Genomic DNA, 230,686 nt, shown 5'->3' with positions numbered 1-230,686 from the left:
ATATTCTTAATTATTAATCTAGCCAATTTACTTTGCACATTTTAAGTATTTGTCTACAATAAATTGTAGTTGAAAGGGTTATGTATGCAATTGATATTTTTGTAGGAAAATTCTTTATTGTGTAATTTTACATTTATAAGATTAAAATGCGTTCTGAATATATAACTCAATGAGATAATTATAAATAGAAAAGGTTTGGCTCCAGGGCTTTACGTATATAAATTCTAAAACTCAAAAGATAAAATTTGGAGTGGTAGATTATTGGTTAGATAATTGTTTTTTGTTTGTTAAAAAGCTGTGTACTCCACTAGGAAATACACAGCTTTTATTTTTCAACTACTATCTTATTTATGATTAACAACCCATTCTTTAGCGTTTTTAAAAGCTTCTAACCATGGCGAAACTTCATCGTTTCTATCCGTTGGATAATGAGCCCAGTTCCATGGGAATATAGAACGTTCAATGTGTGGCATTGTCACCAAATGACGACCAGTTTTATCACAAAGCATGGCAGTATTGAAATCACTTCCATTAGGGTTGGCAGGATAATCTTCAAAACCATATTTGGCAACAATTTCATAATTTTCTTCAGTTAAGGGGAGTTTGAATTTACCTTCTCCGTGAGAAATCCATACCCCAAGTTTACTTCCTTCTAAAGTTGAAAGCATAACTGAATTATTCTTTTGTATTTCTACAGATGTAAAGTTACTCTCGTGCTTGTGAGAATCGTTATAGGTCATTTTACCATGAGATTCGTGTTCAGGATTAATTAAGTCCAATTCCATAAACAATTGACATCCATTACAAATACCTACGGATAATGTATCTGGTCTAGCAAAGAAGTTTTTAATTACGGTATTTGCTTTCTCGTTGTATTTTATAGCTCCGGCCCATCCTTTTGCACTTCCTAGTACATCTGAATTGGAGAATCCACCAACAGCACCTAAAAATTGAATATCCTCTAAATTCTCGCGACCAGAAATTAAATCGGTCATATGCACATCTTTGACATCAAAACCGGCTAAGTACATGGCGTTTGCCATTTCACGTTCAGAGTTACTTCCTTTTTCACGAAGAATCGCTGCTTTTGGTCTTGCGCCATTATTACTAGAACGAACTGGAAGACTAATAGAATCAGAATTCAAGAAACGATATTGTAATGGCTGTACTTTATAATTGTCAAATCTATCTTTTGCTAAACCATTTGCAGTTTGCTTGTTGTCTAGTAAGTAAGAGGTTTTGAACCATGTGTCGCGTAAGGTCTCAATATTAAGTCCCATTTCCATACCATTGTTTCTAACAGTAAGCGTAGCCGCATTCGTAACGGTTCCTATTTTAGTGGCATCGATATTCTTTCCTTTTAGAATAGTTTCAATAGAATCCTCTTTTGCTTGGAAAACAATTCCGCTATTTTCAGAGAATAATACTTTGATGGTATCGGCTTCGCCTAAACCTGTAAGGTCAAGATTAGCACCCAAATTAGTGTCGGCAAAACACAACTCTAAAAGGGTAGTAATCAATCCGCCAGAAGCAATATCATGTCCTGCAACAATTTGTCCTTCTTTAATTAAATCCTGTATTGTATTGAAAACTGTTTTAAAATACGCTGAATCTTTAATAGTAGGTGTTTCATTCCCTATACTATTTCTAGTTTGTGCGAATGATGATCCACCTAGTTTAAAACTATCTTTTGATAAATTAATATAATAGATCGATCCGGCATTTTTTTGTAAGACCGGTTCAATTACTTTGGTAATATCGTTACAGTTACCTGCTGCTGAAATCACTACAGTGCCTGGAGAAATTACATCTCCATCACTATATTTTTGTTTCATGGAAAGTGAATCCTTTCCGGTCGGTACATTGATGCCTAGTTCAATAGCAAAATCAGAAACTGCTTGTACAGCTTTATATAAACGGGCATCTTCACCTTCATTTTTACAAGGCCACATCCAGTTAGCTGAAAGTGAAACTGATTTCATTCCTTCTTTTAATGGAGCCCAAACAAGATTGGTAAGCGATTCGGCAATACTATTTTTACTTCCTGCAGCTGGATCTATTAAGGCTGAGATAGGGGAGTGGCCAATACTTGTAGCGATTCCTTCCTTTCCTTTATAATCTAAGGCCATTACACCACAGTTATTTAATGGTAATTGCAATGGTCCAACACACTGCTGTTTGGCAACTTTACCACCCACACAACGGTCTACTTTATTGGTAAGCCAATCTTTACAGGCTACTGCTTCAAGTTGAAGAACGGCATCTAAATAATCATGAAAAAACTCTAATGAATATTCCGCATTTTTATAATTACGTTCAACGGTTTTATCTGTCATCACTGTTTTCGGAGAACTGCCAAACATATCTGATAGTGCTAAATCCATTGGCTTTGCACCGTTGGTTTTAGATTCGAACGTAAAACGGTCATCGCCCGTTACATCACCAACTTCATACATAGGTGAGCGTTCACGGTCTGCAATACGTTTTAAAAGGTCAATATCCTTTTTACCGATTACAAGACCCATACGTTCTTGAGATTCGTTACCGATTATCTCTTTGGCGGATAGGGTAGGGTCACCAACAGGTAATTTATCCAAGTCGATTTTACCACCGGTTTCTTCAACTAGTTCAGATAAACAATTAAGGTGACCACCGGCACCATGATCGTGAATAGAAACAATGGTGTTCTCATCACTCTCTACCATACCACGTATCGCATTGGCCGCTCTTTTTTGCATTTCAGGATTGGATCGTTGTACTGCGTTCAATTCTATAACTGAACTGAACTCTCCAGTATCGGCGCTTGAAACTGCTGCACCACCCATGCCTATACGGTAATTATCACCGCCAAGAATAACAATCTTATCACCGGTTTTTGGTTTATCCTTAATAGCCTGTTCTATTTTTCCATAGCCAATACCACCAGCTTGCATGATTACTTTATCATAGCCAAGTCTACGGTTATTGGTTGATGTTGTTTTGTTTTCTTCAGATGAGTCGAACGGAGTGGAAGCTTCATCATATTCAAACGTAAGAACAGAACCTGTAATTAATGGTTGACCGAATTTATTTCCAAAATCAGATGCACCGTTCGATGCTTTGATTAATATATCCATCGGAGTTTGGTACAACCAATCTCTTTCTTTCATTCCTTTTTCCCAAGGTCGCTCTTCTTCTAATCTTGAATATGCAGTCATGTAAACTGAAGTTCCCGCTAAAGGTAAAGAACCTTTACCACCAGCTAAACGATCACGAATTTCTCCACCAGCTCCTGTTGCTGCGCCATTGAAAGGTTCAACGGTAGTTGGGAAATTATGAGTTTCTGCTTTTATAGAAATTACTGAGTCAAACTCTTTTTCTTGATAGAAATCGGGCTTATCTGCAGTTTTGGGTGCAAATTGAACCACAGTCGGCCCTTTAACGAAAGCCACGTTGTCTTTGTAAGCCGAAACTATATCGTTAGGGAATTCCTGTGATGTTTTTTTAATGAGCTTAAAAAGCGAAGTAGGCATCTCTTGTCCGTCAATAACGAAAGTACCGTTGAATATCTTATGTCTGCAGTGTTCAGAGTTAACTTGACTAAATCCGAATACCTCTGAGTCGGTTAATTTTCTACCTATTTTTTCACTAAGATTTTTGAGGTAACCAACCTCTTCATCATTTAAAGCTAAACCTTCTTGTTTATTGAAGGCAGCTATATCTTCAATATTCAAAATTGGTTTTGGTTCAACCTGAATAGTGAACACTTCTTGATTCAGCAAAGTATATTTTTGCGAAATCATAGGATCAAAACCAACATGATTTTCCTCAACCGCATTAAATTCCTCAATCCGAATGATGCCATCAACACCCATGTTTTGAGTAATTTCAGTAGCATTGGTACTCCATGGCGTAATCATGGCAGCTCTAGGACCAACAAAAAAGGCGTCAAGAGACGCCGCATTTATTTTAGATTGGTTGCCGAACAACCATATAAGTTTACTTGTATCTTCTGATGAAAGTTCCTTAGCGGTCTGTACCGCAAAAACCTTTGTGCTAGGTTCCCCAAAAAAGTGAATCATTTAATGTGTCTGGTATTGATTTTTAAACTACAAAATTAAGGTTTTACCTGTTATTATTAACGGTAAATCGAAACACTTTTAAACAAGGATTGTTAATGAAATTAAAGTGATCCAAAGAATACTGCTTGGAATTTTTAAGTAGTCTGATATTCAGATTGTTATTTTAATTGCAATTAAAGTATGTATTTAATACTTAGTTAGATGTGGTGTTTTTAATATATTTGAATTTACCTTACAGATTTAAAAAAAGCAAAACGAATACTATGACGCAACAAAAAGCACAAACAAACGCATTATTGTATTGTATGGATTTAATAGGGGGGAAATGGAAACCCATTATACTGTTTAATATCTCAAAAGGGATTAATCGATTCAATAAATTGTTTAATGAAATAGAAGGTATTAATAGGCAAATGTTGAGCAAACAATTAAAGGAACTTGAGAAATCGGGGATTTTAGAACGCACCCTTTTTCCTGAAATTCCACCACGAGTAGAATATACGTTAACACCTTTAGGTAAATCACTTATGACCGTTGTGCAGGCAATGAATCGTTGGGGGCAAAAGCAACAAGTTAAGGTTCCAAAAAAGAAGGATACCCAACAGGTAACACTATTTGGGTAACGTTAAGTTTATCTTTTATGCTTCGTACTTTTTCGAAAAAGTAAAAATGTGACTTTAAAAGTCCCATAAATCTAAATTGTTGGGCTTAGGTTTTGAATTACGTAAAAATTAAAGAAGACCTCTTTTTTGCGACTGAATTTATGTATCTTTTACTAACTAATTCAAAACCAACATGAAACAAAAAACTACACTATTTACTATTGCATGCTTTCTGCTAACGCTAAACGGTATCTACTCGCAAAAGATAAAATCAAACAAACAAATTGAAGAACTAAAATCTGAGGTTGCGGCTATTGTCGAAGACAATAAAAAACAGTCACAGGTAATGGTTGATAAGATTTTCAGTTTTTCAGAACTTGGATTTCAAGAAATAGAATCTTCAAAATACCTAATAGGAATTTTGGCTGAAAACGGATTTGAAATTGAAAATTCAATTTCTGGGATTCCAACAGCATGGTTTGCAACTTGGAGCAATGGCGAAGGACCAATTATTGCTTTAGGCAGTGATGTGGACTGTATTCCAAAAGCATCACAGTATCCAGGGGTTGCCTATCACAAACCTATTGTAGAAGGTGCGCCAGGTCATGGTGAAGGTCACAATTCCGGTATTCCGATGAATATTTCTTCTGCATTGGCGGTAAAACAAATTATGGAGCGTGAGAATATTGGTGGTACGCTTATAATTTGGCCAGGTATTGCAGAGGAGTTGGTTGCAGCAAAAGCATGGTATGTTAGAGATGGACTTTTTGATGATATCGATATGTGCATTTTTACGCATGTTGGTAATAATCTGGGAGTTTCTTACGGACCAACAAGAGGTACAGGATTAATATCTGTTGAATATGCATTTGAAGGAGAAGCGGCACATTCGGCAGGATCACCTTGGCGAGGTAAGAGTGCATTGGATGCCGCTGAATTGATGAATATTGGATGGAATTATAAGAGAGAACATTTACACCCTTTAAAACGCTCGCATTCAATTTTTACTGATTCGGGTGACCAACCTAATGTGGTTCCATCAAAAGCGGCTATATGGTTTTATTTCAGGGATATTAAATATGAGGGAATCATGGAAATGTATGCTCTGGCAAACGATATGGCCAAAGGTGCAGCTTTGATGACAGGTACGACGATGACCTCTAAAGTATTGGGTACTGCTTGGCCACGACATTATAATAAGGTGATTGCCGAAACGATGTATTCTAATATTAAAGAAGTCGGGTTGCCTAAATGGTCAGATGCTGACCAAACTTTGGCTAAAGCCGTACAAACTGAAGTGAATTCAGAAAAAATAGAGGGTTTGCCAGTGAAATTAGATGATTTAGGACTTCCTGTAATCGATCCTATAAGTGGTGGATCAGATGATATAGGTGATATATCATGGAAAGTACCAACGGTTACTTTAAGATATCCTTCAAATATACCAGGGCTACAAGGGCATCATTGGAGTAATGCTATTGCTATGGCAACCCCAATTGCACATAAAGGTGTTGTGGCAGGGGCGAAGGTAGAAGCAATGACAATTATAGACTTTTTATTAAAACCAGAATTAATGAAAGGCGCGTGGAACTATTTCAACAATGAGCAACAAAAAGAAACCAAATATCAACCTATGATTTCTGAAAGTGATATGCCTCCAATTTATTTAAACAAGGATAAGCAAGATCAGTTTAGGCCATCATTAGAGAAATACTATTACGATGAAACTAAATATGATACATATTTAGAGCAGTTGGGTATAGAATATCCGACATTGAAAGAATAGGTTTTTTAAAAATCAATCACTAAAAAGCCTTTCAGTGCGTATGAACTGAAAGGCTTTTTATATAGCCAAAATTTATGATTTAAATACTCTTCTCTAATAATGCCATAAAAAAACCGTCATAGCCACTTTTTGAGGCGTATATCTTCTTATCACGCACTAATTTAAAATCTTTTCCTTCTTCAGAGCTCAAAAATGATTTCACCTGATCACTGTTTTCTTGGGGTAGAATAGAGCAAGTTGCATAAACCATTTTTCCGCCAGGCTTAACTATTTTACTGTAATTCCTAAGAATTTCCTGTTGCGTTTTTACAATTTTGTCAAGAAATTCCGGTTGCATTTTCCATTTAGAATCCGGATTTCTTCTTAAGACACCTAATCCTGTACAGGGTGCATCGATTAAAACTCTGTCTGCACTTCCATATAACTTTTTGTAAACCTTGGAAGAATCAATTTCACGTACTTCAATATTATGAGCTCCGTTACGTCTGGCGCGTCTTTTTAATTCTTTCAATTTACTTCCGTAAATATCCATAGAAATCAATTGCCCTTTATTTTCCATTAAGGCAGCCAAGTGCAATGATTTACCACCAGCACCTGCACAAGTATCAACTACCCTTTGCCCTGGTTCAACATCTAAAAATTCCGCAACCAATTGAGAAGATGCATCTTGTACCTCGAACATCCCTTTTTTAAAGGCTTCAGTTACAAAAACATTTGCTCTTTCCACAAGTTTTAAAGCAGAAGCGTAACCCCTTATAGGTTCTGCAACAATATTTTCATCTAATAATGCCTTACGTAATTCTTCTTTCGTAGTTCTTAAAGTATTGGTACGTAAGATGACTTCGGCTGGCTCATTAAGTTTAGCAATTTCTTCTGTCCATAACTTATCGCCTAATGCTTTTTCTCCTAATTCATCAATCCAATCAGGAATTGCTTCTCTGAACTTTCTTATTTGTGAAAGTTCATCGAATTTTCCTTTGATTCTTCTTTCAGGCGTTGGTTCAATTTGCTTCCAATCAGGTAAATTAATTCCTTTAAGTACAGCCCAAACAGCCCACATACGAAATAAATCCGGTCTGCTGAAAGGTGCTTTTACTTCTGCTATTTCGGCATATAATCTTTTATAACGAACCATTTCATAGGTCGTTTCTGCGATAAAACCACGATCACGTGCTCCCCATCGTTTGTCGAACCGAAGTACTTTTTGAACGACTTTATCGGCGTATTCATTTTCATTGAATATGAGGTTTAATGCGTCAATTACGGCAAACACCAGATTTCTGTGTAATTTCATTTGAAGTGATATTAATTTACTTGGCTAGAAGATTATTGCCATTACTCGATATACTATCTATTGTAAAATGGCGGTAGTCCTCAAAATTTGTGGCTGCAAAGGTATTGTTTTAGAAGTGATTCCATTTATTTTTGATGAACTTTATACCTTTCACTATGCGCTATGCCTTTCTAATTATTGTTTTAATGGTTTCATGTTCTAAGAATATAGAACCTATTAATTTCAGTTCTGTTGCTGTAAGTGATATTTATACTGATTCGTTAAGTATCAGAGCGATAGAGATTATGGGTAATAGCTTAGCCTTTGCAGCAAATAAAGGAACCTTTGGTACAGTAGATTTAAGTACGGGTAAAGTACGCGCAAATATAGAAAAGTATCATACCGTTATACCCGAATTTAGGGCGGTGGCACATACTTCATCAGATTTCTTTATGTTATCGGTCGGTACGCCGGCTTTGTTATACAAAACAGGAGAAAATGGGAGAATGGAGCTCGTCTATAAAGAAGAGGGAGAGGGAGTTTTTTATGATGCTTTGACCTTTTTGAATGATAAAGAAGGTATTGCAGTTGGAGATTCTGTAGATGGATGTTTAAGTGTTATCATAACTTCGGATGGTGGCATAACATGGTCTAAAATACCTTGTTTGCAATTGCCTACAGGTATAGAAGGCGAAGGTGCATTTGCTGCTAGTAACACCAATATAGCAACAATAGGAGATGAAATTTGGATAGCCACTACAATGGGCCGCATTTTGTATTCATCGGATATAGGAAAAAATTGGAAAGTATTTCAAACCCCAATTAAAAATAAAGAACCTACAGAAGGTATTTACTCTATTGCTTTTTACAATGAAAATATAGGGGTTGTGATAGGCGGTGATTATACAAATCCGGATAATGCCATCGCAAATAAAGCGATTACTAAAGATGGAGGAAAAACATGGCATTTATTAGCAGATGGAAATAAACCAGCATATAAAAGTTGTATTCAATTCGTTCCCCGTACCAATGGTCATGGAATTGTAGCCGTTGGATTTAACGGCATTTCGTATTCGTCCGATATGGGTGTCAACTGGAAAGAATTATCTAAAGAGTCATTTTATACTTTGCGATTTCAAAATGACTCGGTTGCCTATGCTGCTGGCAAAAATAGAATTTCAAAGCTAGTATTTAAATAAACTATTGACCACCTTTATTATGACGGTATTGCTTAATTAGGTCACGCTTAAAATCTTCCTCAGCTTTTAACAATAACAACGCTTTTTTGGCAGAAGTAACCTTACTGACCTTCATTAAAAATGCTTTGTCCAATTCTTCTTCATCTTCTTCGATAGAAATCTTAAGCGTCAACAATTTTTTCGCATCATCTTCAGATAAATCGTCACTATTTTCTAGCTTATCTTTTATTTGGTTATGTTCTTTACGCATTAATGCGTGTCTCTTTTCTTCATACTCATTATAGATAGGCCAGAATTCTTGTGCTTCTTTACTGTCAAGAGATAATTTCTCGGTAATATATGCCACTTTTAAGGACTTTATTTTTTCCCAATCTCTTTTATGTTGGCCAAACGATATTACGGTAAAAAGCATAAATAGCGATAGTATATACTTATTCATTGTCTTGTAAATTAAGTTCTTCAAAATCAATCGTATTGTCACTTAAATAATCTAAAATGTTATCATTCTCTATGGATGAATTTAACATGTTCGAAAATTCAGTATCCGTAAAGGGTAGTACTTCTGCGATTTCATAAGATGTTAAATCAAATTCATTGTTTTCGAAATAGGCTTCTATGTCGGTATTTGCTAAAGCACTAATACTTAGTTTTTCTGTACTATTCCAATTATAACCGAAAAAGATTATGGCAATAGCAGCAATAGATGCGACAAAGGCTATAATTTTCTTTACAGGATAAAGAGGTATTACCTTAGTCTCCTTAATAAGTTTGTTGGTCAACTTATCATTAAACGTATCAAAATAGTTTTCAGGAACTGTAAATCCTCTAGCCTTCGGCATAACTGATCCTTCAGTTGATAATTTATCCATTAATTTATCTTCAAAACTATTGAAATAGCCTTGAGGAGTTTTAAACGGATTTTTGGTGTTCTTTTTCATTATACTAATTTGACTTTCAAAGACATAAAAGGTTTAATCTGTTTTCAAATACTGTTCCACTTTTTTAACAGCTAAGTGATAAGAAGCTTTTAGACTACCAACCGAAGTGTCTAATATTTCTGAAATTTCTTCATATTTTAATTCTTGAAAATACTTCATATTAAATACGAGTTTCTGCCTCTCCGGTAAAGTAGTAATCGCTTGTTGAAGCTTTAATTGAATTTCATCACCTTCAAAATAAACATCTGCTTGTAAATTAGAGACTAATTTCTCTTGATAATCTTCATCGGTTATCCCTTGCATTTTTGCTCTGTGCTTAATAAAACTTAAAGCTTCGTTTGTTGCTATTCTATACATCCAAGAAAAAAGTTGACTGTCTCCCTTAAACCCATCGATGTTTTTGTAGACTTTTATAAATGTATTCTGTAGAACATCATCTGCATCGTCATGATTTAATACGATGCCACGAATTTGCCAATACAAACGTTCTTTGTACATGCTAACCAATACATTAAATGCTTGCGCTTGTGTGTTCTTGGTTTTTAAATCTTGTACTAGTGTTTCCTCTACAATCAATATGAATTGAGGTTTAATTGATGGTTAGACGGTAGAAATAGTTAAAGGTTTAATTTACAATTAAATTTTTGGATGAATTATGTGAAGAGCCTAAGCGGTAGTTGTTTTCTTGTAAAATTGAAAATTAAGCACTCAATGTCTGCATTTGAACTAGTTTCTTATAAGTTCCATTCAGGTCTAAAAGTTCTACGTGTGTACCTTGTTCTACAATTTCTCCTTTATGAAGCACAACAATGATATCGGCATTTTGTATGGTAGATAAGCGATGTGCTATAACGATAGATGTCCTGTTTTTCATCATTTTTTCTAATGCATCTTGTACTAGTCTTTCGCTTTCCGTATCTAATGCAGAAGTTGCTTCGTCTAGAATCATAATTGGAGGATTCTTTAAAACAGCCCTTGCAATAGATAGCCGCTGTTTTTGTCCGCCGCTTAATTTGTTACCGCTATCACCGATATTAGTTTCATAGCCTTTTGGTAAACTTACTATGAAATCGTGAGCATTGGCAATTTTAGCAGCTTCAATAATTTGTTCCTCGGTGGCATTTTCCTTACCTAAACCAATGTTGTTTTTTACAGTGTCATTAAACAAGATGGAATCTTGGGTAACGAGACCTAAAAGACCACGCAGTGACTTCTTACTAAGATTCTTAATATTGTTGCCGTCGATACTGATATCACCTTCATTAACATCGTAAAAACGTGTTACTAGATTAGCAATGGTACTTTTTCCACTCCCAGATTGTCCTACTAAAGCAACTGTATTTCCTTTCTTAACGGTTAAAGTAAAATCCTTTAAAACGTAATCATCTTGGTATTTAAAAGAAACATTTTTAAGTGTAACAGACTCGTTAAATGATTGTTGTTCAATAGGATTATCAATTTCAGAAATAGGGTTCTTTGTTTCTAAAATCTCTAATACACGTTCTGCTGCGGCATTACCTTTCTTAACTCCATATGATGCTTTGCTAATTGCTTTCGCAGGAGTCAAAATGTTATACGCCAGACCCATGTAAGCAATAAAGGAGGAGGCATCTAAAGTTCCGTCTACTAAAACCATTTTGCCGCCAAACCATAATAAAATACCAATGACTAAAATACCTAAAAATTCACCTGTTGGTGAAGCTAAGTTCTGTCGGTTAAGCAGTATGTTGCTGAAATTGAAAAAACGTTTTGTTGATTCAGAAAACGTTTTGTAGAATCGCGATTCTGAATTAAATGCTTTGATTACTCGAAGTCCGCCAAGAGTTTCCTCTATAATGGATAAAAACTCACCTTGCTCTCTTTGAACATCATCTGATTTCTTCTTTAGTGATTTGCCAATTCGGCTAATAATCATACCAGCAATTGGAATGAATATGAATACAAACAAAGTTAATTTGATGCTAATACCGAACATGATAATAATAGTGAAAAATATCGTTAAAGGCTCTCTTACAATCAGTTCTAATACAGATAGAAAAGAATGTTGGATTTCTAAAACATCTGAAGTAATTCTTGCAATAACATCTCCCTTTCGCTTTTCGGAGTAATATGAAATAGGTAGTTGAACAACTTTTTCGTAGAGCTTGTTTCTAATATCTTTTAATACGCCATTACGTAAAAATGTAATGAAATACATGGCTAGATAATTAAACAAATTCTTCAATAGAAATAAAACAAGTATTAGCCCAATAACCAACACCAAGCCTTTCATTTCATCACCCCCAGAATATGCGGTAACCCTAAAATTGATATATTCCTGTAAGTAATCTTTAAGGTGGCCAATACCTGTATATGTCGGTTCTTCAAAAACCTTTTTTGTTTTATCAAACAAAACATCTAGCATTGGAATCAGTGCAGCAAAAGAAAGCGCGCTAAACAATGCATAAAGAATATTAAAGAAAATATTTAAATAACCGTAATTACGATAAGGCCTCGCAAAGCGAAGAATCTTCTTGAAATAATTCATTAACCTAGTTTAAGCTCAGCTAATATGCTTTTTATTTTTGCATCAAGTTCAGCTGAAACTTTTTTATAATTCTCTGCTTTATCCAGTTTAGTATTGGTGCTAATATAAAATTTCACTTTAGGTTCAGTACCACTTGGTCTAGCTGCGATTCTTGTTCCATCTTCGGTTTCATAAATTAAAACGTTAGATTTTGGAATGTCAATAGTTTTTTCTTCACCTGTCAACACATTTTTGGCAATTGAGGTATTATAATCTTCTATCCATTTTACCTTAGAGCCAGCAACAGTTTCCACCGGATTCTCTTTAAAATCTTTCAGCATTTGCTTTATTTCTTCAGCACCGCTAATACCTTTTTTTGTGATAGATACTAAATACTCTTTGTAGAAACCATAATCAACGTAACATTTAATTAGGTCTTTATAAAAAGAACTTCCGTTAGCTTTTGCTTGGCTAGCAATTTCACATGCTAATAGGGTAGAGGTGACCGCATCTTTATCACGAACAAAATCACCTACCATATATCCAAAACTTTCCTCGCCACCACCAACAAATTTAGATTGTGGAAAATCTTTTATCATTTTACCGATCCATTTGAATCCGGTCAAGGCAGTTTTAAACTCAACACCATAAGCCTTCGCCATTTCTTCCATCATTGGGGTAGAGACAATTGTTGTGGCTATAAACTCATTACCTTTAAATCCTTTAGCTTTCTTTTTGTCCAAAAGAAATTTTGTCATAAGCACCATTGCCTGGTTACCATTAACAATTTCCATTTTACCGTCAAGATTACGAACCGCAATTCCTAAACGGTCACTATCGGGGTCAGTACCGACAACCATGTCTGCGCCAATTTCTTCGGCTTTTTTAACGGCCATTGACAATGCTTCAGGTTCTTCAGGATTTGGTGATTTCACCGTTGGAAAGTTACCGTCTGGTTTAGCCTGTTCTTCTATAATAGTTACATTTTTATATCCAGCTCGTTTAAGTACTTCTGGTATGGCTGTAATTGAAGTTCCATGAAGTGATGTAAAAACAATCTTAAAATCATCTTTTCCATCGGCGTTAAAGTTCCCATTTTGAACAGATTGTTCAATAAAGGCTTCATCTACTTCTTTATCAATAACTTGAATAAGATTTTCATTTGCTTTAAATTTAATATCTTCAAAATCAAGTGAATTGATATCAGCTATAATTGCACCATCTTGAGGTGGAACAATTTGTCCACCATCGGTCCAGTACACTTTGTATCCATTATATTCCGGTGGGTTATGCGATGCCGTTAATACAATACCGGCATGACATTTTAAGTATCTAACCGCAAATGAAAGCTCTGGTGTTGTACGCAAATCAGAGAAAAGGTATACTTTAATATTATTTGCAGAGAATACTTCTGCTACCGTTCGAGCAAGAGTATCGCTATTATGGCGACAATCGAAAGCAATTACAACTTTAATTTCCTCATCTTTATAAACTTTGTTAAGATAATTACTTAGACCTTGTGTGCTTTTTCCTAAAGTGTATTTGTTAATCCGGTTTGTGCCAACACCCATGATACCTCGCATACCACCAGTGCCGAATTCCATATTTTTGTAAAAACGGTCTTTAAGTTCTTCTTTATCGTTTGCAATAAGATATTCAACTTCTTTTTTAACTGTTGGGTCAAAAAAATCGGTTAGCCAGCTTTTGGCAGTATCGAGGATATTATCCATATGGTAGAGTTTTTATGCTATTAAGTTAATGAGAATTTTACTTTTCTGAAAGAGTGGTATTGATTTCTTCTGATACGATATACCTTTTTTCATCCTTTTTTGAACGGATTAATATTTCACCTAGAAAACCAGCTAAGAATAATTGCGTTCCTATTACCATGGCTATTAGTGATATAAAGAATTGTGGTCGGTCTGTAATCAGCCTCCCAAATGGATTAATGAATAATTTATCAATACCTAAATAGATTGCAAATCCGAATCCGATTAAAAACATTAATACACCCAATGCGCCGAAAAGGTGCATGGGGCGTTTACCGAATCTAGATACAAACCAAATGGTCAATAGATCTAGAAAGCCATTAATAAAACGCTCCATTCCGAATTTTGTTTTACCATACTTACGTGCCTGATGTTTAACAACTTTTTCTCCAATTTTTGAAAAACCAGCGTTTTTCGCCAGTACGGGTATGTATCTATGCATTTCACCAGAAACCTCAATGTTTTTGACAACATCTTTTGCGTATGCTTTTAGACCACAATTAAAATCATGTAAACGAACGCCTGAAGTTCTTCTTGCTGCCCAATTAAATAATTTTGAAGGCGTGTTCTTGAAAATGATAGAATCATATCTCTTCTTTTTCCATCCAGAAACCAATTCATAACCCTCTACGGCAATCATTTGGTACAGGTCTGGTATTTCTTCAGGATTATCTTGTAGATCAGCATCCATGGTAATGACTACATCACCGCTTACAGCTTTAAAACCGGCATGCAATGCTTGCGATTTACCGAAGTTGCGTAAAAAATGGATTCCTTTAACGGATGAATTGATTTTTGATAATTCAGTAATTATATCCCAAGAATGATCGGTACTACCATCATCTACAAACAATATTTCATAAGAAAAATGATTGGATTGCATTACGGATACAATCCAATCATGAAGTTCTTTGAGTGACTCTTCTTCGTTAAGTAATGGAATTACTATTGATAATTGCATGCGCTATTTCTGGTGTTGCTTCCAAAAATACTACAATTACTTAGGTATTAATAAGCGGCTTCTTCTTTTTTCAAAATTAAGCCAGTAATTAGGCCTACTATTAAGCCGATAACTACATTTATAATGAGTCCTATTGGATAATAAATCCATGTTAGACCCTTTTGCATCTCAATGCCTTGGTCAATCTGTTCTTCGGTGAGTTTAGGATTATCGTTCATTGCCTTTATTTTACCAATTTCAAACACCTTATCCATGTAATCCGGTTCTATCACATTTGAAAGTAGAAAGAAATAAATCAGTCCTATTATTGCTGCAATAAGAGCAACGCCAGCACCTACTTTTAATGCTTCGGAAATGGTTAAAAAACCGCCTGCTGCTTTTTTAAATTGTAAAATACCAATGACAATACCTCCTGCTAAGATTAAAGTATTGGTTACTTGTATGCCGACTGTTTGATCATAATGCATATTCATTGCGAATAGCATAATTCCGAAAATCACACCAATGACGCCAGTAAGCACTCCATAATTTAAAGCGAATTTTCCTGTTTTAGGTAGGTTTTCTTCCATAATATTTATTGATTAAAAGTTAAATGAAGGTTGATTTTCTTATTAGTATGTTATTATAGGATATTGTTACAAATGTGGCTAAATATTATTTTTATATTTTTTGTTGTTTCTAATAGTTCATTTGTAGATTTTTACTAAATTTGCACCCTTAAAATGAGTGCCCGTCGGAATGGGTGCGTAAAAGTTTTTAAAATGAGAAAAGATATACACCCAGAAAATTATAGGATAGTAGCCTTTAAGGACATGTCCAATGAAGAAGTATTTTTAACAAAATCAACAGCGGACACTAAAGAGACTTTAGAGGTTGAAGGTGTTGAGTATCCATTGGTAAAATTGGAGATTTCAAGAACATCTCACCCATTTTATACTGGTAAAGCTAAATTCTTGGATACTGCAGGTCGTATCGATAAATTTAAGAACAAGTACAAGAAATTTGTTAAGGAAGACAAAGTAGAAGAAGATAAAGAAGAAGAAAAATAGTATTTTAATTTCTATTCTTTCGTAGAATATAACGCCCTCGAAAATATTCGAGGGCGTTTCTTTTTTCATTCAACTTGATTTAGAGGATGCTTAGCCATAAAATATATGCGCTCTAGAGATATTTGTTAATTTTGATAAAAATTGTCTTGTATGAACTATATTCTTTTTGATGGTCCACGTAGGAATCATTTATTACCCTTCACTTTTACGAGGCCAGTTGCTGAAATTCGCGCAGGTATTATGACATTGCGAGAACGTTGGGACGCCTTTTTAAAAGTGTCCACTTCTTCATTTACCGAAGATTATTTAAGTATTAAATATCCAATTCGTTTAAAAGATGTAAACGTATTTATAGATGCATCGGTTTTACCGACCGATGAATTGGTGAAAGCGGTTAATTCATTGCGAAAAGGTGATAAGTTAATGTCAAACGAGCTTCTTATTGCATATTATAGCGATGAACCAAAAAGCTCAGAGCAAATAAATGAGTTTAACAAAATTGAATTTATTGGTGATTTTCTACAGATTAAGAATACATGGGATATTTTTGATAAAAATGCTGAAATTCTTCAGTCCGACTTTGATTTTATTACTAAAGGAAGAACTAGTCAGCCAATTTCTAATACAAATCATTTAATACATCCAGAGCGTATATTTCTTGAAGAAGGGGCAAAAGTTGAGTTCAGTATATTGAATGCTACCGACGGACCCATTTATTTAGGGAAAGACTCTGAAATTTGGGAAGGAAGCTTGATTAGAGGTGGTTTGGCACTTTGTGAACATGCGATTGTGAAAATGGGAGGTAAGCTTTATGGTGCAAATACAATAGGACCATATAGTAAAGTTTGCGGTGAGATTAGTAACTCGGTAATTTTCGGGTATTCTAGTAAAGGCCATGAAGGTTATTTGGGTAATGCGGTATTGGGTGAGTGGTGTAATATAGGTGCGGATTCAAATAATTCTAACCTTAAAAATAATTACGCTAAAGTCCGATTGTGGGACTATGCAACAGAACGATTTGAGCATACTGGTTTGCAATTTTGTGGGCTTATGATGGGTGATCATAGCAAGACTGCAATTAATACCATGTTTAATACAGGTACGGTAATAGGGGTAAATTCAAATATTTATGTGCCAGGGTTCCCTAGAAATTTTATTCCTAGTTTTAGTTGGGGTGGTGCATCTGGATTTACGGCTTATTTGCCAGAGAAGGCTTTTGAGGCAGCTAAGGTTATGATGGCAAGAAGAGGAGTAGAGTTTAATGAAGTTGAGGCGAACATACTTACCCATGTATTTGAGATAACTAAAAAATGGAGAAAGTATTAAAATTTTAAGACAGTAATTCAATTGGCTGGGTCTTTTTAGACCTAATGAAGTTTAAGTACTTTTGCGCTTTCAAAGAGAAGATTAGATGAAGAAAAAGGTGGCATTTTACACGTTAGGATGTAAGTTGAATTTTTCAGAAACATCAACCATAGCACGTAGCTTTGTTGATGAGGGATTTGACCGTGTTGATTTTTCAGAAAAGGCCGATATGTATGTTATCAATACTTGTTCGGTAACCGATAATGCAGATAAGAAATTCAAGACCATCGTAAAAAAAGCACAAAAAATAAATCCTGAAGCCTTTATTGCAGCCGTTGGTTGCTATGCACAATTGAAACCAGAAGAGCTAGCTGATGTTGATGGTGTAGATTTAGTACTAGGTGCTACTGAAAAATTTAAGATTACCGATTATATCAATGACCTCACTAAGAATGACTATGGTAGGGTACATTCTTGTGAAATTGGCGATGCCGATTTTTATGTTGGTAGTTATGCAATTGGCGATAGAACTAGGGCATTTTTAAAGGTACAAGATGGTTGTGATTATAAATGTACCTATTGTACAATTCCACTGGCTCGAGGTATCTCTAGAAGTGATACTTTGAATAATGTTTTGAAAAATGCTGCTGATATTTCTTCACAAGGCATAAAAGAAATCGTTTTAACGGGTGTTAATATTGGTGATTATGGTAAGGGTGAATTTGGAAATAAAAAGCACGAACATACCTTTTTAGATTTAGTAGAAGCTTTAGATGAGGTAGAAGGAATTCATCGCTTACGAATATCTTCGATAGAACCTAATCTTTTAAAGAATGAGACTATAGAATTCGTAGCACAAAGCAAAACTTTTGTTCCACATTTTCATATACCCTTGCAAAGCGGGAGTGATTCATTGCTAAAATTGATGAAGCGAAGGTATATGACCAATTTATACCAAGAACGTGTTTCGAAAATTAGAGAAGTAATGCCAAATTGCTGTATAGGTGTTGATGTCATTGTCGGGTTTCCTGGTGAGACCGAGGAACATTTTTTAGAGACCTATCATTTTCTGAATGATTTAGATATATCCTACTTACATGTTTTTACGTATTCAGAAAGGGATAATACGCCAGCTGCTACGATGGATGGGGTAGTACCGATTAAAGTTAGAAATAAAAGAAGTAAAATGTTACGCGGCCTGTCTGTGAAGAAACGAAGAGCTTTTTATGAGGGTCAATTAGGCAATGAGTTGACAGTGTTGTTTGAAAGTGAAAATAAAGAAGGTTATATTAATGGCTTTACAGAGAATTACGTAAAAGTTAAAACTCCTTGGAATCCTGAATTGGTGAATACGCTTCATATGGTGAAACTCAAAGAAATAGATAAAGATGGTTTGGTTAGATTTGACTTTTCAAAAGAGACAATAGAAGTATAAAAAAAGCCTTTCATTTGAAAGGCTTTTTATTTTTTTAGATTCGAATACCGATAGGTAACATTTCTTTGTACTGTAATCGATTTTTTCTTAAAAACCCAGCAATGTGTGGACTTGTTGGAACGACTCTAAGGTTTTTTTCTTGAATTGTACTTAGAACGGCTTTGATGAAATTTTCTCTAAAATTTTCATCTGTAATCTCTTCGGGAACTACTAGTTTTGTAAGGAACACTTTACGTTCTTGAGAAGAGTATTCTATTCTTGCTAAATGCCCATTTACTGTAGTTTCAAATTGGCGCAGAAAAGAATTGTCTTTAATAATAACATCGTTCATATAGATTATTTTAGTGTTGCTACTAGACAAAAAAATTACGATGTTCTCATATCGTAATTTGTCGTGATTGAAATGCTCTAAAGATTAATGCCTAATATCGCTAGGTGATTTTCGCATTCTTTTTCAAAAGTAGTTAAAAAATCCCTAATTTCCTAGCTTTTACTACGTTTCATAACTATGATTGATAATAGAATTCATGTGTATTGTATGCCTGGTATGGCAGCTAGTTCTGCTATTTTTGAGTATATTGATCTTCCACCGGAAAGATTTGAGCTGCATTTTTTGGAATGGACAGTACCTGTCGTTGGTATTTCCTTTACGGAATATGCAGAAAATATGTGCTCTAATATAATACATGAGAATGTTGTATTGTTGGGGGTTTCCTTGGGTGGACTTTTAGTTCAGGAAATGTCAAATTTTGTTCTTGTAAGAAAAGTGATAATAGTATCAAGCGTTAAAACTCGATATGAACTTCCAAAACGAATGTTATTTGCGCGTTACACTAAGGCGCATAAATTACTGCCAACCGGGTTGATAAGTAATGTAGAGTTGTTAGCTAAATATGCGTTTGGTGAAAGTGTTACCAAAAGACTATCATTATATGAACGATACTTATCAATTCGAGATAAAAGTTATATAGATTGGTGTATTGATCAATTAGTGAATTGGGATTGTGAAAAACCTTGCGACAATTTAGTGCATATACATGGTGAAAAAGACAACGTTTTTCCAATTTCTAATATTACCGATTATTTACCGGTGGTAAATGGAACACATACCATGATAATACATCGTGCTAAATGGTTTAACGAGAACTTATCAACAATTATTTTGGAATAAGAAAGTTGTATATATACCTTTGGTAGTAAGAATAAAGGAAGAGATAATTTAAAAAATATAAGTCATGAAAATCATTAAGAATATATTGATGCTGTTAGGAGTAGTATTTGTTGCGGGAACATTAATATTTGCAGTTCAGAGTACTGATGCTGTTTCTGTAAACAATAATACAGTTGTTAATGATAGTGTTCAGAAAAATGTGGCTAAATCCTATAAAATTTCGTCAATAGATATACCTGGGAATTTAAATTTTGCAGGCGAAGTTGTTCCTCAAGAGGATCCAGAAATTATGGAGCGTATTGATCGTGAGTTTTTGGTCAATACTTACTGGCAATCGAATGCTTTGTTGCTAATGAAAAGAGCACATAAATTTTTTCCGATTATTGAGCCTATTCTTGCTAAGAACGGAATTCCTGATGATTTTAAATATTTAGCGGTTGCTGAAAGTGGTTTAACAAACGTTGTTTCACCTGCAGGAGCTACAGGGTTTTGGCAAATTATGAGAGAAACTGGTAGAGAATATGGTCTTGAGGTAAATTCAAATGTCGATGAACGTTATCATTTAGAAAAGTCAACGGAAGTAGCTTGTAAGTATTTGAATAAATGGAAAGAAAAATATGGAAGTTGGGCTTTAACCGCTGCATCATATAATGCAGGGCCAGGAGCTATTAATAAATATATGGGTATTCAGCAAGTTGATAATTATTGGGATTTGTTGTTGGGTGATGAAACAGGTAGATATGTATTTAGAATAATGGCTATCAAAGAGATTTTAGCTAATCCTGAAAAGTATGGTTTTCATATCGAGAAAGAAGATATGTACGAAGCCGTACCTACCTTTACAGTTGAAATCGACAAGCCAGTTAGCGACTTTGCAGATTTCGCACAACAATATGAAATCAATTACAAGATTTTAAAACGCCACAATCCATGGTTGCGAGAACCACATTTAAACAATGGTTCTGGTAAAAAATACACAGTTGAAATTCCGAACAAAGGTTATTACAGAGAAACGAAATAGATTTAAATCTTTTTCATTTGTTGCTGCATCATCTTAATTTGATCGGTCAACATGTTATTCTTATCTAATTTTTTAGCTTCGTTCAATAACGTGGTAGCTTCTCTTTTGCGACGCTTTTGCATGGCGATACCGGCAAGGCTAAGTTTAGCCATGGCCACATCATAATCCATTGTAAGACCTAATTTCAATGCCTTTTTGAAATACTTCTCTGCTTGTGTTAAGTTGGTTTGAGAAAAAATGATGCCATGCAGGTAATTGTAATAACCTTGTTGTTTTACGGTTAAAGCTGCTTTTGGGCTCTTGATTTTATCTAACCAATTTTTTGTACCGGTTAAATCTTGCTTTCGCATTCTTAAAAATGCTAAAAGAATAATTTCATTTCTAAAATAAAGAAAAATAAAAATCGTGGATAAAAGTATAAGAGAAATTCCATTTCCAATGTTACCTTCTATAAATTGATAGATAGCAAAAGCTATTATTAGTCCTGCGATAACTAATTTTAAATTTTTATTGAACATATTATGTATATTTATATCTGATTGAAAAATGAAGTGAAATACTTAAGGTAATAGAAACTCTATTGAAATAAGCAACTATAGCGTTTAATTTTAATTCTGGCAAAATTAGTTAAAAGCTAGGTTTTCAGACGTACGGATTAATAAAAATTTTTTTTTTCATAACCCTTGCCAAAGAAAAAACTCTTTGTATATTTGCGCCCAGTTTCACAGAGGATTCTGTAAAATATCAAATATAATAGAAAAGGTTTAAGAGATGCCCGGACAAAAAAGAACATATCAGCCGTCAAAAAGAAAAAGAAAGAACAAACATGGTTTTCGTGAGCGTATGGCTTCCGTAAATGGTAGAAAAGTTCTTGCAAGAAGAAGAGCAAAAGGAAGAAAGAAATTGACTGTTTCCTCTGAAACAAGACATAAAAAATAATGATTGCATAGTTTTTAAAATATATAGGTGTTACTTTTCTGAAAGTAGCACCTTTTTTTTGACCAATTCCCAAAATACACAGTTCAAAAATGCCGAAAAGAAAAGATTTAAAATCAATTTTATTAATAGGATCTGGCCCAATAGTGATAGGTCAGGCATGTGAATTTGATTATGCAGGTAGTCAGTCATTACGCTCATTGCGCGAAGATGGTATAGAGACTATATTAATCAATAGTAATCCAGCAACAATAATGACGGATCCGACAATGGCGGATCATGTTTATTTAAAACCGTTGACTACTAAATCAATTGTAGAAATTTTAAAAGCTCATCCACAAATTGATGCTGTTTTACCTACGATGGGTGGTCAAACTGCATTGAACTTATGTATTGAAGCTGATAAAAAAGGAATTTGGGAAGATTTCGGAGTTGAATTGATCGGTGTAGATATCGATGCCATCAATATAACAGAAGATAGAGAACAGTTTAGGGAACTGATGCTAAAAATCGGCGTTGGAATGGCACCGCAAGCTACGGCTACTTCATTTTTACAAGGAAAAGAAATAGCACAAGAATTTGGGTTTCCATTAGTAATTAGAGCTTCATATACATTGGGTGGTGCGGGTGCATCTATTGTGTATAAACCAGAAGATTTTGATGAATTACTAAGTTATGGTTTAGAGATTTCTCCTATTCATGAGGTGATGATTGATAAGGCCCTAATGGGGTGGAAAGAATATGAACTTGAGCTTCTAAGGGATAAAAATGATAACGTAGTTATTATTTGTGCGATTGAGAATATGGACCCTATGGGCATTCATACAGGTGATTCTATAACAGTTGCACCAGCAATGACGCTATCGGATAGAACGTATCAGAAAATGCGCGATATGGCAATTCATATGATGCGCAGTATTGGAGATTTTGAAGGGGGATGTAATGTGCAATTTGCGGTTAGTCCAGATGAAAATGAGGATATTATTGCCATTGAGATAAATCCACGTGTTTCAAGGTCATCGGCCTTAGCCTCGAAGGCAACAGGATATCCTATTGCAAAAGTAGCGACCAAATTGGCAATTGGATATACTTTAGATGAGTTAGATAATCAGATTACGAAATCTACTTCAGCATTATTCGAACCGACTTTAGATTATGTAATTGTAAAAATTCCACGTTGGAACTTTGATAAATTTGAAGGGTCTGATCGTACCTTAGGGTTACAGATGAAATCTGTTGGCGAAGTAATGGGTATTGGACGTTCATTTCAAGAAGCATTACATAAAGCAACACAGTCATTAGAAATTAAACGTAATGGCTTGGGTGCAGATGGTAAAGGATATAAGAATTATGAACAAATAATTAGTAAACTAACTATTCCAAGTTGGGACCGTGTTTTTGTAATTTATGATGCTATTCAAATGGGAATTCCATTGAGCAGAATTCATGAAATCACTAAAATAGATATGTGGTTTCTTAAGCAATATGAGGAACTACATTTCTTAGAGAAAGAAATTTCAAAATATACCATTGCTACCTTATCCAAAGATTTGTTACTTGAAGCAAAACAAAAGGGATTTGCCGACAGACAAATAGCCCATATGTTAGATTGCTATGAAAGTGAAGTTTATAATAAGCGTACAGAGCTTAATATAAATAGGGTTTATAAATTAGTAGATACCTGTGCCGCTGAGTTTAAAGCGATGACACCTTATTATTATTCAACATTTGAGGCAGAAATAGAAAAACCTGATGGCACTCGATATGTTGAAAATGATAGTATCGTTACCGACAAGAAAAAGATTGTGGTATTAGGTTCAGGGCCAAATAGAATAGGACAAGGTATAGAGTTTGATTATTGTTGTGTTCATGGTGTTTTGGCAGCTGCGGAATGTGGCTATGAGACTATTATGATCAACTGTAATCCAGAAACGGTATCAACAGATTTTGATACAGCGGATAAACTTTATTTCGAACCGGTATTTTGGGAGCACATTTATGATATAATTCGTCATGAAAAGCCAGAAGGTGTAATTGTTCAGCTTGGTGGTCAAACCGCACTAAAGTTAGCTGAAAAGTTATCTAAGTATGGAATAAAAATAATAGGGACTAGTTTCGAGTCTTTAGATTTAGCAGAAGATAGAGGCAGTTTCTCAAAGCTTTTGCAAGAAAATGATATTCCATTCCCTCAATTTGGAGTAGCAGAAACCGCAGAGGAAGCATTGGCTCTTTCAGATGAGTTAGACTTCCCATTATTGGTAAGACCATCTTATGTCTTAGGTGGGCAAGGAATGAAGATTGTTATCAACAAAGAAGAGCTTGAGGAACATGTAGTGGATCTACTTCGTAAAATTCCTAATAATAAACTCTTACTTGATCATTACCTTGATGGAGCAATAGAGGCCGAAGCCGATGCTATTTGCGATGGTGAAGATGTCTATATCATTGGTATTATGGAGCATATTGAGCCTTGTGGTATTCATTCGGGAGATTCTAATGCAACTTTGCCACCATTTAATTTAGGAGAATTGGTGATGCAGCAAATTAAGGATCATACGAAGAAAATAGCATTGGCATTAAATACAGTGGGACTTATCAATATTCAATTTGCGATAAAAGATGAAGTGGTTTATATAATTGAAGCAAATCCAAGAGCATCACGTACGGTACCTTTTATTGCAAAAGCATATAAAGAGCCTTATGTAAATTATGCAACCAAAGTTATGTTGGGTGAGAAGAAAGTGAAAGATTTTACCTTTAATCCTCAACTTGAAGGCTTTGCCATCAAGCAGCCAGTCTTCTCATTTAATAAGTTTCCTAATGTGAATAAGAACTTAGGTCCAGAAATGAAAAGCACAGGAGAAAGTATTCTCTTTATAGATAGCTTGAAGGATGATGAATTTTACAACCTTTATGCAAGACGTAAAATGTATTTGAGTAAATAAGTCTAATTATTAGATTAATATTATATCTAGAAGGAAAACTTTGAACTTAATTAAGTTTTCCTTCTGCATATAGTCTTCTTATTTCTTTCTTATCAAATTTTCCAACACTGGTTTTCGGTACTAAATCTATGGTCACATAGTTATCAGGAATTTGATAGTTGGCAAAATCATATGATAAAAATTCTTTTAGTTCATCATCAGTAATCGGCTTAGAATTATCCGTCAAAACAATAGCCGCCAATGGTCGTTCTGACCATTTTTTATCAGGTATGGCTATTACTGCTGCTTCCTTAATTTTAGGGTGTGCCATTAAAGCTAATTCTAACGCAACACTTGAAATCCATTCGCCCCCACTTTTTATTAAATCTTTGGTCCGGTCTGTAATTTCCATATATCCATCGGCATCAATAGTGCTTACATCTCCTGTTCTAAACCAACCATCATCTGTAAAATTATCTCTATTATTGGTCTTAAAGTATGATTTTATGACCCAAGCACCCCTCACCTGTAATTCTCCCATGGTTTTACCATCACGAGGTGCGATCTTTCCATTGTCCCCGACAATTCGCATCTCGATTCCTGGAAATTCAATACCTTGTTTTGCACGTATTTTAATTTGTTCTTTATTAGATAAAGTTTTGTGTTTCTTTTGTAATCTACTAGCGGTTCCTAGAGGAGAGGTTTCTGTCATTCCCCATGCTTGAACACCCCTTATGCCAAAATCATTTTCAAAATTCTCAATTAAACTAGCTGGCAATGCTGAACCGCCAACTAAGTATTCTTCTAATGCTAATTTTTCTTTTGGAGGATTTTTTTTCATTTCCTCGTAAACTCCCATCCAAATAGAAGGCACACCATTGGCTTTAGTTATTTTTTCACTTTCAAGTATTCTTATAATCGCCTCTGGTTGTAAATGTAAAGAAGGCATTACCATGTCTGAACCTGTTAAAAGGCACATATATGGAAAACCCCATGCCATCACATGAAATTGGGGTACTATTAATAGGATAACATCGTCATTACTATAATTGCCTGCATTGGGTGATAAAATAGTCATAGCATGAAGGTAAGTTGACCTATGGGAATAAAGAACGCCCTTTGGCAATCCTGTGGTACCGCTTGTGTAACACATGCCACATGCATCATTTTCATTAAGAATAGGCCAATCTATAGTATCCAATTGATTTTCAATTAAATTTTCATAATGAATTGTATTTATAAGCGTTGTTCTAAAATTTTCTGGAGCATTTATAATAATATACTTTTCTACAGTTTCTAATTTTGAAGCAATTTTTTCTAGTAAAGGCACCAAAGTTGCGTCGACAAAAATTACTTTGTCTTCTGAGTGATTAATAATGAATTCGGTCTGTTGAGAAGACAATCGGACATTTATAGTATGGCATATGGCTCCGACTCCAGGTATTCCGTAGTATAGTTCAACATGTTGATAATGATTCCAAGCAAAAGTACCTACCATATCACCCTTGGTAATTCCTAATTTGTTTTTAAGTGCATTTGCCAATTGACACGAGCGTTTTTCAAGTTCATCATAGGTATATTCATGTCGGTCACCATTTGGTAGGTATGAGATTAACTTCTTATGAGGAAAAGCACTTTTAGCATACTTTAAAATAGTAGTTGTGGTAAGTGGATAATCCATTATTAATCCGTTCATATGAAGAGTATTTAAGTTGAGCAAACGCTTGTCCCTTAAATTTAGTCATTTAATGAAGAGGTTCAATTAAAATTTACTTTTAGCAATTAAGATAGCGCAAAGGCGATGATTTAATAAAGTTTGTCATTATTATAAAAACTATATAGCTAAAGTGTTTTGTGGTTATCAGATTAATAACCTTATTTATGTTAGATTCATTTATTCTAGCTAGGTTTAAGAAGTTTAATTGAACCAAACTGCATACCTTTTTCTTCTTAGCTCAATTGCTAATTGCTCTTCCATTTTTAAAGCTTCCGCTTTCGTGGATATAGGTCCGATATGATTGTATAGACTACCACGTAGGTATAAACCATATTTATGTACTATTGAAGAAGACAGGTTATGTCCTTTTTTGCTTAACGTACCTTTTTTATGTTGCTCAAATCGTTCTTTAGGGTCCTTACTCGTCATGCCTACATAAAGACATTCTAAAACCCCATTGAATTGCGGGTTAGCTTCCCTAAACTTTCTATTTTCAGAATACACCTTTTTTGATAATTCAATTACATAAATCGAATATTTGTAATTGGGCATAATCTATTTTTATTTGTGATTGAGATAAGGAAATAATATACTTTCTGTGTTTTTAATAAGGATGAAATTAGATTTCAAAATAGGTGTTTATACCTTTCTTCCCTTAAAATATTCCATCGTTTTATAAACACCCAAAACACTACCGGTAAACCAATCAAAAATTGAGAGTGGTAATACAGCTTGTGCAAATCGAGTAACTCTATAAATATATCCAGGTATTGAGACCATTTTTTTATTTTTCTCAATTGCCTTTATAATAGTTAAAGCAGTTGTTTCTGGATCGAGTATGGGAATTTTAGACTTTACCCCATCGAACATGCCGGTATTTATATAATAGGGCATTATTGTAGTAACCTTAATGTCTTTCTTTAACTGTTCCATTTCTAAGCGAAGACTATCTGAAAAGCCTATAAGAGACCATTTACTGGCTACATATACAGACATTTTTGGATTTGATAGCAATCCGCCAGAAGAGGCAATATTACAGATATGACCAGAGTTTTTCGATAACATGATATCAATAAAGGCATGGGTAATATATATCGGCGCATACGAATTTATATTCAAAGTATTCGTAATGTCAGCTTCTGAATGTTCATGAAAATAGTTGCCAACAATAATACCTGCGTTATTAATTAAAAGGTCTATACCGCCAAAATCATTGATAACTTCTTTGGCAGCGTTATTAATTTTAGAAATACTAGAAACATCAACTTTCATGACTGTAAGCTTTCCTAATGAGGAATATTTCAATCTTACCTTCTCTAAATTATCAGAATTAATATCCCAAATTATAATATGTGCACCGCGTTCTAAGAGTAATCGGCTCATGATTTCACCGATGCCCGATGCTCCACCAGTGACTAATACCATTTTGTCTTTTAATATTTTCATAATTTTAATAGCTGTTTTAAATCTCTTCCACAATAGATTTTCCCTGAGAACAATCTCCCGAGGTCCATTTCCATTCTTCGTGAAGTCTAATTTTACCATTAGAAAGTACCTCTGGTATAGATTCACATACTCCTGTCATGAGTTCTCCTTTAGTATTGACCTGGTGATAACGCATACTAATATGACCTTCAGAATCTACTATTCCTATTAAATGCCCTTTAAGGATTGTACCTCCTTGGTAATTAGCCGTTATAATGGAGCCAGATTGCTTGTAATGAAAAACAGTTTCATCGGTTGTTTCTCCGTTTATAGAGGTCTGAACTGGTTTGAAATATTTGTTGTTATAATTCATTAGAGATGGTTGAAATACGGTACTACAAAAAAATGAGGCAGTTCGGTTATTCTCGTTCTACCTCAATTCCATCTGTCGTAAAAGAGAACGCTTGCGCCCCTAAACCACCAACCATTACCGCATGAAATAATGGATTTAATTGTTTTTTAGAATACCAATCTATTAAAAAATTGGCGCCACTACCACCAGAATTATCTTGTTGTTCTATAACATAATCAATAGATTCCATTGGTTTAAGGTAGATAGGAGAATCTATATAGCTTCTCACTAAATCACCTTGGGTGTTATAATAATCAATTGTACTCACGAACAGACTATCACGAATACTGGTATTACGAATACTTAATGTAGCTGTTAGCATTGTTCTAGTATCTCTGGTCTGATTATAAATATCAGAATAGATGGGCACATATACCTGTCTTATCAGTGAATCTATTATAGCTGTATTTACTCGCCTGTCAAGCATATGCTCGTCGAGTATTTCTACAGGTATTTCTTCATTTTTTAAGTCCTTACAAGAACCAAGAAATGTTAAAAATATCACCGATAAACAAACACTGAATACTACAATTATTGATTTATTCAAACTTTAGTTTTTATGCTTCCCATTCAGTATGAAAAATGCCTTCTCTATCTAATCGCTCATAGGTATGTGAACCAAAATAATCACGTTGTGCCTGAATTAGATTTAAAGGTAATTTACTTGATGTATACGCATCAAAATACGTTAGCGAATTTGATAATCCTGGAAGTGGAATTCCGTTTTGTACTCCAAAAGCAACTAATTCCCTAGCAGCACCGACCGAATCTTTTACTTTGCTGACAAAGTTCGGTGAAAGTAATAGATTTGGTAATGTAGGTTCGGCTTTAAACGCTTCTGTAATATCGGCTAATAGGCCAGCACGAATAATACAACCTGCACGCCAAATTTTGGCAATTACCGAAATATCTAAATTATAGCCATATTCTTTAGATGCATCGGCTAATTGGTGCAGACCTTGAGAATATGTTATGATAAAAGAGAAATACAACGCTTTTTCAGAAAGTTCTTCCAATTTAGCCTTATCCATATATGCGATAATAGGTCTATCATATAGTGCATCTGCTTTAATTCTTTCCTCCTTTAAAGCAGAAAGTTCACGCATACTAACGGCAACATCTATTGATGGTACTGGTATGCCTAAATCCATTGCATTTTGACTAGTCCATTTTCCAGTACCTTTTTGTTTTGCTTTATCTAATATCTGATCCACTAAGCGACCTTTGGTCAGTTCATCTTCTTGTTCAAAAATTTCAGAAGTTATTTCGACTAAAAAGGATTGCAACCTTCCTGAATTCCATTTGGCAAAAGTGGAATGTAGCTCATCATTATTATAGTCACCTCCTTTTTTAAGGACGTCATATATTTCAGAGGTTAATTGCATTAATCCATATTCAATACCATTATGAACCATTTTCACATAGTTACCTGCAGATTTAGGTCCTAAATAAGCAACACACGGTTCGCCTTCATATTTAGCGGCAACAGCTTCAAAAATAGGCTTGATATGTTCATATGCTGATTTTGAACCACCAGGCATAATACTTGGACCTCTACGAGCACCTTTTGCACCACCTGAAACGCCAGCGCCAAAAAAGTTAATTGCTCTATGCTGTAATTCACTTTCTCTACGATCGGTATCGGTAAAGAAAGAATTTCCACCATCAATAATTATATCTCCCTTGTCAATATGTGGAAGTAATGATTCAATAACAGAATCAACAATTTTGCCAGCTGGTACCAGTAACATTATTTTACGTGGTTGCTTTAAATTTTTGACAAAGGTTTTAATATTTGTTGACGCATCAACTTTCTCTAAATCTCCACCTTCAGTTTTCAAAGAATTTACTTTTTCATCATCCAAATCATATCCATAAGCAGAAAATCCATTATCTGCTACATTAAGGATAAAATTACGTCCCATTACCCCAAGACCTACTAAACCAAAATCATACATAAATTCAATGTTTTAAAATTAAAATACATAAATGCCGCACCTTCATTTTATTAAATTTTGATGGACTTAATGCAAATCAAAAATAATTTAAAATATTGACTTTATTTCTAAATTCCATCTCAAAAGCAGGGTATAATGGCTTTCTTTTTTAGATATTTGAAGAATAAAGAATAGAAAGGGTTTATGAAGAATACAGGCAATCAAATGCTCATTATTTTTGGAGCATCTGGAGATTTAACAGCGAGAAAATTAATACCTGCAATATTTAATTTATATAAAGGAAATCATCTACCTGAAAATTTTGTCGTATTGGGAGTTAGTAGAAGTGATTTGGGTGATTTAAAATTCCGTAATAAAGTGGTTTTAGAAAGTCCATATTTTGAGGAAGACCGAAAGGAAAATGACAAAGAATATATTCAAAAGTTTGCTGATAAATTATTTTATGAAGATTTAGGGTCTGATTATGATACATCTTACGAACGTTTAGAAAAGCGTATTAGTGATCTTGATCAAAAATATGGTACAGATGGCAATCATATTTTTTACCTGTCTACACCACCTAGCTTATATGAGCCAATAGCAAAAAACTTGTCGGAGCAAGGATTAAATGATGAGGCTGTAGGTTGGAGAAGATTAATTGTTGAAAAACCATTTGGTTATAGTTTAGATTCTGCAAAGGAATTAAATGATGGTCTTCATACTTATTTTAAAGAAGGGCAAATATTTAGAATAGACCATTATTTAGGTAAAGAAACAGTACAAAATTTACTAGTTACACGTTTTGCCAATAGTATTTTTGAACCACTTTGGAATAGAAATTATATTCATCATGTAGAAATTACCAATGCAGAAAGTGTTGGTGTTGAGAAAAGAGGTGGGTATTACGATAAATCTGGCGCATTGAGAGATATGTTTCAAAGTCATCTATTGCAAATTGTAGCTCTAATCGTCATGGAGCCACCGTTAAGTGCAGATGCAGAGGAGATACGAAATGAAAAGCTTAAAGCATTGAAGTCTCTTAGAATAATGACTGATGAAAAAACACTTTACAATAATACCATTAGAGCACAATATGTAGCCTCTAAAATTGATGGCAAAGAAGTAAAAGGATATAGGGAAGAGGACGGAGTTGATAAAAATTCAAAAACGGAAACATTCGCCGCTATAAAGTTCTTTGTAGATAACTGGCGTTGGGCAGATGTGCCTTTTTATGTGAGAACAGCAAAACGTATGCCTACTAAAGTAACCGAAGTGGTAATTCATTTTAAAACACCACACCATCAGATTTTCAAGGAATCAGGAATGAGCAATAAGGATAACAAATTGATTATTCGTATTCAACCCGATGAAGGAATATTGATAAAATTCGGTGTTAAAGTACCAGGTCAAGGTTTTGAGGTTGAACGAGCAAATATGGACTTCTATTATTCAAGTTTAAGCGAAACCCGTGTAATGGAAGCCTACGAGCGTCTTTTACTTGATGCTATGCAGGGCGATGCGACGTTATATGCAAGAGCAGATGAGGTTGAAGCAGCATGGGCATTTGTTGACCCTATTCTAGATTACTGGGAAAATGGAAAAGATGTTAAAATGTACGGATATGCTTCGGGTGTATGGGGCCCTGAGAATGCAAATGATCTAATTGAAGGTGTCGCTGAATGGCGGAACCCAAGTGAGAATTTATCAGATGATCCTGGATTCTGTGTTATTTGTTAAGTTTTAAAAAGTAATCAATTTACATTCTAAAAAAAAAATGGAGGTAAAAGTATTTCAGAGTAAGGTTAAGGTTGCTGAGGAGTTTTCAAAATTTTTGATTGAAAAATCATCGAAGCAAAATGCATTTCATATTGCATTGTCGGGTGGAAGTACTCCTAAAATTGTATTTGATGTTTTAGCTGAAGAGTTTTCGAATGATATAAACTGGAGTGCTATTCATTTGTATTGGGGAGACGAACGTTGCGTTGCACCAGATGATATAGAAAGTAATTATAGAATGACGGTAGAACATCTTATTTCTAAGGTCGATATACCAGAAGAAAATATTCATCGCATAAAAGGGGAGAATGACCCTAAATTGGAAGCAAAGCGTTATGGAGAATTATTAGAGGCAGAATTACCAAAAGAATTAGGTTTACCTCAGTTTGATATGGTTATATTGGGTATGGGCGATGATGGGCACACAGCATCAATTTTTCCTCATGAATTGAATTTGTGGATATCGCCTGATAATTGCGAAGTGGCTATTCACCCAGAGTCAGGTCAACGAAGAGTTTCACTTACCGGCAGAATTATTAACAATGCCAAAACAGTTGCGTTCTTGGTTACAGGAGATAGCAAAGCTGAAAAGGTAAGAATCATATTGGATAGGGAAGAAGGATACTTGAAATATCCTGCAAGTCATGTATCACCTAAAACAAAAGATTTAATTTGGTTTTTAGATGCTGCCGCGGCAGAGCAAATTACTTCAAATCAATCTTAATATTTTCACTTTCTAATTCGATAATATAGTCATTAGAAATAAAAGTTTTAGATTCAAATTTAGTATCTCGTTCTTGAGCTTCTAATTTTCGGTACTTGCTACGTGCGAAACGTCGCACGCCTTGGTCATCTGTTAAAATTAGACCGGGTATTGGAACATTTTTACCGTCAGGACCTTTCGCAACCATAGTAAAGTAAGAAGAATTACAATGTTTTCTTGTGCCTGATGTGATATTCTCAGATTCTACACGGACACCAACAACCATAGAAGTACGCCCCGTATAGTTTATACTGGCTTTTAATGTAACTAACTCCCCAACTTCGATAGGGTTTAGAAAGTTTACTCGGTTTACTGAAGCGGTAACACAATATTGTTGCGAATGCTTAGAAGCACAGGCAAATGCAATTTGGTCCATAAGGCTTAAAATATGTCCGCCATGAACTTTGCCACCAAAATTAGAATGGGAGGGAAGCATTAACTCTGTTATTGAAACTCTTGATTCCCTTGCCCCTTTAAATTTTTTCATGTACTTATTCTTTAGACCGATTGAAAAATAATTCTGATTTTTGCTTAGTTTCTGAAATGAGGAGATTTTTCAGCTTCTACCGCGGTAATAAAATATTTGGTATCACCAAGCCAAAAAAATGTAGTGTATCGTTCAGTATAATTTACCTTAACATATTGCCCTTGATATTCTTTAAGTTTTTCAATGACATCTTTGTCTTTGTCCAATACTGAGAATGCAAATATTTGAGCACCAGAAATACCTTGGCTAATTTCACCTTCCCAAGTTTTAGCTATCACACCTTTATGTGTTAATTTAATTAACTCTCCAGAGCGTACACCCTCACTAAAAGGGACGAAGTAAATAAAAGCATAATAAATGCCACCTATAAGTACAAAGCCTAATAATAGTAATGATATAAACTTTTTCATAATTTAATTATTCTATGTTCTATTGTAAATGAATCATCAATTTTTAGATGGCGTCAATATATTGACGAATATTCATTTATACTAATAAACGTTTAAGATGTTATATGGTATTTATGAATGTATTTTTTAAAGTTTCAATTTAGGTTCTTCTTCATAATCATCATCTTCTATAGCTCGCTTCATTAAAGATTCTGGAATAGATTTTTTTGCTTTGGCCCCCATCTTTTTTAACTTCTCAATACTATTGACAATATTGCCGCGACCATCGACCAGCTTGTTCATGGCACCTCTATATTCTCCTTTCGCTTCATCCATTTTCTTGCCTACTTTCATAAGGTCGCTTACAAACCCTTCAAACTTATCATAAAGAGCACCAGCCTGTCTTGCAATTTCGATAGCATTTCGCTGTTGCTTTTCATTATTCCACATACTATCTATAGTTCGTAATGTGGCTAGTAAGGTAGAAGGAGTAACAATTATTATATTTTGCTCAAATGCCTTGTTGTACAATGAATTATCTTGATTTATGGCAATGGCAAAGGCAGGTTCAATAGGAACGAACATCAACACGAAATCGGGGCTTTCCATTTCATAAAGGTCCTCATATTTTTTTGCCGATAACTGGTCGACATGCCTACGTAACGAATTGATGTGGTCTTTTATGTATTTGTCTCTTAGCTCTTCATCAGAATTTACATAGCGTTCGTAATCCGTTAAGGATACTTTTGAATCCACTATCATTTTCTTTCCATCAGGGAGATTGATAATAACATCGGGAAGCACACGACTTCCATCAGCTCTAGTAAAGCTTTGTTGTACTGTGTATTCACGGTCTTTCTCCAATCCTGATTTTTCTAGAACACGTTCTAAAACCAATTCGCCCCAATTACCTTGCATTTTACTATCTCCTTTTAAGGCTTTGGTTAAATTTTCTGCTTCTTTGGTTATCTTAAGATTTTGGTACTGAAGGTTTAGAAGTTGCTCTCTAAGCGCAGAATGAATACTAATATTTTCTTTCTGACTAGCTTCTACCTTCTTTTCAAATAGTTGAATTTTATCGTTTAGTGGAGTTAGAATATCCTTAATGTTCTTTTCATTCCGCTCGGTAAACTTTAGGCTTTTCTCTTCTAGAATTTTATTGGCCAAGTTTTCAAACTCCTTTGTGAATTTTTCCTGGAGCTTTTCAACCTCTTCTTTCTGTTCTCGGTTCTTGTCGTGCAAATGCTCCATATCGGCTTGCGCTCGTACAATTCTATTACCAAGTTGTTCTTTTTCTGATTGAAGGACTTGTCTACTTTGCTCTGCCTCTTTTAACCGCTCTTTTAAAACAGATAAATTAGCATGCATTTGCTGTTCACGTTCCTCTAAGGCACTTTGGTTAGATTTGGTTTTTAGTAGCTGTATATAATTCCCAAGGAAATATCCTATGGCCAGGCATAGAATACCAATTAGGAAGTAAATATAAATTTCGTTCATGAGTATATACTGTGATAACGTAAAGATACTGGATCACCTTATAAATTTTAAAATGCCTTTCCAGTTTTAATAAACATAGAGATGATACTGATATATTGCAATCTAGGATAGCTTAGTTTTTAATTTTAAAAGAACCAGAGTTGGCATCAAATGAAATCATATCCGAAGGAAATAGAGATTCAAAGTTTTTATGTTCGATCAGTTTACAAGGTTCTTCAAAAGGATTAGATTGCCCGTCTAAAATCAACATTTTATCACATAATTGTATAGCCAATTCAATTTCATGACTGGTGAAAAGAATTGTTTTTTCAGTTTTATGCGCTATAGATTTCAAGAGTTTTAAAATTTGCACTTTATGGTACAAATCTAAGTGAGTGGTTGGCTCGTCTAAAAGTATAATACTGGTATCTTGAACCAAAGCTCTTGCAATCATAACGCGTTGTAATTGTCCGTCACTTAATTCATAACATTTCTTATCCAGAAATGGCTCTAGCTCCAATAGAGAGACACTCTTAGTAATGAATGAAATGTCACCGTTAGATAATTTTCCTATCCAATTGGTATACGGTTGCCTGCCTAAAGCCAGTAACTCTTTAACTGACATGTTTTTTGAAGCAATAGGTTCTGTAAGTACAACGCTAACCTTTGTGGCTAAATCTAAGGTGTCGATAGATGCTAATTCTTTTCCTTCAATTTGTATGGATCCGGAAATCTTGGTTTGAAATCCGCCTATAGTTCGTAGCAATGTAGATTTACCAATACCATTAATGCCAACAATAGCAACAAGTTCACCATTTTTTAAGTCAAATGAAATATTCTTGGCAATGACTTTCTTGTCATATCCAACGGATAAATCACTGATATTTAGAACGCTATTTTGTTTTTCGTATTTGATAACTTTATCTGGTTTGGATTAAAATATCATTTTCCTTTTGCGCACTAATAACCATATAACCACGGGTGCCCCAAAAATACTGGTTATGGCATTGATAGGAAGTACACTCATTGAGCCTGGCAGTTGTGCAATGGTATCGCAAACTAGCATTAAAACAGCTCCGCAGCAAAGTGAAGCGGGTATAAGAATCTTATGATCAGTAGTATGAAATAGTTGTCGGGTTACGTGGGGCACAGCTAATCCTATAAAAGCTATTGGGCCTGCAAATGCAGTGATACAACCGGCTAAAAGACCAGTCGCCATAATAATTATATAGCGCGATTTTTTCAAATGAATTCCTAAACTCTTGGCGTAATTTTCACCAAGTAAAAAGGCATTAAGTGACTTAATGGAGAGTATGCTTAATATAATTCCAATAAAAGTACATAAACATAGAATCGCTAATTGTGTCCAAGAAAGATTACCTAAACTTCCAAAGGACCAATACACATATTGTTGTAGTTTTTCTGCTTTTGTAAAATAAGAAAGTACACTCACAATAGCCGCGGTAATACTACCGAACATTAAACCTATAATTAAGAGTGCCATGGTATCCTTTACTCTCACCGCCACAGTTAAAACGATAAGTAATACTAGAAAACTCCCAACACTTGATGCAACGGCCAAGGCAATATCGTTAAAAGCGGAAAATGTCATAAACCCTGAAAATAAAGAAGAGCCCATTATTAAAAGCGCAGCACCTAAACTAGCTCCAGAACTAATGCCCAAAACATAAGGACCTGCTAACGGATTTCGAAACAATGTTTGCATTAAGAGTCCGCTTAAAGAGAGACCACTACCTACCAAGACAGCGGTTAAGGCTTTTGGTATTCTATAATTCCATATGATATAGGAATTTGAAGATTGACCGATATCAGAATCGAAAATAACTTTCAGCGTGTCAATAACCGATATGCTCACAGAACCAAGACTTATGTTTATTATAAAACATAAAATTAGTCCAAGGAGTAGCACCAAAAAATGAATTGCGTATGTGGGGTGTTTAAACAATTAGAGTAAGGGTTTAAAAAAGAACGGTTCATAGTTTGGTAATAAACCAGGATGCAAAATATGAATTAAATCTTTTAATACGAGATCGGGTCTTTGAGGTGCTAATTCGTAATATAGTGTGCCACCAGTATCACCCATGGTGTTGGCAGTTGTGAATATCTTTCTTCTTTTATAGGAATCGAACTGTAAATAATGTTTGCTTGATAATTCCATTTCCTGATAAGAATCGAATTGAGCAGGGCCAATCCAATATTCAGCATGTTTAGCTACGTCTAAAACACCTTCCCAACTTAAAGATAAACTTCCATTTTCATGGGTATCTTTCCAAAGATATTCTGCATTGGCATCATTTAGAAAATTAGCAGCCCAGCTCTTACCGCTTGGTAAATACCAAATATCTTTATACAGGGCACCACTAAGTACTGTTGGTTTTTTGGTTGAGGTAGCGGCTAGTTCCTTAGCATCGAGGTATGACTTTTCAATTTCCGCAAAAAAGGTATTTGCTTCCTCTACTTTGTCGAAAAAAGGAGCAAAGAACTTAATCCATTCCGCTTTACCTAAAGGTGTTTCTTCTACCCAATCGCCATTATAGACAACAGGTATGTTCGAACGTTGAATAGTCTCGTAAATTCTATTCTCTCCATTAACGGCAAAACCAAAAATAATACTAGGCTTCAATGCTAAAACGGCTTCGGTGTTTAGGCTTTCGTTGACTCCTAATTCTTTTATTTGTCTATTTTCAATACGTACTCTGGTAGCCTTTGATGAAATATATTTGGTATCTGGAAATCCAATAAGTTTATCTAATACACCTAATTCCTCTAAAGCGGGAATATGTGTTGTCGAAGTTACCACCACATTTTCTACTGGTACCGTAATAATAGCATCGAACTCATTTTTGTTTAAGGTTATAAGTGCTTGTTTCTCTTTGGGGATCAAGGCATAGGTGTAAGTTGCCTCTGCGTTCGGCCAAGGTGAAAAGACTTTAATTATGGTTACGCCTGATGCTTTATTTTCTATGGAAAACCCTTTCGCATAGGTTATCGAAGAACTATTGATGCGTGTTTGTAATAGTGATGAATCCTTTTTTTGTTCTTTGCATCCGCATAAAAAAAGTAGGAAACTTAAAAAGAGTAAGTGTTTAAACATCGTTGATTTACTTCTATTTTTCAAAAGTAGTATTATAAAAGTTTACTTAGAAAGATTAAACAAAATGTTTATTTTCGCCATGAATTTTGGTTTTCGCTGCTAATGGCGGTGAAATTAAAAGGGAATCCGGTGCAAATCTGGAACTGTTCCCGCAACTGTAAGTTTATGTCAACTACATCTATTGGCAAATAGATTTCAATTGGCACCTCTTTTAAGAGGATGTTATTTACTTCAAAGCCACTTTGTCAACTGAACCGGTTCAGAAAACATGGGAAGGCGAATTAACATAAAACGAGTCAGGAGACCTGCCTTATTCAAACAATATTGTTAAACTTTCGGGATAAAGGTTTGCGTATGGGTACAGACATGCTACGCTCCCGTTTATGAATTTAAACGAATGAAAAATTATTTTTTGTGGCCAACGGTCACAATATTACTATGCGCCAAAATTGGTGCGCAAGAGAAACAAGATTCCATTAATACATTACAGTTAGACGAGGTTGTCGTCAGCGATTCACGTTTTGAATTAAAGCGTGAAAACTCTGGAAAGACAGTTATTTCCATTTCTCAAAAAGAATTGGAACAGAACCAAGGTCGTTCTATTGCCGAAATAATCAATACTAAAAGTGGGATTGAAATAAACGGAACTAGAAGTTTTGCGGGTCAGAACTTATCTACTTACGTTAGAGGAGGTAACAATCGCCAAGTTTTAGTAATTATAGATGGTATTCAGGTTTCTGACCCATCTGGTACAAGTGCAGAGTATGATCTAAGACTATTGAATACTTCTCAAATAGAAAGCATTGAAATTTTAAAAGGAGCTGCAAGTACACTTTACGGTAATTCTGCGGCAACTGCGGTTTTAAATATTACAACCAAACAAGCCAATAAAGAAGGACTTTCTATGGAAGTGATTTCGAGTATGGGTACCAACCAATCTCAGGATGACCAAAATTATAATATATCTGATTTTTCAAATACTGTAAATTTTAATGCAAAACAAGGGAAGTTGATATTTTTGGCTTCAGGAGGTCATCAGTTTTCAGATGGATTATCTGCAGCTATAGGTACTGAATCAGATGCACTGTCACGAATAGATGGAAATATGAAAATTGGTTATCAAATCTCTAAGCGTTTTGGTATAACTGCGTCTGCATATTATAATAAGTTGAACGGTGATTATGATAATGGATATCCAATAGAGGATGCCGATTTTTCATTTACCAGTGAACAGTCACGATTCTCATTGACTTCTAAGTATAGTTATGAAAAGGGTAGTGTACATATCAATACAGCATTCAATCAAATAGATAGGTCTTTTATTTCTAGTTTTCCTGCTGCTTACAATTCCGGTTCTTATGTATTAGACGTTTTTAACAAATATACTTTTACAGAAAAAATTTACACGATAATTGGTTTAAATTATATTGATATTCAAACCTTGTTTTCAGAAGAGCAAAATTCGAACACGGTTGACCCCTATGTGAACATGGTATATGTTGGAGATGATGGGTTAAACTTAAATACAGGAGTACGTTTAAACAACCATAGTATTTATGGCTCTAATTTTATTTTTAATATTAATCCATCTTACAGGATTAATATAAACTCCGGGTATTTAAAGTTTATGGGCTCATACGCTACTTCGTATATAGCACCAAATTTATCGCAATTATATGGTCCATTTGGAGCCAATCAAGATTTGAATCCTGAAGCGGATACTACTATAGAGGGCGGTTTAGAATATAAATTGTCAGATAAGTTCATAATTAACGCTGTTTATTTTAATAGGGCTGAAGATGCTAGAATTGAATATGTAACTATTGACCCAAATACATTTGAAAGTCAATATCGTAATTCAGCAAGTACAGTTCATTTTAATGGAGTAGAGGTAGGCTTTAGTTCAAAACCTGCTAAAGACTTTATATTGAATGCCAACTATACGCTAACAAATTGTAAAGAAGGCTTGGCATTAAGGGTGCCAAAGAATAAAGCCAATGTGAGTTTCGGATACAGTATTGGGGTTAAAAGCTATGTAGGACTTACGTACCAATATGTATCTGACCGCACAGATACTGATTTTGCAACATTCTCAGAGGTTACTTTAGACAGTTTTAGTATAGCCAACCTACAATTAAAACATGATTTTTCGAATAGATTTGGAGCCTTTGTCGCCGTTGAAAATATCTTGAACGAAAAATATACAGAACTGGTAGATTATACTACTAAAGGAAGAAATGTACGGTTAGGATTTAAAATGAGCCTATAACTTAAAAAAAGGGACAGCTACTCAGCTGTCCCTTTTTTATCGTTTTGTATGGTCTAAAATTCTAAATCATAAACAGTATCATCAATCATTTTATCATTGATAGGATTGCCAATTTTAGAACTTATAAAAACTTCCATCGGATTTAAAACGGTAAAATCACGTTTACCAGTTTGTCCTGTAATGGCTTCTATGGCTCTGGCTAATAATGGTTCGTTCTGTTCTCCTAAAATACCTAAGTTACCATAATCTTCCTTCAAAATAATATCTGGCTGTAAACCGCTCGTAAAGTCAAAAAAACCATCAGCATTCTCGTTTCTACCAATTAATGGCTGAATGGCCCATTGATTATTTGGGTTGATTTTATTTACTCTAGACGGTGTGTATAAATAAGAGTTATCACGATCATCGACCAATGTAGTTGAAAACTCGTTTTTACCTCTCGTTACATCCCCAATTTGAATAACATCGATATAAGGTTCTAAGCTATTGATCAATAATTCACTAGCTGACGCAGAACTAGAAGAAGTAAGTACGTATAATTTAGAAAAGCCTAATGAATTGATTGTTTTTCCATTAACCTTATCAGCAAAATACACTTCTAATTGGCTATCGTTAAATTGATTTTGAAGTTTATCATTGTATCTTTTTCTTAAAAACACATCTGATGTATTTGTGCCATAAATCATACTAGCTAATAGGCGTGTAGTATTTACCGAACCACCAGGGTTATAGCGCAAGTCCATTACCAAATTCGTTATTCCTGCAGATTTTAAAGCTTCAATAGCGGCATAAAGGTCATCGTCATATTCATTTGTAAATTGGTTATACATAATGTAACCTATATTTTCACCACCAATTTCGAAGGACTTGGAAATTAAAACTGGGTTTTCTGCAAGAGCTTGTGCTTTGGTAAGTGATACCTCTTCTTCATTGGGAACAATAGTACCGTTCACAAAATCTGCCATATTTAGGGTATACGTATCGCTTCCTGTAAAAAGGAGTTCCTCATAATTTGACAATGTTAAAGTTTGCCCATCAACACCAGTAAACAAATCTCCTCGTAAAATATTTGCAGTAGCAGCATTTGAATTTGGAATTATGTATCGAACAACACCAAATAATTCTTCACTATCCTGAAAACGAACTAGTCCAAATTCGAGACCATTACTTTTAGATATACCGGCTAAAGAGTTAGTGAGTTCACGATAATCTTTATTATAAAAACTAAAACGATCTTCAATATACTGCAGTTTGTTTTCAAAAAAAGCTGCAGGGTTATCTTCTGAATCTAAGAAGGAAGTGTATTCAGCTCGACCTTCTGCAGTATTCACAAAACGCACATCGCTCAAATCATCAACGTTAGCTTGCCAGAAATACCAAAAGTTCATTGCTTTCCACATGAAATCTTGAACTTCTACATCAGCAGAACCATCTGGGTCAATGGTTTTGGTTAAGATCAAATCTTCGTCCTTAGAGCAAGAAAAAATAACAGCTATAACAAGTAATACTAAAATCTTCTTCATAAATAGGGAAACTGAAATCTTTTTATTTTATTTCTTTTGGTTAAGTGAAAATTTTGAGGTAGGTACGCTGTTGTTTAATAGTAATGTAGCATTTCTAGGATTATGTAGTTTAGAACTCGAAATAACATGAGCAGGAATCATCACATCGAAACTTCTTTTAGCTCCGATACCGGTAATTTCTTGAATTGCTCTAGCTAGTAGTGGTTCGTTAGCATCACCAAGAATACCTAAATTGGTAATATCCTCATCAAGTTCAATATCAGGAATTAATCCGTCAGCATAATCAGAAAAGCCTGCACTATTTTCCACTCTACTAATAATAGGTTGAAGACCCCATTGTACATTAGGGTTTATATTATTTACTCTAGTTTCATCATATACATTGCCACCTTCTGGATCATCAACAAATAATAGGGAACCTTGGTTTTTGCCAACTGTTGTAGAGCCGATATGAACTACATTGATATAAGGTTCTAAACCGACCATTACTAATTCACTTGCCGAAGCCGAACTTGAAGTAGCGATAATATATACTTGGCTTAGATTTAATGTATTTAAAGGTGCGTTCGAATTACCATCGAAAGTACCGGTAGTGCTCACAAAATAATTGTCGGTTGAACTACTGGCGATTTCTGCCTGTAATTTTGCATTATAAGTAGTTCTAAAAAGTAAATCTGAAGTACTAGTGCCTTTTATTAAACTAGCTAAAATGGTAGCAGTAGTACCTCTACCACCTAAATTGTATCGTAGATCTAAAACCAAATCGGTTACACCTTGAGACATAAAATCGGCAAAAACGGCATTCATGGCATCTTCTGAACCGGATACAAATTGGTTGTACATGAAATAACCAATTTTTTTATCTCCCGATGTAATAACTTCAGTTACAAAAATAGGGTCTTCTTGTAATCCTTCTTGTTTAGTTAAAGTAATCTCCTTATCAATTGGGCTAATAGTATTATCTACTATTTCTGCCATGTTTAAAGTATAAGTGTCGTTATCACCAAACAGAAGATTTATATAGTTTGTTCTATTTAAGCTTGTGCCATTTACCCCAATAAATACTTCGCCTCTTTTAATATCTTTATTAGATGCGTCAGAATCTTTAATAATATATTCAACATATCCGAAAACATCATCAGTGTTACCTATTAATGATAATCCGAATTGCAGACCATTACTTTTAGAAACACCTGCAGAATTATTTACTAAATCTGTATAATCATCACTATAAAACGTAAATCTATCTTCAGAAAAAAGCAGTTTATTCTCTAAAAAATCTACTGGTTCTGGGTTGGCAGTGAGAAATTCTTCATAACTGGCTTGAGTATCATAACGGTCATCTGCCAAATCTGGCACATCACCTTGCCAAAAATAATAGAGGTTTAAAGTTTGCCAAAAAAAGTTTTGAACTTCAATGTCAACTACAATTGGTACTTCCTCCTCAGGAACTTCGATTACTTCGTCTTCAAGTATAGGGTCATCATCATTTTTATTACAAGAAATAACAACGAAGCCTAAGCATAGGAGGGAAAAGAAAAAATTTTTCATAGTTTTTTTATTTTTAACAATAAACATTCCAATTTATAGAACACTCATATGAATGCTATAATATCTGTCTTTTTAAATACGGATATATTTGTCGTAAGGATGTTAAATTTAGGAACAAGCAATCAAATTAAAAATTAATTGTAACAAAAATCGTTCAACTTCGTCTTCTTTTTGTAAACCTGTTAGCAAGCTTACAAACAGCCAAACCAAAATGAAACAAACAGAGTTTTTAAATATTGTTTTACCGTTTAAGGACAAATTGTTCCGCATGGCCAAAAGGTTATTGGTTTCAACCGAGGAGGCTGAAGATGCCACGCAAGAGATTCTTATAAAGTTATGGGATAAGAAGAATAAAATGGAGACCTATAATAATGTAGAAGCATTTGCGATGACCATGACAAAAAATTTCTGTCTGGACAGATTGAAATCAAAACAAGCGGGTAATTTAAAATTAGTACATAGTAATTATACCGATTCTAGTACGTCTTTACAAGGTGAATTAGAAGCAAGGGACAGTATTAGTTGGGTTGAACGGATTATGGCCGAATTACCAGAACAACAAAAAATGGTATTACAATTGCGAGATGTAGAGCAATATGAATATGAAGAAATAGAAAAATTATTGGATATGAAACCTACAGCCATACGGGTAGCTTTGTCCAGAGCTCGAAAAACCGTACGGGAAAAATTAATGGAAAAGCACAATTATGGAATTGTATAAAATAGAAAAATTAATAGAGAAATATTTTGAGGCTACCACCACGGTTGCTGAAGAAGAAACACTAAGGGAGTATTTTTCAAAAGAGAGTGTTGCACCTCATTTAGAGCAACATGCGCCTTTGTTCAATTATTTCACCAAAGCAAAAGAAGAATCTTTTACCAAACAGGTCCCATTAAAACCTAGAATGAATTATTTGAAATGGGTTTCTGTAGCGGCAATAGCAGTCTTTATGTTCGGGTTGTATTTTTATCAACCAACACTTGCCCCAGTTACTTTAGCAGACGAGTATACACAAGAAGAGATTGAGTCTGCACAAGAGGCTTTTGCCTTATTGGCAATGAATTTTAATAAAGGTACTGAGCAACTGTATCATTTAGAAGAATTCGAAAAAACAACAAATAAATTTTTAACGAAAAAATAATTAAAATGAAAAAAATAGTACTATTAACAATGTTGGTTTTGGCTCCGATTATTTCAAGAGCTCAAGATATTTTCGATAAATACGAAGATAATGACAAGGTAACCTTTGTTGCCATGCAACCTAAGATGTTTCAAATGTTAGGTAAAATGAGCGTAAGCTCAGATGATCCAGAAGCAAAAGAGTTTTTTGAACTCGTAAATTCAATTACAAGTTTTAAGGTCATTACGACCGATGATGCGGCTATTTCTAAAGATGTAGATAGTTGGGTGACCAATCGCTTAAAAAGTTCATCATTTGAAGAATTGATGCGAGTTAGGGATGGTGGTTCAAATGTTAAATTTTATGTAAAGGAAGGTAAAGACAGTGATCATGTGAAAGAACTTTTAATGTTCGTAACCGGTATGAAAGATATGGATATAGACATTAATGGTAAAAAATTAGAAACGGTTTTACTTTCCTTGACTGGAGATATTAATTTGCGATCAGTTTCAAAATTGACCGATAAAATGGACCTACCTGGAGGTGACCAATTAGGGAAAGCATCTAAAAAGGGGAATTAAATAATAATCAATAAGCGTTAATCCCCAATTAAATTAACGCTTTTGATAAACATGTATTCATCAATTAATCAATCACCTTAATCCTAAAATAGGCTAGAGGTACTAAAAACAACAATCATGAAAAAAGTAGCAGTAGTATTTTTAATGGCAATTTTACCCGTATTGGGTTTCTCACAGTCAGTATTCGATAAGTATGAGGATATGGATAACGTAGGTTCAGTAATCGTGAACAAAGGTATGATAGACTTAGTCTCTAAATTAGGAGGAATGAGTGATGATGCCGAAGCGAAGGAATTTATGGACGTAGCTAGCGGACTTAAAAATATAAAAGTTTTTATGACCGAAGACGCATCGGTTTCGTCGGATATGTCTGCAACAGTTAAGAAATATCTTAAGTCTTCGAAATTAGAAGAATTAATGCGTGTAAAGGACAAAGATGTTAATGTTAAGTTCTATGTTAGAGATGGGGCAAAAAAGGACCATGTGACAGAATTATTAATGTTTGTGTCGGGATTGGATAATGTAGAAATAGGTGATCATGGTAGAAAATTGGAAACCGTTTTAGTTAGCTTAACTGGAGATATTGATTTGAATAAAATTGGATCGATTACCAACAAAATGAATTTACCGCAAGATTTGAATAAAGCTTCTGGTAAGTAAATTATTTTTAGAAAAGGACCTTTCGTAAAACCGGAAGGTTCTTTCCTTCAATTTTAAAAAATGTATTATGAAAAAAGTATATTGGATTATAGTTATGATAACAGGTTTTACCGTTTCATCCTGTTCTTCAGAACAAAGTTTGCAGCAGTATTTTATTGCTAGTGCCGAAAATCCAAATTTTATGTCTTTTGATTTACCTTCTAGTCTTTTGAATTTAGAAAAGGCAGAATTAAGTGAAGCTCAAAAAAAGGCGGCAAGTTCTCTTAAGAAGTTAAACATTCTAGCTTTTCAGAAAAAGGATAATAACACTGCTGATTATGAAGTGCAAAAGGCAGCCATTAAGACTATTTTAAAAAGTTCAGAATTTAGTGAATTAATGAAGATGAATACATCTTTTGGAAAAGCTACCATACAATTGAAAGGAGACGATGATACCATAGATGAAATTGTAATCTATGGAGATAATGACGAAAAAGGATTACTTCTAGTTCGTGTTTTGGGAGATGATATGAACCCAGCAAGTTTTGTACAATTGATACAGGCCATGGAAAAATCTGATTTTGACGGTAAAGGCCTTGAACAACTTGGTGATTTAATAAAAGGCTAATCCTTCATCATATTAGTTTTAAATACAACCTGTTACGAATATGTAATAGGTTTTTTTTGTTTTAAATTTATTTTTTATGTGACCTATCAAAAAATATTGTGTCATATAATTGAGGACAATTAAATAACAACCTAAACAAAAAACTATTTAGAATGGAAGATGCACAAGTATGGATTGAAAAAGGTATTGATTTTATAATGGTATTCGGACCAAAAATAATTGGTGCGATTCTTATTTATATTATAGGTTCTTGGGTTATAAAGAAGTTAGTTGGTGTTGCCAGAAAAGGTATGACCAAACAAGAATATGACGAATCACTTAAGAAGTTCTTATTAAGCTTAGTAAAATGGGCACTTACTATTTTTCTAATTATTACCGTTATTTCAACATTAGGTGTCGAGACTACAAGTTTTGCTGCCGTAATAGCCGCTGCTGGTTTGGCAATTGGTTTGGCCTTACAAGGATCACTTTCTAACTTTGCAGGCGGTGTTTTGCTTATTATTTTTAAACCTTATAAGATTGGAGATTTAGTTGAAGCACAAGGTGTTTTAGGTAATGTAAAAGAAATCGAAATCTTTACAACTAAATTGATTACCCCTCAAAACAAATTGGCTATTATTCCTAATGGTGCGATGGCAAATGGAAACATCATTAACTATACGGCAGAAGGTAAAATGAGAGTTGATACCACTGTTGGTGTTAGTTATGATTCTGACCTTCAAAAAACTAAAGATGCTTTACTGACAATGTTAGTGGCAAACCCTAAAGTGTTAAATGATCCAGCCCCATCGGTTAACGTTTCTGAATTAGCGGATAGTTCTGTGAACCTTGCAGTGCGCCCTTTCTGTAAGCCTGAAGATTATTGGGATGTATATTTTGCAACTATTGAAGGTACTAAGAAAGCGTTGGATAGCGCAGGTATTGAAATTCCTTATCCGCACGAAGTTCAAATTAATAAGTAATAATAGGAAGAAAAAAGACCACCGGGAGGTGGTCTTTTTATTTAAGCAAATTTTGAAATTAGTATTCTAACATCTTTATATACCCGTATAGTTACTAGGAGATATTTGTTTAAGCTCTTTTTTAATCGCATCAGAAACCTCTAAGGTATCAATGAAATTAGAAATAGAATCTTTATTGATTTTCTCATTTGTACGCGTAAGTCCTTTCAAAGCTTCGTATGGGTTCGGATAACTTTCACGTCTTAAAATAGTTTGAATGGCTTCGGCAACAACCGCCCAATTATTTTCTAAATCTTGCTCAAATTTATCTCTATTTAATAATAATTTGTTTAATCCTTTTAAAGTAGATTGAAAAGCGATCAAGGTATGGGCAAATGGCACACCTACATTACGCAGTACTGTACTATCGGTTAAATCGCGTTGTAATCTTGAAACTGGTAATTTTGCGGATAAATGTTCAAAAATAGCGTTAGCAATACCTAAGTTACCTTCTGAGTTTTCAAAATCGATAGGGTTTACTTTATGAGGCATTGCAGACGAACCTACTTCACCGGCCTTAATTTTCTGTTTAAAATAGTCCATTGATACATATGTCCAAAAATCACGGTCTAAATCTAAAACGATAGTATTAATACGTTTAAGACCATCGAAAAGTGCGGCCAAATGGTCGTAATGCTCAATCTGCGTTGTTGGAAAAGAATGTTGAAGGCCTAACTTTTCTTGAACGAAATTTTGACCAAATTCTCTCCAATCTATAGATGGGTAGGCAACCAGATGGGCATTAAAATTACCTGTAGCACCACCAAATTTAGCAGCACTTGGTATATCGTTCAATAAGTTAAATTGTTCTTTTAATCGAACTACATAAACCATAATTTCCTTTCCTAATCGGGTAGGAGATGCAGGTTGACCATGTGTTCTTGCTAGCATAGGAATATCTGCCCATTCTAATGTTAGAACATCTAGCTTTTCAAGTAATTCGAAATATTGAGGAACATAAACCTCATTCATCGCTTCTTTAATAGAAAGCGGAATGGCAGTGTTATTAATATCTTGTGATGTTAACCCGAAGTGGATAAATTCTTTAAATTTTGAAAGCCCTAAAGAATCAAAAGCCTTTTTTATAAAATACTCAACCGCCTTAACATCATGATTGGTTACTTTTTCTATCTCCTTAATTTCTTGAGCATCCGCTGTAGTAAACTCAGTATAGATTTTACGCAAATCTTCGAACTTAGAAGAATCAAAAGAAGATAACTGCTTTAAAGGAATCTCGCAAAGAGCAATAAAATATTCGATTTCTACTCTAACCCTATACTTAATCAAAGCTTCTTCAGAAAAATAAGGAGACAATGAATGAGTTTTTGAACTATAGCGGCCGTCGATTGGAGAAATGGCATTTAATGCATTAAGAGACATAATTAATTGGTTGAATTAATAAGCGGCAAATATACCTATTCATACCATAGATTAAAACACTATTCGCTTTAAGTTGTAGTCAAAAAGTGATTTTCAAATAAAGGAAAACGGAGCTGTAATTCTCTTAAGCTAGTTTTCTTCAAGTGCCTTTAAAGTCATTCTTGCTCTTGCTTTATAGGCAGCGCTCCCACTTTCATAATTCTGTTTTAAAATAAGTTGTAGTTCTGGATGAATCCAAGCTATGTTTTTACCAAGTAATAAAAGGGTTGTCATTGAATAGGCTTTAGGGGCAACTTTATGGTCGCCAATGAGCCAATCGAATGCTGCTTCAGCAATAGTATTTAAATGTTGTTTATTAAGTACTTTATTTGAAAGAGATGTTTTGTTTGAATACTGATTTTCAACTAAAAGCGAGCATATTTTTGAGGCTGGCCGAATTGAAGACTCTAGGGTCAACCTAGAAAGTGAATGCGTAAATGTATCGATATAAGGGAAAATAAATTCTAACTTTTTCTTTATAAGTGATTCTACCACCCAGCTTGCTTTACAAGATATGGGGTCTATGTCATCTTTAGAAATTTCTATTAAAATAGGAATGAGTTGGGGATTTTCTTCAATTTTAAATGCCATCTTACTTCGATTTTCTCGAGTTGCATTAACATAATTCAATGCATGGCAAAGCTCTTTCTTGGTCATAAAATTGTATCTTTATTCTATATTTCCCCCGAATATGAAATTACTAAAAAAAAAATTAGCCTAGGTGTGGTTTTGGTTTTGATAGCCATGCAATTTTACAGTCCTACAAAGAATATTTCCCCTGGTAACCATACCCAAATTTTTATTAAAGAGACCAATCCTTCTACAGATTTAAAGGCTTTATTTGAAACCTCTTGTTATGATTGTCATAGTAATAATACGGCCTACCCATGGTACAATAATGTAGCGCCAATTTCATATTGGATTGATAGTCATGTTAAAGAAGGAAAGCAGCATTTAAATTTTTCTGAGTGGGAAACCTATTCATTAGTCAAGAAAGATCATCTTTTAGAAGAGATTGAAGAAATGGTAGTTCAAGAAAATATGCCATTAACCGAGTATACCTATTTACACAGCAATTCTAAACTAACGGATAAGGAAGTGGGTGAAATTGTAGCGTGGGTGAAACAAACAAGAATTATTTACCAATTAGGGAAGCAACCAAAGTAGGAACACCTTTTACTGCGTTTTCTGAAATAACAGTTAAATTACTATTATGTACAGCTTTAATTGCTGGTTTTGGATCTATGAAGAATATAGGTGTATTTGCTTTAGCGAAATCTATTAGGCTTGCCGCCGGATAAACTTGCATTGAGGTTCCTATAATTATAAGATAATCGGCCTTTTCGGTAATATTCATGGCATCTTCTAATAAAGGTACAGCTTCACCGAACCAAACAATATGAGGTCTAATTTGATACCCTTTTTTGCATTTGTCTCCTAAGCGTATATCCTTATTACAAACAAACACATCATCAGTTGAAGCCATGCTTCTAGCTTTTAATAATTCGCCATGTAAATGAAGCACGTGAGAACTACCGGCACGTTCGTGTAAATCATCTACGTTCTGTGTCACAATATGCACATTGTAGTGTTTTTCCAGTTCAACCAAAGCTAAGTGTGCTTTATTTGGATGAACGCTTAATAGCTGTCTTCTACGTTGGTTATAAAATTCTAAAACCAATTGAGGGTTGTTATAAAAACCTTGCTGAGAGGCAACTTCCATAACATCATGACCTTCCCATAATCCATTGGCGTCCCTAAATGTTTTTAATCCGCTTTCAGCTGATATTCCTGCTCCGGTTAATACAACAATGTTCTTCATGGTTTTTTTAAATTCAGCCTAAAAATATACTTTTCTTATCTTGGAAGCATGATTGATGAGAAGCTTTTGGCATATTTAGAAGAATTTATTTCAGAAAAAAGAATTGAGCGGTTTAATGATATATTAAGTCATAGAACCAATTTTATAACCGTTGCTGTAGAAGATGTTTTTCAAATGCATAATACTAGTGCCGTAATACGTAGTTGTGAATCATTTGGCATACAGCAAGCACATTTAATAGAAGGTAAATATGGCCAACGTTTAGATGAGGAAATTGCTATGGGTGCCCAAAAATGGGTAGATGTAAAAAGATATAAAAATTCGAATGAGGCGGTTGATGTACTTAAGAATAAAGGGTATAAAATTGTTGCTACTAGCCCCCATGCCAATAGCTCATTATTGCAAGATTATGAATTAGATGGAAAAATGGCCTTATTCTTTGGTACTGAAAATAAGGGTTTAAGCGACTACGTGCTGGAAAATGCTGATGCTTATTTGAAAATACCGATGGTAGGTTTTACCGAAAGTTTGAATATTTCAGTTTCAGCAGCTATTATTCTACAACACTTAACTGCTAAATTAAAGTCTTCCAATTTTGATTGGAAGCTGACGCAAGCAGAAATGATGGAGAAACGATTAGATTGGACCAAAAAATCTATAAAAAGTATCGATGATATCTTGATTAGGTATGATTCTGATAATTAAATTTTACTTAACTTGTTGTCTAATAACTATTTGAGAAACAGATGTATTACGTTTTAATAATTTTAGGAGTTTTATTGGCTTTATTAATTATTCTGTCATTGATTGCTCCCAAAAGTTATCATGTTTCTAGGTCAATAGAATTAGACCATCCTACTGAAAAAGTTTGGGGACACCTTAAATATTTAAAGAAACAACAAGAGTGGTCACCGTGGGCAAGAAAAGACCCGAATATGGACCAGAAAATTACGGGTATAGATGGTGAAGTTGGTGCTTTAAGTTATTGGAACGGAAATAAAGAAGTAGGAGAGGGAGAGCAAGAAATAACTAAAATAGTTGAGGGTAAGCGAATAGAACAAGATTTAAGATTTTTAAAACCGTTTAAATCTCAATCTGATTGTTATATGGACTTGGAGGAACTAGATAATAATAGGAGTAAAGTGACTTGGGGGTTTACAGGAACCAATAAATTTCCTATGAGTATTATGATGCTATTTATGAGTATGGATAAAATGGTAGGAAAAGATTTTGAACAAGGATTACAGAATCTTAAACATAATTTAAGTAGTGAAATATGATAGCATGGTTTGAAATTCCGGTTGCAGATATGCAACGAGCTCGAAAGTTTTACGAAACTATCTTAGACATTACAATAACAGTCAATAATTTTGGGCAATTTGTAATGGGACTGTTTCCTGATAAGCCGAGTATAGGTCAGGCAAATGGTGCCTTGGTACAGCATGAACAATATGTGCCAAGTTTAACCGAAGGAGCTTTGCTATACTTTGCCTGTGAAGATGCAGCCACTGTATTGGACAAGGTGGAGAAAGCAGGCGGACAAGTATTACAACCAAAAACTGAAATTGGTGACGGTCATGGTTTTATGGGTCTTTTTAAAGATACGGAGGGAAATAGGATTGCCCTCCATTCTAATGCCTAGTATTCCTATTTTATTTCTTTAGTTCCAACAAAACGATATCAAAATCATTTTCAAGAACGACTTTACCATTGGTTACGGTACTTTCGGTTTCAGAATATTGATCATAAAGTTTTGTGCCATCTCCAAATACACCTTTTACCGATATTGTTTTTTTTCCTTTTGGTAAGTCAAGTGCAATAACAACTTTATCAACAAACTCATCTTTATTTAAATACCTGCTAAAAACATAGGGCACTTTAGCGATTACTTTATGAATTCCAGCGCCGATGGCAGGGTGGTCATTTCTAAAAGTACCAATTTGTTGCCAATGATTTAAAATTTCTTTTGTTTGTTCTAAACTATCAAGCTCATTCCAATTCATAAAAGACCTTAATGTGGCATCACCCTCAGTACCTTCAATCGTTAAGTCTCTTGCCGTTTCATCGCCATAGTAGATTTGTGAAGCTCCAGGAGTTAATAGAAGAACATTTGCGGCTCTTTTTGGGTTTGTACGTTCTTTGTCGAATGGCTGACCATCGTCGTGCGAAGTAAGGTAGTTTAAGACACTTTTGTCCTTTAAAGTAGTATGTAGTAGTTTGCTATATTTAGAAAAAATGGTTTCGTAGTCCTTTTCAGCGTCTGTCTTTAATTCAAAGTTTATTAGACTTTTGAAACCGTTGGCAAAATAATCTACTTTTTTATCCCCAAAATCATATTCTCGACCACCAGAAATTCCGTAATTATATACTTCACCAACCATATAGAAAGGGTTGTTGTCCAAAACCTTATCAGCGTTCTTCTTTTTCCATAAATCGAATGCCGCTGATGATTCTTTATAGAGTTCAGCCCAAGCATTTTCATTTGCATGTTTTACGGTATCGACCCTAAAACCATCAACACCATATTTATTAATGTAATCGGTAAGCCATTTCATGATATAAAACCTTGGAGTCCTAGGGTGTCCTGTTCTATCAAAAAATAAATCAAGTTCATCCAATTCCTCACTTAATCTGCCTTCAGTTTTCCATTTGGCAAGCAGTGCGTCAGGTAAATTTACTACCGTTTCCGATTCAGTTAATATGTCTGGTAAATTTGCCACTAAGGTGCAGTTGGTTGTATTCTCATAAGTAGTGAATTCGCAACTAGGAGAGGTGCGTACCCATTCTTTTGGCCATACAGGGTCTTTTTCAGTAACTGGGCCAGTGTGGTTCAAAACCACATCCAATAGAACGCGAATACCATTTTCATGAGCTGTTTTAACCAGAGTTTCCAAATCTTTTTCGGTTCCAAAATTAGGGTCTAATGCTGTCCAGTCTTTTGCCCAATAACCATGGTAGGCATATGTATTGCCTGTGCCTTCATCGGTGGCACCATGAACTTGCTCTACAACAGGAGTAAACCATATAGCGTTTACGCCAAGCTTGGTAAAATAACCATCTTTAATTTTTTGAGTTATACCTTGAATGTCACCACCCATAAAACCTCTAAGTTTTCCGGTTACCTCATCTCTATCAAAGTTTAAATCGTTTTCTGGATTACCGTTATTAAATCGGTCCGTTAGTAGGAAATATACTGTGGCGGCTTCCCACTGAAAATTAGGATTCTTTTTAGCTATTACAACGGTGTCGGTAACAGAAAGTGTGGTTTTGGTAGTATCCTTTGCGTTCGGTTGGCAAGATGCCAATACTATAGCAAAAAGTGCTAAAATGTATAAATTTTTCATTTCCAAAATATTTGCTCTAAAGCTATAACAAGGAAATCAATCTAAAAAATATTATTTTTTTCTATTTAGTACTTTGTATTCTTCGTAGCAACTGCTAATTGCATCAAGTATCTGAAGGTCATTAGCTGTAGTAATAAAAGATTTAGAGTAATTACAGTTGTTAAGAATATCCTGAATGTCAACTTTTTCTAACTGAAGAAATTCTGTTAGAGTTTCACGATCAAACTTAGAAGCCAATAAATTACGAATTTCATCATCTTCTCTCATTTGTCGTAGTTTACGCATTTGCGCAGGTTTCTTACCAAAGAGGTTTCGCAGTAAATCTGCTGGGTTAAGAATGGCGCCTAGAACCTTTGTGACAGCACTAGGGTTTTTGTTACCACCCTCATAACTAACACCTAGACCAGAAATACTATATTGATAAGCATTGTTGATAGGAAGGTTTTTCACGTCAATTTCTAAATAACCGGTAAGTTGATATGGTCTTACAATAACCTCCTCTAAAGCATATGCTAGTTCGGTTAAGGCTATTTCAGTATTCTCAAATTTGAACATGTCGTTGGTAACCCTTATTTTTTGAGACTTGAACCCAAGAAAAGAAAAATAAAGAGTGTCATTTACTGCAGCCGTAATCGAAAATCCTCCTTTTTCATTGGTAATGGTACCGAAAACTTGGTTTAAGTTAACCACATGAACACTTTCAAGCGGTTCTTCGGTTTGTGCATTAATAATAACTGCACTTAAGCGTTGATTTTCTTCTGTTTCTTGTGAAAGACCTATAAGGGAAATGAAGGTAAATAAGACTGATAATAAATATTTCATATTGTTGACGCCAAGTTTAGGGATGCAAACAAAATAAAAAAAATACGCCGAAGCGTATTTTTAATATACAATTAACTAAAAGAAATCTCCCTTTCTTTTAGTGGTACGTCTTTTTCCAGAGTTAGGACTGCTTGATTCACTTCGACCTCGACTTCTTCCTTTAGATTCACGATCGCCATCTTTTCTTCCTTTACCACCACGGTCATCATCTCTTCGGCCGCTTCTTTTTCCTTTAAATCCACCTCCGCCGCTGCTTCTGCGATTACCGCCACCGCCACCGCCAGGGTTTTTGGAAACTTCTACATTTACAAATCGTCCGTCGACTTTAAACTCGGTAAACTTGTCAAGAATTTGTTGGGTAGATTCTGATTCAGTATTAAAAAACGAAAAGCTTTCTTTTACATCAACTTTAAAAACATCTTCTTGCCCTAGGCCAACTGTATCTCTTATGAAATCTTTAAGTGACATCCAATCATAACCATCTTTTTCACCAACATTTATGAAATAGCGAACTGCACCACTAGTTGGTGTTTCGCCACCTCTTCGGCCATCACTTCTATCTCTATCGCCATCTCTATCTCTACCACCATCAGAAGAATTTAAATCTTTAGACTTATTGTAATAGTTAGAGAATCGCGTAAATTCTACCGATACAATTTTTTTAATCAGTTCTTCACGATCAATACCTTGTAGAACATCATTAATTGCGGGTAAATAATTTTCTACGTCTGCATTGATTTTTGTATCCTTTATTTTGTTTGCCAAGTGATACAATTGAATCTCACAGATTTCCATTCCCGTAGGAATTTGTTTAGCTATAAACTTCTGATTGATTTTGTTTTCTATAGCTTTAATCTTACGTTGTTCGCTACGTGTAATAATTACCATAGAGATACCTGACTTACCAGCTCTACCTGTTCTACCGCTACGGTGTGTATAGGTTTCGATTTCATCAGGTAATTGATAATTGATTACATGGGTAATATCATCAACATCAATACCACGTGCAGCAACATCAGTTGCAACAAGCATTTGAATCTGCCTTTTTCGAAAAGAATTCATCACCAAATCACGTTGGTTCTGACTTAAATCGCCATGTAAGGCTCCTGCGTTGTAACCATCTTCAATTAAATTTTCGGCAACTTTTTGGGTATCCCTTTTAGTTCTACAGAAAATAACTGAAAATATATCTGGGTTGGTATCTGCCAATCTTTTTAAAGCAGGATAACGATCTCTACCGCCAACAACATAATATTCATGTTGTACAGTTGATGCGCCTGAATTTTTTGCCCCTACTGTAATCTCTTGTGGAGAGTGCATGAATTTTTTCGCAATTATAGAAACTTCCTTAGGCATAGTTGCAGAGAACAACCAAGTAGATTTATCATTAGGGGTACCTGAAAGAATATCTTTAATGTCTTCCATGAAGCCCATGTTCAGCATTTCATCTGCCTCATCTAGAATACAGTAATCGATCTTGGAGATATCCACCAGACGTCTACTGATCATATCTTTCATTCGACCAGGAGTAGCTACAATAATTTGAGCCCCTTTTTTAATCTGTCTTGCTTGGTCCGTAATACTGGCGCCGCCATAAATGGCAACTACATTAATATTGCGTTCGTATTTTGAATACGCTTGCATTTCTTTGGTAATCTGTAAGCACAGCTCACGAGTTGGGGATAGTATTAAACCTTGTGTGGTTCTACTGTTACTATCAATTTTTTGAATTAATGGAAAACCGAATGCGGCAGTTTTACCTGTTCCGGTTTGCGCCAAGGCAACCAAATCGGTTTCACTTTCCAATAAAATAGGGATTGCTTTTTCCTGTACTTCTGAAGGGGTTTCAAAACCCAAATCAGCAACAGCATCTAATAAGGACTTCTGGAGTCCTAGTGCTTCAAACTTTGTCATAAATATGTTATACTAAATCGCAAATATGAATGTTGCATAGAGCGATTATCATATATAACCTAGTTAGACTCAGCGCAACACATGCTATACCAGCGGCGTTAATTAATTTGCAAAGATACTGCTAATAATTGGACTGGTATAATAAATTGGTAAGTAATGCTATGGGGCCAATAAATAGCCATATATTGATAGGATTGTGCCCGTAATTCCAAAAATAATCATAAATACGATAAGGCTTTTTTGTAAAATGGGGTTATCATATAAAATGATACAAACGGCCCCAAGAACTATGCAGATTTGAAAGAAAAGCATACCATAGTCAAATTTTTTAGTAGCATAATCGTAAGTTGCTGCTAATTGTTGCCATTCTTTGACACCGGTAATCACACCCATTTCTCCTTCTATGTCTTGTTTCCAATTTTCTTTCCCGACAAAAGCCGAACCATTTAGAATTTCGATTTTTTCAGCGCCATATTTTCCAATCTTATTTTTCACTACTGCCATTTTCTCTCGAATATCAGGAATATTTTCTTTGGTAACCATTCCGGTACTAATGAGTGCGCTTAAATATTCAAGTTCACTTTCTTTTAAACTTTCTTTGATGCTTTTGGATTGATACCAGCTAGAATAACTAACGACATTATTATGGGCAATCATCATTTCTTCCTCTAGCTCGCCATTGACCATTTGTGATATGGCCATGAGTGCAGCAAATAGCGCGATTAATACACCACCAACAGCTTCAGCTCTTTCTGATGCGACAGATACTTCTACCGTTTCTCTATTATTTTTATTCTGAAACATTAATGTTGTTTAAATATGCTATCAATTTTTGAACTGCTTGACCACGATGACTTATGCTGTTTTTTATAGATAATGGTAGTTCGGCAAATGTTTCTTTATAACCATTCGGCTTGAATATGGGGTCATAACCAAAACCATGATTACCTTTTTGGCTAGTTGTAATTTTCCCGATTACTTTACCCTCAAATATATGTGTTTCTCCGTTTATATTTAAAGCGATTACAGTTTTGAAATGTGCGGTTCTATCTTCTTTGTTTTTTAAGTTGTTTAATAATTTTTCCATATTGGCTTGAGAATCATTTTGTTCACCAGCATAACGCGCAGAATATACTCCGGGTTCTCCGTTCAATGAGTTTACTAAAAGGCCTGTATCATCCGCAAAACATGGAAGTCGATAGTTTTTCGTAATAAAATCAGCTTTTATTTTGGCATTGCCTTCTAAAGTTTTTGCTGTTTCAGGTATCTCCTCTGTGCATCCTAGAGTATTTAAGCTGACCAGTTCGATGGATTTGGGTAGTAGATGTTGTATCTCTTTTAATTTATTAGAATTGTGTGTTGCGAATACGAGCTTCATGTTCTTAATTTGGGAACTGGTTTATTGAATTTTGAATCTCAAAAGTAGTAATTTTATAAAATGGAATTAAAGTTACCGCCAGCTATTGTGTTTTTGCTCTTTGGATTTATCATGTATTTGTTATCAGAATTTTTGCCTTTTGGTTATTTTGACTTTTTTGGGAGGCTTTTACTTTCAAAAATTTTATTAGGACTTGCTATTTTAATAGGTATTATAGCTCTTATTCAATTTTTTAAGGCTAAAACTACTATAGATCCTACAGAACCTGTTAAGACTTCTATTTTGGTTAATAGCGGAGTTTATAAATTTACTCGTAACCCAATGTATCTAGCCCTATTAATTTCTTTATTAGCTTTAGGGGTTGTTTTAGGAAATGCCTTTAATACCTTAATAGCCGCCGCTTTTGTAGAGTACATGAATCGTTTTCAGATAATTCCCGAAGAGCGTATTCTCTTAAATAAATTTGGACGGTCCTATAAGGAATACTGTACCTTGACCAGACGTTGGTTTTAGAGATTTATTGTTGAATCTATATATTAACGATATAGATAATATTTTAAAATATTATTTAATTAGCTTATAATTTAATATATTAGTTTTTTAATTAATAATCATGATAGCAATAATTACCGGAGATATTATAAATTCTGAAAAACACCCTAGTTCTCAGTGGATAGATTTATTGAAGGGATACTTTAACCAGTTTGGTGCTTCGCCAATGAATTGGGAGATTTATCGTGGCGATGAATTTCAACTAAAGGTAACTGAGAAGAATGCCTTATTCTCTGCAATCCGTATTAAGTCAATGTTAAAAGCTATAAAAGGCTTAGATGTAAGAATGGGCATAGGTATAGGTTTAGAGACTTATGTTGGTGCAGGGGTTACCGAATCGAACGGGCCAGCATACCAGCGATCAGGGCGAAATTTTGAGTCGCTTAAAGAAAGTAAGATTAATCTTAGCATTGCAACAGGAATCGAAGAAAAAGACCGCACACTTAATTTGATTTTGCGATTGGCACTTGATTTTATGGATGATTGGAGTGTGGTGTCTGCTGAAATTGTCACTTTGGTTTTAGACCACCCTGCGTATTCACAAAAAGAAATTGCACAAAAATTAGGGATAAAACAATCTGCTGTAAGTCAAAGATTAAAAAGAGCTAGATTAGACTTGGTTTTAGATGTATTGTCTTATTATGAAGAAGTAATAACAGATAATTAATATGTTGATATTCATCAAACTAATTTTAGCTCATTTAATAGGTGATTTTATTCTTCAGCCCATTAAATGGGTGATACATAAACAATCACATAAGATTGCATCAAAATATTTGTATATACATGTAATACTGCATTTTGCACTTTATATGTTCTTCTTGTGGGATTTGTCTTCATGGAAAATAGCATTAATTATTACCATAGGTCATTACTTTATCGACTTACTAAAACTATATACCGATTTATTATTTAAAAATAAAAGTATTCCGTTTTTTATTGACCAGGCTTTACATATAGTAATTATTTATGGTTGTGTTTTTTATGACAATTTATATGAACACACCCTAACACTTTTTAGAAATTTAGATTGGTCATTGATAACGGCGATAGTTTTTGTGACTTATCCAGCGTCTATTATTATGGGTGTAATTCTCGAGGGTATGTCCAACCAGATAGAAACAGATCATAAATCTTTACCAAATGCAGGTAAATATATCGGCATAATAGAAAGGTTATTCGTGCTAATTTTTATAGTAATTGGTAGGTGGGAAGTTATCGGACTTTTAATAGCTGCAAAGTCTGTATTTAGATTTAATGACTTAAAGGAGCGAAATAACAGAAAGCTTACTGAATATATATTGATAGGTACGTTAGTTAGTTTCGGATTGGCGATTTTGGCCGGACTATTATACATTTCTTAATACATTTATCAATGGTACAAAAGAACTATTCATTTTGCATATTACTTTTATTTTTCACATCAATATGTTTTTCTCAATCCAAAAATTTTAAGTCTTTCGATGATGTGAAAATTGTTTTTTCAGATGAAGGAGAAGGTGAACCGGTATTATTGATTCACGGTTTCATAAATTCAAGAAAATCATGGGATAAAACACAATTGAAACAAGATTTACTTGATAAGGGATATCGAGTAATTGTCCCTGATTTACGGGGTAACGGGGATTCTGATAAACCCCAAGATGAAGTAGCATATGAAAATGACGCAGAAGTTAAAGATTTAAAATTGCTAATGAACAGTTTGAATATTCAACATTATAAGGCTGTAGGATATTCTAGAGGAAGTATTGTTTTGGCAAAACTGCTGACTACTGATAAGCGAATAGTAAAAGCGGTTTTAGGGGGTATGGGAATAGATTTCACGAATCCAGATTGGGATAGGAGAATTATGTTCACCAAAGCCTTTGATGGCGAGGTTAATGAAAATACCAAGGGAGCTGTAGACTATGCAAAATCTATATATGCAGATTTGCGTTCGCTGCATTTGCAGCAAAAATATCAACCGGTAACCTCAAAGAAGAAATTAGGGAAAATTAAGATTGACGTCATGGTAATTTGTGGAGATAAGGATTCAGATAATGGAAATGCCAAAGAGTTGAGTAATGCATTTGTTAATGGAATATTGGCAAGAGTGCCAGGAGATCATAATGGCACATATAAAACAGCAGATTTTTCTGACGAGGTGCTTCGGTTTTTGGACTAATTCAAATAGCATTTGATTGTTTTACATCATAACCGATCATTTTTGTTTTATTTACGAGATAACATTAATCAGGATAAATTAAATTTTTACTTTTGCTTCTTATTTTAATCGCAAGAATACAAAACAAAAGGTAGAAATGGTCGAATTGAGTAGAAAATACGTTTTTGATTTTGATAGTACGTTAACTAGGGTAGAAGCCTTAGATGTGCTTGCGGAAATGACTTTAAATGGAAAGTCGGACAAAGATGAGATTATAAAGGAAATTCAAAAAATCACGAATCTTGGTATTGATGGTGATATTTCTTTTACTGAATCTTTAGAACGCAGAATTAAACTTTTACATGCCAAAAAAGATGATTTAGAGGGTCTTGTAAAAGAACTTCGTAGTAAAATATCGAAGTCTATAGAATCTAATAAAGAATTCTTTGAAAAGTATGCAGATGATATTTATGTAATATCATGTGGTTTTAAAGAGTTCATTGATCCAATAGTTAAAGAATATAATATTCCGTCGGATCGCGTGTATGCAAATACATTTAAGTTCGACGAAGAAGGAAATATCATCGGTTTCGATGAGAATAATGTGCTGTCCCAACATAATGGCAAAATAGATTGCCTAAGACAAATGGACTTGGAAGGAGAAGTTCAAGTTATTGGGGATGGTTACAGCGATTATGTAATGCGCGAAGCAGGTATAGCCCATAAGTTTTTTGCTTATACTGAGAACGTGCATAGAGAAAAGGCCGCTAATAATGCGGATTATGTTACACCAAGTTTAGATGAATTTTTATTTGTGAACAAGTTGCCAAGAAATATCTCGTACCCAAAGAATAGGATTAAGGTCCTTCTATTAGAAAACGTGCACACAGCTGCATTTGAAAATCTTTCAGAAGATGGATTTTCAGTTGAATTAATTAAGAACAGCTTATCTGAAGATGAGTTAATTGAAAAAATAAAGGGCGTACACGTTTTAGGTATACGATCAAAAACACAAGTAACACAAAAAGTTTTAGATGCTGCCGACAAACTTTTGGTAGTAGGTGCATTCTGTATCGGTACAACACAGATAGATCTAGAGAACGCTAAGAAAAAAGGCGTTGTAGTTTTTAATGCGCCTTATAGCAATACTAGATCAGTTGTAGAATTGGCGATAGGTGAGATTATTATGCTTATGCGCAGTGTATTTGACCGCAGTAGAGAGATTCATGAGGGACAATGGCAAAAAACAGCTGCAGGGTCTCGAGAGGTGCGTGGTAAAAATTTAGGAATAGTTGGTTATGGTAATATAGGTAAACAATTATCTGTATTGGCTGAAGCTATGGGTATGCGTGTATATTATTATGATGTCGACGATAAATTAGCTCTAGGTAATGCAGTAAAATGTGGTACACTTGAAGATTTATTGAACGTTTCAGATGTTGTGACCTTGCATATCGATGATAATAAAGCTAATAAGAACTTCATTGGTGAGCGTGAAATAAAGCAAATGAAAAAAGGTGCAATGCTAATTAACCTTTCAAGGGGTTTTGTGGTAGATATTGATGCACTTGCTGAAGGTTTGAAAAGCGGGCATATTGGTGGTGCAGCTATTGACGTATATCCTGATGAGCCTGCTAGTAATGGCGAGTTTCATACTAAATTACAAGGTTTTGCTAATGTGATTTTGACACCGCATGTAGGTGGTAGCACAGAAGAAGCGCAACGTGATATTGCGGACTTTGTACCAAATAAGATTATGGATTATATCAACAGTGGTAATACAGTTGATGCTGTAAATTTCCCGAATATTCGTTTGCCGAAACAGAATAAAGCGCACCGCTTTCTTCATATTCATAAGAATGTTCCCGGTATTATGGCTAAAATCAATAAGGTCTTGGCAGAATACGAGCTAAATATTTCTAGTCAATATCTTTCTACTGATAATGAAGTTGGTTATGTGATAACAGATTTAGATAAAGAATATAATAAAGATGTTTTAAAAGCACTGAAAAAGGTAGAGAATACGATTAAATTTAGAGTATTGTACTAGTAGTGTTTTTTTTAGATATTCTCCAATCAAAATATTAGGTTTTATCAAACTTGAGAGTTTGTAACTAGACTAACAGTATTTGTGCGTACACCATGGTTTAAGTCGTAATTACAACATTAGTCTTTTTCCATCTATATATTATTGTATTTTCAAGTTTTGTAGGAAATATCTTTATTAATGGGAAAAAACCTTTTTAAAAAATTAAAACAGAGCAAAAGTTTTAATAACTATTATTTATTAGTATTTACAGTAATCGTATTGACTATTGCAATACAGTCAATAATTCAATTTTCTTTAGCGCGACAAAGACGTGATGCACTAAGAATTAATGTTGCAGGTAGACAGCGAATGTTATCTCAAATGATCGTAAAAAATGTGTACCAATGCAAGTATTCTACTTGTTCTTATGGCAAAATGCGATTGGCGGTCAATAAGTTGTCTTCCGCAAATGATGCATTGCAAAAAGGTAGTGTTACTATGGGTTTAGAGCCATTGAACAATGTAGGGATTCAAAATAATTTTGATAAATTACAGCCTCACTTAAATTATATTCTTGAGACTTTGGAAAACTTTAATCAGTTAGAGGAGGTTTCTATAGAAGATTTGTCGGCCGAGGTAGACCAATTTTTGTTTATAATGGATACAATTGTGACTCAGTTTCAAAAAGCATCCGAGAAAGATATCAAAGCCTTAATGATTATTGAATTAGAACTGGCTGTATTTTCTTTAGTAATACTTATTCTTGAGATATTCTTTTTCATAAATCCTTCCATAAAGAAAATAACTGTTCAGAATAAAAAGTTAAAAGAGATTTCATGGCATCAAACCCATGCTTTTAAATCTCATATGACCAATATTAAAAATTTTAACCATGTTTTAGGAATTGAGAAAAATATGGAACATAAAGAAGAGATAATATCATTTTTAATGGAGGAGCTTAAAGATTTAGAAGATGTTTCAAATAACATGGTCAAATCTTTAGAAAAGGAACAGTAGTATCAATAACAACCTATTTTTATGGCCATTTTTAATTATGATGATATGGTTCATTCTTTTGTATAGTAAAGGCTCTATAAAGTTGTTCGGTAATAAATAAACGAACCATTTGGTGGGAAAAAGTCATTTTTGAAAGACTTATTTTCCCCGATGCTTTAGCATAAACATCATTGCTGAAACCATAAGGCCCCCCAATTAAGAAGACTATTTGTTTTATCCCAGAATTCATTTTCTTCTGTAAATATTGTGAAAATTCAATTGAAGTAAAGTGTTTTCCATTTTCATCAAAAAGAATTAAAACATCGGTGGCTGCCAATTTTTTGAGAATTAATTGGCCTTCCTTTTCCTTTTGTTGTACTACAGATAAATTTTTAGTTTTCTTTAAATCAGGTATTAGCTCAATATCAAAATTGATATAATGTTGTAATCTTTTTTGATAAACTTCAATGAGCTCTTGTAGTTGAGAACTGTCAGTTTTGCCAATGGCTAAAAGTTTTATGGTCATATTTCAAAAGTAAATCAATTTCGCAAATGTCTTTGTAATTTAGCAAAGCATTAGATATTAAAAATATGATTTCAGAAGAACAGTTTAAAGAAGAGATTACATTGATCATAGCGAATGCCATTCGTGAAGATGTTGGCGATGGTGACCACAGCTCTATGGCTTGTATTCCAGAAACGGCTGTGGGTAAAGCAAAATTGTTGGTTAAGGATGACGGTATTATTGCTGGGGTAGATTTCGCCGAGTTGGTATTTTATTTTGTTGATCCTAAATTGAAAATTGATGTACGTATAAAAGATGGTTCACCCGTAAATTATGGAGATATTGTTTTTTATGTAGAAGGTAGTGCTCAAAGTATTTTGAAAGCTGAACGTTTGGTGCTAAATGCAATGCAACGAATGAGCGCAATTGCCACAAAGACCAATATGTTCGTTAATTTATTAGAAGGTACCGGAACAAAAATATTAGATACACGAAAAACAACACCGGGTATAAGAGCTCTTGAAAAGTGGGCGGTAAAAATCGGTGGAGGGGAAAACCACAGGTTTGCTCTTTATGATATGATAATGCTTAAGGATAATCACATAGACTTTGCCGGTGGTATTACAAAGGCAATTGACAAGACCAAAAGTTATTTAAAAGAAACGGGAAGAGACTTAAAAATAATAGTTGAAGCTCGAAATTTAGATGAGATACGGGAAATATTGGAATCTTCTGGTGTATACCGAATACTAATAGATAACTTTAATTATGAAGATACCCGAGAAGCTGTAAAATTAATAGGCGAGACCTGTTTAACAGAATCTTCTGGTGGAATTAATGAGAAAACCATTCGTAAATATGCGGAATGTGGTGTTGATTATATTTCTTCAGGTGCACTGACACATTCGGTCTACAATATGGATTTAAGTTTAAAAGCAGTTTAAATGTCTCTAGAGGTCGAGAAAAAACTAGATAAGATTCCTATTATAAATTGGGGTGTCAGGCTTTTGAAAAAAGTCAGATTACCCGGTTTGGAGGGTCTTTCAGTATATGATCTGTTAGAGATGTATGTTTTTGGTATTTTAAAAGGAACATTGTCTACACGGGCCAGTGCTATTGCATTTAGTTTATTTATGGCATTGTTTCCTTTATTGATTTTCATGGTAACCCTTGTGCCATTTTTAGTATCCTATATAAGTATTGAACATGGTGATTTTGACGTTCAATTTCAATTGTTCTTAGAGTCGTTTTTGCCAAGTGCAACAGGTGATTATTTCGGCGAAGTATTTCAACAAATAAAAGACCAAAAAAGTGGTGGATTGCTGTCATCGGCCTTTATACTTTCCATTTTTTTAATGGCAAATGGCGTACATTCTATTTTTGGGGGTTTTGAAACGTCTTATCATATTGAATTGACTCGTAATTTTTTCAAACAATATTTATACGCTTTAATGGTAGGACTCATTTTGGCGATATTGATAATTTTAGGGTTTGTAGCTTTTATATATTTTGAATTTTATGTGCTAGGTTATCTTTCGGAGTTTGCTGCCAGACAGGGCGGATATGTGTTGGGGGAAGAAGAATTGGTAGGAGTTCAGATTGCCAAAGTACTTTTTTTTATAATTCTTTCTTACTTTACGACCGCAATTTTATATTATTCAGGAACAAGGGAAGGAAAGCAAGCCAGTTTCTTTTCTATAGGTGCATTGATGACGACTATTTTATTTTTGATTACATCTTATCTTTTTGGAATTTATGTAGAAAAATTTGCTCGATATAATGAATTATATGGTGCCCTTGGAGGATTATTGATATTAATGGTTTACATCTGGTTAAATTCTAATATATTGCTGCTTGGGTTCGAGTTAAATGCATCCTTAAATACCTTAAGAAAAATCACTAAAAAAGAATGATAAATCAAACTGTTCAATTAAGTTTTCTATTTTTCCTTTTACTAGCTATGAATGTTTCGGCACAATCCGTTTTTGGAAAATGGAAAACTATTGACGACCGTACCGGTTTGCCTAAAGGCGTAATTGAGATTTATAAGAAAGATGGGTTGATGTATGGTAAGGTTGTTGAAATTTTAGAAGAAGGAATGGAAGATGTAACCTGTGTGAAATGTGATGGAGAATTAAAGGATAAGCCTGTTGAAGGCATGGAGATAATAACCGCTGGAAAGAAACATGAAGATGGAGAATGGAAAGGAAAAAGATTGTTTGATCCACAACAAGCGATGACGTTTAGGTTCAAAATATGGTTGAATCCTGATAATCACAATGAATTAAAAGTAAGAGGGTATTTAGCGTTCATCTTCAGAACCCAGACTTGGTTGCGAGTGGAAGGATAGTTATGGGAAATTTTATTAATGTAATATTACCTATTCCTCTTGAGCGAAGTTTTACGTACAGTATTACAGAAGAGGAAGCAACACTGTTGCAGGCAGGTATGCGTGTAGCAGTTCCTTTTGGCAAAACAAAAATATATACTGGCATTGTTCATAGTGTTCATCAAAATCCTCCTGAAGCCTATGAAGCAAAAGAAATACATCAGTTATTAGATGATTATCCGATTATAAATCCAATTCAGCTTAAACACTGGGAATGGATTGCTTCTTATTATATGTGCACATTGGGTGAGGTTGTACGAAGTGCATTACCAAGTGCTTTTTTACTAGAGAGTGAAACATTAGTTCTGAGAAATACGGAATATGAGGTTGATGAAAATGAGCTTTTAGACGATGAGTTTTTAGTGTTTGAGGCGCTACAGCACCAGTCAATACTTAAGGTTCAAGAGGTATCTGCCATTATAGAACGTAAAAATGTACTACCTATTCTACAAAGACTATTGGAGAAAAAAATCATTGTACTTAAAGAAGAGGTTTACGAGCAGTATAAACCTAAATTAGTGAGATATGTAAAGTTAGGTGTAGAATACGCCGCAGATGATAAATTAGAAGAACTTCTAAATTCATTGACAAGAGCTCCTAAACAAAGTCAGGTAGTACTGACACTTTTTCAACTTCAGGGTAGAAGTCAAAAACCTATAAAATTTTCAGAATTAGAGAAGGCAAGCAATACCTCAAAAGCCGTTATTAAGTCATTGGTAGATAAAGGAGTCTTAGAAGAATATTTCATCAAAACTGACCGTGTTAATTTTAGTGGAAGTTCTGATGACTCTGGAACTAAAGACTTAAATGAATATCAGACATCTGCTTTAATAGATATTAAAAAGGCTTTTAAAGAAAAGAAAGTAACATTATTAAAAGGAGTTACTTCATCAGGAAAGACCGAGGTATATGTAAAGTTGATTGAAGAATGTTTAGAAAAGGGTTTACAGGCTCTTTATTTACTTCCTGAAATTGCGTTGACCACACAATTGATAAGTCGGTTACTAGAATATTTTGGTGAGAAAATAGCAGTTTATCACTCTAAATATAATGTTCAAGAACGTATGGAGGTTTGGCATAATGTTTTGCAAGCTAAACCAAAGGCACAGTTAGTTATTGGGGCACGATCGGCAATGTATCTGCCTTTTAGCAAACTAGGTTTGGTTATTGTAGATGAGGAACATGAAAGCTCTTTCAAGCAATTTGACCCAGCTCCTAGATATCATGCAAGAGATGCCGCTATTGTTTTAGGTAATTTACATACCGCCAATGTATTATTAGGCTCGGCAACACCGAGTATAGAGACGTATTATAATGCTAAAACCGGTAAATATGGTTATACGGAAATTACTAGACGTTATGGTGATGTTTTGATGCCAGAGATGGAATTGGTAGATATTAAAGAGGCCACGCGTAAAAAACGAATGAAAGGTCATTTTTCTGAAGGGCTTCTTTTGGAAATGCAAGAAACACTTAAAGATGGCAATCAGATTATACTGTTTCAGAATAGAAGGGGATTTGCGCCTTTATTGGAATGTTTAACCTGTGGGTATACGCCTCAATGTCCAAATTGTGATGTTAGTCTTACCTATCATCAATTTAGAAATCAATTACGTTGTCATTATTGTGGTCACCATACGGCATTACCAGAAAGTTGTTTTGCCTGTGGTAGTCCCAATTTGGATACAAAAGGATTTGGTACTGAACAAATTGAAAAAGAAGTAATAGAATTGTTTCCAGACGCAAAAGTCGGTCGGATGGATTTGGACACAACACGTGGTAAGCATGGTTATGAAAAGATAATTACTGCTTTTGAGCAACAAGAACTTGATATTTTAGTAGGAACACAAATGTTGACCAAAGGCCTAGACTTTAGAAATGTAAATTTAGTTGGGGTCATGAATGCAGATTCTCTGTTGAATTTTCCCGATTATCGTGCTCATGAAAGAACATATCAGTTATTGACTCAAGTATCGGGTAGGGCAGGGCGTACTAAAAAAAGAGGGAAAGTAATTATACAGACCTATAATCCATATCATCAAATTTTAAAACAGGTTGCTACAAGTGATTATGAGGGTATGTATAAAGAACAGTTATATGAGCGAGAGCAATTTAAGTATCCGCCAGTAAACAGAATTATCAAAGTTACTTTCAAGCATAAAAATTATAATGTTTTAAATGAAGCGGCAGATTGGTTTTCAGGAGCATTACGTTCTAATTTCGGCGGCACTGTATTAGGTCCTGAATATCCACCGGTAGCTCGAATTCGAAATCAGTATTTAAAGCATATTGTGGTTAAGGTTCAAAAAGTGCAATCTTTGGCGCAAACAAAAGCCAACATTCGACGCATAGAGAAATCATTTAAAGCTGTAGCGATGTATAGAAGTGTTAGGGTAATATATAACGTAGACCATATATAATAAAAAAGACCGCTAGTTAGCGGTCTTTTTTGAAAGTAAAATTATATCATATATTATACGTTACTAAGCGCTTCGGCAAGTTCTGTCTTTTTATTTCTACTTAATGGTATAGATCTACCACTTACTTCAACATTTTTACTATTGAATTTCTCGACCTTCTCAAGGTTAATGATGTAAGATTTGTGTATTCTTAAAAACTTATCTTCTGGCAATTGCTTTTCAAAAGATTTCATTGTTGATAAGATTACAATATTAGCTTCATCTGTCACTAATTTTATATAGTCACCAAGTGCTTCAATCCACTTAATATCATTCAAAATAACCTTCCTTTTCTTAAGGTTGCTCTTTACGAATATATGCTCCTCATCTTCATTTACTCGGTGCAATTGTTCGTAATTGGCAACAGCTCTTTTAACAGATGCATCAAAACGTGCCATGGTAATCGGTTTGTGTAAATAATCCGTTACGTCATAGTCAAATGCTTTGAGTGCGTAATCTGGCTTCCCGGTAATCAAAATTACCTGAGGACTGTTTTCTAGTGACTCGAGTAGGTCGAATCCTGTGATAATTGGCATTTCAACATCAAGAAATATAAGATCTATCTCATGGTTCTTGATTCCATTTTTAGCTTCGATAGCATTACTGTATTCTGCTACCATAGTTAAATTAGGATGATTGTTTACCAACTTTGCAACGGCCATCCTTTGCATGGATGAATCGTCAACGATGATACTTCTTAACTTCATAAGGGCTGATTTGTGGGGTTAAATCATCGACAAATAACCGAAAAAACATGCTGAACTGCAACAAAAGATGTAAACAATGCACTGTTGATCGTGTATTTGGTAATGATGATATGATTAAGATTTGGTCTATTTTTCATGTTGTTACCATTCAATAACGAAGAATTTTCGTATTTCTTATAATTATTTTAAAATAATATCTATTTTTGCACTCCTTAAAACAAATATAATATGAACCATTACGAAACTGTTTTCATTTTGAATCCCGTTCTATCAGATGTACAGATAGAGGAAACAGTTAAGAAATTCGAGGATTTCTTAATTAACAATGGCGCCAAAATGGTAGCTAAAGAGAATTGGGGGCTAAAGAAATTGGCCTACCCGATACAAAACAAGAAGAGTGGATTTTACCACTTGTTCGAATTCACTAACACTGGTGAGGTAGTTACACCTTACGAACAGGAGTTTAGAAGAGATGAACGTGTTATGCGTTTCTTGACCGTTAAATTGGACAAGCACGCAATTGCATGGGCAGAAAAAAGAAGAACAAGAAACAAAACCGCTAAAGCTTAAGTATTATGGCAACATTACAACAACAGGCAAAAGGAAAAAAAGATGGAGAGATCAGGTATCTAACTCCATTGAACATTGAGACCAACACTAAAAAGAAGTATTGTCGTTTTAAAAAGTCCGGTATTAAATACGTGGATTATAAGGATGCAGATTTTTTATTGAAGTTGGTAAACGAGCAAGGTAAATTGTTACCACGACGACTTACAGGAACTTCATTGAAGTATCAAAGAAAAGTAGCCCAAGCGGTAAAAAGAGCTCGTCATTTGGCATTAATGCCATATGTTGCTGATTTATTAAAATAATAAGACAAAGAATCATGGAGCTTATATTAAAAGAAGACGTACAAAATTTAGGTTTTAAAGACGATGTAGTCAATGTTAAGAACGGATACGGAAGAAACTTCCTTATTCCTCAAGGCTTAGCTGCAATGGCTACTATATCTGCTAAAAAAGTTTTAGCTGAAAATCTAAAGCAAAGAGCACATAAAGAGAAAAAAGTTGTTGATGCCGCTAAGAAAACTGAAGAAGCATTAAAAGCTTTAGAATTGAAGATTATAGCTAAGACAGGTGCTGGCGATAAATTATTCGGTTCAGTTACTAACGGTGATTTGGCAGAGGCTTTGGCTAAAGAAGGTCATGCTATCGACAAAAAATTCATTAGTATTTTAGGTGGTGCGGTTAAGAGAACCGGCCCTTACAATGCACAAATCAGATTACACCGTGAGGTTATAGTTGATTTTGGATTTGAAGTTGTTGCAGAGCAAAAATAATTTTTCAAATTATTAAATATATTAGCCTTTCAGTTTACTGGAGGGCTTTTTTTTGATTTGTCATGAAATGGGTCTTTACACTATCAATATGAGATTGGTACGTTACATTTAATCATTATAAATAGAATATTAACCAATGAAGTACACAAGGCTAACAAAAGAACAATTAGAAGAATTGCACCAAGAGTTTATTAATTTTTTGGCTACCCAATCTATTACAGGTGATGAGTGGGAAGCAATTAAAAGAGATAAGCCTAAAGTAGCAGAGGAAGAATTAGACCTGTTTAGCGATTTGGTTTGGGAAGGCGTTCTGAATAAAGTTTCTTATTTAGAGAATATTTCAAGTAATCAAATGCATATGTTTCATTTAACTGAAAAAGAAATGAAGCTTATTTCTGTGAAAGTGATGAATCCAGATTTGGATTTAACTACTAAAATAGGATTTGAATGGTTTAAGAAGAATTGGCAATCAGACTTTGTAGAATATTTGACAGCTTCAAAAGCCTATACCGATGATAAAAATGTCGACAAGTTTTTACTGCTTCAACAAGGCGCAGTTATTACTAAAGGCGAATTATACCAGTGGTTCGAAAAGGTAATTGAAACCTCGTAGAGCACTTGGCTGTACATATTATTAATTCCTAATTGTAGTCTTACCTTTTGAAGGCTATATTTGTATTTCAATAAAAAATTAATGGCACAGAAACCATCTATTCCTAAAGGAACACGCGATTTTACTCCATCTGAAATAGCAAAGCGTACCTACATTTTTGATTCTATTAAAAGAAATTTTCAAACTTTTGGTTTTCAACCTATTGAAACTCCATCTTTTGAGAATTCAGAAACGTTGTTAGGTAAATATGGTGAAGAAGGTGACCGTTTAATTTTTAAAATTCTCAATTCAGGAGATTTTATCAGTAAGGTTGATGATGTAACCTACAGTTCTAAAAATTCTACTAGTATAGCCCCTAAAATCGCAGAGAAAGCGTTGCGATATGATTTAACGGTGCCTTTTGCCCGTTATGTTGTCATGCATCAGAATGAGCTAGATTTCCCGTTTAAACGGTATCAGATTCAACCCGTATGGCGAGCAGATAGACCGCAAAAGGGTCGTTTTAGAGAATTCTTTCAGTGTGATGCTGATGTGGTAGGTTCAGATTCATTGTTGCAAGAGGTAGAACTCATACAATTGTATGACGCGGTATTTTCTGATTTAAAATTAGAAGGTACTACAATTAAAATGAACAATAGAAAAATTTTGGCTGGTATAGCTGAAGTTATTGGGGCAAAGCATTTATTGATAGATTTTACGGTAGCCTTAGATAAGTTAGATAAAATAGGAGAGGAGGGCGTTAAAAAAGAAATGCTGGCCAAAGGTATTTCGGCCGATGCAATCGAAAAAGCAGCACCATTATTTGAACCTCAAGGTAGTAATGTAGATCAGTTAAATCGTTTAGATAGCTTATTGAAAGATTCTGTAGAAGGGCAAAAAGGTTTGGAAGAGCTTCGTTTTATTATGGAGACTATTTCAATTTTAGGTTTACAATCTGCTAAATTGGCAATAGATGTTACATTGGCTCGTGGACTCAATTATTATACAGGGGCAATTTTTGAAGTTTCAGCTCCGAAAGGTGTATCTATGGGGTCTATTGGTGGTGGTGGTCGTTATGATGATCTTACAGGTATCTTCGGATTAAAAGATGTGAGTGGGGTAGGAATTTCTTTTGGATTGGATAGAATATACCTGGTATTGGAAGAATTGAATTTATTCCCTGAGTCCGTCGATAAGTCTTTGGATGTTCTTTGCCTTAACTTTGGGGCTAAGGAAGCGCTAGTGTCCTTAAAATTGGTAACAGAACTTCGTAAGAGAGGTGTAATGTCAGATTTATATCCTTCGGATGTAAAAATCCAGAAACAATTTAAATATGCTAATAATAGAAAGGTGCCTTATGTGATTTTGTTAGGTGCTGAAGAATTAGAAAATAATAGTTTTGTGGTGAAATATATGGAGAGCGGTGACCAAATAATTTATACACTTTCTGAAGTAGACAAATTTGTTGCAACGTTAGAGTAATTGTCTAATTTTATTTAAAATATTAGTGTAATATTTAATGGAATGTGGCACATATTGTTTGGCTAACTCCTTATCATTTAATTCTTGCTCAAATTGAATATTCGAAATTAATTTTAGGTCATCAATTTCACTTTTTTGTTTGATAAGTTTTTCTAAGGGTATCTTTAGTTTAGACAAAAACGTATGATGAAACTCACAATCGATAAGTTGATCGGAATGTTTTTGGATGGATTTAAATACACCTATTTTCTTCAGTTCTTTACCCTTAATCGTTAAACCTATTTCTTCTTGCACTTCCCTAATTGCCGAATCTATAACTGATTCTCCGGCGCCAATATGTCCCGCAACCGAGATATCCCACAAACTAGGATGGGTATCTTTATCGGAAGCTCGTTTTTGTATAAGTAGTTTTCCGTCTTCTGTATAAAGCCATATATGAACCGTGGCATGAAAGAGTCCTTTTTTATGGGCTTCAGATTTCATTGTAGTTTTACCTAACGGTATTCCATCAGCATTTAAAATGTCAATAAGCTCGTCCATAGCGCTAAAAAAATAATCCCTCCAAAAAAATTGGAGGGACTGTTATAATTTAATCGAAATAACTGAAGGTTTCTCCTTCTTTGATAGTGAGGAGTGTCTCATAAATTAATCGAATAACATTCTCAACATCATCTTTATGAACCATTTCGACAGTAGTATGCATATAACGCAAAGGTAAAGAAATTAATGCCGATGCAACTCCGCCATTACTATAAGCGAAAGCATCGGTATCTGTACCAGTAGCTCTTGATGCAGCCATACGTTGAAAAGGAATTTTCTTTTCTTCAGCTGTTTCTAATATACGTTCACGTAATTTGTTTTGTACTGCAGGGGCATAAGAAATTACAGGTCCAGCTCCAATTTCAGTATGTCCTTGTATTTTTTTCTCAATCATTGGTGTTGTCGTATCATGACAAACATCAGTAATGATAGCAATATTTGGCTTAATGGTTTGGGTAATCATTTCAGCACCACGAAGACCAATTTCCTCTTGAACTGAATTGGTAATATAAAGTCCGAATGGTAATTTTATTTTATTCTCATGTAATAAACGTGCAACCTCTGCAATCATAAATCCGCCAGCGCGATTGTCTATAGCTCTACAAACGAATTTATCTTTATTTAAAACCTGAAATGTATCTGGGTAGGTGATAACACAACCAACATGAACTCCCATCTTTTCAACTTCAGCTTTGTCCTTAGCGCCTATATCAATACTAATATTATCTAATTTAGGGGCTAATTCTTCCTTTTCTCCTTTACGAGTATGAATTGCTGGCCAGCCAAATACTCCTTTTACGATTCCTTTTTTCGTGTGGATATTTACCCACTTCGAAGGCGCTATTTGATGGTCACTACCACCATTGCGAATCACATAAATTAATCCGTTGTCTGTTATATAGTTAACATACCATGAAATTTCATCAGAATGTCCCTCAATAACAACTTTGTATTTTGCATCAGGATTTATTACACCAACTGCAGTGCCATAAGTATCTGTAATAAAAGTGTCTACATATGGTTTTAGGTAGTCCATCCACAATTTTTGCCCTTCCAATTCATAACCGGTCGGAGCAGCATTATTCAAGTATTTCTCAAAAAAGTCCAAAGACTTTTTAGTAATAATTTTTTTATTAGCCATCAATGTAATTTTAAGATACAAACTTAACAATATTAGCGTTGTATAAATAAAAACCTTTTATAATTATCGTTAATTTTGGCAAGACATTTGCTTAACCTATATTAATGAAATTTAACTATTTACTCATTTTTTTGTTCTTGACCAGTTATTCTATTTGTGCTCAGATAGAAGAACAGGAATTGGATTCTGTATCGGAGAAAATGATAATTATTTCAGGTGATTCTTTAGTACAGAATTCTATTGCATTAGAAGAAGCTTATGTTTTTGGAAAGCTAAAGTTCTCTTCTTATGATGACAAACTGAGGTATTATATATTACGTAGAAAAACAGAAAAAGTATATCCGTACGCAAAATTGGCCGCAGAAAGGTTAGTAGAACTTAATGATAGTCTTGCCGACATCAAGAATACTAGAAAAAGAAAGAAGTACACAAAAAAGGTTCAAAAGTACATTGAGGAAGAATTTTCAGAAGAATTAAAAAAACTTACCCGAACTGAGGGACAGATTTTAGTAAAGTTAATCTACAGACAAACGGGTAATACTGCATTCGATTTGGTAAAGGACCTTCGTAATGGTTGGCGTGCCTTTTGGTATAATACTACAGCCAAATTATTTAAGATTAGTATTAAAGAAGAATTTCACCCAGATGTGATTGAAGAAGATTATTTAATTGAAGATATTCTTCAGCGTGCATTTTCTAATGGTAAATTAGAGCGGCAAGCTACTGTTTTAGATTATGATTATGACAAGTTGTATAATAAGTGGAAGAAAACTACAAAAATACCTAAAAACTAATTCGATTTAGTTTTAGCCCCGAATACAGAATTTACAATAGTTTTTATTCCCTTAAATCCCATGAAAACGGCATAAGAGGCTAATATTATTCCAAGAATGCATACTGGCCAAAATAGAAAATGCTCTTGATTTTTAAATGCTTGCCATAGTACTAATGGAGCTGTAAACATTAAAACTACAGTAATTCCCAAACGTTTTAGCCCTGTTACGAGCATATCTTTATCAGTTCTTCTCATTATCTATGACTATACTTTTTTTATATTCTTGAACTATTGCAAAATAGCCTAAGGCAAAATTATCGTTTCGCTCAACATTATCAAATATTTCAGAATTATCTATACCAGTTATATTGGTGATATTACCTCTAACTGTGGCAGCGGGTGTTTGAAAAGGCCCCTGGTCTCCACCAGATTGGACTATTATTTGATTCATATAATTATAGAACGATTCATCTGCGCCTATTAGACCTATCGTAATACTAGTGTTTGTATCCAAGGCTAAATCGGAATCGTAAAAATAGGAAAACACAAATGTTTGCCCTTGATAAAATTCATCTTCCGTGACTAAATACTCATTAAAATCAAAATCCAAAATATAATAATCGTCACGGTCGCCATTGTCCGTAAATGTGACGATAACTTCGGTTTCATCACCAGAAAATAAAGTTTGGTCCCCTTGAACTAACGAATCTATTGGCACTGATTTCACATAGGTAGTAGTTGCGAAATAGCGTTCTTCTCTTGTGGTTAGTATTAATTGAAAAACATCACCTTCGTTAATACTACTTACTCTAATTCTTTGATCACTATCAAATGTTGGGTCTGGCACCCATTTACCGCTACCGGGTTCAAGTTCTGTTAAATTTGAAATACCACCACCTTCTAATATTTCAGGAGCATCGGGATTGGGAGTGCCATAATAAATAACGGCACTCTCTATAGAAGCAATGGTGTTGCTTTCAAAAAAAGAACTACTTTCTGAAACAACAATTTCAATAGGTAAATACTCTTGTTTTTCATCTACCCTTATAACGCCATTTACTATGAGCCTTGTATCGCTTTCAGGTAATTCCAAATCAATTACATCTTCACAAGAAACAAGAAAGGAAATTGTCAATATGACCAATATAAAACGTTTCATCGATTAAAGTTTAAAGTTATAGGTTACAGCAGGTACAATACCAAAAATAGAAGTTCTAACCGCTTCATTAGCACCAGTATCATCATTGCGCCTAAAGCTAATAGAAGCAGCATTTCGTCTGTTGTATACGTTATATAAGCTAAATACCCATTCGCCTTTAATTTTTATATTGGCATTCTTTTTTGGAGTTAGAGTAGCTGATAGATCAAGTCGATTATAAGCAGGTAGTCTTTGTGTGTTACGTAATCCGTAATAAGGGACGGTTAAACCTTGAAATTCGAATTGACCAATTGGGTAATTGGTAGGTTGGCCAGTTTGGTAGGTGAAGTTACTGCTGAAATTCCATTTGTCATTTGAATCATAACTTAAGAATATGGAGATGTCATGGGTTTTATCATACGGGGTATTGTACCAGTTTCCGAAATTAATTCCAGATTCAATATTGCTACGGCCATTATCTAAAAATGGTGTTCTACCAGGTGTGCGTTGCTCTGATCTGGAAAGGGTATATGCAAGCCAGCCTTGAAGTTTACCTTCATTTTTTCGGAGTAAAAATTCTAATCCATATGCACGAGCTTCGCCGTTTAATATAACTTGCTCTATAGCATTATTTGCAATTAAGTTGGCACCGTCTATGTAATCAATTCTATTTTGAACATTTTTATAGAAAACCTCACTCTCAATAGAATAATCACCGTCTTTTATATTTTTAAAATATCCAAAGGCATATTGATCGAGCAGTTGTGGTTTTATAAACGGACCGCTCGGTGTCCAAACATCTAATGGGGTAGGGGAACTAGTATTAGATAAAAGATGAAGGTATTGAGCTAATCTCGTATAGCTTACTTTGATTGAACTAGATTCATTTAAGGTATACGATAAGGAGGCTCTAGGTTCAAAATTACTAAAAGTTGACAGTGTAGTTCCTCTACCTGGATTAATAGCATCAATTGGTTCTGCTTCTTGATAAATGAGTAGGAATGGGTCGAATTCAACGGGATTATTATTTGCATATACATTCAGTTCATCTTGACCTAAACGCATAAACTGACTAAAACGTAATCCGTAGCCAAGACTTAAATTCTCTGTTACTCTATGCTCAATATCAACGTAAGCAGCAAATTCATTAGCGTATTTTTGAATGAGTTGTTCTTCCAAAATTCCCGATTCAGCATTACTAGGTTCAATTTTACCAGGATTGAATTGATAGTAAACATTATTAAGTCCGTAATTTATTTGCAGCTTATCATTCATATAATGTTTAAGGTCATATTTTATATTGAAATTTCGAATACCTGAGTTCCAATTAAAACCAACAAAATCAAGCTTTAAACCATAGTAGTAATCTGAATAAATAAGTGATAGATTGGAGAATAGTTTATCTGAGAATAAATGGTTCCATCTAAAATTACCCACTGCATTTCCATAGGTGTTTACAAAACTGTCATTGATTCCAAAGACATCTCTACCAAAATAACCAGAAAGGAATATGTTGTTCTTATCATTTAATCTATAATTTAATTTAGTATTTAAATCGTAGAAATAAGCTGTATTGTCAACATCGAATAAGGGTAAAAAAAGATGTGCATAAGATGCTCTACCACCAATTAAGAAAGCTGCTTTATCTTTTTTAATCGGTCCTTCAACTAAAAGTCTACTGGCAACAGCACCAATGCCGCCATTCATTTTAAACTCTTTACTATTTCCTTCTTTTTGAAAAATATCTAAAACCGAGGAGACTCTGCCACCATATCGAGCAGGAATGCCACCTTTATATAGTTTAATGTCTTTAATGGCATCAGGATTAAACACAGAAAAGAATCCGAATAAATGAGATGAATTGAAAATTATTGCTTCATCTAAAAGGATAAGGTTTTGATCTGCGGCACCACCTCGAACATTAAAACCTGAAGCACCTTCACCAGCATTTGTAACACCGGGTAAAAGCAATATGGACTTAATTATGTCAGCCTCTCCAAGAATTACAGGTATTTTTTTGATAGTGCCTATAGAAAGGGTGTTTACGCTCATTTGTGGTTTTCGAATGTCCATCTTTTCCACATTTTCTGTAACCACGACTTCTTCTAATTGTTCAACCTCCTCTTCAAGTAAATAATCTATTTTTCTATTTTCATTTAGGTTAATTTCCTGTAGAACATCTTTAAAACCTAGGTAGGTAATTAAAACGGAATAAGTACCTTTTGGTAATGTGATGGAATAGAACCCATATTCGTTAGTTGTTACACCGGTTTTTAATTCTGGTATTGCTACAGTAACGCCAATAAGTGTCTCATTACTACTATTCTCAGATATGGTTCCACTTAAAGTAAACTTTTCTTGACTCCATGAATTTGAAGAGTAGCATAGTAAGGTGATAAGAATAAGTTGTAAATATCCTTTCATCAATTTTTTTAGTAAAAATAGTCAGAAAATCATGACACTCCTAAAAGTTAATTTTGTTCCAAAAAAAAATACCCTCGATAATTATCGAGGGTATTTTAATTTTAAATATTGTTATTAAATTGCTTTTAAAATTTCATTAAGTGTAGAACTCGGTCTCATTGCTTTTTCTACCAAAATAGCATCAGGCTTATAATAACCGCCTATATCTTGTTTTGAACCTTGAGCTCCAAGTAATTCAGTAAGAATTTCAGATTCTTTTTCGTTAATTTGGGTACTTACCTTCGAAAATATTGCTTTTAATTCTGCATTATTATCTTGTTGTGCTAGTGCTTCTGCCCAATATTTCGCTAGGAAAAAGTGACTTCCTCTCGTGTCAATTTCGTTTACTTTTCTAGAAGGGGATTTGTCGTTTAATAGAAATTTCTCAGTAGCACTGTCTAAAGTGTCGCCAAGAACCTTAGCCATTACATTTCCATTTTTTTCTCCGTAAAACTCCAAGGAAACCCCTAATGCTAAAAACTCACCTAAAGAATCCCATCTTAAATGTCCTTCCTCTAAAAATTGTTCCACATGCTTGGGGGCTGAACCACCGGCACCTGTTTCAAATAGACCACCACCATTCATCAAAGGAACGATAGAAAGCATTTTTGCACTAGTACCTACTTCTAGTATTGGAAAAAGGTCAGTTAAGTAATCACGTAAAACATTACCAGAAACGGAAATAGTATCCTTACCGGCTTTCATTCTGGTTAATGTGAATTCTGTAGCTGCAGTAGGGGCCATGATTTGAATATCCAATCCTTTTGTATCTTCTTTGGCTAAATAGGTGTTTACTTTTTTAATAAGTTCTGAATCATGGGCTCTTTTCTCATCTAACCAGAATATAGTAGGGTCATTGGTTGCCTTAGCTCTAGAAACCGCAAGTTTGACCCAATCTTGAATAGGAGCATCTTTAACTTGGCACATACGCCAAATATCTCCCTTACTCACCTTATGCTCGATTAAAATAGCACCAGTTTCCAAATCTATTACTTTTACTACCCCGTTTTCCTTTATTTCAAAAGTTTTGTCATGTGAACCATACTCCTCGGCCTTTTGGGCCATAAGACCAACATTTGGAACAGTACCCATTGTAGCCGGGTCAAATGCTCCGTGTTTCTTACAGAAATCGATTGTAGCAGAATAAATACCAGCATAACTACTATCAGGTATAACTGCTTTAGTATCTTGAGCTTTACCTTGAGCATTCCACATTTTACCTGAATTTCTAATCATTGCAGGCATAGATGCGTCAATAATTATATCACTTGGTACGTGAAGGTTGGTAATACCTTTGTCTGAATTAACCATGGCTAAATCTGGACCATTAGCCAGAGCAGCATCTAAATCTTTGGTAATAGCTTCTTTCTCTGTTTGAGGGAGCTTTTCAATTCTTTGATACAAACTGGCTAACCCGTCATTAGGGCTAATTCCTATGGTGTCAAAAGTATCTACGTATTTTACAAAAACAGGTTTTAATAAAGTTTCCACAACGTGACCAAAAATAATTGGATCGGAAACTTTCATCATAGTTGCCTTTAGGTGAACAGAGAAAAGAACTCCTTTTTCTTTTGCATCTTCAATTTCTTTTTTTAAGAATTCAATTAATGCTTCTTTGTTCAATACCGTGGCATCAATAATTTCACCTGCCTGCAAGTCTATTTTATCTTTAAGTATAGTTTCAGAAGATTCAGATACCAATTTAATCTGAATTGAGGTAGCATAGGTAAGGGTTAAGGATTTTTCATTAGCTTTAAAATCACCTTCTGCCATAGTGGCAACATGGGTTTTGGAATCTGAACTCCAAGCACCCATACTATGTGGATTCTGTTTTGCGTAATTTTTCACTGCTCGCGGAGCTCTACGGTCAGAGTTGCCTTCACGTAAAACCGGATTAACGGCACTACCTTTTATTTTATCGTATTTAGACCTTATTTCCTTTTCCTCATCATTTTTAGGCTCATCAGGATAACTAGGTAAATTATATCCCTTAGACTGTAATTCCTGTATAGCCTCTTTCAATTGAGGAATAGAGGCACTAATATTCGGTAATTTAATAATGTTTGCTTCTGGCTGTTTTGCCATATTGCCCAATTCATCCAAATCATTGGAAACCTGTTGTTCTTTAGTTAAAAACTCAGGAAAAGTAGCAGCAATTCTACCAGCTAGTGAGATATCCTTAGTCTCTATTTCAATTCCTGAAGATTTTGTGAAAGCTTTTACAATAGGTAAAAAAGACTCCGTTGCCAATGCAGGGGCTTCGTCTGTTTTGGTATAAAAAATTTTGGACATTTGCGGTTTGTTTTAATTTAAGCGGAACAAAGATACAATTTTCTATAGGCTAAAAAGACAGGAAATGCTCTAATATTTCAGGCATACGCGAAGATTTGTTAAATAACAAAAGCCATATCAATGTACGTATACAATGATATGGCTTTTTAGAAAAAGTTTACGGACAGTTTGTTTTAATTTTTCATTAAAACGGCAACCCTTGATTGCACCCGCTTCACTGATTCAACGTTTAAAATGTTTTTAGAATTTAAACAGGTGTCCAAACTTTAATCAACATTTCTTTTTTGTTATTTCATTAATCTCTAAAAACTAATATTCTAGAATTTAGATGTTCAATAAATTATTAAAAATTAAAGCGACAGCCTTTATTTTTAAAATTCACCCCTAAGGGTTCAATAACAATACAAAGAACGCAAGCTCTGTAATGACTTCTAAATAGATACTTCGCCGTTTCTGATTTATTAATCACACTTAAATTTACAAAAAAAAATCAATTGACAAAAGATTTTCGTAAATATTTATTAATCAACATGTTATGAACAACTGTTATTCACTTTTGTTCATAAAAAAAGCACCGTATCAATTTGAAACGGTGCTTTGTAAATTTATTGAGGGAAATTTATCCTCTTATTTCCTTAATTCTAGCTTTCTTACCAGTTAATTCACGGAAATAGTAAATTCTAGATCTACGTACTTTACCTCTCTTGTTCACTTCGATTTTTTGAAGTGCAGGCAAGTTAATTGGGAAGATACGTTCTACACCAACTGTTCCTGACATTTTACGAATAGTAAAAGTTTCTGTTGAACCAGTACCTCTTCGTTGTATAACAACACCTTTGAAAAACTGAGTTCTTGTTTTTTCGCCTTCTTTAATCTCGTAGTACACAGTTATTGTGTCACCAGATGAAAACTTTGGGAATTCTTTTTTAGTTACGAATTCGTCTTGTACAAATTTTATTAATGATTCCATTGAATAGTTAATTGGAATTAAATTAGAGTAACATTCACGATTATCGTCAGAGGTTATTCTAACAGGCTGCAAAATTAATCCTTAAATTAAAACATACAAGTATTTTAGAGACTTTTTTAACAGAAACGGACAAGCCTATTGTAATAAATCGGGTCGAAGCTTCTCTGTGCGCTCATAGGCCTTGCTTTCTCGCCATTCTTCAATTTTTCCGAAATTACCGCTTAGCAATATATCTGGCACATTCATTCCTTTATATTCCGCCGGTCTTGTGTATACTGGCGGAGCTAATAATCCGTCTTGAAATGTATCCGTTAGGGCAGAAGTTTCATCGTTTAAAACACCAGGAATCAATCTTATGATAGAATCGCAAAGTACTGCCGCACCCAATTCGCCGCCAGATAGCACATAATCGCCAATAGAAATTTCTTTTGTTATAAAAGCATCTCTAACACGTTGGTCGACACCTTTATAATGACCACAAAGAATAATCATATTGTCAATCATTGATAGTTGATTCGACATTTTCTGATTTAAGGTTTCCCCATCAGGTGTCATATATATGATTTCATCGTAATTGCGTTGAGCCTTCAGTTCAGAGATACATTTGTCTATAGGTTCGATCATCAAAACCATACCAGCGCCACCACCAAATTGGTAGTCGTCAACATTCCGATATTTGGTATCGGTATAATCTCTAAGATTATGAAAATGTACTTCAACCAAGCCTTTTTCTATAGCTCTCTTTAAAATAGAAGCTTCAAACGGACTCTTAAGTAATTCGGGTAATACGGTAATAATATCTATTCGCATCTTTTGATTTTGCATCATGGTTTAACCTGCCAAAAGTAATGAAAACAGTGGTAATCTTTCTCCCAGCCTAATTTCTCATAAAGTTTTTGTGCAGGGTTATCGATAGCTGTTTCTAAGGCAAGGCCTTTATACCCATGTTGATTACAAAATTGTTGGGCTTTTTCCAATAATTGTTGCCCTACCGATCGTTTGCGATATGCTTCATCTACGTAAAGATCATTTAGAATTAGTGACTTTTCTAAACTCACCGAAGAAAAGGTATAATATAATTGCACAAATCCAATGGCATTTTCACCATCATAGGCGGCAAATAAGACAGATTCTTCATTTAAGATTCTATCATTGAGAAATGCTTTGGCGGCTTCAATATTAGACTCCATTTTATAAAATACTCGGTAGCTATCGAAAAGGGGTGCGATTTCTTCTATTTGTGTTCGAGTAATTCTTTTTAAATTTTTCATATCAAAAAAAAGCTCCAAAACGGAGCTTTTAATTATTTAGTTTTCTTCTGTTTGTTGATTTCATCTTGTAGCTGCCTACTTATTTTCTGCTCACGTTCTAGTGCTCTTCTTCTATGGTCTTCATATTCAACCTCAAGTTCAGAAAGATTTTGTTTCGCTTCTTGGGTAAGTATATTGCTGTTTCTAAACCTAAAGATAAACAAACCTAATAAAAGAAATAAACCTCCAATAATTGTCCAAAGAATAAAATTGTATGTTCCTTTAGATACAGAAATACCAATAAATGACATACTATCTTTTTCTTCAGTTACTGAGCTAAGATTGGTAGTTGTCTCTTCTAATTTTTTATTTAAAGAAGTTATAGTGGTTTCATGTTCTGCTATGGTAGACTTTAACTCACTGGTCTTTTTATTCATGGCAGCAATAGAGTCCAATACATTCTTTCGTAACTTAAAAAGGTTGGTTTCTTTTACTACCTCATACCTAACACCATCAGCTCTATAATTACCTGAACGCTTTGCTATATAGTCAAATTGATTACTGATTGGCCCTTCATCTAACGATAACTTATCGTCTTCTCCGTCTGCCTCTTGTGCAAATTGATGGTTAGTGACGAAAAGGAACGCCACTATTACTAGTATTCTATAGAATTTCATGAAATAGATTCTTAGGTTAAAATAAATGATTTAGAGATGACTAAAGTACTTCATTAAAGTCAAATTATAAAAAAAAATGAAAAAACGTTATCACGCTTATTTAACTACGTTCGCTTTCATAAAATAGATGTTCTCCTTGAATAGTTTAGTAATATGTATAACGGCGAACTTTCGCAATATATTTTGCTAACCTAATGACCTGGTGTGAATAACCATATTCATTATCATACCATATATAAAGTATTATATTTTTACCAGTGGTAGAGACTATAGTAGCCATACTATCATAAATTGATGGTGCAGAGGTACCTATAATATCTGATGATACAAGTTCTTTATCTAGCGAATATTTTATTTGTTCTACCAAATCACCTTCAAGGGCGTATTTCTTGATCATAGAGTTTACACCATCTAACGAAGTTTTTTGATTTATTTCTAGATTTAGAATAGCCAATGATCCATTCGGTACGGGTACCCTTATGGCATTCGATGTCAACTTACCTTTTAAAGAGGGCAGCGCCTTTGTTACGGCTTCACCAGCACCTGTTTCGGTAATGACCATATTTAAGGCAGCTGCACGACCTCTTCGATATTTGCTATGCATATTATCGACAAGGTTTTGGTCATTAGTATATGCGTGAATGGTTTCTAGATGACCTTTTTCTATACCAAATGTCTCTTCTACCGCTTTTAAAATTGGAGTGATAGCATTTGTAGTGCAAGATGCGGCAGAAAATAATTCAGTATTATCAGGACTATATTCTAAATGATTTACACCATGAACAATGTTCGCAATCTCTTTACCAGGTGCTGTTAATAGTACTTTTTCGGCACCATTCGCTTTAAGATGTCTTTCTAATTGTTCCTTATCTCGAAAAGCACCGGTATTGTCAATTATTAAAGCATTTTTGATTCCGTATTCGGTGTAGTCAATTTCTTCGGGCATATTGGCATAGATAACATGTACCGTTGTGCCATTTATAATAAGTTTTTGGTTTTCATAATCAACCTTAATCGTACCACTGAAAATACCGTGAACAGAATCGGTTCTTAATAGGCTTGCTCTTTTTTCAAGGTTCTCAATGGTTGGTTTACCCCGAACAACGATTGCTCTAAGCCGTAATTGATTTCCTTTTCCTGTTTTAGACATTAATTCTCTAGCTACCAAGCGGCCAATTCTTCCAAAACCGTAAAGAACAACATCCTTTGGTTCAATGCTTATAAAATCTTGTGCGCTTTTAAGTTTATCTATTACAAACGACTTTACATTGCTTAAAATGTTTTTATCAGAATGGTATTCATAAGTTAATTTTCCAATATCAAGTTTAGAAGGAGGTAAAGGAATATCACTTATTGAACGTAAAATTTCTACCGAATCGAAAATTGAAATCGGCTTTTGCACAAATTCACCTGCGTATTCATGTAAATGTATAATGTCACTTACATTTTTATCAATAACTTGATTCTTGAAAAGAACAATTTCAATAGATTTATCGTACCAAAGATCACTTACAATTTTGATGAATTCGGTGGTAGCTTTTCTTCGATCTGCTTGAAATGCCAATTCTTTTTCAAATGTGGTTTGTGAAGCCATAATAATTTTTTGATTTTTAGAATTCGCACAAAACTAGAAAATTTAAACGCCTTAATTAAGTGATTTTCAAAAAAAAGCCTCCGTTATTACGAAGGCTGTATTTTTAATTGAATTTTTACTGAAAGATGAGTCGATCTTTTTCACCATTTGAACCTAACATAGTAATGACGGTCTTACTATATTTAGAGATAGCTCCGAAAGCATTATAAGCATCATCGATATTTCCAATCTCAATATCATCGATCTTAACAATTACTTTTTCAGATAATCCATAACCTCTATATCTTTCAGGAACTCCTATTATTTTTACCCCAGTTTTTGTCTTATACACCATTTTGTCATGCTCAGTAAGGTTTTTGACTTCCAAGCCCATTTCTGGTACTACTAAAGTTTGTCTTTCTTTTAAGGTTAGTGGTAAAATTATTAATTCTTCATGTCTGTCAATTACAAACTCTAAAGTATCCCCAGGCCTTTTGGTTGAAAGGTATCCTGTTAAATCAGGATATTTATGAACTTCTATTTTATCAACCTTTTTAATAATATCTCCAATTTCAATACCTGCTTCTTGCGCAGCAGATTCCTCTTCAATGAATTCTATATATACCCCATCTATATTATTGATACCTTTCTCTATTGCATCCCTTGTGTTTACAGGGGCTGGTCTGATTCCCATAAATCCTTTCTGAACATTTCCGTACTCCAAAATATCTTGAATAACCTTTTTCGCAATATTGCTAGGTACTGCGAAAGAATATCCTACATATGAACCGGTCTGTGATGATATTGCTGTATTGATACCTACTAAATCTCCATTTGTATTTACTAAAGCCCCACCCGAATTTCCTGGATTAACAGCGGCATCTGTTTGTATAAAAGACTGGTTTTTTCCAAGATTACGTGCTTTTGCACTTATAATACCTGCCGTTACTGTTGATGTAAGGTTAAAGGGATTGCCAACAGCTAAAACCCATTCGCCAATCTTTGTTTGGTCAGAATCACCAAATGCTAAATAAGGTAATTTTTCATCTGTATCTATTTTTATTAATGCAATATCTGAATTTGGGTCAGTCCCTATTAATTCGGCTTTGTAGGTTTTATTATTGTTTAAAGTTACTTGTAGTTGATTTGCTCTACTGATAACATGGTTATTTGTTACAATATACCCGTCAGAGGAAATAATTACTCCAGAGCCGGTTCCTACCTGAGGTACAGCGCTACCGCTTGAACCGTAAAAAAAATCAAATATACTAGTTGGACCTTTACTTATGGTAATATTCATGACATGAACAACCGCATTAACGGTATTTTCTGCGGCCGTGGTAAAATCTACCTCATTAATTCCAGAACCACTTGCAGAAGTAGGGGTATAGTTGGTGTTGAAAACACCATTGTCATTATCTTGTGAAATAATGGTGAAATTATCTTTTTCGAAAAAGAGTTTATAAGTGCCCAACGTGATTGCGCCTGCAAAAACAGATACAAATAGAAGACTTGCTAATCTTTTCATAATCTTTAATATTTTAACGTATTAGACGTAAAATTACTTGATTTTATGCTTTTTGATAAGCGTTTAACTACTTTTTAACTACTATTAAAATCTTAATTATACCCTATCTTTGTGTCTATAGGCAAACATGAAATATACTTTTTATAAATATCAAGGAACTGGAAATGATTTTGTGATGTTCGATAATCGCAAAAACGAATTTCCAAAAGACGATGTGAGTTTAGTCGCAAAAATCTGTAACCGTAGATTTGGAGTAGGGTCTGATGGATTGATTCTATTGGAAGATGATGAGAATACAGATTTTAAAATGGTGTATTTTAATGCAGATGGAAAAGAAGGAAGCATGTGTGGCAATGGAGGAAGATGCATTGTTGCGTTCGCCCATTTTCTAGGTGTAATTAAGAAGAAAACAGTTTTTATAGCTATAGATGGTTTGCACGAGGCTAATATTGAAGGCGATGTAGTGAGTTTGAAAATGCTAGATGTTAAGGAAATAAAAGAAAAGTCAAATGCAGTTTATTTAAATACAGGATCTCCGCATCATGTACAATTGGTTAATGAATTGAAATCTTTTAATGTTGCTAAAGAGGGTGCGCGTTTGCGGTATGGCGTTTATGGTGAAAAGGGTAGTAATATTAATTTTGTAGAGTTTAATAAATTAGGAGGGTTCAATATTCGCACCTATGAACGAGGTGTTGAAGATGAGACATTATCTTGTGGTACAGGTGTAACAGCTGTTGCTTTAGGTATGTATCATTTGGGGAAAACGAAGGAAAAGATTGTTACAGTAAAAGCAATAGGTGGCGATCTTGAAGTTTCTTTTGAGGAACAAAATGGTTTATATAGTAATATCTATTTAAAAGGAGAGGCGAAACAAGTTTATAAAGGTGAGTTAACGTGGTAAAATTAAAAGGAGATCGGATTTATCTAAGGGCCTTAGAGCAAGAGGACCTAGATTTTCTATATGAACTTGAGAATAATACAGATGTTTGGGAGGTTAGCGGTACAATTGCTCCGTACTCTAAAAGTGTGTTACAACTCTATTTAGATAATGCCCACCGAGATATTTTTGATGTAAAACAATTACGACTGGTAATTTGCGATTTGAAGCATAAAGCAATTGGATTGATAGATATATTTGATTTTGAACCAAATCATAAACGAGCAGGTATAGGTATAATTATTCTGGATACAGAACAAAGAAATAAAGGAATTGGGTCTGAGTCAATTACCTTATTATGTGATTACGCTTTTGACGTACTTGGGTTAAGACAGATTTATGCCAATATTTTAGAAGAGAACTCAGCTAGCATGCATTTGTTCAGAAAATTAGGTTTCGATGTAGTTGGTGTCAAGAAAGATTGGGTTCGGGTCAAGAATACCTTTAAGAATGAAGTTTTGTTACAAAAAATAAATAACTGATGAGTTTGAAACGTATTTTACTTGGTGTAGTTCTTGCAGTTTTAATTGGTGGCGGTATTTTCGCGTACATTGCCTATGGTATATTTTTTACGCCTAATACAAGTTTCAATGGTGATAATGAATTTGTTTTTCTTCCAACCGATGCTTCTGAGAATGATTTAGAAAAAGGTTTGTCACCATTACTTAAGAATTTTGATGCCTTCAGATCTGCGGCGGACAGAAAGGGGTACTTAAGTAATATTAAAGCAGGTAGATATAAGATTTCCAAGGGTATGAATAATAACGAGATTGTTAATTCATTGCGAAGCGGTAATTTACCGGTAAAAGTTTCTTTCAATAATCAAGAGAGTGTAAATGATTTAGCAGGAAGGGTTGCAAGTCAGATAGAGGCAGATAGTAGTTCTTTAGTTGCTGCTTTCAAGGACACGGATTTTTTAAAACTTAACGGATTTAATGAAGCTAATATGATATCACCTTATATACCTAATAGCTATGAGTTTTTCTGGAATACATCTGCGACAGCCTTTAGAGATAGAATGTTAAAAGAGTATAAACGATTTTGGAACGAAGGTAGAATTGAAAAAGCAAAAGTATTAGGTTTAAACCCTAATGAAGTAATCGCTTTAGCTTCAATAGTACACAAAGAAACTGCAAAGGTAGATGAGCGGCCAACAGTAGCTGGGGTATATCTTAATAGATTGAAAAAAGGAATGTTACTACAGGCAGATCCAACGGTTATTTATGCTATAAAAAAGGAGACGGGTAATTTCGATACCATTATTAAGCGAGTATTATATAAAGATTTAGAAATGGATTCTCCATATAATACATATAAGTATGCAGGTTTACCTCCTGGACCGATTGCTATGCCCGATATTACGGCTATAGATGCGGTATTGAATCCTAAAAAACATAATTATTATTATTTTGTGGCGAATGTAGAGAAATTCGGATATCACATGTTTGCAGAGAACTTAACGCAACACAACCGAAATAAAGAGCAATACATCCGATGGATAAATGCTCAAAAAATCAATAGATAGGTTTATTGTCCGAATTTTAGCACTTGTTAACTAAAACTGCATTCTTTTAACAGAACCTTCTTAAACTACTATAATTTCCCTTATACCTTTGTCAAAGAAATTTAAGCAGGCAAATAGTGTTCGCCATTAGTCTTAAGAAATAACAAGTATGAGAAGATGGATATTAATTTGTTGTCCTCTAATTATGATGTTTATTTTATCTGGTTTCGGTTTCAAACCCTTTAAGGTTGAAGTACCGGAGTTGCTTAAAGTAAAAGAACCTACTTTAGTTTCGTTTCCTCAAGACGATTCTTTTTTATCGAATTATCAAATCGCTCCCCCCTTTCTTGGTAATCAATTTATAGGCTTTAAAGAGGCATTGGCCTTCAAGGAGTCTCAAGGCAATTATTTTGTCACAAATAGTTATGGTTATTTAGGAAAATATCAATTTGGTCTAGGTACCCTAGAATTAGTTGGTGTTTACGATGGAAATCATTTTTTAAATGATCCAATTCTTCAAGAGAAAGTTTTTAATGTAAATATCTCTAGGAATAAATGGATTTTAAGAAAGGATATTAAACGTTATGTTGGGGTGTACATGCACGGAATAGAAATTACCGAATCAGGTATACTAGCAGCGGCACATCTTGCAGGTCCAGGCAACGTTAAATTATATTTGCGCTCGCAAGGCCGTATGGAAATTATGGATGGTTACGGAACTAGTATTTCCCACTATATGAAAAAGTTCTCGGGATATGATATTTCAATGATTTTGCCGAAGCGCAATCCAAGAATTTAAAAGTTTAAGTAGATATGAAAATGGGAAGCCTTGGCAATTAATTGCCAAGGCTTTTTTATGCATGAATAATAAAGATTGCCGGCCTTTTGTGAAGGTCAACATTTTCATTTTTCCAATTGATTGCAGTTTTGGTTTTTATGTATTCTGTCGGTAATGTAATATCTGCTGCAACACAAATTCGTGTGCTTGGCGCTAAGGTTTTTATTAGTTCTTCAAGCATTTTATTATTACGGTACGGAGTTTCAATGAATATTTGCGATTGGTTATCTTCTTTTGATTTTCGCTCTAAATTTTTGATATATTTTTTGCGATCATTACTATCTATAGGGAGATAGCCGTTAAAAGCAAAATTTTGTCCGTTCATTCCGCTAGCCATTAATGCTAATAAAATAGAGGAGGGGCCTACCAAGGGTATTACCTGAATATTTTTTTCATGAGCTATTTTAACTACGGCGGCACCAGGGTCAGCAATGCCAGGGCAGCCAGCTTCTGAAAGTATACCAACATCAAAACCTTCTAGACAAGGGTTTAAAAAGCTTGGTATTTCCTGTGGTTCAGTAAACTTGTTAAGTACAGATAACTTTAGGGAAGGTTGAGGTTTCCTCGGACTTATTTTTTTTATAAAATGACGAGCTGTTTTCTCATTTTCAACTATATAGTGATCTAATCGTTCTATAGTTTGCTTGATTGATATAGGTAGAACCTCCAGTGGAGCAATATCGCCCAATGTAGAAGGTATTAAATATAAATTTCCTGTTATCCCGTTTTGTGTGCTCATTTATCTATTTTCTAATCTAGCTGCTATTAAAGAGCAGGCTTTATCAATCATTATAAAAACATTTTCAAAACCATCATCAGAATCATGATAAGGATCGGGGACCTCCTCGTTCATCAAATTAATTTCGTTTAAAAGTAACTTCACCTTTTCTGCATCCACCTTATTTCTTGCTAATCCTATGATATTTCCATAATTGCTTTTGTCCATAGCATATATAACATCGAAAGAATCGAAATCTGAAACGGAGAACTTTCTGCAGCGTTGGGTGCTTATATCAATACCATGGTCGTTTGCCACTTTTATAGATCTTGGATCTGGAGCATTACCAACATGATACCCTGCAGTGCCGGCCGAATCTACAAATGTATATTTAGAATTGACTTTGTTTTTAAGAATAGCTTCGGCCAATGGAGACCTACAGATATTACCTAGGCAAACCATCAACACATTCATGGGGCATTTTGGGTATTAAGAAAATTTCTTGGTTAGGTCGTCGATATATTTACGGAACTGTTTATCGGTTTCTGCCAAATTATCGACTGTTTTACAGGCATGCAGAACTGTAGCGTGATCTCTTTTTCCAATTTGCGAACCTATACTGGCCAAAGATGCTTTGGTGAATTTTTTCGCAAAGAACATGGCTAATTGTCTTGCTTGTACAATGTGCCTTTTTCTAGTTTTGGACTGTAAAGTGGCTACATCCATTTCAAAATAGTCAGAAACTACTTTTTGTATATAATCAATAGAGACTTCCCTTTTGGTATTTTTTACGAACTTCTCAACAACCTGTTGTGCAAGCTCGATAGTTACTTCTCTTTTGTTTAAGGTAGACTGGGCGATCAAAGAAATGATAGCACCTTCTAATTCTCTAATATTAGTTTTAATATGTTTTGCAACGTACTCGATAATATCTTCAGGTATTTCAACACCGTCTCTATAAAGCTTGTTCTTTAAAATTGATATTCTTGTTTCGTAATCAGGACTTTGCAATTCTGCAGATAGTCCCCATTTAAAACGAGATAAAAGGCGCTGTTCAATATCCTGCATGTCTACAGGAGCTTTATCTGAAGTTAGTATTACTTGTTTGCCATTTTGATGCAAATGGTTGAAAATATGGAAGAATACGTCTTGAGTACCGGATTTTCCAGATAAAAACTGCACATCATCAATTATGAGAACATCTATTAACTGATAGAAATGAATGAAATCATTTCTAGTGTTCTTCTTTACTGATTCAATATACTGTTGTGTGAATTTCTCTGCAGATATGTAAAGTACAGTTCGTTCAGGATATTTATCCTTTATCTCCACACCAATGGCGTGAGCTAAATGTGTTTTTCCTAAACCGACACCACCAAATACCAATAAGGGGTTAAAAGAAGTTCCTCCTGGTTTGTTTGCAACAGCCATACCGGCGGAACGGGCCAAACGATTGGAATCACCTTCTAAGAAATTATCAAAATTATAATTAGGATTTAGCTGTGACTCTATCTTAATATTTCTAATACCTGGAATAACAAACGGGTTTCTTAATTCAGGATTTTTAGATTTGATGGGAACATCCATCTCTTGAGCGGCCATAGCACCCCTATTAGAACTAGGAATCTTTTCTGTAAAAGGCTCTTTATTTCCGTAGGTATTTTCCATACGAATAATATAGACGAGTTTTGCAGTTTCTCCTAATTCCTTAGTTAAGGCAACTTTGAGAAGTTTTACATAATGCTCTTCTAGCCATTCATAAAAAAACTTACTAGGTACTTGTATGCTTAAAGCGTTTTCAGATAATTTAACTGGCTTAATAGGTTCAAACCAGGTTTTGAATGCCTGCGGTTGGATATTATCCTTAATAAATACCAAACAGTTTTTCCAGACGGAATTTGCAGTAACACTCATAATCAATTCTAAACTTTTAGTGGTTAGCGTTCAGCTAAATTTAATCGAAAAACTTCAATTAGATCTGTTATTCAACTTGGGCAAATATGTGAACAAATTATTTAAAAAAAAAATCGATTAGTATTGAATTTACCCTTTTTTTTTCTCATGTTCGCTTGCCCATAGGTCAGCTTTTAAATATATACTTTTTACTTTTAATAAATGCGTACAAATGAAATTTCTTTTCGAATAAGATATAGTGAAACAGACCAAATGGGTGTAGTCTATCATGGTAATTATGCTCAATATCTAGAATTGGCAAGAGTCGAATGGTTAAGGTCGTTAGGAATTTCTTACAAAAGCATGGAAGAAGGTGGAATTATGCTTCCTGTAATAAGTTTATCGATCAATTATTTAAAGCCAGCTTTATATGATGATTTAATAACTGTCAAAGTAATATTGAAAAAAAAGCCTGCCGTTAGAATTGAATTTGATTATGAGATTACAAATGAAGCAGGAGATTTATTAGTTACCGCTAATACAGTTTTGGTATTTATGGATACGAAAAGAAAAAGGCCTACAAAATGTCCGCAAATTCTATTGGATAAATTAAACTACTAAGATAATTGCATAATTTATGATTATTCAATTTGTGTGATATCAAGTTTGTGATGCGCCTTCAAAAGTTTGAACATTTTCTTGAATTCACTTTTCGGAATTGAAAGAACGATTTTGCACTTAAGTTGTAATTCTTGTGAAATAACTTCAAGTTGATGTTTTTTAACTAAACGCATAACAATATCCATTTCTGAATATTCGAATGAAACACTTACTTGCTGTTGTAATACTTTCTTTATAATGGTGGCATTTTCTAAAGCTAATTTTGCAGTTTCCTTATAAGCACTTATTAATCCGCCAACACCTAATTTGGTTCCACCGAATATTCGAACCACAGCAACGAGAATATTGGTAACATCAAAAGATTGTAATTGACCATAGATTGGCATTCCGGCCGAATTATTTGGTTCTCCATCATCATTTGCACGGTACGACAAGTTTTCAATTCCCATTTGCCAAGCAAAACATACGTGGTTGGCCGTAGGGTATTCTTTTTTTAAGCTATCAATATATTTTTTCACTTCAACTTCATTGGTCACAGGAAAGCAGTATCCATAGAATTTACTTTTTCGTTCCTTATATAATATTGGTTCCGATGGTTTTGAAATAGTTCTATACGTGTCCATATTAAATAGTTTGCCAAGTTTATAGAAAATTCATTAACTGATGGCCAAGTGCAACCAAAATAATACTCATAATAGCAATACCGATACCAAACCAATTTTTAATCGTCAGCTTTTCTTTAAATAGTACAATGCCTAACAAAGTTGAAAACATAACAATGGCAACGTTATTAATGGTGAATACAGAAGCACTGTTCCAAGTAGGGTGTTGTAACGCTTTTAATAAAAAGTAAATAGAGAAATAGTTGGGAACACCTAGGCAAATACCTCCAATAACATTTTTTAAATTGACCTTAATAGGTTGGGTTCTTGATTTAAAACCTATAAATAAAACACCGAAGATTCCTGCAGAAGCAAATACACTAGCAGAGAATAGGGCATATTCTTCTTCTGGCATATGTACTTCTTGAAAATACTTAATACTAGTGTCTATAATTCCAGAACCTAAAAAAACAAGTACTGGTAATATGAAGGCCCATTTCTCAGTTTTTATTTTATGCTCTTTTAACGATGTAAAATATACAGCAAAAAGGGCCAGGATTATGCCTATAATTTCTATTGTACCAAGTGCCTCCTTATAAAAGAAAACTCCGAAAAGTACAGGTATTGTAAGAGACATTTTGGTGGCGACCGATGCTACAGATACTCCGAGCTTTTGGGAGGTTGCTGCCATTAGATTAAAAATCACGATAAACAATAAACCTAGGGCAATGCTACCCCAAAACCAGCTTTTCTGTGGAATTGTTGAAATGTCAAAGGGTTCATTATTATATAAAAACCCAACCGAACATGCGATAAAGTAGTTTAGAATTATTGCATAGATTGTTTGAATCTGATATTTTGCGAACAGTTTAAAAATCACAAAAATTAGGCTAGAAAATAGTATGCTAAGAACTAAATACATCACCTATAAATGGTTTAGGGTTTCAATAACATCTTCCTTGCCTACTAGTAAATTCCAACATTGTATACCTAATTCTGAAGCACTTACGGTATTCTCTTTAGTGTCATCAATGAATAAGGTTTCGTTTGCTACTAGTTTATTTTCAAGAAGAACGAACTCATAAATATTTGAATTTGGTTTACGCATCTTCATTTCTTGAGATAGGTAAAATTGTTCAAAGCAATTTTTAAATCTTTTAAAACGTTCTAAGCCCATCGAAATTTTAACTTGCTCTATGTGAAGGTCATTGGTATTACTCAGTAAAAACAATCGATACTTGTTTCCCTTTTTAAGTTGTTCAATGAAAGTTAGCCGTTCTTCTGGGAAATCTAAAATAATAGAATTCCATGCAGATATAATTTGTTCTCTACTTGCGTCACTGAAAATGGATTGTAAAACATCGATAAAATCATCAGACTCCATCAACCCCATTTCATAATCTTTAAAGATAATGTCAAGTTCTGTTGTCATTTGGGTGAGCCCAAATTTTGACATTTCAATTAAAGGAGCTTGCTTGTCTAGGTTGATGAAAATATCGCCAAAATCAAATATGATATTTTTAATCATGGTTTCAATATGGTTAATTGGTCAGTTGAAATTTGTATCTGTTCTTTAATAATGCCTTTTATTTCAGGTGCTTTAATGCCTTTCCTAAATGTTGTTGCTCCTTTAAAAATTCGAGCCTCATCCCATAAATTACTTTCAATAAAACTATCTAAGGTTTTACAGCCACCTTCGATTATAACACTTTGTATCTGTTCTTCGTAAAGCAATGAACATAATTGTTGGGGCAATGAAATTTTAAAATTTAAAATCTTGTAGGTAATATTATCTTCAAATTGACTGCAATCTTCGACTTCGGTACAAATAATTGTTTTTTGTTTTCCATCAAAAACATGAAAATTACTTGGTATTTTTAAAGTTCTATCTATAATTATTCTTGTGGGAGGCTTTCCTGTCCAATCTCTTAAGTTTAATTGAGGATTGTCGGCCATAACAGTGTTGGTTCCAGCTATAATACCAGGCTCCTCGCTACGCCATTTATGCACTAATTGTCTAGACCTTGAATTGGTAATCCAATAAGGTTTTTTCTTTTCACCTCTAAGTGTGGGTTCTGGCGCTATAAAGTTATCGGCGGTCTCTGCCCATTTTAAAATAATATAAGGACGTTTTTTAGTGTGAAAAGTAAGGAAACGTTTGTGGTGTTCTTCACATTCATTTTTAGAAATACCGACTTCCACAAGACATCCAGATTCTTCTAATCTTTTTATTCCATTACCTGCAACTTTTTCATGTGGATCTTTTAATCCTATTACAACTTTAGGTATGCCCATTTTTACAATAAAATCGGCACATGGGGGAGTTTTGCCAAAATGGGAGCAAGGCTCTAGGGTAACATATAAGGTTGCTGATTTTAACAATGAAATGTCCTTAACCGATTTAATGGCATTTACCTCAGCATGAGCACCACCATAGGCACTAGTGTAGCCTTCTCCTATTATTTGGTTGTTATATACTATAACGGCACCAACCATCGGATTAGGAGCGGTAGTCCCTAGTCCGTTTTTTGCAATTTGAATACAACGCAGCATAAATTTCTCATCCATAGAAAAAGAATCTAAATTTGTAGGTGCGGTATTATGGGAATCAAGATTATTATTGGACATCAAACTTTACCTTTATACGCATATCACGTATCTTCACACCTCAAAAATAGCACTTTAAAACCTATTGCATTATTGATATGGAAAATGTAGTAATTCGTGAAATTAGAAAGGAAGATAATCCTCAAGTGGCATCAGTTATAAGAAAGGTGTTAGTAGATTTAGGAGTGCCGAAAGTGGGTACTGCTTATGCCGATACTGCCTTAGATAGAATGTTCGAACATTACGATAAACCAAAGGCTACTTACTTTGTTGTCGAAGAAAATGGAGTTATTTTAGGCTGTGCAGGGATTGCTCAATTAGATAATTATGAAGGCAATATTTGTGAATTACAGAAAATGTATTTTCTTGAATCGGTTAGAGGTAAAGGTATCGGGAACAAAATGATAAATATTTGTTTAGAACGTGCCAAAGAATATGGTTTTGAAGGTTGTTATTTAGAAACCATGCCATATATGAAAGCTGCTCAAAAACTGTATAAGAGAATGGGTTTCGAATATATAGATGCCCCAATGGGTAATACGGGTCATTATTCTTGTCCGGTTTGGATGCTTAAAACATTATAACTGTGCTTTTAAGGGAAATTAAAAATATATTTCATTCAGAATTAGATGTGCTCTATGGAAAGGATGAAGTTTCTAGTTTTTTCTATATGTTAATTGAACACTATTTTAATTTAGAGCGCTTCGTATTAGCAATTCAACCAGAACTAGTTATAGATAAAGAACAAGAAACTGTTATTTTTAACGCCTTAGCTGAATTGAAGTTAGAACATCCTATTCAACATATTATTGGGTCAAGTCATTTTATGGATATGGATTTTAAGGTTAATCCACACGTATTAATTCCGAGGCCTGAAACAGAAGAATTGGTTCGTTGGGTTATAGAAGACAATGAAAAAGCCGAACTGCCACTTGCCATTTTAGATATGGGCACAGGTAGTGGCTGTATACCTATTTCTCTAACAAAATACTTACCTAATGCCAATATATTTGGGTTGGATATTTCGTTGGATGCTCTTGAGGTTGCTCAAGAAAATAACAAGATCCATGGCACAAAGGTTGAATTTTTTCAAGCGGATATACTTAACCTAAATCATAAAAATAACTATGACATAATTGTATCGAATCCGCCATATGTGCGCGAATTGGAAAAAGCGGAGATGCAAAAGAATGTCATTGATCATGAACCGAGCATTGCGTTATTTGTGCCCGATGAAGATCCTTTAAAGTTTTATAGGGCAATTGTTAATTTCGCATCTAGACATTTAAATGATAAAGGCAGTTTATATTTAGAGATCAATCAATACTTAGGTAATGAAATGATAGAGTTTCTTCAAAAGTATGAATTTCATACTATTAAATTAAAACAAGATATATACGGTAATGACCGAATGCTTAAAGGAATAATAAGATGAAAAGTATAGTTGTTTTTTGTGGTAGCAGTGAAGGGGGCAATGCTGTTTATGCATCGAATGGGTATCAATTGGGAGAGATCTTTGCAAAGAGGAATATTCAATTGGTTTATGGTGGAGCCAAAATTGGCATTATGGGTAAAGTAGCAGAAGGAACTTTAAGTAATAGAGGTAAAGTAATTGGCGTAATTCCTGAATTTTTAAAACTAAAAGAGGTATTTCATGAGGGTTTAACTGAACTGATAGTTACCCAAAACATGCAAGAGCGTAAATTGAAAATGCATGATTTATCTGATGGTATTATCATGTTGCCTGGCGGTTTTGGTACGCTTGAAGAATTTTTTGAAATGTTGACATGGTCACAATTGGGTTTACACCAATACCCTATAGGAATATTGAACACCAATGGTTTTTATGACCCCTTAATAAATATGATGCAACAAATGGTTGCAGAAGGTTTTGTTAAAAATGACCACTTAAATACCATTCTAGTAGACATGAATATTGAAGATTTATTAGAGAAAATGGAGCAATACAAGCCATTACCAACTCCAAAATGGATAAAAAAAGAGCAACTATAATGACTATGGAGGCGAGAATACAAGAACTAAGAAAAGAATTACGAGAGCATAATTACAATTACTATGTTTTGGATAATCCGACCATTTCCGATTTTGAGTTTGATATGAAACTTAAGGAGTTACAGGAGTTGGAAGCAAGGTATCCAGAGTTTTATGATCCTAGTTCACCTTCTTTACGTGTTGGCGGAATGATTACCAAGAATTTTGCAACGGTAGTACATGAGCATCGTATGTATTCCTTAGAAAATTCATATTCAAAAGAAGATGTAGAGGATTGGGAAAAACGGATTCAACGTAATTTGGGAGATGTTCCCGTTGCCTTTACGTGTGAATTAAAATATGACGGGGCCTCCATAAGTATAACGTATGAAAATGGTAAGTTGATGAAAGCAGTTACCCGAGGTGATGGTATTCAGGGAGATGACGTGACGAACAATATCAAAACGATTAAATCAGTACCGCTTCAATTGAAAGGTGATTATCCTCCAAAGTTTGATATACGAGGTGAAATAGTATTGCCAATTGATGGTTTTTTAAAGATGAATGAAGAACGAGTTAATAATGGTGAAGAGCCATATATGAACCCGAGAAATACAGCATCAGGTAGTTTAAAATTACAGGATAGCAGTTTGGTTGCACAACGACCTTTAGAGTGCTTGTTGTACGGTATCATTGGCAGAGATTTGGGGATTGACACCCAGTTTCAAATGTTAGAGAAAGCTCGGGAGTGGGGATTTAAAGTGCCTACCGTTGCCAAACTTTGTAAAACGACAGATAAAGTAATGGCATTCGTAGAAGAGTGGGATGTTAAACGTCATGAGTTACCTTACGAAACCGATGGGGTTGTTATTAAAGTAAATAGCCTGCAGTATCAAGAGGAGCTAGGGTATACCGCAAAATCTCCCCGTTGGGCCATGGCCTATAAATTTAAAGCGGAGCAGGTCTTTACCGTCTTAAACGAAATAACGTATCAAGTAGGGCGTACAGGAGCCATTACGCCTGTAGCGAACCTAGAACCGGTATTATTAGCTGGTACAACCGTAAAAAGGGCCTCATTACATAATGCGGATCAGATAGAGAAATTAGATATACGAGTGGGAGATACTGTGATTGTTGAAAAGGGCGGTGAAATTATTCCTAAGATAATCTCAGTTGATTTATCTAAAAGACCAGTAGATTCAGTCCCCACAAAGTACATAACTCATTGCCCAGAATGCGGAACAAAACTCACTAGAAATGAGGGTGATGCAAAACATTATTGTCCGAATGAATATGGTTGCCCACCACAGATAACTGGTCGAATCCAGCATTTTATTTCGAGAAAGGCGATGGATATTGAAGGCTTAGGAGGTGAGACGGTAGAATTGCTTTATAAAGAAGGGCTTATTAAAGATTACGCTGATTTGTATCGATTGACCAAGGAAGATGTTTTACCGTTAGAACGTATGGCCGAAAAATCTGCCGAAAATTTGGTTAAAGGTATAGCTGAATCAGTGAATGTTCCGTTTGAAAGGGTTTTATTTGCTTTAGGTATTCGATTTGTAGGTGAAACTGTCGCTAAGAAATTAGCAAAGGCCTATAAGAATATAGATGCCTTAAAAGAAGCATCTTTAGAACATTTGACGGCAGTAGATGAAATTGGTGAGCGAATCGCACAGAGTGTAATCGACTTTTTTGCCAATGAAAGGAATACTGATGCAATAGAGAGATTACGAAGTTATGGTGTGCAATTAGAGCTTTCTGCAGATAAGTTAGAAAACCTGACCGATACCTTGGCAGGAAAAATTTTTGTAGTTTCTGGAGTTTTTGAAATATTGAGTAGAGATGAACTCAAAAAGAAAATAGAGGATAATGGGGGCAAGGTTGGCTCTTCTATATCTTCTAAGACAAGTTATTTAGTAGCAGGTGATAAGATGGGACCAAGTAAACGAACAAAAGCAGAAAACTTAGGAATACCCATTATCAGTGAACACGATTTTATAAATATGATAGCATAAATTATTATGGATGTTTTTACGATTATTTCAGTATTAGTATTTCTATCCGCCATTTTCGGTTATTTAAATGCTCGGTTTTTAAAACTTCCAAATAGTATTGGGCTTATGCTCATCACTATTGTATTTACATTGGTAATCTTTGGTATAGGTTATGTTGACGATACCCTTATAAATGCTGAGCGCTATATTATTGACCAAATAGATTTTAAATCTGTTTTGCTCGATATAATGTTGAGTTTTTTACTATTTGCAGGGGCGCTTCATACCAATTTTGAGCAATTAAAAGTGCAGCGTTGGCCTATTATGGTATTTTCTACCCTTGGTGTCTTGGTTTCCACTTTTTTGGTAGGTACCAGCATGTATTACTTATTGCAGCTAATGGGAATGGAAATCTCTTTTATTTACTGTCTTCTTTTTGGTTCACTAATATCACCCACAGACCCCATAGCGGTTTTGGGGATACTGAAAAAAGCTGGAGCTCCAAAACAGTTAGAAACCAAGATTGTAGGCGAATCGCTATTTAATGATGGAGTAGGGGTTGTCATATTCTTGACTATTTTTCAACTGGCTTCTGCTGGTGAAGCAACTGTGGAGCCTTTAGAAATTCTAGAACTTTTTGGAGTTGAGGTCATAGGCGGGTTGGCACTTGGGTTGGCATTAGGCTGGGGTACTTATAAATTAATGAAGTCCATTGATGATTATGACATCGAGGTAATTATTACATTGGCAACTGTTATGGTAGGTACTTTAATTGCACAGAAATTTCACTTATCAGCCCCATTGGCAATGGTGGCTGCAGGTTTGGTCGTTGGTAATGATACGGTTCGAAATTCTGCAATGTCCGAAACTACCGAAACCTATGTTGATAAATTTTGGGAATTGTTGGATATTTTACTGAATACTTTATTATTTGTACTTATAGGGATGGAAATGTTGGTACTCTCATTTAAGACGGAATATGTAATTGCCGGATTATTGGCTATTCCATTAGTTTTGATATGTCGATACCTATCTTTGTTGCTTCCTATCAAATTCTTTGAGAAGAAACTTGATTTCGTACCAAGAACTAATTTGATAATGACCTGGGGCGGATTGCGAGGGGGAATCTCAATTGCCTTGGCATTAGGATTGTCAGATGACATGTTTAGAGACGTATTTTTGGTAATCACCTATATCGTGGTCGTATTTTCGATAATAGGACAAGGTTTAACGGTTGAGAAATTAATTAAACGTGTGGTACAATGATGCCCAAAACCTATCTCGAATTTAAGAATAGTTTAGAACTAACGCTAGTTCCAGAACAATGGCCAGAAGCTTTAAAAGCAATGTGGTATGATGCGAAGGGAGATTGGGAATCTTCGCACAATATTGCCCAAGATATGCATAGTGAACTGGGTAGTTGGTTACATGCGTATTTACACCGAAAAGAAGGTGACCACTTTAATGCGGGCTATTGGTACCGGTTGGCAGATAAGTCTTTTCCGAATAAAACTTTAGAGGAAGAATTAGAGGAAATCGTAACTTATATAATAGAATCTGCTTAGAAAGACCTATTGGTTGCCATTGTTTTTTGCGACCATACCTACAAGTATTTTACTTCATTTCAAAGATGGGAATACTCTCCTTAGAATTAGATATAAGTATAGCATAATCTAAAAAATCAAAAGTTGACATTCCTTTTACGGCATCACCATTCGATTTTTCATTTTCCATAATTACTTCAATTAAATCTGGTTCATTTATTAGGTAAGGCGAATTCGTTTTATTTAATCTAAAGAGAGTTCTTTCAGACAGCTTTGTGTCTTTTAAGTTTTGAATACCTCTAAAATATTCCTTATCATAATCTCTTTTTCCAAAATCTTCTTCAACCATGTACCCATTATAATTCCCTTGGGGGTCATACAGTTCGTCCCAAACTACCTTACTATCTGTAAAATATAGCCAACTGTTTTTTAATGGAAAATGATATATAAAAAGAAGTATAAAATTATTAGCCGTAAACTTAAAGCGATTTTTTAAAACATACACTATTGCTTATACCTTTATAGGGTGGGTAATTCGGTATAATCGTATATCCATTCTTTTTATAAAGAGCAATAGCTTCGGGTTGGCGCAATCCAGTTTCTAACACACTAGAGGAATAGTTTAATTGCTTAGCCCATACTTCAAGTTCATTTAAAATTTTAGAGGCTATATTTTTCCCACGATGGCCTAGTTGAACAAACATCCGTTTTACTTCAATGGTAGATTCATCAAAAGGTTTAAAAGCGCCGCATGCAACAGGTATGTTATATAAGTAATATACCACACAATGTTTGAGCTGTACAATACCATTAAATTGAGCGTAAAACACATTATCCTCCCCATCACGTTGCGCTAAATCCTCATCTAGCAAAACGACCAAAGCTTTAAAATCCTTATCGGTACTGGTGGTTCTTATCAATTGTTCCATAATGTGGTCTAAAAGTTAGACTTTAATAGTATATCCTGAAGCAGAGTTGCCTGTATTATCGAAGTAAAAATCGATTCTGCCTAGATTCACACCATAACAACCTACTTGGTTTACCAAAACTTCGCGGTCGGTCGCATTGGTTACCACTGTTGGTTTTTCTAAAAATGTATGTGTGTGACCACCAATAATTAAATCGGTATACTTGGTTTTTTTGGCTAGTTTTAAATCGTCTGGTTTTTCAGCAAAATCATATGCGTATCCTAAATGTGAGAGGCAAATAACCAAATCACATTTTTCTACTTCTTTTAGCTTGGTTTCCATATCGGTGGCCATTTCGAAAGGGTCAAGATATTGGGTTTCTTTATAGAGTTTTTTTGTAACCAAACCGTGTAGTTGAATACCTAAACCATAAACGCCGATTTTTACTCCATCTTTGTCATAAATCTTATACGGTTGTGTGAAGCCATTTAAATCAGTATTGGTAAAATCGTAATTAGCGCTTAAAAAATTAAATTTAGCATAAGGCATTTGGGCTAAGAGTCCGTCCACACCATTGTCAAAATCATGATTGCCAATTGTGGTCGCATCATAATTGAGCATACTCATAAGCTTAAACTCCAGTTCACCACCATAAAAATTGAAATACGGCGTACCCTGAAAAATATCACCAGCATCAAAAAGTAGGGTATGTGGGTTCTCTTTTCGAATACTATTTACCAAACCAGCTCTTCTGGCCAAACCGCCTAAACCAGGAAAATCGGCATGATCATTTGGGAAAGCATCTATATGGCTGTGAACATCATTGGTATGCAAAATTGTAATATGCTTCTTAGCTTTTGCCGCACACGAATTAAGACTTAATCCTCCAAGTGTCAATAAACTTGAAGATGCTGCGGTATCTCGTATGAATTTTCTTCTTTCCATATTACTGTAGTTGATAATATCTTAGGTCTACTTTAGGTGATAGCGTATCTACTTTAGAAAAGAAATCTATCATTGCATTTCTAATCTTATAATCGGTCTCGGTTTTAGAAATTGCATCTTTAAAAAAGGCCATATTATCGCCACCGGTTACTAAATAATCTGAGGTAGCTACAAAATAAGTTCCATTCATATCTATCGGCTTTCCGCCAATAGTAAAAGTGTTTACGGTATTATTCTTGTTCAAGATTAATTGTATACCAGATACTGGGTGTGCTCGCTTTGCTTTTATTAGATATTCAACCATTTTTAAAAGAGATTCAGCTTTTAATTCTACCACAACAACCGAATTTTCAAAAGGCATAACCTCGTAGGCGGTTCTTGCGGTAACGTTTCCTTTAGATATGACTGCACGTATACCACCATGGTTTAGTAATACAAAGTCAATCGTATTACCTGTTCGCTTTTGGAATATAGGATTCGTTTCACTCATGACAATATCGGCCATAAGATTGCCCGCCGTTGTATTGAATTTACCATCTGTTTTGGAAATGGCATATGGTGCATAGGCTATAGTACTATCAAGAACCTGTTCTATACGATCATGGTAAGGGGTAATAAAATCTTGAATACTATCGACAAGAGTATAACTGCTATCGATAGCTATTTGTTTACCAGTTAATTCGGTTAGGTGTTTTGCTTCCTTCTTACAAGAGCCTACAATCAATAATGTTGTAAATATAACAAAATGTTTTATTTTTAAAATATCAAAGTGTTTTAACTTCGCCATAGAGTTGCAGGGATATTATTTACATTTGTGTAAATGTAAAAATACATGTTTTTAAAAGGAATTAAGGACAAGTTTAAACGAAAATCTGGCCGTAAGCTATTGAGACAATTGGCGGCAATGCCACCACCTGTAACGCGTGAGAGTAAGGGTATACGTTCATTAGGTTGTATTGTAGATTTGGATAAATTCGAAAAGTCAGAGCTGTTTTTTCAGTTTCAAGATGAATTTTCGTTGCAACCAAACGCGGTAAAGATTATAGGATATAAGCGTTTTTACGATAAGAATTCACCCTATGCAACACCTGTATTTTCAGATAAAGATTTAGGGTGGAACGGTGAAATAGAAAATAGTTATGCTCTTGAATTTTTAGGCAGGGAATACGACCTATTAGTAAATTATTATAACGAGGATAGTCTTTTGTTGAATTTAATGTCAGCAAAGACAAAGGCCCGTTTAAAAGTAGGTTTTAAAGAAGTTGGCCCTACTTATAACGATTTAATATTAGATACGCCATTAAAGGACTTTCAGTTGTTTAAAAAAGAATTGAAAAAGTACTTGGGCATTTTTAAAGAGATTTAATTATGAAAGAATTACAGGGTGCAGGAGTTGCGTTGATTACGCCTTTTAAAGAAGATGGTTCGGTAGATGTTCTTGCCCTTAAAAAGGTGGTAACCCATAATATCAAAGGTGGTATCGATTATTTGGTAGTGTTAGGAACAACTGCAGAGTCTGTAACGCTAACAAGATCCGAAAAGCTGTTGGTGATGCGAACCGTGGAAGAGGCTAATGCAGATATTTTACCTTTGGTCATTGGCGTAGGCGGTAATAATACGATGGGTCTTGTAGAGGAATTACAGACCTTAAATTTATCTGCCTATACAGCAATTTTATCGGTTTCTCCATATTATAACAGACCTACACAAGAAGGAATTTTTCAGCATTTTAAAGCACTTTCAGAAGTATCTCCATTACCTATTATTGTATATAACGTGCCAGGCCGAACAGGAAGTAATATGCTGCCAGAAACTGTAGTACGTTTGGCAAAGAACTTCGAGAATATTGTTGCGGTTAAGGAAGCTTGTGGAGATATGTCACAAGTTTTAGAACTAATCTCTAAAAGACCAGAGGGCTTTTTAGTACTTTCAGGTGACGATATAACGGCTTTACCTACCATAGTTGCTGGTGGTGACGGCGTAATTTCTGTTATCGGTCAAGGCCTGCCAGTAGAATTCTCTAAGATGGTCCATGAAGGATTGAACGGGAATACTGATGAAGCATATAAATACCATTATAAGATGCAAGAAGGTATGAAGCTAATTTTCGAGGAAGGCAACCCAGCTGGCATTAAAGTGATTTTTGAATACCTAGGTATAGCAAAGCCTTTTGTACGACTTCCACTTATGGCTGCGACCGATTCATTGAAGCATAGAATTGTTTCATTTATGGAATCGGTGATTCGTATACCTGCATAAATTTCGTTAAAACTTCCCCAAAAGGTAGTTTTGTGCCGCATTAAGCCTGTATTTTTATTGGTTTAAAATGTTTTTAAATCCATTGATAATCATTAATTTTGCAAAATGTTTTTTAAAATGAGGCGAATATTCCCGATTCTGTTGATTGCCATTGCTTTACAATCGTGTAGCGAGTACCAAAAGGCGCTTAAGAACGATGATGTTAAGGTTAAATATGATTTGGCTGAAAAATACTATGAAGAAGGAGATTTCAAAAGGGCTAACCGTTTGTATGAGCAGATAGCACCAAAATATGTTGGCAAGCCACAAGGTGAGCGTGTAATGTTCTTTTTATCCAATAGTTATTTTAAGCGTGGCGATTTTAATATGGCCGGCTATCAATTTGAACGTTTCATAAAATCGTATCCCAAAAGTGATAAAGTTATTGAAGCAACATTCTTAGGTGCTAAAAGCTATTATGAGTTATCACCTGAATATTCTTTAGATCAGACGGAAACTGATAAAGCGTTATTGAAGTTGCAAAACTTTATTAATACGTATTCTGAATCTGAATATTTTGCTGAAGCAAATGCTATGGCACAAGAGCTTACTGCTAAGAAAGAAGAGAAAGCTTTTCAAATATTGAAACAATATAATAAGTTAGGTGAGTTTAACTTTGATATGCTTAAATCTGCCGTAGCTGCAAGTGATAATTTTGTTTCAGATAATCCTGGCTCTATATATAGGGAAGACGCAATGTTCGTTAAATTAGAGGCTTTGACTCATATGGCTATGAACAGTTATGAGAGCTTAAAAGAGGAGCGTTTAAAATCAGCAAAAGCTGCCTACACTACACTTAAGAAACAATTTCCAGAATCAAAATTCGATAAAGAAGCTAATAATCTTCTCGAGAAAATAAATAAAGAATTACAACGTTTGCAACCACAGACCGTTGAATCAAAATAAATAATTTAATTATGAATATGAACGATTTAAAAAACTCAAAAGCAGCGGTATCTACTGTTACTATTAACCGTAACGAGTTCGATAAGCCAACTGAAAATATTTACGAGGCTATTTCAATTACTGCAAAACGTGCTGTTCAGATTAATTCTGAAATTAAAAAAGAACTTTTAGAGAAATTAGAAGAATTTGCTACCTATAGTGATAGTTTAGAGGAAGTTTTTGAAAATAAAGAGCAGATTGAAGTTTCTAAATTTTATGAAAAACTACCTAAGCCGCATGCTATGGCAGTAGAGGAGTGGTTGATGGATAAAATCTACCATAGAAATACAGAAAAAGACGCTTAAGAAACATGTTGAACGGCAAAAACATTCTTTTAGGAATTACCGGAGGAATTGCTGCTTATAAAACAACATTCTTAGTTCGTTTATTTATAAAAGCTGGCGCTAACGTTAAGGTCATACTTACCGATAGCGCCAGCTCTTTTGTTTCCCCACTTACGTTAGCTACTTTGGCTAAAAACCCTGTGGTTATGGATTTTATTAAATCGGAAGCAAATACCATAGATTGGAACAATCATGTAGAATTAGGGATTTGGGCAGACCTAATGATAATTGCGCCGGCAACCGCAAATACCATGGCTAAAATGGCTTCTGGTAGTTGCGATAATATATTATTGGCTACCTATTTATCGGCTAAATGTCCGGTTTTTGTAGCCCCTGCCATGGATTTAGATATGTACAAGCATCCGAGTACAAAAAGCTCAATGAATGCGCTCATATCATTCGGTAATATGATCATACCTGCAACCAGTGGTGAGCTTGCGAGCGGCCTAAATGGTGAAGGTAGAATGGCTGAACCAGAAGCTATTGTTGGTTTTATTAAAAATCATCTTTCTCAAGGTCTGCCTTTGTCGGGAAAAAAAGTATTGATTACGGCAGGGCCTACCTATGAAGCTATAGATCCTGTGCGATTTATAGGAAATCACTCTTCAGGTTTAATGGGCTTTGAGCTTGCTAAAACAGCAGCTAATTTAGGAGCCGAAGTTTATTTGGTATCGGGCCCTACACATTTGTCGATAGAGCATGATAATATTCATGTAGTAAAAGTTGTTTCTGCAGAAGATATGTATCACAGTGCACATATGTATTATGATGATTCAGACATCGTGATTTGTGCCGCAGCAGTAGCTGACTATAGACCTAAGTCGGTAGCAGAGCAGAAAATTAAAAAGTCTGATGAGAACTTTACTATAAATTTGGTCAAGAATAAAGATATTCTTAAAACTTTCGGTGAGCACAAGAAAAATCAATACTTGGTTGGTTTTGCCTTAGAGACCGAAAATGAAGTAGAGAATGCATTGAGTAAGCTTAAGCGTAAGAATTTAGATGCTATAGTATTGAATTCAATGCGAGATAAAGGTGCTGGCTTTGGCGGTGCTACCAATAAAATTTCATTTATAGATACCAATTCTAGCATAACTACGTTTGAATTAAAGACCAAGGCAGATGTTGCTGTGGACATCTTTAATGAAATTATTAAAAGACGTTATGCGTAAGATTCTTTTTCTACTACTGTTGTGTTCAGTAAGTTTCACTGTTAAGGCACAAGAGTTAACCTGTACCGTAACCGTTAATTCTGATCAGTTATCGCAAGGTGACCTTCAGGTGTTTAAGACATTAGAGCGTTCGCTGAATGATTTTGTGAACAAGTCAAAATGGACGAATAGAGTATACAAAGAGAATGAGCGTATAAATGCACAGATGTTCATTACGATTACAGAATACGAATCGAACCGATTTAAAGGTACTATTCAAATACAATCTTCAAGACCAGTATACAACACATCATATTCCACTCCTGTTTTTAATTACAAAGACAATCAGTTTAGTTTTCAATATATAGAATTTCAACCATTAATTTTCAACGAAAATCAGTTCGAATCTAATTTGGTAAGTGTACTGTCGTACTATGCGTATATTATTTTAGGTCTTGATGCTGATACCTTTTCTTTAGAAGGTGGTACTGATTTTTATAGAAAGGCACAGAATATTGTGACCATGGCGCAAGGAAGTAATTTTGCTGGATGGAGCCAATCTGCAGACTCTAATAGAAGTAGGTTCGAATTGGTAGATAACCTGTTATCGAACACGTATAGGGAATATCGTATTGCAATGTACAATTACCATAGAAAAGGGTTAGACATCATGTCCGATAATAATAGCACAGGAAAGCAAGTGATAGCAGGTACAATGAATCTTTTTCAAACGATGATCAATAGAAGGCCCAATGCGTTTTTGATTTCTACGTTTTTTGATGCAAAATCTGAAGAAATACAAAATATTTTTTCTGACGGACCAAAGGTAGATATAGTTAAGTTGAAGGAAACCTTGAATAAAATTGCCCCTCTATACGCAACTACTTGGAACGATATTAAATATTGAGCCTTTTTTAAAAACGGAATATAGATTACCTTTGTTAATCTAAAATTCCGAAACGTGCTTTCAACCCTTTCCATTACTAATTATGCATTAATTGATAGCCTTGAAGTAGACTTCGATAAAGGTTTTACCGTAATTACAGGTGAGACAGGTGCAGGAAAATCAATATTACTTGGTGGTTTGTCTCTCGTACTTGGTAAACGTGCAGATTTATCTTCTTTACGAGTTAAAGATGAGAAATGTATAATTGAGGGTATTTTTAAAATTGATACCTACGGACTTCAGGATTTTTTTAAAGAGAACGATTTAGATTATGATGTTAGTACCTTCATTAGAAGAGAGATTTTACCTAGTGGTAAATCACGAGCTTTTATAAATGATACTCCGGTAACTTTAGATGTGCTTACCAAACTTGGTGAAAATTTAATTGATATTCATTCTCAGCATCAGACCATGCAGCTTACCGAAAATGACTTTCAATTGAAATTGGTCGATGCATTGGCAAACAACCAAAAACGATTAGCGGAATATAGAAAAGGTTTAAAAATTTACCGGAAAGCAGAAAAAGAGCTTCAAAGTTTAATGGATGTGCAGAGTACTGCAAATAAAGAACAAGATTATAACTCGTTTTTGTTGGAAGAGCTTGAAAAGGCACCGTTAAAAGTTGGGGTAATAGAAGAGTTGGAAGAGGAGTACGAGCAATTAAATAATGTTGAATTAATCATGGAGCAATTGTCTAAAGGAGACCAATTGTTTAATGACGAGCAAATAGGAGTACTGTCTTTGGTAACCGAAATAAGGCAATCCTTATCGAAATTGGTCGATTTTGGAGCTAACTTTAAAGAGTTGTATCAGCGTGTACAATCAGTATTTATAGAATTAGACGATGTAAGCTCAGAATTACAACGGTTGCAAGAGAGTGTTGAATCAGACCCAAAAAGGCTTGAAGAGGTGAATGGGAAATTGCAGCTTCTTTATAACTTGTTGAAGAAACATAATGTAAGTGAGATTTCAGAGTTGATTACAATTAAAAATGACCTTGCTGACAAAGTATTTGAGACGGCTCATTTAGATGAAAAGATTTCTTTGAAGACCCTCGAGTTGCAGGACATGGAATCTGCACTAGAGGAGCAATCTGTCGTATTGCGTGAAAAACGTAATGCTATCATACCAAAATTGAAATCGAAGTTAGAAGTAGATTTAGCGTTATTAGGTATGCCAAGTGCATCTTTTGAAATTGTTTTAAGTGCAACCGATTCCTTCACTACAACAGGAATGGATGAACTTTCATTTCTGTTTACAGCTAACAGAGGTGGTAGTTATGGAGAATTGAAAAAAGTAGCGTCCGGTGGTGAATTGTCAAGAATAATGCTGGTAATTAAGGCGATACTTGCTAAGTATGAAAAATTACCAACTATTATGTTCGATGAAATAGACACGGGTGTGTCCGGTGAAATATCTAATAGAATGGCTGATATCATGAAAGATATGAGTGCTGATTTACAAGTATTTTCAATTACTCATTTACCGCAAGTTGCCTCAAAAGGAAATAATCATTTTAAAGTATTTAAAACGGAAGGTGCCGAACGTACAATGACCAATATGAAAAAATTGACGACTGACGAAAGGATTGTCGAATTAGCGCATATGCTGAGTGGTAAAGACTTATCAGACTCGGCTTTGGCTCATGCGAAGCAATTACTGAACCCGTCATTAAGAGTTTGATTTAGAATTACTTATATTGGCAGTTGTATTTATTTGTATTAATATTATTTCGAATGCCCTAGACTTTATCTAGTTGATAGGGGTATTTACTACGCACTTCAATTCGGTTTTAACATATTTTAGATATCTTTGAATTATAACTTTAACTATAGAATCAACTATCATGGGATATAACTTATTAAAAGGAAAAAGGGGAATTATTTTTGGAGCATTAGATGAAAATTCTATTGCATGGAAAACGGCACAAACTGTGCATGATGAAGGTGGTACTTTTGTTTTGACAAACGCCCCAATTGCGATGAGAATGGGTCAGATTGATGAATTGGCTAAAAAAACAGGTTCTCAAATTATTCCAGCAGATGCTACAAGTGTTGAAGATTTAGATAATTTAGTAGCTAAGGCAGTTGAGATTTTAGGAGGTAAGATTGATTTTGTATTGCATTCTATCGGTATGTCTGTAAATGTTCGAAAAGGGCGTGCTTACACCGATGAAAAATATGATTTCACTGCAAAAGGATGGGATGTTTCAGCCCTTTCTTTTCACAAGGTAATGCAATCATTATATAAGGCCGATGCCATGAACGAGTGGGGTAGTATTGTTGCATTGACCTATATGGCTGCACAACGAACATTCCCAGATTATAATGATATGGCCGATAACAAAGCATATTTAGAATCTATCGCACGTAGTTTTGGATATTTCTTCGGAAAAGAGAAAAAAGTTAGAGTAAACACGATTTCACAATCTCCTACAGCAACTACAGCTGGTCAAGGTGTTAAAGGTTTTGGTGGCTTTATTAGTTATGCAGAAAAAATGTCTCCACTAGGTAATGCAACGGCCCAAGATTGTGCTGAATATACGGTGACATTGTTCTCAGACTACACTAAAAAGGTAACCATGCAGAATTTGTTTCATGATGGTGGTTTCTCTAATACAGGGGTTAGTCAAGAAGTTATAGAGAAATTTTAATCAGGTTTACAATCATCCAATTTTTTTGGAGCCTATTCATAAAAGGAGAGTTATAATGGACTTATCGTTTTCTTTTATCATTCCCGTATACAATAGACCCAACGAAATTAAGGAGCTGTTGAACAGTCTACGGTTACAAACCTATAACAAAACTTTTGAGGTGGTCATTGTTGAAGATGGCTCTACTATTTCTTCAGAGGATGTTATAGGTGAGTATCTAGATTCAGTTTCCATATCTTATTACAAAAAACCGAATTCAGGCCCTGGAGATTCACGTAACTATGGTATGGCTAGGGCTAAGGGTAATTATTTTATCGTACTAGACTCTGATTGTATTCTTCCTCCGGAATATTTAAAGGTAGTTGAGGAGAGTTTAAAAGAAGATTTTGTACACTGCTATGGTGGTCCAGACGCTGCGCATGAATCTTTTACAGCTGTACAAAAAGCGATTAATTATGCCATGACTTCATTTTTGACCACTGGCGGAATTCGTGGCGGTAATAAAGCGGTGGATAAATTTCAGCCTAGAAGCTTTAATATGGGTATTTCTAAAGAAGCTTATGAAAATGTGGGCGGTTATGGAAATATTCACCCAGGGGAAGATCCAGACCTCACCATACGCATTTGGAACAAAGGTTACAGAACCAAATTGATTACAACAGCCTTTGTATTTCATAAAAGACGTATAGATTGGAATAAGTTTTACATACAAGTAAATAAGTTTGGTACGGTAAGACCCATTTTAAATTTATGGCATCCTGAAACTAAAAAAATAACCTATTGGTTTCCTACGGTATTTTGTATAGGTCTATTGATTTCTATTTTATTGGCCATAGTCGGTTTTAGGATTCCATTGTATTTCTATGCCACGTACTTTATTATTTTATTTATCGATGCGCTAAATAAAACAGGAAGTTTAAAGGTTGCTCTTTTGTCATTAATGGCAACTGCGATACAATTTTTCGGATATGGATTCGGATTTTTAAAATCAACTCTATATCTTAATTTAAGTAATAAAAAACCAGAGGAGATTTTTCCTAAATTATTTTTTAGATTAAATTAATGGTACGGCTAATAGAATGGATACGAACAGGATTGAAAAAAAGAAAGGTAAAAGTCTTTCTTATATTTCTATTGTGTGCTTCGCTCGCTTGGTTAATTAATAAGCTTTCGCAAACCTATACCAGCAACACTACCTTTAATATTACTTACGTAAATATTCCTTCAGAATTTTTGTTGGCAAATACTCCTAAGAAAGAACTTCAAGTAAGACTAAAAGCAGTAGGGTTTCAATTTTTAGGATATCACTTAAAGCCAAAAGAGATTCAATTAGACGTAAGTAAAGTAATGCATAAAGACGATAGCTATTACTTAACGGCAGATCAGATTAGAATACAGTTAGAGGCTCAACTTAATAATTACAGTACGTTAACTGATTTCGATAGTGATATTATTTATTTCGATTTTACATCTTTGAAAACCAAGAAAGTTCTTGTCAAGGCAATGTTAGAATTGACTTATGCTGCCAATCATATTTTAGAAGGACAAATAGTAATACAGCCAGATTCTATTCAAATATCTGGCCCTAAAAGTCAGATTGACACCATTAACGTTATTGAAACAGATCTGCTTAAAATTGATGATTTAGATAATTCATTTTCGAAGGATGTTGCTTTAAAGTTGCCAAAACAATTGAATGGTACTACATTTTCGAACGATTTTGTTCGCGTTATTGGTAATGTGGTTAAATTCTCTGAGCTGGTTATAAAGGTTCCAGTAACAGTAATAAATTTACCGCCAAACGTAAAGGTGCGTACTTTTCCTGAAATTGTTGAAGTTCGTTGCCAAGGTACATTAGAGCGCTTAAAAGAATTAGAGGTTAAGGATTTTGAGGTTGTAGCAGATTATTCAAATTTCTCTTCAGAAACAGGTAATCGTTTATCGGTTATATTAAAACAATACCCTAAGACTTTGAACAATGCAATGATAGATACCAATGAGATTGAATTTATTTTAAGAAGGGAATGATTGTAGTAGGACTGACAGGTGGTATAGGTAGTGGTAAATCTACCATAGCGGCAATGTTTCATGAGCTCGGTGTACCCGTGTACAATTCAGATGAGCGTGCTAAGCATTTAATGAATACCTCTAAAAAAATAAAGAAGGAGTTAGTTGAGCTTTTAGGTAAAAAAGCTTATTTAGATGATAAAATAAATAGAACTTATATAGCAAAAAAGGTTTTCAATGATGCTGATATGTTAGAGAAACTTAATAAAATAGTGCATCCTGTGGTTCGGAAGGATTTTATTAAGTGGACAAAAAAACAAAATGCCCCCTACGTAATTCAAGAAACGGCATTGTTATTCGAAAATAATGCTCAAGAATTATATGATTCGGTAATTCTAGTTACCGCACCAAAAAAAATAAGAATAGAGCGGGTTTTGTCGCGTGATGGATCTACAAAAGAGCAGATTATTGCTAGAATGAATAATCAACTTGATGATGAAACCAAGTTAGAATCAACCAATTTTGTAATAGAAAATATTGACCTAAAAAGTACAGCTTTAAAAGTTCAAGATGTACACGAAGCAATTCTTGCTGATTGTTAGTTTCTTAGCAATTTTAACATTTTTGTTAAGGTTAGGTTAAACGTACTATTGTCTACCTGTTAAATCTTTAATTTTATCCCCCAATGAACAAAAAGTTATTTGTGCTCTTAGTAATTTTAATGAGCCTTTCGCTTATTGGTCTGATTTTCGTTCAAAGCTTCTGGATTAAAAAGTCTATTGATAGCAGTGAAGAGCAATTTTCTAGTAGTGTTGCTGAAGCATTGAACAGTGTCACCAATAAAATTTCTGAAAGAGAAACCAAAAACTATTTCGATAGGTATTGGAGTGCGGTAGATAGTATAGGTGAGCTTAAGGGAACACAATTAACAAATTTTTTCTTTATTGATAGGGATGTCAACTCTAATGAAATTTTACTGTATGAGCACGGTATTTTGGAAGAGGATTATGGTATTTCGTCCACGTTCTTTGATAGTACTGATGTTGCAGATACCACTATTATTAAAAATTATACCAGTAAACGAACGACCTCTATTTTTAAGGAGGATTTCGATTTAGAGGGTAATAGATTTCGTTTGAATCCAATTCAGCGTGTTGAAAAAATTGGTGGCCTAAATAAAATGGAAGAGGCTGCTATGGAAGAAATGTTTATGGTTCACGCAAAACGTATACCAATTCATAAAAGAGTTTCTAAGCAAGAAATTGAATTGTTGTTACAGCGCGAATTAGAAAACAGAGGTATAGATATTTCATTTGAATATGGTGTTTATAGTAATGGTTTGCCGACTAAAATTAAATCGAAAAGATTTAAGTATGCAGAGACCAATATTTATAAATCTCCCATGTTTGTTGACTTTGAAGGGATTTCAAATTTTGATTTGTTAATATCGTTTCCAAAGAAGAAACGTTTCCTGGTTCAGTCCATTTTAGGTTTGGCTTTACTTTCTTTATTGTTTACAATAATTATTGTAGTAGCTTATTCTGGAGCAATTTATCAATTGATTCGTCAAAAACAGATATCTGAAATAAAGACAGATTTCATCAATAACATGACGCATGAATTTAAAACACCTATTGCGACAATAAACTTAGCGGTTGAAGCTATTAAAAACCCAAAAATTATTGGAGATCAAGAAAAAGTGTTACGATACTTGCAGATGATTCGTGATGAGAATAAAAGAATGCACGCTCAAGTAGAGAATGTATTACGTATATCGAAGTTGGAGAAAAATCAGCTTGATATTAGTAAGGATAGAGTCGATGTACATGACATAATAGAAGACGCAATTACCCATGTCGAGCTAATAGTCGATGATAGAGGAGGATATATACATACACATCTAGATGCGGAACGTTCAGAAGTATTAGCTAACGAAATGCATTTTACCAATGTAATAGTCAACATGCTCGATAACGCCATTAAGTATTCGGAAGAGGCACCAAAAATAGATGTGTTTACAGAAAGAGCAAAGAATTATATCATTATTAAGGTTCAAGATCAAGGTACTGGTATGAGCAAAGGTGTTCTCAAGAAGGTTTTTGAAAAATTCTATAGAGAACACACAGGAAATATACACAACGTTAAGGGTCATGGTTTAGGATTGGCCTACGTTAAAAAAATAGTTGAAGATCATCAAGGCGAAGTATACGCCGAAAGTGAAAAAGGTAAAGGAAGTACATTTTACATTAAACTGCCGTTAATATAAATATTATGGAAACAATAAATAAAAAGATACTCTTAGTTGAGGACGATCCAAATTTTGGAATTGTATTGAAAGATTATTTGTCAATGAATGACTTCGATGTTACATTGGCCAAAAACGGGATGGAAGGTTTTGAGAAGTTCAAAAAAGATAATTTTGATATCTGTATTTTGGATGTCATGATGCCTTACAAAGATGGTTTTACCTTAGCAAAAGAGATTCGCGAAAAGAACGAGAATGTTCCTATTGTTTTTCTAACGGCAAAGACGATGAAGGAAGATGTTCTAAAAGGATATAAAGCTGGTGCAGATGATTATCTGAATAAGCCTTTTGATTCTGAGGTGTTATTAATGAAATTGAAAGCTATTCTTCAAAGAAAAGCTTCTAATGGTTTAGCTGATAGCAAAAAATTTGAGTTTACAATTGGTGGTTTTCACTTGAATTCTAAATTGAGGTTCCTTAAATACAAAGATAACGAAGCTATCAAGTTATCACCTAAAGAGAATGAATTGTTACGCTTATTGGCATTACATGAAAATGATTTGATGCCACGTGAACTGGCATTGACCAAGATTTGGAGAGATGATAATTACTTTACTTCACGTAGCATGGATGTATATATAGCCAAATTGCGTAAGTATTTAAAAGTTGATGATACGGTTGAAATATTAAATATTCATGGAGAAGGTTTCCGTTTGGTTGTTAAGACAGAGGGAGAGTAAATTCCAATAAAATTTATATTAAAAAAAGCATCCCAAATAGGATGCTTTTTGATTTTAAAGCTTTTTAATAATCTCTGTTACGATTTCGATAGGTGTTTGGTCTATTGAAATGAAAAGTGCCTCTGTTGGCACTTCTAAGGTGTCGAATTGAGACTGTAAAAGTCCTTTAGGCATAAAGTGATTCTTACGTTCATTCAAACGATTGTTGATTAGTTCAAAGCTTCCGTTTAAATAGATGATTTTATATTGACTTTCTAAATTATGGCTCAAAATAGCCCTATACTTTTGTTTTAATGCTGAACAAACAATTACAGCACCAGTTGATGTGTTTTCTAGTGCAACTTCATTTAACCGCTCTAACCAACCTTGGCGGTCATCATCATTCAAAGGTTTTCCTTCACTCATTTTCTTGACATTTGCCTCAGGATGAAAACTATCTCCATCAAAGAAAGGAATATTCAATTTTTCAGCCAATAGTTGACCAATAGTTGATTTTCCACTACCAGAAACTCCCATGACTAATAAAATCTGTGATTTAATCATTCTTTAAATTTAAAATTTCATTATTTATTACATTTAATAAATGGTTTTGGTCATAGTCATAATCAAACCATTTGGTATTTTCATTTTTAAGAAACCATGTAAGTTGTCTTTTGGCAAATCTTCTGGTATTTTTCTTAATTTCTGAAATAGCGAATTCTAGTGTCCACTCATCATCAAAGTAATTGAAAAGCTCTTTATAGCCAACTGTTTGCAATGCATTAAAATTTCTATACGGTAATAACTCTTTTGCTTCTTCAATTAGGCCAGCCGCTATCATTAAATCAACTCGTAGGTTGATACGGTCATAGATAATAGCTCTATCTGCTTTAATGCCGATTGTAAAAACTCTAAAACCTCTTTTTGCTTTAGGTTTGTCTATAAATGAAGAGTAAGGCTTTCCACTACCAATAGTCACTTCAAGAGCTCTAATTACACGTTGTGGATTATGAATATCTACCTTATTAAAATAAGCAGGATCTAACTGTTTTAATTTTTCCTGTAAAAACTCAATCCCATACTCCTTAAGTTCCAAATTCAGTACTTCTCTAACATCAGCACTAATTGTTGGAAACGAATTTAATCCGTCGGTAACGGCGTTTACATAAAGCCCGCTACCACCTACCATAATTACAACTTCATTCGTTTTAAATAAGGAAGATAATTTTTCAATTGCATCACGCTCAAAATCTCCAACCGAATAAGTTTCAGTAATACTCTTATGTTGAATAAAATGATGCTTAGCTTGGTTTAATTCATCACTATTAGGAACCGCTGTGCCAATATTCATTTCTTTAAAAAACTGTCGAGAATCGGCTGATATTATTTCAGTATTATAATGCCGAGCCAACAAAATTGCCAGTTTAGTTTTACCAATAGCGGTAGGGCCTACAACGGAAATAAGAATTTTATTCATTCAACAGTGATCCACAGTTATAACAATGGGTAGCATCATCTCTATGACCTTCTTTACTACATGTAGGGCAACATTGCGTGTTGATATGAACATACCTACCAGGTTCGTCATCATTAGATTTGCCTTTGTTTTGCCTATTGAATTCAGCAGTGACCATACCGGTTGGTACGGCAATAATTCCGTATCCTAATAGCATAATGATTGTGGCAATAGCTTGCCCTTGTGGTGTTATGGGGGCTATATCGCCGTAGCCTACTGTGGTAAGAGTTACAATGGTCCAGTAAATACTTGTAGGTATACTGGTAAAGCCAGCTTCATCACCTTCAATTAAATACATGAGTGTTCCCATCATCACGGAAGCAATTAGTACAGCGAAAAGGAAAACTGTAATTTTTGCCCTACTAGCTTTGAGGGCTCTTTTTAATTGTGAAGCCTCTCCTAAAAACCGAGCTAATTTTAATATTCGAAATACACGTAATAATCTGAAGGCACGAACAGCTAATAAAACTTGTGATCCTGCAAAAATGTATGATATATAAAGAGGTATCGTCGATAAGAAGTCTATAATTCCATAAAAACTAAAAATATAGTGACTAGGTTTTTTAATACAAATAATACGAGCGATATATTCAACTGTAAAGAAAATGGTAACTACCCATTCAAGCACAAATAATATTTCATGATACTCTGCGTCAATTGCTTTTACACTTTCAAGCATTATAAGAATTACGCTGAAAATGATGATTACGAATAAAATTAAATCGAACAATTTACCCATGGGGGTATCTGCTTCATAAATAATTTCATGAAGTTTATTTTTCCACGGTGATAATTTGTCTTCCTCTTTCAACTTAAGCGTTTAATTCTACAATTTTATGAACTCTTTTTTTTCTAAGATAAGATTCTATTAGAAAATTAGCGTCTCTTGTACCGTTCATAGGAGTGATTAAGGTTTCCAAGATATGAATATTATTTATTTGATAATTAAGGTCGTAAAAACCAAATCCAACAAGTGAACCATTTTTAATTAAAATTGCACTTTGTTCACCAATTTCACGCCCCTTATCAAGCAATATGATATTTGCATCTTTATGAATACTATTCTTTGATATTGCGGCAACAACACGTTCGTTATATTCCTTTTGATTTTCATTATTGATACAAGCGCCTTTACAAGTACCATTTTCATATCCTGAGCAATTGTTTCTAGCTTCACTTATACCATTCACTTTTTCACAAAGCGCTAACTCTTTTGTAATTTTATATAAGTAATTTTTAGCACTGAATATTCCGTTGAATAGGGCTAACGGTTCTTTACATTCGCGATAAGCTTTAATTTCTAAAGCAAAGTAACCGTTTTCATTTTCAGTTTTGCACAACGTATGACTAAACATTCTCTTTCTAGGAATAATGCTATATTTAGGCTTAAGTTTTAATAGCTCTTCGTGCTCTTTTAGAATTGCTACAAGTTCATTGCCTGTTAGCTCATAAGTTACTTTTTTAGTATCCTTGGCTAGTTTTCTAGATTTGTCACCACTTTTGGTAAAGAGTTGGTTGACCTTTTTTTTAATATCTGTGCTTTTATTCAGGTAGATAATATCGCCATCTTTATTATGCATATAAAAGATACCTGTCTTATTAGGTAATTCTCTTACAATATCCAATTGTTTTTCAGAGAGTTCGCCTTGGGTTTCTTTTCTTATTGTATCCTTGATAATTATTTTTTCAGAATCTTTTGTCAGTAAGAGCTTAAATAACTTTATTGTCGCTAATGCATCTCCATTCGCTCTGTGTCGATCACTTACAGGTATGCCTAATGATCTAACCAACTTGCCCAGGCTATATGATTCTGCATCTGGTAATAATAATTTGGAAAGGTCTACAGTGCATAGGGTTTTACGTTCAAAATTATAGCCTAGGCGTCTAAATTCTGTTCTTAATATCCGGTAATCGAATTGGGCATTGTGAGCAACTAATACAGTGTCTTCCGTAATTTCAATAATTCGTTTTGCTACCTCGTAAAACTTAGGTGCGGTCTGTAGCATTTTACTATTGATGCCAGTAAGTTTAACCACAAATGGTTGAATTTCTTTTTCAGGATTTACCAAACTGATGAATTTGTCAACTACTTTTTGACCATCAAACTTATGAATAGCAATTTCGGTGATCCCTTCTTCATTAAATTTTCCGCCTGTGGTTTCAATATCTAAAATCGCGTACATCTAGTAAAATCTGATTTGTTTAAGTAGTGGAAATCGTTTGATTTAATTTCGCGTTCCAAAGATACTACTTCCAATACGTACCATAGTACTTCCTTCTTCTATGGCAATTTTATAATCTCCACTCATACCCATAGATAATGTAGTGAAATTTGGATGGTTGTTTTGTAATTTGGAGAATAATGATTTAAGGCTTTTGAATTCTCTTCTAACCTGATTCATATCATCTGTAAATGTAGCCATACCCATTAAACCGATAATTTTCACGTGCCTGTATGTCTTGAATTCTTCATTATCAAGCAGCGCAAGTAGTTCCTTTTCATCAAAACCAAACTTGGTGTCTTCCTCAGCGATATGCACTTGTAAAAGACAAGAAATGGTTCTCTTGCATTTTTCAGCTTGCTTATTTATTTCCGCCAATAATCTGGGACTGTCAACGCCATGTATCAAAGAAACATATTCAGCCATGTATTTGACCTTATTTCTTTGGAGATGGCCAATCATATGCCATTCTATATCTTTAGGCATATTTTCCCATTTTCCTGTCATTTCTTGAACCCTATTTTCGCCAAATATGCGATGGCCTTCATCATAAACTTGTTGAAGGTCTGATATAGGTTTAGTCTTTGAAACAGCAACTAGGGTTACCGATTCGGGCAGCGTACTTAAAATGGAAGAAAGATTTTCCTTTATCGACATAGTATATTCTTTATATGGGAAAAGTTCAATTTTCGAATTGACTTGATATTTTTTCGGCTTTTTTGCTTTCGGAATAATCATAAAAACCTTCTCCCGATTTAACGCCTTTTTTGCCAGCCATAACCATATTCACCAATAGGGGTGAAGGCGCATACTTTGCATTTTTAAATCCGTCATGCAATACATTTAAAATAGAAAGACAAACATCTAAACCTATAAAATCTGCCAATTGTAATGGTCCCATAGGATGAGCCATACCCAGTTTCATTACAGTATCTATTTCCTGAACACCGGCAACCCCATGATGTAAGGATTCTATGGCCTCATTAATCATGGGCATTAATATTCTATTTGCAACAAAACCTGGATAATCATTAACCTCGGTAGGGGTTTTTCCTAATTTTTTGGAAAGCTCCATTATCGTTTTGGTCGTAACGTTTGAAGTGCTGTAACCACGTATAATTTCAACCAAGGTCATTATAGGTACAGGGTTCATAAAATGCATACCGATAACCTTATCTGGTCTTTTGGTAGATGCTGCTATCTGCGTTATAGAAATTGAGGACGTATTGGAGGCTAAAATTGTGTTTGAATCACATAAGGTGTCCAAATCTTTAAAAATACTTAGTTTAATAGCTAAATTTTCAGTGGCAGCTTCAATTACTATATCTGTACCGGAAACACCTGATTTTAAATCAATAAACTTTGTTATGTTCAAAAGCGTATTATCTCTATCTGAAGTCGATATTTTATCCTTAGCCAACATTCGGTCCAAATTATTGGCTATGGTGGCAAGTCCCTTATCAAGAGCTTCTTGAGAAACATCAATTAAATGTACTTGAAATCCGTTTTGGGCGAAGACATGGGCGATGCCATTACCCATAGTACCCGCACCTATTACAGCAATTTTTTTCATATTTTCTTTGGATTAAATGCAGCAATAATTTGCAGAGCTACCTTAAGGGCTTGAGTGCCTTGTGTTAAGCTGACAATTGGTGTAGTATTATTGTTAATGGCGTCAGCAAATGATTCAAGCTCATCTAAAATGGCGTTATTGGTTTCAATCGACGGATTTTCAAAGTAAATCTGTTTCTTGATTCCTTCTGCATTTTGTAGAATCATATCAAAATCACCAGGTTCTTTTGGTGCATCTTTCATTTTAACGACTTCAACTTTCTTCTCTAGAAAATCTACCGAAATATATGCGTCTTTTTGAAAGAAACGAGATTTTCTCATATTTTTCAATGAAATTCTACTAGCGGTTAAATTAGCAACACAACCATTTTCAAATTCTAATCGAGCATTTGCAATATCTGGAGATTGGCTAATTACCGATACGCCACTTGCATTTACTTGTTTTACCTCAGAATTGACCACACTTAAAATAGCATCGATATCATGAATCATTAAATCTAATACCACCGGTACATCGGTACCTCTTGGATTAAACTCAGCTAAACGATGACTTTCAATGAACATTGGTTGTTTTATAGCATTCTTCACTGCGGTAAATGCAGGATTAAATCGTTCAACATGACCAACCTGACCTTTTACACCGTATTTAGCCTCTAAGGCTAAAAGTGAATTAGCTTCTTCTAAAGTATGGGTAATCGGTTTTTCAATGAAAATATGCTTACCTTTTTCAATAGATTTTTTTGCGCATTCAAAATGGGACAGCGTAGGGGTTACAATATCTATAACATCTACGGCGTCAATTAGATTATCAAGATTATTAAAATAGGTGTACCCAAAATCGGCACTTACCTTTTCTCCATTAGAGCTATCTGCATCATAAAACCCAATGAGTTCGTATTTTTTAGATTCATTTAGAAGTCTGAGGTGGATTTTACCAAGATGTCCAGCTCCTAAAACACCAACTTTTAACATTTGTTTTGTTTTGTTTTGTTTTGTTCAAAAATACACATAGTTAGGTAGTTTTATCCTATGGGCTATTTCAATTTTATAATTTATTGACTTAAGTTTTAAACAGGTTCTTCCATCGTTAGCAGATCTTTACTAACTTTGAAAGTCAAACCAACTACCATTGAAAGATACCTTCAAGCATAGGGGCATGCGTAACCATTTAGCGCAATTATTAGAAGAAAAGGGGATAGCTGACAAAAAGGTACTCGACGCCGTTCGTGAAATTCCACGTCATTTGTTTATGGATAGTAGTTTTGAGGGCCATGCTTACCAAAATAAAGCATTTCCTATAGCCGCTAATCAAACTATATCGCATCCATTTACTGTTGCTTTTCAAACTGAATTACTGCAATTAGAAGAAGGTCAAAAAGTTTTGGAGATAGGCACAGGAAGTGGCTATCAGACTGCTATTCTATTAAAGTTGAAAGTTAAGGTCTATACTATAGAAAGGCAGCTTGAGCTTTTTAAAAAGACGAATATATTTTTCAAGAAAATGGGTTACCGACCTAAGAAACTTATTTTTGGAGATGGTTATAAGGGGTTGCCGGAACAGGCACCATTTGATCGTATTATTGTTACGGCAGGTGCTCCTGAAGTGCCAAAAACATTGCTTTCACAGTTAAAAGTAGGGGGTAGGTTAGTGATTCCTATAGGCTTCGAAGAACAAATTATGACGTTATTTGTGCGAACTACTGAAAAGGAATTTTCTAAGTCTGAATATGGGTCGTTTCGATTTGTACCCTTATTAGAGAATAAGAACTAACTAGTTATTGAAATTCTTTTTTACTCGAGCTAGGTCACGCTTATTGTCACGATCTTTAATAGAATCTCTTTTATCGTAAAGCTTTTTGCCTTTTGCCAAAGCTATTTGCATTTTAGCAAGACCTCTATCATTTAGGAATACGCGAAGGGGAACAATAGTTAAACCTGAAGTTTTTACTTCTTTACTTAATTTTTTGAGCTCTCTTTTTTGTAGAAGTAATTTTCGTTCAGCTTTTGGTTTGTGGTTAAAGTGAGATGCATGTGAGTATTCGTCGATTTGCATATTGATGACGAAAAGTTCATTTTTCTCGTTAAACTCACAAAAACTTTCGGTAATTGATGCACGACCTTCTCTAATGGCCTTAATTTCAGTTCCGGCTAAAACTATACCGGCCGTAAATTTATCCATCAGCTCATATTCAAAATGAGCTTTCTTATTCTTTATGTTAATTGTGTTTTGCATCAATGGCAAAAGTAAGAACAATTCAATGAATGTCTTAATCTTTTATAACTATTTGCAAATGGTTTAGAGGGTTTAAGCAGTACAGAATATTAATCTGGGCAGTTACAGTTGAAAATAAGTTTATTAACCGTAGGTCTTCCATTCACAATTTGTACAATAAACAAAATTCCATTTTCGCTATCATCGATATTAGAATACCTTTCTTCACCAATCAATTTATTCACAAATTCTGGAGTTGAATTGCTATGCCCAACTATCAATACATTTTTATTTAGATTGTCTGTTTTGAATTGGGTAATGTCTAGAGTACCTGGGTCGTAATACTGTATATCAATATTTTTCTTTACCGATGTTGGTGCTGCAGTCATAGAAGTTCTATTATAGTCGGTAGAATAAATGGCATCTAAATCAACATCTGCAAGAATTTCTGCCCAATGCATTGCTCTACCTAATCCTTTTTGATTAAGTTCTGGGTCAGCATCGTCAGGATTGCTTCTAACCTTTTCTGCATGTCTAATTAGGTAAAATGTTGAAACAGATGTTTGATCTTGCGAGGTATCTATTACAACCTCATCTTTACAAGAAAGACTGAATAATAGGCATGTGAAAAGAAGAAATTTTATGACTTTCATGAAAATTTGTTTGATGTATTAAATTAATAACTAAAATTACTTCAAAATAGTACTATAAATAGTCTATTTTTTGTTTTTTTGCATATGAAAAAATTTTGTGGGGCACTTCTTATTGGTTTTGTAGTTTTAGGCCTTAAGGCTCAAGAAGTTGTATTGCCTGGTGATTTCAGGCAGCAAAATCTTACCGAATATAATAGTAGTCTTATAAACCCTGCCTATAGTCTAGGTCGCAATAATCCATCTTCTGTTGCTTTATGGGCAAGATGGCAATGGCAAACATACGATGCCGACCCAACTTCATTGTTCTTAAATTATACTACCAAATTAAATGAGGTTTCTGCTGCGGGAGTAGGTTTTTTTCAGCATAATACGGGTATTTTTTTAAATACAGGTGCAGCTTTAAATTATGCATATAACATTGAATTAAGTGAAAAGGTGTTTTTAGGTGTCGGACTAAATTTATTTGCTTTTCAACAAAAGCTTGCTGATGAACGTTTTTTTGTTCCGAACCCCATTCAAACTTCTATTCCTAATGATTTTATCGTGCAAATGGCACCCGGAATAAATTTGAGCATAGATAGATTTAACCTTGGTTTGGTTTCAGAAAATTTATTTGATTATAACTTCAGCACGAACGAACGAAATTCTAGTCCCGATGAACGTATGTTTTTGGCATTGGCTAGTTTCGATTTTCCAATATCTATACTAAGTACAGACGATAGTTCAATTTTGAGGCCTTCGATATATTATAAAACTATTCCTGGATTAGATAATCAAGTGGGATTAACATCCTTGCTGACTACCAATAAATATTGGGCACAAGCAGGCTATAATAGTTTTTACGGATTTTCGGGTGGAGCAGGTGGTCGTTTCTTTAAGCGATTATCTATAGGAGCATTGATTGAGGTAGGTACAAGTTCTGACTTAAAGGGGCAAGATCCTTCGTTTGAATTGGTAACCTCATACAAATTAGGAACATTAGAGACACCTGAAGAAAAGCTTAAAGAACAATTAATAGCAGAAGAGGAAAAATTAAAGGAAGAAAGCATAATTGCTAAACCAGAGGTAGAGGAAGTTGTAGTATCTCAAGAATTAACTAAAGAAGAAGAAATGGCCATAAAACGAGAGGCCAAAAAACAAGAACGTTTAGCCCTTATAGAATCCAACAGGATAAATGATTCTATAGTGGAAGCTTCAAGACTAGCAGATCTTGCTGTAAAAGATTCTAAGAGAGATATTAGAAAAAAACGCGATTCTATTGCTAATGCAAAAGCAGAGCAAGCTTTGGCGGCTTCTATGGCTTTACAGCAACAAAGAATACAAGATTCAATAGCTACAGTAATTAGGAAGGAAGCAGAAGCAGTTGCACTTGTTCAAAAGAAAAAACTAGATTCTATTGCTCAGAGTGAGGCTCTCTTGGCTGAAGCTGAGAAACAGAAAGTCGAATTCGCTGCAAGAAATGAGGTGGTTAAGCCTAAAGCTGGTGAGAAATATGAGGAAGTCACTAAAGAAGGTTCCTTATCGCCAGGGTATTACTTGATTGCGAATGTATTTGGCACCAAGAAGTACTTAGATGCATTTTTGGTAGATATGAAGAAAAAAGGTATTGACGCAAAATCTTTCTATAGGGATTTGAATAATTACAACTATGTATATCTTGCTAAATACAACTCTATAAAAGAAGCAAGAGAGGCTAGGGATTCTAACCTTGGTGGAAAATACAAAGAGAAGATTTGGATATTTAGAGTAACTGGAGAATAATAATTGATTTATCCCAAGTATTTCTATTGGTACTCTTTAGAAAAGTAAGCTAACGTAAGTTTATTTCAGTTCTCTTTTAATAAGAACATCTAAATAGGTAACCGTATTTAAAAGGTATTTACGGTCTTTTGTAAGGGTGGCCATCGCAATAGAACCTTGTATAATTGTAAATAATTGTTTTGAGAATTGCAATGGCGTGACCGGAAGTTTAAACTCTCCATTATTAATTCCACTTTCAAAAACCAAGGCTATTTTGCCTTCAATTTCTTTTATAGTTTCTTTAGCTGCTGCGGCCAATAAGCGATTGTTATGTTGGGCATCTATGCCTACATTTAAAATGGGGCATCCACCCATATTCATTGTAAATATGTCGTATTTCTTATAAAATTCAATAAGATTTTCAATCTTATCCATTGCTTTTCCTTCTATTGATAAATGTTCGTCAATAGCTGTAAGTAATAGATTGCGATTATATTCAAATGCAGATAAAGCAAGAGCCTCTTTGTTTTCGAAATTACCATAAAGCGCACCTTTAGTTAAATTGGTCGCTTCTGTTAAATCGCTCATGCTTGTTCCAACATAGCCATGCTTATTAAAAACAGGGGCAACAGTCTCAATAATATAAGCGGTAGTTCTTTCGGCTTTAGTTGACATGTAAGACTGTTTTATGCGAATATAAAAAATCTATACTGCATGGTATATATTGTTGATAAAAAAAAGCGTCCTTATTAAAAATAAGGACGCTTTTTTACATTTTCAAACTATTAAACCATAATATTTTCTTGATTTCTGAAAACCAAAGCATTGTCAAATGCATCTAATAATACAACACTATCGGCTTTTATTTCGCCACTTAAAAGTGATTTAGACATATTGTTCAACACTTCTTTTTGAATAGTCCGTTTTACAGGCCTAGCTCCAAATTGTGGGTCATATCCTTTTTCAGCCAAATAATCTATGGCTTCTTCGGTAGCCTCTAAGGTTATTTGTTGCTTGAGCAACATTTTCTTTAGAGATTCTAATTGAAGACCAACGATTGCCTTGATGTTGTTTTTAGTTAAAGGAGTAAACATTACAATGTCATCTATTCTATTAATAAACTCTGGTCGTACAGTTTTCTTCAATAAACCAAGAACTTCTTCCCTTGCAGATTCAGTGGCACTTTGGATGTCATTTGAATTTTCAAAAGTATCCTGTATAATCTGGCTACCCATGTTACTGGTCATGATTATGATGGTATTTTTGAAATCGGCAACCCTACCTTTATTATCGGTCAATCTGCCTTCGTCCAAAACCTGCAACAAAATGTTGAATGTGTCAGGGTGTGCCTTTTCTATTTCATCTAAAAGAACTACTGAATATGGTCTTCTTCTCACGGCCTCAGTCAATTGACCACCTTCATCGTAACCAATATATCCAGGAGGTGCACCTACTAATCTACTCACGGCATGCCTCTCCTGATACTCACTCATATCTATCCGGGTCATGGCATTTTCATCATCAAACAGATAGGATGCAAGTGTTTTTGCTAGTTCAGTTTTACCAACACCAGTAGTACCAAGAAACAAGAAGGAACCTATTGGTTTTTTTGCATCCTGTAATCCAGCTCGACTTCTTCGAATAGCATCAGAAACCGCTTGAATAGCTTCCTCCTGGCCAACCACCCGTTTGTGCAGTACTTCCTCGAGCTTCAATAATTTCTCGCGTTCACTTTGTAACATTTTGTTCACTGGAATACCGGTCCATTTTGCTACTACCTCTGCAATGTCTTCGCTTGTAACCTCTTCTTTAATTAAAGTTCCGGAGTGTTGCTGTGCAGCTAAATCATCTTGTAATTTTGTTAGATTTTCCTGCGCTTCTTTAATTTTTCCGTATCTAATTTCAGCTACCTTGCCATAATCGCCATTACGTTCGGCCCTTTCTGCTTCTGCTTTAAAATTTTCGATATCTAACTTGGTTTGTTGAATGTTATCAACAACTGTTTTTTCACTTTCCCATTGAGCATAAATCTCATTACGCTCTTCTTTTACATTAGCTAGATCTAAGTTTAATATTTTAAGTTTTTGCTTATCATCTTCTCTTTTAATTGCTTCAATCTCAATTTCCAATTGCATGATCTTTCGGTCAAGAACGTCCAATTCCTCAGGTTTAGAGTTGATTTCCATTCTAAGTTTAGATGCAGCCTCATCCATTAGGTCAATTGCCTTATCGGGTAAAAACCTATTGGTTATATATCGTTGCGATAATTCTACGGCTGCTATGACAGCTTCGTCTTTAATTCGCACCTTGTGATGAGCTTCATATTTCTCTTTAATACCTCTAAGAATGGAAATAGCACTTTCTGTATCGGGTTGATCAACTATAACTTTTTGGAACCTTCTTTCCAATGCCTTATCCTTTTCAAAATATTTTTGGTATTCATCTAAAGTTGTAGCCCCAATAGATCTTAATTCTCCTCTCGCTAATGCAGGCTTTAAGATATTAGCGGCATCCATAGCACCTTGACCGCCACCGGCACCTATTAACGTATGAATTTCATCAATAAAGAGTATAATGTTTCCGTCAGCACTGACAACTTCTTTAATGACCGATTTTAATCGTTCTTCAAATTCCCCTTTATATTTCGCGCCTGCAATCAAAGCACCCATATCTAAAGAATAGATAACCTTATCTTTTAGATTTTCAGGAATATCACCTTGTATGATTCTGTGGGCCAGACCTTCAACTATTGCAGTTTTACCTACGCCAGGTTCACCAACTAAAATTGGATTATTTTTGGTTCTTCTAGATAATATCTGAAGTATTCTTCTAATCTCTTCATCGCGACCAATAACTGGGTCTAATTTACCGCTATCCGCAAGCTCATTTAGATTTTTAGCGTATTTCTGTAGAGAATTATACGTTTCTTCGGCACTTTGAGAAGTAACCTTATCTCCTTTACGCAATTCTTCTATAGCTGCTTTAAGATGTTTTTCTGTAACTCCTTGGTCTTTTAATATTTGAGCTATTTTACTCTTAGATTTTAATATTGCCAAGAATAAATGCTCTAGAGAAACAAACTCATCACCCATATCTTTGGCGATTATGCTAGCTTCATTAAGAGTTTTGCCCGCTTCTCTTGAAAATTGTAATTCACCACCTTCCACTTTAGGGAAACTAGTAAGTTCCTTTTCCAAAATTTGTTGTACCAAATTAAAATTGACGCCTAATTTTTTAAGTAAAAAAGGCATTACATTTTCTTCAACTTCGGTAAGTGCTTTAAAAACATGTTCATTTTCTATTTGCTGATGACCCATTTCTTGGGCAATCATCTGGGCTTTTTGAATTGCCTCTTGTGACTTTATAGTGAAATTATTTATATTCATTTTCTATAGTTTTAGTTATTTGTAATACTTTTGAAATGTAATGTTCAAGAATCTTACCAATTATAATAGCAAGACAAACTGTCTTAAATCTAAGTAAGATAGGTGACAAATAGTCAGATATGACTATGCTTAAATGGTAATAATAAATTAAGAAATTTATGGGAATATTTAGTGGAATATTTGGCGGCTCCAAGGATGAGGATGGAAAGAAAGTTTCTGAGATTCCATGGAAACCTTTGAATGCGATAACACAGTTAGAGGATATTAAGAAATTATCTAACGCAAGGCCTCAGGTTATTTTTAAACATTCTACTTCTTGTGGTATTAGTAGAATGGTGCTAAATATGTTTAAAAGCGGCTATGGATTAGAGGAAGGTCAAATGGATTTTTATTTTTTGGATTTGTTGGCAAATAGAGATGTGTCACACGAAGTGGCTTCGGAATTTGGAGTAATGCACCAATCGCCTCAATTATTAATAATTAAAAATGGGGTAGTCGTAGTACATGATTCTCACGGATCGATATCTGATATAAAATTAGAACAGTACATATAAAAAAAGCCCCGTTCTCACGGGGCTTTTTTGTTAGTTAAAACTTTGTTTGTTTAAAATATTCTTAAGATTGTTCTTTAAATCTTCGCCGGCATCATACACCATCTGTTCATTGCTGGGGAATGGAACTCTAGCCAATTGCAAAAGGGAAACCAAGTTGTTGTCTAAAGCTCTTTTATCACCATCGTAGTTTGCATACACGTGCTCAAATATAAATTGACTTGATAATGGATACTGATTTATTTTCTGTTGTTTTTTTAAATCTATAAAATTTACTACTCCTGTAACTTGAGCACTTTTAAATTGAGTAAACTGATAGAAATCACATTTTACGGTTTTAAACTTATCAACTTTAATGCTATTCCCTAAACTATCGGAAACTACATTCCCATTTCTATCTTCAACAAAAGTATAGCCATCCTTAATTTGACGCTCTTTGCTTATCTGCTTCTCACTAATTTGTTCAGGAGAAATGTTGATGTCTTGAAAAGAAACCTCCATTTGATAATCATAGATTTGATTTTGAATTCTATTCGTATGATATTCCGTCCAATTATTATTTAATCCGTAGGTATTCAAATTCAAGAGTTCATCTTCTAATCTTCTTGGTATTACCTTATCGGTGTTGTTGGTCATTTCTACTATAACATAATCTAAACCCTTCTGGTATGCTTCATCAATTTTAGCAACAACGTTTTTATAATTAGGATTTAACTCCTGTAAATATTTTAAATCGCTATAAGCAATTCTGTAATCAGTTTTATAATTTGCTTTATCTAATAAGGTCGTAGCCTTGTTATAAAGGTATTCAGATAAATTTAGCTTGGCATCAATTAATTCATCGTCATAATTTTTAAAGCTGAATTGTGCCTTTCTATTTTCATCTTGAATATATAATGGTAATAACGGTCGAATACTTTCCTGAACCGATTTAAGTCGGTCATAAATATTAAATATCTCTTCAAAATTTGCAGGATTACCATCCTTTTTAAGAAATTTAATATGTTGAAGCTCCCTTTCGGTATGCTTGCGATAACCTTCTTCAAGAAGTACAATGTATGTCTGATTGCTTTTCTTGGTCTTATTCTCTGCAATATTTACAACAGCTTTATTAATAGCTGCCATATAATTACCAGAGTTTAGAGCTTCCTGTGTTTTCTTAACCCCGCTACAAGATAGTAGTAGGCCTATAAAACCAAATAGTAGAAATTTTTTCATGTCTATTATTTTTAGAATTTAATTAAGCTATTTCAACAGCCGTGCCATAAAAGGCTTTTATCATAACGCATAGGGATGAGTAATAGTATATTTTCGTTAAGCTGCACAATTGATTGTTTGATCATGTGTATGAATAGGGGTATAGTTATTAACTAATTTTAATAAATAAGTTATGGGTTTATTCATTTTTTTATTTCATTAAGTACTCTTATTTGTATTTTTGCATCTTATTTAAAATAAATAACAACATGCAACGCGACACCACAATTTTTAATCTTATTGAAGAAGAAAGACAACGTCAGATTAACGGAATTGAATTAATCGCTTCTGAAAACTTTACTAGTCCGCAGGTAATGGAAGCCCAGGGTTCTGTGCTTACCAATAAATATGCAGAAGGTTACCCAGGTAAGCGTTATTATGGTGGTTGCGAGGTTGTGGATAAAGTTGAGCAATTGGCTATTGATAGAGCTAAGGAACTTTTCGGGGCTGCATATGCGAATGTTCAACCACATTCTGGCTCGCAAGCAAATGCTGCTGTTTATCATGCATGTTTACAGCCTGGAGACAAGATTTTAGGTTTCGATTTGTCGCATGGTGGACACTTAACTCATGGCTCTCCAGTAAATTTTTCTGGTAGATTATATAATCCTGTGTTTTATGGTGTAGATAAGGCAACAGGTAGATTAGATTATGATAAGATTCAAGAAATAGCGAGCAAAGAACAACCTAAGTTGATAATTGCCGGTGCCTCAGCGTATTCGCGAGATATGGATTTTGAACGTTTTCGTAAAATTGCAGATAGTGTAAATGCTATTTTACTTGCGGATATTTCTCATCCGGCAGGGTTAATTGCAAAAGGTCTACTGAATGATCCTATTCCTCATTGTCATATTGTAACGACGACGACGCATAAAACATTAAGAGGCCCAAGAGGTGGTTTAATATTGATGGGGACTGATTTCGAGAACCCGTTTGGTATTAAATTGAAAAATGGAAATCTAAGAAAAATGTCAGCTTTATTGGATTTGGCTGTTTTTCCAGGAAATCAAGGAGGTCCTTTAGAGCATGTTATAGCAGGTAAGGCAATTGCTTTTGGTGAAGCATTAACTGACGCTTACGGCTCATATATAGTACAAGTGAAAAAGAATGCTGATGCTATGGCAAAAGCATTTGTAAAAAGAGGATATGATATTATATCTGGTGGCACCGATAATCATATGATGCTTATCGATCTAAGAAATAAAGATATTTCAGGTAAAGATGCTGAGAAAGCGTTGGTGCTTGCAGATATTACTGCAAATAAGAATATGGTGCCTTTTGATGATAAATCACCATTTGTGACATCAGGAATTCGTTTCGGAACAGCAGCAATTACAACGAGAGGTTTGGTTGAAAGTGATATGGAAAAAGTAGTTGAGCTTATTGATCAGGTTATAACTAACCCAGAAAATGACGCTGTTATCTCAGAAGTGAAAGGTAAAGTGAATACAATGATGAATACTAGGCTAATTTTTAACGCCTAGTATTTATTTAATTTTTTATTCAGATAAAAATTCTAGATTACCTGTAACGTAGGTATTTCTTTGTACATCAAAAATAGAAGCTTCATCTTCTTTGTCTAAGTAAATACCCCAATATTCGCTATATGATTTTGGAAGTATATTCGACTGATCATCTTCTAACTCAAAATTATCTATGCTATCCTCAAATATGGGGACAAAGATTTCATAAGGTTTTTGAGTAAGACCCTTGGTTAAGAAGATATAGTTGCAAGCAATTTGCTTTAATATGTCATTGAATTGTGATGCTATACTATTATCGTAAATACGTTTTATTACAATGCTGGTGTCATTCAAGAATATGGTGAGCTCTTCGATATCAATATTACAGTTGTTTCTCGAATTTAAGATTTCTAAATTATACTGTAGTGGCGAACCATTTTTAATACTTGTGCCCCATCTACCAGTATTGAAATTAGTGAATAATTCTAGTAATTCTATATTGCAGTTCACTTCTAATACTAGGTGAACGGAATTTAAAGTGCCGCTTTTTCGTATTAATTTGATATTAGAAAAATAATGAAACTCTAAAGATTTTAGAAATTCATCTATTCCAATAATCTCTTTAGTGTAATCTAAATTGATTAGTGATTTTTTTATAAAATCGTCGAAATTAAAAAGCATGTAAGGCTAGTATTAAAATTTTTCTTTTTATAAAGATACTTTTAACCTTATTTATTTCATCTTAGGATAACCTTATAATTTTGGAGGATATTATTATAAAATAGTAGAAATATTTTTAACAAATTGATAATCAACAAGTTGTAAGATTAGTAGATTTTAAAGAAAACCACGGGTTTTAGCCTCATTAATTAGGGCTAAATCATTTCCATTTTTGATGTCGAAAAGTGCCTTTAATTGTCTTTTTCTTGCTTCAACAGTGGTATTGGCTGAGCCTATTAATGGTGCAATATCCCTAGTATGTATACCTTGTGAAAGATGATACAGAATCTTTTGATCTTGCTCATCTATTACAATATCACTGGCCATTCTACGTCTAATAGCGGCTAAGGCACTAGCAGTATAGTACGGTGATTTACTCATGATGGTTTCTACCATGGTTTTTAGAGACATTTCATCTATCTCAGATTTTACCATATATCCATCAGGGTTCACTGTTTTAAAAATATTATTAATTCTATAATTATCGCTGTAAGAAGACATGAAAACAACCTTTGAGTTAGGCACTTCATTTCTAGCCACAATACCTAAATCGATACCTGTTCTTGGATCTTTAGACTCTGGTGAAAATAACTGAATATCTAATAAAATAATGTCATAGGGTATGGCACGTTTAGATATTTCAATCTTACTTTTACCTTTTTCAAAACTTTTTGCAATTTCAACTTTCACATTAAAATCATTAAAATCAGAATCCTCAAGAATATATTTATACCCCAAAGTGGTCATTTCATGGTCATCTACCGCTAAGATTCGTACAGTATTCATATACTAGATTTAGATTCTATTGTAATTTACTAAACGTTTTTAAATTGAGTATTATTATCGGTAATATTAATCAAATTCTTATTAACTGGTATTTGTAGTGAAATGGTAGTGCCTTTGCCTTCAACGGAATCTACGTGATACGTACCATTTAGTTTATTTATTCTAGAGGTAATATTTCTTATGCCAATTCCTTTTTTACCTTTATTTATATTAAAACCACGCCCGTTATCAGTCATGATCACTTTAAATACATCATCAGTTCTATAAAATGTTATCTCAAAAGAAGTACAATTCGCATGCTTTATGGCATTTTGAAATGTTTCTTGAATAATACGATACACATTTATTTTGACGGTACCTTCAAGACAATCCCAGCTTTCATCTTCATTATAATTAAATAAGGTTTTAATATTTTTATTTCCACCAGATAATAATGATTCGATCGAATCAGTGAAATTGTTGATCTTTTGATATGCGCTGTGGCTTAGCTCATGGGAAATGGAGCGTATTTCGTGTTCTATTTCTTGTAAAGAACCAAGAGCTTTTGACTTCTCTTGAATGGCTTCTTCGGTAGCCCTTTTGTTTAGGCCGGTCAAAACCATTCGCGCGCCTAACATTTTACCCAAAATACCGTCGTGTAGTTCTTCTGATATTCTTTTTTGTTCTAGGCGTTTAACCTCATCAACTTTCTGTTTTTGCATCAACATTAAATTGAAAATTTCTTGATTATTGGCTTGCTGTTGTTGGTCAAAACGAAGCTTTTGGTTTTTAGCACGTTGATTAATAATGATATAAACTGATAACCCAAGTAAAAAGAAACCTGCTGCAATACCGACCCAAATTTGTTTTTGTTTGGATAAGACTTCTTTTTCAGTCTCTAGTTCTACATTCTCAGCAATAAACTCATCGGTTTCAAAACGAATACGGGCAAATTTATTCTGTATTTTTCGTTCTTCTTTTTGAAGACTGTCGTTAAGTTGAATATATTTTTGAAAGTAATTAGGCGCGTTTTTTTTCTCTAATGCCGCTAAAAAAGGCCAAACTTCTAATAAACGTTCATTATTATCACTCTTTAATGATAACCCTTCAGCAATTTTTGCATTTTTAATTGCTTGCGAGGTATCGAGGGCATATGCTTTGTATTCTGCATAATTAAAATATGATGCTGCTAAGCTGGCCGTGAGATTTTCTTTTTTCTTAATTTCTATAGACTCTAACAGTAGCTTTCTTACACCTATAGTGTCTTTATCGTATAATTTACTGGATGCCAAATTGCTTAATGCTTTGGCATAAAGATCTGGATTTTTTATTTCTAGACTATCTGTTTTTAAAACTGCCCTAAAATTTTCTATCGCTTTTTTGTATTGTTTATTGTTTCTCAAGACAACGCCAATATTATTTATGATTCTTACCTCTGCGACTTTAGCATAATTCCCTTGTTTTAAATAATAAAGGGCTTCATTGTAGTACGATTGAGATTTTTCAGTTTCTCCCAAAGCACCTAAAGAAATGCCAAGAATATTGTAACTGTAATATAAAAACAAATTATCATCTAAAGGTTTAAAGCGTTCGATTGCCCTGGTAATGGTCGTTTCGCTTCCTACATAATCTTTAATTTCTGATTGTATTTGTGCCATTTCCAAATACATTCTACCAGAAAGTTGTTGCTCCTCACTATTTTCAAATACTTTTTGTGCCTCTGAATAGGCATAATATGCACTATCTTTTACCGAGTATTTATTAAAAAAAAGTGCTAAATCCCAATATCGATTTCCTATCGATAAGGAGTCGTTTTGTTTTTGATTCAAGGAAATAGCTAGCTTATTTACTTTTCGAAATAATGTACTGTCTCCCGTTAAATATAAATTTTGTGAAAGCGTGGAAAAATATTTTGATTTTAAAGAGTCTGAAGCAGTACTCAGTGCATATTGATAGGCTTTATTTAAAATGACAGTTTTTTGTGGTTCAGTAGATTTCGGGTTTTTACTTTCTAGAATCCATAAACTAACACTATCGGTTTCAATGGCAATAGGAGATACAACTTTTGTAGGTTCAGTTTCTGAACAACTACTAAAAAAATGTACTAGTATAATTAAGGTAAAATATCTTTTAATCAAAAACTGTTTTTTAATTTTTCTTACAAACCAAGGTATAAAAAAAAGCCTTTAACAAGTATGTTAAAGGCTTTTTTTTATATTATTATGCCAGTCTAGCTTAGTAGCGTACTAGTTTTTCTTGGAGGTAATGTAGAGTCACAATCATCACAAGCGAATGCTTTAGAGATATCATTCATAAAATCAAACTCACTGGCAGTGTTTTCTACAACGTACGTTGCCATTCCTAATGCCATTACCGCTACTGCTAAAATACTTGTTACTTTTTTCATGTTCTCTGTGTTTAAGGGGGTTTCTGATTAATTATACTGCCAAAGTAATACCGATACGCGAGTAGTTAAAGTAAATTGCTTTACTTTAAGTAAGTGACCTAGTTCTGCTAGTATATGAACCGATTGTGAGAGAATTCTTTAATTTTGTGAAGAAAGTGTATTCTTTGAGAGGATTTTTTTAAGATTATCCATGTTTTCTCGGTAGGTTTTTGAAAATGGTATATGTTCATTTACCATTTTTAAAGCGCATATCGATTTCCCGAAATTTATTCTAGAGACATACGTAGTATTTACGATATAGCTCTGATGTATGCGCATAAAATTATTAGGCAATGCATTCTCAAAAGTCTTTAACGTTTTAAAGGCATTCGTAATTGTACCATCTTTCATAAAAAATTCGGTGGTATTATTATCAGCCTTCAAGTATAGAATATCATTGGTATTCAGATATTGAAAGTCGTTGTAAGATTTTAAGCAAAGCGTAACCGGTGCTTTTTCTATTGGCATTCTTTTTCTAAGCTTTAATAATGACTTACGTATATCAAATTCATTATAAGGTTGCAGCCAATAATCAAAAAATCCATTTTTTATGGCATCGTAGGCATAATCTTTAGAAGAAGCTATGCCGATTAATATAGGAAGATGGTTCGTATATTGATGAATCTCCATCACCATAAGGAAAATGGCTGAATAGTCATTATTAAGATTTATGAAAACAATGTCTGGAGTGTATTTCAGAATGTCGTTTAATCCATCAGAAGGGTTGGTCGTAGTATTTATACATTCAAAGTCACCATATTCATCCAAAAAAGCATGTAACTGCAAATTTGAAACTGCATCAGAATCAATTATGGTGTACGTATAATTCAAAAGAAATAGTGTCTACTACGAAATTAGATATAGACCAAACAAATCTCGCCAAGAATGTCCTTATAAAAATGGAGGACTCTTTGTTAAAATGCCTGTTTATAGGGCTTGTGAGAGAAAATTCTGTCAATTTATAACGCTAAATTGACATTATTCTTTTTCTATAGCTTGAAAAGCACCTAAATCTGGGGCGGGTATTCTTTGTGTTCCTAAGATATCTAGTGGGCTATAATTAGCAGTATCTAAATCTCCCTTATCGATAGCATCTGAGTCTAAACCAATTCTAAAATCATTCTTTGTTGTTAGAAAATAATCTACTTCACCATTCAATATGATGTCAGAATATAATTCTGAATTTGTAAAATCAAATAGATTATTAAGTGGTGAAGATGCTTCATTTTGTGTGTATTTAATAAAACAATTTAAAAAATTAAAATTGAAGTTACTCTCATTATCTGATATTAAACTTAACTCATTTTGGCGGTTACCATCAATAATACAATTCTTGAAGTCAGCTTTTTCAAGGTCAAAAACAATTTCTTGGCTTTCATTCTTTATTTCTAATGCGGTATTATACCTAAACCCTTTATTCCAGTAGTTCGCAATCGTTGAGTGAATAAAAGTATAACTACCCCCATTTTCTATCAATAATGAGGAACTACCTGCATTACCTAGCACTAGATTTGTGGCTTCTAATCTGGCGCTTTTTACCCATAAATTATATCTGGTATTGTTGTAAATCTGGCTATTTGCAAGAATTAAAGTAGTTTCAGTATCGCCAGATAATGCTTCAACAAATAAACCTATTTCTGCATTTTTAATGGTTAGATGGTTAATGGAATTGTTTGAGCTGCCGTCACTAATCCATAAACCTCCCCATTGACCAGGGATTTCTGCAAACTCAGGTTCAAGTCGGTCTCCTTCAAAAATAACTTCTCCATTTAATGCTATCATATCTTCACTTAGCGAACCATTTACAGTTAATTTAGCGCCTTCTTGAACTAATAAACCAGAATTTTTATGAAAATGAATTCGTGCTCCTGCATCAATTTTCAATTCTTTCGAATCAGGTATAATTGCATAACCATATATAACATAAGGTTTACTATTGGTGAAGTTTAGCTCTTCATCCTTAAGTTCAAAACCAGATATATTTATAAGGTTTCCTGTATCATCTACATATAAACTAATGGCTTCGGTCTCTACTTCCGAATTACCTTTTGGGTAAAGAAAAATAGCATCTTTAGCCAGCGTAACCAACTCTACCGATTGCTGAAATGGTTCCTTATCAAAATGAATAGCATCGGTATAAAGCAATTCTTTCACGGTATCATCACTGATATTTATGGTTGTTTCTATTAAAATAAATAAGCTATCCTGGGCATAAATTGAAATGTCATTAAATTCTTTACCAGCAACACCATCAACATTTAGTCTATAAAAACTTTCTTGGCCATTCTTTAGCGATATATTGGGAATGATGATATCATCTTTGGTATCATTAAAGACTTTGAGGGTATAAGTACTACTACCTATTGACGAGAAAACAGTGTCTAGATAAACCGTGTCTTTTGAAAAAGACAAATTTCCATCGCTAGGTGCGTATTCAAAATTTTTTCTACAAGAAGTACTCCATAAGATACAGAGGAGAATGGAAAAGGCGATTAGTATTCGATTTCGCACGTATACGTTGTTTTAATAAAATCGATTAAAGAAATATTTCTTTGATTTCTTCTGGTATTCGAACAGGTCTAAAGCTTTCGCTATTTAGAAGACACCATTCGGTACTTGAGCGTACTAATAGTTTTTTTGTAATAGCATGATGCATTTCAACAATTCTAATTGATTTTGCTCCAGAGCTTGACTCAATAAAAGTGCTTATTGTAATCGGGTCGTTTAAAACTGCTGCATTTTTATATTCTATATGATGACTAAGAACAACCCAAATTACTTCCTTTCGCATTTGTGAAGAAGCTTTCGCTTGCCAATGTTCTTTAGATATATCTTGAATCCATTGTACGTATCGAACATTATTAACATGGTTTAAATCATCAAGGTCGTCTTCAGAAACTATAATTTCTTTTTTAAATCGGTTCATTCTATTTTTTCTGGATTTTTACTTCAAACATTTTATTCCAAAACTTTCCTGTCACAAAAAATGTCTGACGCTCCTTATGGTAAGCAATACCATTTAATACGTAATTTAATCTGTCCCAATTTGCTGTTTTGGTAATTAGGTCGCTTAATCCACTGAAATTTATAACACCCTCAATTGCCCCAGTTTTACTGTCAATTATCATTACACTGGGCTTTTGGTATACATTGGCATATAATTTTCCATCCACGTATTCAAGTTCATTTGCTGAATTAAATACAGAAGAGTTGGTAACGGTTTCTATATAACCTTCTTCTGTCATCGTATCAGAATTTAAAAACCATATTTTTTCAGTGCCATCACTTTTAAATATTTTTTCACCATCATTAGTTAAGCCCCATCCTTCACGACTTTTACCGTATTGAAAATTATCTAGCTTTTTAAATGTATCTAAGTCGTAGATAAAACCCAATCCGCTTTTCCAAGTAAGCTGGTATATTTTATTGTTGAGAATAGTAATACCTTCACCAAAATAGCTTTTGTCCAAATCTATCTGTTTGTATACTTCGCCAGTTTTATAGTTTAATTTTCTTAAAAAGGATTGTCCATTTTTTCCGGTACTTTCATATAAGGTATCATTATGAAATTCTAAACCTTGTGTATAGGCTGCGGTATCATGAGGGTACTCATTAATAATCGTGTAGGTATATATTTCTGGAGCTTTCTCTGATAAAACCTTTAAGTTCTTGTTGATTTCAACTGTTTCCCCTTCGAAAGTAATTTTAGCAGTTAAAACTTTATTGCCCAATGTTGGCACGTTAATGAGTAGTTTATTATTGTTTATCGGAATTTCTACACCGTCTATACTATAAATTACACTTTCAATCTCTTTTTGCTTTTTATTATTGATATTAATACCAACTTCATTATTTTGATTTACCTTTTTTGCATTTTCAGCTAATTTTATTTCAAAAAGGGAAGAAGCTTTTTGGTTTCCGCTACCGCAAGCAATGAAAATACCGGGAATTAGAACAATACAAATTAATTTAACTATTCTCATTAAGAAAAGGGTATTTAAGTTTATATAGTGATTATGAACAAGAAGTATTCGTCGTTCTTGACAGGCAATTTAATTCATAAAAATTAGAAAGTAAAAGTATTGGGAAAGATTTAAAAGATTGTATATTTGCAGCTGGCAAGTCCTACACGACCAGCTCCTGTAGAATCCCCCAGGGCGGGAACGCAGCAAGGGTATACGGTCGTAGCGGTGCGATGTAGGTAGCTTGCCTTTTTTTGTGCCTTAAATTGAAAATATCTAAATTAAGGTAACGCATTCATAACCAATTCAATGTATAGTTTAGTATCGCTTATTTTTCTATAAAATGAAAACAAAAGTAGTTCTAATTACAGGTGGGTCTTCAGGTATTGGAAAAGCAATAGGCTTACATCTTAAAGAAAGAGGGTATAAAGTTTACGGTACTACACGTAGTGTATTGAAATATCCTTCATTTTCAGATTTCCCACTTTTAGAAATGGATGTGCGCAATGTAGAGACTATAAAATCTTGTATTGCAGCTTTGCTCGAAAAAGAATCTCGAATAGATGTTCTAGTGAACAATGCAGGTATTGGCATTACGGGGCCTATGGAAGAAACACCACATGAAGAGGTGCTTAAAGCATTCGCAACCAATTTTAATGGACCTTTAAGTGTAATAAATGAAGTACTGCCTATTATGCGAAAGCAAAAAGATGGGTTGATAATTAATATAACTTCAATAGCGGGTTATATGGGATTACCCTATAGAGGAATATATTCAGCTTCGAAAGCTGCCCTTGAATTAGTGACAGAGAGCTATAGGATGGAAACCAAATCTTTTGGGGTAAAGTTCACTACGTTAGCGCCAGGTGATTTTGCGACCAATATTGCGTCTGGTAGATATCACACCCCTGTTTATGAGAACTCTCCTTACAAGAAAATGTACAAAAATACGCTAGATGCTATTGATTCTGATGTTGATAGTGGAGGAGATCCAAGAGAAGTGGGTAAAAAAATAGCCAAAATTATTGAAACTAAAAACCCAAAACCTCACTATCAGGTTGGTTCTTTTATTCAAAAATTTTCGTTAACGCTTAAGAGTATACTACCAGGTCTTTGGTTTGAGAAGATGTTAGAAAACCACAGTTCTTAATGAATCTAATTGTGAAGAAGAGTTGATTTTATCCAACTAATTGTAATAGATATTAGAAAAGCCATCTACGATAACAGCATTATCTGTAATTATTGCTTTATTCATAGGGTATAATACAAGTTTCTCCGTTAGTTCTTTAAAATTATTGCTTTGAAACTGTAGAGAAGTGTCGACCTGAAGAGTTTTTAATATTACTTTCCAATCATTATGATCGGTCTTTATATTAATACCGATTAGTTCATAATCTGGTTTTTTCTTTTTTAATTCTGCTACTCTTTTAAAAATTTCTTGATATTGCTTTTTGTTAGTTCCCGACCAAAAGTAGAACATCACTTTTTTGCCTATTGCAATGTCATTTAATGTTTTGTTTTCATTGTCAAATGATACTACAGTTAAGTTCGGTAACATTTTAGAAGGTTGAAGATTTAAAATTCCTTGGTAAAGGTTCTCTATTTCTTCAATATGCATATTATTTTTAGATACATTCTTAAATTCTTTCAAGAAAATTTCTGTGTTTTCTGATGCGTCTTTTCTTTTAAGTAGATAGTCGATGGCAACATTTCTAAATAAATTGTCCCGCAATTCTTTGTCGATAACCAAACTATCAATTAAATGTAATTTGTGCTTATTAAAATGTAGTTGCTTGCCAGCGCCCGAGTTTCCATCTTTACAGTCATTTACACAAGACATATATGATAAATTCCCAAAATGGGCCTTCATAAAATCATAATAAGGTCTTAGATAGGTTAAATTTTGATTGTCAAATTCAAGGTTTTTTCTGTATGAATAAAAATCTTTAGGTAAATCATGTAAATTTTCTTCGGTAGTTTTTCTCTTATGTTGAAAAGGATATATCTCTTTATATCTGTTATAGGTATAGTCAATACTTCCTTTAAGTAATTCATAACCTGCATCAGACATGGTGGTTTCTGACTTTAACTCATTTAGTCGAGTAAGCTTGTCGTTTCTAAGAGAATTAATTTTATCTAAAAAATCATTGGGTTCAAATTCATAATTTTCAGCATACATAGCTGCATCTTCCTCTTCAGCTGCAAGAAATAATTCTAGTAGAAAATTATTTAATTCCTCATTACTTCCAGAAAAGACTAATGATTCATCAAAATAACTAGTATTAAGTCTTACCATTAAGCTATCTCCTTTTTCTAAATAAACATATTGATATTCTGGAGATAAATTAAAATGATAAAGTCCATTTTCGATAGAAGGTAGATTGAACTTAAATCTGTTTCTTTCATCAAGTTGAGCAGAATCAATTTTTTGTCTGCCTTTCATTAAGATTACTTGAGTGCTCGTAGGATTTACAATTTCACCGGCAAAGAGTACCGTATCGGAATCTTTTTTGGCTGTCGAACAACCTATTAAAAGTACTATGAATGTTGAGAGTAGAATTCTTATCATATAGTAATATGCACTGATTCCTTTCAAAAATAACAATCCTACTCTCCAGTTGTTGTTAATAGCTAGTTAAATGTTATTGAGAGCAGTATTAAAAATCATTGTGTGAAATTGATGGTAAACAAGGTAGTAGAAGCTTATAAATTCAGTATTTTTGCACGGATTTTTAAAATTTTGTTGCTATGTTATCTGTATCTAATTTATCTGTTCAATTTGGAAAAAGAGTTTTATTCGATGAAGTGAATGTTGCTTTCACTCAAGGCAATTGTTATGGTATTATTGGTGCCAATGGTGCTGGTAAATCTACTTTCTTGAAAATACTTGCTGGTCAAATAGACCCAACTTCTGGTCATGTTCATTTAGAACCTGGTAAAAGAATGTCCATATTGGAGCAGAATCATAATTCGGCAGATTCCTTTACTGTTTTAGAAACAGTAGTTATGGGGAACAAGCCTCTTTATGAGATTAAAAAGGAAATAGACGCCCTGTATGCTGATTATGATGACAAAAATGCAGATAGAATAGGGGAGTTACAGGTAAAATTCGAAGAAATGAATGGTTGGAACGCAGATAGTAGTGCTGCAGCCTTGCTTTCGAATCTTGGTATTAATGCGGACTTGCATTTTACACTTATGTCCGAAGTTGATTCTAAATTAAAGGTGCGTGTGCTACTAGCTCAAGCGTTATTCGGTAATCCTGATGTTTTGATTATGGATGAGCCTACCAACGATTTGGATTATGAAACAATTAGTTGGTTAGAGAACTTTTTAGCAGATTACGAGAATACAGTAATTGTTGTAAGTCATGACCGTCACTTTTTAGATACCGTTTGTACTGATATAGGCGATATTGATTTTGGTAAGTTGAACCTGTATTCCGGTAACTATACATTTTGGTATGAAAGTAGCCAGTTAGCTGCCCGTCAACGCGCACAGCAGAATAAAAAATCTGAAGAAAAAGCTAAAGAATTACAAGAATTTATTGCCCGTTTTAGTGCTAACGTTGCAAAAAGTAAGCAAGCGACATCTCGTAAAAAAATGCTTTCTAAATTAAAAGTTGATGATATTAAGCCATCTAGCCGTAGGTATCCTGCAATAATTTTTGATAGGGATCGTGAAGCAGGCGATCAAATATTAAATGTAGAAGGATTATCAGCTTCAACTGATGATGGCGAGGTTCTTTTTGATAATGTTAATATCAATTTAGCAAAAGGAGATAAAATAGCTATGATTTCTAGGGATTCTAGGGCGACTTCAGCTTTCTATGAAATTATCAACGGTAATAGAAAGGCTGATAAAGGTACTTTTCAATGGGGTGTAACCACAACACAATCTTATTTACCTGCAGATAACGCTGATTTCTTTACAGATAATATCAACTTGGTAGACTGGTTACGTCAATACGCGAAAACAGAGGAAGAGCGTGAAGAGGTTTACATAAGAGGATTTTTAGGTAAAATGCTTTTTAGTGGAGAAGAGGCACTTAAAAAGTGTACCGTTCTTTCAGGAGGTGAAAAAGTTCGCTGTATGCTAAGTAGAATGATGTTAATGCGTGCTAACGTATTAATGTTAGATGAACCAACAAACCATTTAGACTTAGAAAGTATTACCGCATTTAATAATTCTCTTAAGAATTTTAAGGGAACGGTAATGCTAACAACGCATGATCATGAGTTTGCACAAACAGTTGCAAATAGAATCATAGAATTAACTCCTAAAGGCAACATTGACAGGTATTCAACGTTTGATGAGTATATGTCTGACAAGGCATTAAAAGACCAGCGTAATAAGATGTACGCTGAAAAAGCATAGAATAGATTAACCCAAATCGATGTTTTATGAAAACCTACAATATTGCGGCCTTTTTTATTATGGCCCTAAGTTTCCTGGCATGCGAAAATTCTTTAGAAGAAAGCCCTGAAGAAATTGCGATTGGAGTACCTGTAAATTATACCGTCTTTTTAAGTGGTAGCAATAAATTGAACGCTATTGTTCTTGGTACTGCGGATGATGGATTGGTCGTCAAAAATTCAGTTGCTTCTTTCATTGATATTCCTTCCGATTATTTGAAATTCCGTAATTCAAATGAAATCAGTTTTTATTTTAAAAACAATTGTGAGGCTAGCATACAGTTATATAATGCTGTGAGTAATACCGCTATTTCAAACGAAGTTTTTAAAGATTTAGACCCTTGCTCAATAGAGGTTACTGCAATTACGCATACTGCCGAGTTAGTCTTTATAGCCTACGAAAGAGAGCTTGAGGGAAAAGATAAACAAAAGGTAGTGAGGATTATTTCTTTAAGTGCCAACACAGATAATTATATAGAGATTAAATTAGATAAAAAACCGGTAGACTTAATTACCTCTTCAAACAGATTATTTGTTTTAACCTTAAATGAATATGTTACAGATGAGTATCATCTTTCGGTGTTCGATATAAATACGAATCAACAAATTATAGAGTTGGATTTAGGATATAATCCTATGAAGCTTTTTAAGAACAGTACCGAACAAGTAATAATTAGCTACTTAGAATTACATACTACTTTAGATCCGGTTTCTTTAGATAAAACGTATACTACTTATGGCGATAATACTGAGCCTGATTTTATAACCACTAACGATGTATTTCTAGATTCTAGTGGTAAAATGTATTACCAAAGGTCTATGCCAAACTCTGATATTAATATGGTACCGGCTATTTATAATTTTCAAACAAATAATACCATTGTTTATTTATTTGAAAATTTTATAACCGAATCTGATATGAGTGTTAAATATAAAATTGCTACTACAACCTCTATTGGTTACGATAAGCAAAATAATTATATGCTCATTGGTTATCAAAAGAAAGGCGAAGTGGACAAAGGTGGAATCTTAAGAATGACACCTGCCCCAGATTTTAATATTATAGACAATATTGATTTAGATGGGATTCCACAGACTATTTTCGTGAATTGATAGTATTTAGTTGTTTAGCTGTTGAAATACTTACTGTTCCAAATAGCCGGATTGAAATTCTTACCCAGCGCAAAGCCATAAAATATTACTACCGAAGCAATACACTTGAACATAAAGAAATTTATAATCCAGAACTCTGCTGTAGAATTAGATTTAGAGAAGAGTCCATCGGGAATTAAAAGTGTAACCAAAAAACTAAGTAATAAGATTATGGTGCATAAGTTTACCATGCCTTTAAATGGCCACATGAGCATTTTTCTTAGTGGATGCAGGTCATTTCCCCATTGATGAATTAGGTAGTGATATCCATTACCAATTGGCGCAAAAAGTAATGGATCATCTTTATCCTCTAATTTAAAAAGTTTAGAAGGTGCTATTATTTTAAAACCTTTCATTTTTAAATCGTGTTCTTTTTCTAAGGTTTTAATTTTTGATAATGCCTCGGCTGGGATATTTCCTTTAAAATATTTAGAGTCTAAAAAACGTAAGCGATAATCGATACAAATTTTCTTAATGTCGTCTAAATGATATATTCTCGAACTCTCTAATAAATCAATATTAAAGTTATTGCTTGGTGAACCGTTACTAGTAGTAATATTTTCTGATATTCGTTCAAGTTCTTTATCTAACTTGGATAATATGATATAGACCTCTTCAAGTCTATCTTTTTCTGAAATAGCGCTAGATAATTTCGCCTTAGCTAGTTTACTTTCAATATTAGTTTTAGGTAGCAACATGTTTCCTTTTTTAGCAATGCTCTCAAAGTTAACTATTTAAAAAATTTGATTAAATCTTGTTTAACTTAATTAAAAGTTAATAAAATGTTAAAATTATTTTATTGACTAATCAGTTATAGCTAAATATTACTTCAAATTGTATCTTGACGATGAAATCGAACCGTTTGTCGATTTTAAGAATTTTGCCCCTTAAGAACTAACTATATGAAAAAATGGACAGCCCTAGTGTCCTTGTGTACCCTTTTATTAGGGTTTTTATCTTATGCACAGGTTAATAAAGTAACCCAGATAAAGAATGCTATTTCACAATTTTCTACATCGGAAAAATCAATAATAGAAAGAACAGCATCTTTTGAAAGTCATTCAACTTTAATGAGTGTTTTGAAAGCAACCAACTTAGATAAGGTGTTGGGTTATAATGGTGAATTTACAGTATTTGCACCTTCCAATCTTGCATTTGAGAAACTTTCACAAATAACTATGGACAAGCTTTATGACCCAAAGAATAAGAAAGCTTTAAGGTCTATGCTTGCATACCATATCATAGCTGGTAAATTATCTGCCTCGAACATTTTGAAGGCAATGTGTCGAGGTAATGGTATTGCTAAATTTACTACCATTCAAGGGGAGAAGATTACAGCTACCATGAACGGTATAGATATCATATTAACCGATAAATTTGGAAATCATGCAGTTATTGTTACGGCAGATTCGAACCAATCAAACGGTGTAATCCATGAAATTGATACTGTTTTTATGCCTGTTACAATGTTTTAATTATCGCAGTTTAGCGCCGAGATGTGTTTCGTATGTCGTTTGTAATTTAGACATTATCTTTTCTATCTGCTTTTCGGTCAACGTGCTTTTATCATCTTGTAAGGTGAAACTAACAGCGTATGATTTTTTGCCTTCAGGTAGATTTTTACCTTCATATACATCAAAAAGAGTCATATCCTTTAAAAACTTGCGTTCCGCGCTAAAGGCTAATTCATAGAGTTCTCTATAAGTAGCTTTTTCGTCTAATAATAATGCAAAATCCCTTTTTACTTCAGGGTATTTCGGAATTTCCTTGAAAAGGATTGGAGTGTTCTTTAGTTGTTTCAAAATTACATCCCAATTGAAATCAGCATATAAAATATCTTGTTTTATATCGAATTTTTTCAGGATTGATTTTTTTATCAATCCGAATGAAACCAAGTTGTTTTTTTGATAAGTGAAGCTCAAACCCTCTGAAAACAGGGTAGAAGAAGTAGGTTCGCTTTTTAAGTTGTCTAAACCTAATCGAATTAAAATAGTTTTCACTATTGATTTTAGCTCGAAGAAATTAGTCGCTACCGCTTTATTCGTCCAGCTATCTTGAATAGAATCTCCAGATATTAAAATGCTTAAGTATTTAGGTTCAATTCTTTTACCATCTTTTACATGATAAGTTTTTCCGAATTCAAATAATTTAAGATTCGCTCTTTTTCTATTTATATTATAACTGGCTGATTCTAAAGCAGAAAACAATGAAGCTCTACGTAATACAGACAAATCTCCACTTAAGGGATTTATAATTTCAATAGATTTATTCTCGTCTTCTTCAGAACCTAAAAGTTTATCGTAGTCAGGATTCGTAAGGCTATTGGTTAATATTTCATAATAACCTTTCGCTGCCAAAACATTCCCAATAGTTGATTGAATTTTATGGTCTTCAGTAGCTGCAGTTGTAGATACGGAAGCATTCAATTTTTCACTAAAGGCTATATTGTTATACCCATAAACTCGCAAAATTTCTTCTATAACATCAACTTGTCTTTGCACATCAACACGATAAGAAGGCACTTCAAGACCCATACCTGCTTCTGTGACATTTTTAACTTTAATATCAAGTGAAGCCAATATCGATTTAATAGTATCTTGAGGAATCTCTTCACCTATTAACTTATTTATCTTCTCAAAACCTAGAAACACTTCAAAGTTTGATGTTTTATTTGGATAAAGGTCAATAACATCTGAAGTAATTTCACCGCCAGCAATCTCTTTAATCAATAAAGCAGCACGTTTTAGGCTATACTCAACATTTTCAATATCGATGCCACGTTCAAATCTAAAGGAGGCATCGGTATTTAAGGCATGTCTTTTAGCTGATTTCCTTATTGAAACCGGATTGAAATAAGCACTTTCTAAAAATATAGAAGTTGTCTCCTCTGTCACTCCTGAGCCAAGCCCGCCAAATATTCCTGCTAAACACATGGGTTTTTCGGCATCACAAATCATTAAATCATCTTCATGTAATGTTCTTTCAACACCATCTAGAGTTACAAATTTGGTTCCTTTTGGTAAAGTTTGAACAATAATTTTATTTCCTTTTATTTTAGCTGCATCGAAGGCATGTAAAGGTTGACCTAATTCGTGTAACACATAATTAGTGGCATCAACAACATTGTTCTTAGGGGTTATACCAATTGCCTTAAGTCTATTATTAAGCCAAGTAGGAGAGGGTTGTACTATTAAATTACTAAGCGTAACACCACAATAACGCGGTGACAAGGAGGTATTTTTAACGTCTACATCTATTTTCAACGAACGGTCATTGATATTAAAATGACTTGTTGAGGGAGTTATCAATTCCTTTGAAATTTCTTTTTGTTTTAGCCCGGCTTTTAAATCTCTTGCCACACCAAAATGACTCATGGCATCTGCTCGGTTAGGGGTAAGACCTATTTCAAAAACTTCATCCTCTTCAATATCAAAAATCTCTGTACAAGGCGTACCCGCAACTAAATCATTGTCTAAAACCATAATTCCATCATGGCTTGTACCTAGGCCAATTTCATCTTCGGCGCAAATCATTCCATGGCTTTCTTCACCTCGAATTTTACCTTTCTTAATCTTCCAAGCTTCGCCATCAGTAGTATAAAGTGTGGTACCTATTGTGGCGACAGGAACTTTTTGACCTGCAGCTACGTTTTTGGCTCCACAAACAATCTGAAGTGGAGTACCAGAACCTATATCTACTGTGGTAACATTCAATTTATCAGCATTGGTATGTTTTTCGCAACTTAAAACATGACCAACAACAATACCTTTCAATCCCCCTTTTACAGATTCAAATTTTTCAACACCTTCTACTTCTAATCCTAAATCAGTTAATAATTCACCTGTTTTTTGGGAATCCCAATCTATTTGTATGAACTGTTTTAACCAGTTATATGATATTTTCATTCAAATTTTTTATAGGGTGTAAAGATAAAACAATGCCCGTATACATTCAACAGGCTATTAAGTGTTTATTTAAATTTTTAATTGTAATATTTAAATCGTTTATTGAAAATTAAATTATAAACGAATATGAGATTAGGTACTGCAGTACTTGCCATTTTTATGCTTTTAGTATCCTGTAAAGGGAAAATTAAAAACCCCACTTTAAATGAAGGTGAATGGCGTGTTGAGCTTGATGTGATGGATTATCAAGTATTACCTTTCAACCTCAGGGTTAATAAAAAGGCTAATGGTGATTATAGCATGCAAATTAAAAATGCAGAAGAAATTATAGAGGTTGATGAAATAGTAGTTAATGGTGATTCGATTATAATACAAACACCAGTATTTGAAGGGTATTTAGCAGGTACATTTACTGACAAAGAAATAAAAGGGCAATTCATAAAGGAAAGCTTGGATAGAATTGTACCATTTACAGCAACATTTGGAATTCAGGAAAGATTTGATTCTGAAGTTAAAATTACAAATGAAGATGTATCAGGTATATGGGAGACCTATTTTAGTCCTGATTCTGATGAAGAATATATAGGTAAGGGAATTTTTATTCAAGAAGATAATCGGGTAACGGGTACATTTAGAACAACAACCGGTGACTACCGTTATTTAGAGGGTCTTATGGATGGTGATTCATTAAAATTGTCTGCATTCGATGGTGCCCATGCTTTTTTATTCACAGCAAAAGTTACAGATTCTAGCATGACAGGAATTTTTTATTCGGGCAATCATTTTAAAGAACCATTTGTATCGACCAGAAATGATGGTTACGAATTACCGGATCCCGATTCGTTAACTTTTATATATGAGGGTTACGATAAATTAGCCTTCACATTCCCAGATTCTAATCGAAAAATGATTTCGCTTAATGATGAAGAATATTATGAAAAAGTAGTAATAGTTCAGTTAATGGGTACTTGGTGCCCTAATTGTTTAGATGAAAGTAAATTTTTAGTGAACTATCTGAATAAAAATGAAAACCTTAAAGTTATTGGTTTGGCATTCGAATCTGCAAAAACAGAGGAAAAAGCATTTAAAGGCATTGAGCGTTTAAAGGACAGAATAGGACTTTCATACCCAATCTTATTAGCCCAATTTGGTTCAGTAGATAAAGTTGAAGCACAGCAAAAACTACCGATGTTGAACCATGTTTTATCATTTCCTACTACCATATTTATTGATAAAAAAGGCGCGGTGAGAAAAATTCATACCGGATTTAATGGACCGGCAACAGGAGATAAATTTATTGAGTTTAAAAAAGATTTTAACCAAATAGTTACTCAACTATTAAATGAAAAATAGGAATTTCAAATAATTGTTGACTTTCCCAAACCAATATTTTCATCATTCATAGTAAAGGTTCCATCTAATTCCATAATGTTATCTGCGATAAAATCACCAACATAATTAGTTCCATACTTAGAACTTCCTAAAATATCTGGAGTAACAATTTTTTTGGAGAATGATTTTAAAACTGCAGCTACAACGGCATCAGATTCTTCATTCATTTTAAAATGCTGCAATAGCATTGCCATGCTTAAAATTGAAGCAACAGGGTTTGCAATGTTTTTCCCTTTTGCATCTGGATAAGAACCATGTATAGGTTCAAACATTGCATGTTCTAATCCTACCGATGCAGATGGGAGTAATCCAATAGATCCTGCGATTACACTGCCTTGGTCAGATAGAATATCACCGAACATATTATCTGTTAAAATAACATCGAATTGCGAAGGATTTAAAATCATTTGTACAGCAGCATTATCTATGAAAAGACAATCTAATTCAACATCTGGATAACTCTCAGAAATAGAACGTACAACACGTCTCCAAAGGCGTGATGTTTCAAGAACATTTGCTTTGTCAACGAGTGTAACTTTCTTTTTTCTTGAACGGGCCGATTTAAAAGCCAAGTGAGTAATTCTGCTTATTTCTGCTTCCGTATATGTACAGGTATCGGTTGCGGAGCTTTGGTCTTCACTAATAGATTTATCGCCGTAATAGATGCCACCAGACAATTCCCTAAAAATCACCAAATCTGTGTTTTGAACACTAGCTTTAGGTAATGGAGATTGTTTTATTAATGATGGAAATACTTTTACGGGTCTAATGTTTGCAAAAAGGCCTAGCTCTTTTCGTAATCTTAGTAATCCTTGTTCGGGCCAAACCTTAGCTTTTGGGTTATCATCAAATTCTGGTAGCCCTAAAGCACCAAAAAGTGTTGCATCAGCTTTTTTACAAAGATCTAATGTTTCTTTAGGAAGGGGATTTCCGGTTTTTTTAATTGCTGAAGCACCAATTAAGCCTTTTTTAAAGGTAAAGCTATGACCAAAGGTTTCTTCGACAGAACGAAGGCACTTAATAGATTGTGCAACGACTTCTGGGCCGATTCCGTCTCCTTCTAATATAGCAATATTTAAATGCATAACTTAATTAACTAATACTTTTTATATCGATGTTCGATGCTTCAATAATTTCATGAATATCATCGTCTTTCACTTCTTTTCTAGAATCCGCATACTTTAAAAACTCATTGTAAACCATATCCAATTGAGTTTTGGTAAGTTCATAACCAACAATTTTGGCACGGTAGGCTAATGCGGCTCTTCCGCTTCTTGCTGTCAATACAATCGATGATTCGGTAACGCCAACATCAGCTGGATCTATAATTTCGTAAGTTTCTCTATTTTTTATAACACCATCTTGATGTATGCCAGAACTATGTGCGAATGCATTTGCACCAACAATAGCTTTGTTAGGCTGTACCATCATACCCATTTTACGAGAAACCATTTGACTAGTATCATAAAGTAGTTTGCTATTAATGGTAGTATCTAAGTTTAGGTCTGGGTGTTGGCGTAAAATCATGACCACTTCTTCTAAAGAAGTATTTCCTGCACGTTCGCCGATTCCATTTATAGTACATTCTATTTGTCTAGCGCCATTTAAAACACCTGCAATAGAATTTGCGGTAGCTAATCCTAAATCATTGTGACAATGACAAGAAAGTATTGCTTTATCAATTCCTTTTACATTTTCACGTAAATACTTCATTTTAGCTCCATACTCATCTGGTAGGCAGTATCCTGTAGTATCTGGAATATTTAAGACAGTTGCACCTGCTTTAATGACAGCTTCGCATACACGGGCCAAAAATTCATTATCTGTACGGCCAGCATCCTCAGCGTAAAATTCCACATCTTCGACAAAGGTTTTAGCATAACTCACTGCAGCAACTGCTCGTTCAATTATTGCATCTCTATTAGAATTGAATTTATACTTTATATGAGAGTCTGAAGTACCAATACCTGTATGTATTCTAGGCATTTTAGCATATTTCAATGCTTCAGCAGCAACTTCTATATCTTTTCTCACTGCACGGGTTAATCCACAAACTGAAGCATTTTTAACGAGTTTAGCAATGGCTTCGACAGATTTGAAATCACCAGGACTAGAAACAGGAAAGCCAGCCTCAATGATATTTACACCCAGTAGATCTAGACGTTCAGCTATAACTAATTTTTGGTCCATGTCTAATTTACAGCCAGGAACTTGCTCTCCGTCTCTTAAGGTCGTGTCAAATATTTGTACTATATCTTTACTCATTATATTTACGTAGTTTTACTAGTCGAACGAATATATTACCTAATTCACAAAACTTATAAATTTCGTTATGTCATTTACAACGTTAATGCACTTTTTTAGGTATATAAAACACTAATTTACAATTATTTAAACTCTTTTTTTTACGATGACAAATGCGCATAAAGATTCTTTATTCGTTTTGGTTAAATCACTATCAAAATCTGAAAAGCGTCAATTTAAGCTATATGTTGGCAGATTAGGGGTGAATACCGATGCCAAGTTTTTGGCCCTTTTTAATTTATTGGATAAAATTAAGCATTATGATGAGAAAATAATACTAGAAAGTGGGATAGTTAAGAAAGCTCAACTTTCTAACTTAAAAGCACACCTCTATAAGCAGATTTTAGTAAGCTTACGCTTGAATCCGGTAAACCAAAATATTCGTGTTCAAATTAGGGAACAGCTAGATTTTGCAACAATTCTTTATCAGAAAGGATTATACAAACAAAGTTTGAAAATTCTTGATAAGGTAAAAACTACGGCTATTGAAAATGAAGAAAAGAATATTGCTTATGAGATTGTTGAATTAGAAAAAGTAATTGAAACACAGTTCATAACAAGGAGTATTCCTGATCGGGCAAATGAACTTGCGGTACAAGCGAAAGAACTTTCTGGCCATAATGTAATGACAAGTAAGCTTTCTAATCTTTCTTTACAGTTATACGGAATGATGTTGAAGGTCGGTTACGTACGTAGCGATGAAGATTATCAAAAAGTAAAAACCTACTTTAATGACCATTTGCCACTCTACAATATAGAAGATTTAGGCTTCCGTGAGAAACTATGGTTATATAAAGCATATTTGTGGTACAGTTTTCTAACCCAAGATTTTCTGTCTTGTTATAAGTATGCCAGTAAATGGGTAGACCTTTTTTATGAACATAAGGATATGATATACCTTAATCCTGTGTTCTTTTTAAAAGGAAATCATTACTTATTAGAATCTTTATTCTATGTACAATATAGTTCTCAATTTAAGGAAGTATTAGAGCGATTAGAAAACACGATTAAGGAGAAGGAATTTCCTGATAACGACAATATTAATTCATTAGTCTTTATGTATATCAATGCAAATAAACTGAATTTGCATTTTCTGGAAGGAACTTTTGAAAAGGGATTATATTTAGTTAAGATTATCGAATACGGTATAAACAAACATCGAGATAGAATCGATGTTCATCATGTAATGGTACTATATTATAAGATTGCCTGTCTGTATTTTGGTGTTGGTGATAACAAAACCTGTATACAATATCTAAAAAAAATCATTGAGAATAAAAACTTGAAAATGCGTGAAGACCTTATGTGTTTTGCACGAGTTTTAAGTCTTGTAGCCCATTATGAGGCAGGTATGGATTATCATTTGGAAGTTCAATTGAAAAGCACGTATAAATTTCTTTTGAAAATGAACGATATGCATGCCGTTCAAAAAGAAATGATCAAGTTTTTAAGAGGTCTTGGTGGAATTTATCCGAATCAATTAAAGGCAGAATTTCAAAAGTTATATATTGAATTGAAAAAATATGAAGATCATCCTTATGAGAAAAGAGCATTTTTGTATTTAGATATTATATCTTGGTTAGAAAGTCATTTGCAAAACAAACCAGTTTCTCAGATTATGAGGGAAAAAGCTTTAGCAAAATCGCGCTAAGGAAAGCTCATTTTTATGAAAAACAATCATATTCAACACTTATTAGAAATTAATTTGGCTATGCTTTTTATAGCCACATCTGGTGCATTAGGTAGATATGTTCAGTTATCTGTGCCCGTAACTATTGGTACACGAGCTATTTTAGCTTTTCTAGTATTATTTATCTTTTGTAAATGGAAAAATTTTTCATTTAACATTTACAAAAAAGATATTCTGGCAATTTTACTTAGCGGAGTATTGATGGGAGTACATTGGATTACCTATTTCTATGCATTAAAACTATCAAATGTTGCAATTGGCATGCTCTCCATGTTTACATATCCAGTAATTACGGCTTTTCTAGAGCCATTACTTTTAAAGACTAAATTTCAAATTGTTCACTTGCTTCTAGCATTTTTAGTTCTTGCTGGCATGTATTTTCTTAGTCCGTCGTTAGATTTTGAAAGTTCGTATACAATTGCGATAGGGTTTGGAGTATTGTCTGCATTAGCCTACGCTTTAAGAAATATTCTTTTAAAACGAAAAGTTGCTAAGTATAACGGATCTATTTTAATGACATATCAAACAGCTATTGTAGGAGTCTTGTTGTTACCATTTTTATTTACCATAGCACCCGAACAAATTTTCAGCCAATGGCAAGCTTTGGTAGCTTTAGCGGTTTTGACTACAGTTATCGGACATACGCTGTTCTTAATGACTTTCAAACATTTCAATATTACCACTGTAAGTATATTGAGTAGTGTTCAACCAGTTTATGGTATTCTGATAGGAGCAATTTTTCTTTCTGAAATTCCAAAAGGAACTACGATATTAGGCGGAATATTAATATTGAGTTCTGTAGTTATAGAAAGTATTCTCTCTAAAAAGCAGCCCAAATCATTGTAATTATTATGGGGTTTTAATTTCTGGTGTACTCGCGCCATATTGAGATATTATATTATTTCCGAATTTAGTGAATTGCTCATTTTTAGCCATCTCACGAACTTTCATAGGGTCAAAATCACCATTAAAATATAAAAAGGAACCTTTTTTATTGTCATTGTTGTAAATCAATATTTCCTTTACGGAATTCCTTTTCTCGCGAACAGAAACCACATTTCGTTTTAATTCGTCATTTTTTCTAAAAACTTCAATAAATGAATTTCCAGTTATACCATTCATCTGTTGGTTCAGAAATTGAGTTCTACTTGCAGTTGTACTTGGAAACTGCATGTATCTTAAATCTTTAGTAGTACCGACCAAAGCCTTCATTTCAGGTGAAATCTCACTGATCATGCTCAGCATAAATTGCGGTACCCTAACCGCGGTAACGTGGTTATCGTTCTTATGTGCGTTATAAAATGTATCAATAGAATTGTAACCTCCACAAGAACTAAGAACTAGTAAAAGAGTCGGGACAATAAAATTTCGTATCATAGTCATAGTGTTTTGTGTGTTTAAAATAGTGAAACTAAAGACATGCGTTCCATATAGGGTCATTTGGTAAAGGAGCAATAATTTCAAGCAATTCTTTCTTTACAGGATGCATCAATTTTAATTTACGGGCATGTAAATGGATACTGCCATTTTCGTTGCTTCTATTGAATCCGTATTTAAGATCACCTTTAATAGGGCTACCTATTGCGGTTAATTGAGATCGAATTTGATGGTGTCTTCCTGTTTCAAGGTCTATTTCTAAAAGATAATAATTATCAAGTTTTTTAATCAACTTGTAGCTTAAAATAGCTTTTTTACTATCGTTTACTTCCTTATTGTTTGCGTAAGATTTGTTTTGTTTGGTATTACGTTTCATCCAATGTACCAGCTTTTTCTCTGGCTCATCTGGCCTATTTTTAACAACCGCCCAGTAGGTTTTCTTAGCATCTTTCTCAGCAAACATTTTATTTAATCTCGGTAAAGCTTTGGAAGTCTTTGCAAATACTACAATACCTGATGTTGGGCGATCTAGACGGTGTACGACACCAAGATAAACATTACCTTGTTTATTATATTTCTTCTTTAAATAGGCCTTTACGGTATCGCTAAGTGGTTTGTCGCCGGTTTTGTCGCCCTGTACAATATCTCCCGGCCTTTTATTGATGACTATCAAATGATTGTCCTCAAAAAGTACCTGTAAATTATCTATAGTAGAATGTTCTTTTTTTGACAAAATATATTCTTGTTATCTGATTGTTGTATGGATTGTATCTGTCTAGAATGCTATTTTTTTTCCTTTTACAATTAAAAAAAGTAAAATAAATATTCCAGTAGTTACAGCTACATCTGCGATATTAAAAATTCCTGTACGAAAGAAACCTAATCTAATCTGAAAAAAATCGGTAACAGAACCATGTGCTATACGGTCTATTAGATTTCCGATGCCACCGCCAATTACTAATGCAAAGGCTATTAGCAATAGCAAATTCAAATTCGGTTTTGTTAAGATTCTATATAAAAGTACTAGTAATACTAGTAATGGCAATCCTTGTAAAAATAAGCGTTTTACAATAGGAGGGAAGTGCTGTCCAAAGCCTAACATTGCGCCAGTATTTTCTACATTGGTTAGAATAAAATGCTCTCCAATTACCGGAATGTATTCTTTAGGCTCAACTTTTGTTCGTGTTAATTCTTTCGAAACTTGGTCACAACCTACGGTTAGTAGAACAATAATTAAAATCCAAAATTTAGAAAAGTTTCTAGTGCCTTTCATAAATGTAGTAATTAGTATTGCTCTTCGTCATTAGGAAAATCTTGACTCTTTACATCACTTACATAATTTGAAATAGCATTGCCCATTTCTTCATAAAGATTCATGTACCTACGCAAGAAACGCGGATTAAATTCATGGGTCATCCCTAAAAGGTCGTGAACTACCAACACTTGTCCGTCTGCATGTTTTCCACCACCGATACCAATTGTCGGTATGGTTAAACTTTCAGAAACCGTTTTAGTCAATTCAGCAGGTATTTTTTCTAATACCAAACCAAAACAGCCTAATTTCTCAAGTAATAGTGCATCTTCCATTAATTGTTCGGCTTCCTCATCATCTTTCGCCCTAACCGTATAAGTTCCAAATTTATAAATAGATTGTGGTGTTAATCCTAAATGACCCATTACAGGTATACCTGCAGCTAAAATTCTTTTAACTGATTCTTTTATTTCTGCTCCACCCTCTAACTTAACTGCATGCGCGCCACTTTCCTTCATAATACGAATGGCAGAACGCAAGGCTTCTTTTGGGTCACTTTGATAGCTTCCAAATGGCAAGTCAACCACCACCAATGCACGTTCTACTGCTCTTATGACAGACGAGGCATGGTATATCATTTGGTCTAAAGTAATTGGTAATGTCGTTTCATGGCCTGCCATTACATTACTCGCAGAATCACCTACTAAGATGACATCTACTTTAGCAGCATCTACAATTTTGGCCATAGAGTAGTCGTATGAGGTAAGCATAGAGATTTTTTCTCCGTTCTTCTTCATATCTATCAATGATTTTACCGTAACTCTTTTATATTCTTTTTTAGCTGTAGACATAGTTGTTTTTCGTTTAAGCGCCATAAAAGTAAGGAGTTTTAATGAGAATAAAGTTGAATTACAAATAACGGTCCAAGCTAGTTTATGATCAAATTATATTAAATTACGTATGTATTTAAACCAACGAACATGAAACTACCATTATTTTTCATTTTTGGATTTATGAATTTACTTGCTTTGGCGCAGACTGAAGAGGACTTGCAGGTGAAGCAAAACATTATTGAATTCTTTGATGCATTTCATGCGCAAGATTCAATTGCATTGAAGAAAACGGTTTACCCATCAATACTATTACAAACAATAGGAGTTGACAAAGAAGGTAAATCTTTTTTAAAAACTGAAAATTTTGATGACTTAGTGAAATCTATCACTAGCATACCAGATTCCACAAAATTTGAAGAACGAATAATGGGTTATTCTATTCAAATAGATGGGAATATGGCAAATGCATGGACACCTTATGAATTTTGGATTAACAATGAATTCCATCATTGCGGAGTAAATTCTTTTCAACTTTTTAGGGAAGAAAATACTTGGAAAATAATTTACTTAATAGATACCCGTAGAAAAAATGATTGTTCAGTTTTACCAGAATAAGAAATTCCCTTTTTTATTTCCACGCTCTTGAAGTAGTATTATCGGCAGTTGGAAAATCATCGGGCACTTCTTGTGTTACCTTTCCAGTAGCAGCCCATTCTGCACCACGTTGTAAGGTGGTAATAAAACCTGCACACTCCATCGAATAATCAAAATGGCCTAAGGTTGAATGAAAGACTCTGCCTTTGCCATAATTGATTGCCATTAATTGAGGAACATTTTGACCTAAACCTTTAATTTTCGGGTCCCATGGCGGTGCATTCTTCTCTACATCGGCAAAAGCAGTTGATAATATTGTTGCATTTTCAAAAGGCCCTCGCATACGCTCGTACAATTCATCTGAAGTATGTAACCACTTGCTGGGTAAGCCTTTCATTATTGGATGTTCTGGTGCTCTTGTAGTTAATAGAAATTCATATTCAGGTCCGTGAGAACCACAAACTCCTTCGGTAGAATCTTTTACGATTTCACCCGCATCGTTATAATAAACATAAGGGCCTGATTTTTCGTCACGACCACCCCATGCTCCTAAGCCAATCATTTTATTGAATTCTTCCCATTCTCCCCACGCATTATTTGCGGCATGAATGACCACGAAACCGCCACCATTAGCCATATAGGATTCAAAATCTTTTCTGGTTTTTTCTGGCCAAAGAGGAGACTCAGCTCCCAAATTTGAAATAATCACATCGTAATTATCAAAATCAAAGGAAAAATCAGACGTTTTTATCGGGCTGTCAGATATATAATAGGTTTTATTGGTTAATGGATATGCCTCTATAAAAGAGTTATAGCCTTCTGGTCTTGTTTGATTATACTTAATGCCCAGCCATACTGAATCCATTCGTTGAATGTCTATCGTGAAGAGTTCTGTTTCTTCTAAATAATCTTTCATCATCATAGTCGTCTTAGGCCAAACATAATGATTGTTTTGACCATCGATAATTAATGCTTTAAGTTTCGTTGGTGGTTGCTCTATAGCTTCTTTTTTTTTCTCTCCACAAGAAATTAGTACTAAACAAAATATTGAAAATGCCATCAGTTTTTTCATGAGGATAATAGTGTAGTTGAAAAGGATTAAAAGAATTCTTGACTTTAAATGTACTAAATAAGATGGCAAAATCATTACCGTCCGATGATTTACCAATGAATAATAGTAAAACTTTTTGTGGATGGTTAAAGTTGGATATAAATTAGCAGCCTAAATAATAATGAATACTATGCAAGTACTAGGAATAGGGTCAAGAATTTTACATCCAGATTTGGGCAAAGGGGTAGTTACCAATGTGTCTTCAGATAAATATTGGGTGACATTTATGGATAAGGGATTGGAAACGATTGAATTAGATGCTGATTTTGAAGTTATAGATGCAACTAACAACGATGTGGATACTGTCAGTTTTTTTGATGTAGAAAGTTCTTTGGTCTCAATTCTTCAAAAATGGAGCGATGCAACTCAGCGAGTGGCCATTGCTGATAAATGGAAAGGTGGTAATCTTGTTTTAGAACCTGGGGAAGCTGGTATGAGCAATAAGGAAATTCCTATCAACACTTTTTTTCATAAAATAGTGATGGTAAGAGACCGTATTCGAGTAATGGAACAAAAAATAAATTCCAGTAAGAATTTAGATGACCAAGAAAAAATTGATTTACAACAGTATATAACTCGAATATATGGCAGCTTGACTACCTTTAATGTACTTTTTAAAAATAAAAGTGACCATTTCGTAGGGGAGAAAAGTTAGGTGAAAATGAATTACGAATGGTGAAAAAACCATTTTATTTTTGAACCCTAAGTGACTTTATCACTTTGAACTGTTTATATACATGTTTGTAATTGGGGGCAGGTTTTCTCATTTACAATTAACAGGTGATTATTAACGATTTTTTTAAGGTAAACTCATTGAAAATGAGTAAATTCTAATTTACATTTATAACCTTAATAAAATCTATAAACATGGCACTAAAAAAACAAATAAAAGACAAAGGGGCAAATACTTTAGTAACCTTTACAATTGGAGAGAATGAAGCCCCAAGCTTATCAAATGTTTTATTGTTAGGTGATTTTAATAATTGGCAGAGTAATGACAGTACTTTTCAAATGGAAAAGAAAGGTAGTGCCTATTCGAAAAGTATAAAACTTGAAAATGGAAAACGATATGAGTTTCGCTATTTAAGTGATGATAAAGGATGGTTCAATGACAATGCAGCTGATGATTATGTGCCTTCACCATATTCGGGTATTCAAAATAGTGTTGTCGATTTAAGGGTAATACCACAAAAAGAGAAACCGGTAAAGAAAACGATTAAGAAAACAGCTGCAAAAGCGGTGACTAAAACGGTTAAGAAAGCTAAAAAGGACGATTTGAAAAAAATTGAGGGAATAGGGCCTAAAATAGCCTCTATTTTAACTGAAAAAGGAATTGGAGATTTTGAAAAATTAAGTAAAGTTTCTGTAAAAGTGTTAGAGGGTATTCTTAAAGAAGCTGGTCCTCGTTATGCAATGCATAAACCAGGTTCTTGGCCAAAACAAGCAAAATTGGCTAGTGCTGACAAGTGGGACGAATTAAAAAAACTGCAAGATAAATTAGATGGCGGCAAGTAATTACCAAAATTTGTAAGAACAAGAGGTGTCAAGATTTCCGTAATCAGTAACCGGCTATTGATTTATTTGTAGGATGTTCATCTGTAGAATTATAATAGAGCTACATAAAATTGTATTATAATTTTCTGGAATTCGATTTAAGCAATGTTTATTGGTATTGAGTTTTTATTCAACTAATAAGATACAGTTACAGTGAATTAATTGGATACTATTGGTATTTTAAAACTTACCCTAATTTTTGTTCTAATCATTTTAGAAATGGGTATGTAATGAACCAGGTTACTTTCAAAGAACAAGGTATTTATATGGTCTCTTTTTTTTCAGACAGATATTTCCAATATCTTTTGGGTACATGCTGAACATGCAGCTTGGTATTTATCCGAGATTTAATGGTGGTACTTTTAAAGTAATTGTTCCAAAGTTCTTGGTATTCATATTCTGCATCGGTAAACACGGAATTTTTTTCAAGATTATTCGCATGAATATCTGTTAAATCAAGTGATATCATTTCTACAGTATTCATGTCGTAGTAAAGTCCGTATTTACGCTTCAGGTCATAAATAATCCATTGTTGGTCCGCATAACGGTTTCTAAAATGCTTAGATATTAGAGGAAGAACATCAAAATCTGGTTCAATATTTGAAAAATAAACCTCGTCTTTGGTTAATTGAAATCGAACAAAAGCTTCCATACGGTGTTTTTCTCTACCTACTTTATGGGTTAGTTGATTAATTTTTAAAACACAATCATCTCCAAAGTCCATTGCTCCATTATATTTGCTTCCCATTAATTTTTGAATATAATGGTAGAGTAGTGCTTCTATAGTATTCTGTTCGCTTAAGAAAGCGAAGTAAATATTTTTTATGGCTGAATTGCTTTTTTTACGAATACCGTTCCAAACCCGTTGTGCTTTTTCAACATTAGTAAAAATTATCTCTGTTTCGGTAAATAGACCACTTTGTATTTGACCTTGCCGTTGAATATCGGCATGAGTTATTTTTTGTTCGAATCCGATAAAAACTGCAGTTAGAAAACCATTAAAACTACCATCATAAATTAAGGTTTTTGTAGTATTCATTTGAACAAATTTAGAAGTTGAATAATATGGCGCTGACAAAAAATTTAAGTTGTTTTTTAAATTTGCTTTTTAGCATAACTACTTGGTAGCCTAAAGCCAAAATTTGAACCTGACTTCGTTCTATAATGGAAATAGAAAAATTAAATTTAGGTGCATGTAGAGCAGTATGTAGTTTTTCCATAAGATTAATTTTAAATATAGTTTAACTTTAATTGAATAAGGATAATTGATTGTTATAGTGTTTACTGAATTTACCATTCTGTGATTGTAATATCATTCCTTTTATTTTGGATGCATCCAAATCTCTTCTTTCCCAATCATTAGAATTACAAATGATGAAATACTTTGCTCTATTAAGAGCAACACCCATTTTTTTTAAATGGTCCCAACTTAAGTTTCTAAATTTTCTCCCATTTATAATTTTTTGAACAGAGCCCATACCAATGCCTGGTATACGTGCTAACATGCGGCTTTCTGCTTTATTTATATCTACAGGAAAATGGTTTAAGTTCCGTAAGGCCCACATTAATTTGGGGTCAATATCCATTTCAAGATTTGGATGGTCAGTATCTAAAATTTCATTCACACTGAAACCATAGAAGCGGAGAAGCCAATCGGTTTGGTATAATCTATTTTCACGTAACATAGGAACCTCTGAGCCTAAAGATGGTAATCGGCTATCTGTAGAAATAGGAACATAACCAGAATAGTATACTCGCTTCATGTTATAATTCTTGTAAAAATGGGTGGCAGAATACATAATGTCTTTATCACTTTCCCCGGTTGCACCTATAATCATTTGGGTGCTTTGACCTGCAGGAGCGTATTTAGTCGTGCTTCTTATTATTTTACGTTCTTCATTATATCGTATAATTTCATTTTTAACCTTAAGCATTGGTTTTATGAAATCTTCATGATTTTTATCTGGAGCCAATAATTTAAGGCCGGAGATTGTGGGGATTTCTATATTTACAGATAAACGGTCTGCATATAATCCGGCCTCATACATTAACTCATCACTGGCACCAGGTATAGATTTTAAATGAATGTATCCGTTAAAATTCTCTTCTTCACGCAGTTTCTTTGCAACGGCAATCAAACGCTCCATGGTATAATCTGCACTCTTAAATATCCCAGAACTTAAAAAAAGCCCTTCTATATAATTTCTTCTATAAAAGTTTATGGTTAAATCAACAACCTCCTGAATTTTGAAAGCAGCTCTTTTTATATCATTGCTTTTACGTGTTACGCAATAGGCGCAATCAAATATGCAATGATTGGTCAGTAGTATTTTTAAAAGAGAAACACAACGCCCATCTTCGGTATAGGTATGGCAAATACCATTACCGGTATCGCCGAGGCCATTATCCTTGTTTTTACGATTACTACCGCTACTCGAGCACGATACATCGTACTTGGCTGCATCTGCCAATATGTTTAGTTTTTCTTTAATTCGATTAAAATCCATAGTAATATGTAATTAATCCAAAAATATGGATATATTCCTAAATATGGAGATAATCCAATTTATTTTTTGGAAATAATCCATAATGACTATATTTGATGAAGAATGGGATATGGAATATCTCTTCAGATTAACAAGAGACCATGGAAAACGAACTTACTTTAAAACGATTTATTGACTTACGGAGAGAACTAGGTTATACACAAGCAGATTTTGCGGCATGTATAGGTGTTTCTAATACAACTGCTGATATAGAACGGGGCCGAACTAAACTCTCTGGTAAAGTGGTCTTAGAGTTATTAAAACAGTTTAAAATTAATCCGCTTTGGCTTTTTGGGGAAAGTGAGGAACAGTATTTAGAAACTTCCAGAACTAGTGTCATTCCAAAAGTTGTGACGGTTGATTCTGCGAATAGGGACAACATGGTGCTGGTAAATGCAAAAGCTGCCGCTGGGTATCCTCAAAATATTTCAGATACTAGTTGGTATCAGCAATTACCTGCCTTTGATTTACCCATTCCTGAATTCAGAAATGCAACTTATAGGGGATTTCAGGTAGAAGGGGATAGTATGTTGCCTAATTTACATCCTGGTGAATGGGTGTTAGCGAGAGCAATTGAACATATAGATCATGTAAGTGCAAATAAAATGTATGTCGTGGTATTGCAAGATTCTATTATGGTTAAGAAAATTGAGAAGCGTCCTAATTCTAATGATATTACTTTGATTTCGTTGAATGAAACTTATCCACCTTACGATATTAAACCTTTTCAGATTCAAGAAATATGGGAAGTCAGTAGTAAAATTACGTTTAATGTAGATGCTACTACAGATAGTGGTTTACTTCGTCAATTACAAGAGTCAATGCAAGAGCTAAAGAATCAATTACAGCACGTTAAGAAGGTTAATTAAAGTATTACTTAACATATTTCTTAACGTATAATCCACTATCTTTTAGCTTAAATCCTAAACTTTTATAAAGAGCAATTGCAGCAGTTCTATGATGTCCGGTAAACAAGAGTACGTCGTTTAATTTTTCTTTTTCAGCTTGTTCTAAAAGTTTTACCATTAGCTTTCTTCCAATACCTTTTCCACGGTATTGAGAGGATACAACTACATCTTCTATCATTCCCTTGTGGCCTGAAACCACTTTATATTTTGCCATCATGGCTATTGCTACTAAAACGTCACCGTCCTTGCAAATTACTACATCGGTTGTGTGATTCGATAAAACAGTGGCTAAGTCCAACTGGGTCAACTCTGCATTAAGTTGCTTGTATAGCTCGGTCAGCTGCAATTGTAATGCATCTGTTACTTCATTTTTAGATAGTAGTTGAATAATCATAAAAGTAATATAATTTATATCGTACTAATAGGTACTCACTAGCCTTTACGCCTTTCTAATAAAACCATCATCATTAACCCTAGTATAATGATATCATCATCGTTTCCATTCATTTTTTTTAATTCACTAACCTTAAAACGACGACCAACCAAAGATTTTTCTTTAGAAAGTCTAACCACAGTTTCATTATTACCATTAATAACGATATAAGCAGGGTTAAGAAAAAGTCCTGTAAAAAGGTTAATTAGTGGAATTTGACCAACTAATCCATCTAAGACCTTTACCCAAGCATTTTCTTCGTGTATTGTGTACTTTAACTGTTTATTCTTATCGAAAATCTCATAATGGGCTTTCCATAAAGACGCCCAGCCTTTTCGGCCAATTTTACCGAATTCGTGTCCATCTGGATTTAAAAACGAATAACATGCAGAGAAATCTATCCATCTATCTGCTTTTATATTATAAAGTAGCTTAGTTTTACTTTCGTTTTCATAAACGCCAACATCTTCCTTAAATTTAAAAAGCTTTTGTTTTACATAGGCCACTGTTTTTTTATCAGAATCAACTGCAGTAAAATCATTGGATAAGGTACCTATGTGAAAAGTGAAATCTATTGGAAATTTATAATCTTGCATGTTTGATTAGTTGGATTGTTCGCAATATAACTCGATGTTCAACAATTTATTTCAAAAATGAACTTCAAGTTAGAACCTATTTTTGAAATAGAAAATGATAGGGATTTAGTTTAAATTTGATTTCTAAAATTCAAATAATAAGAAGAGAGTCCATTTTATTAATTAAACCCTTTTACTTCTCCCATAGAAATTGACATTGGCCCAAATTTGTGATTGGTAGGTAGTAAAGCACCACTTTCAGTTTCTATCCAACCTTCCCAAGTAGCTTCTAAACCACCTATAGGAATTATTTTCACCCAAAGTTTAAAGCTCTTTGGCATGCCGTTAGGTTCTATAATCCATAAATAAGAATCGCCGGGAGTATCACCACCTTGAGTATAGGTTACCAATAAGGCTTCAGAACCATCTTCCATATCTACTAAATATCGTTCTGTGCCTCGGTCGAAAACCTTATAAGGAGCAACAAGCCAAAAAGAATCATTGTTGAAGTAACTCTGTGCATCTTCAATAAGGTTTTGGGCGGCTTCATATGAAACAGTTTCATTATTTACATATGCCTTGCTGGAGTGTGGGGTTATTAAATCTAGTTCAACAACATTATCTCTCCAAGAAACGTTTACAATAGCTTTTTCTCGATTCCATTCATAAGAGTGGTCACCTCTAAAAGACCACTCAATTATCTTTGTGTTATTAAATTTTTTATAATGTAGGGCATCAAGCATTCTATAGGCTAAAGCATCGGCTTCTGGTCCTGATTCACCAGTCGGTAATGGCTTGTTATAGAGGTAAAACAGTATGCCAAAACCTATGGCAAAGAACAAAATCAGAAATATTAAAATATTAAATAATTTCTTTAACATAAGGTATTTAAATAATTCATTTATAATTTTTTAGACCAAATTTGATAAATGTAAATTTAAAAATTTAGACTTATCTAAAATCCAACTGCAGCATCATCTCCACGCTTATCTGCACCACCTTCTAATTTACCGTTTGATAAAACCCTAATCGCATCAACTTTACCTATAATGGGAGTACGCTCTTCATTAATTAGATAGCCTTTAGATTTTAAATCTTCAATTAATTTTGATGAAAATCCGTCAGGTTCAAAGATGACCATATCCGGCAACCATTGGTGATGAAAACGCGGAGCGTTAACGGCATCTTGCATACTCATTTTAAATTCATATCCATTTAAAATAGTTTGCGCTACTGCGGTAATAATAGTTGAACCACCTGGGGTTCCAACAACCATCCATAGATTACCATTGCGCTCAACAATGGTAGGTGTCATACTACTAAGCATTCTTTTTTCAGCTTCTATACTGTTAGCTTCTGCACCAACTAGTCCGAACATATTAGGCACACCTGCTTTAGAACTGAAATCATCCATTTCATTATTTAAGAAGAAACCAAGTTCATCAGAATATAGTTTAGAACCAAAATTACCATTTAAGGTTGTGGTCACTGAAACCGCATTACCATCTGTATCAACTATAGAGTAGTGGGTTGTTTCCATACTTTCTACAATTTCTACTTCACCGTGAGAAACATCCTCTGACTTTGTAGCTTTCTCAAATGAAAAATCAGACATACGTTCTTTCATGTAATCGTCTTCAAGCAATACATCTAAAGGAATTTTAACAAAATCAGGATCGCCTAAATAGAAATTTCTGTCAGCATAGGCACGGCGTGAAGCTTCAGTGAATAATTGAATGGTTTTCTCGGAATTATGCCCGTATGAGGATATATCATAAGGCTCGATCATTTCAAAAATCTGATTCATGGTAACACCACCGCTACTTGGCGGACCCATAGAAATGATGTTTAAATCTCTATATTTAAACGTAATTGGTTTTCTCCAAACAGCTTGGTAATCTGCTAAATCTTCTTCGGTTACAAATCCACCATTTGCCTGAATAAAACTTGCTAGTTTTTGAGCAACTTCGCCTTTGTAAAATCCATCTCTTCCCTTTTCAGCTATCGTACGAAGTGTTTGTGCGAGTTTAGGGTATTTTATAACTTCACCCTCTTTATAAACTGATGCGAATTTTGTACTATCACCATTTACTTTAATGAAAACTTCGCGATAATTATCAAGCATTTCGGCTTGCTTTGCTGTAACTATAACTCCATTTTCTGCCATGGCAATTACAGGCTCGAAAATATCTTTTAAAGCTAGTTTTCCAAATTTCTCATGTACTTCTATAATTCCGGCAACCGAACCAGGCACACCAACAGAGGTTGCGCCTAATGTGCTCATATTAGGGATTACATTGCCTAAAGAATCTAAATACATATCTCTATAGGCAGATTTAGGTGCTTTTTCCCTAAAATCTAAAGAACCTATTTCACCATTTGCATTTCTGTATACCATGAATCCACCACCACTAATATTTCCTGCTCTTGGGTATGCCACAGCCAGTGCTAATTGGGTACCAACCATGGCATCAAATGCATTACCTCCTTTTTGCATGATATCACTACCAATTTTTGAGGCTTCTTCACGTGCAGAAACGACCATAGCTTTATCGGTAACGATACCTGTTGGGCTGGCAGGATTGTCTTTGCAACTGCAAAATATCACGAATGTCGTCAGCGTTAATATAAATTTTATCCGATTCATAGTTAGTTAAATTATTAGTATATATAATTACGTCTAAATTGTTGACATAAAGTTTTATAATATTATATTTTTTTTGCTAATGAAATGAATTTATGTTTAGAAAAAGTGATGAGCTCTTCAAAAAAATCGGTAAATTCTTCCTCGAAGGCATCGTAATGTTGTTCGAGATCTAAAATAGCAAAATTCATTTTAGACTTATTTTCGGTTCTACGGTTCATGCCATTGAGTACACGTGCAATACCATCCATTTTAGAATAATTGAATATCCAATTATCGGCTATCATATAAGGCATCATTCGTTTTACTCCATCCGGTAAAATTTCATAGTTGTCCTCTAAAAGGTCATAAAAATCATCAACAAAAACATTCAAAGGAATATCAGAATATTTTGACCAATTTTTAGCTAGAAAATGATCATAGTAAATATCAACGATTACCCTACTATAATGACTATAGTTGGCATGTAATCGTTTACTACTAATTTTAGGTATATCGTGGGTATCGGTATACGTGTCAATAAAACGATGCAATTTTATTCCTTTTTGAACTCTTTTGGGTAGATGGTCAAATTTATTACCGCGAATACTGTCGGCTATGAAATTGCCTATTGTAATTTCTTTATCATTAAAAGATAGATATATATGCGCTAAAAAGTTCATTCGCCTAATTTATGCTTCTTAAATCGAATTTACAAAGAAGGACCATAGTGGTAAGAACGAACCCTTTATATTTGCAAAAACTTATTAAGAATATATGACACTAATAAAATCTATTTCGGGAATACGTGGAACAATTGGAGGAAAGCCAGGGGATAATCTAACCCCTATAGATGCTGTTAAGTTTGCGGCATCTTATGGTATTTGGCTAAAGGACTATTCTAAAAAGGATAAATTGAAAGTGGTCATAGGTCGTGATGCAAGATTATCTGGAGAAATGATTCAGAATCTTGTGGTTTCTACCTTAATAGGTTTGGGTATCGATGTTATTGATTTAGACCTTTCTACAACACCAACAGTGGAAATAGCTGTGCCTATGGAAAAAGCTGATGGTGGAATAATATTGACAGCAAGCCATAATCCAAAACAGTGGAATGCACTTAAATTATTAAATGAAAAGGGTGAATTTTTAGATGCGGCGCAAGGTGCGAAAATATTAGAAATTGCAGAAAAGGAAGATTTTGATTTTTCTGATGTTGATGATTTAGGCGAAATTACTAGGAACGATAGCTATATTGATATTCATATTGATGAAGTTTTAAACCTTTCTTTGGTTGATGCTGAAGTTGTAAAAAAAGCCAAATTCAAAGTTGTTGTAGATGGTGTAAACTCTACGGGTGGAATCGCTATTCCTAAACTTTTAAAAGAATTCGGCGTAGAAGTGGTGGAATTGTATTGTAAACCAACAGGGCATTTTCCTCATAACCCAGAACCTTTAAAGGAGCATTTGACCGATATCAGTGAACTGGTAGTAAAAGAGAAAGCTGATTTCGGAATCGTAGTTGATCCAGATGTAGACCGTTTAGCGTTTATAAGTAATGATGGTGAGATGTTCGGTGAGGAATACACTTTGGTGGCTTGTGCCGACTATGTACTTGGTAAAACAAAAGGTAATACAGTGTCTAATCTTTCTTCTTCACGTGCATTACGTGATATTACTCAAAAGCATGGTGGTACGTATGAAGCTGCCGCAGTTGGTGAAGTAAATGTGGTGGCTAAAATGAAAGCTAATAAAGCTATTATTGGTGGTGAGGGTAATGGAGGAATCATTTATCCAGAAAGTCATTATGGTCGTGATTCTTTGGTAGGTACTGCATTATTTTTAATGTTGATGGCAGAAAAAGGAGGTACGGTTGCAGAACTTAGAGCAAGTTACCCTAGCTACTTCATGAGTAAGAAGAAAATTGAATTGACACCAGGTTTAGATGTAGACGGTATTTTGAAATCAATGGCTGAAAAATATGCCAAAGAGGACTTGTCTACCATTGATGGTGTGAAAATAGATTTTGCTGAGAATTGGGTTCATCTTCGAAAGTCGAACACAGAACCAATCATTAGAATATATACCGAAGCTAAAAGCCAAACTGAGGCAGATGGTTTAGCGAATAGAATAATTGAAGAGATTAAGGAGATTGCAGGTATCTAAGTTAATTTATTCTCTAAATAGGTTGTTCTAACAATTTTAGAAGTTTTGTGCTCCCCTGTATGGTTCCATCCAGGGGGCATAAAAACATAGAATAATTTGTTTTTTAATCCAGGAGCTTGGGCAATATCCTTAGCCAGAGCAATTATTTCGCCGAAGTAAACATCGAAAAAATTTCCGCTATTTACTTTTCGTGTAATACCATATTCCGGTTTAATTTCTGTTTGTTCTTCTTGGTAGGTATGAAATACTCTATCCCATATATTTAATAAATTACAGAAATTAGTATCTAAATAAAGTGGATTCTTGGCGTGGTGTACTCTGTGGTGAGAGGGGGTAAGCATTATTTTATTCAAAAATCCAAACCGTGCATCCTTAATCATATTTTCTCCTACATGAATAAATGCACCATAAGTACCATCAATAAACATTATTAAAAAGAGCATTACAGGTTCTACTCCTAAAAGTAAGCATACTGTTGTCCTAATAATATCTGCATAAGGTGCTTCTAGAAAAAAGTGTGCATAAGTCACAGATAAATTCATGTCTTCGGGTGCATGATGTGTAGAATGCAAGCACCAAAACAATCGTACTTTGTGGCCTAGATAATGATAAATAAAATGACCTAACTCCCAAACTATATAACCGTAAATAAACCAATACCAGTTAGATTCTGTTTTAATTAGTGCATAAGGTTCTAGCCAGCCAATTAATAGTGTGACCATTGCAATGGCAATAAATCGACCAACAAATCTGTTGAAAACATAAATTAAGAAGTTTACCTTGTAAACCTTTGTTTGGGGCTTTTTATAGGCTAAACCAAGTATAAGTTCTAATAATACCAATAAAGGAATAATAGGATAAATTAAACTTTTGATTCCGTCATAGGTTCTAAAAGCACTATAATCTCCACTTTTAATTATCTCCCATGCCTGCGAAATACCTAAGAAACCAAAAACTTCATTATATATAGTATCTAAAATCTCCATGTCCTTTGTATTTGTATCATTAAATGTAGTAATGAATTCTAAAAATACAGAAATAGAGGCAATTTGGTGTGTAGAGCAACAAATTGAAGCTATCTTCAGGTTTTAGCGAAGGCAGCGGGTTTCTTATCCCTGTGTTTCCATCGTTTATGCGTCCATAAATAGTATTCAGGTTTTTCTCTGATTTGCTCTTCTGTCAATCGAAGAAACGTATTCGTTATTTCATGTTCTTCAGTTTCTTTACCATTTAGGGCTATAGGTATAAGCTCTGCTTTATAATGACCTCGTTTTACCTTACTAACCTTTAAAAATACTGTAGCTAGTCCTGTTTTACGAGCCAATGCTTCACCGCCATTAAAAATGGGAACTTTAATACCCATAAAGTTGGTCCAGTAGTGTGCTCTATGTGCTTGTGGTGATTGGTCGCTCACCATACCGTAGGTGGCCCGAACATTATTTCTGAAATTTTGAATGATTGTTTTTGCTGTCTGGCCTTGTGTAATTAAGGTAGTATTCCATCGAGCTCTTGTTTTTCTAATGAATTTATCAAAATAAGAATTGTTTACTTGTTGATAGACGGCGTATCCTTTAGAGTTTACATAATTGTTGATGCTTACATTCCATTCCCAATTGGCATAATGTGCACATAGTATTATAATACTTCTTTCTTTTTCAATTTCAAGTAAAACTTCAGGATTTACAACTCGATATTTTTTGGCTACGGCCTTTTTACTAAGGTTCATGGTTTTTACCATCTCTAAAAAGGTATCGCAAAGATGTTTGTAAAATTCTTTTTCAATTCGATTTATTTCTTCCTTCGGCTTATCTGGAAATACCAAATTCAAGTTGTTTTGAACAACTTTACGTCGATAGCCAAACACATGGTACACAAAGAAAAAAGCAATATCAGAAAAACCATAAAATAATCGATGTGGCAAAATGGAAATTACCCATAGAAATGGGTAGATCAAAACAAAGGCCAATAGTTGCATTCTCAAAAAATTATGGGCAAATATAGTTATATTTGACGCCAAATAAATGGTAGATAATGTACAACATTGATATAGCGACAATAGCAATAATTGTGGCAAACGTATTGGTTTCGCTTAAAGGTTTTAATGACACTTCTTTCTTTGAGCGTTATAAATTCAGTATTGGGGCTATAAAAGCAGGGCAGAAAGAGCGTATGGCGACTTCTGGGTTTTTACATGTAGATATTTCGCATTTACTGTTTAACATGCTTACCCTTTATTTTTTTGCTGGTGTAGTAATCAATTGGTTCGGTCCTGTTCAATTTTTTATAATCTATGCGGTAAGTCTTATAGCGGGTAGTCTATTGGCGCTAAGCTTTCATAAAGATGAACCCTATTATTCTGCTGTTGGAGCAAGTGGTGCGGTTACCGGTATTTTGTATGCAGCAATACTATTGCAACCAACTATGCAACTAGGTATTATGTTCATTCCTATTCCTGTGCCAGCTTATGTAGTTGGTATAGGGTATCTACTGTATTCTATCTACGGAATGAAAAGACGTTTGGGTAATATTGGTCATACGGCACATTTCGGTGGTGCGATAGGCGGCTACGCTTGTACATTATTGTTTATGCCAAGTTTGTTACAAACTGAAACTCTTATGGTTGGCTTGTTGGCTCTCCCAATTATCTTACTCTTCGCTCTTGAGAAGATGGGTAAGATTTAAGAGATTTTGTGTTTTTTTATTTCTTTTGATTGTTTGAACCAATATGGGCTGTATTTCATCGGGTTTTTCTAGGTATATACAACATTTGGGTACTACAAGGCGTTATTGAAAAAACCCGAATTACAAATGAATTCAACCCAATCTATTAGAAAAATATGGTCAATAGCCATATCAGCTACGTTTTTAGTGGCAAGCTGTAGTGATGAAACTACAATTTTTGAAAACCCTGAAGATAATTTAGTAAAGGAAACCAATCAGTTAAAGTTAGATAATAGTATAAGTTTCGAACGTGCTGGTGTTCTAGATATTTATGAGGATCCTATTTCAAGCGCAAAAAGGTACAATGCGACTGGTAAGGCTGAACAAGCTGGTGATTACCCTCTTACTTTGGTTGCGCAAATTGCACCTCCTTCTTTTGAAAATGGAGAAAATTTAACTGCTACGCATGTAGCCTTAAATGGTGATTATGGTTACGTATCGTATAATACAGTTGGCCAAGATTATGTAGGTGCTATCGATGTTATTGATATTGGCGACCCAAATAATCCAAGAGTTACATCTAGAGTGTATTTTACAAATGCAGACCTAAATTCGATAGCTTATGACGCTGGTTACGTTTATGCAGCTGGTGGTGTAGATTCTGAAAAATCTGTTACTGCTACCGCGAACTCAGTAGTGGTTAAAATAGCGGTAAGTGGAGGTAGACTTAATACTTCAGATATTACTTTCGGATTTCAAGAAGGTTTTAACGCTACAGATGTTAGTATTATGAACGATAATGTTATCGCCACGAGTGGTCAAGATGGTTTTGTTGTTATTTATGATAAGAATGACATGAGTATTTTGAATGAGGCTGCCTTTGCGGATTTACGTTCCGTAGCATATAATGGAAATGAAATAGCTGTCTTGGATGCAGCCCAAGGTGTTGGTTTTTTAGATCAAAGTCTTAATGTTACCAGAAGTATAGGTATTGAATCAGATTTTGGAATAGATGCTAAGCGTACCTTGGATTTTTCTAATGATAACATTGTTGTGGCAGAAGGTTCTAAAGGAGCTGGTATTTATAATGCAAACTCTGGTAGCTTTGTTGAGTATTTGCCTATTCTAACAAGCCCTGAAAATGCTGAGCAAGGTGATATTGTAACGAATGGTGTTGCAGTGAATGAAGGTGTTTTGTTAATGGCAAATGGAGCAGGTGGACTTAGCCTTAATGAGAACACAACAGATAATACTCAAGTTGTTGGTGTTATAGAACTTACGGGTTCTATTAATTATGTAGCATCTAAAGGAGATTATATTTTTGCAGCTTCAGGTAAATCTGGATTTCAAATCATTAAACTGAACAGGCCTACTCAGAGTTTGGTAAGTAGTTGTGAAAATTTGGCTTCGTTCAACGGAGATTCACGATACTCTGTACCAGCTGGTGAAGATCAAGCCTATTCAGGATCAAAACGTTTCAATTCATTAACTGTTGATGGTACTCTTTTATTATGTGGTTCATGGACTGTTAGAGATGATATTACTATCAATGATAATGGTGTTTTTGAAATGAACGGAACTATTGTTGTCGGTAGAACGAATAGATCACGCGATATAGTTGTGAAAGCTGGAGCTACGCTACGTATCGAAGGCAGTATGTCGATCTATGGCGATTTAATACTTGAAGATGGCGCTACTGTAGAATTCTTAGGAGATAGTACAATAGCCGTAGTTTGGGGCTCTGTTGCTAAAGCAGGTAGTGCAACCGTGACCGGAACGTTTAATGACTATTTTGATAAATTTTAATATATCAAGCTATAAAAGCAAAAGCCCCAAGGTGAAAACCTTGGGGCTTTTGCTTTTTAAAAGAAGGGTGTTAATTTAAAAGTTCAGCAACTTTTTCTTCAAGTGCCGCACCTCTTAAGTTTTTAGCGACTATTACTCCGTTTTCATCTAATAGGAATGCTGCGGGAATTGCATCTACATTGTATAGTTTTGCAATTTGATCGTCGAAATAAGCAATGTTGGATATGTGGTCCCATTCTAAATCATCTTCGTTAATCGCTTTTTTCCAAGCTTCTTCTGTTCTATCCAATGAAACACCTAAAACGTTTAAGCCTTTATTATGGTATTTTTTATAAACTGCAACAATATTAGGATTTTCAGCTCTACATGGTCTGCACCATCCTGCCCAAAAGTCTATTAGAGTTACCTTGCCCATTACATCTTTTAAAGCTATTACTTCACCCTCAGGATTTGGACCTGAAAAATTAGGTGCAACTGCACCGATACTTGAGTTCTTGCCGGCTTCTTCTGATTTTTTAAGTTTCTCAATACCTTCTAAAACCTTTTTGCCCGATGGGGAGTTTTTTATTTCCTCAGACATGGTATCGTATATGCCTTCGATTTCTGATAAAGAAACTGCTTTTGTTGCAATTGCTCTATCAAGAACTAGCGCAGATATTAATGCATTTGGGTTGGCTTTTACATAATCCAATTCAAAAGTCTTGTACTTTTCCTGTAATTCTTTCATTTCATCTTGCAAAGCCATTGCAGCTTCACCGGAGGCCCCTTGCATGTCTTGTTGTATAGATTGAGCTTGCAATGAAATTTCTCTTGATTGCTCCATATAATCTGCAAAAGCATCGTTTTGAAAAGTCCCGCTAATCTCAGCAAAGCCCATGCTATCTCTTTCAGCATTGAATTGAATATCTCCGTTTTCTAATATCACAGCAGTATAGCCTGGTAATTGTTCTACGAAAAGATAGTGCAGTTCTGGTATATCAGCTTTTCCGGTAAATTTAAAATCACCATTGGTAGTTATTGCCGTGTCTACCTCTATAGGTTGATTGTTTTCACCTATCTTTTTAAGGAATACTTTTGTTCCATCAGGTATTTCGCCTCTTAATTTTCCGTTTAAGGTGAAGCCTTCCGGATTGGTGTTGCAACTGAACATTAAAATTCCAGTTAGTAAAATTACAATGCTATTTTTCATACAATTCACTTAGTTTAAGTTGCAAATGTACTTATATATGAGATATAAAAAAAGACCCCTAACGCATTGGTCAGAGGTCTTTAAATTAGTTTTAAGCTAGTGATTAGAACTGGTAACGAATACCAAGACCTATATCAAAATCGAAATTATCAGAAAATCCGTCATAACCGACAACGCCTAATTCTGGTCTAAAATCCAACGATAGAATTAAAGGAATATCAAAATTATATTCAATTCCTATATCACCAGCGGCAAAAACAAATAAGCCGCCATCGTTATTGTTATCTGGGTTATTTGGAAAATCAACACTGCCTAAGCCACCGCCGACACCGTAATACCATTGAAACCCACCTTCGATAGTGCGTACCCATTGGTATAGGCCGGCAATTTTAAAAGCATTGAAATTTCTACTATCTCGCCAGCCTAGGTCAAATTCTAACCTATTACTCTGGCTTAGTGATTTTTGGTAACTGATTTCAGCGCCAAATCCGTCACTATCCCCTAAACGTAAACCTAATGCGTGATCGGCAATTTCCTGTGCCGATAGAGAGCAGGTAGCCATAAACAATAATACTGTAATACCTTTTAAAATCTTCATATAGTTCATAATTTTTGTGATGAAAAATGAGCTTTATTGTAATGTAGCTCCCACAATAAAACTTAATTTAGCTGTCAAAATTGTGCTACGTTGAAAAATAATTTACTCTCAAAGTTACAACAAGATTTAGAAGGGGATTTAAAGTATGATGATCTAACAAAAGGACTCTATGCAACAGATGCTTCGGTTTATCGAAAAATACCCGTTGGCGTTGCTTTTCCTAAAACAGTATCTGATGTAAAAAAAATTGTACTATTTGCTAAAGAGCATGAAATAGGATTGATACCAAGAACGGCCGGTACTTCATTGGCAGGGCAATGTGTTGGTGAAGGTTTGGTAGTGGATGTTTCTAAACACTTTACTGAAATTATAAGATTAGATGAAGTTAAGAAGCAAGTAACTGTTCAGCCAGGTGTTATTAGAGATGAACTGAATCTGTATTTAAAACCTTTTGGACTGTTTTTTGGACCTAATACATCAACTTCAAATAGATGTATGATTGGTGGTATGGTGGGTAACAATTCTTCTGGTACTACATCAATACAATATGGCGTAACAAGGGATAAGGTCATTTCCATAAAAACAATTTTGGCAGATGGTAGTGAAGCTGAATTCGGGCGTATTTCAGAAGAACAATTTTATCAAAAACAACAAAATAATACATTTGAATCATCACTTTATAATAGTATTTATAAAGAATTGATTAATAAAGATATAGCTAAAGAAATTATAGATAATTTTCCTAAGCCAGAAATACATAGAAGGAATACAGGTTATGCGGTTGATGAATTATTGAAAGCTGATGTATTTGGTGGGCAGCAACCGTATTTTAACATGGCAGAATTACTGTGTGGCAGTGAAGGAACTTTAGCATTTACCACAGAAATTACAATACAATTAGATGAATTACCGCCTGCATATTCGGCAATGGTGGTGACACATTATACCTCATTAGAAGATTGCTTAATGGATGTTGTCCCGGTAATGGAACATTGTCTACAATTATGTGAAATGATGGATAAGGTAATTCTAGATTGTACTAAAAATAATAGGGCGCAAATGGCTAATCGTTTTTTTGTAGAAGGCGACCCAGAAGCATTATTAATGCTTCAAATTAACGCTCATACCGAGGAGGAACTGGAAAAGGAGATCGCTTCACTGATTAAAACAGTTGAAGATTCTGGTTTAAGCTATGCGAATGCAACTTTGGTAGGTGATAACATTGCCAAAGCAATTGAACTTCGTAAAGCCGGATTGGGACTCTTGGGTAATATTGTAGGGGATATGAAAGCAGTTGCATGTATTGAGGATACGGCTGTGGCATTGACCGATTTAAGGGAATTTATTGCCGAGTTCACCTTAATAATGAAAGGGTATAACCAAAGGGCGGTGTATTATGCGCATGCTGGTGCTGGTGAACTGCATTTGAGGCCCATACTTAATTTAAAAAAGTCTTCTGATGTAGTTTTATTTAGGAACATTACCACTGATGTAGCTAAGCTTACAAAAAAATACAGGGGTTCTTTTAGTGGTGAGCATGGTGATGGTATTGTTCGGGCAGAATTTATTCCGTTAATGATCGGGGACAAAAACTATGAGCTTCTAAGAAGGATAAAATCTTATTTTGACCCACAGGGTATTTTTAATCCAGGAAAAATTGTAGATGCTTATCCGATGGATAAATCATTTCGATACGAAGTTGACCGTGTAGAGCCTGAAATTAAAACGTTATTAGATTTTTCTGATAGTGAAGGAATTTTAAAAGCAGCTGAAAAGTGCAATGGTAGTGGCGATTGTAGAAAAACACACCATATGAGCGGTGGTATGTGTCCAAGTTATCATGTCACAAAAAATGAAAAGGATACCACACGTGGTCGAGCGAATGCATTACGAGAATTTTTAACAAACCCAAAAATTGTCTCGAAAAACGAATTCGACAGTCCGGAAATAAAGGAGGCGTTTGATTTGTGTCTTAGTTGTAAAGCCTGTGCCAGCGAATGTCCTAGTAATGTAGATATATCAACCTTAAAAGCTGAATTTTTATATCAATACCAAGAAACGAACGGATACCCATTACGAGGTAAATTGTTTGCGTATAACACCAAACTAAATGGTTTTGGAAGTAAAGTTGCTGGTTTGACCAACGTTGTTTATGAGTCAAAATTATTGGGTGGCTTACTTAAAAAAGCAAGTGGAGTAGCTAAAGAAAGGAGCTTTCCAAAAGTTTATAGTTTTAATTTTAATAAGTACTTACAAAATATTGTTAGTCAACATGCTACGACTAAAAATAAAGTGGTCTTGTTTATTGATGAATTCACAAGGTACTTAGATGTAGAAGTTGGTAAAGATGCAATAGAATTACTAGTTCGTTTGGGATATGATGTGGAATTATATTTCGCTGAAAGTGGGCGAACCTTTCTTTCTAAGGGGTTTTTAAAACAAGCACAGAAGCTGGCTGTAAAAAACACAAAAGAATTAAAGAAATTTGCTGACTTGGGATTACCAATTTTAGGTTTAGAACCTTCAGCAATTCTTTCTTTTAGGGATGAATACAAACGTATGGCAGCCGATAAAGAGGTAGCTCAAAAAATTGCCGATCATTCATTTTTAATTGAAGAGTTTTTGGCAAAGGAAATTTCAGATGGACGATTGAAAGTTACCGATTTTACAGAAGACGCTAAAGATGTTAAAATTCATAATCACTGCCATCAAAAAGCATTAAGTAACCAAAAAGTAACTTTCGATGTATTGAATCTTCCTATAAATTATAAAGTGACCATAATTCCCTCTGGGTGCTGTGGTATGGCTGGTTCTTTTGGTTATGAAGAAGAACATTATAAAACGAGTATGAAGATAGGAGGGTTGAAATTATTTCCATCAGTTAATAAATCTGCACCAGAGACCATAATTGCCGCAAATGGTACAAGTTGTAGACATCAAATATTTGACGGTACTAAAAGAATTGCAAAACACCCAGTGAGTATATTGAAAGAAGCCTTGGTAAATTAATTTTTGTCTAGATATTTACGTTTTTTCTGTGCTTTACTTGCTTTATTCTGGGTAATTGTGCCTATAAGTTCATTAATATCCATTGATTTAAGTTCCTCATCCATATAAAATGAAGCTAGCTTATCATTTTCGTAATGATATAACTTCCAACGTTTAAATGAATATTCTAAAGCCGTCATATGTTTTACCCAATCACCAGAGTTTAAATAAAGGCATTCGCCTTTTCTGGTTTCAATAACTTTTTTATTTGGGTAATGGCTGTGTCCGCATACGACATGGTCGTAATGCTGTTCAATGGCCATTTTGGCAACATTATGTTCAAATCGAGCAATCTGAACCGGGTCACGTTCTCCATGCTCTAATTCAGGATTTTCATAAGGTTTGTTTTTCTTTCCGAATAAACGAAGCGTTTTTGTCTTCAGTTTAGAAAGTCTGAGCAACACATCGAATCCGACACCACCAAAATTTAGAAACCAATGTGAGTGTCGAAAGGAGAAATCAAAAATATCACCATGAAAAAATAAGGTGTTCTTTCCGTTTAATTTTAAGGTAAGGCTATTGGAAACTTTAATCGACCCCATGTAAATGCCATCAATCGTGCAAAAAGGTTCATCACGACTACTCGTAATAAAATGAATTATGGTACCTTTTGAAGCTATGGCAAATATTTTCTTGATTACTTTTAAGTGAGATGTAGGAAAGTAATTATTATGCATCTTCTTTGCATCAAATATGTCACCATTTAGAATTAAAATTTTGGGGTCGATACTAGATAAATAGGTAATAAGTTCTTCTGCATGACATGCAGAAGAGCCTAAGTGAACATCTGAAAGTACAGCTATTTCAAGACGACGTTTTTTCAAAGAAGTAATTTTGAGGACAAAATTAAACCTATTGGTATGTTGACCTGTTATAATATAGGTCAACAATCCTTAATGATAAGGTTAAATTATCATTATCACAATTATTGAAGGTTACCCTAATATTAAGCACTTTTAAAATTTTTCTTTCATGCATTTAACATTTACCTTTGAAGCTTGCGATGAAGTAAGTATTGCAAGCAGTATCAACTAATTTAGAAAGTACATATTATGGCCGGAAATACCTTTGGAACCATATTTAGGGTAAGCACTTTTGGGGAATCTCATGGAAAAGCAATAGGAGGGGTTATTGATGGGTGTCCATCAGGAATTGAACTTGACCTAGAAGCTATTCAACGTGATTTAGATCGTCGAAAGCCTGGTCAATCTGCAATAGTTACACAACGGAAAGAGCCTGACGAAGTAGAATTTTTCTCTGGAGTCTTTGAAGGTAAAACAACGGGTACCCCCATTGGTTTTGCTATACATAATACCAATCAAAAATCTAAAGATTATGGTCATATTAAAGATTCTTATAGACCATCTCATGCCGATTATGTATATGATAAGAAATATGGCTTTAGAGATTATCGTGGTGGAGGTAGAAGCTCGGCCAGGGAAACAGCAAGTAGGGTAGTAGCCGGTGCTATTGCAAAGCAGTTTTTAAAAGGAATAGAAATACAAGCTTTTGTGTCTCAAGTTGGAGATATGAAGTTAGATAAAGACTATAAAGATTTAGATTTAAGCTTAACAGAATCAAATGCGGTAAGGTGTCCTGACCCAGAAATGGCGATGAAGATGGAGGAGTATATTAAGTCTATCAAAAAAGAAGGGGATACAATAGGAGGTATTATCACGTGTGTCGCCAAAAATGTACCGATTGGTTTAGGGGAGCCTGTATTTGACAAGCTTCATGCAGAATTAGGTAAAGCAATGCTATCCATTAACGCGGTTAAGGGTTTTGAATATGGCAGTGGTTTTGAGGGAGTGAAAATGAAGGGTAGCGATCATAATGACCAATTTAATAGTAATGGTTCTACAAAAACAAATTACAGCGGAGGTATACAAGGTGGAATAAGTAATGGCATGGATATCTATTTCAATGTCGCGTTCAAACCAGTAGCCACCGTAATACAAGGCTATGAAACTATAGATAAAGAGGGTAATAAAGTTCAGGCTCAAGGAAAAGGAAGGCATGATCCTTGTGTTGTACCTAGAGCAGTTCCAATCGTTGAAGCAATGACCGCAATTGTTTTGGCAGATTATTCCTTACTTAATAGAACCATTAAAATATAGGGTTCCTTCCTAGTACTTTTCCTATCAAAATACTATCTTACTTCCCTAAACTATATATTATATGAGGAAGCTTGAGTTGCATTGGCAAATTCTAATTGGTATGTTGGCAGGTGTTCTATTTGCTTTTGCAATGGTTCAACTAGAATGGGGGCCGAAATTTATTTCGGATTGGATAAAGCCTTTTGGGAATATTTTCATTAATTCATTGAAACTTATTGCCGTTCCTTTGATATTGGCTTCTTTAATTAAGGGAGTATCTGATTTAAAAGATATTTCTAAACTTTCTCAAATGGGTGGCCGTACCATAAGTATATATATTGCCACGACGGTAGTTGCGGTTACCATAGGCTTAGGCGTCGTAAACATTGTAAAACCAGGTTCATCAATTACAGAGGCAACACGAACCGAATTAGTAGAAAATTACAAAGGCGATGCAGAGGCTATAAAATCAAAAGCAGAAAAACAGAAAGAAGCAGGTCCATTACAGGCATTGGAAGATTTAGTGCCCAGTAATATCTTTCAAGCAGCTTCGGATAATGGGAATATGTTACAGGTTATTTTCTTCGCCATATTCTTTGGTATTGGTTTAATACTTATCCCTGAAGAACAAGCTTCACCAGTTAAGAAATTCTTTGATGGTTTTAATGAAGTTATTCTTAAACTCATTGACCTTATAATGTTGGCCGCACCCTTCGGTGTTTTTGCCTTATTAGCTGCATTGGTTGTGGAATCTCCAAGTTTAGATTTATTCAAGGCATTGGCATGGTATGCTTTCTGTGTAGTTCTTGGATTGACTTTAATGTTAGGTGTGTATCTGCTATTGGTCTGGGTTTTTACAAAAACCTCACCAAGTACATTTATGAAGGGGATGTCTCCAGCTCAATTACTAGCTTTTTCAACAAGTTCAAGTGCCGCTACGCTACCTGTTACTATGGAGAGGGTAGAAGAGCATTTAGGGGTGGATGAAGAGGTGACAAGTTTTGTGCTACCTATTGGTGCAACTATAAATATGGATGGTACTAGTCTGTATCAAGCGATTGCAGCAGTTTTTATTGCCCAAGCTTTTGGTATGGACTTAAGTTTATCTGCTCAATTGGGGATAATAGTAACTGCAACCTTAGCTTCAATTGGAAGTGCGGCAGTACCAGGTGCAGGAATGGTTATGCTTGTTATTGTATTGGCACAAGCCGGAATACCTGAAGCAGGTTTGGCTTTAATCTTTGCGGTAGATAGACCTTTAGATATGTGTCGAACAGTAATAAACGTATCTGGTGACGCTGCTGTTTCAATGATGGTAGCAAAATCGGTGGGTAAATTAGGGAAACCCAAAGTAAAGAATTGGGATGATAATTATAATAAGTCAGCGTAGTATACGTAGTTCAAGCTTTTTTTAATTATAAATAAGTATTAAATCAAAATTAGAGCTTTAATTCTTATTAAATATTAATGAATGTTAAGTGTCGAATTTTCGATATGCTGCAGTTGAGAACATAAATATACCATAGCATACCATACCAAAGGCTACTATCCCTAATAGCCATTTACCAAATGGTTGTTCATGAATAAATGAAAAGGCTTCTGCTGTTCCTTTTACATTATTTGATGACGCACCATTTATAGTAAGCCCTGCAGTTAAGAAAAAGTATGAAATAATTGTAGTAACCAGGCCTCTTGAAATTAAACCTGCATATCCTATTCTTTTAATGTACTTTCTTTTCGCCATAGCTGGTATGGACTTAATATCGAACTTATGAAGAAAGTCGCCTTTATAGACCTTTATGAATTGATAAATTCCTTTACCCAACAGTGCGGCACCTATAACTATAAATATTAGCGTACCGGCGTTACCTGTTGGTAAGGGATTAGTTGAGCTACCACTTGACTTAAATAGTGAAATTAAGTTTAAAGCATCGGTAATAGACATTAATCCTATAAGGCCATAAATACAACCACTAATAAAAAATCCGATTCTTTTTAAAAAACCTTTTGTGTCATTACTAATCTTTTCTGGATTATTTAAGCTCTCAAAGATTCTCCAAATCGAATAACAGATAAGTCCAATTCCTAAAATAAAAATCAAAACATTGCCAAAAGGTTTATTTTCCAAATAGTCAATAATCTCTAATTTTCCCGCTTTTTTTCCACCCATATTAAAGGCACTGAACAAGGCTAATAAACCGGTTAAGGCATATACAATACCTTTAGAAATAAATCCCCAAACAGCAAGCTTCTTTAATTTTAGACCCATATTATTCAACCATAAGGTGTTATTAGTTGATAATATATACCAATAATTTTATGCTAAGCGGTGCAATGATGCTTAGGAATAAAAATTTCATGTATTGTGATAAAATAAATTAACAATTGCACAAAACTTCGAATGTTAAATAAATTTATTTTTTAATTCTTCGGTTGGAATCATGCAAGAGTCTTTTTTTCCATACCATTTATAGCGATTTTTCGCTACAAAATCGTATACGATATTTCTAAAAGTCTCAGGTAGCCATAGCAAAATGGAGGATAGTGTTCGTAAGCCATTCAAATTTTTACCTATTTCTAGAGCAGCGGTAGATTTCGTGTAATAAGCTACATTGGGCTCTATCAAAATTATAGAATCAATATCTTCTGTGTCAATATTTCTTTCAGTAAGTAGCTTTTTACCTGTGTCACTCTGTAAGGGAGTAAATCTAAATAAATCTTTTTTGTCTTTTTTAATGACAAATTGAACAGTAGCGTTGCACAGATTACAAACGCCATCAAAAAGGATTATTTTCTTGTAGTTTTCCACGGATTAAAGATACAATAGGTCCATATTAAAACTTGCAACTTTATAACGTATTTAAGAAACTGGTCAAATCTGTTTTCTTGTCCAGGCCAAGTTTCTTTTTCAGACGATATTTTGACTTTAAAATACTATCAGGTAGTACATTTAAGGTGGCCGCAATCTCTTTGGTGGTCAGATTCATTCGTAAAAAGGCTGCTAAACGTATTTCTTTTTCTGAAATATCGGCATATAACGTCTTTAATTTTTGGTCAAAGTCGTTATGAACATCGGCAAAGTATGTTTTAAAAATTTCCCAATCTTTATCTGAGGCATTTTCCTTTTTTAAGAGCATTACAATACGACGAAATTCCATTTTAAACTTTTCAGGGGAGTTTTTAATGTTTTCCAAATTATCCATCAATTCTTGTATAAAGGTGTTTTTCTGAACAAGATGGAGTGTCTGGCTGGCCAATTCTTTTCGTTTATGCTCTATTTCCTGTTTGTAAATCTCTTCCTGTTTTTCCCTGGCGATACGATTTTTCTTCGTTCGTTGACGAAATCCAAAAACGGAAATTACAAACAGGGCGAGGGCAGAGGCCATTCCGCCAGCATAAAGTCCTTTTGTTAATTTGTCAACTTTCGCCTTTTCATTTAAGGTTTTGATTTCTTCTTTTTGAAGTGCAATTTCAGCTTCTTTTTTCTCGATTTTGTAGATAGTTTTTAATTCTTCTATTTGTTCGGTCTTTCTCTCATTAAGTAAACTATCATTAAGTGCTTGGAACTCATTTAAATCTAAATATGCTAAATCATTATAATTTAATTTATTCCTAATGTTTGCCCTGATCATCAGGGCATCCCTCAAAGTTGGTAATGCTTCAATTTCCCTTGCTATTTGAATTACCTCATTAATACTTTTCAAAGCAAGTTTATAATTGTTTTTGGCAATATTAAGATTTGCCATTTCTTTATGAGCTTCGGTCAAATCAAACTTTATGTCCTCTTGTTGGGCTATTTGAATAGATTCATCTAAATAAGTTTCTGCCCTTTTAAAGTTCTGTTCGTTATAATCTAGCCTGGCTAATCCATTAAGGTTTTGGGCAATCATAGACCGAATATTCATTTCTCTTGCTAATTGTATAGATTCTTGTAACAAGTTGCGTGCAAGCGGCAAATCTTTCAGCTGTTCAGCTGCTAAACCAGCAGCATTAGCAGCAAAACTATGATAGATTTTGTCATCATTCCGCTCGTAAATTGTAATGGCTTCTAGAGCATATTCGAGACTCGTTTTATAATTACCTAATTGGTATTCAATATCAGCCAATTGCTTTAAGGCATCACCCTTTCTAACTATATCGTCAATACCTTCAAAAAAGCGCAAAGACTTTAACGTATTTTCTAGGGCAATCCTATAATTTCCTTTTTCAAAATATATACCTCCCAAAACTTCATACTCCGAGCCTCTTAGGTCAAAATTTCCTAAATCTGTATTCTTTCGATTTTCATCAGTATACATTTCTAATATAGAATTGGTTAGCTCAATAGCATTGTCAAAATCACCTTTTTCTCTTTCAATGGTCGCCAGGGAATGAAGTGCAAATATTTGGCCTTTAACAGAATTCATATTTTTAAATTCCTTCAGTGCTAAGTTGTGATAAAATGATGCTGAATCATTTCTGGATTGGTTATAATAATAATTCCCGAATTGTAAGTAACCATTGGCCACCCCTTTTTTATATCCGATTTTTCCTGATAGGTCTTGTGCTTGTTTTGCATAAATGAAAGCTTTTTCATTATCCATAAACATCATTCTTTCGTGAATTCTAGATAAAACTTTTGCTTTCAGGGTATCCTCAGGTAACGATGCTGCATAATGAATTAAGCTATCCAACTCTTTTTGTCTATCCTGAGCTTGTAACCATATACCAGAGAACAATAGTATTAATATGGTGAATTCGGTTGGTTTCATAAATTTTGATTTAAATAACTAACTCAAGTTAAGGATAATGCATTTTTTAAAAAAGGTGATAAAAGAGCTAAAACCTTCTTGTCCATACTAAGTCCATACTATTTTGAACACTTTTTTTAAAAAAAAAGATGGGAAGTCCTATTCTAATTGATGTTACATAGATTTGGTGTATTTGTAAAAAACAGTGTGGTCCATTTCTGAAGTCTAAAACTTTTGTTGTATCTGTCCATAGTTTGTCCATAGTTGAAATTATATAAATAATTGATTACTAGATATTTTTATGGTGTTGAATCTATAAAGTCAAGAAATTATGAAAACAATTATGCAACAATTTAAATTATCAAAAACGGGGTTCGCTCTATGTATTTCCGTTCTAATCATTTCATGTGGAAAGGATAGTATTGAGCCTATATTGGAAAACGAATCAGTAACTGGAGTAGAGGCAGACAGTATTAATGCCTACTTGACCAAGCTCACCTACAACCCGGACGAATTATTGAATATTCAATCCAATACCGGTAAAAATGTTAATGAAGGAAATCCAGTGAAAGACACGAATTTAGGATCTGTTGAAGAATGTAGAACAGATGATTATAGTATCCGTTCGAATTTTGAGGATGTGGCAATTTTTGATCCCACTTTGGGAGTAGTTTACCCTGGAGCTTTAGTTATAGGTAATACGGAAATGTTAGACGGTGCGCCCGAGCCCTTGCAGATTCAAAGAGCGCCTATGAAGTTACGTTTAGATTTACCTGGAATAGGGGAAAGGGGAACCTTAACTGTGGAAAATCCTACATTCACTAATGTACAAACGGCAATAGATGATGGTCTGGAGTATTGGAACCAAGAAATTGCACCGCAAGGGTACGAAATAGCCTCTAATGCATTTTATGAATCTACCACTGCCTATTCTTCACAACAAATGAGTTTAGATTTAGGAGTGGGAGTGGAATGGGCATCTGGTTCTTCATTCGAGTCTCAATTTAGTTATGATAATACCACCACCAAAAGAGTCGCCGCCATTCTATATCGTCAAGTTTTTTACGAGATAGTTATGGAAACGCCAGAAACCCCAGCACAGGTATTTGGAGCGCAGATAGATTTGTCTCAAGTGAAATCTGCTGTGAGCTCATCAACACCGCCTGCCTACGTAAGTTCCGTACAATATGGTAGAATTATAATGGTACGTATGGAAACCACTAGCACAGAAACAAGTGTAGAATTAGATGCCGCTCTTGAGTATGCAAGTATCGGCAAAGATGTTGACGCTTCTGTTGAAGCGAAGTATAGATCTATCTTGGAGAAATCGACGATAAACGTAGTTACTATTGGTGGCAATGCCGAAATCGCTTCAAAAGTGATTACCGGCAGTGATGTTGCGCAATCTGGGGGACTTAATTATGTTATATCGGAAGGGGCCTTGTACAGTCGAGAAAACCCAGGAGCACCCATTGCATATACCGTTAAATATTTAAAAGATAATAGGGTTGCGAAGATGGGTTATAATACCGATTATAGATTGGAAACATGTAATACTTATGCTTATGACCATGAAAGTTTAGATGTAGATAATAATTCTATTTTTGACATTAGATTTAGATTTATCTATAAAAGCCGTAACGGAAATAATACTACCGTAGGTGGGTACACAACTGTTAACAATGGCCAGCGGAAGGTTGTAAGTCCTCCAAACGGAGCTCATGATGTTAAAGTGGAATTCCAGTTTCAAGATGCTTTTGTATGGACCAAATTTGGAGATACGAAAAGCTACGGATATATAAGCTCACAAAAATGTTTTGAAATTACCAATGATGGTATTTTACAAGGATTCCGCATTTATTTGACCCCAGTTTCATGTAATTGAAAAACAGAATAGGAGTTAGCACTTGGCAGCTGGCCGCTCAGGTTGGGTTCAACAACTTGATGCCGGCTGTTTTAATAATAAAATTATTATTCCATGTACAATAGAGTATAAATATAAGGTGTTTAAAACTAACAATTATCGTATACGATTACATGTAACTACTTTATAACCATTGTTATATAATATTATTTTTTCTTTTCAACCATTTCAAGTTGGTCCACACTAACATTGGTGGTGAAGATTCCATAATTTACAACAGCTTTGTTTTTTTCAAGTTTATCGATACTACCAACAGCTTTACCATCGGTCATACGAACTCGGTCTCCAATGTTAAAAACTGGGCGAGGCTTGTTCTTTTCTTTATAAATAGCTTTTTTCTTTTCGACCTTCTTCTTTTCTCGAATTACCTCAACTTCTTTTTGTACTTCTTTTGCCACTTGAACTTTTTTAGTACGTTCAGCTTTTGCTTGATTAGCCGTTTTCTTTTTACGCTTACTATTTTCCGTTTCTACGATACGTAATAATTCCGAAACCAAAGGGCGTTTCTTATGGTCCTGAAAATACTTATCTGCCGCAACATTCACTTTGTTCCCTAATTGAATCATTCGCTGGTCGTGGTCGTACAGTTCTTGATAGTTCTCCAATTTTGACTTGACCTTCGCATTCAATTTTTCTAAACGCTCGTTTTCTTCTCGTGCTTTTTCCTCTTCCTCCTTTAATCTAGAGCCAGTTTCAACCATTTTACTACGCTCTTTTTGCAGTTTGGCTATCGTAGCGTCAAAACGAACCTTACCACGCTCAATCTTCTTCTTGGCCTTATTTATAAGCGAGTAGGGGATGCCATTCTTCTGGGCAACCTCAAATGTAAACGAACTACCGGCCTGCCCTAAAATCAATTGAAAAGTAGGTTCAAGAGTTTTTCCATCAAAAAGCATATTAGCATTCGTTACATGGGGTAACTCATTAGCAAGGGCTTTAAGATTCGCATAGTGGGTTGTGATTACGCCAAATGAACCACGTTCGTAGAATACTTCTAAAAATGCTTCGGCCAATGCCCCACCTAATTCTGGATCACTTCCCGTACCAAACTCATCAATTAAGAATAGTGTTTGGTTATCACATCGTTTCAAAAATTGGTTCATGTTCTTTAATCGATAACTATACGTACTTAAATGATTTTCAATACTTTGATTGTCACCTATATCGGTTAAAATTCTTTTAAAAAAACATACTTCGCTACGTTCATGAACAGGAATCAAAAGACCACTTTGTAGCATTACCTGCAGTAAACCTATTGTTTTTAGGGTAATACTTTTACCACCTGCGTTGGGTCCTGAGATAACAATAATGCGATTTTCGTTATGTAATTCTATGGTCTGAGGGAATGTCTTTTCACCTTTACGTTTATTGTTTAAAAAAAGCAATGGATGAAAAGCGTCTCGAAGATATAGACGATTATTGTTATTTATTTTTGGCAATATAGCATCAATATCTTCAGCGTACTTAGCTTTTGCCGCGATAAGGTCTACTTGGGTTAAATATTCCTGATAGTCTTTTAAAAGCGCTCTAAAGGGCCTTATTTGGCTTGTGAGTTGCTTAAGAATGCGTTGCACTTCTTCTTTTTCCTCAAATTCTAAATTATTGAGTTCGCGACTATACTTTAAGGCCGCTTCCGGTTCAATATATACAATACTACCGGTTTTTGAAGTTCCCATTACAGCCCCTTTTACTTTTTTTCGGTGCATTGCTTTAACCGCTAAAACCCTTCGATTTTCTACGACGGACTCTCGAATTTCATCCAAATAGTCGGATGCTTGGTACGTATTTAATGCGGAGGCAAAACTTTGAGTAATTTTGCCACGTACCTGATTTATTTGTCTTCGAATGCTAAAAAGTGAATCAGAAGCATTGTCTTTAACCTCTCCAAAACGGTCAATTACATTATTGATTAAATCTGGTATTTGCGTATTGGGTTCTAATCTAAATACGAAATCATTAAAAAGCGGATAATAATCTTTGAATTTTTTAAAGAATTTATGGTGCAAGGCTACCGTGGTACAAATACTTGCAATACGTTTAAACCCTTGCAATTCTAGAGTGGTATTCTCAATTTTTAGAAGTCTAAGGTCTGCATTAATACTATCGAAACCATGTATTGGAATACGATTTTCACTTATTAGCGAAGAAAGGTATTCTGCTGTTTTTCCTAGCTCTAATTTAATCACTTCATCAGTAGTAAATGGAGCAATTGCTAATGCGGCTTCTTTACCCAATTGTGTATGGCAACGAGCAGATACTTGTTTTAATACTGATGGAAATTCTAAGTCTTGTAATGTTTTGGGATGTATGTTCGCCACGTTATGGTATAATAAGCCGCAAAGGTACGGATTGCCACTCATATGAGAAAAACAGGATTACCGTTAATACTCCAAAAAATATCCCTATCCTAAACTGAAATATTCTAATAAACGTTGTTATTAAATTTGCTTAGTTAATTTCAAAGATCAGTTTAATGAAGTTTAAAATCATCGAGAACACTAATTTTGGTATTACTAAGCATAATTTATACTATTTATGGATTTAACATTACCATCAAGTTGGGAACACTATTTAAAATCTGAACTTGAAAAGCCATATTTTAAAGAACTTACCGAATTCATTACAAAAGAATATGATGAATATACATGCTATCCAAAAAAAGCAGAGATATTTTCGGCTTTTGAGCATTGTTCTTTTTTAAATGTTAAAGTGGTTATTATAGGGCAAGACCCATATCATGGGCCTAATCAGGCAAATGGTTTATGCTTCTCAGTTAAAGATGGAATAAAACATCCACCTTCTTTGGTGAATATTTTCAAAGAAATAGAATCAGATTTAGGAGTGGTCTATCCTGAAAGTGGAAATTTAGAAAGATGGGCCGACCAAGGTGTTCTATTGCTAAATGTTACGCTTACAGTTAGAGCGCATGAGCCAGGAAGCCATCAAAAGAAAGGATGGGAAAAGTTCACAGATTCAGTAATATCAACATTATCAGAAGAAAGAACGGATCTTGTGTTTATGTTATGGGGAGGTTTCGCTAAGAAAAAGGCTAAATTAATTGATTCTAGCAAACATCACATACTCACATCTGGTCATCCATCGCCTTTAAGTGCTAACCGTGGATATTGGTTCGGCAACAACCATTTTTCAACTTGTAACAAAATATTGAATGATTTAGGCAATAAATCTATTATTTGGTAAGTTAGTTATTTAGATTTTTTCTAACTTTCAGAAACAATCTCTTTTTAGAAATAAATATACACTCATAACTAACAATAAATTCATGAGCAATTTAGGTAGGTTGAATTCAATATTACTAGTAGATGATGATGAGGCAAGCAACTTTTTGCATTCAATTTTTATAAATAAATTGGACTTAGATGTAGAAATCAATTCTGCGCTCAACGGTCAAGAAGCACTTGATTTTATTTTAGGTAAAGGGCAAGACGAATTAGAATTGCCATGTATGGTAATGCTTGATTTAAGAATGCCAATTATGGACGGATGGCAGTTCATGAAATCGTACGAAGAGTTGGTGCCAAAAAAGTTAAAAGAACAAATCACGATAGTTTTGGTTACGATCAGTGATAATCAAGAAGATAAGGATAGAGCTGTAACCAATGAATTCATTGCCGATTTCTCTCAAAAACCTTTATCCGATGAAACATTTAAAGAATTAATTCAAAAGCATTTTAATTTAGCTACGATTTAAATTAATTTAAAATTTTTGATATGGGAACGTATTTATCTATTAAATCTAGCTCTTTCAACGTTTCTTGAATTTTCATCAAAGTGTCTTCTGGTAGTTGCTTCTGGCTCCATTCGGTTATTTGTAGCCATTCTTGAATATCTTCTAATTTTTGATGATAGCGATTTGCTAAAGTAGAATCTATTCGAGGGATCTGCTTAAATTCTGCGGTATACATATTAATGATTTCTTGAATATGTTTTACCAAACTCTTATTTTCTGATAGAAATTCATCAGTTCCTACCAATACAAAACATGGCCAAGGCGTAGGGCAATTACCTAAATGTCTAAAAATACCGCTATCAACCAATGGTTTGGTTGTAAAACGTTCCCACATAAAATAGTCCGATTTAGCAGTGGATAGACTTTCTACTGCACCATTTAGGTTATTTACTAAATTGAAATTCAGTTTTTCTGTATTCCAACCCATTTGTTTGGCCTGTACATAGGCCATAAGATGACTTCCACTGCCAAAACGACTAATAGCAGCTGTTGTATCTTTTAATTCTTCAAGCGACTTATAGGTGCTATTGGCATCTACATGAATACCCCAAAGCAGGGGAGAGGAGATATATTCTTGAATAATCTTGACCCTATTTCCTTCTGTAATACTTTTTACAATTCCTTCAGTAAGAATAATGGCTAAATCGGTTTTTTTATTTTTTAATAGATCACACATTTTACCGGTACCTTCAGGTATATCCGTCCATGTTAAATCAATTCCTCTTTCTTCAAAAGCACCTTCTTCAATGGCTAAATGCCACGGTAAATTGAAATGTTCGGGTACCCCAATAATTTTAACGGTTTTCATTTAGTTTATTTAAAAGTGGTTGAAATAGGCATATTTTTATCAATCTGGAGTTGTTTCCTTATTGAAGTTTACTTTGGTTTTTTATTAATTCAAATTTAAAATTATAGTTTTTTAATGGTCATTGGATTCTGTTGTTGAAAAATTTCTAAACGCACAATTAAACAAAACTTATTTAAAAATTTAAATCAAATATATGATTTTATTAAAGTTACATTAATTTACTTAAAGTGATAGTTTATAAAATGAAATCAAATGGTTAGGTGATTGTACCCTTTTAATTTGGAATTTGCTCTATTTCCTACTTCTTGTAATACACGCCCATTTAGGTATAGTCGATTCATATCTCTATGCTCTAAATTATTCTTTTTCATGGTAAGCTTTGCGTGAAGATAGGACTACTAAATTGAAATTTGTTCTAAATGCATGTTAAGCCAACCGTTCAAGACAGAACTTAATCAACTCATCGACTGACTTTGTCGGATTACTAGAAAATTCACCGGTCGACCTATTGGCTAAAATACAATTCATCGAAACTGCCTCATGACCTAGTAGCTGAGAAAGGGCATAAATACCGGAAGTTTCCATTTCTAAATTGGTTAAAGACAGGCCTTCGTACCTAAATGACGATAATTTTTCCATTAATTCCATTTGACTGGGCTTTAGTCTTAATTGGCGCTGTTGTGGTCCGTAGAAGCCTGTATTTGTTGCTGTGAATCCTAATCGTATACGATTGTCTTTGAAAATTCCTCCTAGTTTTCCCGAATAATTAAGCACATATGGCCTTGCTTTTTTTTTATCCCAAGAGGTATATGCGATAAAAGCTTCTTCAATTTGGACATGGCTAAAATTTTCATGCTCGTAAAAATGTAATAGTCCGTCGAAACCCATTGAATATTCGCTCATTAAAAAAGAATCTACGGGAATCTCTTTTTGAATGGCACCACTCGTACCGATTCGAACAATTTTTAAGGGAGTATGATTCTTTTTTATCGTTCTAGTCTTGAAATCAATATTAACCAAAGCATCTAGTTCATTTAAAACGATATCAATATTATCTGTGCCAATACCGGTTGAAATGACCGAAATTCTTTTTCCGTTCTTATATCCGGTATGAGAAACAAATTCTCGTTTTCCCTTTTTAACTTCAACACTATCAAAATGACCAGAAACCTGGCTAACCCTATCGGGGTCACCTACGGTAATAATAGTGGTGGCTAAATCTTCTGGGAGTAAATTAAGATGGTATATGCTTCCATCTTCATTTAAAATAAGCTCAGCAGGCTTTAATTGCATGCTATAACTTTAAAATTCTGTTCGAATCGGTGTTGTAAAGAAAATTATACTTTAATGCACCTCCTAAATACACATCATTATCTTGAATACACGAATAATAACTTGTTTTACCTTCTAGAATTTCTTTACCTTTTTTGGACAAACGAACAGGATTCAAGCTTGTTATTAAAGGTTTTAAGCGGGTTATTGCCCTATCGTACTGTGTGTCGGCAAAACCTAAATTCCCTTGATTTTTAAGGATAACCTGCATGAACTCCGTCTTTGATTTAGGTTTTTCATTAAGAGCCAAACGTAATATGGTATTTTCCATATTATTTAAACCGTTTGTAATACTTGGAAACCTTTTTAAGTGTGACTTTACTGCATCACCTAAATAATCGAACTGATAATCTTTAAAATCGGTTAAATTCTCTAAGCGTATAGGGTTATTGCTACAGTATAATTGCCAAACATAGTCTGCATACTCAGCATCGTCTTGTGTTAATTCTTTTTTATTATTGTATAAATTGAGCAATTGTTCATCTGTAAGCTCGTTCAGACTATACATTTTATCAGTATCATCTTCTTTGCCACTACAAACTAAAGAAATTTGAGCATATTTACGATGTGTTAATAACCAACTGATTACCGCAAGCATGTTCACTTGACAAAAAAGGTCATACTCAAACCACAATATAATTTGGTCTTGCTGCTTATGGCTACATAATGATCGATATTCTTTTAAAGTCTTTTCAATGAACCACGATTTAGAAACTTTATAATTTTTATGAAGGAATTCGAATCTTGCTTTCCAAAATGTTTCTGTTCCAACGGTTGGTAGAGTTTTACCTTCACATAGCATCTCGTTCCATGTGATTACATCGCCATCGAGGTTTAATTTTTGGAGACGTTGGGTAAAATTATCCCCATTGGTAATGTGTAAAAGAGAACTCATACCAGTTTGATTTAGTTTGATTGGATTAAAAATAACACTTATAACAACGTTATAAAATAATTTAACAGAAAACAAATAGAAGTTAACATATAAACGATTTGAATTTCTTACCCACCTACACGTTTGACTTTGAATCCTTTATCTTTTAAAATGGTCATGATTTTCTCGCGATAATCCCCTTGAACAATAATTTTATCATCCTTAAAACTACCACCAACACTTAATTTGGTCTTTATTTCTTTTGCCAACTTTTTAAAATCCTCATTAGCGCCTGTATATCCTTCTAAAATTGTAATCGGTTTCCCCTTACGTTTTTCATACTTGCAAATAATAGGATCGTCTTGTAACCAGATTTTATTTTCATTCTCCTTTTCGGATGGAACATCTTGCGGTTCATGATCGGGAAAAAGATTCTTTAATTGGTCTTTTAAGTCCATTGGTATAGATTAAAAAAGTGAATACCCTAAAATTATAGAAAACCCTCCGAATTCAGAAATTAAATCATCGTCAGTCACATTTGCGAACACTTCTCTTTTTCCAAGATATCTCCCCTCAATACTAAATTTATTAGATATATCTATTCCAAATCCAAAAGCAGGGCTAATATTTAATCCAAATTCAATTCTAGGTGTAGTTCTATTAAGATTTGGATAGGTAAGGTGAGAATTAAAGGGAAGATCTGCCAAAATTGAAGCATTCAAAAATGCTTTTACTGATTTAGATAAAAAAATATAATGTCTAATTCCGATAGGTAATTCAATAGATGAGTATTTTACCTCTGCATTATATGTTACACTATTAAAATTGGTTGTGGTCTGTGATTCGGTTTCATTTGAATACTCTTGGTATGTCGGCTCAATAATAATTGACCATTTATTTTTATTGAAAGGTAAGATTGCCTCTATTTCAGTTCCAACACTAAAAATGTTTTGTGTTCCGAAATTTGCATTAAATGCTTGAGCTCCGGTTGATTTAACCTCATAAGAAGTATTGTTTAATCTAGGCCTTATTTTAAAATTTAATTTAATTTTATTTGTTGAGGCAGTAACAATATAGTTGGATGGGTCGTTACATGAATTGTAATCATCAAATATTTTTTTCAATGATTTCTCGTCATATGATAAATTTTTAATACGATTAACCACGACATCATCACATGTTAATAAATTTAATAATTGTTGTCTAAACTCATTGTTTTCCGCAACATGGATATTCTGTTTTTTATATCTTTTGTAAACTAATTGAAGTGGTTCATCATTATTAATAGAATAAAAAAAGCGAATTAAATTACCTTCCTCATAAACATATAAATTAGCTGATCCTGCTACGAGTTCTTTTAGGAATAATTGTTCTTTGCTAAAATTCACCTCTCGTAATCCATCTAATTCAGACACCTTGTTAGAAGATCTATTAATGTTTACGGTTGTTTTAATATATTTAGAGCCATTGTAAACCCTGAATTCTTTAACATTTAAAATATTTTCTGTACTTATTTCGCCTAAAGTTGTGGTTTTATATTGAAATGACTTAGGGTTGTTTTTCCAATCCAAATTTTTAATTAGACAGTCAGTCTGTTGACCGCTATTGTCAATAAAATATCCTTTTTCAAACGTTATTTGCCCAAAAGTTGATATACATGTGGAAATTAAAAATAGAAAGAAAATAGTGGATTTAAAGTAGGAACTTTTCATGATAGATTTATTTAAAAGAAATAGAACGGAAAATTCCTACTTAAATTATTCAGGTTTCGACTACTTCTTTATTAATCCTAATTCAATCAATCGCTCATGCAAAAACTCACCTGCAGTAATGTCGGAATACAACTTAGGATGCTCCTCATCAATACAGTTTTCTAAACAGTTTAAAGGCATTTCACTTACCGGATGCATAAAAAATGGAACAGAATATCTAGAAGTTCCCCAAAGTTCTCTTGGCGGGTTAACTACTTGATGTATGGTAGATAATAACTTATTGTTGGTTAAACGCGAAAGCATATCACCTACGTTGATCATTAATTGATCAGGCTTGGCAATAGCATCTACCCATTCTCCTTCGTGGTTTTTAACCTGTAAACCTTTACCATGAGCACCCATTAATAAGGTAATCAGATTAATATCGCCATGTGCTGCGGCCCTCACTGCATTTTTAGGTTCTGATGTAATAGGTGGGTAGTGTATAGGTCGTAAGATTGAATTTCCATTCATTATATAATCATCAAAATAGAATTCATCTAGTTTTAAATGTAATGCCAGTGCACGTAAAACATATTTTGCTGTTTTTTCGAGCATTTTATAGGTTTCCTTGCCTACTTGATTAAATTCTGGAAGTTCTTTGACGATAACATTGTCTGGGTACTCTTTCTCCAATTCAGGATTGTCTTCCACATACTGTCCGAAATGCCAAAATTCTTTTAAATCCCCTTCTTTTCTACCTTTAGCATGTTCTTTTCCAAATGAAGTATATCCACGTTGACCACCAATACCTTCTATTTGGTAACCAGCTTTTATCTCTTCAGGTAAATTGAAAAATTTTTTAATTTCTGCATATAATGAGTCTACCAATTCATCAGAAAGAAAATGTCCGCTTAAGGCAACGAAACCGATGTCTTCAAAGGCCTTGCCAATTTCATTAATAAACTTTTGTTTTCTTTTTGGATCTTCCGAAAGAAAATCTGACAAATCAACACTAGGTACCAAGCTCATGTTTTTATGGAATTTATGTAAAATTAATAATTATTACGGATTTACGGCAGTGTTATAAATGATACTTGATGAACGCATTTTTGTTACATTTATATTTTATTAGCAAATTATATACTCTTTATGAATTATAAACCTTTTCAAGTAGCTAACGATATTAAGATAACCCTTTTTAAATCAATGCTTAAGCCTCGTATGATTGAGGAGAAGATGTTAATTCTTTTGCGTCAGGGCAAAGTCTCTAAATGGTTTAGCGGTATAGGGCAAGAAGCTATATCGGTAGGGGTAACCAGTGCATTGAATGGTGATGAGTATATTTTACCGATGCATAGAAATTTAGGGGTATTTACCACTAGAGAAATACCATTGTATCGACTCTTTACACAATGGCAAGGTAAGGCAAGCGGCTTTACACAAGGGCGCGACCGAAGTTTTCATTTTGGCACACAGGAGTTCAAGATAATAGGAATGATTTCTCACTTGGGACCACAGTTAGGTGTTGCAGATGGTATTGCCCTTGCACATAAATTGCGAAATGAAAAAAGAGTAACCGCTGTATTTACAGGTGAAGGAGCAACTAGTGAAGGTGATTTTCATGAAGCATTAAATGTTGCTGCCGTGTGGGAATTACCTGTTTTGTTTTGTATTGAAAATAATGGATATGGATTATCAACACCTACCAATGAGCAGTTTAGATGTGAAAACCTGGCCGATAAAGGAATTGGTTACGGAATGGAATCTCATATTATTGATGGTAATAATATTTTAGAAGTATATACTAAAGTATCGGAATTGGTAGAGGATATGCGAAATAATCCTAGACCGGTTTTACTTGAATTTAAAACCTTTCGTATGCGCGGACATGAAGAAGCTAGTGGTACCAAATATGTACCACAAGAACTTTTAGATACCTGGGCAGAGAAGGATCCTTTAGAGAATTTCACTTCTTTTTTAAAGAAAGAAAAAATACTTACAGATGACATTATAGATGGTATTAGAACTGAAATTCAAGCCGAAATCGATGAACATTTACAAAGAGCATACTCCGAAGAATCGATAATTCCTAATGAAAGTAAAGAATTAAGTGAGGTATATCAAAATTTTGATTATAAAGATAATACACCTAGTATACATACTAAAAAAATACGTTTAATCGATGCGATTTCTGACGGATTAAGAGCATCAATGAAAAAGTTCGACAATCTTGTTATCATGGGGCAAGATGTTGCTGAATATGGAGGGGTTTTTAAAATTACGGACGGTTTTGTTGAAGATTTTGGTAAGGAGCGTGTACGTAATACGCCAATTTGTGAATCGGCAATAGTATCTGCTGCAATGGGGTTGTCAATAAATGGCGCCAAAGCCGTAATGGAAATGCAATTTGCCGACTTTGCCAGTACTGGTTTCAATCCAATTGTGAATTATTTAGCAAAGAGTTTTTACCGATGGGGAGAAAAAGCTGACGTTGTTATACGTATGCCGTGTGGTGGTGGTGTAGCAGCTGGTCCTTTTCATTCTCAAACCAATGAAGCTTGGTTTACTAAAACCCCAGGACTTAAAGTGGTGTATCCAGCATTTCCTTATGATGCTAAAGGTTTACTGGCAACTGCTATTGAGGACCCTAACCCTGTGCTATTTTTCGAACATAAGGGCCTATATAGAAGTATGTATCAAGAAGTGCCGGTCAATTATTATACGCTACCCTTTGGTAAGGCTAGTCTTCTTCGAGAAGGTACTGCTATTACTATAGTTACGTATGGTGCTGGAGTTCATTGGGCATTAGAAACTTTAGATAATAATATAGAAATTCAGGCAGACCTATTAGATTTACGAACCTTGCAGCCTTTAGATATTAATGCTATTTATGATTCCGTAAAAAAAACGGGGAAACTTATCATACTACAAGAAGATAGTTTATTTGGAGGTATTGCAAGCGATATTTCAGCTTTAGTAATGGAAAATTGTTTCGAATATTTAGATGGACCTATACGTAGAGTAGGTAGTTTGGAGACTCCAATTCCATTTGACTCAAAATTAGAACAACAATACCTTGCAAAATCTAGATTTGAGTCTGTTTTACTAGAACTTACTGCTTATTAAGTATATACGTTAACAATATTGTTAAAAGAGCCAAAGGGTCCTTAAATTAAGATGCATCTTTGCATTATAGATTGGAATATAAAGGATAGTAATCCATCCAAAAACTAACAATTAACGTATATAGAATTAAACCTAATAAATTTACTTATGAAAAAAATGATTTGGCTATTTAGTATTGTTCTTTTAGTATCCTCTTGCTCTGTTTCAAAAGATGCTCGCGGTAAAAGAAACTTATTAAGCGGCACATGGACATTGAACAATGTTGCTTTTGAAGGTAACACTGGAAATGTAAAAGCAGTTTTATTTAATGACGTTGAAGATATTTGTCTTGAAGGCAGTGAATGGTTCTTTCGCGACAATAACAGTACTGGTAGATATACTATTAGTCCGTCAACTTTCTGTAATGGTGGAGACCGCTACATTAGATGGTCTGTTGTAGAGCGTGAAGAAAATTATACTAGTCAATTACAGTTTAAATTTATCAATGAAAAGAATCAGGATATTTCTGGTGGAGCGGGCTACCGTTTAAATATTGAAACAATAACTGAATATGCAATGATTTTGAAATCTAACGTTATGGTAGACGGTACTGCGGTAAACGTAGTATATGAGTTCACTAAAAAATAATAACCAACTTTAAAATTAAATTTAAGTTTATGAAAACAATGATAATACGTAAAACTAGTTACATAATCGCTCTTGCCATGGTAATGAGCTGTAGTACGGTTAAAAACGCAAATAAAACTCAAAAAGGTGCCGTTATTGGTGCTGCCGGTGGTGCAGTTATAGGTGGTGTTTTGGGTAATAATGTTGGTAGTGGTAATAACACTGCTCTTGGAGCTATTTTAGGCGCTGCTATTGGTGGTGCTGCAGGTGGTTATATAGGTAATAGAATGGACAGACAAGCAGAACGTATTGAAGAAGAAATACCAGGTGCAGAAGTAAAAAGGGTTGGTGAAGGTATTAATGTTACTTTCAATGAAGATGCAGGTGTTTACTTCGCAACCAATAAGTCGAACGTTCAAGGTACATCGGCTACTACTTTAGATAAATTAGTTGGTATATTTAAAGAATATCCACAATCTAATATTTTAGTTGAAGGCCATACTGATAGTGCAGGTGCTGATGAGTATAACATGAATTTGTCTAAACAAAGAGCAGAGTCGGTTACCAATTACTTAATTAGCAAAGGAATTGATGCAAGTCGTTTCGATACTAAATGGTACGGTGAAACTCAACCTGTAGGCGATAATACAACTACGGAAGGTAAAGCAAAAAATAGAAGAGTTGAATTAGCGATTGTTGCTAGCGAGTCTTTAAAGCAAGAAGCAAAGACACAAACCAATTAAGAAACACTTATTTTGGTATTGATTTAAAATAAAAGCCCTGCATTTGCAGGGCTTTTTGTTTTTGGTGTAACTTCCCAATGGTGAAAGAATATGATACACTTATTATAGGCGGCGGTCTTGCAGGGCTTACTTCTGCTATTCATTTGGCTTTAGAAGGTAAGTTTGTTGGAGTATTTGAAATGAACACATACCCGCATCATAAGGTATGTGGTGAATACGTGTCTAAGGAGATATTGCCTTATTTTAATAGATTGGGTCTTTTTCCTGGTTCGGTCGGGGCAGTTGATATTACACAGTTTCAAATTTCTACTCAAAAAGGCTATTTGGTAGAAACAGAATTGCCACTCGGGGGTTTTGGGATAAGTAGATATGCGTTGGATAATTTACTTTACAAACGTGCCAAGGAATTGGGAGTAATTTTCTTTTTCGAAAAAGTAATTAGAACAGAGTTTAAGGATGATACTTTTTCAATTACTACAGCAACTAATAAGTATACTTCCAAAATCGTTTTAGGGGCCTATGGTAAGCGTTCTGTATTAGATAAAAATATGGAAAGGGACTTTAGTCTCAAAAAGAACTCTTGGCTGGCAGTTAAAGCTCATTATCAATCACTTGATTTCCCTAATGAACTAGTGGGTTTACATAATTTTGACGGAGGATACGGTGGACTCTCCAAAACGGAATCTGGCGCAATCAATTTCTGTTACCTTGCGCATTATACAACTTTTAAAAAATATAAAGATATCACCGCTTTCAATAGCGAGGTGGTGGCAAAAAACCCTTTTCTGAATTCGTTTTTATCTAGTTCAAAACCGTTATTTGCTCAACCCATGACCATTGCTCAGATTTCCTTTGATAAAAAAGATGCTGTGGTCGATCATATGCTGATGTGTGGTGATACAGCAGGTTTAATACATCCACTTTGTGGCAATGGAATGGCAATGGCAATTCATAGTGCTAAAATTGCCTCTGAATTGGTAATGCAATATTTTGATGATTCAAATTACGAGCGACATCAGTTAGAGCGTGATTATAAAAAAGTTTGGACCAAAACATTTAGCAAACGTTTATGGTTCGGTAGAAAATTGCAGCGTATCTTAATGAACAAAACAATGGTTTCAATGGGAATCCGTACCGTTGGAAAATCGAAAACCTTGCTAAAATATATTATAAAGAAGACACACGGAGAATTGATAACTTAATGGTAGATTTTACACAACGTAGTACTGAAATTGAGATTATGGATACCTATTCAGGTACGACCAAAGAACTGGATACCATATTACAAGATATTAATAGGGTGAATAGGTTGTTAGGTGGTTATAATATCACTTTAAATGCGGTATTTGAGTTACTTACATTAGAATATAAAGAATCGTATACGATTTTAGATATGGGTTGCGCAGAAGGTACCATGCTGAGAAAGCTAGCTATAGAAGCTAGAAAACGAAATATTCCACTAAAGTTGATAGGAGTGGACCTAAATAGGCAAGGACTGGAATTAGCAACCTTTTATTCGACAGAATATCCCGAAATAACCTATTTAGAAGCCGATATTTTAACTGCTGATTTCTCCCAATATACTATTGATGTGGTAATGACTACGTTGACTCTTCATCATTTCACGGATAAAGGCGTGGTTCAATTTGTAAATCAGTTCAACTCACTTGCTTCTTTAGGTGTTGTTATCAATGATTTAGAACGTAGCCCAATTGCTTACTATTTGTTCAAGGCATTTAGTTTCTTTTTCATTAGGACAGAAATTGCAAAAAAAGATGGTTTGTTATCCATACAAAGAGCATTTAAAAAGAAAGACGTAGTGGGGTATGCAGCTCAAGTAAAAAATGCATCCCACCAAATTGAATGGAAATGGGCCTTTAGATATGTATGGGTTTTAAAAAAGAAGTAGTAGATTGAAGATTAAGAACAACTATGAATCAAACTAGAATTGTAAGTGTCACTAAAGAATTGCCTGAGTATTTTAGATATACCAAGGATATTCTACCCTTGGTTGAATTTTGGTTAAGCGGTCAGGAAGAACGCTTTACGCGTAAGGTCATTAAGATTTTTGAAGGTGCTGCGGTAGACAAGCGATATTCGATAATGCCCCCAGAAGAAGTATTTGTAGCCACCACTTTTGAAGATAAAAATAAAATTTACGTTAGGGAGGCAAAGCGTATGGGAGCAAATGTGCTACGAAACGCTCTTCAAAAGAGTAGCTGGCGAGCAGATTCCATCGATTATATCATAACGGTAAGTTGTACGGGTATTATGATTCCATCCTTAGATGCCTACTTAATCAATGAGCTGGGTATGCGTCAAGATATCGTTCGTTTGCCTGTAACCGAAATGGGTTGTGCTGCAGGCGTGTCAGGACTTATTTATGCCCATAATTTTCTTAAATCTAATCCTGGAAAAAGAATAGCTTTGGTTTCCGTTGAGAGTCCCACTGCAACCTTCCAACTTAATGATTATTCTATGGCCAATATGGTAAGCGCTGCCATCTTTGGTGATGGTGCGGCTTGCGTATTGTTATCATCGGAAGATGATGCTGTAGGGCCTAAGATTGTTGGGGAAGATATGTACCATTTTAAAGATGCGACACATATGATGGGTTTCGATTTGACCAATAATGGATTAAAGATGATTCTAGATCCAGCGGTCCCAGAAACAATATCAAATCATTTTTCGGATATTGTTCACCCATTTTTGAAAAAACATGGAAGCGATATTCATAAAGTCGACCATCTTATATTTCATCCCGGAGGAAAAAAAATAGTACAAACCGTAGAATCCTTATTTGGTGCCTTAGGAAAGAATATAGATGATACACGCGAAGTTTTAAGACTGTATGGTAATATGAGCAGTGCTACGGTTCTATACGTTTTAGAGCGTTTTTTGGAAAAGGATATACCAAAAGGAGAACAAGGACTCATTTTAAGTTTTGGTCCGGGTTTTTCTGCACAGCGAGTTTTAATTGAATGGTAATTAATCAAGAAGATGAAAAATGGATACTAATCTTTGGGCATTGATTTTAGGCGGTAGCAGCGGACTTGGTTTAGCTACTGCAAAGAAATTAGCAAGTCATGGGTATCACATCATAGTAGTTCATAGAGATAGACGTTCTGATATGGTGGATATTGAAACTTCATTTGAAGAAATCCGTTCTTATGAAAATCAACTTATTACATTGAATGCCGATGCTTTAAATGCAGAAAAGCGTTCAGGCATCATTTCCGATATAGAACTCCAATTACCCGAAGGGCATCAAATCAAAGTTTTGGTGCATAGCGTGGCAAAAGGGACATTAAAGCCTATGTATTCTGAAAGTAATTCAACCCTTACTGATACCGATTTTAGAATAACCTTCGATGCAATGGCTTTGAGTCTTTATGATTGGACCAAGGCATTGGTCGCAACTAATTTATTTGCCTCAGATACTAGAATAATTTCGTTTACAAGTGAAGGTAATACCAAGGCTTTACCTAATTATAGCGCAGTATCTGTTGCCAAAGTAGCGTTAGAGGCATTAACCCGTAGCATTGCGTTAGAATTTGCACCAATCGGTATAAAAGCGAATTGTATTCAGGCAGGCATAACGATGACCAAATCATTATCTATGATTCCGGGTTATGAGCAGATTAAGGCGAATGCATTGAAGCGCAATCCTAATAATCGATTAACAACTCCTGATGATGTTGCCAATGCGGTTTATTTGTTGACTACCGATGAAGCAAAGTGGATTACTGGTACCGTAATCAAAGTAGATGGCGGTGAAAGTTTGATTTAAGATATAATCGATGACAATAAAAACATTTCAGTGGATTGTGAATAAATTACCATACTCGGAGCCTTTTCTGTTTGTTGATGAGATTTTAAATGTAGGAGAGAAAAGTTCAGAAGGAATATATACATTTAAACCTGATGCCGCATTTTACAAGGGACACTTTAAGGATAACCCAGTTACACCAGGAGTACTCTTAACAGAGTGTTGTGCTCAAATTGGTCTAGTAAGTTTGGGGATTTACCTTTTGGGAGAAGAAAGTAAGATCGAGGACTTAAAAATAGGGATGAGTAGTTCTCAAATGGAGTTTTTATTGCCTGTTTTTCCCGGAGAAAGGGTTCGTGTACAATCAGAACTTATTTACTTTAGATTTCATAAGTTAAAATGCAACGTTAAAATGTATAATGAAGAAGGTAAACTGGTCTGTAAAGGTATATTGGCGGGCATGATAGGTGTAAATAATGAGTAGACGTGTTGTGATTACGGGGTTAGGAGTATGTGCACCAAATGGTGTCGGACTTGCTGATTTTACCCAATCCTTAAAAGAAGGTAAAAGCGGCATACGTCATCAACCCATCTTAGAAAAATTAGGATTTGGTTGTCAAATAGCTGGTGAGCCCTTGGTGAAAGATAATCGTATAGATGATTATTTTACACCGCTAGAGAGAAGGGGATTAAATGCTACAGGAATCGTATATGGGGTAATAGCCGGAGTAGATGCTTGGAAAGATGCTGGTTTAGAAGGGAATGTGACAGAAGAGCCTTGCTGGGAACGAGGTATACTTTTCGGTACCGGTATTTTGGGGGTAGATAAGTTCAGGGAAGCCATTCACCTTATCGATGAGGGAAATGTTCGAAGATTGGGCAGTACTTCTGTAATACAAACGATGGCCAGTGGTATTAGCGCCTATTTAGGCGGCTTGTTAGGTTGTGGTAATCAAGTAACAACCAATTCCGCTGCCTGTACGACAGGTACAGAAGGCATTATAATGGCATATGATCGTATAAGTCAGGGTAAAGCTGAGATTATGCTGACGGGTAGCTGCAGTGATAGCGGTCCGTATGTATGGGGTGGGTTTGATGCTATGCGTATTTTGCCAAGAGCTTATAATAATAATCCTTCGCAAGCTAGTAGACCCATGAGTGCATCGGCTAGCGGATTTATTCCCGGTAGTGGGGCAGGAGCCCTTGTTTTGGAATCCTTAGAAAGTGCTCAAAATAGAGGTACGCATATTTATGCCGAAGTTTTAGGCGGAGAAATTAATAGTGGCGGACAATTAGGTGAAGGTTCTATGACAGCACCTAACAGTATTGCCGTTCAGCGTTGTATTCGCAATGCCATACTCAATTCGGGCATTAAAGCAAATGAAGTAGATGTAATTAATGGCCATTTGACCGCTACGGCGAAAGACGCGTTAGAAATTGAGAATTGGAGTAAGGCTTTGAATCGTTCGGGAAAAGATTTTCCGTATATCAATTCCTTTAAAGGCTCTATTGGACATTGTTTGGCAGCAGCGGGGAGTATAGAGAGTGTAGCGACTATTTTACAATTTCAAGAACAGGTGGTTTTTAAGAATGTAAATTGTGACGATATTCATACTGAAATACAATCATTAATTTCAGAAGTTTGTATTCCGAGAAAAACTTTGCGCCATATCCCTAAAATAATTGCCAAAGCTAGTTTTGGCTTTGGTGATGTTAATGCATGTGTTATTTTTAAAGCCTATTCCGATTGAATTCGTATGATACTCAATTAAAAAACAAAAAATACCTTTTGGTATAAAAATATAAAAAGATGCTAGAAGAGGATAAATATCAGACATTGAAGGATATTATTAAAATATATCTACCGGAAGATGTAACTGTTGCAGATATTGAGCAGAATAGTCATTTCATGAATGATTTAAATATAAATTCCGCGAACCTAGTAGACATTGTATTAGATGTAGAAGATGCTTTTGATATTCGATTAGAAAATGATGATATGAACCAAATGCAAACCGTAAACGATGCCATGGCAATTATCGATGCTAAACTGAAAAGTAAATAAGAATTTCCTTATTCTCTTTCTTTAATGAACAACGAAGCTAATACCCCTGAAGCCAAAGCTACTGATATAACGGCTAAAGAAACCCACTCTGGTAATTCTATATAATGGGAGAAAAGCATTTTTAATCCCACAAAAGCAAGTATTACAACGAGACTATAGTTGATGTACCTAAATTTCTCCAACATTCGTGAGATTAAGAAATACATTGATCGTAAACCTAAAATCGCCAAAATATTTGAGGTAAATACGATAAAAGGGTCGGCGGTAATCGCTAATATGGCTGGTATGCTATCCAAAGCAAATAGAATATCGGTTAGTTCTATTACTATAAGCGCAACAAATAGGGGAGTAGCGGCATTGACATCCTTTGTTTTTACGAAAAAATCATGACCGTTCATGTTTGACGATACAGGGTAGATTTTTTTAATCATTTTAAAGACAAAAGAGTTCTTAGGGTCAAAATCGGCCTCATCACCTTTCAGCATATTAAATGCGGTATACAATAAGAAAATACCGAAAATGTAAATGATCCATTCAAATTTGGTAATCAATGCAACCCCGAAGAAAATCATTAAAGCTCTAAAAACAATAGCTCCTAAAATTCCCCAGAATAATACCCTATGCTGATACAAAGGGGGAATCTTGAATGAACTGAAGATTACTGCGATGACAAAAATATTGTCGACACTTAAGGAAAGTTCTATTAAATACCCTGTTATGTATTTTAAAACTGCGTTGTTAGGTGTGAGTCCGGTTGGGTTATCAACTATTCCAGAATTGAACAACCAATAGATAACACCACTAAAGCTAAAAGCTACGGTAATCCAAATTACAGTCCAAATACCAGCTTCTTTTGATTTTATAACATGGTCATTTTTGTGGAACACACCAAGGTCTAAAGCAAGAAAAACAAGTACAAAGGCAATAAAAACAATCCAGACTATCATATCATTTTTTTGGAAGTGCAAAGGTATTAAATTTTGACATTTAGAATTTTAATTTATCAAAATGTTTACGGATTGATAATCAATATTTTAACCTAACAAATTTTACCAATAATTTTACAATAGTATAAAGCTTTTGTATCAATTGGAAATCTTATAATAGTATATATAAGAAATTTAATTAGCCAAGTGACACCTAGGTATTATCAAACTGATGATCTATGGTTTAAACGTATTTAAAAAATAATTTTAAGTAAAGTTTTATGGAAGGAAAGTTTAGAAGAATTATAAATTATTTCATTGGATAACCTGTTCAGTTCTATCGATTAATAACAACTTAACAACATAGATATTGATAGTTTAAAATTATAGTGCTACATTTCTAATAGAACAACTGTTGAAATGAAAAAACGAACCTTTTTGGGTGGTGTTTTTGTATGCCTATTATTAGGTATGAACACTACTTTTGCACAAGATATAGATACCATTAATGCTAAAATTAAGAAGAGAACACTTCTTAACCAATTTGAGTCTGATTATGTACTATCTGTTTCTGAACGTATAGCGTTAAAGCAAAGCAGAATTGCATTTCAATATCGAACAAGGGAGATATTGGATTCACTTGACATATCCGATAAAAAAAGAAAGCGCTTAATTGAAGAATTAAAGCGCAATCCGTTTTCTGAAAAAATTCAAAATGTTATTGCAAGTGAAACTAAATCCGATAATAATCTTGAAGATTAAACCTCGTTAAAATGTAGTCTAATGAGATTGCATTTTGGCTTTTCGTTTCTCTAACTGTCTTTGTAAGTCTTCTACCGATGAAGCTATGGAGGCTTCGAAACTTCCTGTAGAAGATTGAGCGAATAAACGCGGTCCAGGGGCACTTAAGCGTATATTACATACCATACCTGTGTCAGGTGATGAAGTATTTTCAGTCTTGAAAAAAACATCGGATTTTACTATAAAATCAAACTTATCCAATAATTTTCCTAATTTTTGGGCAGCCATAATTTCCAATCGGTTGCTTGCTTTTACATCGTCGTATTCAAAATTGATATTCATAGGTTCAAAGTTTAGATTAAGATACTCATTTCAAACCGTCCTAACAACAAAAAAAGCTTAAATAGAAAGCTTTTTTGAGTTAACAACTACTAATCGTTTTGTTTCTAAATTGTTACCTAAGGCATCACTAAATTAAAGTTTAGTTAAACTATAACAAGCATAGCTCATATTTAAACTTCTTATTTTAATTTGAAATAAATTTCCAACATATTCATTTTTTAAAACCTTGCCCGATGGAAAATGAACATGACAAATCTAAATGTTTAGGTAAACTGGAACGTTGTTATAATACGCTTCAATATTTTAGAACCCGAATTGACTGCTACTTATATGAACCTTCGACCATGGCGCTTTTTGAGACTAAAGCGTATCTGAAAGATAAAATAAGGAAACTGGCAGCTGCAAACGAGACCTTATTGGACTATTTAAAATTAACCAATGAACTTTTGCCGGAGCAGTACCAATTGGTAAATTTTCATATAAAGGAAACGGCTGAACTTGAAAGTGATGTTATAGAGTATACCAACAAATCTAGAAAATCTGTTCAACAATCGCTTAACAGGTGAACTTGGTCGTTAGCCTATCAATTATTTCAAATTCTGCATCCAAAAATGTTAAGCTTGAGATTGAAGAAGAACCTATTATTTATGTTTTAGTCTGAATCTAACTATGAAACAGTACAGGTACAAAAGCGCAAAGCATTATTGAGCAAGATTTAGGCATTAGATACGCTTAACCTATCTGCATAAAAACGCCTGCACATGATTAAGCGGATTTAAAAAGAATCTCATACGGATAAATTTCAAAAAACCCTTTTGGTCAATACCTAATTTGAAGATGATATATATCAATAAAAATTTTGAGGATTTGGCATAGTTTTAGTTGATTAAAAGACAGTTAATAGTATATGACCTATGAAAACAATAGTTGCTTCTTTTATCGTATTAAGTATATTGTTTAGTTGTTCTTCTGCTAAAAACAGTATCAGCGATACCCACCCGATTCATTCATTAATTTCATCAAGATCTTTCGAGTTTACTGCCGATTGGGCAAGCCCAATGGTTACTCAGAGTATGAATTCCATAGCTAATTCGGGACTTATACCACCGGGAAGTACTATTTCACGTATTAATTTGGCCGGAAACCCTAATTACTTAAAAGTTTTTGGTGATAGTGTTTCAGCTAATTTACCTTACTATGGTGAACGTCAATTTGGCGGTGGTTATGGATCGGCAACCGGAATAGAGTTTAACGGAATTCCCGAAGATTATGAGCAGACCTTCGATACCGATAAAGGCAAGTACACTATTAGTTTCAACATCAGTGACAAATCTGACCGTTATTATGTGATGATGGCTATTTTTCCGAGCAAATCTACTACTGTGGCTGTGAGCCTTAATAATCGAAATTCTATTCGTTATGAAGGCGCTATTGAAGCTTTGGAAAGTAACATTAATCAGTAAACATATTTCATTCTTTTCCTAGTAACTATCAGTATTGGTTACGAATGCAATTCTTTTACTATCTGGTGACCAACTAGGCACATTTATGGTTCCTTGACCGCCATAAATATGGGCAATTACTTTGGGTTCTCCTCCATTAAAAGGCATAATACGTAACATGCAATGCTTGTAAAATGGGTGCTCACTCGGATTTATATCTTTAGGAAAGGAAATAAAAACAATCCATTTTTGATCCGGACTCACATGCGGAAACCAATCATTGTATTCGTCGAAGGTCAGTTGTTCTTGTTTTTTACCATTAGCTTTCATGCGATAGAGCTGCATGGTGCCCGAACGTACCGAGTTAAAGTAAATATATTTCCCGTTTTTACTAAATTCAGGTCCGTCGTCTAATGTTGGGTAATCCGTGAGCTGTTCCTCTTTTCCTGATTTAACATTGACCGAGAATATATTATATGCCCCGTTTCTGTTGCCCGTAAAAAGCATCTCTTTATTGTTTGGTGACCAGCCGTGAAAGTAAGATGCACCAACCCCAGCTTTTGTTACCATTTTGGGCAGCGAATCACCCTCCGTAGGTAAGTAATATAAAGCAGAAGAGCCATTATCTTTTTGATTGTGATTACTGATGCCCAAAAGCTTACCATCAAAAGTAAGTACGTGGTCATTATTGTTATTAACGGCAAAACCAGTATTTAGCGGAGTAATGGCATTTGTTTCTAGCTCATAATTGTATAGATGACCTTTAGAATTGTAAATCAATTTTTTGCCATCGACCGTCCAGTTGGGCGCTTGTATAGAATGAGCGGAATGATAAATAATTTGCCTATGTCCGGTTTCTACATCCATCAGTTCTAAATTACTGCCCAAATAATCGCGATAGGCCGTATAATCTTCACTTACAGGTTTAACGATTCGTACATTGCTAAATGTGGCACTTTCCAAAACTTTAGGGTTATGGGAACAGACGTATAACCCTACATAAACCTCCTTGTCTAGGACCATATCGCTTAGCTCAACAGTGGTAAACTCTTCACCAAATTTTGCAGTGGACATGATATAGGTAGTGCCCCGTCTTTCTAATTGTATAATAGTGGGGGACCGGTCGTTAGATTTAACTTCTTCAGTAAGTCCGCCAACCGTTTTACGGTACTGTAAAGAGGTAAGTCCGTCACCATGTGTACTTGCATTCACATGAGCAGAATTCGTATCTAGGCTGTTTTTTATGATCCATCCCGTTTTACGATGTGGGTCAGCACCATCACCATTAAACTTTACGGTAGCGCGAAGAATAAAATCACCTTGTATAGTCGTCCATAAATACTGAAATTCATCGGTACCGAACCACATATTAGTGCCGGCACCTGTTAAGGTGTAGGTTTGGTTTTTAGCATCGAAAGTTGCAGAGCCCTTTACTTTTGGATTCCCGATGGCAGTTTCACCATCAAAAATTCCGATTTTATTTTGTGAAAAGCCAATTAAGGTCATAAAAAAAAAAATTAAAGTGCTGCTCGTAATTTTTGTTCTCATTATAAAAAAAATTAGGATGTGTTTGAAGATATTTAAAGATAAACATTATAGACGTAGGGATAGCTTAAATAATTAAATAGTAAAATACATTCATTAGAATATTGAAGGCTCTTTTCTTACAAATAATCACCGGCTTTTCTATAATAAGTAGTTAGGATCATAACCAGATAAACATTAAATTATGTTTAATGAAAGGCGCTAATTAAGTTGTAATTATAACTTTTTTAAGACCTAGTGTGAAAAATAGTATTCTTATTAACATAATTTTATTATTTTCGAGTAAATCTTAAAAACCAATATTTAATATGAAAAATTTTTTTGTAAAACGTATGGCTTTAACGGCTGGTGTAGGGTTTCTTCTATTTTCATGTACAGATGATACTCAAAACCCAAATGAAACCCTTGACCTACAAAACATTATTTTAGAGTCAGAAGAATCTGTCACTTTTAATCAAGGTAGTTATGAGATTGAAGGGTCTTATATTGTAGTTTTCGACAAAAAAGTTACCGGCAATTTAAGCGCTAAGGCCGCTACTGATTATAAGGCAGCAAATGGCGAAGTAAAAGATATTGCTTTGAAAATATTAAATAATCTTCATTTAAAAGGCGATGTGGTTGAACATGTCTATAGCAAAACGCTATTGGGGGTTTCAGCACGTTTAAATGCTGAACAAGCAGTTGAAATTGCAAAAGATAGTCGTGTTGCCTATATAGAAAAAGATCAAATGTTCACACTAGGACCACCACCTGGAAAAGGACCTGGAAGTGGAGGAGACGGAGGAGGATCCGATGTACAAGAAACGCCATGGGGTATTTCAAGAGTAAATGGTGGAGCTACCTATACTGGTTCGGGTGTAGCATGGATCATCGATAGTGGTATCGATGCCGGTCATGCAGACCTTAACGTAAATGTAAGCCGTGGGTTTAATGCTTTTTCAAAAGGAAAGGATGCTGATCTTGCAACAGATGGTAACGGACACGGTACCCATGTTGCTGGTACTGTAGCTGCCATCGATAATAACATTGGGGTATTAGGTGTAGCCGCAGGAGCAACCGTGATTCCGGTCAAAGTTTTGAGCGGACGTGGTAGTGGTTCTAATTCTGGTGTAATTGCTGGCGTAGATCACGTTGCGGCCTTTGGATCTGCAGGTGATGTTGCCAATATGAGTTTGGGTGGCGGTTTCTCGCAAGCACTTAATGATGCGGTCATAAATGCCTCCTCAGTTGTTAAGTTTGCTTTAGCGGCAGGTAATGAGAGTACAAGTGCTACTACAAAATCACCAGCTTCTGCCAATGGAGACAATATTTATACTATTTCTGCTATGGCTGAAGGTGATACGTGGGCTTCTTTTTCCAATTATGGTAATCCTCCCATAGAATTCTGTGAGCCGGGCGTAGCTATTAAATCTACCTGGACCGGTGGTGGTTATAATACTATTAGCGGTACCTCAATGGCCTCTCCGCATGCATGTGGATTATTGCTTTGGGGCAGTATTTCTAATGATGGAAACGTAAGTGGAGATCCAGATGGTAATGCTGATTCGATAGGTGTAAACTAATTGATATTTAAATATTTAAACTTTAAAGGAGGTCGTAAGACCTCCTTTTTATTTAATAAGGATTGCGGTTACTTCTATATTAAAATTTAACTATTGTGAAATTGCTACAAGGGAAGGTTTCAAAATACTGAAATCCAGTAAAATTTTTAATATTCAGTGGTTTTCGTTCAGGTTTACGTTAAAGGAAGCCTAAAAAGCGAAGGTTTTGCCCTATAATTCGTTATTGGGTATTGAGAATAATACCTTTGTGGCTCAATTAAGTTAAACTAGTAGAATTTAATAGTATGAGCAAAGTAAAAGCAGATGATTTAGTACGAGTACATTACACAGGTAAATTAAGTGATGGACAAGTGTTCGATAGTTCGGTAAATAGAGAACCTTTAGAAGTAAAATTAGGACAAGGAAGTTTAATACCTGGTTTTGAAAAAGGTTTGATCGATATGCAACCGAACGAGAAAAAGACTATCGTTATTGCTAAGGAAGAAGCTTACGGCGAAAAGCGTAAAGAACTTTTTCAATCCGTAAAAAAATCAGATTTACCAGAAGATTTAAAAGTAGAGGTCGATATGGCACTTATGGCTACGAACGCTGATGGTAGTGAAAAACAACTTCGCGTTGCAGAAATAAAAGAAGATGAAATTGTAGTAGATGCAAATCATCCTTTGGCCGGCGAAGATCTAACTTTCGAGTTAGAGTTGGTTGAGATTAAATAAATAGAATATTTTTTATAGAAAAACCACCCTTAATAGGGTGGTTTTTTTTGCTTTGATATTTGATTTAAGGTAAGTTCGTATAATATTATAAATTAGTGGATAACCTATAATTGTAATATATTATATCGTTATCACTACTTATTTATATAAAAAATATACTGATATGACCATTCTAAAAAATGCCATTTTTATTTTTAAAGCGTATGCGCATTCTGCAATTATGCTATTATTGATTCTATTTTGCCTGTCTTGCGCAGAACAGCCTAAAGTAGTGGAACAAGAAGAATGGGTCGCTTTGTTTAATGGGGCCAATTATGATGACTGGACTCCAAAATTTGCGGGATACAAACTTGGGGTTAACCATAACAATAGGTTTGTTTATAAGGATAGCCTTTTAAGTGTCAGATATGCTAAGACAGATACCTTTAATGGAAATTTCGGACATCTATATTATAAACAGAAATTCTCACATTATAAACTACGAGCAACGTATCGGTTTGTTGGGGAGCAAATGACTAACGGTCCCGCTTGGGCCTTTCGCAATAATGGTCTTATGTTACATTGTCAAGAACCTGCAACGTTGGGTTTAGACCAAGATTTTCCAATTTCTTTAGAGTATCAACTTTTGGGAGGTGATGGCACCCATGAACGAACCACGGCCAATTTGTGCACACCGGGCACCAATGTGGTTATGAACGATAGCCTGTTTACCCCGCATTGTGTCAACTCCACCTCAAAAACCTACCACGGTGACCAGTGGGTTACTGCGGAAGCCTTGGTTCTGGGAGATTCTCTTGTGCAGCATATTATGGAAAAGGAAGTAGTTCTAGAATTTAAATCGCCTACTATTGGCGGCGGCGGCATATCTGGTTATAAAGAAAGTGCGTATGTAGAAGGTAAACCATTAAAAGAAGGTTATATCTCGATTCAGGCAGAAACCCATCCCATCGATTTTAAGAATATAGAAGTACTGAATCTTTGTGGTTGTATGGATGAAAAGGCCAAGAATTATAAGTCTTACTATGTAAAAGCAGATAATACTACGTGTATTTACGAATAGAAAAATTACAAATACCAATGCAGAAACGAATCGTACTTTTTTTAGTCTTGAGCATATCAATATTAGGCTGCAAAGAATTAAAAGAAGAACAAAAAACAGCGACTGAATCTTCGACAATTGAAGTAGAAAAAGCCTCAATATCATTATATGAAGATTTAGATGGTAACCCTGTTGAATTGACCGATTATAGGGGAAAACGTATACTCTTAAATTATTGGGCTACATGGTGTCGACCCTGTATTGAAGAAATGCCTGATTTATTGAAATTACAAGGCATTTTAGAGGAAGAGAACTATGTGTTTTTGTTCGCTTCAGACCAATCTTTGAAGAAAATAGTAGCTTTTAAAGAAGCCCGAGGATTCGATTTTAAATACATTAAGTACAATGGTGCTTATGCCCAACAAAAAATAAATGCCTTACCCGTTACTTTGGTATATAATGAAGCAGGGGAGCAGGTATCGCGCTTTGATGGTGGAATGGCATGGGATAGTCCGGAAATGATTGAAAAACTAAGAAAAATACAGTAATGCGCTCAACATCCTATTTCTATACTTTAGCTGTAATATTATCCGTTATCGGTTGTAAACCAGAAGCCAAGCAGGAAACAAAACAAGATATACCAGAAACTAATGTTTCCGTAGTTCAAGCGATGGTTTCACCAGCAGGTGAATCGAGCTCTTTACCGCATTTAATGTCGAATAAAGACGTTGCGCTACTGTCATGGGTAGAAACCACAGGTGACACAGTACATACCATGTACTATGCTGAATTAGTAGATGGTGAATGGCAAAAACCGCAGGCCATACTAAGCGGTAGCGATTGGTTCGTTAATTGGGCAGATTACCCTATGATTACCGAGAATAATGGTAGTCTATGGTCACACATATTAAAGAAATCTACTGTAGGCACGTATTCTTATGATGTTAAAATGAACGTAAGGCCAACAGGAGCTACCGAATGGAAAACCGATATGCAGTTACATACCGATGGTACACCAACAGAACATGGTTTTGTCAGTGTAGTACCGTATAACAACGACTTTTTTGTGAATTGGCTCGATGGCAGAAATACCGAAAAAAATGAAGTAGGGGAGCGGGATGCAATGACCTTAAGGGCAGGGGTCGTATCTACCACAGGAAAGATGTTGCAAGAGTATGAATTGGATACGCGAACGTGCGATTGTTGCCAGACCGCTTCGGTCATCACCGATAACGGACCTATAGTTGTTTATCGAGATCGCTCAGAAGAGGAAATTCGTGATATCGGTATCGTTCGTTTGGTAGATGGAAATTGGACAGCACCTAAAGTAATACATGAAGATAATTGGCAAATAAAAGGATGCCCGGTAAACGGACCAAAAGTAGCGGCTTTGGGCAATGAGGTTGTCGTTGCTTGGTTTACAGGAGCAGAAAACAACCCGAAAGTAAATGTTATATTTTCAAACGATGGTGGAGCGAATTTTCAAGAACCTATACTCATCGCAGAAGGCATGGTTATGGGCAGGGTAGATGTCCTTTGGATGGATCAAGATAAGGCAGTCGTAAGTTGGATGGAATCGAAAGATACACTGGCTATTTTTAATGCCATGATTGTAACCACAGATGGTACCGTTTCTAATAAACAAGTTATAGCTGAACTGGACGGTTCTCGAAAATCAGGATTCCCTCAAATGGAAATTGTTGAAGAAACCCTTTATTTTGCCTGGACGGAGCAATCTGCATCAACGTCTAAAATACAAACAGCAAAGATGCCGGTAGACGCGTTTACGTTTAATTCACCGAAATAAGGCTGATATCGAATACCAAAACGGAACCACCAGGTATGGTGCTATAATCGAAACTACCGTAACCTAAGTGTGCTGGCACCAACAAAATTCCGTTGCCACCTTCATTAAATAAGGAGATTCCTTCTGTCCAACCTTTAATAACCTGGTTAAGTCCAATATTTAGACCTTCAGCGGAACTTTCGTCAAAAACAGTACCGTTTAGAAAATATCCTTTGTAGGCCACCGTTACATTAGAAGAAGCGTTTGGTTTAGCGCCATCACCTTGATTTTCAATGATATAGTGTAAGCCGGATTCCGTTTTTACTGAAACTAAATCATTGGCGGTAAGGTAGGCATTGATATCTTGCTCATTAATTTCAGAATAATCGAAAGGTTCTTGAAGCGGAGCATTGGTATTAGGATCAGTAGAATTACATGACACCAATAGGGTCATAAGAAAAAGGAATACGGTGTATTTCATAACTATTTTTTGGTGAAGATGTCATCTAGCTAAGTACCTAGCTAGAAATTTAAGTTCTATTTAACCATTTTAAGAACTGGCAAAATTACTATTGAATGAAGGTGTTCACTGAAAACTTAACGCTACAGTTTTTATAAAGGTATTTTTGAAATTTTATCGCCTGAACCTGAGAATCGAATATAACGGCTTCGGTAATGCTATTAGCTAAAACGAGGTGTCCAATAAGATACTCCACGTAATAGGTATTGTGTTCAGAAAGAAGAACAAAATTTTCGCTATGGTTCAAATTGATAATTTTATAAAATAAAAATAAAATATTTTTTTATGTGATCCTAGGGAATTTGCTTTTAATTTTGAGGTTTGGGTGACATAAAGAGCAATAATCGCTGATTAGTAGTACCGATGGCTACCTAAGAATATCAAATCACTATTTTACATACGCGAGTATTCATAATTATTCTGTGGATGATTATAAATATCGGCGAAAAGAAGTGTCAGTTTCGATTTTGGCAACTAAGTATAGAAGGCTCCGTTGTGTATGCAATAGAGGAGTTATCAAATAGTCTATTTTACATAATATAAATTATAGAACATTTATAACTAATAAGGGAATAGTACAATTCAGCACTATTTATTGTACATAGTTAAAGTTATAAGAACACCTGAGCATTTTAATCATTTGGTTTATGCTTATGAGGCTTTAATTTTGGATGTTTTGGTTTGTTATCAGGTGTTACTCTTCTTCTTTTATCTGGAGTACCATCTTCTTTTTTTGGTTTTGGTCCGGGCTTAATAGCTACAATTTTCATCATTGTTTTTTATTTTACTTTTCAATTATAAAAGTATAGAAATGATGATGTTATGTTTTACGGTTTTCCGTATTCGATTATTTTTTTCAATAAAATATTACTCCACACACATTACACTCCCCTCGTATAATAAGTGTTTATTCACAAGATATTTATTGTTTTTAAAGGAGTTCATGAACCTCGTACCTCGGTTTCATTATCTTTTGAGAAGATTCGAGTTCACTTTGCTTTTTCTAATTTTTGTTATCAAGTTTAATGCTAAAGCCCCCTACGAACCTTATTGAGAATAGAAATTGTGTGTCAGTAAGCCCTTCGATATCATTTCTTCCTGCCCCACCAATCATGGGCATTGAAAATTCTGCAATAATATTATTTAGTCTAAAACCAAACGCGGGTTCAATTCCACTAAAACTGGTGTCTGTCGTTCCCAAAAATTGATTTCTTATAACGTCGTTTGTTGGAGATGAAATATCACCAGTCAACTCTCTAAATGTATAGTTTAGACCAATTCGTACACTGTACTTTCTTCGATTATTATCATCACGAATCTTATCATTCGGTAAAAATTCATGAAAAAGTCCAAACCTCAAGTTCATTGCACCTGCATATCTACTTTTATCCACTTCTTCATCAACAAGATTCCAAAGTACATTTGATGCGTTAATTCTGAAATTGGCACCGCTAATCCATTTTGTAATCCATCCACCTTTTACCCATAAAAGTTCAGGATTAAAATAAACATCGGAGTTTATGAAAACCGATTGTTTCGAACTTACCGGATTCAAAACATAATTACCGAATAACCTTTTATTAATCACATTGCTACCATCTAAGACAGCTTCTTGAGAAGCAACACTTGACGCCACATTTATATAGGCTTCCATATCTAAACTTTCAAAAAATCTTTTGAAATTCTTATCAATGGTTATATTTTTCGTTTCCGTTCTTATTTTACTCCTCTCATTTTCTAGTTCTTTTTTCTCTTCTTCAAATTCTTTTTGTCTATCCACCAAATCAGAAGGGCTGTTTTCTATTTTAATTTTTTCGCCTGTTTTTTTGATTTGGCCCTTTATACGCTTTAGTTGTCTTTCTAACTTATTTTCTTGCCTTAACTGTAGAAATAGTTCTTTATCCTTATAAAACAAATCCTTTTGTTCTTCACTCTTGTTCAAAAAGTATCTTTCAAAAATGACTCCCAAGCCAGCAGCTCCCTGAACCTCGTCACTTGCTTCGCTTAGGTTTGCCTGTAAATTTGCTGTACCAACAAAATCTATATAGAATTGGTTGGGTCCAGTTGTTGGAGGGGCAGTTCTAGTAATAGTATTGGTTTTTTTTTCATTTTCTTTTAAAGAATCTTTTGGAGAATCTTGAAAATACGCATAGGATTGTTGAAAAGAGACAAAACCTATCAAAAGAAGAATTTTGATTGCATTTCTCATACTAATAGTTTTTTGGTTATTAAATGTGTTTAACAAGCTTGTTAAAAAGCATACCTATTAAAAGGTGTTTTTTCGGGGGAAAGTAAAATGTAGGAAGTTAAATATTTGGAGTACAGTAAATTATAAAAATAATCAATAGAATTTTACTAGGAAAACCATAGAATCTATGAGGTTTTATTATCATTTCACACACCTTTTCTTACAAAATCGAATGTTTTTAGAAAAGAGGTGTTTGTTCATTCATTGTTTATTGTTTTTTAAAGGTATTCATGAACCTAGAATGTGATTTGGCTAGCGCCTAATCTCATTCTTCGATTTCATTATATTTTTAGGAAGTTTTTAGAAAGAAAAAAACATTCAAGATGGTAACAACTTAATCCGTGCACCATCGCGCTCAAAAAAGAAAGATTCTCAATCCTTATTTTTATGCCGTAACCAAAGCTCAAGTTACATAACGCGGAACATTATAGTACATTTATAGCGAATAAGGGAATAGCGCATTTCAGCGCTATTTTACATAGTTACGTTATAAGCCCTGTAAGAGTTTTATAACAAAGTAATTATGTAAAAGTTAATTTGCGGAACGCATAAGCAATCGTAATTAAGTACACTTTTAATGTTTGATTATCCTTTAGATGAATCAACGTTAAAATAATTAGAAGTTCTAATGATCGTGTAAGCTTACTTCTAGGTAATTAAAAATTCAAACACACGATTCTCACGGATTAAGATTTATTTAGACAATGTTTTACTATAAAAACTATCGAATTTATATACCAAAAAGCCTAATATCAGGTTAAGAAGCCCTAGACCGGTTTCTAACGGTTGGGCAAATAGCAAGTACCCCAGTACCCATAAACTCAGGACCAGAAAGATAATTTGCGGAAGAGGAAAAAGAGGACTTCTGAAGCCTTTTTTTGTTGTATTCTTTCGCCTCACAACAAATACTCCTACCACCGCCAAAGCCGCAAACAATTGCAGTACAAAACCGCTGTAGATCATTACCTGTTCAAAAGTGCCAGTAAATAAAAATATAAGTGTTATTGCAGTTTGTAGCCAAATGGCGCGTAAAGGAACCTTGTTTTTTGTTTTTTTTGAAAACCATTTCCATAATCGATGATCCTCGGCCATGACCTGTGTTACCCTAGGGCCTGCCCATACCATTGCGCTTATACTTGATATAATCATCAAAGCAATGGCGAAACTAATAAGTTCCCCTCCTTTTTCACCGAAAAGAGAAATGGCTGTAATCTGCCCAATTTCCAGTTGTCCCCTGATGGCTTCCAGAGGATTTTGTTTTAAGAACACGAAGTTTAACAATAGGTAAAGCAAGCTCACCGCCACAGTTCCTACAATCAATGCTTTTGGTAAACTTTTATGAGGCTCTCGGATTTCGTCAACAATGTAAGCCGCTGCATTCCATCCTGAATAAGAAAATGTTACATATACGAAGGATACCGCAAAGGCAGGCAGGATAAGTTCCCCTTTCCAGCTTTGATCCCATAGATATGCAGATGTTACAGGAGTCTTTGTGACCCCAAAATAGATGAATAACAAAATAAGTAATACCTTTAGTAAGGTCGTGGTATTTTGTAGTGTACTACTTCTTTTAATGCTTAGCGAATGAAGAAAACTGATGATCAAAATAGTTGCTATAGCCAAAACCATACTGGAAACTTCGATATAGGGTGCAACATATTTCCCTAAAGCCATACCGGACAGTGCTATAGGTGCAGAAAATCCAATAGTCAGCGAAACCCATCCCGATAAATACCCTAAAACAGGATGAAATGCTTTAGAAAGGAAATGGTATTCCCCACCCGATCGTTGCCAGTAAGCTCCAAGTTCCGCATAGCTCAAAGCACCACATATTGCCATCAAAGCACCTAATGACCATAGAATAATGATAGACCAGGTATTTGTGGTATCTACTAATTGAAAGCCCAAACTGGTGAAAATACCTGCACCTATCATATTCGCTATAACGATAGCCGTAGCAGTAAAAAATCCTATGGAATTAGACTTGGTCATTTTTGTTGTCGATCATTTGATACATGTTCAACTTTTCTACTGTAGTAGAAAAACCATCTAATCCATTCGGTAATTTTTCGTGGCATCCCAACACTAAAAATCCACCAGGTCTTAAAGCAGATTTCATTTGATTAAAAATTTTTACCTGAAGTTCAGGTTCAAAATAGGTAGCAACCAGGTTTCTGCAGAGCAAAAGATCAAACCTACCTTCTGGGAAAGATTTACGAATATCTTGTTTCAGCCATTCAATATTTTTTCCAAAGGATGAATGAATACAATAATCATTTTCGGTTTTGGTAAAAGCTTCGGGCAACCACTGCTTAGGTAATCCTTTTAAGCTACCATATGTATAACAGCCTGTTTTTGCACGATCCAATAATTTCGCATCAACATCTGTTGCAATAATCTGAAAATCTAATTCAGGAAACTTTTCTTTTAATACAAAATACCAGATCAACGAAAGTGTATATGGCTCTTCTCCAGAAGCACAACCAGCTGACCAACAACGAAGTGTACGTTTTTTATATACTGCCTGCTGTGCTAGTCGCTGCAATATATCATCCTTCAAATAATCAAAAACCGCCCAATCACGATAAAATCTGGAAATGGTAATTCTACACATATTGTCTAATTTGTTCCATTCTGAATCGTGGGTAATTAGCCATTGTTTATATGCCTCAAAGTCTTGTAAGCCCAATAATTTCATGCGTTGCCTGATCCGTTTGCACACCTGCTTGTGGACTTTTCTAAAACCTGCCCACCGCATCTTCATTATTGGAAGCGCCCATTGTAAAAATATACCGCAATCATGTTTCATGATACAGTTCTTTATAGCTAATACCTATTGGTATAATATTCGATTCCAATATTTAGAAAGGTCCTTAAGTTTTTCTTTGGCAAAACTTTCAATGGTTTTGTTATCGGCATTCTTGTTTTTTAGTTGAAAATGTAAGAGTTGTGGCTCATCTATGGGTTTGCCAATTTGCGATACGATAAAGACACGGGCATAATCGGCAAAATTACTTTCTACAATCGCACGACTGAGGTCCATGGCAAAGTAATTGTATATTTTACCTGTGTGATTTAGTGGGTTTTTGCCAGACGTGGCTTCCAGACTCATCGGATGATAAGGCGTAATTAATCCATTGATCCTATTTCCTCTTCCTACTTGTCCGTCATCACCATGTTCGGCACTTGTACCTGTAACGGTAAGATAGATGCTTTCGCGATTATAATCATCGGCCGTATTGATGTATACTTCGGCATCAGATAACTCCAAACTATGGATGATATATTCTTTTACTGCTTCCTTTTTGCTGATATAATCACTCAAATCAGTGATATAGGTATCGATCATGGCCATAGCAATGGTAAAATACCTTTTTGAATATTCTTTAACACCCATGACCTTGGTGTCTTCCCCAATAAAGGGAAATTGAATTTTTGTAGTTGGGTCATTTAACAAAGTATCAATCATAATGATGGTCTCTTCCAAAGGGGTTTTAGGGTAGAAACCAGCGCCAAATGAGGTGTCATTGGCCAATGGAATTTCACCTTTACCGAAGCGCTTAAACAACTCGACCAAATCTGCACTTCCCGGACGTATGTTAGAAGTAATCTTAATATCTTTTGCAGCATCCAGATGTCGGATATTTTTTTGTATCCACTTTTTTGCGGTTTCAATTGCAATTTCTTCAACAGGAATTTTTTTATCTTTTATTTGAGCCGTAGCCCTTCCGGCAATGATCAGCGAAATAGGTTGAATTACTTTTCCTCCTTTATAGGCAGGCTTCGATTGCCCTCCAACTAAAAGGGCCTTATCAACATTATGGTGCATGATGGCACCAAATTCTTTTAAATAATACTGACAAAGTTCTCTTGAAATTTGCTCGGTGATCTCATCGCATATCGTGTCGGGATGACCAATGCCCTTTCGTTCGGCCATCTCAACAGAATCATCGATAATACTTCCTATGATAATGTTATTTGCCATAATATTTTTTCATATTATTTGTCACCACCACCAGGCTTCTTATCCCTGATAAAGGGTACAAATCGCACAGGTAATAATTTTTTCTTGGTAATCTTATTTTTCTTTTTTGTAACCAATACCAAATGGCTCAGGTAATTATACGGCCCTACAGGTATGATCATCCTTCCACCAATCTTCAATTGGTCTATTAAGGGTTGGGGAATGCTGTCGGCACCTGCTGTGACGATAATAGCATCAAAAGGCGCTTTTGCTGGCCAGCCGTGATAACCGTCACCCCATTTTACATTAACATTGGCATAGCCTAACTCTTGTAATCGGTCTTTGGCTTTTAAGGCCAAGTTCTTTACAATTTCAATAGTATATACAGAATCTACGATCTTTGCCAGAATGGCTACTTGATATCCGGAACCTGTGCCTATTTCTAATACCTTATCACTTTCTTTTAACTGCAGTGCCTCGGTCATAAAAGCAACGATATACGGTTGGGAAATGGTTTGCCCATCACCTATAGGTAGTGCACCATCTGTATAGGCATATGGCTTCATGTTTTCGGGAACAAAAAGATGCCGAGGAACGTTTTGCATCGCCAAAAGCGTAGCAGCGTCTTTTATTCCTCTAGCTTTTAGCTGCGTTTTTACCATTTGCTCTCTTTTGGCCGTGTAATCCTCTTGGCCAAAACCAATCATGAAGACAATACATGCTATGGCAGTAATAATATTTTTCACTTCTCAAATGTATATTCGTTGATGTACCAGCGAATTAGATTTTTAAATATTTTAAATTAGATTATAAAGGAGACTTTAGAAATGACTTGTATCATAATTTAAAAGTTTGATATTATTTCTGAAAAAGACATCTTAAAACTAGCTTTTAAATTAAATGAAATTTCCATTTCACACACATTATGCTTCCTTCCTACGTCGTCGCATAAAAAGTGTTCCATTAACATTGTAGAGAAACATTTAAGAAGAAAAATTTAAAGAAAGTGAAGTGCCAAATACGCCAGCGCGCCAACTCGCTCAAAAAAATATAAGGTCTCCCAGACCTTATATTTTTATGCCGTACCCAAGCAAAGTGTCATAACGCAAGACATTATAGTGCATTTTGCATTGGTAGTCTAGCCAGTGGCTGAAGTACTAATCAAGAAAGGTGATGCGGCTGCCATTATACTGTAAAGATCGAAACAAAAACGTAAGTCATAATTCTATTATTTATAATATCCCTCAACCTTTTTCCTTTTAAGCAAATTATGAACAGGGTCATTAAACTTTTTAAACTGTAGAACTTCTAAAGGTTTCATGTATCTTTTTTTCTTGATACGGCAAAGTGTACTTTGAGCGAGACGATGCGTAGGCGAAACAAAAAAATCAAGACTGCATAAAACTTTGGAAACAATTAACGGTTCGTTACGCTATATTTTAGGAAACATTGTAAACTAACCAAGATTACTAAAGAAAATGCCTTAAAACACAGGAATACCAAGAAAAATAGTTACTAAACCCCTAAAATATGGTCGCTTAACTCACCTAATTGTTTTAGCCAAAGTTTTATGATGTCCAAGCTTAAATCTTAAAGGGATGAGCTATAAATTACTGGCATTTGTCCTTTCCATGTATTCCATAAGCTTTCATCAGTGATTAAACTTGCCATAAAGTGAGCCACATTTATACGACTCACTTTACCTGCATTAAAAATTGCACTTCTAATCGGGGATGGATATATCTCGTATTCAGTAACTTCGTTTTTGTCAATTAAGCCATCTGGTCTAACAGCCACCCACTCAATATGCTTGTCATTTTGACCCATTACAGTCCTTAAATAATCTGCTGCTTTTTCATTATCTACATGGGGTGGTAACAACAATCTAAGAAGACCAATAACACATTTTTGAGCAAATGAAATAGGTTCTTTTAAATCTCGATTGCTGTTTCCAGAAGTGTTCATTAAAACATATTTAACTGGACGATTTGGCTTATTACTTTTAATTGCTTTGCAAAGACGTCGAGTAGCATCTGTTACAAGTTTTCTTGGTTGACCATACACCCCTTTCCAAGTTAAATTGTGTCCAAGGCAGGATGCCACAGAATCACATCCTGAAACGTGGTTGCTCATTTCTTCGTCACTTAATTCTAATACGCTTGCTGTTATTATTTGTACCTTGGTATTATCTTTCCAGGATTCTGATATATTTTGTGTGGAACGAACAATTACTTTAACCTCATTTCCTTGAATAAGAAGCTGATTTACTAATTGCCTTCCTGTGGCGCCACTTGCACCGACTACTAATACTTTCATTTTACTTTTGATTTTTTAATATTTTGACAATTCTATTATTTATGATTTCAGACAGGTTCCAATTGTACAGTTTAGGATCGGTTGTGCTGTAGAACTCGATAACAACAGCATCAAGGTCTTTGTGGTATTTTGCAAAACTTTGATATCCTGGCACCCAACCTGCATGTTCGTATTCATAAATAGAAGTATATATTTTCTGTTCACCTTGTTTAAACAATGATCCATCATTTAATGCCCTAAGGAAAGTACCTACGTCTTGCGCTGTTGCCAACATGCCATGTTCATCTTCCTTCAAATCAAAAGGATGTCCAACGTGATAGCCGCTCATCACATTGTCCAAATTCACTTCACTGAGCGAACTGTAGGTGTGGTTAAGATTTAGCGGCTTTAAAATTTCTTCACGTATAAATTGAAAATTAGGATATCTCAAAACATCATCCATTATCTTATTGATTAAAAGATAATTGGTATTGCAATATTCATAATCTTCACCGGGTTCAAAGTTTGCAGGTTTGTCCAGTATCAATGCAAGACTCTCTTCATAGCTTTGTGTTGGAGCTGCCCAGAAATTTGGAGTGTCCGTGAAGTTGGGGATTCCACTTCTATGCTGTATCATCGACCTCAACGTAATTTTCTCTGCGTTTTCAATTCTTCCCACAAGCTCCGGTAAATAATCCGCGATGGTTTTATCTAGGGAAAGCCGTCCCTCATTTACCAGTTTGGTAACAGCCACAGCATCGTATAGCTTGCTAATACTGGCAATCTTAAACAGTGCGTCAGGTTTGGCGTGTATCTTGGATTCTCGTTCGTGCCAGCCAGAAGCATAAAACTGAGGTGGTTTACCGGTTTGGTCTATATAGACAATTATTCCGTCAAATCCATGATCAATGGCTTCATCCATTTGTTCTTGAACCGTATCCGGTAGTGGTACTATCCACGCTTTTACCAATAACCATGGAACAAAATATAGTGAAATTAAGGTTCCTACAAGTAGCAAAATGCGTACTGTCCATTTGGCTTTCTTG

At 34.5% G+C, this 230,686-nt stretch carries 228 protein-coding genes, 1 other RNA gene and 1 riboswitch (1 of these 230 cut by a window edge); of the genes, 106 read left to right on the top strand and 123 right to left on the bottom strand.

Features of this window, described 5'->3' with window-relative positions; genetic code table 11:
- Positions 1–344: 344 nt before the first annotated feature.
- A complete protein-coding gene (gene purL / locus AACZ41_RS06605) occupies positions 345–4,061 on the bottom strand; it encodes a phosphoribosylformylglycinamidine synthase (protein ID WP_339627571.1) in 3,717 nt (1,238 codons plus the stop codon).
- A gap of 263 nt (positions 4,062–4,324) precedes the next feature.
- Between purL and AACZ41_RS06600 the strand changes: the two genes are divergently transcribed.
- Both AACZ41_RS06600 and AACZ41_RS06595 read left to right on the top strand, forming a co-directional pair.
- Positions 4,325–4,684 (top strand): helix-turn-helix domain-containing protein, encoded by a 360-nt coding sequence (locus tag AACZ41_RS06600; protein WP_339627570.1) that lies wholly within the window; start codon positions 4,325–4,327, stop codon positions 4,682–4,684.
- A gap of 172 nt (positions 4,685–4,856) precedes the next feature.
- Positions 4,857–6,449, top strand: a complete 1,593-nt coding sequence (locus AACZ41_RS06595; RefSeq protein ID WP_339627569.1) for an amidohydrolase — start codon at positions 4,857–4,859, stop codon at positions 6,447–6,449.
- Positions 6,450–6,528: 79 nt separating this feature from the next.
- Here the strand turns inward: AACZ41_RS06595 and AACZ41_RS06590 are convergent, their stop codons facing one another.
- Positions 6,529–7,743, bottom strand: coding sequence for a methyltransferase domain-containing protein (locus AACZ41_RS06590; RefSeq protein ID WP_339627568.1), 1,215 nt, complete (start codon positions 7,741–7,743; stop codon positions 6,529–6,531).
- Between the two features lie 134 nt (positions 7,744–7,877).
- On the opposite strand from AACZ41_RS06590, the gene AACZ41_RS06585 reads away from it, so the two are divergent.
- The gene (locus AACZ41_RS06585; RefSeq protein WP_339627566.1) at positions 7,878–8,921 is read left to right on the top strand and encodes an oxidoreductase; all 1,044 of its coding nucleotides are present in this window, start codon (positions 7,878–7,880) and stop codon (positions 8,919–8,921) included.
- Between the two features lies 1 nt (position 8,922).
- Here AACZ41_RS06585 and AACZ41_RS06580 read toward each other — a convergent pair whose 3' ends face one another.
- From AACZ41_RS06580 to AACZ41_RS06550, 7 genes are all read right to left on the bottom strand, one after another.
- Positions 8,923–9,360 (bottom strand): hypothetical protein, encoded by a 438-nt coding sequence (locus AACZ41_RS06580; protein ID WP_339627565.1) that lies wholly within the window; start codon positions 9,358–9,360, stop codon positions 8,923–8,925.
- Positions 9,353–9,859 carry a hypothetical protein gene (locus AACZ41_RS06575; RefSeq protein ID WP_339627564.1) on the bottom strand — a complete coding sequence of 169 codons (507 nt, stop codon included), beginning with the start codon at positions 9,857–9,859 and terminating at the stop codon, positions 9,353–9,355. Before AACZ41_RS06575 ends, AACZ41_RS06580 begins: the two co-directional genes overlap by 8 nt.
- Positions 9,860–9,892: 33 nt before the next feature.
- A complete protein-coding gene (locus tag AACZ41_RS06570; RefSeq protein WP_339627563.1) occupies positions 9,893–10,435 on the bottom strand; it encodes a sigma-70 family RNA polymerase sigma factor in 543 nt (180 codons plus the stop codon).
- Between the two features lie 124 nt (positions 10,436–10,559).
- Positions 10,560–12,386, bottom strand: coding sequence for an ABC transporter ATP-binding protein (locus AACZ41_RS06565; RefSeq protein ID WP_339627562.1), 1,827 nt, complete (start codon positions 12,384–12,386; stop codon positions 10,560–10,562).
- A complete protein-coding gene (locus AACZ41_RS06560; protein WP_339627561.1) occupies positions 12,386–14,095 on the bottom strand; it encodes a phospho-sugar mutase in 1,710 nt (569 codons plus the stop codon). Before AACZ41_RS06560 ends, AACZ41_RS06565 begins: the two co-directional genes overlap by 1 nt.
- Positions 14,096–14,132: 37 nt before the next feature.
- Positions 14,133–15,095: a glycosyltransferase family 2 protein gene (locus tag AACZ41_RS06555; protein WP_339627559.1), complete on the bottom strand. Its 963-nt coding sequence runs from the start codon at positions 15,093–15,095 to the stop codon at positions 14,133–14,135.
- Positions 15,096–15,142: 47 nt separating this feature from the next.
- A complete protein-coding gene (locus AACZ41_RS06550) occupies positions 15,143–15,664 on the bottom strand; it encodes a DUF4199 domain-containing protein (RefSeq protein ID WP_339627558.1) in 522 nt (173 codons plus the stop codon).
- A 192-nt stretch (positions 15,665–15,856) separates the two neighbouring features.
- On the opposite strand from AACZ41_RS06550, the gene AACZ41_RS06545 reads away from it, so the two are divergent.
- The 3 genes from AACZ41_RS06545 to mtaB all read left to right on the top strand — a co-directional run bounded on the left by AACZ41_RS06545 (position 15,857) and on the right by mtaB (position 18,884).
- Positions 15,857–16,144: a type B 50S ribosomal protein L31 gene (locus tag AACZ41_RS06545; protein WP_091619283.1), complete on the top strand. Its 288-nt coding sequence runs from the start codon at positions 15,857–15,859 to the stop codon at positions 16,142–16,144.
- A 150-nt stretch (positions 16,145–16,294) separates the two neighbouring features.
- Complete coding sequence (locus tag AACZ41_RS06540) at positions 16,295–17,470, top strand: GlmU family protein (RefSeq protein ID WP_339627557.1); 1,176 nt, start codon at positions 16,295–16,297, stop codon at positions 17,468–17,470.
- 85 nt (positions 17,471–17,555) lie between these two features.
- Positions 17,556–18,884 carry a tRNA (N(6)-L-threonylcarbamoyladenosine(37)-C(2))-methylthiotransferase MtaB gene (mtaB, locus tag AACZ41_RS06535; RefSeq protein ID WP_339627556.1) on the top strand — a complete coding sequence of 443 codons (1,329 nt, stop codon included), beginning with the start codon at positions 17,556–17,558 and terminating at the stop codon, positions 18,882–18,884.
- 34 nt (positions 18,885–18,918) lie between these two features.
- Here mtaB and AACZ41_RS06530 read toward each other — a convergent pair whose 3' ends face one another.
- Positions 18,919–19,215, bottom strand: a complete 297-nt coding sequence (locus tag AACZ41_RS06530) for an N-acetyltransferase (protein ID WP_339627555.1) — start codon at positions 19,213–19,215, stop codon at positions 18,919–18,921.
- Between the two features lie 177 nt (positions 19,216–19,392).
- Here AACZ41_RS06530 and AACZ41_RS06525 point away from each other — a divergent pair, with 177 nt between their 5' ends.
- Both AACZ41_RS06525 and AACZ41_RS06520 read left to right on the top strand, forming a co-directional pair.
- A complete protein-coding gene (locus tag AACZ41_RS06525) occupies positions 19,393–20,055 on the top strand; it encodes an alpha/beta hydrolase (protein WP_339627553.1) in 663 nt (220 codons plus the stop codon).
- Between the two features lie 64 nt (positions 20,056–20,119).
- The gene (locus tag AACZ41_RS06520; RefSeq protein WP_339627552.1) at positions 20,120–21,076 is read left to right on the top strand and encodes a lytic transglycosylase domain-containing protein; all 957 of its coding nucleotides are present in this window, start codon (positions 20,120–20,122) and stop codon (positions 21,074–21,076) included.
- A 2-nt stretch (positions 21,077–21,078) separates the two neighbouring features.
- Here the strand turns inward: AACZ41_RS06520 and AACZ41_RS06515 are convergent, their stop codons facing one another.
- The gene (locus AACZ41_RS06515; RefSeq protein WP_079513801.1) at positions 21,079–21,594 is read right to left on the bottom strand and encodes a hypothetical protein; all 516 of its coding nucleotides are present in this window, start codon (positions 21,592–21,594) and stop codon (positions 21,079–21,081) included.
- Positions 21,595–21,847: 253 nt separating this feature from the next.
- On the opposite strand from AACZ41_RS06515, the gene rpmH reads away from it, so the two are divergent.
- Positions 21,848–22,015, top strand: coding sequence for a 50S ribosomal protein L34 (rpmH, locus tag AACZ41_RS06510; RefSeq protein WP_027067351.1), 168 nt, complete (start codon positions 21,848–21,850; stop codon positions 22,013–22,015).
- Between the two features lie 89 nt (positions 22,016–22,104).
- Positions 22,105–24,957: a carbamoyl-phosphate synthase large subunit gene (gene carB, locus AACZ41_RS06505; protein ID WP_339627547.1), complete on the top strand. Its 2,853-nt coding sequence runs from the start codon at positions 22,105–22,107 to the stop codon at positions 24,955–24,957.
- Positions 24,958–25,003: 46 nt separating this feature from the next.
- Here the strand turns inward: carB and AACZ41_RS06500 are convergent, their stop codons facing one another.
- The 6 genes from AACZ41_RS06500 to gndA form a co-directional block, all read right to left on the bottom strand.
- The gene (locus AACZ41_RS06500; protein WP_339627546.1) at positions 25,004–26,632 is read right to left on the bottom strand and encodes a long-chain fatty acid--CoA ligase; all 1,629 of its coding nucleotides are present in this window, start codon (positions 26,630–26,632) and stop codon (positions 25,004–25,006) included.
- 222 nt (positions 26,633–26,854) lie between these two features.
- Positions 26,855–27,205, bottom strand: coding sequence for a ribose-5-phosphate isomerase (locus AACZ41_RS06495; protein WP_339627545.1), 351 nt, complete (start codon positions 27,203–27,205; stop codon positions 26,855–26,857).
- An 87-nt stretch (positions 27,206–27,292) separates the two neighbouring features.
- Positions 27,293–28,099, bottom strand: coding sequence for an SDR family NAD(P)-dependent oxidoreductase (locus AACZ41_RS06490; protein WP_339627544.1), 807 nt, complete (start codon positions 28,097–28,099; stop codon positions 27,293–27,295).
- A gap of 16 nt (positions 28,100–28,115) precedes the next feature.
- A complete protein-coding gene (locus AACZ41_RS06485) occupies positions 28,116–28,451 on the bottom strand; it encodes a n-acetylglutamate synthase (protein ID WP_339627543.1) in 336 nt (111 codons plus the stop codon).
- 46 nt (positions 28,452–28,497) lie between these two features.
- Entirely contained in the window at positions 28,498–29,037 is a 540-nt protein-coding gene (locus AACZ41_RS06480; protein WP_339627542.1) for a DUF3124 domain-containing protein, read from the bottom strand.
- A gap of 10 nt (positions 29,038–29,047) precedes the next feature.
- A complete protein-coding gene (gene gndA, locus AACZ41_RS06475; RefSeq protein WP_339627541.1) occupies positions 29,048–30,448 on the bottom strand; it encodes an NADP-dependent phosphogluconate dehydrogenase in 1,401 nt (466 codons plus the stop codon).
- Between the two features lie 183 nt (positions 30,449–30,631).
- On the opposite strand from gndA, the gene zwf reads away from it, so the two are divergent.
- Together zwf and pgl are read left to right on the top strand one after the other, a co-directional pair.
- Positions 30,632–32,164 (top strand): glucose-6-phosphate dehydrogenase, encoded by a 1,533-nt coding sequence (gene zwf / locus AACZ41_RS06470; RefSeq protein WP_339627540.1) that lies wholly within the window; start codon positions 30,632–30,634, stop codon positions 32,162–32,164.
- Positions 32,165–32,201: 37 nt separating this feature from the next.
- On the top strand, positions 32,202–32,927 hold the full coding sequence (gene pgl / locus AACZ41_RS06465; RefSeq protein WP_339627539.1) for a 6-phosphogluconolactonase: 726 nt from the start codon (positions 32,202–32,204) through the stop codon (positions 32,925–32,927).
- Here the strand turns inward: pgl and AACZ41_RS06460 are convergent.
- From AACZ41_RS06460 to AACZ41_RS06435, 6 genes are all read right to left on the bottom strand, one after another.
- On the bottom strand, positions 32,908–33,453 hold the full coding sequence (locus tag AACZ41_RS06460; protein ID WP_339627538.1) for an acyl-CoA thioesterase: 546 nt from the start codon (positions 33,451–33,453) through the stop codon (positions 32,908–32,910). The two genes, pgl and AACZ41_RS06460, sit on opposite strands and share 20 nt — an antisense overlap.
- Before the next feature lie 44 nt (positions 33,454–33,497).
- The gene (locus AACZ41_RS06455) at positions 33,498–33,863 is read right to left on the bottom strand and encodes a 6-phosphogluconate dehydrogenase (RefSeq protein WP_339627537.1); all 366 of its coding nucleotides are present in this window, start codon (positions 33,861–33,863) and stop codon (positions 33,498–33,500) included.
- Positions 33,864–33,989: 126 nt separating this feature from the next.
- Positions 33,990–35,339 (bottom strand): DNA recombination protein RmuC, encoded by a 1,350-nt coding sequence (gene rmuC, locus AACZ41_RS06450; protein WP_339627536.1) that lies wholly within the window; start codon positions 35,337–35,339, stop codon positions 33,990–33,992.
- A gap of 112 nt (positions 35,340–35,451) precedes the next feature.
- The gene (locus AACZ41_RS06445) at positions 35,452–36,153 is read right to left on the bottom strand and encodes an ABC transporter ATP-binding protein (protein WP_339627705.1); all 702 of its coding nucleotides are present in this window, start codon (positions 36,151–36,153) and stop codon (positions 35,452–35,454) included.
- Between the two features lie 99 nt (positions 36,154–36,252).
- On the bottom strand, positions 36,253–37,284 hold the full coding sequence (locus tag AACZ41_RS06440; RefSeq protein ID WP_339627535.1) for an iron ABC transporter permease: 1,032 nt from the start codon (positions 37,282–37,284) through the stop codon (positions 36,253–36,255).
- Positions 37,285–38,433: an ABC transporter substrate-binding protein gene (locus AACZ41_RS06435; protein ID WP_339627534.1), complete on the bottom strand. Its 1,149-nt coding sequence runs from the start codon at positions 38,431–38,433 to the stop codon at positions 37,285–37,287.
- A 70-nt stretch (positions 38,434–38,503) separates the two neighbouring features.
- Positions 38,504–38,761: riboswitch (cobalamin riboswitch) on the top strand.
- A 69-nt stretch (positions 38,762–38,830) separates the two neighbouring features.
- Between AACZ41_RS06435 and AACZ41_RS06430 the strand changes: the two genes are divergently transcribed.
- Complete coding sequence (locus AACZ41_RS06430; RefSeq protein ID WP_339627533.1) at positions 38,831–40,702, top strand: TonB-dependent receptor; 1,872 nt, start codon at positions 38,831–38,833, stop codon at positions 40,700–40,702.
- A 53-nt stretch (positions 40,703–40,755) separates the two neighbouring features.
- On the opposite strand, the gene AACZ41_RS06425 is transcribed toward AACZ41_RS06430, so the two are convergent.
- Positions 40,756–42,225 carry a S41 family peptidase gene (locus AACZ41_RS06425; RefSeq protein ID WP_339627532.1) on the bottom strand — a complete coding sequence of 490 codons (1,470 nt, stop codon included), beginning with the start codon at positions 42,223–42,225 and terminating at the stop codon, positions 40,756–40,758.
- Between the two features lie 27 nt (positions 42,226–42,252).
- The gene (locus AACZ41_RS06420) at positions 42,253–43,776 is read right to left on the bottom strand and encodes a S41 family peptidase (protein ID WP_339627531.1); all 1,524 of its coding nucleotides are present in this window, start codon (positions 43,774–43,776) and stop codon (positions 42,253–42,255) included.
- A gap of 211 nt (positions 43,777–43,987) precedes the next feature.
- Here AACZ41_RS06420 and AACZ41_RS06415 point away from each other — a divergent pair, with 211 nt between their 5' ends.
- The 6 genes from AACZ41_RS06415 to AACZ41_RS06390 all read left to right on the top strand — a co-directional run bounded on the left by AACZ41_RS06415 (position 43,988) and on the right by AACZ41_RS06390 (position 47,707).
- Positions 43,988–44,497 carry a sigma-70 family RNA polymerase sigma factor gene (locus tag AACZ41_RS06415; RefSeq protein ID WP_339627530.1) on the top strand — a complete coding sequence of 170 codons (510 nt, stop codon included), beginning with the start codon at positions 43,988–43,990 and terminating at the stop codon, positions 44,495–44,497.
- A complete protein-coding gene (locus tag AACZ41_RS06410) occupies positions 44,484–44,918 on the top strand; it encodes a hypothetical protein (protein ID WP_339627529.1) in 435 nt (144 codons plus the stop codon). The genes AACZ41_RS06415 and AACZ41_RS06410 overlap by 14 nt, the downstream gene beginning before the upstream one ends.
- A 5-nt stretch (positions 44,919–44,923) precedes the next feature.
- Positions 44,924–45,478 (top strand): DUF4252 domain-containing protein, encoded by a 555-nt coding sequence (locus tag AACZ41_RS06405; RefSeq protein ID WP_339627528.1) that lies wholly within the window; start codon positions 44,924–44,926, stop codon positions 45,476–45,478.
- Positions 45,479–45,595: 117 nt separating this feature from the next.
- Positions 45,596–46,138, top strand: coding sequence for a DUF4252 domain-containing protein (locus AACZ41_RS06400; protein WP_339627527.1), 543 nt, complete (start codon positions 45,596–45,598; stop codon positions 46,136–46,138).
- 67 nt (positions 46,139–46,205) lie between these two features.
- Positions 46,206–46,745 carry a DUF4252 domain-containing protein gene (locus AACZ41_RS06395; protein ID WP_339627526.1) on the top strand — a complete coding sequence of 180 codons (540 nt, stop codon included), beginning with the start codon at positions 46,206–46,208 and terminating at the stop codon, positions 46,743–46,745.
- Positions 46,746–46,897: 152 nt separating this feature from the next.
- Positions 46,898–47,707 carry a mechanosensitive ion channel domain-containing protein gene (locus AACZ41_RS06390; protein WP_339627525.1) on the top strand — a complete coding sequence of 270 codons (810 nt, stop codon included), beginning with the start codon at positions 46,898–46,900 and terminating at the stop codon, positions 47,705–47,707.
- Positions 47,708–47,782: 75 nt separating this feature from the next.
- Here the strand turns inward: AACZ41_RS06390 and purB are convergent, their stop codons facing one another.
- Both purB and AACZ41_RS06380 read right to left on the bottom strand, forming a co-directional pair.
- Positions 47,783–49,126 (bottom strand): adenylosuccinate lyase, encoded by a 1,344-nt coding sequence (purB, locus tag AACZ41_RS06385; protein WP_339627524.1) that lies wholly within the window; start codon positions 49,124–49,126, stop codon positions 47,783–47,785.
- Positions 49,127–49,255: 129 nt separating this feature from the next.
- A complete protein-coding gene (locus AACZ41_RS06380) occupies positions 49,256–49,822 on the bottom strand; it encodes an adenylosuccinate lyase (RefSeq protein ID WP_339627523.1) in 567 nt (188 codons plus the stop codon).
- Between AACZ41_RS06380 and AACZ41_RS06375 the strand changes: the two genes are divergently transcribed.
- Positions 49,799–50,332: a heme-binding domain-containing protein gene (locus AACZ41_RS06375; RefSeq protein ID WP_339627522.1), complete on the top strand. Its 534-nt coding sequence runs from the start codon at positions 49,799–49,801 to the stop codon at positions 50,330–50,332. The two genes, AACZ41_RS06380 and AACZ41_RS06375, sit on opposite strands and share 24 nt — an antisense overlap.
- On the opposite strand, the gene AACZ41_RS06370 is transcribed toward AACZ41_RS06375, so the two are convergent.
- Complete coding sequence (locus AACZ41_RS06370; protein WP_339627521.1) at positions 50,301–50,987, bottom strand: NAD-dependent deacylase; 687 nt, start codon at positions 50,985–50,987, stop codon at positions 50,301–50,303. The two genes, AACZ41_RS06375 and AACZ41_RS06370, sit on opposite strands and share 32 nt — an antisense overlap.
- Before the next feature lie 48 nt (positions 50,988–51,035).
- On the opposite strand from AACZ41_RS06370, the gene AACZ41_RS06365 reads away from it, so the two are divergent.
- From AACZ41_RS06365 to AACZ41_RS06355, 3 genes are read left to right on the top strand one after another with little or no spacing between them, the layout of a single operon-like run.
- Entirely contained in the window at positions 51,036–51,692 is a 657-nt protein-coding gene (locus AACZ41_RS06365) for an RNA methyltransferase (protein WP_339627520.1), read from the top strand.
- A 41-nt stretch (positions 51,693–51,733) separates the two neighbouring features.
- Positions 51,734–52,267 carry an SRPBCC family protein gene (locus tag AACZ41_RS06360; RefSeq protein WP_339627519.1) on the top strand — a complete coding sequence of 178 codons (534 nt, stop codon included), beginning with the start codon at positions 51,734–51,736 and terminating at the stop codon, positions 52,265–52,267.
- Positions 52,264–52,629 (top strand): VOC family protein, encoded by a 366-nt coding sequence (locus tag AACZ41_RS06355; protein ID WP_339627518.1) that lies wholly within the window; start codon positions 52,264–52,266, stop codon positions 52,627–52,629. Before AACZ41_RS06360 ends, AACZ41_RS06355 begins: the two co-directional genes overlap by 4 nt.
- Positions 52,630–52,639: 10 nt before the next feature.
- Here the strand turns inward: AACZ41_RS06355 and AACZ41_RS06350 are convergent, their stop codons facing one another.
- From AACZ41_RS06350 to AACZ41_RS06330, 5 genes are all read right to left on the bottom strand, one after another.
- Entirely contained in the window at positions 52,640–54,331 is a 1,692-nt protein-coding gene (locus AACZ41_RS06350) for an alpha-amylase family glycosyl hydrolase (RefSeq protein ID WP_339627517.1), read from the bottom strand.
- A gap of 51 nt (positions 54,332–54,382) precedes the next feature.
- On the bottom strand, positions 54,383–55,153 hold the full coding sequence (locus tag AACZ41_RS06345; RefSeq protein WP_339627515.1) for a carboxypeptidase-like regulatory domain-containing protein: 771 nt from the start codon (positions 55,151–55,153) through the stop codon (positions 54,383–54,385).
- A gap of 75 nt (positions 55,154–55,228) precedes the next feature.
- Positions 55,229–57,067 (bottom strand): DEAD/DEAH box helicase, encoded by a 1,839-nt coding sequence (locus tag AACZ41_RS06340; protein WP_339627514.1) that lies wholly within the window; start codon positions 57,065–57,067, stop codon positions 55,229–55,231.
- A gap of 159 nt (positions 57,068–57,226) precedes the next feature.
- On the bottom strand, positions 57,227–57,871 hold the full coding sequence (locus AACZ41_RS06335) for a DUF4337 domain-containing protein (RefSeq protein WP_339627513.1): 645 nt from the start codon (positions 57,869–57,871) through the stop codon (positions 57,227–57,229).
- Positions 57,858–58,445, bottom strand: coding sequence for a non-canonical purine NTP diphosphatase (locus tag AACZ41_RS06330; protein WP_339627512.1), 588 nt, complete (start codon positions 58,443–58,445; stop codon positions 57,858–57,860). Before AACZ41_RS06330 ends, AACZ41_RS06335 begins: the two co-directional genes overlap by 14 nt.
- A 60-nt stretch (positions 58,446–58,505) precedes the next feature.
- Between AACZ41_RS06330 and AACZ41_RS06325 the strand changes: the two genes are divergently transcribed.
- From AACZ41_RS06325 to AACZ41_RS06300, 6 genes are all read left to right on the top strand, one after another.
- Positions 58,506–58,958 carry an isoprenylcysteine carboxylmethyltransferase family protein gene (locus tag AACZ41_RS06325; RefSeq protein WP_339627511.1) on the top strand — a complete coding sequence of 151 codons (453 nt, stop codon included), beginning with the start codon at positions 58,506–58,508 and terminating at the stop codon, positions 58,956–58,958.
- Between the two features lie 100 nt (positions 58,959–59,058).
- Positions 59,059–59,664: a SatD family protein gene (locus AACZ41_RS06320; protein ID WP_339627510.1), complete on the top strand. Its 606-nt coding sequence runs from the start codon at positions 59,059–59,061 to the stop codon at positions 59,662–59,664.
- 1 nt (position 59,665) lies between these two features.
- On the top strand, positions 59,666–60,361 hold the full coding sequence (locus tag AACZ41_RS06315) for a DUF3307 domain-containing protein (protein ID WP_339627509.1): 696 nt from the start codon (positions 59,666–59,668) through the stop codon (positions 60,359–60,361).
- Positions 60,362–60,465: 104 nt separating this feature from the next.
- Positions 60,466–61,161: an alpha/beta fold hydrolase gene (locus tag AACZ41_RS06310; RefSeq protein WP_339627508.1), complete on the top strand. Its 696-nt coding sequence runs from the start codon at positions 60,466–60,468 to the stop codon at positions 61,159–61,161.
- Positions 61,162–61,297: 136 nt separating this feature from the next.
- Positions 61,298–63,190, top strand: coding sequence for a phosphoglycerate dehydrogenase (gene serA, locus AACZ41_RS06305; protein ID WP_339627507.1), 1,893 nt, complete (start codon positions 61,298–61,300; stop codon positions 63,188–63,190).
- A gap of 177 nt (positions 63,191–63,367) precedes the next feature.
- Positions 63,368–64,186, top strand: coding sequence for a type IV pili methyl-accepting chemotaxis transducer N-terminal domain-containing protein (locus tag AACZ41_RS06300; RefSeq protein WP_339627506.1), 819 nt, complete (start codon positions 63,368–63,370; stop codon positions 64,184–64,186).
- A gap of 31 nt (positions 64,187–64,217) precedes the next feature.
- On the opposite strand, the gene rlmH is transcribed toward AACZ41_RS06300, so the two are convergent.
- Positions 64,218–64,691 (bottom strand): 23S rRNA (pseudouridine(1915)-N(3))-methyltransferase RlmH, encoded by a 474-nt coding sequence (gene rlmH, locus AACZ41_RS06295; RefSeq protein ID WP_339627505.1) that lies wholly within the window; start codon positions 64,689–64,691, stop codon positions 64,218–64,220.
- Between the two features lie 65 nt (positions 64,692–64,756).
- Here rlmH and nadC point away from each other — a divergent pair, with 65 nt between their 5' ends.
- Genes nadC through priA form a run of 4 tightly spaced genes read left to right on the top strand, consistent with a single transcriptional unit; the run spans position 64,757 to position 69,479 of the window.
- On the top strand, positions 64,757–65,614 hold the full coding sequence (nadC, locus tag AACZ41_RS06290) for a carboxylating nicotinate-nucleotide diphosphorylase (protein WP_339627504.1): 858 nt from the start codon (positions 64,757–64,759) through the stop codon (positions 65,612–65,614).
- Positions 65,615–66,583, top strand: coding sequence for a YihY/virulence factor BrkB family protein (locus AACZ41_RS06285; RefSeq protein ID WP_339627503.1), 969 nt, complete (start codon positions 65,615–65,617; stop codon positions 66,581–66,583).
- Positions 66,580–67,020: a DUF2147 domain-containing protein gene (locus AACZ41_RS06280; RefSeq protein ID WP_339627502.1), complete on the top strand. Its 441-nt coding sequence runs from the start codon at positions 66,580–66,582 to the stop codon at positions 67,018–67,020. The genes AACZ41_RS06285 and AACZ41_RS06280 overlap by 4 nt, the downstream gene beginning before the upstream one ends.
- A gap of 2 nt (positions 67,021–67,022) precedes the next feature.
- The gene (gene priA, locus AACZ41_RS06275) at positions 67,023–69,479 is read left to right on the top strand and encodes a primosomal protein N' (protein WP_339627501.1); all 2,457 of its coding nucleotides are present in this window, start codon (positions 67,023–67,025) and stop codon (positions 69,477–69,479) included.
- A gap of 53 nt (positions 69,480–69,532) precedes the next feature.
- On the opposite strand, the gene AACZ41_RS06270 is transcribed toward priA, so the two are convergent.
- Positions 69,533–70,225 carry a LytTR family DNA-binding domain-containing protein gene (locus tag AACZ41_RS06270; protein ID WP_027067302.1) on the bottom strand — a complete coding sequence of 231 codons (693 nt, stop codon included), beginning with the start codon at positions 70,223–70,225 and terminating at the stop codon, positions 69,533–69,535.
- A 228-nt stretch (positions 70,226–70,453) separates the two neighbouring features.
- Here AACZ41_RS06270 and rpsF point away from each other — a divergent pair, with 228 nt between their 5' ends.
- The 5 genes from rpsF (at position 70,454) to hisS (ending at position 73,638) form a co-directional block, all read left to right on the top strand.
- The gene (rpsF, locus tag AACZ41_RS06265; protein WP_339627500.1) at positions 70,454–70,795 is read left to right on the top strand and encodes a 30S ribosomal protein S6; all 342 of its coding nucleotides are present in this window, start codon (positions 70,454–70,456) and stop codon (positions 70,793–70,795) included.
- A 5-nt stretch (positions 70,796–70,800) separates the two neighbouring features.
- A complete protein-coding gene (rpsR, locus tag AACZ41_RS06260; protein WP_027067300.1) occupies positions 70,801–71,097 on the top strand; it encodes a 30S ribosomal protein S18 in 297 nt (98 codons plus the stop codon).
- 14 nt (positions 71,098–71,111) lie between these two features.
- Positions 71,112–71,564, top strand: a complete 453-nt coding sequence (gene rplI, locus AACZ41_RS06255) for a 50S ribosomal protein L9 (protein ID WP_339627498.1) — start codon at positions 71,112–71,114, stop codon at positions 71,562–71,564.
- A gap of 136 nt (positions 71,565–71,700) precedes the next feature.
- Positions 71,701–72,177 carry a DUF6495 family protein gene (locus AACZ41_RS06250; protein WP_339627497.1) on the top strand — a complete coding sequence of 159 codons (477 nt, stop codon included), beginning with the start codon at positions 71,701–71,703 and terminating at the stop codon, positions 72,175–72,177.
- 81 nt (positions 72,178–72,258) lie between these two features.
- On the top strand, positions 72,259–73,638 hold the full coding sequence (hisS, locus tag AACZ41_RS06245; RefSeq protein WP_339627496.1) for a histidine--tRNA ligase: 1,380 nt from the start codon (positions 72,259–72,261) through the stop codon (positions 73,636–73,638).
- Here hisS and AACZ41_RS06240 read toward each other — a convergent pair.
- Both AACZ41_RS06240 and AACZ41_RS06235 read right to left on the bottom strand, forming a co-directional pair.
- Positions 73,630–74,178 (bottom strand): NUDIX domain-containing protein, encoded by a 549-nt coding sequence (locus AACZ41_RS06240; RefSeq protein ID WP_339627495.1) that lies wholly within the window; start codon positions 74,176–74,178, stop codon positions 73,630–73,632. The two genes, hisS and AACZ41_RS06240, sit on opposite strands and share 9 nt — an antisense overlap.
- A 49-nt stretch (positions 74,179–74,227) precedes the next feature.
- Positions 74,228–75,319, bottom strand: coding sequence for a M42 family metallopeptidase (locus AACZ41_RS06235; protein WP_339627494.1), 1,092 nt, complete (start codon positions 75,317–75,319; stop codon positions 74,228–74,230).
- Between the two features lie 104 nt (positions 75,320–75,423).
- Here AACZ41_RS06235 and AACZ41_RS06230 point away from each other — a divergent pair, with 104 nt between their 5' ends.
- A complete protein-coding gene (locus AACZ41_RS06230) occupies positions 75,424–76,113 on the top strand; it encodes a DUF4294 domain-containing protein (protein ID WP_339627493.1) in 690 nt (229 codons plus the stop codon).
- On the opposite strand, the gene AACZ41_RS06225 is transcribed toward AACZ41_RS06230, so the two are convergent.
- The 10 genes from AACZ41_RS06225 to AACZ41_RS06180 form a co-directional block, all read right to left on the bottom strand.
- Positions 76,110–76,349 carry a DUF6095 family protein gene (locus AACZ41_RS06225; RefSeq protein WP_339627492.1) on the bottom strand — a complete coding sequence of 80 codons (240 nt, stop codon included), beginning with the start codon at positions 76,347–76,349 and terminating at the stop codon, positions 76,110–76,112. The genes AACZ41_RS06230 and AACZ41_RS06225 overlap by 4 nt on opposite strands.
- Complete coding sequence (locus AACZ41_RS06220) at positions 76,336–77,253, bottom strand: DUF4249 domain-containing protein (RefSeq protein ID WP_339627491.1); 918 nt, start codon at positions 77,251–77,253, stop codon at positions 76,336–76,338. Before AACZ41_RS06220 ends, AACZ41_RS06225 begins: the two co-directional genes overlap by 14 nt.
- A gap of 3 nt (positions 77,254–77,256) precedes the next feature.
- Positions 77,257–79,656, bottom strand: coding sequence for a TonB-dependent receptor (locus tag AACZ41_RS06215; RefSeq protein WP_339627490.1), 2,400 nt, complete (start codon positions 79,654–79,656; stop codon positions 77,257–77,259).
- A 114-nt stretch (positions 79,657–79,770) separates the two neighbouring features.
- The gene (locus AACZ41_RS06210; protein ID WP_339627489.1) at positions 79,771–81,987 is read right to left on the bottom strand and encodes an NADP-dependent isocitrate dehydrogenase; all 2,217 of its coding nucleotides are present in this window, start codon (positions 81,985–81,987) and stop codon (positions 79,771–79,773) included.
- A gap of 619 nt (positions 81,988–82,606) precedes the next feature.
- Positions 82,607–82,957, bottom strand: coding sequence for a 50S ribosomal protein L19 (gene rplS / locus AACZ41_RS06205; RefSeq protein ID WP_091619410.1), 351 nt, complete (start codon positions 82,955–82,957; stop codon positions 82,607–82,609).
- A 135-nt stretch (positions 82,958–83,092) separates the two neighbouring features.
- On the bottom strand, positions 83,093–83,767 hold the full coding sequence (gene trmD / locus AACZ41_RS06200) for a tRNA (guanosine(37)-N1)-methyltransferase TrmD (RefSeq protein ID WP_339627704.1): 675 nt from the start codon (positions 83,765–83,767) through the stop codon (positions 83,093–83,095).
- A gap of 14 nt (positions 83,768–83,781) precedes the next feature.
- Positions 83,782–84,228, bottom strand: a complete 447-nt coding sequence (locus AACZ41_RS06195; protein ID WP_339627488.1) for a GNAT family N-acetyltransferase — start codon at positions 84,226–84,228, stop codon at positions 83,782–83,784.
- 32 nt (positions 84,229–84,260) lie between these two features.
- Positions 84,261–84,884 carry a tRNA (guanine-N1)-methyltransferase gene (locus tag AACZ41_RS06190; RefSeq protein WP_339627486.1) on the bottom strand — a complete coding sequence of 208 codons (624 nt, stop codon included), beginning with the start codon at positions 84,882–84,884 and terminating at the stop codon, positions 84,261–84,263.
- Positions 84,885–85,029: 145 nt separating this feature from the next.
- On the bottom strand, positions 85,030–86,478 hold the full coding sequence (locus tag AACZ41_RS06185; RefSeq protein ID WP_339627485.1) for a glyceraldehyde-3-phosphate dehydrogenase: 1,449 nt from the start codon (positions 86,476–86,478) through the stop codon (positions 85,030–85,032).
- 115 nt (positions 86,479–86,593) lie between these two features.
- Positions 86,594–87,985: a trypsin-like peptidase domain-containing protein gene (locus AACZ41_RS06180; protein ID WP_339627484.1), complete on the bottom strand. Its 1,392-nt coding sequence runs from the start codon at positions 87,983–87,985 to the stop codon at positions 86,594–86,596.
- Positions 87,986–88,112: 127 nt separating this feature from the next.
- On the opposite strand from AACZ41_RS06180, the gene dapF reads away from it, so the two are divergent.
- The 4 genes from dapF (at position 88,113) to AACZ41_RS06160 (ending at position 91,228) form a co-directional block, all read left to right on the top strand.
- Complete coding sequence (dapF, locus tag AACZ41_RS06175) at positions 88,113–88,889, top strand: diaminopimelate epimerase (protein ID WP_339627483.1); 777 nt, start codon at positions 88,113–88,115, stop codon at positions 88,887–88,889.
- A complete protein-coding gene (locus tag AACZ41_RS06170) occupies positions 88,883–89,407 on the top strand; it encodes a GNAT family N-acetyltransferase (protein ID WP_339627482.1) in 525 nt (174 codons plus the stop codon). Before dapF ends, AACZ41_RS06170 begins: the two co-directional genes overlap by 7 nt.
- The gene (gene mltG / locus AACZ41_RS06165; protein WP_339627480.1) at positions 89,407–90,450 is read left to right on the top strand and encodes an endolytic transglycosylase MltG; all 1,044 of its coding nucleotides are present in this window, start codon (positions 89,407–89,409) and stop codon (positions 90,448–90,450) included. The genes AACZ41_RS06170 and mltG overlap by 1 nt, the downstream gene beginning before the upstream one ends.
- A gap of 184 nt (positions 90,451–90,634) precedes the next feature.
- Positions 90,635–91,228, top strand: coding sequence for a hypothetical protein (locus tag AACZ41_RS06160; protein WP_339627479.1), 594 nt, complete (start codon positions 90,635–90,637; stop codon positions 91,226–91,228).
- Between the two features lie 55 nt (positions 91,229–91,283).
- Here the strand turns inward: AACZ41_RS06160 and AACZ41_RS06155 are convergent, their stop codons facing one another.
- Genes AACZ41_RS06155 through dnaA form a run of 3 tightly spaced genes read right to left on the bottom strand, consistent with a single transcriptional unit; the run spans position 91,284 to position 93,899 of the window.
- Positions 91,284–92,006 carry an SAM-dependent methyltransferase gene (locus tag AACZ41_RS06155; RefSeq protein ID WP_339627478.1) on the bottom strand — a complete coding sequence of 241 codons (723 nt, stop codon included), beginning with the start codon at positions 92,004–92,006 and terminating at the stop codon, positions 91,284–91,286.
- Positions 92,007–92,459, bottom strand: coding sequence for a low molecular weight protein-tyrosine-phosphatase (locus AACZ41_RS06150; RefSeq protein ID WP_339627477.1), 453 nt, complete (start codon positions 92,457–92,459; stop codon positions 92,007–92,009). It abuts the gene before it with no gap.
- Between the two features lie 15 nt (positions 92,460–92,474).
- Positions 92,475–93,899: a chromosomal replication initiator protein DnaA gene (gene dnaA, locus AACZ41_RS06145; RefSeq protein ID WP_068484623.1), complete on the bottom strand. Its 1,425-nt coding sequence runs from the start codon at positions 93,897–93,899 to the stop codon at positions 92,475–92,477.
- A gap of 201 nt (positions 93,900–94,100) precedes the next feature.
- Between dnaA and AACZ41_RS06140 the strand changes: the two genes are divergently transcribed.
- Positions 94,101–94,499 (top strand): thioesterase family protein, encoded by a 399-nt coding sequence (locus tag AACZ41_RS06140; RefSeq protein WP_339627475.1) that lies wholly within the window; start codon positions 94,101–94,103, stop codon positions 94,497–94,499.
- A gap of 20 nt (positions 94,500–94,519) precedes the next feature.
- Here AACZ41_RS06140 and AACZ41_RS06135 read toward each other — a convergent pair whose 3' ends face one another.
- Genes AACZ41_RS06135 through ribD form a run of 4 tightly spaced genes read right to left on the bottom strand, consistent with a single transcriptional unit; the run spans position 94,520 to position 97,669 of the window.
- On the bottom strand, positions 94,520–95,122 hold the full coding sequence (locus AACZ41_RS06135) for a YigZ family protein (protein ID WP_339627474.1): 603 nt from the start codon (positions 95,120–95,122) through the stop codon (positions 94,520–94,522).
- 19 nt (positions 95,123–95,141) lie between these two features.
- Entirely contained in the window at positions 95,142–96,023 is an 882-nt protein-coding gene (locus AACZ41_RS06130) for a GRP family sugar transporter (protein ID WP_339627473.1), read from the bottom strand.
- A 3-nt stretch (positions 96,024–96,026) separates the two neighbouring features.
- Entirely contained in the window at positions 96,027–96,629 is a 603-nt protein-coding gene (locus AACZ41_RS06125; RefSeq protein ID WP_339627472.1) for an HAD hydrolase-like protein, read from the bottom strand.
- The gene (gene ribD / locus AACZ41_RS06120) at positions 96,626–97,669 is read right to left on the bottom strand and encodes a bifunctional diaminohydroxyphosphoribosylaminopyrimidine deaminase/5-amino-6-(5-phosphoribosylamino)uracil reductase RibD (RefSeq protein WP_339627703.1); all 1,044 of its coding nucleotides are present in this window, start codon (positions 97,667–97,669) and stop codon (positions 96,626–96,628) included. Before ribD ends, AACZ41_RS06125 begins: the two co-directional genes overlap by 4 nt.
- A 137-nt stretch (positions 97,670–97,806) precedes the next feature.
- Here ribD and AACZ41_RS06115 point away from each other — a divergent pair, with 137 nt between their 5' ends.
- Genes AACZ41_RS06115 through AACZ41_RS06090 form a run of 6 tightly spaced genes read left to right on the top strand, consistent with a single transcriptional unit; the run spans position 97,807 to position 103,262 of the window.
- Positions 97,807–98,292 (top strand): GNAT family N-acetyltransferase, encoded by a 486-nt coding sequence (locus AACZ41_RS06115; protein WP_339627471.1) that lies wholly within the window; start codon positions 97,807–97,809, stop codon positions 98,290–98,292.
- A 2-nt stretch (positions 98,293–98,294) separates the two neighbouring features.
- The gene (gene prmC, locus AACZ41_RS06110; protein ID WP_339627470.1) at positions 98,295–99,143 is read left to right on the top strand and encodes a peptide chain release factor N(5)-glutamine methyltransferase; all 849 of its coding nucleotides are present in this window, start codon (positions 98,295–98,297) and stop codon (positions 99,141–99,143) included.
- The gene (locus tag AACZ41_RS06105) at positions 99,140–99,721 is read left to right on the top strand and encodes a TIGR00730 family Rossman fold protein (RefSeq protein ID WP_339627469.1); all 582 of its coding nucleotides are present in this window, start codon (positions 99,140–99,142) and stop codon (positions 99,719–99,721) included. Before prmC ends, AACZ41_RS06105 begins: the two co-directional genes overlap by 4 nt.
- Complete coding sequence (gene ligA, locus AACZ41_RS06100; RefSeq protein WP_339627702.1) at positions 99,721–101,718, top strand: NAD-dependent DNA ligase LigA; 1,998 nt, start codon at positions 99,721–99,723, stop codon at positions 101,716–101,718. Before AACZ41_RS06105 ends, ligA begins: the two co-directional genes overlap by 1 nt.
- Before the next feature lie 6 nt (positions 101,719–101,724).
- Positions 101,725–102,963: a sodium:proton antiporter gene (locus AACZ41_RS06095; RefSeq protein WP_091619455.1), complete on the top strand. Its 1,239-nt coding sequence runs from the start codon at positions 101,725–101,727 to the stop codon at positions 102,961–102,963.
- Entirely contained in the window at positions 102,960–103,262 is a 303-nt protein-coding gene (locus AACZ41_RS06090; RefSeq protein WP_339627468.1) for a hypothetical protein, read from the top strand. Before AACZ41_RS06095 ends, AACZ41_RS06090 begins: the two co-directional genes overlap by 4 nt.
- 49 nt (positions 103,263–103,311) lie before the next feature.
- Here the strand turns inward: AACZ41_RS06090 and AACZ41_RS06085 are convergent, their stop codons facing one another.
- The 4 genes from AACZ41_RS06085 to AACZ41_RS06070 are packed head-to-tail and all read right to left on the bottom strand — an operon-like array spanning position 103,312 to position 105,881.
- Positions 103,312–103,746: a hypothetical protein gene (locus tag AACZ41_RS06085; protein ID WP_339627467.1), complete on the bottom strand. Its 435-nt coding sequence runs from the start codon at positions 103,744–103,746 to the stop codon at positions 103,312–103,314.
- Entirely contained in the window at positions 103,721–104,170 is a 450-nt protein-coding gene (locus AACZ41_RS06080; protein WP_339627466.1) for a GNAT family N-acetyltransferase, read from the bottom strand. Before AACZ41_RS06080 ends, AACZ41_RS06085 begins: the two co-directional genes overlap by 26 nt.
- 15 nt (positions 104,171–104,185) lie before the next feature.
- Positions 104,186–105,094: a metallophosphatase gene (locus AACZ41_RS06075; protein WP_339627465.1), complete on the bottom strand. Its 909-nt coding sequence runs from the start codon at positions 105,092–105,094 to the stop codon at positions 104,186–104,188.
- Between the two features lies 1 nt (position 105,095).
- Entirely contained in the window at positions 105,096–105,881 is a 786-nt protein-coding gene (locus AACZ41_RS06070; RefSeq protein ID WP_339627464.1) for a 5'-nucleotidase, read from the bottom strand.
- A 45-nt stretch (positions 105,882–105,926) separates the two neighbouring features.
- Here AACZ41_RS06070 and AACZ41_RS06065 point away from each other — a divergent pair, with 45 nt between their 5' ends.
- The 13 genes from AACZ41_RS06065 (at position 105,927) to AACZ41_RS06005 (ending at position 118,423) form a co-directional block, all read left to right on the top strand.
- The gene (locus AACZ41_RS06065) at positions 105,927–106,460 is read left to right on the top strand and encodes a hypothetical protein (protein WP_339627463.1); all 534 of its coding nucleotides are present in this window, start codon (positions 105,927–105,929) and stop codon (positions 106,458–106,460) included.
- A gap of 2 nt (positions 106,461–106,462) precedes the next feature.
- Positions 106,463–107,353, top strand: coding sequence for a 4-hydroxy-tetrahydrodipicolinate synthase (gene dapA, locus AACZ41_RS06060; RefSeq protein ID WP_339627462.1), 891 nt, complete (start codon positions 106,463–106,465; stop codon positions 107,351–107,353).
- A gap of 117 nt (positions 107,354–107,470) precedes the next feature.
- Positions 107,471–108,298, top strand: a complete 828-nt coding sequence (gene bamD / locus AACZ41_RS06055; protein ID WP_339627461.1) for an outer membrane protein assembly factor BamD — start codon at positions 107,471–107,473, stop codon at positions 108,296–108,298.
- A gap of 11 nt (positions 108,299–108,309) precedes the next feature.
- Complete coding sequence (locus AACZ41_RS06050) at positions 108,310–108,642, top strand: DNA-directed RNA polymerase subunit omega (RefSeq protein WP_171017225.1); 333 nt, start codon at positions 108,310–108,312, stop codon at positions 108,640–108,642.
- Positions 108,643–108,647: 5 nt separating this feature from the next.
- Positions 108,648–109,853, top strand: a complete 1,206-nt coding sequence (gene coaBC / locus AACZ41_RS06045) for a bifunctional phosphopantothenoylcysteine decarboxylase/phosphopantothenate--cysteine ligase CoaBC (RefSeq protein ID WP_339627460.1) — start codon at positions 108,648–108,650, stop codon at positions 109,851–109,853.
- Positions 109,846–110,739 carry a DUF4835 family protein gene (locus tag AACZ41_RS06040; RefSeq protein WP_339627459.1) on the top strand — a complete coding sequence of 298 codons (894 nt, stop codon included), beginning with the start codon at positions 109,846–109,848 and terminating at the stop codon, positions 110,737–110,739. The genes coaBC and AACZ41_RS06040 overlap by 8 nt, the downstream gene beginning before the upstream one ends.
- A gap of 54 nt (positions 110,740–110,793) precedes the next feature.
- Positions 110,794–112,461 carry a DNA repair protein RecN gene (recN, locus tag AACZ41_RS06035; protein WP_339627458.1) on the top strand — a complete coding sequence of 556 codons (1,668 nt, stop codon included), beginning with the start codon at positions 110,794–110,796 and terminating at the stop codon, positions 112,459–112,461.
- 163 nt (positions 112,462–112,624) lie between these two features.
- Positions 112,625–113,431, top strand: a complete 807-nt coding sequence (locus AACZ41_RS06030; RefSeq protein WP_091619492.1) for an SDR family oxidoreductase — start codon at positions 112,625–112,627, stop codon at positions 113,429–113,431.
- A gap of 55 nt (positions 113,432–113,486) precedes the next feature.
- Positions 113,487–114,494, top strand: coding sequence for a glycosyltransferase (locus AACZ41_RS06025; protein WP_339627457.1), 1,008 nt, complete (start codon positions 113,487–113,489; stop codon positions 114,492–114,494).
- Positions 114,494–115,459, top strand: a complete 966-nt coding sequence (locus AACZ41_RS06020; RefSeq protein ID WP_339627456.1) for a CdaR family protein — start codon at positions 114,494–114,496, stop codon at positions 115,457–115,459. Before AACZ41_RS06025 ends, AACZ41_RS06020 begins: the two co-directional genes overlap by 1 nt.
- Positions 115,456–116,040: a dephospho-CoA kinase gene (gene coaE / locus AACZ41_RS06015; protein ID WP_339627455.1), complete on the top strand. Its 585-nt coding sequence runs from the start codon at positions 115,456–115,458 to the stop codon at positions 116,038–116,040. Before AACZ41_RS06020 ends, coaE begins: the two co-directional genes overlap by 4 nt.
- Positions 116,041–116,123: 83 nt before the next feature.
- Positions 116,124–117,704, top strand: coding sequence for a HAMP domain-containing sensor histidine kinase (locus AACZ41_RS06010; protein ID WP_339627454.1), 1,581 nt, complete (start codon positions 116,124–116,126; stop codon positions 117,702–117,704).
- A 5-nt stretch (positions 117,705–117,709) separates the two neighbouring features.
- Entirely contained in the window at positions 117,710–118,423 is a 714-nt protein-coding gene (locus AACZ41_RS06005; protein ID WP_091619509.1) for a response regulator transcription factor, read from the top strand.
- 54 nt (positions 118,424–118,477) lie between these two features.
- Here AACZ41_RS06005 and AACZ41_RS06000 read toward each other — a convergent pair whose 3' ends face one another.
- From AACZ41_RS06000 to AACZ41_RS05970, 7 genes are read right to left on the bottom strand one after another with little or no spacing between them, the layout of a single operon-like run.
- Positions 118,478–118,966, bottom strand: a complete 489-nt coding sequence (locus tag AACZ41_RS06000; RefSeq protein WP_339627453.1) for a gluconokinase — start codon at positions 118,964–118,966, stop codon at positions 118,478–118,480.
- Complete coding sequence (miaA, locus tag AACZ41_RS05995; protein WP_339627452.1) at positions 118,959–119,879, bottom strand: tRNA (adenosine(37)-N6)-dimethylallyltransferase MiaA; 921 nt, start codon at positions 119,877–119,879, stop codon at positions 118,959–118,961. The genes AACZ41_RS06000 and miaA overlap by 8 nt, the downstream gene beginning before the upstream one ends.
- Positions 119,872–120,729, bottom strand: a complete 858-nt coding sequence (locus AACZ41_RS05990; RefSeq protein ID WP_339627451.1) for an ion transporter — start codon at positions 120,727–120,729, stop codon at positions 119,872–119,874. The genes miaA and AACZ41_RS05990 overlap by 8 nt, the downstream gene beginning before the upstream one ends.
- 1 nt (position 120,730) lies before the next feature.
- Positions 120,731–122,101: an exonuclease domain-containing protein gene (locus AACZ41_RS05985; RefSeq protein WP_339627450.1), complete on the bottom strand. Its 1,371-nt coding sequence runs from the start codon at positions 122,099–122,101 to the stop codon at positions 120,731–120,733.
- A gap of 42 nt (positions 122,102–122,143) precedes the next feature.
- Positions 122,144–122,797, bottom strand: coding sequence for a YggS family pyridoxal phosphate-dependent enzyme (locus AACZ41_RS05980; RefSeq protein WP_339627449.1), 654 nt, complete (start codon positions 122,795–122,797; stop codon positions 122,144–122,146).
- Between the two features lie 25 nt (positions 122,798–122,822).
- The gene (locus AACZ41_RS05975) at positions 122,823–123,713 is read right to left on the bottom strand and encodes a 3-hydroxybutyryl-CoA dehydrogenase (RefSeq protein ID WP_339627448.1); all 891 of its coding nucleotides are present in this window, start codon (positions 123,711–123,713) and stop codon (positions 122,823–122,825) included.
- Positions 123,710–124,684 (bottom strand): Gfo/Idh/MocA family oxidoreductase, encoded by a 975-nt coding sequence (locus AACZ41_RS05970; RefSeq protein ID WP_339627447.1) that lies wholly within the window; start codon positions 124,682–124,684, stop codon positions 123,710–123,712. Before AACZ41_RS05970 ends, AACZ41_RS05975 begins: the two co-directional genes overlap by 4 nt.
- Before the next feature lie 157 nt (positions 124,685–124,841).
- Here AACZ41_RS05970 and AACZ41_RS05965 point away from each other — a divergent pair, with 157 nt between their 5' ends.
- Positions 124,842–125,483 (top strand): protein-L-isoaspartate(D-aspartate) O-methyltransferase, encoded by a 642-nt coding sequence (locus AACZ41_RS05965; RefSeq protein ID WP_339627445.1) that lies wholly within the window; start codon positions 124,842–124,844, stop codon positions 125,481–125,483.
- Here AACZ41_RS05965 and smpB read toward each other — a convergent pair whose 3' ends face one another.
- Both smpB and AACZ41_RS05955 read right to left on the bottom strand, forming a co-directional pair.
- Positions 125,484–125,945, bottom strand: a complete 462-nt coding sequence (gene smpB, locus AACZ41_RS05960; RefSeq protein WP_339627443.1) for an SsrA-binding protein SmpB — start codon at positions 125,943–125,945, stop codon at positions 125,484–125,486.
- Between the two features lie 89 nt (positions 125,946–126,034).
- Positions 126,035–126,577 (bottom strand): phosphoglycerate mutase family protein, encoded by a 543-nt coding sequence (locus tag AACZ41_RS05955; protein ID WP_339627442.1) that lies wholly within the window; start codon positions 126,575–126,577, stop codon positions 126,035–126,037.
- A gap of 84 nt (positions 126,578–126,661) precedes the next feature.
- Here AACZ41_RS05955 and AACZ41_RS05950 point away from each other — a divergent pair, with 84 nt between their 5' ends.
- Complete coding sequence (locus tag AACZ41_RS05950) at positions 126,662–128,338, top strand: PorP/SprF family type IX secretion system membrane protein (RefSeq protein ID WP_339627441.1); 1,677 nt, start codon at positions 126,662–126,664, stop codon at positions 128,336–128,338.
- 60 nt (positions 128,339–128,398) lie between these two features.
- Here the strand turns inward: AACZ41_RS05950 and AACZ41_RS05945 are convergent, their stop codons facing one another.
- Both AACZ41_RS05945 and clpB read right to left on the bottom strand, forming a co-directional pair.
- On the bottom strand, positions 128,399–128,992 hold the full coding sequence (locus tag AACZ41_RS05945; protein WP_339627440.1) for a TetR/AcrR family transcriptional regulator: 594 nt from the start codon (positions 128,990–128,992) through the stop codon (positions 128,399–128,401).
- Positions 128,993–129,102: 110 nt separating this feature from the next.
- Positions 129,103–131,703 (bottom strand): ATP-dependent chaperone ClpB, encoded by a 2,601-nt coding sequence (clpB, locus tag AACZ41_RS05940; RefSeq protein ID WP_339627439.1) that lies wholly within the window; start codon positions 131,701–131,703, stop codon positions 129,103–129,105.
- A gap of 158 nt (positions 131,704–131,861) precedes the next feature.
- Between clpB and ytxJ the strand changes: the two genes are divergently transcribed.
- Positions 131,862–132,257: a bacillithiol system redox-active protein YtxJ gene (gene ytxJ, locus AACZ41_RS05935; protein ID WP_339627438.1), complete on the top strand. Its 396-nt coding sequence runs from the start codon at positions 131,862–131,864 to the stop codon at positions 132,255–132,257.
- A 30-nt stretch (positions 132,258–132,287) separates the two neighbouring features.
- Here the strand turns inward: ytxJ and AACZ41_RS05930 are convergent, their stop codons facing one another.
- Complete coding sequence (locus AACZ41_RS05930) at positions 132,288–133,472, bottom strand: hypothetical protein (protein ID WP_339627437.1); 1,185 nt, start codon at positions 133,470–133,472, stop codon at positions 132,288–132,290.
- A 248-nt stretch (positions 133,473–133,720) separates the two neighbouring features.
- Here AACZ41_RS05930 and glyA point away from each other — a divergent pair, with 248 nt between their 5' ends.
- Positions 133,721–134,995, top strand: coding sequence for a serine hydroxymethyltransferase (gene glyA, locus AACZ41_RS05925; RefSeq protein WP_339627436.1), 1,275 nt, complete (start codon positions 133,721–133,723; stop codon positions 134,993–134,995).
- 15 nt (positions 134,996–135,010) lie between these two features.
- Here glyA and AACZ41_RS05920 read toward each other — a convergent pair whose 3' ends face one another.
- The 8 genes from AACZ41_RS05920 to AACZ41_RS05885 all read right to left on the bottom strand — a co-directional run bounded on the left by AACZ41_RS05920 (position 135,011) and on the right by AACZ41_RS05885 (position 142,888).
- The gene (locus AACZ41_RS05920; RefSeq protein ID WP_339627434.1) at positions 135,011–135,655 is read right to left on the bottom strand and encodes a hypothetical protein; all 645 of its coding nucleotides are present in this window, start codon (positions 135,653–135,655) and stop codon (positions 135,011–135,013) included.
- Positions 135,656–135,811: 156 nt separating this feature from the next.
- Positions 135,812–136,480, bottom strand: coding sequence for a histidine kinase (locus tag AACZ41_RS05915; RefSeq protein WP_339627433.1), 669 nt, complete (start codon positions 136,478–136,480; stop codon positions 135,812–135,814).
- Between the two features lie 29 nt (positions 136,481–136,509).
- Positions 136,510–138,597 carry an ATP-binding protein gene (locus AACZ41_RS05910; RefSeq protein ID WP_339627432.1) on the bottom strand — a complete coding sequence of 696 codons (2,088 nt, stop codon included), beginning with the start codon at positions 138,595–138,597 and terminating at the stop codon, positions 136,510–136,512.
- 92 nt (positions 138,598–138,689) lie between these two features.
- On the bottom strand, positions 138,690–138,866 hold the full coding sequence (locus tag AACZ41_RS05905; protein ID WP_339627431.1) for a hypothetical protein: 177 nt from the start codon (positions 138,864–138,866) through the stop codon (positions 138,690–138,692).
- Positions 138,867–139,004: 138 nt separating this feature from the next.
- The gene (locus tag AACZ41_RS05900; RefSeq protein ID WP_339627430.1) at positions 139,005–139,736 is read right to left on the bottom strand and encodes a LytTR family DNA-binding domain-containing protein; all 732 of its coding nucleotides are present in this window, start codon (positions 139,734–139,736) and stop codon (positions 139,005–139,007) included.
- 147 nt (positions 139,737–139,883) lie between these two features.
- Positions 139,884–141,416 carry a hypothetical protein gene (locus AACZ41_RS05895; RefSeq protein WP_339627429.1) on the bottom strand — a complete coding sequence of 511 codons (1,533 nt, stop codon included), beginning with the start codon at positions 141,414–141,416 and terminating at the stop codon, positions 139,884–139,886.
- Between the two features lie 25 nt (positions 141,417–141,441).
- Complete coding sequence (locus AACZ41_RS05890) at positions 141,442–141,831, bottom strand: thioesterase family protein (protein WP_339627428.1); 390 nt, start codon at positions 141,829–141,831, stop codon at positions 141,442–141,444.
- A 1-nt stretch (position 141,832) separates the two neighbouring features.
- Positions 141,833–142,888: a glutaminyl-peptide cyclotransferase gene (locus AACZ41_RS05885; protein ID WP_339627427.1), complete on the bottom strand. Its 1,056-nt coding sequence runs from the start codon at positions 142,886–142,888 to the stop codon at positions 141,833–141,835.
- Between the two features lie 133 nt (positions 142,889–143,021).
- Here AACZ41_RS05885 and ffs point away from each other — a divergent pair.
- Positions 143,022–143,120: signal recognition particle sRNA small type (gene ffs, locus AACZ41_RS05880), an RNA gene on the top strand.
- Between the two features lie 90 nt (positions 143,121–143,210).
- Positions 143,211–144,017 (top strand): SDR family oxidoreductase, encoded by an 807-nt coding sequence (locus AACZ41_RS05875; protein WP_339627426.1) that lies wholly within the window; start codon positions 143,211–143,213, stop codon positions 144,015–144,017.
- Between the two features lie 36 nt (positions 144,018–144,053).
- Here the strand turns inward: AACZ41_RS05875 and AACZ41_RS05870 are convergent, their stop codons facing one another.
- Positions 144,054–145,436, bottom strand: coding sequence for a transaldolase (locus AACZ41_RS05870; RefSeq protein ID WP_339627425.1), 1,383 nt, complete (start codon positions 145,434–145,436; stop codon positions 144,054–144,056).
- 179 nt (positions 145,437–145,615) lie between these two features.
- On the opposite strand from AACZ41_RS05870, the gene AACZ41_RS05865 reads away from it, so the two are divergent.
- The gene (locus AACZ41_RS05865; RefSeq protein ID WP_339627424.1) at positions 145,616–147,244 is read left to right on the top strand and encodes an ATP-binding cassette domain-containing protein; all 1,629 of its coding nucleotides are present in this window, start codon (positions 145,616–145,618) and stop codon (positions 147,242–147,244) included.
- A 26-nt stretch (positions 147,245–147,270) separates the two neighbouring features.
- A complete protein-coding gene (locus AACZ41_RS05860) occupies positions 147,271–148,395 on the top strand; it encodes a hypothetical protein (protein ID WP_339627423.1) in 1,125 nt (374 codons plus the stop codon).
- 14 nt (positions 148,396–148,409) lie between these two features.
- On the opposite strand, the gene AACZ41_RS05855 is transcribed toward AACZ41_RS05860, so the two are convergent.
- Positions 148,410–149,132, bottom strand: coding sequence for a hypothetical protein (locus AACZ41_RS05855; RefSeq protein ID WP_339627422.1), 723 nt, complete (start codon positions 149,130–149,132; stop codon positions 148,410–148,412).
- Between the two features lie 204 nt (positions 149,133–149,336).
- Here AACZ41_RS05855 and AACZ41_RS05850 point away from each other — a divergent pair, with 204 nt between their 5' ends.
- Positions 149,337–149,909 (top strand): fasciclin domain-containing protein, encoded by a 573-nt coding sequence (locus AACZ41_RS05850; protein ID WP_339627421.1) that lies wholly within the window; start codon positions 149,337–149,339, stop codon positions 149,907–149,909.
- Here AACZ41_RS05850 and pheT read toward each other — a convergent pair whose 3' ends face one another.
- Complete coding sequence (gene pheT / locus AACZ41_RS05845) at positions 149,910–152,339, bottom strand: phenylalanine--tRNA ligase subunit beta (RefSeq protein ID WP_339627420.1); 2,430 nt, start codon at positions 152,337–152,339, stop codon at positions 149,910–149,912.
- A 126-nt stretch (positions 152,340–152,465) separates the two neighbouring features.
- Here pheT and AACZ41_RS05840 point away from each other — a divergent pair, with 126 nt between their 5' ends.
- Entirely contained in the window at positions 152,466–153,692 is a 1,227-nt protein-coding gene (locus AACZ41_RS05840; protein ID WP_339627419.1) for a TlpA disulfide reductase family protein, read from the top strand.
- A 5-nt stretch (positions 153,693–153,697) separates the two neighbouring features.
- Here AACZ41_RS05840 and leuB read toward each other — a convergent pair whose 3' ends face one another.
- Entirely contained in the window at positions 153,698–154,816 is a 1,119-nt protein-coding gene (gene leuB / locus AACZ41_RS05835; protein ID WP_339627418.1) for a 3-isopropylmalate dehydrogenase, read from the bottom strand.
- Positions 154,817–154,823: 7 nt separating this feature from the next.
- A complete protein-coding gene (locus tag AACZ41_RS05830) occupies positions 154,824–155,996 on the bottom strand; it encodes a 2-isopropylmalate synthase (protein WP_339627417.1) in 1,173 nt (390 codons plus the stop codon).
- Positions 155,997–156,141: 145 nt separating this feature from the next.
- On the opposite strand from AACZ41_RS05830, the gene AACZ41_RS05825 reads away from it, so the two are divergent.
- Both AACZ41_RS05825 and AACZ41_RS05820 read left to right on the top strand, forming a co-directional pair.
- Positions 156,142–157,686: a hypothetical protein gene (locus AACZ41_RS05825; protein WP_091619600.1), complete on the top strand. Its 1,545-nt coding sequence runs from the start codon at positions 156,142–156,144 to the stop codon at positions 157,684–157,686.
- A gap of 15 nt (positions 157,687–157,701) precedes the next feature.
- Entirely contained in the window at positions 157,702–158,571 is an 870-nt protein-coding gene (locus tag AACZ41_RS05820) for a DMT family transporter (protein ID WP_339627415.1), read from the top strand.
- 3 nt (positions 158,572–158,574) lie between these two features.
- On the opposite strand, the gene AACZ41_RS05815 is transcribed toward AACZ41_RS05820, so the two are convergent.
- From AACZ41_RS05815 to panB, 4 genes are read right to left on the bottom strand one after another with little or no spacing between them, the layout of a single operon-like run.
- Positions 158,575–159,102 carry a DUF4252 domain-containing protein gene (locus AACZ41_RS05815; RefSeq protein ID WP_339627414.1) on the bottom strand — a complete coding sequence of 176 codons (528 nt, stop codon included), beginning with the start codon at positions 159,100–159,102 and terminating at the stop codon, positions 158,575–158,577.
- A 34-nt stretch (positions 159,103–159,136) separates the two neighbouring features.
- On the bottom strand, positions 159,137–159,835 hold the full coding sequence (locus tag AACZ41_RS05810) for an RluA family pseudouridine synthase (RefSeq protein ID WP_339627413.1): 699 nt from the start codon (positions 159,833–159,835) through the stop codon (positions 159,137–159,139).
- Between the two features lie 42 nt (positions 159,836–159,877).
- Complete coding sequence (gene lspA, locus AACZ41_RS05805; RefSeq protein WP_339627412.1) at positions 159,878–160,375, bottom strand: signal peptidase II; 498 nt, start codon at positions 160,373–160,375, stop codon at positions 159,878–159,880.
- Positions 160,376–160,386: 11 nt separating this feature from the next.
- Complete coding sequence (gene panB, locus AACZ41_RS05800; RefSeq protein WP_339627701.1) at positions 160,387–161,205, bottom strand: 3-methyl-2-oxobutanoate hydroxymethyltransferase; 819 nt, start codon at positions 161,203–161,205, stop codon at positions 160,387–160,389.
- A 129-nt stretch (positions 161,206–161,334) separates the two neighbouring features.
- Here panB and AACZ41_RS05795 point away from each other — a divergent pair, with 129 nt between their 5' ends.
- Positions 161,335–161,802: a nuclear transport factor 2 family protein gene (locus AACZ41_RS05795; protein ID WP_339627411.1), complete on the top strand. Its 468-nt coding sequence runs from the start codon at positions 161,335–161,337 to the stop codon at positions 161,800–161,802.
- A gap of 13 nt (positions 161,803–161,815) precedes the next feature.
- Here AACZ41_RS05795 and AACZ41_RS05790 read toward each other — a convergent pair whose 3' ends face one another.
- Positions 161,816–162,853: a ThuA domain-containing protein gene (locus tag AACZ41_RS05790; protein ID WP_339627410.1), complete on the bottom strand. Its 1,038-nt coding sequence runs from the start codon at positions 162,851–162,853 to the stop codon at positions 161,816–161,818.
- Between the two features lie 169 nt (positions 162,854–163,022).
- On the opposite strand from AACZ41_RS05790, the gene AACZ41_RS05785 reads away from it, so the two are divergent.
- Positions 163,023–163,547: a hypothetical protein gene (locus AACZ41_RS05785; protein WP_339627409.1), complete on the top strand. Its 525-nt coding sequence runs from the start codon at positions 163,023–163,025 to the stop codon at positions 163,545–163,547.
- Positions 163,548–163,759: 212 nt separating this feature from the next.
- Positions 163,760–164,407, top strand: a complete 648-nt coding sequence (locus AACZ41_RS05780; protein ID WP_339627408.1) for an isoamylase early set domain-containing protein — start codon at positions 163,760–163,762, stop codon at positions 164,405–164,407.
- A gap of 301 nt (positions 164,408–164,708) precedes the next feature.
- On the opposite strand, the gene AACZ41_RS05775 is transcribed toward AACZ41_RS05780, so the two are convergent.
- From AACZ41_RS05775 to AACZ41_RS05765, 3 genes are read right to left on the bottom strand one after another with little or no spacing between them, the layout of a single operon-like run.
- Positions 164,709–165,485 (bottom strand): TIGR03915 family putative DNA repair protein, encoded by a 777-nt coding sequence (locus AACZ41_RS05775; RefSeq protein ID WP_339627407.1) that lies wholly within the window; start codon positions 165,483–165,485, stop codon positions 164,709–164,711.
- 10 nt (positions 165,486–165,495) lie between these two features.
- Positions 165,496–165,666 (bottom strand): hypothetical protein, encoded by a 171-nt coding sequence (locus tag AACZ41_RS05770; RefSeq protein ID WP_339627406.1) that lies wholly within the window; start codon positions 165,664–165,666, stop codon positions 165,496–165,498.
- Positions 165,667–165,693: 27 nt separating this feature from the next.
- Positions 165,694–166,953: a putative DNA modification/repair radical SAM protein gene (locus AACZ41_RS05765; RefSeq protein ID WP_339627405.1), complete on the bottom strand. Its 1,260-nt coding sequence runs from the start codon at positions 166,951–166,953 to the stop codon at positions 165,694–165,696.
- A 140-nt stretch (positions 166,954–167,093) separates the two neighbouring features.
- Here AACZ41_RS05765 and AACZ41_RS05760 point away from each other — a divergent pair, with 140 nt between their 5' ends.
- Entirely contained in the window at positions 167,094–167,861 is a 768-nt protein-coding gene (locus AACZ41_RS05760; protein ID WP_339627404.1) for a S24 family peptidase, read from the top strand.
- A gap of 4 nt (positions 167,862–167,865) precedes the next feature.
- On the opposite strand, the gene AACZ41_RS05755 is transcribed toward AACZ41_RS05760, so the two are convergent.
- The 5 genes from AACZ41_RS05755 to AACZ41_RS05735 form a co-directional block, all read right to left on the bottom strand.
- Entirely contained in the window at positions 167,866–168,294 is a 429-nt protein-coding gene (locus tag AACZ41_RS05755) for a GNAT family N-acetyltransferase (RefSeq protein WP_339627403.1), read from the bottom strand.
- Between the two features lie 38 nt (positions 168,295–168,332).
- A complete protein-coding gene (locus tag AACZ41_RS05750; protein ID WP_339627402.1) occupies positions 168,333–168,929 on the bottom strand; it encodes a hypothetical protein in 597 nt (198 codons plus the stop codon).
- A 158-nt stretch (positions 168,930–169,087) separates the two neighbouring features.
- The gene (locus tag AACZ41_RS05745) at positions 169,088–169,789 is read right to left on the bottom strand and encodes a hypothetical protein (protein WP_339627401.1); all 702 of its coding nucleotides are present in this window, start codon (positions 169,787–169,789) and stop codon (positions 169,088–169,090) included.
- Positions 169,790–169,863: 74 nt separating this feature from the next.
- Positions 169,864–171,555 (bottom strand): gamma-glutamyltransferase, encoded by a 1,692-nt coding sequence (ggt, locus tag AACZ41_RS05740; protein WP_339627400.1) that lies wholly within the window; start codon positions 171,553–171,555, stop codon positions 169,864–169,866.
- A 62-nt stretch (positions 171,556–171,617) separates the two neighbouring features.
- A complete protein-coding gene (locus tag AACZ41_RS05735) occupies positions 171,618–172,214 on the bottom strand; it encodes an ACP phosphodiesterase (RefSeq protein ID WP_339627399.1) in 597 nt (198 codons plus the stop codon).
- Between the two features lie 94 nt (positions 172,215–172,308).
- Between AACZ41_RS05735 and glmM the strand changes: the two genes are divergently transcribed.
- On the top strand, positions 172,309–173,697 hold the full coding sequence (glmM, locus tag AACZ41_RS05730; RefSeq protein ID WP_339627398.1) for a phosphoglucosamine mutase: 1,389 nt from the start codon (positions 172,309–172,311) through the stop codon (positions 173,695–173,697).
- On the opposite strand, the gene AACZ41_RS05725 is transcribed toward glmM, so the two are convergent.
- Positions 173,694–174,683 carry a sterol desaturase family protein gene (locus AACZ41_RS05725; protein WP_339627397.1) on the bottom strand — a complete coding sequence of 330 codons (990 nt, stop codon included), beginning with the start codon at positions 174,681–174,683 and terminating at the stop codon, positions 173,694–173,696. The two genes, glmM and AACZ41_RS05725, sit on opposite strands and share 4 nt — an antisense overlap.
- Positions 174,684–174,778: 95 nt before the next feature.
- Positions 174,779–175,714: a lysophospholipid acyltransferase family protein gene (locus AACZ41_RS05720; protein WP_339627396.1), complete on the bottom strand. Its 936-nt coding sequence runs from the start codon at positions 175,712–175,714 to the stop codon at positions 174,779–174,781.
- A 14-nt stretch (positions 175,715–175,728) separates the two neighbouring features.
- On the opposite strand from AACZ41_RS05720, the gene AACZ41_RS05715 reads away from it, so the two are divergent.
- Together AACZ41_RS05715 and AACZ41_RS05710 are read left to right on the top strand one after the other, a co-directional pair.
- Positions 175,729–176,379 (top strand): rhomboid family intramembrane serine protease, encoded by a 651-nt coding sequence (locus AACZ41_RS05715; protein WP_339627395.1) that lies wholly within the window; start codon positions 175,729–175,731, stop codon positions 176,377–176,379.
- Between the two features lie 126 nt (positions 176,380–176,505).
- Entirely contained in the window at positions 176,506–178,164 is a 1,659-nt protein-coding gene (locus AACZ41_RS05710) for a hypothetical protein (RefSeq protein ID WP_339627394.1), read from the top strand.
- 70 nt (positions 178,165–178,234) lie between these two features.
- On the opposite strand, the gene AACZ41_RS05705 is transcribed toward AACZ41_RS05710, so the two are convergent.
- The gene (locus tag AACZ41_RS05705; protein WP_339627393.1) at positions 178,235–179,353 is read right to left on the bottom strand and encodes a TlpA disulfide reductase family protein; all 1,119 of its coding nucleotides are present in this window, start codon (positions 179,351–179,353) and stop codon (positions 178,235–178,237) included.
- Between the two features lie 103 nt (positions 179,354–179,456).
- Positions 179,457–179,951: a hypothetical protein gene (locus AACZ41_RS05700; RefSeq protein WP_339627392.1), complete on the bottom strand. Its 495-nt coding sequence runs from the start codon at positions 179,949–179,951 to the stop codon at positions 179,457–179,459.
- A gap of 90 nt (positions 179,952–180,041) precedes the next feature.
- Here AACZ41_RS05700 and AACZ41_RS05695 point away from each other — a divergent pair, with 90 nt between their 5' ends.
- Positions 180,042–182,960 carry an FAD-linked oxidase C-terminal domain-containing protein gene (locus AACZ41_RS05695; protein WP_339627390.1) on the top strand — a complete coding sequence of 973 codons (2,919 nt, stop codon included), beginning with the start codon at positions 180,042–180,044 and terminating at the stop codon, positions 182,958–182,960.
- Here the strand turns inward: AACZ41_RS05695 and AACZ41_RS05690 are convergent.
- Positions 182,957–183,823: a UDP-2,3-diacylglucosamine diphosphatase gene (locus AACZ41_RS05690; protein WP_339627389.1), complete on the bottom strand. Its 867-nt coding sequence runs from the start codon at positions 183,821–183,823 to the stop codon at positions 182,957–182,959. The two genes, AACZ41_RS05695 and AACZ41_RS05690, sit on opposite strands and share 4 nt — an antisense overlap.
- A 228-nt stretch (positions 183,824–184,051) precedes the next feature.
- Here AACZ41_RS05690 and aroC point away from each other — a divergent pair, with 228 nt between their 5' ends.
- A complete protein-coding gene (aroC, locus tag AACZ41_RS05685) occupies positions 184,052–185,116 on the top strand; it encodes a chorismate synthase (RefSeq protein ID WP_339627388.1) in 1,065 nt (354 codons plus the stop codon).
- Between the two features lie 61 nt (positions 185,117–185,177).
- On the top strand, positions 185,178–186,485 hold the full coding sequence (locus tag AACZ41_RS05680; protein ID WP_339627386.1) for a dicarboxylate/amino acid:cation symporter: 1,308 nt from the start codon (positions 185,178–185,180) through the stop codon (positions 186,483–186,485).
- A gap of 84 nt (positions 186,486–186,569) precedes the next feature.
- Here the strand turns inward: AACZ41_RS05680 and AACZ41_RS05675 are convergent, their stop codons facing one another.
- The 3 genes from AACZ41_RS05675 to AACZ41_RS05665 all read right to left on the bottom strand — a co-directional run bounded on the left by AACZ41_RS05675 (position 186,570) and on the right by AACZ41_RS05665 (position 189,846).
- Positions 186,570–187,364, bottom strand: a complete 795-nt coding sequence (locus AACZ41_RS05675) for a DUF1206 domain-containing protein (protein ID WP_339627385.1) — start codon at positions 187,362–187,364, stop codon at positions 186,570–186,572.
- A gap of 135 nt (positions 187,365–187,499) precedes the next feature.
- Positions 187,500–187,904: a DUF393 domain-containing protein gene (locus tag AACZ41_RS05670; RefSeq protein WP_339627384.1), complete on the bottom strand. Its 405-nt coding sequence runs from the start codon at positions 187,902–187,904 to the stop codon at positions 187,500–187,502.
- A gap of 40 nt (positions 187,905–187,944) precedes the next feature.
- Positions 187,945–189,846, bottom strand: a complete 1,902-nt coding sequence (locus AACZ41_RS05665) for a tetratricopeptide repeat protein (protein WP_339627383.1) — start codon at positions 189,844–189,846, stop codon at positions 187,945–187,947.
- 310 nt (positions 189,847–190,156) lie between these two features.
- Between AACZ41_RS05665 and AACZ41_RS05660 the strand changes: the two genes are divergently transcribed.
- The gene (locus AACZ41_RS05660; protein ID WP_339627382.1) at positions 190,157–191,710 is read left to right on the top strand and encodes a thiol-activated cytolysin family protein; all 1,554 of its coding nucleotides are present in this window, start codon (positions 190,157–190,159) and stop codon (positions 191,708–191,710) included.
- 185 nt (positions 191,711–191,895) lie between these two features.
- On the opposite strand, the gene AACZ41_RS05655 is transcribed toward AACZ41_RS05660, so the two are convergent.
- Entirely contained in the window at positions 191,896–194,067 is a 2,172-nt protein-coding gene (locus AACZ41_RS05655) for a DNA mismatch repair protein MutS (protein WP_339627381.1), read from the bottom strand.
- 217 nt (positions 194,068–194,284) lie between these two features.
- Here AACZ41_RS05655 and AACZ41_RS05650 point away from each other — a divergent pair, with 217 nt between their 5' ends.
- Together AACZ41_RS05650 and AACZ41_RS05645 are read left to right on the top strand one after the other, a co-directional pair.
- Positions 194,285–194,950: a uracil-DNA glycosylase gene (locus AACZ41_RS05650; protein WP_339627380.1), complete on the top strand. Its 666-nt coding sequence runs from the start codon at positions 194,285–194,287 to the stop codon at positions 194,948–194,950.
- 82 nt (positions 194,951–195,032) lie between these two features.
- Positions 195,033–195,461 carry a response regulator gene (locus AACZ41_RS05645; RefSeq protein ID WP_339627379.1) on the top strand — a complete coding sequence of 143 codons (429 nt, stop codon included), beginning with the start codon at positions 195,033–195,035 and terminating at the stop codon, positions 195,459–195,461.
- Between the two features lies 1 nt (position 195,462).
- Here AACZ41_RS05645 and AACZ41_RS05640 read toward each other — a convergent pair whose 3' ends face one another.
- The 6 genes from AACZ41_RS05640 to AACZ41_RS05615 form a co-directional block, all read right to left on the bottom strand.
- On the bottom strand, positions 195,463–196,308 hold the full coding sequence (locus AACZ41_RS05640; RefSeq protein WP_339627378.1) for a substrate-binding domain-containing protein: 846 nt from the start codon (positions 196,306–196,308) through the stop codon (positions 195,463–195,465).
- Between the two features lie 426 nt (positions 196,309–196,734).
- Positions 196,735–197,601, bottom strand: coding sequence for a nucleoside phosphorylase (locus AACZ41_RS05635; protein WP_339627377.1), 867 nt, complete (start codon positions 197,599–197,601; stop codon positions 196,735–196,737).
- Position 197,602: 1 nt separating this feature from the next.
- Complete coding sequence (locus tag AACZ41_RS05630; protein WP_339627376.1) at positions 197,603–198,535, bottom strand: DUF1835 domain-containing protein; 933 nt, start codon at positions 198,533–198,535, stop codon at positions 197,603–197,605.
- 107 nt (positions 198,536–198,642) lie between these two features.
- Positions 198,643–198,972, bottom strand: a complete 330-nt coding sequence (locus AACZ41_RS05625; protein WP_339627375.1) for a translation initiation factor — start codon at positions 198,970–198,972, stop codon at positions 198,643–198,645.
- Between the two features lie 9 nt (positions 198,973–198,981).
- A complete protein-coding gene (locus tag AACZ41_RS05620) occupies positions 198,982–200,226 on the bottom strand; it encodes an outer membrane beta-barrel protein (protein WP_339627374.1) in 1,245 nt (414 codons plus the stop codon).
- Positions 200,227–200,286: 60 nt separating this feature from the next.
- A complete protein-coding gene (locus AACZ41_RS05615) occupies positions 200,287–201,237 on the bottom strand; it encodes a 2-oxoglutarate and iron-dependent oxygenase domain-containing protein (protein WP_339627373.1) in 951 nt (316 codons plus the stop codon).
- Positions 201,238–201,357: 120 nt separating this feature from the next.
- Here AACZ41_RS05615 and AACZ41_RS05610 point away from each other — a divergent pair, with 120 nt between their 5' ends.
- The 10 genes from AACZ41_RS05610 (at position 201,358) to AACZ41_RS05565 (ending at position 210,517) form a co-directional block, all read left to right on the top strand.
- Complete coding sequence (locus AACZ41_RS05610) at positions 201,358–203,334, top strand: dehydrogenase E1 component subunit alpha/beta (RefSeq protein ID WP_339627372.1); 1,977 nt, start codon at positions 201,358–201,360, stop codon at positions 203,332–203,334.
- A 147-nt stretch (positions 203,335–203,481) separates the two neighbouring features.
- Positions 203,482–203,961: a lipocalin family protein gene (locus AACZ41_RS05605; RefSeq protein ID WP_339627371.1), complete on the top strand. Its 480-nt coding sequence runs from the start codon at positions 203,482–203,484 to the stop codon at positions 203,959–203,961.
- 29 nt (positions 203,962–203,990) lie between these two features.
- Positions 203,991–204,683: an OmpA family protein gene (locus AACZ41_RS05600; RefSeq protein ID WP_339627370.1), complete on the top strand. Its 693-nt coding sequence runs from the start codon at positions 203,991–203,993 to the stop codon at positions 204,681–204,683.
- A 77-nt stretch (positions 204,684–204,760) separates the two neighbouring features.
- Positions 204,761–205,885 carry an FAD-dependent monooxygenase gene (locus tag AACZ41_RS05595; protein ID WP_339627369.1) on the top strand — a complete coding sequence of 375 codons (1,125 nt, stop codon included), beginning with the start codon at positions 204,761–204,763 and terminating at the stop codon, positions 205,883–205,885.
- A complete protein-coding gene (locus tag AACZ41_RS05590) occupies positions 205,885–206,592 on the top strand; it encodes a methyltransferase domain-containing protein (protein WP_339627368.1) in 708 nt (235 codons plus the stop codon). The genes AACZ41_RS05595 and AACZ41_RS05590 overlap by 1 nt, the downstream gene beginning before the upstream one ends.
- Positions 206,593–206,615: 23 nt before the next feature.
- Positions 206,616–207,671 carry a type III polyketide synthase gene (locus AACZ41_RS05585; protein ID WP_339627367.1) on the top strand — a complete coding sequence of 352 codons (1,056 nt, stop codon included), beginning with the start codon at positions 206,616–206,618 and terminating at the stop codon, positions 207,669–207,671.
- A 19-nt stretch (positions 207,672–207,690) separates the two neighbouring features.
- Entirely contained in the window at positions 207,691–208,473 is a 783-nt protein-coding gene (locus AACZ41_RS05580; protein WP_339627366.1) for an SDR family oxidoreductase, read from the top strand.
- A gap of 10 nt (positions 208,474–208,483) precedes the next feature.
- A complete protein-coding gene (locus AACZ41_RS05575) occupies positions 208,484–208,936 on the top strand; it encodes a FabA/FabZ family ACP-dehydratase (protein WP_339627365.1) in 453 nt (150 codons plus the stop codon).
- Complete coding sequence (locus AACZ41_RS05570; protein ID WP_339627364.1) at positions 208,929–210,203, top strand: beta-ketoacyl-[acyl-carrier-protein] synthase family protein; 1,275 nt, start codon at positions 208,929–208,931, stop codon at positions 210,201–210,203. Before AACZ41_RS05575 ends, AACZ41_RS05570 begins: the two co-directional genes overlap by 8 nt.
- 59 nt (positions 210,204–210,262) lie before the next feature.
- Entirely contained in the window at positions 210,263–210,517 is a 255-nt protein-coding gene (locus tag AACZ41_RS05565; protein WP_339627363.1) for a phosphopantetheine-binding protein, read from the top strand.
- 8 nt (positions 210,518–210,525) lie between these two features.
- Here the strand turns inward: AACZ41_RS05565 and AACZ41_RS05560 are convergent, their stop codons facing one another.
- Positions 210,526–211,464 (bottom strand): TerC family protein, encoded by a 939-nt coding sequence (locus tag AACZ41_RS05560; RefSeq protein ID WP_339627362.1) that lies wholly within the window; start codon positions 211,462–211,464, stop codon positions 210,526–210,528.
- Positions 211,465–211,863: 399 nt separating this feature from the next.
- Here AACZ41_RS05560 and AACZ41_RS05555 point away from each other — a divergent pair, with 399 nt between their 5' ends.
- The gene (locus tag AACZ41_RS05555) at positions 211,864–212,205 is read left to right on the top strand and encodes a hypothetical protein (RefSeq protein WP_339627361.1); all 342 of its coding nucleotides are present in this window, start codon (positions 211,864–211,866) and stop codon (positions 212,203–212,205) included.
- A gap of 18 nt (positions 212,206–212,223) precedes the next feature.
- Here the strand turns inward: AACZ41_RS05555 and AACZ41_RS05550 are convergent, their stop codons facing one another.
- On the bottom strand, positions 212,224–212,526 hold the full coding sequence (locus tag AACZ41_RS05550; RefSeq protein WP_339627360.1) for an HPF/RaiA family ribosome-associated protein: 303 nt from the start codon (positions 212,524–212,526) through the stop codon (positions 212,224–212,226).
- 233 nt (positions 212,527–212,759) lie between these two features.
- Here AACZ41_RS05550 and AACZ41_RS05545 point away from each other — a divergent pair, with 233 nt between their 5' ends.
- Complete coding sequence (locus AACZ41_RS05545; RefSeq protein ID WP_339627359.1) at positions 212,760–213,092, top strand: hypothetical protein; 333 nt, start codon at positions 212,760–212,762, stop codon at positions 213,090–213,092.
- A gap of 348 nt (positions 213,093–213,440) precedes the next feature.
- Positions 213,441–213,989 (top strand): DUF4251 domain-containing protein, encoded by a 549-nt coding sequence (locus AACZ41_RS05540; RefSeq protein WP_339627358.1) that lies wholly within the window; start codon positions 213,441–213,443, stop codon positions 213,987–213,989.
- 18 nt (positions 213,990–214,007) lie between these two features.
- Here the strand turns inward: AACZ41_RS05540 and AACZ41_RS05535 are convergent, their stop codons facing one another.
- Positions 214,008–215,516, bottom strand: a complete 1,509-nt coding sequence (locus tag AACZ41_RS05535; protein WP_339627357.1) for a biopolymer transporter TolR — start codon at positions 215,514–215,516, stop codon at positions 214,008–214,010.
- A gap of 305 nt (positions 215,517–215,821) precedes the next feature.
- Between AACZ41_RS05535 and AACZ41_RS05530 the strand changes: the two genes are divergently transcribed.
- The 5 genes from AACZ41_RS05530 to AACZ41_RS05510 all read left to right on the top strand — a co-directional run bounded on the left by AACZ41_RS05530 (position 215,822) and on the right by AACZ41_RS05510 (position 220,634).
- Entirely contained in the window at positions 215,822–217,075 is a 1,254-nt protein-coding gene (locus AACZ41_RS05530) for a S8 family serine peptidase (RefSeq protein ID WP_339627356.1), read from the top strand.
- 284 nt (positions 217,076–217,359) lie between these two features.
- Entirely contained in the window at positions 217,360–217,788 is a 429-nt protein-coding gene (locus AACZ41_RS05525; protein ID WP_339627355.1) for a peptidylprolyl isomerase, read from the top strand.
- A 163-nt stretch (positions 217,789–217,951) separates the two neighbouring features.
- A complete protein-coding gene (locus AACZ41_RS05520; protein ID WP_339627354.1) occupies positions 217,952–218,848 on the top strand; it encodes a DUF1080 domain-containing protein in 897 nt (298 codons plus the stop codon).
- Between the two features lie 17 nt (positions 218,849–218,865).
- Positions 218,866–219,375, top strand: a complete 510-nt coding sequence (locus tag AACZ41_RS05515; RefSeq protein WP_339627353.1) for a TlpA disulfide reductase family protein — start codon at positions 218,866–218,868, stop codon at positions 219,373–219,375.
- Positions 219,375–220,634: a hypothetical protein gene (locus tag AACZ41_RS05510; protein ID WP_339627352.1), complete on the top strand. Its 1,260-nt coding sequence runs from the start codon at positions 219,375–219,377 to the stop codon at positions 220,632–220,634. Before AACZ41_RS05515 ends, AACZ41_RS05510 begins: the two co-directional genes overlap by 1 nt.
- Here the strand turns inward: AACZ41_RS05510 and AACZ41_RS05505 are convergent.
- From AACZ41_RS05505 to AACZ41_RS05465, 9 genes are all read right to left on the bottom strand, one after another.
- Positions 220,618–221,094 carry an FKBP-type peptidyl-prolyl cis-trans isomerase gene (locus AACZ41_RS05505; protein ID WP_339627351.1) on the bottom strand — a complete coding sequence of 159 codons (477 nt, stop codon included), beginning with the start codon at positions 221,092–221,094 and terminating at the stop codon, positions 220,618–220,620. The genes AACZ41_RS05510 and AACZ41_RS05505 overlap by 17 nt on opposite strands.
- Before the next feature lie 671 nt (positions 221,095–221,765).
- Positions 221,766–221,906, bottom strand: a complete 141-nt coding sequence (locus tag AACZ41_RS05500; RefSeq protein WP_339627350.1) for a hypothetical protein — start codon at positions 221,904–221,906, stop codon at positions 221,766–221,768.
- A gap of 230 nt (positions 221,907–222,136) precedes the next feature.
- The gene (locus AACZ41_RS05495; protein WP_339627349.1) at positions 222,137–223,342 is read right to left on the bottom strand and encodes a hypothetical protein; all 1,206 of its coding nucleotides are present in this window, start codon (positions 223,340–223,342) and stop codon (positions 222,137–222,139) included.
- Between the two features lie 732 nt (positions 223,343–224,074).
- The gene (locus tag AACZ41_RS05490) at positions 224,075–225,373 is read right to left on the bottom strand and encodes an amino acid permease (RefSeq protein WP_339627348.1); all 1,299 of its coding nucleotides are present in this window, start codon (positions 225,371–225,373) and stop codon (positions 224,075–224,077) included.
- Positions 225,360–226,190, bottom strand: coding sequence for a CheR family methyltransferase (locus tag AACZ41_RS05485; RefSeq protein WP_339627347.1), 831 nt, complete (start codon positions 226,188–226,190; stop codon positions 225,360–225,362). Before AACZ41_RS05485 ends, AACZ41_RS05490 begins: the two co-directional genes overlap by 14 nt.
- Before the next feature lie 24 nt (positions 226,191–226,214).
- A complete protein-coding gene (locus AACZ41_RS05480; protein WP_339627346.1) occupies positions 226,215–227,366 on the bottom strand; it encodes a methionine adenosyltransferase in 1,152 nt (383 codons plus the stop codon).
- A gap of 14 nt (positions 227,367–227,380) precedes the next feature.
- Positions 227,381–228,091 carry a protein-L-isoaspartate(D-aspartate) O-methyltransferase gene (locus AACZ41_RS05475; RefSeq protein WP_339627345.1) on the bottom strand — a complete coding sequence of 237 codons (711 nt, stop codon included), beginning with the start codon at positions 228,089–228,091 and terminating at the stop codon, positions 227,381–227,383.
- An 844-nt stretch (positions 228,092–228,935) separates the two neighbouring features.
- The gene (locus AACZ41_RS05470; RefSeq protein ID WP_339627344.1) at positions 228,936–229,661 is read right to left on the bottom strand and encodes an NAD(P)-binding oxidoreductase; all 726 of its coding nucleotides are present in this window, start codon (positions 229,659–229,661) and stop codon (positions 228,936–228,938) included.
- Between the two features lies 1 nt (position 229,662).
- Positions 229,663–230,686 carry the 3' portion of a serine hydrolase domain-containing protein gene (locus AACZ41_RS05465; RefSeq protein ID WP_339627343.1) on the bottom strand. The gene runs 11 nt beyond the window's last position, so only the last 1,024 of its 1,035 coding nucleotides appear in the window; the start codon falls outside the window, past its right edge — the gene reads right to left on this strand; the stop codon is at positions 229,663–229,665.

It is taken from the genome of uncultured Maribacter sp. (assembly GCF_963974015.1).
Classification (GTDB): Bacteria; Bacteroidota; Bacteroidia; order Flavobacteriales; family Flavobacteriaceae; genus Maribacter.
The sequence above is the reverse complement of the archived record's forward strand: the minus strand, read 5'-3'. Positions and strand labels throughout refer to the sequence as shown.

Bases quoted from the DNA above. Each gene is read 5' to 3' on its own strand.
- purL (WP_339627571.1), bottom strand. From the start codon at position 4,061: ATGATTCACTTTTTTGGGGAACCTAGCACAAAGGTTTTTGCGGTACAG.
- AACZ41_RS06600 (WP_339627570.1), top strand. From the start codon at position 4,325: ATGACGCAACAAAAAGCACAAACAAACGCATTATTGTATTGTATGGAT.
- AACZ41_RS06595 (WP_339627569.1), top strand. From the start codon at position 4,857: ATGAAACAAAAAACTACACTATTTACTATTGCATGCTTTCTGCTAACG.
- AACZ41_RS06590 (WP_339627568.1), bottom strand. From the start codon at position 7,743: ATGAAATTACACAGAAATCTGGTGTTTGCCGTAATTGACGCATTAAAC.
- AACZ41_RS06585 (WP_339627566.1), top strand. From the start codon at position 7,878: ATGAACTTTATACCTTTCACTATGCGCTATGCCTTTCTAATTATTGTT.
- AACZ41_RS06580 (WP_339627565.1), bottom strand. From the start codon at position 9,360: ATGAATAAGTATATACTATCGCTATTTATGCTTTTTACCGTAATATCG.
- AACZ41_RS06575 (WP_339627564.1), bottom strand. From the start codon at position 9,859: ATGAAAAAGAACACCAAAAATCCGTTTAAAACTCCTCAAGGCTATTTC.
- AACZ41_RS06565 (WP_339627562.1), bottom strand. From the start codon at position 12,386: ATGAATTATTTCAAGAAGATTCTTCGCTTTGCGAGGCCTTATCGTAAT.
- AACZ41_RS06560 (WP_339627561.1), bottom strand. From the start codon at position 14,095: ATGGATAATATCCTCGATACTGCCAAAAGCTGGCTAACCGATTTTTTT.
- AACZ41_RS06555 (WP_339627559.1), bottom strand. From the start codon at position 15,095: ATGCAATTATCAATAGTAATTCCATTACTTAACGAAGAAGAGTCACTC.
- AACZ41_RS06550 (WP_339627558.1), bottom strand. From the start codon at position 15,664: ATGGAAGAAAACCTACCTAAAACAGGAAAATTCGCTTTAAATTATGGA.
- AACZ41_RS06545 (WP_091619283.1), top strand. From the start codon at position 15,857: ATGAGAAAAGATATACACCCAGAAAATTATAGGATAGTAGCCTTTAAG.
- AACZ41_RS06540 (WP_339627557.1), top strand. From the start codon at position 16,295: ATGAACTATATTCTTTTTGATGGTCCACGTAGGAATCATTTATTACCC.
- mtaB (WP_339627556.1), top strand. From the start codon at position 17,556: ATGAAGAAAAAGGTGGCATTTTACACGTTAGGATGTAAGTTGAATTTT.
- AACZ41_RS06530 (WP_339627555.1), bottom strand. From the start codon at position 19,215: ATGAACGATGTTATTATTAAAGACAATTCTTTTCTGCGCCAATTTGAA.
- AACZ41_RS06525 (WP_339627553.1), top strand. From the start codon at position 19,393: ATGATTGATAATAGAATTCATGTGTATTGTATGCCTGGTATGGCAGCT.
- AACZ41_RS06520 (WP_339627552.1), top strand. From the start codon at position 20,120: ATGAAAATCATTAAGAATATATTGATGCTGTTAGGAGTAGTATTTGTT.
- AACZ41_RS06515 (WP_079513801.1), bottom strand. From the start codon at position 21,594: ATGTTCAATAAAAATTTAAAATTAGTTATCGCAGGACTAATAATAGCT.
- rpmH (WP_027067351.1), top strand. From the start codon at position 21,848: ATGCCCGGACAAAAAAGAACATATCAGCCGTCAAAAAGAAAAAGAAAG.
- carB (WP_339627547.1), top strand. From the start codon at position 22,105: ATGCCGAAAAGAAAAGATTTAAAATCAATTTTATTAATAGGATCTGGC.
- AACZ41_RS06500 (WP_339627546.1), bottom strand. From the start codon at position 26,632: ATGAACGGATTAATAATGGATTATCCACTTACCACAACTACTATTTTA.
- AACZ41_RS06495 (WP_339627545.1), bottom strand. From the start codon at position 27,205: ATGCCCAATTACAAATATTCGATTTATGTAATTGAATTATCAAAAAAG.
- AACZ41_RS06490 (WP_339627544.1), bottom strand. From the start codon at position 28,099: ATGAAAATATTAAAAGACAAAATGGTATTAGTCACTGGTGGAGCATCG.
- AACZ41_RS06485 (WP_339627543.1), bottom strand. From the start codon at position 28,451: ATGAATTATAACAACAAATATTTCAAACCAGTTCAGACCTCTATAAAC.
- gndA (WP_339627541.1), bottom strand. From the start codon at position 30,448: ATGTATGATTTTGGTTTAGTAGGTCTTGGGGTAATGGGACGTAATTTT.
- zwf (WP_339627540.1), top strand. From the start codon at position 30,632: ATGAAGAATACAGGCAATCAAATGCTCATTATTTTTGGAGCATCTGGA.
- pgl (WP_339627539.1), top strand. From the start codon at position 32,202: ATGGAGGTAAAAGTATTTCAGAGTAAGGTTAAGGTTGCTGAGGAGTTT.
- AACZ41_RS06460 (WP_339627538.1), bottom strand. From the start codon at position 33,453: ATGAAAAAATTTAAAGGGGCAAGGGAATCAAGAGTTTCAATAACAGAG.
- AACZ41_RS06455 (WP_339627537.1), bottom strand. From the start codon at position 33,863: ATGAAAAAGTTTATATCATTACTATTATTAGGCTTTGTACTTATAGGT.
- rmuC (WP_339627536.1), bottom strand. From the start codon at position 35,339: ATGAACGAAATTTATATTTACTTCCTAATTGGTATTCTATGCCTGGCC.
- AACZ41_RS06435 (WP_339627534.1), bottom strand. From the start codon at position 38,433: ATGTTTAAACACTTACTCTTTTTAAGTTTCCTACTTTTTTTATGCGGA.
- AACZ41_RS06430 (WP_339627533.1), top strand. From the start codon at position 38,831: ATGAAAAATTATTTTTTGTGGCCAACGGTCACAATATTACTATGCGCC.
- AACZ41_RS06425 (WP_339627532.1), bottom strand. From the start codon at position 42,225: ATGAAGAAGATTTTAGTATTACTTGTTATAGCTGTTATTTTTTCTTGC.
- AACZ41_RS06420 (WP_339627531.1), bottom strand. From the start codon at position 43,776: ATGAAAAATTTTTTCTTTTCCCTCCTATGCTTAGGCTTCGTTGTTATT.
- AACZ41_RS06415 (WP_339627530.1), top strand. From the start codon at position 43,988: ATGAAACAAACAGAGTTTTTAAATATTGTTTTACCGTTTAAGGACAAA.
- AACZ41_RS06410 (WP_339627529.1), top strand. From the start codon at position 44,484: ATGGAATTGTATAAAATAGAAAAATTAATAGAGAAATATTTTGAGGCT.
- AACZ41_RS06405 (WP_339627528.1), top strand. From the start codon at position 44,924: ATGAAAAAAATAGTACTATTAACAATGTTGGTTTTGGCTCCGATTATT.
- AACZ41_RS06400 (WP_339627527.1), top strand. From the start codon at position 45,596: ATGAAAAAAGTAGCAGTAGTATTTTTAATGGCAATTTTACCCGTATTG.
- AACZ41_RS06395 (WP_339627526.1), top strand. From the start codon at position 46,206: ATGAAAAAAGTATATTGGATTATAGTTATGATAACAGGTTTTACCGTT.
- AACZ41_RS06390 (WP_339627525.1), top strand. From the start codon at position 46,898: ATGGAAGATGCACAAGTATGGATTGAAAAAGGTATTGATTTTATAATG.
- purB (WP_339627524.1), bottom strand. From the start codon at position 49,126: ATGTCTCTTAATGCATTAAATGCCATTTCTCCAATCGACGGCCGCTAT.
- AACZ41_RS06375 (WP_339627522.1), top strand. From the start codon at position 49,799: ATGGCAAAGCTCTTTCTTGGTCATAAAATTGTATCTTTATTCTATATT.
- AACZ41_RS06380 (WP_339627523.1), bottom strand. From the start codon at position 49,822: ATGACCAAGAAAGAGCTTTGCCATGCATTGAATTATGTTAATGCAACT.
- AACZ41_RS06370 (WP_339627521.1), bottom strand. From the start codon at position 50,987: ATGAAGAACATTGTTGTATTAACCGGAGCAGGAATATCAGCTGAAAGC.
- AACZ41_RS06365 (WP_339627520.1), top strand. From the start codon at position 51,036: ATGATTGATGAGAAGCTTTTGGCATATTTAGAAGAATTTATTTCAGAA.
- AACZ41_RS06360 (WP_339627519.1), top strand. From the start codon at position 51,734: ATGTATTACGTTTTAATAATTTTAGGAGTTTTATTGGCTTTATTAATT.
- AACZ41_RS06355 (WP_339627518.1), top strand. From the start codon at position 52,264: ATGATAGCATGGTTTGAAATTCCGGTTGCAGATATGCAACGAGCTCGA.
- AACZ41_RS06350 (WP_339627517.1), bottom strand. From the start codon at position 54,331: ATGAAAAATTTATACATTTTAGCACTTTTTGCTATAGTATTGGCATCT.
- AACZ41_RS06345 (WP_339627515.1), bottom strand. From the start codon at position 55,153: ATGAAATATTTATTATCAGTCTTATTTACCTTCATTTCCCTTATAGGT.
- AACZ41_RS06340 (WP_339627514.1), bottom strand. From the start codon at position 57,067: ATGACAAAGTTTGAAGCACTAGGACTCCAGAAGTCCTTATTAGATGCT.
- AACZ41_RS06335 (WP_339627513.1), bottom strand. From the start codon at position 57,871: ATGTTTCAGAATAAAAATAATAGAGAAACGGTAGAAGTATCTGTCGCA.
- AACZ41_RS06330 (WP_339627512.1), bottom strand. From the start codon at position 58,445: ATGAAGCTCGTATTCGCAACACACAATTCTAATAAATTAAAAGAGATA.
- AACZ41_RS06325 (WP_339627511.1), top strand. From the start codon at position 58,506: ATGGAATTAAAGTTACCGCCAGCTATTGTGTTTTTGCTCTTTGGATTT.
- AACZ41_RS06320 (WP_339627510.1), top strand. From the start codon at position 59,059: ATGATAGCAATAATTACCGGAGATATTATAAATTCTGAAAAACACCCT.
- AACZ41_RS06315 (WP_339627509.1), top strand. From the start codon at position 59,666: ATGTTGATATTCATCAAACTAATTTTAGCTCATTTAATAGGTGATTTT.
- serA (WP_339627507.1), top strand. From the start codon at position 61,298: ATGGTCGAATTGAGTAGAAAATACGTTTTTGATTTTGATAGTACGTTA.
- AACZ41_RS06300 (WP_339627506.1), top strand. From the start codon at position 63,368: ATGGGAAAAAACCTTTTTAAAAAATTAAAACAGAGCAAAAGTTTTAAT.
- rlmH (WP_339627505.1), bottom strand. From the start codon at position 64,691: ATGACCATAAAACTTTTAGCCATTGGCAAAACTGACAGTTCTCAACTA.
- nadC (WP_339627504.1), top strand. From the start codon at position 64,757: ATGATTTCAGAAGAACAGTTTAAAGAAGAGATTACATTGATCATAGCG.
- AACZ41_RS06285 (WP_339627503.1), top strand. From the start codon at position 65,615: ATGTCTCTAGAGGTCGAGAAAAAACTAGATAAGATTCCTATTATAAAT.
- AACZ41_RS06280 (WP_339627502.1), top strand. From the start codon at position 66,580: ATGATAAATCAAACTGTTCAATTAAGTTTTCTATTTTTCCTTTTACTA.
- priA (WP_339627501.1), top strand. From the start codon at position 67,023: ATGGGAAATTTTATTAATGTAATATTACCTATTCCTCTTGAGCGAAGT.
- AACZ41_RS06270 (WP_027067302.1), bottom strand. From the start codon at position 70,225: ATGAAGTTAAGAAGTATCATCGTTGACGATTCATCCATGCAAAGGATG.
- rpsF (WP_339627500.1), top strand. From the start codon at position 70,454: ATGAACCATTACGAAACTGTTTTCATTTTGAATCCCGTTCTATCAGAT.
- rpsR (WP_027067300.1), top strand. From the start codon at position 70,801: ATGGCAACATTACAACAACAGGCAAAAGGAAAAAAAGATGGAGAGATC.
- rplI (WP_339627498.1), top strand. From the start codon at position 71,112: ATGGAGCTTATATTAAAAGAAGACGTACAAAATTTAGGTTTTAAAGAC.
- AACZ41_RS06250 (WP_339627497.1), top strand. From the start codon at position 71,701: ATGAAGTACACAAGGCTAACAAAAGAACAATTAGAAGAATTGCACCAA.
- hisS (WP_339627496.1), top strand. From the start codon at position 72,259: ATGGCACAGAAACCATCTATTCCTAAAGGAACACGCGATTTTACTCCA.
- AACZ41_RS06240 (WP_339627495.1), bottom strand. From the start codon at position 74,178: ATGGACGAGCTTATTGACATTTTAAATGCTGATGGAATACCGTTAGGT.
- AACZ41_RS06235 (WP_339627494.1), bottom strand. From the start codon at position 75,319: ATGGCTAATAAAAAAATTATTACTAAAAAGTCTTTGGACTTTTTTGAG.
- AACZ41_RS06230 (WP_339627493.1), top strand. From the start codon at position 75,424: ATGAAATTTAACTATTTACTCATTTTTTTGTTCTTGACCAGTTATTCT.
- AACZ41_RS06225 (WP_339627492.1), bottom strand. From the start codon at position 76,349: ATGAGAAGAACTGATAAAGATATGCTCGTAACAGGGCTAAAACGTTTG.
- AACZ41_RS06220 (WP_339627491.1), bottom strand. From the start codon at position 77,253: ATGAAACGTTTTATATTGGTCATATTGACAATTTCCTTTCTTGTTTCT.
- AACZ41_RS06215 (WP_339627490.1), bottom strand. From the start codon at position 79,656: ATGAAAGGATATTTACAACTTATTCTTATCACCTTACTATGCTACTCT.
- AACZ41_RS06210 (WP_339627489.1), bottom strand. From the start codon at position 81,987: ATGTCCAAAATTTTTTATACCAAAACAGACGAAGCCCCTGCATTGGCA.
- rplS (WP_091619410.1), bottom strand. From the start codon at position 82,957: ATGGAATCATTAATAAAATTTGTACAAGACGAATTCGTAACTAAAAAA.
- trmD (WP_339627704.1), bottom strand. From the start codon at position 83,767: ATGCGAATAGATATTATTACCGTATTACCCGAATTACTTAAGAGTCCG.
- AACZ41_RS06195 (WP_339627488.1), bottom strand. From the start codon at position 84,228: ATGAAAAATTTAAAAAGAATTACTCGAACACAAATAGAAGAAATCGCA.
- AACZ41_RS06190 (WP_339627486.1), bottom strand. From the start codon at position 84,884: ATGAAATTCTATAGAATACTAGTAATAGTGGCGTTCCTTTTCGTCACT.
- AACZ41_RS06185 (WP_339627485.1), bottom strand. From the start codon at position 86,478: ATGGCTTCACAAACCACATTTGAAAAAGAATTGGCATTTCAAGCAGAT.
- AACZ41_RS06180 (WP_339627484.1), bottom strand. From the start codon at position 87,985: ATGAAAAGATTAGCAAGTCTTCTATTTGTATCTGTTTTTGCAGGCGCA.
- dapF (WP_339627483.1), top strand. From the start codon at position 88,113: ATGAAATATACTTTTTATAAATATCAAGGAACTGGAAATGATTTTGTG.
- mltG (WP_339627480.1), top strand. From the start codon at position 89,407: ATGAGTTTGAAACGTATTTTACTTGGTGTAGTTCTTGCAGTTTTAATT.
- AACZ41_RS06160 (WP_339627479.1), top strand. From the start codon at position 90,635: ATGATGTTTATTTTATCTGGTTTCGGTTTCAAACCCTTTAAGGTTGAA.
- AACZ41_RS06155 (WP_339627478.1), bottom strand. From the start codon at position 92,006: ATGAGCACACAAAACGGGATAACAGGAAATTTATATTTAATACCTTCT.
- AACZ41_RS06150 (WP_339627477.1), bottom strand. From the start codon at position 92,459: ATGAATGTGTTGATGGTTTGCCTAGGTAATATCTGTAGGTCTCCATTG.
- dnaA (WP_068484623.1), bottom strand. From the start codon at position 93,899: ATGAGTGTTACTGCAAATTCCGTCTGGAAAAACTGTTTGGTATTTATT.
- AACZ41_RS06140 (WP_339627475.1), top strand. From the start codon at position 94,101: ATGCGTACAAATGAAATTTCTTTTCGAATAAGATATAGTGAAACAGAC.
- AACZ41_RS06135 (WP_339627474.1), bottom strand. From the start codon at position 95,122: ATGGACACGTATAGAACTATTTCAAAACCATCGGAACCAATATTATAT.
- AACZ41_RS06130 (WP_339627473.1), bottom strand. From the start codon at position 96,023: ATGTATTTAGTTCTTAGCATACTATTTTCTAGCCTAATTTTTGTGATT.
- AACZ41_RS06125 (WP_339627472.1), bottom strand. From the start codon at position 96,629: ATGATTAAAAATATCATATTTGATTTTGGCGATATTTTCATCAACCTA.
- ribD (WP_339627703.1), bottom strand. From the start codon at position 97,669: ATGGATGAGAAATTTATGCTGCGTTGTATTCAAATTGCAAAAAACGGA.
- AACZ41_RS06115 (WP_339627471.1), top strand. From the start codon at position 97,807: ATGGAAAATGTAGTAATTCGTGAAATTAGAAAGGAAGATAATCCTCAA.
- AACZ41_RS06105 (WP_339627469.1), top strand. From the start codon at position 99,140: ATGAAAAGTATAGTTGTTTTTTGTGGTAGCAGTGAAGGGGGCAATGCT.
- ligA (WP_339627702.1), top strand. From the start codon at position 99,721: ATGACTATGGAGGCGAGAATACAAGAACTAAGAAAAGAATTACGAGAG.
- AACZ41_RS06095 (WP_091619455.1), top strand. From the start codon at position 101,725: ATGGATGTTTTTACGATTATTTCAGTATTAGTATTTCTATCCGCCATT.
- AACZ41_RS06090 (WP_339627468.1), top strand. From the start codon at position 102,960: ATGATGCCCAAAACCTATCTCGAATTTAAGAATAGTTTAGAACTAACG.
- AACZ41_RS06080 (WP_339627466.1), bottom strand. From the start codon at position 104,170: ATGGAACAATTGATAAGAACCACCAGTACCGATAAGGATTTTAAAGCT.
- AACZ41_RS06075 (WP_339627465.1), bottom strand. From the start codon at position 105,094: ATGGAAAGAAGAAAATTCATACGAGATACCGCAGCATCTTCAAGTTTA.
- AACZ41_RS06070 (WP_339627464.1), bottom strand. From the start codon at position 105,881: ATGGCGAAGTTAAAACACTTTGATATTTTAAAAATAAAACATTTTGTT.
- AACZ41_RS06065 (WP_339627463.1), top strand. From the start codon at position 105,927: ATGTTTTTAAAAGGAATTAAGGACAAGTTTAAACGAAAATCTGGCCGT.
- dapA (WP_339627462.1), top strand. From the start codon at position 106,463: ATGAAAGAATTACAGGGTGCAGGAGTTGCGTTGATTACGCCTTTTAAA.
- bamD (WP_339627461.1), top strand. From the start codon at position 107,471: ATGAGGCGAATATTCCCGATTCTGTTGATTGCCATTGCTTTACAATCG.
- AACZ41_RS06050 (WP_171017225.1), top strand. From the start codon at position 108,310: ATGAATATGAACGATTTAAAAAACTCAAAAGCAGCGGTATCTACTGTT.
- coaBC (WP_339627460.1), top strand. From the start codon at position 108,648: ATGTTGAACGGCAAAAACATTCTTTTAGGAATTACCGGAGGAATTGCT.
- AACZ41_RS06040 (WP_339627459.1), top strand. From the start codon at position 109,846: ATGCGTAAGATTCTTTTTCTACTACTGTTGTGTTCAGTAAGTTTCACT.
- AACZ41_RS06030 (WP_091619492.1), top strand. From the start codon at position 112,625: ATGGGATATAACTTATTAAAAGGAAAAAGGGGAATTATTTTTGGAGCA.
- AACZ41_RS06025 (WP_339627457.1), top strand. From the start codon at position 113,487: ATGGACTTATCGTTTTCTTTTATCATTCCCGTATACAATAGACCCAAC.
- AACZ41_RS06020 (WP_339627456.1), top strand. From the start codon at position 114,494: ATGGTACGGCTAATAGAATGGATACGAACAGGATTGAAAAAAAGAAAG.
- coaE (WP_339627455.1), top strand. From the start codon at position 115,456: ATGATTGTAGTAGGACTGACAGGTGGTATAGGTAGTGGTAAATCTACC.
- AACZ41_RS06010 (WP_339627454.1), top strand. From the start codon at position 116,124: ATGAACAAAAAGTTATTTGTGCTCTTAGTAATTTTAATGAGCCTTTCG.
- AACZ41_RS06005 (WP_091619509.1), top strand. From the start codon at position 117,710: ATGGAAACAATAAATAAAAAGATACTCTTAGTTGAGGACGATCCAAAT.
- AACZ41_RS06000 (WP_339627453.1), bottom strand. From the start codon at position 118,966: ATGATTAAATCACAGATTTTATTAGTCATGGGAGTTTCTGGTAGTGGA.
- miaA (WP_339627452.1), bottom strand. From the start codon at position 119,879: ATGAATAAAATTCTTATTTCCGTTGTAGGCCCTACCGCTATTGGTAAA.
- AACZ41_RS05985 (WP_339627450.1), bottom strand. From the start codon at position 122,101: ATGTACGCGATTTTAGATATTGAAACCACAGGCGGAAAATTTAATGAA.
- AACZ41_RS05980 (WP_339627449.1), bottom strand. From the start codon at position 122,797: ATGTCGATAAAGGAAAATCTTTCTTCCATTTTAAGTACGCTGCCCGAA.
- AACZ41_RS05975 (WP_339627448.1), bottom strand. From the start codon at position 123,713: ATGAAAAAAATTGCTGTAATAGGTGCGGGTACTATGGGTAATGGCATC.
- AACZ41_RS05970 (WP_339627447.1), bottom strand. From the start codon at position 124,684: ATGTTAAAAGTTGGTGTTTTAGGAGCTGGACATCTTGGTAAAATCCAC.
- smpB (WP_339627443.1), bottom strand. From the start codon at position 125,945: ATGCAAAACACAATTAACATAAAGAATAAGAAAGCTCATTTTGAATAT.
- AACZ41_RS05955 (WP_339627442.1), bottom strand. From the start codon at position 126,577: ATGAAAGTCATAAAATTTCTTCTTTTCACATGCCTATTATTCAGTCTT.
- AACZ41_RS05950 (WP_339627441.1), top strand. From the start codon at position 126,662: ATGAAAAAATTTTGTGGGGCACTTCTTATTGGTTTTGTAGTTTTAGGC.
- AACZ41_RS05945 (WP_339627440.1), bottom strand. From the start codon at position 128,992: ATGTCAACTAAAGCCGAAAGAACTACCGCTTATATTATTGAGACTGTT.
- clpB (WP_339627439.1), bottom strand. From the start codon at position 131,703: ATGAATATAAATAATTTCACTATAAAGTCACAAGAGGCAATTCAAAAA.
- ytxJ (WP_339627438.1), top strand. From the start codon at position 131,862: ATGGGAATATTTAGTGGAATATTTGGCGGCTCCAAGGATGAGGATGGA.
- AACZ41_RS05930 (WP_339627437.1), bottom strand. From the start codon at position 133,472: ATGAAAAAATTTCTACTATTTGGTTTTATAGGCCTACTACTATCTTGT.
- glyA (WP_339627436.1), top strand. From the start codon at position 133,721: ATGCAACGCGACACCACAATTTTTAATCTTATTGAAGAAGAAAGACAA.
- AACZ41_RS05920 (WP_339627434.1), bottom strand. From the start codon at position 135,655: ATGCTTTTTAATTTCGACGATTTTATAAAAAAATCACTAATCAATTTA.
- AACZ41_RS05915 (WP_339627433.1), bottom strand. From the start codon at position 136,480: ATGAATACTGTACGAATCTTAGCGGTAGATGACCATGAAATGACCACT.
- AACZ41_RS05905 (WP_339627431.1), bottom strand. From the start codon at position 138,866: ATGAAAAAAGTAACAAGTATTTTAGCAGTAGCGGTAATGGCATTAGGA.
- AACZ41_RS05890 (WP_339627428.1), bottom strand. From the start codon at position 141,831: ATGAACCGATTTAAAAAAGAAATTATAGTTTCTGAAGACGACCTTGAT.
- AACZ41_RS05885 (WP_339627427.1), bottom strand. From the start codon at position 142,888: ATGAGAATAGTTAAATTAATTTGTATTGTTCTAATTCCCGGTATTTTC.
- AACZ41_RS05875 (WP_339627426.1), top strand. From the start codon at position 143,211: ATGAAAACAAAAGTAGTTCTAATTACAGGTGGGTCTTCAGGTATTGGA.
- AACZ41_RS05870 (WP_339627425.1), bottom strand. From the start codon at position 145,436: ATGATAAGAATTCTACTCTCAACATTCATAGTACTTTTAATAGGTTGT.
- AACZ41_RS05865 (WP_339627424.1), top strand. From the start codon at position 145,616: ATGTTATCTGTATCTAATTTATCTGTTCAATTTGGAAAAAGAGTTTTA.
- AACZ41_RS05860 (WP_339627423.1), top strand. From the start codon at position 147,271: ATGAAAACCTACAATATTGCGGCCTTTTTTATTATGGCCCTAAGTTTC.
- AACZ41_RS05855 (WP_339627422.1), bottom strand. From the start codon at position 149,132: ATGTTGCTACCTAAAACTAATATTGAAAGTAAACTAGCTAAGGCGAAA.
- AACZ41_RS05850 (WP_339627421.1), top strand. From the start codon at position 149,337: ATGAAAAAATGGACAGCCCTAGTGTCCTTGTGTACCCTTTTATTAGGG.
- pheT (WP_339627420.1), bottom strand. From the start codon at position 152,339: ATGAAAATATCATATAACTGGTTAAAACAGTTCATACAAATAGATTGG.
- AACZ41_RS05840 (WP_339627419.1), top strand. From the start codon at position 152,466: ATGAGATTAGGTACTGCAGTACTTGCCATTTTTATGCTTTTAGTATCC.
- leuB (WP_339627418.1), bottom strand. From the start codon at position 154,816: ATGCATTTAAATATTGCTATATTAGAAGGAGACGGAATCGGCCCAGAA.
- AACZ41_RS05830 (WP_339627417.1), bottom strand. From the start codon at position 155,996: ATGAGTAAAGATATAGTACAAATATTTGACACGACCTTAAGAGACGGA.
- AACZ41_RS05825 (WP_091619600.1), top strand. From the start codon at position 156,142: ATGACAAATGCGCATAAAGATTCTTTATTCGTTTTGGTTAAATCACTA.
- AACZ41_RS05820 (WP_339627415.1), top strand. From the start codon at position 157,702: ATGAAAAACAATCATATTCAACACTTATTAGAAATTAATTTGGCTATG.
- AACZ41_RS05815 (WP_339627414.1), bottom strand. From the start codon at position 159,102: ATGATACGAAATTTTATTGTCCCGACTCTTTTACTAGTTCTTAGTTCT.
- lspA (WP_339627412.1), bottom strand. From the start codon at position 160,375: ATGAAAGGCACTAGAAACTTTTCTAAATTTTGGATTTTAATTATTGTT.
- panB (WP_339627701.1), bottom strand. From the start codon at position 161,205: ATGTCTACAGCTAAAAAAGAATATAAAAGAGTTACGGTAAAATCATTG.
- AACZ41_RS05795 (WP_339627411.1), top strand. From the start codon at position 161,335: ATGAAACTACCATTATTTTTCATTTTTGGATTTATGAATTTACTTGCT.
- AACZ41_RS05790 (WP_339627410.1), bottom strand. From the start codon at position 162,853: ATGAAAAAACTGATGGCATTTTCAATATTTTGTTTAGTACTAATTTCT.
- AACZ41_RS05785 (WP_339627409.1), top strand. From the start codon at position 163,023: ATGCAAGTACTAGGAATAGGGTCAAGAATTTTACATCCAGATTTGGGC.
- AACZ41_RS05780 (WP_339627408.1), top strand. From the start codon at position 163,760: ATGGCACTAAAAAAACAAATAAAAGACAAAGGGGCAAATACTTTAGTA.
- AACZ41_RS05775 (WP_339627407.1), bottom strand. From the start codon at position 165,485: ATGAATACTACAAAAACCTTAATTTATGATGGTAGTTTTAATGGTTTT.
- AACZ41_RS05770 (WP_339627406.1), bottom strand. From the start codon at position 165,666: ATGGAAAAACTACATACTGCTCTACATGCACCTAAATTTAATTTTTCT.
- AACZ41_RS05765 (WP_339627405.1), bottom strand. From the start codon at position 166,953: ATGGATTTTAATCGAATTAAAGAAAAACTAAACATATTGGCAGATGCA.
- AACZ41_RS05760 (WP_339627404.1), top strand. From the start codon at position 167,094: ATGGAAAACGAACTTACTTTAAAACGATTTATTGACTTACGGAGAGAA.
- AACZ41_RS05755 (WP_339627403.1), bottom strand. From the start codon at position 168,294: ATGATTATTCAACTACTATCTAAAAATGAAGTAACAGATGCATTACAA.
- AACZ41_RS05750 (WP_339627402.1), bottom strand. From the start codon at position 168,929: ATGCAAGATTATAAATTTCCAATAGATTTCACTTTTCACATAGGTACC.
- AACZ41_RS05745 (WP_339627401.1), bottom strand. From the start codon at position 169,789: ATGTTAAAGAAATTATTTAATATTTTAATATTTCTGATTTTGTTCTTT.
- ggt (WP_339627400.1), bottom strand. From the start codon at position 171,555: ATGAATCGGATAAAATTTATATTAACGCTGACGACATTCGTGATATTT.
- AACZ41_RS05735 (WP_339627399.1), bottom strand. From the start codon at position 172,214: ATGAACTTTTTAGCGCATATATATCTATCTTTTAATGATAAAGAAATT.
- glmM (WP_339627398.1), top strand. From the start codon at position 172,309: ATGACACTAATAAAATCTATTTCGGGAATACGTGGAACAATTGGAGGA.
- AACZ41_RS05725 (WP_339627397.1), bottom strand. From the start codon at position 174,683: ATGGAGATTTTAGATACTATATATAATGAAGTTTTTGGTTTCTTAGGT.
- AACZ41_RS05715 (WP_339627395.1), top strand. From the start codon at position 175,729: ATGTACAACATTGATATAGCGACAATAGCAATAATTGTGGCAAACGTA.
- AACZ41_RS05710 (WP_339627394.1), top strand. From the start codon at position 176,506: ATGAATTCAACCCAATCTATTAGAAAAATATGGTCAATAGCCATATCA.
- AACZ41_RS05705 (WP_339627393.1), bottom strand. From the start codon at position 179,353: ATGAAAAATAGCATTGTAATTTTACTAACTGGAATTTTAATGTTCAGT.
- AACZ41_RS05700 (WP_339627392.1), bottom strand. From the start codon at position 179,951: ATGAAGATTTTAAAAGGTATTACAGTATTATTGTTTATGGCTACCTGC.
- aroC (WP_339627388.1), top strand. From the start codon at position 184,052: ATGGCCGGAAATACCTTTGGAACCATATTTAGGGTAAGCACTTTTGGG.
- AACZ41_RS05680 (WP_339627386.1), top strand. From the start codon at position 185,178: ATGAGGAAGCTTGAGTTGCATTGGCAAATTCTAATTGGTATGTTGGCA.
- AACZ41_RS05675 (WP_339627385.1), bottom strand. From the start codon at position 187,364: ATGGGTCTAAAATTAAAGAAGCTTGCTGTTTGGGGATTTATTTCTAAA.
- AACZ41_RS05665 (WP_339627383.1), bottom strand. From the start codon at position 189,846: ATGAAACCAACCGAATTCACCATATTAATACTATTGTTCTCTGGTATA.
- AACZ41_RS05660 (WP_339627382.1), top strand. From the start codon at position 190,157: ATGAAAACAATTATGCAACAATTTAAATTATCAAAAACGGGGTTCGCT.
- AACZ41_RS05650 (WP_339627380.1), top strand. From the start codon at position 194,285: ATGGATTTAACATTACCATCAAGTTGGGAACACTATTTAAAATCTGAA.
- AACZ41_RS05645 (WP_339627379.1), top strand. From the start codon at position 195,033: ATGAGCAATTTAGGTAGGTTGAATTCAATATTACTAGTAGATGATGAT.
- AACZ41_RS05640 (WP_339627378.1), bottom strand. From the start codon at position 196,308: ATGAAAACCGTTAAAATTATTGGGGTACCCGAACATTTCAATTTACCG.
- AACZ41_RS05635 (WP_339627377.1), bottom strand. From the start codon at position 197,601: ATGCAATTAAAGCCTGCTGAGCTTATTTTAAATGAAGATGGAAGCATA.
- AACZ41_RS05630 (WP_339627376.1), bottom strand. From the start codon at position 198,535: ATGAGTTCTCTTTTACACATTACCAATGGGGATAATTTTACCCAACGT.
- AACZ41_RS05625 (WP_339627375.1), bottom strand. From the start codon at position 198,972: ATGGACTTAAAAGACCAATTAAAGAATCTTTTTCCCGATCATGAACCG.
- AACZ41_RS05620 (WP_339627374.1), bottom strand. From the start codon at position 200,226: ATGAAAAGTTCCTACTTTAAATCCACTATTTTCTTTCTATTTTTAATT.
- AACZ41_RS05615 (WP_339627373.1), bottom strand. From the start codon at position 201,237: ATGAGCTTGGTACCTAGTGTTGATTTGTCAGATTTTCTTTCGGAAGAT.
- AACZ41_RS05610 (WP_339627372.1), top strand. From the start codon at position 201,358: ATGAATTATAAACCTTTTCAAGTAGCTAACGATATTAAGATAACCCTT.
- AACZ41_RS05605 (WP_339627371.1), top strand. From the start codon at position 203,482: ATGAAAAAAATGATTTGGCTATTTAGTATTGTTCTTTTAGTATCCTCT.
- AACZ41_RS05600 (WP_339627370.1), top strand. From the start codon at position 203,991: ATGAAAACAATGATAATACGTAAAACTAGTTACATAATCGCTCTTGCC.
- AACZ41_RS05595 (WP_339627369.1), top strand. From the start codon at position 204,761: ATGGTGAAAGAATATGATACACTTATTATAGGCGGCGGTCTTGCAGGG.
- AACZ41_RS05590 (WP_339627368.1), top strand. From the start codon at position 205,885: ATGGTAGATTTTACACAACGTAGTACTGAAATTGAGATTATGGATACC.
- AACZ41_RS05585 (WP_339627367.1), top strand. From the start codon at position 206,616: ATGAATCAAACTAGAATTGTAAGTGTCACTAAAGAATTGCCTGAGTAT.
- AACZ41_RS05580 (WP_339627366.1), top strand. From the start codon at position 207,691: ATGGATACTAATCTTTGGGCATTGATTTTAGGCGGTAGCAGCGGACTT.
- AACZ41_RS05575 (WP_339627365.1), top strand. From the start codon at position 208,484: ATGACAATAAAAACATTTCAGTGGATTGTGAATAAATTACCATACTCG.
- AACZ41_RS05570 (WP_339627364.1), top strand. From the start codon at position 208,929: ATGAGTAGACGTGTTGTGATTACGGGGTTAGGAGTATGTGCACCAAAT.
- AACZ41_RS05565 (WP_339627363.1), top strand. From the start codon at position 210,263: ATGCTAGAAGAGGATAAATATCAGACATTGAAGGATATTATTAAAATA.
- AACZ41_RS05560 (WP_339627362.1), bottom strand. From the start codon at position 211,464: ATGATAGTCTGGATTGTTTTTATTGCCTTTGTACTTGTTTTTCTTGCT.
- AACZ41_RS05555 (WP_339627361.1), top strand. From the start codon at position 211,864: ATGAAAAAACGAACCTTTTTGGGTGGTGTTTTTGTATGCCTATTATTA.
- AACZ41_RS05550 (WP_339627360.1), bottom strand. From the start codon at position 212,526: ATGAATATCAATTTTGAATACGACGATGTAAAAGCAAGCAACCGATTG.
- AACZ41_RS05545 (WP_339627359.1), top strand. From the start codon at position 212,760: ATGGAAAATGAACATGACAAATCTAAATGTTTAGGTAAACTGGAACGT.
- AACZ41_RS05540 (WP_339627358.1), top strand. From the start codon at position 213,441: ATGAAAACAATAGTTGCTTCTTTTATCGTATTAAGTATATTGTTTAGT.
- AACZ41_RS05535 (WP_339627357.1), bottom strand. From the start codon at position 215,516: ATGAGAACAAAAATTACGAGCAGCACTTTAATTTTTTTTTTTATGACC.
- AACZ41_RS05530 (WP_339627356.1), top strand. From the start codon at position 215,822: ATGAAAAATTTTTTTGTAAAACGTATGGCTTTAACGGCTGGTGTAGGG.
- AACZ41_RS05525 (WP_339627355.1), top strand. From the start codon at position 217,360: ATGAGCAAAGTAAAAGCAGATGATTTAGTACGAGTACATTACACAGGT.
- AACZ41_RS05520 (WP_339627354.1), top strand. From the start codon at position 217,952: ATGACCATTCTAAAAAATGCCATTTTTATTTTTAAAGCGTATGCGCAT.
- AACZ41_RS05515 (WP_339627353.1), top strand. From the start codon at position 218,866: ATGCAGAAACGAATCGTACTTTTTTTAGTCTTGAGCATATCAATATTA.
- AACZ41_RS05510 (WP_339627352.1), top strand. From the start codon at position 219,375: ATGCGCTCAACATCCTATTTCTATACTTTAGCTGTAATATTATCCGTT.
- AACZ41_RS05505 (WP_339627351.1), bottom strand. From the start codon at position 221,094: ATGAAATACACCGTATTCCTTTTTCTTATGACCCTATTGGTGTCATGT.
- AACZ41_RS05500 (WP_339627350.1), bottom strand. From the start codon at position 221,906: ATGATGAAAATTGTAGCTATTAAGCCCGGACCAAAACCAAAAAAAGAA.
- AACZ41_RS05495 (WP_339627349.1), bottom strand. From the start codon at position 223,342: ATGAGAAATGCAATCAAAATTCTTCTTTTGATAGGTTTTGTCTCTTTT.
- AACZ41_RS05490 (WP_339627348.1), bottom strand. From the start codon at position 225,373: ATGACCAAGTCTAATTCCATAGGATTTTTTACTGCTACGGCTATCGTT.
- AACZ41_RS05485 (WP_339627347.1), bottom strand. From the start codon at position 226,190: ATGAAACATGATTGCGGTATATTTTTACAATGGGCGCTTCCAATAATG.
- AACZ41_RS05480 (WP_339627346.1), bottom strand. From the start codon at position 227,366: ATGGCAAATAACATTATCATAGGAAGTATTATCGATGATTCTGTTGAG.
- AACZ41_RS05470 (WP_339627344.1), bottom strand. From the start codon at position 229,661: ATGAAAGTATTAGTAGTCGGTGCAAGTGGCGCCACAGGAAGGCAATTA.